Raw genomic sequence first — 228,262 nt, 5'->3', positions numbered from 1 at the left:
GTAGCGGCGCTCGGTGTAGGCGACGCCCGCCTCGTCCAGCGCGGCCTTCGCGGCGCGGCTCTTGGAGCAGCGCGGGTTGTGCCAGATCTCGGTGCTCATGTCACTCCACCTCCACGGGGTCGCCGCCGGTGACGCGCACCAGCTCGGCGAAGGTCGTCGGGAACATGGTGTGCGGGACGCCGCCCGACGCCCACACCTGGTCGTACTTCTCCAGCCAGACGTCCACGAGCGTGCGGACCGGCGCGGGGTGCCCGAGCGGCGCGACGCCGCCGATCGCCTGGCCGGTGGCCGCCCGCACGAACTCCGGCGTCGCCCGGCGCACCTTCGCCGCCCCGACGAACGCCGCGACCTTCTTCGTGTCGACGCGGTGCGCCCCGCTCGTCAGGACGAGCAGCGGCGTCCCGTCCGCGTCGAAGACCAGGCTGTTGGCGATGGCGCCGACCGGGCAGCCGATCGCGTCCGCCGCCGCCTGCGCGGTCGGCACCGCCGCGTCGAGCTCCAGGATCTCGCCGGTCGCGCCGTGCTCCCGCAGCGCCGCCGCGACCCGCTCCACATTCGCATGCACCCCAGCACTGTAGAGCCGCGCGCCACCGTCCGGCGCGCCGGTCAATTGAGCCGGGGCCGCCCGGCCGTCACGCTGGACGGCGACGGTGGACCTCTTATTGAAGCGGCCCGCCGCCGATTCCGGGCGACGGAATGGCGTTGTGCCAGTCAATTGCCCGGCGTACGGGATCCTGTCACGCTTGACTCCGATGGTGGCGCTCCGTTGTCCGGCCGCCGTCGGCGACCGAAAGGCCCCCGCCGTGTTACGGCGGGGGCCTTCTCTTTCACCAGGAAAGGAGGTGCGGTGACCGAATCGACGGAGGTCCCCGTGGCGGCGGTCTTCCCCGACATCGAGGCGGCCGTCGGCGGATACCTGGCCGCGCGGCCCGAGCTGGCCGGCGTCCCGGTCGAGCCGGCGCGCCCGGCCGCGTTCGACGGGACGACCTCGCTCGTCGTGCTGATCAGGGACGGCGGCGGCTACCGGGAGGACGAGGTCCTCGACGAGGGCTGGCTCCGGATCGAGACCTACGGGCCGTCGGTCACGGCCGCGCACACGGTGATGCGCACCGTCCGCGCCCTGCTTCCGGGACTGACCAGGACGCCATTCTCCGGATTCACCGTGGCCGACGTGTCCGAGGACGAAGGGCTCCGCGGCCTGCGTCGGCTGACCGACCGCAATCACCCGGAGTTCACCCGCTACTGCCTGAACGTCCGACTGCTCATCCATTTGCAGTAATCAGAGGAGTAAACATGTCTGGATGGAACGCGACCGAGATCCGCGTGGCCGGGACCGGCCATGTCTTCATCGCGCCGAAGAACACCGACCTCGCCGTTCCGGACGCCCCTCTCGCGGCGGACTGGAAGGACCTCGGCTACACCACCAACGACGGCATCAAGTTCACGAAGAAGGACAAGCTCGACCCCGTCGACGTGTGGCAGTCCTCGGCGGCGGTCCGGTTCCTGCAGAGCGACCGGGACCTGACCGTCAAGTTCCAGCTCATGCAGATCAACGCCGACACCCTCCCGTTCTTCATGGGCGACGGCCAGCACCCGCTGACCCCCACCGACGGCGTCCTGCGCTACGACATCTCCGCGAGCCCGACGCCGGTCGAGTTCGCGCTCGCCGTGCAGTTCACCGACGGCGCGAGCGTCAACCGCTTCTACATCCCGCGCGCCGTCGTCACCGAGACCGACGAGGTGCAGTTCGCCAAGACGGCGCCGGTGAAGCTCGGCGTCACGATCAACGCCATCGCGTCCGACGCCGTCCCGTCGCTGCCGCTCGCGAGCTGGATGGCCAAGTGAGCGGCCGGTACAGCGTCAACGCGGCCCGCGCCCAGCGGCTCGAGGCGCTCGGCCGGGAGTGGGAGTTCGAGATCGACGGCGAGGCGTACGCGCTGCCGATCGAGCTGCCCCACGAGGTCGTGCGCGAGCTGGGCGACCTCGACGCGTCCGACGTCGCGGGCATGCTGCGGCTGCTGCTCGGGCCCGAGCAGTACGAGCGGTTCCAGCGGCACCGCGTCAGCGTCCAGGACGTCCAGGCGCTGGTCGAGGCGTACGGCCAGGAGTCGGGCATGTTCCCGGGGGAAGACTCGGCCTCGACGAGCTCCTGACCGAGCACGCCGAGGCGATCGAGGCCGATCTGCTCCGGTACTACGGGGTCGACCTGCTCGATCACCACCGCGGGACGCTGTCGGCGCGGCGGGTGTGGGTGCTCCTCCGGCACCTGCCGCGCGACAGCGCCTTCGCGCGGGAGCTCCACGGCGAGGAGTCGGCGTGGGGCCTCGGCGAGCACCTGCTCGCGTCGGTGATCGACCACCTGGCGATCGGCAACTGGCTGTTCACGTCCGCGCACACGGCCGAGGGGGAGAGCCCGCCGGATCCGCCCGTCCCGGTGCCCCGGCCCGGTGTGGCGGACGAGGAGGACGAGACCCCCGGGGCGTCGGCCGAAGAGCAGGAACTCGCCTGGTTCTTCGCCGACCTTTAGGGGGTCGCGCCTGGTCAGGGCGGTTCAGTCACGTGACACGGACCTCGCGACGGGTCTAATGTCGAACATATGTTCTATTGCGTGAGGTTCTCCTCCTCCTCCGCCGCGGCGCGCAGCCGGTGCCGGACGCTCTCCCAGCGCACGGCCCGGCGGCGCCGCCCGGTCCCGTCGGTGGCGGGCGGCGCGGTCTCCAGCGCGAGCACGACCACGCGCAACCCCTCGCCGAGCTCCACCACGTCGGAGTCGAAGAGATCGTGCTCGGCCAGTTCGTCCCGGATCCGGCGCGGCAGGCGGTCCGTCCAGTCGCCGCCGGGCGTCCCGGGGGATACGGGCGGCAGGCTCTCGGGCGGCTGGCCGCCCGCGCTCAGCGTCTCGAACGAGCCGGGCGGCCAGCCGAGCGCGCGTTCGACCAGGGGCCACTTGGTGGGCCGGCCGCCGATGCGGCCGGCCTCGATGTTCCGGATCGTGGTCTCGGACACGCCGGCTTCGCGTGCCAGATCGCTCTGACGCAGACCGAGGCGAACGCGGCGGGTCGCCACCGCGTTTCCGATGGCCGCGTGTCTCTGCAGGGACATCGCGTCATTCTGTCGCAGGAGGGTGACGCATCGGTGCCGGTTCGCCGTCAAAGGTGATGTCCGTCTCGTCCCAACATCGCCGCATGTGAACGGGGGTGGGCGGTTCAGGTTTACCGGGTTTGTCCGATTGACATGTGATGACTATCACAGTGAAGCGTCAGAAACCTACCGGTATTTGACGCGGAAAGTTGCCTATATTTGCCGCCATGAAACGTCATGATCTTGTCCGGGTGAACGGAGCCGAGCTGCGCGCGCTTCGGCTGGGGATGGGGCTCCGCCAAGCCGATCTCGCGGTCCTCGCCGGGATCGACACGTCGTACCTGTCGATGTTGGAGACGGGACGGCGGCCGCGCGCCTCCGCCGGGGTCGCCGCCGGCCTGGCCCGCGCCCTGGCGGTCGACCCGGCGTCAATAACCGTCAGTTAACAACAGCTTTTCGTACCCGAACCGTCCTGGGGGAGATCGCCATGCCTCTTGCAGGGAGACCGGTGATGTTCGAGACCGCCGTGCCCTGGCACGAACGCGCCCGGTGCCGAGACGCCGATCCCGACCTGTTCTTCGCCCTGGCGGGCCAGCGCACCGCCATCGCCGAGGCGAAGCAGATCTGCGCCGCGTGCCCCGTGCGCGCCGCCTGCCTCGACCAGGCCCTCGCCGACGAGTCCCTCGAAGGCGTCTGGGGCGGGACGACCGAACGCGAACGGATGGCCGTCCGCGTCCGCGCCCGCATCGCCGCCCGCCGCTACGACGTCCCCGCCTGACCCGCCCCGCGTTCCCGCCGTGCGGACCCGCACCGCACTTCCTCATTCCACCGTCACCTGAGGAGTTCCATGTCCGTATGTCCGGGTCCGTGCAACGCTCCACACCGCGCCTCGCGCCGCCGTCCCACGACCCCGCCGCCCGCCGCCGGCGACCCCATCTGGTGCACGGCCTGTAGCTCCCTGCTGCGCGCCCGGCTCACCGAACTGGACGACCTGGCTGCCTGTGTCGGCACGTCCTTGAACCGCCGAGCGACCGGCCTGTCCGAACGCGTCTCCGGCACCCCCGGCCGCCCGTCCCCGTCCCCCGCGGTAGACGACCTGGACGAACTCCTCCAAACGCTCCTGACCTGGGAAGACGCCTACCGCGAATCCCAGAACTTCGCCCTTCGCCCCCGCCGAGGCCGCTACGCCCCCACCCTCTCCGCCTGCGTCGCCTGGCTGACCACCCACCTGGACGGCCTCCTAACGTTCGACGGCGCAAAAGACTTCGGCCGAGAGATCCTCTCCCTGCACCGCCGCCTAAGAGCCCGAGCCTCCCTGGACGGCCCCCCACGCAAACTCACCCACCCGTGCCCCGAGTGCGACCTCCTCACCCTGAAACACGACCCGACCGCCGACGAGATCCACTGCCAAGCCTGCGGCTGGAGAGCCCCCGCCACACCCGCACAACAAGGCCACTCCCTCCGGAGCGCGTCATGACAGACCTGGCACGCACCTACCTGACGGTGACCCAGGCAGCAACCCGAGTAGGCGTGGCCCCCGCAACAATCCGCCAGTGGATCCACCGAGGCCACCTCCCCGCCCTCCGCATCAACCGCCGAATCTTCGTAACCGAGCTCGCCCTCCTCAAAGCAGAACGCGCAACCCGCCAAAGAGGCGCCACCCGCCAGTGACCAAATGCCCGGCACGACCCCCAGGCCGTGCCGGGCATCAGCACGGCAGCATTCTCTGCCGAGCGACGCGTCGGCTGCGATGTGGTCCGCAAGGGGATCTTTGGCAATCCGGCTGTCTAACTAATATCGGCAATGAGCCACTTTCCCGACAGCTTCGTCAAAGACATCCGGGTTATCCCGAGGGGGTTGGCATCGATGTCGACGATGAGCGGGTTGGAGCCAGACTTCCTTCGCGCTACGGCCGCTGACGTACGCACCAGTTGGGCGCGCTCCCGTTCTCCCAGTTCCGTGTACTGGCGTACAACCGCGCTGACGCAGCCGTCGAATCCGTTCTGGCCGCCAATGGTACTTCTCATGCTGAGAGTTAATACCGAGCATGCGGTGGGGCCGTCGCCTGCCCCAACTGATCGAAAGTATGTTGCGGCTGTTTCATATCCGCCAGTGAATCTATGATCCTCAACAAGGAGAACAATCACTAGGAGGACCCACGGTAGGGCGAAGAGGGCCGTTCCGAATATTGCTTTACGCATACCTTTATCCGCTGAGTCGAATTTATATTCAGGCGTACTGGTTCTATTTGTGTGGTAAGGGTCATTATAGCACGCAGCGGCGGTTTGTGGCGCTCTTATCGCCAAGAGTGTGAGCCCGCTCCTCTGGGGTATTGATGGGGCCCGTCGGTGTAAGGCCGCGTTTGAAGGAAAAGTCTTAGCCGGATTCGAAGAACTTTTGTGGGAAAAATATGAAAAATGACGAACAGAAAAAGGACAATCAGCGGCAATGGTTGGATAATCGACAGCAACAAGTCAGAAATTCGCAGCAATGGGCGGATAACCTTGCCCAGCAGACGCGCAACCAGCAGCAGTGGGCTCACAACCAGGCCCAGCAGACGCGCAATCAGCAGCAAAATAGCCAAAATCAGGCACAAAAATCTTTGATCGAACAGATTCTCGCCAAGCCCGAACTGTCCAAACCGGTAGAAACTACGGGAATCAAAGGCGAAATTACGGGGATCAAGGGCGAGATCACCGGCCTCAAATCCGAATTCAGTGCATTTGAAACCGTTATCAAGCCAATAAAAAGCTTTGAGATTGACGCGTTCGGCTGGCTCAGGAAGCGGGTCGACTTTTTCAAGACAGACGAAGACAGGCTGGAGGAGAAGGTCGGGGTTCTTGAAAGGAATGTCGGTCGGATAAATGAGAGATTGCTGGGTCGTAACTCCGGGGGGAATGGCGGCCGGGGTGCCCGGGATGAAGGAATGGTAGGTCAGATCCGAAGGGCGGAGACGGACGTCAGGCGCCTGCAGGTTGAGCTTTCATATCTCATCAGAGACTTCCAGGCGCTTGTCTGATCCGGTTCGCCGAATAGGTTGCTCCTTTCAGGAAAAGGCTTGATTCTCGATGGCACAAATTCTGAATAAAGTTACGCTGGCGCTTGGTCGGGCTGGTGCTGCTGCGAACGGTGCGGCCGGCTCCTTCGGGCGTCTTCAAGGCGCTACCGGGCGCGCGGGCTCCGGACTGGCAGGGATGCAGGCGAAGGCCAGTCAGGCCGCAGCCGGGGCGACCCGGGTGCGAACGCAGGCGACCTCGGCTGGGACCGCTGTGGGGACGCTCGGGGCGCGCGTGAGAAGTGCTGGCACTGGTCTGACGTCCTTCGCGCGGAATATCGCACAGGGCGGCATGGCCATGGCCGGCTTCCAACGGGACGTGACGAAAGCAGGGACGGAGGCGACCAAGAGCGGGAAGAACCTGGAAAAAGCCGCGACGGGAGCGAAGAAGATCGGTCCGGCGGGGAAGATCGCCGGGACGGGGCTCAAGGGGCTTGGCGCGGGGTTTAAAGCGGCGCTCGGACCGGCCGGGCTCATCTTGATGCTGCTCCAGCCGTTCTTGGAGAAGCTGGTCGAGAGCGTCATGAAGTCGAAGACGTTCCAGAAGATCGTGTCGCAGGCCATGAAGATCGTGTCGAACTCGATCAAGTGGGTGAAGGATGCGGCCAAGTTCGTCTGGGACTGGATCAAAAAAAACTGGCCGCTGCTGCTCGCGATCATCACCGGGCCGTTCGGTATCGCCGTCTATGTGATCACGAAGTACTGGAAGAACATCAAAGACGGCGCGATCAAGGCCAAGGATTACGTCGTCGACAAGTTCCAGGCGCTCGTCGGGTTCTTTCGGGGGCTGCCCGGCAAGATCCTCAGTGGGCTCGGGAACGTCGGCAAGACGCTCTACAACAAGGGCAAGGACCTCATCATGGGGTTCGTCAACGGCATAAAGTCGATGGCGGGCCACATCATCGACGTCATCAAGAACACCGTCACCGACAAGATTCCAGGGTTCGTCAAGAAGGCGCTCGGGATCAACTCGCCGTCGCTGGTCATGATGTCGCTGGGTGAGGGCGTCGGCGAGGGTATGGCGCTCGGGATCGACGGCAGCAAGAAGCACGTCGACAAGTCGCTCGGCAAGCTCGTCGACGTCCCGAAGACGCAGGCGGTGCGCGCTCAGGGGTCTGTGCTCGGCAAGGCCGTGGCCGGGTCGGCGGCGTCCGCCGGGCGCGGTAAGAGTGCCGGCGCCTATGAATTCCACTTCCACGGGGCCGTCAAGGATCCCAAGGAGACCAGCCGACAGTTCGCGTCCCGGCTGCGGAGCTGGGAAATCCTCAACTCTGTGAGGTAGATCGTGCCGATTCTGTACACGGAGCCACATGCTCCCACCGGCCCTCCGGTCTCGGCGGAACGCGAGGTCGCGACCGTCACCTGGACGTCCCGTTCGGGCGTCGAGACCATTCTGTCGAACTGGCGGAGCGGGTTCTTGCTCACGGCCGGGTCCAAGGGCCTCGGAATGCCGCAGTACCAGCTCTACCTGCGGGAATCGGGGGCGCTGGACGGCGACGTCGTCACCGGCGTCCGCGCCAAGCCGCGCGAGATCTTCCTGCCCATCGCCATCTACGGGAACGACCGGGCGGACGCGCTCGCCAAGCGCGCGATGCTCGCGTCCGTCTTCGACCCGCTGGCGGTGAACGGCGGCGGCGAAGGGGTGCTGACGGTCGCCGAGCCCGGTGCGGAGCCGCGGTCCATCCGCGCGTACTACACCGAGGGCATGGAAGGCGCCGAGGGAAAGGAGGAGGCGGGCCTCAACTGGGCGAAGTTCGGCATCACGCTCCACGCCTCCGAACCTTACTGGCAGGGCGTCGAAACGTCGCGGCTATGGAGTATCGGACAGACCACGGAGACGTTCCTGCCGATCGGCCCGCCGAAGTACCTGAAGGTCCGGACGGCGCAGGTCATCGGGACGGCCGTGCCCGTCGACTGCCCCGGTGACACCCGGTCGTATCCGCGTTGGACGATCCACGGCCCCGTCGCGGCGGGCGCGAGTTTCGTGAACCGCACGCTCGGGCTGACGTGGAAGCTCAACCGCGCGCTTTCCGCCACCGATGTCGTCGTGGTGGACACGCGTCCGCGCCGCCGGACGATCGTCCTGAACGGCACGGACAATCTGTGGCCGTCCCTGGAACCCGCGTCCGATCTGTGGCCGCTCGCGCCGGGCGCGAATGTCGTGGACATGAATCTCGGCGGTGCGGGCGATACGACGAGCGTCCAACTGACGTTCGTCCCGCTTTACAAGACGGCGTACCCGACCGCCGCACCGCAGACGCTCGCGGCGAGGACGGCGTGAGCGGCTGGCAGATCCTCGTACGCGACGCGCAGCGCAGAATCGTCGGCGAGGTCGCGGGCGAGGCGACGATGGAGATCATCGACCGGCACCTCGCGCTCGGCTCGTGGACGATCACTGTGGACGCCGCGTCCCACGACGCCGCGCTGCTGCGCGACAACGCCGGGATCGTGTTCGTCCGGAACGGCCAGATCGCCTTCTCGGGTCCGACTCGCCTGGTCGAGCGCGAGCACAACGTGGACGACGGCGGCCACGGCACTCTCACCGTGTCCGGCCCTTGCGACAAGGGCTGGCTGACGCGGCTGGTCTATCCCAACCCGGCGGTGGACTGTGTCGCGTCCGGCACCCTCTACAGCACGGCGAACTACGTCGTCGCGCAGCCGGCGAAGGCCGAGACCGTCCTGCGCAAGCTCGTGACCGACCATGCCGGCCCGAACGCACGGCCGTCGCGCCAGGTCCCCGGGCTGCGGCTCGGCACGGACGGCGGACGCGGCGCCAACACGGGCGTCAAGTCCAGGTTCGGCGTGCTCTGGGACGAGATGGTCGACGTCGCCACGCGCGGCGCCGTCGGCTTCGACGTCGTCCAGACCTGGGACGGCGCGTTGGAGTTCGGCGTCTACCAGCCGCGCGACCAGTCCGCGGCGGCGCGGTTCTCCATCGACCTCGGGAACCTGCGCTCGTACCAGTACACGCTGAACCCGCCCGAGGCCACCTTCCTCGTCATCGGCGACAAGGAGGGCGACACGCAGCGCAAGTTCTACGGCATCGAGGAGAGCGACGCCGCCTGGCCCGGCCTGCGGATCGAGGAGTTCCTCGACGGCACCGACTCCGGCGACGGCCAGGACTCGCTGACCCCCGCGCAGATGGCGGCAGGACGGTTCGAGGAGGCGCGCGGCAAGGCCAGCATCACCTTCGAGCCGATCGACACCGACGCCGTCGTCCTCGGCCGCGACTACCGCAAGGGCGACACGGTCACGATCGAGATCGACGGGATCCCGTGGAGCGACGTCGTCCGCGAGGTCCGCTACACGCGCAACTCCGACGACGGAGAGATCGTCACGCCCGTCATCGGCGACGACGAGGAGTCGCCGCGCATCTACCGGCGGTTCGCCGAGCTGCGCCGCAAGGTCCACACCATGCAGACGAGGAGATGAGATGACCGAGAAGTCTGGAGTGTTCGAGACCAAGCCGATCGCGACGGAGATCGAGCTGGCCCGCCTGTTCCAGGGGTTCCAGCTCGACGGCGTCCGCGGCAACCCGTCCGACACGGCGTGCAAGGTCGCGCCGGCCGGCGGCATGACGGTGAAGATGTCGCCCGGGTTCGCCCACGTCGGCGGCTACTGGTACGAGTCGTCGGGCACGGGGGAGACGGCGACGGTCGCCGCCGCGTCCGCGCAGCAGCGCACGGACCTGGCGGTGCTGCACGCCGATCCGGCGGCCGACGCCGTGACGTTCCAGGTCCGGCAGGGCACGCCCGGCACGCTGAAGGCGCCCGACCCCGTCCGGACGCCGGGCGGTGTGTGGGAGCTGCCGCTCGCCACGATCCGCGTCGGCGCGAACGCCACGACGATCGGGACCGCCGACGTGACGGACGCCCGCGAGTTCGCCGGCGCCGGTGTGGCCCCGAGTTTCTCCGGAAACCGTCCCGACAAGCCCGCGATGGGACAGCTCGTCTACGAGAGCGACACCGCGCGCTGGGTCGGGAACACGGGCGGGACGAACTGGCGCGTCGTCGCCGAGGACACCGGCTGGGTCGACCTCCAGCCCGCGTGGCCGACCGTCTGGGAGACGAGCTGGCAGGTGAAGGTCCGCCGGGTCAACGGCGTCGTCTACCTGGCGGGCGCGATGCGGCGCGTCAACAGCGTCTACGGCAAATCCGACGCGGACGGCACGCTTCTCGCCGTGCTTCCCCGGCGAGAATTCATGCCCGCCTTCCGGCATTCGCCGGCGGTGGTCTGCGACAACGGCACCAAGGGCGGTTACGTGGTGCCGGGACGCCTTTACGTGGACCCGAGCACAGGCGAAGTCCTGCTCCAGCACGTCGCCGCCGACATTCCGATCGGCCACCACGTCTACCTGTCGAACACCTGGCTCGGCGCCTGACCGAACCGCTTCTTCAAAGCCCCGCTTCGCCGGGGCTTTTTGCATGCCCGGGAGACATCGAATGAACAACCAGTTGTGCAAGGCAGGGGTGGTTTGAATGGCGAGGCATTCGTTCGGCGGAGGCATCGCCGACTATGTGGTGACGCAAGGAGAATCGGGTGAACTGCGGCTCGCGCCGAACGTCGCGGTGACGTTCTGGTCGGCGGCGACCGGCGGCGTGCAGATCACCGGGCTCCTCGACACGACGGGCACCGCGATCCCGAACGACGCGGTCACCTCGGACGCGTCCGGCGCCATCCCCGCGTTCGGCACCGCGCCCGACGGCGTCCGCGCGATGTGGGCCTCGGCGTCGCTGGACGGCTCGGGCGCGCGGCGGCTCATCACCGCGACCGACCTCGGCGCCGAAGTGGGCGAGGTCGCGACGCGGCTGGCCGCCCTGGAGGACAGGCTGTCGGGCGTCGGACGGCTCACGGCGTCCCCGACGGCCCCCGGCAACCCCGGCACGGGCGACGTCTGGTTCGACACGTCCGCCCCGACAGGCGGGAACCCGATCGCGTTCCGCGCGGCCAACGGCGTGTTCACCGTGGCGTCCACGGTGACCTGCGCGCTGCCCAACGGCCTGGTGCCGGGGGACTACCTCGTGGCCGCCGTCGTGTTCGCGTCCGGCAGCGGCGAACTGCTGTCCGCGCAGCCGGACGGCTGGACGGTCCTGCAGACGTCCCAGCAGTTCGGCGGGGACACGCGCATCGCGATCTACGGCAAGGTCTACGCGGCGGGCGACACGGCGCCGTCGTGGGGCTTCGCGACGGCGACCCAGACGTCCTTCGCGGCCCGCGTGTCGGCGGGAATCGTGGCGTACGCGAACGCGGCGAGCACGCCGCAGGTGGGCGCGTTCGCGATCCGCTCGGGCACGGGCAACAACAGCGACGCGCCGTCGATCAACACGGCGGTCCCGGACGTGCTCGTCCTGTCGGTCTTCGGGGAGAAGTCGCCCGGCGTCCCGACGGCCGTCACCGACCCGGCGGGCACCACGCGGCGGCTCTACCAGACCGGGACGGGCTCCAGTCAGGTCCCCTCGGTGCTGGTCTGCGACTTCGCGCAGCCGGTCGCCGGGCCGTCCGGGGTCAAGACGGCGTCGTTCCAGCCCGGTTCGGACAACGGCTTCGGCATCCAGATCGGCCTGACGCGGAGGCAGAACTAGATGGCCGGGCTCTCCTACGGCTGGGTCGGGGCGACGACCGAGTCCGCGGCCCGCTTCACCGTCCGGACGACCGGCGCGGCGAGCGTTCGCGTGCTCGTCTCGGCGAGCGCGGACCTCGCGAACCCGGTGGCGTCGTCCGCGCAGGCCCCCGACGGGCGCGGGCTCAGCAAGCACGAGGTGTCGGGCCTGGCCGCGGCGACCGCGTACTACTGGGCCGTCGAGGCGGACGGCGCCGTCCTCGCCGACCAGGGCCGGCTGCGGACGCTGCCGGTGCCGGGCGCGCAGGCGGACTTCGGGTTCTGCTTCGCCGGGGACCGCATCAGGTCGTCCAATCACGTCGTCTACGACCAGATCCGCTCCATGAATCCGCTGCAGTTCCTGTTCATGGGCGACATCCACTACTCGGACATCGACTCCGCGGACCGGACGCAGTACGACGCGGCGTTCGAGGACGCGTACTCGACCGCTCGGTACAGCCGGCTCCTCCGCGAGGTGCCGACGGTCGCCACCTGGGACAACCACGATTTCACCGGACGGTTCGGCTGGTCGGGATCGGTCGGCGCGGCGGCGGCGCAGGAGTCGATGCGGGCGCACGGGACGTTCTACCCGCTGCCCGCCTCGGGCCTGTACTGCACCTGGGTGGTCGGACGGTGCCGGTTCATCCTGCTCGACACCCGGACGTTCCGTTCGAACACGACGGATGCGGAGGGCGCGAGCAAGACCATGCTCGGCACCGAGCAGAAGCGGTGGTTCCTGGACCTGCTGCAGACGTGCGCCGAGCCCGTCGTGTTCCTCTGCGAGTCCATCCCGCACCGGATGTCGGCGGCCGGCGGCGACCGGTGGGGCGACTACCAGACCGAGTTCGCCGAGATCAACGCGTTCATCAACGCCTACGGGCTGGGCGCCAAGATGGTCGTGCTCAGCGCGGACATGCACGCCATCGCCGCCGACGATGGCCGCAACTCGCGGATCGGCGCGGTCGAACTCGTGGCCGCGCCGCTCGACCAGACGTCCAGCGGGTCGGGGACGTGGCAGATCGGGCCGATCGTCGCGCCGGCCGGCACCGGGCAGTTCGGCCATGTCCAGGTCACGGACGCCGGGGACACGATCAAGGTCGAGTTCACCGGCCGCGACCACACGGGACAGGTGCTCGCCCAACTGGCGAAGACGTTCGACGCGACCGGCTTCCGCCCCGAACCGGACACCACCACCAAGGTGTGGACGGACGACGACGTGTGGGCGCGGCCGACCGTGCGCGTGGGAGCGTCCGCGCAGGCCGACGTCCGCGTCTGGCAGGGCGACACGTGGACCTGACCGGCGGAGAGGAGGAAGCGCCGTGCCCCTAGTGATCATGAGGACGTCCGAGCCGGACGTCCCGGAGACGGAAGCCGATGAATGAGCCGATGACGCCGCCGCCCGGCGTGATCATCACGGCCCGGGACATCTACGACAAGCTCGTCGCCCTGGGCGGCAAGGTGGACGGGATGCTCACCACCTTCGAGCAGATCCGCGCCCAGCTCGCCGACCATGAGCAGCGGCTGCGCGCGAGCGAGCGGTGGCGGTACGCGCTGCCGCTGTCGGTCGTGCTCGGGCTGCTGTCGGCGGTGGCGTCCATCGTCGCGGGTCTCGCCGGGTCCTGACCGGGCCGCCGCCGCGCCTCGCCAGGGGCGCGGCGGCGGCCTCTTTTCGGAGGTTCTGATGTTGGACAGTGTCGTTCGCACGGTCGTGCCGTTCCTGGCCGGGGTGCTGATCTCGCTGGCGGCCCGAGCGGGGTTGGATCTGCCCGCCGGGCCGGTGGGCGAGGTGCTGACCGGGGTGTTCGGGGCCGTGTACTACGTCGTCGCGCGAGCGCTGGAGCGGCGGTGGGCGGTTGCGGGGCGTGTGCTGCTCGGTGCGGGTGTCGTGCGGCGGGTTCCGCGGTACGAGTGATGTTCGATCGAACAGGTGTATTGCCTGGTCAGAAGGGGTCCTCGGGGGAGTCGGTGGCGATGGGACGCGGTGTCCGTTCGAACATATTGACGAATCGTCGCGGGGGCGGTTAACTGGTGTGGCATCGAACTTTTGTTCGATGTGGCGCGATACTCGCGGATCGCGCCAGGGCCAGCGGGTCCGCCGCCGTATGCGCGACGGCGGTGGACCCGGCCGGCCGGGCAGGGAGAGGGGAAGCTTCCTGCCCGGCCGGGCGCCCGCGCCCGGAAGGAGGCACCATGTCCGGAACGACACACGACACGACCGTGACCCGAGGCGCCCACGCGCCCGCGCGGCCCGGACCGGCGCCGAGTGCGACGCCGAGCCCCGCGCCGAGTCCCACGCCGAGTCCACGCCCCCGTCCCGTCCCGGCCCCCCGTCCGGCGCACACGGCCGTCGGCCAGTTGCACGCCGCGCGGCGGAGCCTCGCCGAGGCCGCCGAGGCGACCTCGCCCGCGCTCCGGTACGTCCACGCCCACATGGCGGCGCTGCGCGCGGCGGCGGCCGTGCTCGCCGCGTCCGAGCCCCTGGAGACCCATCGGCGCGGACGGCCGCGCAGCGTGTGGGTGCTGCTGCCCGAGGCCGACCCGGCGCTGCGCGAATGGGCCGCGTTCTTCGCGGCGGGCGCGGACAAGCGCGCCGCCGCCGAGGCCGGCCTGCCGCGCGCGGTGACGCCGCGCGAGGCCGACGAACTCGTCCAGGACGCCGACGTGTTCGTCTCCCTGGTCGAGGACACGCTCGGCGTCCCGGGCCAGGCGATGTTGTAAATCTCCCGGCGCGGCGGCTCGTCCCCGCGCCGGACGGACGCGCGACCACGGCATCGCTTCGCGATCTTCGGCCTGGGAGTTCGGCCGGGGCGAGCACACGCTCGCCCCGTCGTTCAGCGCACGCGGTCGCCCGGCCCCGGCGCCATCGCGGCGGACGCTCTGCCGCGCGGCGGCTGAGGTGGCCCCGGCGGGCCTGGTCGTCGTGTGGCGGGACGGCTCGCGTGGTGGCCGAGGTCGTCGGTTCGTGGCCCGGCGGCCGGTTCATCCCCCCGGACCGGTCGTCATTCCGGCCGGGGGCGCGGGTTCGCCCCTTGGCCCGCGCCTCCGGTCCCCGCGAACGCCGGGGGCGGGGACGGATCGGATCCGTCCCCGCCCCCGGCGAACGCGCTAGAAGGACTCGACGGCCCGGCGGGCCTCCGGGTCCAGGACGCCCCAGCCGATCAGCTCCTCGGTGAGCTCGGTCGGGGACTTGTCGTAGATCACGGCGAGGGAGCGCAGGTCCTCCTGACGGATCGAGAGGACCTTCCCGTTGTAGTCGCCCCGCTGGCTCTGGATCGTCTGGGCGTAGCGGGCGAGGGGCCCGGCCTTGTCCTTCGGGAGCTGCTGCAGGCGCTCAAGGTCGATCACGAGCTTGGGCGTCGGCCCGAGCGGGCTCGGCGCGGCGCCGCCGGGCAGCAGCTCCGAGACCGGCACGCCGTAGAAATCGGCGAGCTCGGCCAGTTTCTGCACGGTGACGGCTCGGTCGCCCCGCTCGTACGAACCCACGACGACGGCCTTCCAGCGCCCTCGCGACTTCTCCTCCACTCCGTGCAGGGACAGGCCCTGCTGGGTGCGGATGGCGCGCAGGCGCGCACCGAGAGCCTTAGCGTATTCAGACGGCATTTCGCGGCCCCCCAGGCTCACTTTCATCGTCGTTCAACGGCCCCGGTTGATCGCGGCGGATCGTCCCGGGGGGAGACAGGTCAGGGGGCCGGTTCGGGCCTCTAGAGACTGCCTCCAGGGATGGTTACGGACAGTGACGGTAAAACGGGGACGGCCGAAGGTCAAGCCGATTGGAAAAAAGCGGTCGAATCCGCTGCTCTTCCCGGGGTCATGCGGTAGGGCGCCGGGCGCCCGTGCGCACCGTCCCGGCGGCCCGCCCGCACGCCGGCCCGTGTCCGCTCTGTATACCCACGTGTGACGCCTCTCACCAGGCAAGACGGTCGGACGCCGGGTGCGGGGCGGTCCGGGGCCCCTGCTACCGTGAACGGGACAAGGCGTCCTTTAAGACCCGTCCTGTGAGGCGGGAAAGGGGGTTCGGCGGTGAATGCTGCCTTCCGCGAGCCCGGTTCCGGGCGTGCGGCCGACGGTCCCGGGGCCAAGGCCGTCCTGGAGGGACCGGACATCCGGCGCGCACTGACGCGCATCGCGCACGAGATCCTCGAACGCACCAAGGGCGGCGACGGCGTCGTCCTGCTCGGCATCCAGACCCGCGGCGTGACGCTCGCCGAGCGCCTCGCGGGCGCCCTAGAGGAGGTCGAGGGCCGCGCGTTCCCGTGGGGCTCGCTCGACGTGACCATGTACCGCGACGACCTGCGGCTGAAGCCCGCCCGCGCGCTCGGCCGCACCGAGCCGCCGCCCGAGGGCGTGGACGACCGGGTCGTCGTGCTGGTGGACGACGTGCTGTTCTCCGGCCGCACCGTCCGCGCCGCGCTCGACGCGGTGAACGACCTCGGCCGGCCCCGGGCGGTGCAGCTCGCCGTCCTCGTCGACCGGGGCCACCGCGACCTGCCCATCCGCGCCGACTACGTGGGCAAGAACCTGCCGACGTCGATGCGCGAGACCGTCCGCGTGCTGCTGGCGGAGAACGACGGCCGCGACGCGGTCCTGCTCGGACCCGTCGCCGGAACCGCCGAGGAGGACGAGTGAACCGCCATCTGATCTCGGCGGCGGACCTGACCCGCGACGACGCGCTGCTCGTCCTCGACACGGCCGAGGAGATGGCCCAGGTCGCCGGCCGGACCGTCAAGAAGCTCCCGACGCTGCGCGGCCGGACGGTCGTCAACCTGTTCTACGAGGACTCGACCCGCACCCGCATCTCGTTCGAGGCCGCCGCCAAGCGCCTGTCCGCCGATGTGATCAACTTCTCGGCGAAGGGGTCCAGCGTGTCCAAGGGCGAGAGCCTGAAGGACACCGCGCTCACGCTGGAGGCGATGGGCGCGGACGGCGTGGTGATCCGCCACGGCGCGTCCGGCGCCCCGCACCGGCTGGCGAGCTGGGTGCGCGGCAGCGTCGTGAACGCGGGCGACGGCACGCACGAGCACCCGACGCAGGCGCTGCTGGACGCGTTCACGATGCGCCGCCGCCTCGGCGACCTGGACGGCCGCCGCGTGACGATCGTCGGGGACGTCCTGCACAGCCGCGTGGCCCGTTCCAACGTGCTGCTGCTGGCCACGCTCGGCGCGGAGGTCACGCTGGTGGGGCCGCCGACGCTGTTCCCGGTCGCGGTCGGGTCGTGGCCGTGCGAGATCTCCTACGACCTCGACGCGGTGCTGCCCAAGAGCGACGTCGTGATGATGCTGCGCGTCCAGCAGGAGCGGATGAACGCGGCGTACTTCCCGACCGTCCGCGAGTACAGCCGCCGCTACGGCCTGGACGCGCCGCGCATGGCGAAGCTGCCCGAGCACGCGATCGTCATGCACCCCGGGCCGATGAACCGGGGCGTGGAGATCGCGGCGGAGGTCGCCGACTCGGTGCGGTCCACGATCGTCGAGCAGGTCGCCAACGGCGTCAGCGCCCGGATGGCCGTGCTCTATCTGCTGCTCGGAGGCTCCGAGCCCGCCATCGGCAAGGAGGTCCCCGCGTGACCGCGTACCTGATCAGGAACGGCCGGATCCTCGGCGGCGAGACGGCGGACGTCCTCGTCCGCGACGGCGTGATCGCGGCGGTCGGCCGCGGCCTGGACGCCGACGGCGCCGAGGTCGTGGACGCCACCGGCCTCATCGTGCTGCCCGGCCTGGTAGACCTGCACACCCACCTGCGCGAGCCCGGCCGCGAGGACGCCGAGACCGTCGAGTCCGGGACGAAGGCCGCCGCGATGGGCGGGTTCACGGCCGTCCACGCGATGGCCAACACCGACCCGGTGGCCGACACGGCCGGCGTCGTGGAGCAGGTCTGGCGGCTCGGCCGCGAGGCGGCGTACTGCGACGTCCACCCGGTCGGCGCGGTCACCAACGGCATCCGCGGCGAGCAGCTCGCCGAGCTGGGCGCGATGGCCGACTCGGCCGCCCGCGTCCGGGTGTTCTCCGACGACGGGCACTGCGTGTCCGACGCGGTGATCATGCGGCGGGCGCTGGAGTACGTGAAGGCGTTCGACGGCGTCGTCGCGCAGCACGCGCAGGAGCCGAGGCTGACCGAGGGCGCCCAGCTCAACGAGGGCGAGATGTCGGCGGCGCTCGGGCTGCGCGGCTGGCCTGCGGTCGCCGAGGAGGCGATCATCGCGCGGGACGTGCTGCTCGCCGAGCACGTCGGGTCCCGGCTGCACGTCTGCCACGTGTCGACCGCCGGGTCCGTCGAGATCATCCGGTGGGCCAAGAGCCGGGGCTGCCAGGTCACCGCCGAGGTGACGCCGCACCACCTGCTGCTGGACGACACCCGCGCCTGCGGCTACGACCCGATCTTCAAGGTGAACCCGCCGCTGCGCACCGCCGACGACGTCACCGCGCTGCGGCACGCCCTCGCCGACGGCACCGTCGACTGCGTCGCCACCGACCACGCCCCGCACCCGGTCGAGGCCAAGGAGACCGAGTGGGCCGAGGCGGCGATGGGGATGATCGGGCTGGAGACGGCGCTGCCGGTCGTCCAGGAGGCGATGATCGAGACCGGCCTGCTGGACTGGGCCGGCGTCGCCGACCGCATGTCGTTCGCGCCCGCGCGGATCGGGCGGCTGGACGGGCAGGGCCGGCCGATCGAGCCGGGCGCCCCCGCGAACCTGACCGTGTACGACACCGCGCCGCGCCGCGCCGTGGACCCGGCCGCGATGACGTCCAAGAGCCGCAACACCCCCTACGCCGGGCTCACCCTCCCCGGCCGGGTCGTCGCCACGTTCCTGCGGGGCCGCCCCACCGTGCTGGAAGGAAAGCTGCAGTGACCGAGACCGCAATCCTTGTGCTGGAGGACGGGCGCGTCTTCCGGGGGACGCCGTACGGGGCCGTGGGGGAGACGCTCGGCGAGATCGTCTTCAACACCGGCATGACCGGCTACCAGGAGACGCTGACCGACCCGTCGTACGCGCGGCAGATCGTCGCGATGACCGCCCCGCACGTCGGCAACACGGGCGTGAACGAGGAGGACCCCGAGTCGTCCCGCATCCAGGTCGCCGGGTACGTCGTGCGCGAGCCCGCGCGGGTCGCGTCGAACTGGCGGGCCACCGGGTCGCTCGGGTCGGCGCTGCGCGACCAGGGCGTCGTCGGGATCGCGATCCCCGGCACCCGCGCGCTGACCCGCCACCTGCGGGACCGGGGCGCGATGCGCGCCGGGATCTTCAGCGGCCCGGCGGTCGCGGACGAGCGCGAACTCGTCGCGCGCGTCCAGGCGGCCCCCGGCATGGAGGGCGCGGACCTGGCCAAGGAGGTCTCGACGCTGGAGCCGTACGTCGTCCCGGCGATCGGGGCGAAGCGGTTCACCGTCGCCGCCGTGGACCTCGGCATCAAGGCGATGACGCCGCACCGGCTGGCCGAGCGGGGCTGCGAGGTCCACGTGCTGCCCGCCGACGTCACCGCCGCCGACATCCTCGCGCTGCGCCCCGACGGCGTGTTCTTCTCCAACGGCCCCGGCGACCCGGCGACCGCCGACGGCGCGGTGGCCGCGCTGCGCGGCGTCCTGACGGCCGAGGTCCCGTTCTTCGGGATCTGCTTCGGGAACCAGATCTTCGGCCGCGCGCTCGGCCTCGGGACGTACAAGCTGCGGTTCGGGCACCGGGGCGTCAACCAGCCCGTGCAGGACCGCGCGACCGGACGCGTCGCGGTGTCGGCGCACAACCACGGCTTCGCGGTGGACGCGCCGACCGACGGCCCGTTCGACACGCCCTACGGCCGCGCCGAGGTGAGCCACGTCAACCTCAACGACGGCTGCGTGGAGGGCCTGCGGCTGCTGGAGCGGCCCGCGTTCTCCGTCCAGTACCACCCGGAGGCGGCGGCGGGCCCGCACGACGCCACCGGCCTGTTCGACCGCTTCTGCGACCTGATGACGAAGGGAGCGGAGTGATGCCGCGCCGGACGGACCTTTCCAGCGTTCTCGTGATCGGCTCCGGGCCGATCGTCATCGGCCAGGCGGCCGAGTTCGACTACTCCGGCAGCCAGGCGTGCCGGGTGCTGCGGGCCGAGGGCCTGCGGGTCATCCTCGTCAACAGCAACCCCGCGACGATCATGACCGACCCCGAGCTGGCCGACGCGACCTACGTCGAGCCGATCACCCCCGAGGTCGTCGAGAAGATCATCGCCAAGGAGCGGCCGGACGCGCTGCTGCCCACGCTCGGCGGCCAGACCGCGCTGAACACCGCCATCGCGCTGTTCGAGAGCGGCGCGCTGGAGCGGTACGGCGTCGAGCTGATCGGCGCGGACGTCGAGGCGATCCAGGCGGGCGAGAACCGCGAGCGCTTCAAGGGCGTCGTCGCCAAGGTCGCCGCCGAGCAGGGCCTGAACGCCGAGTCGGCGCGGTCGCTCATCTGCCACACGATGGACGAGTGCCTGGCCGCCGCCGCCGAGCTGGGCTACCCGATGGTCGTACGGCCGTCGTTCACGATGGGCGGCGCCGGGTCCGGCTTCGCCCACGACGAGAACGACCTGCGCCGCATCGCCGGGTCCGGCCTGGCCGCCAGCCCGACCAGCGAGGTGCTCCTGGAGGAGTCCATCCTCGGCTGGAAGGAGTACGAGCTGGAGGTCATGCGGGACCGGGCCGACAACGTCGTCATCGTCTGCTCGATCGAGAACCTGGACCCGATGGGCGTCCACACCGGCGACTCGATCACCGTCGCGCCCGCGCTGACCCTGACCGACCGCGAGTACCAGAACATGCGGGACGTCGCCATCGCCGTCATCCGCGAGGTCGGCGTGGACACCGGCGGCTGCAACATCCAGTTCGCCGTCCACCCGGGCACCGGCCGGATGATCGTCATCGAGATGAACCCGCGCGTGTCGCGGTCGTCGGCGCTGGCGTCCAAGGCCACCGGCTTCCCGATCGCCAAGATCGCGGCCAAGCTCGCCATCGGCTACACGCTGGACGAGATCCCGAACGACATCACCGCCGAGACCCCCGCGTCGTTCGAGCCCACGCTCGACTACGTGGTCGTCAAGGTGCCCAGGTTCGCGTTCGAGAAGTTCCCCGGCGCGGACGCGTCCCTGACCACGCACATGAAGTCGGTCGGCGAGGCGATGGCGATCGGCCGCAACTTCGCCGAGGCGCTCCAGAAGGCGCTGCGGTCCCTGGAGCAGAAGGGCGCCCCGTTCTCCTGGGCGGGCGACCCCGGCGACCCCGTCGCGCTGCTGGAGTCGGCGAGCAGCCCGCACGACGGACGGCTCCGCGACGTCCAGCGGGCCCTGTGGGCGGGCGCGACGATCGAGGAGGCGTACGCGGCCACCTCGATCGACCCGTGGTTCCTGGACCAGATCGCGGGCCTCAACGCCATCGCCGAGGAGATCCGCACCTCCAGCGCCGCGCTGACCCGCGACGCGCTGCTGCACGCCAAGCGGCACGGGTTCTCCGACGCGCAGATCGGCGAGATCCGCGGGCTGTCGGAGGAGGTCGTGCGGGAGCTGCGGCACGCGCTCGGCGTCCGGCCCGTCTACCTGACGGTCGACACCTGCGCCGCCGAGTTCGCCGCGCGGACGCCGTACCTGTACTCGTCCTACGACGAGGAGACCGAGGTCCCGCCGGGCGACAAGCCCAAGGTGATCATCCTCGGGTCCGGGCCGAACCGCATCGGGCAGGGCGTGGAGTTCGACTACTCCTGCGTCCACGCGTCGTTCACGCTGGCCGAGGCGGGCTACGAGACCGTCATGGTCAACTGCAACCCCGAGACCGTCTCGACCGACTACGACACCTCCGGGCGGCTGTACTTCGAGCCGCTGACGCTGGAGGACGTCCTGGAGGTCGTCCACGCCGAGCAGGAGACCGGGACGGTCGCGGGCGTCATCGTCCAGCTCGGCGGGCAGACGCCGCTCGGCCTCGCGCAGCGGCTCAAGAACGCGGGCGTGCCCGTCGTCGGCACCTCGCCCGAGAGCATCCACCTCGCCGAGGACCGGGGCGCGTTCGGGCGCGTCCTGCACCGCGCGGGGCTGCTCGCGCCCAAGCACGGCACCGCGACGTCCTACGAGGACGCCCGCGACATCGCCGCCGAGATCGGCTACCCGGTGCTCGTCCGGCCGTCCTACGTGCTCGGCGGACGCGGCATGGAGATCGTCTACGACGACGCGACGCTGCGCGAGTACATGGTCAAGGCGACCGAGGCCAGCCCCGACCACCCCGTCCTCGTGGACCGGTTCCTGGACGAGGCGATCGAGATCGACGTGGACGCCCTGTTCGACGGCGAGGAGCTGTACCTCGGCGGCGTGATGGAGCACATCGAGGAGGCCGGGATCCACTCGGGCGACTCGGCGTGCGCGCTGCCGCCGATCACGCTCGGGCACGACGACGTCCGGCGCATCCGCGAGTCCACCGAGGCGCTCGCCAAGGGCATCGGCGTGCGGGGGCTGATGAACGTCCAGTACGCGCTGTCGGCGGGCGTCCTGTACGTGCTGGAGGCCAACCCGCGCGCGTCGCGGACCGTCCCGTTCGTCTCCAAGGCGACGGCCGTGCCGCTGGCCAAGGCCGCCGCGCGCGTCATGATGGGCGCGACGGTCGCCGAGCTGCGCGCCGAGGGGCTGCTGCCGGCGTCCGGGGACGGCGGGTCGCTGCCGCTGGACGCGCCGATCGCGGTCAAGGAGGCGGTCCTGCCGTTCGACCGGTTCCGCGACCGGGGCGGCGAGTTCGTGGACACCGTCCTCGGCCCGGAGATGCGCTCCACGGGCGAGGTCATGGGCATCGACGAGGTGTTCGGCACCGCCTACGCCAAGTCGCAGCAGGCCGCCTACGGGTCGCTGCCGACGAAGGGACGCGTGTTCGTCTCCGTCGCCAACCGGGACAAACGGCACATGATCTTCCCGGTGAAGCGGCTCGCGGACCTCGGCTTTGAGATTCTTGCCACGGAGGGGACCGCCGAGGTCCTGCGCCGCAACGGCGTGCGTGCCAAGATCGTCCGCAAGCACGGCGCGGGCCCCGGTCCGGACGGGGAGCCCACCATCGTGCGGCGCGTCCTGGACGGCGAGGTCGACCTCATCGTCAATACTCCGTTCGGCGGCCCCGGCCAGTCCGGACCCCGGCTCGACGGCTACGAGATCCGCACCGCGGCGGTCCTGCGCGGCGTACCGTGCGTCACCACGGTGCAGGGCCTCGCCGCCGCCGTCCAGGGGATCGAGGCCATCACCGGCGGCCATGTCGGCGTCCGCTCCCTGCAGGAGCACGCCGAGCGGCTGCGCGGCGCGCCGGGGCGGGAGTGAGCGCGCCCGCGTAGCGACGACGAGAGGGAGCTTGTGTCCGACTCACCGGTGCAGACGTCGGCGACGGTCCTGACGGTCCGCGGGGTGCAGGACTACCACGCGATGACACTGGTCGCCCCGGCCGTCGCCGAACGGTTCCGGCCGGGGCAGTTCGTGGCGCTGGCGGTCGGCGGCGACCACTCGTCCCGGCTGATCCGCCGCTGCTTCGGCGTCTACGAGGTGAAGCCGGACTACGGCGGGACGGTCGAGGTCGTCTTCGCCGACAGCGAGCCCGGCACCGCGTGGCTGGCCGGGCGCCGCTCCCGCGACAAGCTCGACGTCCTCGGGCCGCTCGGCCGCCCGTTCCGCCTGCCCCGGGACCCCGTCACCTGCCTGCTGGTCGGCGGGGGACCGGGCGGCGCGGCGCTGTTCGCGCTCGCCGACACGCTCCGCCGGCGCGGCTGCAAGGTCCACTTCGTCCTCGGCGGCGCGACCGGACGGCACGTGTTCGGCTCCCGCATGGCCCAGCGCATCGGCGACAGCGCGACCGTCACGACCGAGGACGGCTCGACGGGGGAGCGCGGCACCGTCCGCGAGATCCTGCCCCGCGTCGTCGCCGAGACGGGCGCCGACGTCGTCTACGCGTGCGGCCCGACGCCGCTGCTGCGGGCCGTCACGCGCGTCGCCGCCGAGTTCGGCCTGCCGTCCCAGGTGTCGGTCCAGGAGTTCCTCGGCCGGACGGGCGCGTGCGGCATCGGGGCGTGCATGACGTGCGTCCTGCCCGTCCAGGGCGAGGACGGCGTCACGCGCATGGTGCGGGCCTGCGCCGACGGGCCCGTCCTGCGCGGCGACCGCGTCCGCTGGGGCGACCTCGGCACGATCCCGTTCGACGCCCTCGGCGCGCCGCGCGCCGCCGCACTCCCCGACGGAGGCGCCCGGTGAGCGACCGCCTGCGGACCGCCCTCGGCCCGCTCGACCTCTCCGCGCCGTTGCTGACCGCCGCCGGGTGCGCCGGCACCGGACGCGAGCTGGCGGCGTTCTTCGAGCTGTCCAAGCTCGGCGCGTTCGTCACGCCGTCGGTGACGCTGCGGCCCCGCGCCGGACGGCCCACGCCGCGCGTCACCGAGGCCCCGAGCGCGCTGCTGACCGCGATGGGGCTGCCCGGCCCCGGCATCGAGGGCTTCCTCGACCGGGACCTGCCGTGGCTCGCCGAGCAGGACGTCCCGGTCGTCGTGTCGATCGCGGGCGACAGCGCCGAGGAGTTCGGCGAGCTGGCCGCCCGGCTGCGCGGCGCGCCCGGCGTCGCCGCGATCGAGGTCAACGTCGCCTGCCCGAACGTCGAGGACCGGGGGCGCATGTTCTCCCGGCACCCGCGCTCGGCGGCGTCGGTGGTGCGCGCGGCGCGGGCCGGGGCGGCGCCGGGCACGCCCGTCCTCGCCAAGCTCGCGCCCGACGCCGCCGACCTCGCGAACGTCGCGCTGGCCTGCGTGGACGCGGGTGCGGACGGCCTGACGCTCATCAACACCGTCGAGGGCACGGCGATCGACACCACGACGCTGCGGCCCACGCTCACCGGCGTGTCGGGCGGGCTGTCGGGGCCGGCGATCCGCCCGATCGCGCTGCGGTGCGTCTACCAGGTCCACGCCGCGCTGCCCGACGTGCCGATCGTCGGGGTCGGCGGCGTCACGTCCGGCCTGGACGCCCTGGAGTTCCTGCTCGCGGGCGCGTCGGCGGTCGGGGTGGGCACGACGCTGTTCCACGATCCCGGGGCCGTCCCGCGCATCCTGCGCGAGCTGGACGAGGCCCTGGCCGCCCGCAGGCTCGGCCGCGTCGCCGACGCCGTCGGGCTGGCCCACAAGCCCGCCGGGTACGCGCCGCCGCTCGCCGGGATCGACGTCCCGCCGCCCGCCGCGCCGGCCGAGCCCGCCGGAGAACTCAAGGAGACCCTGCCATGACCCGCGCCCCCGTCGCCGTCGCGCTGGACGCCCCCGAGCTGGACACGGCCGCGCGCTGGGCGTCGCTCGTCGCGCCGCACGTCAGCACGCTCAAGGTCGGGCTGGAGCTGTACCTGCGCTACGGCGCCGAGGCGGTCACGCGGGTGCGGGACGTGGGTGACGCCGACCTGTTCCTGGACCTGAAGCTGCACGACATCCCGGCGACCGTGGCGGGCGCGGCGCGGTCGGTGGCGCGGCTGAAGCCCGCGTACCTGACCGTCCACGCGGCCGGGGGGCCGGACATGGTGCGCGCGGCGGTGGAGGCCGCGCCCGACACGCGCGTAGCCGCAGTGACGCTTCTCACATCGCTGGACGACGCGGACCTGGCCGCGCTCGGCGTCGCCGGTCCGGTGCCCGCCGCCGTGCTGCGGTTCGCGGTCCTCGCCGTCGAGGCGGGCGCGCGGGCGCTCGTGTGCTCGCCGCGCGAGGCGGCGGCGGTCCGCGCGGCGGTCGGGCCGGACGTCGTGATCATCACGCCGGGGGTGCGGCCCGCGGGCGCGGACGTTCAGGACCAGGCGCGCGTCGCGACGCCCGAGAGCGCGCTCGCCGCCGGGGCGGACCTGGTGGTCGTCGGCCGTCCGATCACGCGGGCCGGCGACCCGGGCGCCGCCGCCGCGCGGATCGCCGCCGGGCTCCGCGCCACGCGCTGAACGCGCTCCGCCGAGCGGTCGCGGCGGGGTCCCCGGGACGTGAATGGAACGCTCCATAACGGGCGTGCCGACTCTGCGGCGGACCCGCCGGTCAGGGTGACGAGTCACACATTCGGGGGCAGAATGGGCGGTTTTCCACGATCATGCGAAAGTCCCAGGATGGCGGGGGGTTGGGTGCCGGACGGGCCCGAGTTGTGTACCCTCTGTATTCGGGACGCTTCAAGGAGTGATTTTCGTGATTTTGTGGCGGGCTAAACGGGCTTTCACGTTGCCTTATGGGGCGTGAACTCGCTAGTTTCCCGTCCCGTCCGACTCCGTCGAGTGGAAACCTGAGGTGACCCGGCGTGGCTCTTCCGCCCCTGACCCCCGAACAGCGCGCCGCAGCCCTGGAGAAGGCTGCCAAGGCCCGGAAAGAGCGGGCCGAGGTAAAGAACCGGCTCAAGCACGGGGGGACCTCGCTCGCCGAGGTCCTCAAGGAGGGTCAGGCCGACGACGTCATCGGGAAGATGAAGGTGTCGGCCCTCCTGGAGTCCCTGCCCGGTGTGGGCAAGGTGCGTGCCAAGCAGATCATGGAGCGCCTGGGCATCGCCGAATCCCGCCGCGTGCGGGGTCTCGGCGCCAACCAGCGCGCCTCCCTGGAGCGTGAGTTCGGCGGCGGTGGAAACCGCTGACCCGCGCTCCGTGGACGGGCGTGACGGCGATGCCGTCGCGGCCGGTCCGGGCCTGCCCGGCGCCGGCTCCATCTCGTCCGGTTCCGAGGCATTCATGACTGCTTCGGAAGGCTTCGACGTGCAAGCTCCCTCCCACCGGCGGCTGACGGTCCTCTCCGGTCCGTCAGGCGTCGGGAAGAGCACGGTCGTCGCCGAGATCCGGCGTTCACATCCTGAGGTGTGGCTGTCGGTCTCGGTGACCACCCGGTCTCCCCGGCCGGGAGAAAAGCACGGTGTGCAGTACTTCTTCGTCGACGACGCCGGTTTCGACCGGCTCGTCGCCGAAGGGGAACTTCTTGAATGGGCCGAATTCGCCGGAAATCGCTATGGAACTCCGCGCGGTCCCGTCGTCGAACGCCTCACCCGGGGCGAGCCCGTCCTGCTGGAGATCGACCTCCAGGGCGCCCGCCAGGTCCGCGCCACCATGCCCGAGGCGCGTCTGGTCTTCCTCGCGCCGCCGAGCTGGGACGAACTCGTCCGCCGCCTCACCGGGCGCGGCACCGAGCCGCCGGACGTCATCGAACGCCGGCTCGCCGCCGCCCGCGTCGAACTCGCGGCCGAGAAGGAATTCGATCTCACGCTCGTCAACACGTCCGTCCGGGACGTGTGCGCCGAACTGCTAACCTTGATGGTTGTTCACCCTTAGCTTCGATCGGAAGGCCACCGCGTGGCAGCCAGCAACGAAGGCATCACCAACCCGTCGATCGACGAGCTGCTCGAAGTCGTCGACACCAAGTACGGCCTCGTGAGCATCGCGGCCAAGCGCGCCCGGCAGATCAACGCCTACTACGCCCAGCTCGGCGAGGGCCTGCTGGAGTACGTCGGGCCGCTGGTGGAGACCCAGGTCCAGGAGAAGCCGCTGTCGATCGCGCTCCGCGAGACGCGCGAGGGGCTCCTGCACGCCGAGCCCGTCGAGGGCTGATCCGGCCCCGCATGACTCCGCACGACGGCGCGCCCGCCGCCCGGCCCCGCGTGGTGCTCGGCGTCGGCGCGGGCATCGCCGCCTACAAGGTCTGCGAGCTGCTGCGGCGGTTCACCGAGTCGGGGCACGACGTCACGGTCGTGCCCACCGCGGACGCGCTCCGGTTCGTCGGGGAGCCCACCTGGGCGGCGCTGTCGGGCCGTCCGGTCGCGACCCGCGTCTGGGACGGCGTCGCCGACGTGCCGCACGTGCGCATCGGCCAGACGGCCGATCTCGTGTTCGTCGCGCCCGCCACCGCGGACCTGATGGCCCGCGCGGCGCACGGGCTCGCCGACGACCTGCTCACCAACACGCTGCTCACCGCCCGCTGCCCGGTCGTGTTCGCGCCCGCGATGCACACCGAGATGTGGGAGCACCCGGCCACGCAGGCGAACGTCGCGACGCTGCGGGAACGCGGGTCGATCGTCGTGGACCCGGCGTCCGGCCGGCTCACCGGCAAGGACACCGGGCCCGGACGGCTGCCCGACCCCGAGGCGCTGTTCGAGGTCGCGCGCCGCGTGCTCGCGCGCGGGGCCCTTCCCCGGGATCTGGACGGGCGGCACGTCGTGGTCTCGGCGGGCGGGACGCGGGAGGCGCTGGACCCCGTCCGGTTCCTCGGCAACCGGTCGTCCGGGCTGCAGGGCTACACGCTCGCCCGGACGGCGGCGGCGCGCGGCGCGCGGGTGACGCTGGTCGCCGCGAACGTCGCCCTGCCCGACCCGGCCGGGGTGCGGGTCGTCGCGGTCGAGTCGGCGCTGGAGCTGCGCGACGCGGTGCTCTCGGCCGCCGACGGCACGGAAGGCCGGTCGGGGTCGGCCGGTGGAGGCAAGGCCGACGCGGTCGTGATGGCGGCGGCCGTGGCGGACTTCCGGCCCGCCGGGTACCGCCCGTCCAAGATCAAGAAGCGGGACGGGGCCGGGCCGGAACCGGTCGAGCTGGTGCAGAACCCCGACGTCCTCGCCGAACTCGGCGCCTGCCCGCGCGCCGGGCAGGTGATCGTCGGGTTCGCCGCCGAGACCGACGACGTCCTCGCCAACGGCCGCGCCAAGCTCGCCCGCAAGGGCTGCGACCTGCTCGTCGTCAACCAGGTCGGCCCGGACCTGGCGTTCGGGCGGCCCGACAACGCGGCCGTCGTGCTCGGCGCGGACGGCTCGTCGGTCGAGGTGCCGCGCGGCCCGAAGGAGGCGCTCGCCGACGTCGTCTGGGACCTCGTCGCCGCCCGTCTCGGCGGCTGAGACGCGGCCGGGACGCCGAGAGCCCATCCCTATAGACTTCCTCGGAAAACCGAACCCCGGGCGGGGGCGGGCGCAACCCCCGGCCGTGCCGACCACCACATCCGCTCTGCGACATCAGTCAGCAGCCGCTGCAAGGAGTCCACGCAACGTGTCTCGCCGTCTGTTCACCTCCGAGTCCGTCACCGAGGGGCATCCGGACAAGATCGCTGACCAGATCAGCGACACGCTCCTGGACGCGATGCTCAAGGACGATCCGCGCAGCCGGGTCGCCGTCGAGACCCTGATCACCACGGGGCAGGTCCACGTCGCCGGTGAGGTCACCACCGAGACCTACGTGGACATTCCCGGCGTCATCCGGGAGAAGATCCTGGAGATCGGCTACGACTCGTCCAAGAAGGGCTTCGACGGGCACTCCTGCGGCGTGTCGGTGTCCATCGGCGCGCAGTCGCCCGACATCGCCCAGGGCGTGGACGACGCCTACGAGACCCGCGAGGGCGAGGGCTCCGACGACCTCGACCGTCAGGGCGCCGGCGACCAGGGCCTCATGTTCGGCTACGCCACCAACGAGACCCCCGAGCTGATGCCGCTGCCGATCACGCTGGCGCACCGGCTCGCGCAGCGCCTGTCGGCGGTCCGCAAGGGCGGCGTGGTTCCCTACCTGCGCCCCGACGGCAAGACCCAGGTCACGATCGAGTACGACGGCGCCCGCGCCGTCCGGCTCGACACCGTCGTGGTGTCCAGCCAGCACGCTCCCGACATCGACCTGAAGGAGCTGCTGACGCCGGACATCAAGGAGCACGTCGTCGACCCGGTCCTCGCCGAGTTCGACATCGACTCCGACGGCTACCGGCTGCTCGTCAACCCGACCGGCCGCTTCGAGATCGGCGGCCCGATGGGCGACGCCGGCCTCACCGGCCGCAAGATCATCGTGGACACCTACGGCGGCATGGCCCGCCACGGCGGCGGCGCCTTCTCCGGCAAGGACCCGTCCAAGGTGGACCGCTCCGCCGCCTACGCGATGCGCTGGGTCGCCAAGAACATCGTCGCGGCGCAGCTCGCCGACCGCGCCGAGGTCCAGGTCGCCTACGCGATCGGCAAGGCCCAGCCCGTCGGCGTCTTCGTCGAGACGTTCGGCACCGAGAAGCTGCCCGTCGCCAAGATCCAGGAAGCCGTCCTGGACGTGTTCGACCTGCGCCCGGCCGCGATCGTCCGCGACCTGGACCTGCTGCGTCCCATCTACTCCCAGACCGCCGCCTACGGCCACTTCGGCCGCCGTGAGCCCGACTTCTCGTGGGAGTCCACCGACCGCGCCGACGCCCTCGCGTCCGCCGCCGGTCTCTGACGACTGCCGCACACCCCTGAAAGGTCCGCCGCCGTATGGCAGCGGACCTTTCGCATGTCCGGGCGCGGGCTAGCGGGGGCAGGGGGTGCCGCGGGGGAGGGCGTAGTGGGCCGCGACGCGGTAGCGGCCGGGGCCGGGGGCGTGCAGGCGGATGAAGGTGCCGTCGCGTTCCAGGCAGCCGCCGCCGGAGCCGTGGTCGGTGGAGACGCCCAGCCAGGGGGACCAGACGATGCGCAGGAGCACGGAGCCGCGCGAGGGGACGTCCACGGCCAGTTCGTCGGAGTGGATCCAGGCGACCGTCGACGGGAGTTCCACCAGCGGCACCGGGTCCGTTACCTGGTAGAGCCGCCAGTACGGGTCGTGGTAGACCTCGCGCAGGTAGGGCTGGCCGGCGCGGACGAGGTCGGCCTCCTCGTGCGCGGCCCAGTCCGTCTCGTCCTCGGGCAGGACGACGAAGCGGACGGCCCACTGCCGCAGCCACGCGTGGTAGGACGCGGGGGTGAGCGCGCCGTCCTTGTAGAAGATCGGGTGGCGTTCGGCGTCCACCTGGCGGTTCCAGCCGCGCGCGAGCGTGTAGTTCCGGGCCAGCCCCGACGTCTCCCAGTGGGAGCGGAGCGGGACGACCTCGATGCGGCCCCGGGCGGCGCCGTAGCGGTCGAGTTCGGCGCGCAGGCCGCCGACGGTTCCGGCGGTGGCGGCGGCCGGACGGGTGTGGATGATGTCGTCCACCGGCTTCACCATCATCCAGCCGGCGGTGACGACGAACGCGAGGCTCAGCACCACCAGCCGCGACGGACGGGTCGTCGCCGCGACCGCGCACAGCAGCAGCATCCCGCCGAACAGCAGCGACAGCCGTTCCACGTTGCTGCCGATCGGCGACGGGATCGCGAACGTCAGCGCGATGCCCGTGAGGTAGACGCCCGCGCCGACGCGGACGAGCGTCCATGAGCGGGGCGCGCAGAGCAGCAGCGCGAGGACGCTCGTGATCGAGGGCACGACGATCGAGAACAGCCCGATCGGCTGCACGCCGGTGAACGGGAACAACACCGTGGTGACGCCGACGACGATGGGCGGCCCGGCGGCGATGGCGAGGCCGGCGCGGCGGCGGCCGGTGAGGAACAAGGCGGCGGCGACGACCATGAGGAACAGCCCGGCGACCGGGGACGCGAGCGTCGCGACCACCGCGAGCCCGAACATCGAGGCGGCGCGCACGACGGGACGGCCGCGCGGCGTGAACGCGACCAGCACCGCGCCGAGCGCGAACACCAGGCCGAGGCCGAACGTGACGCGTCCGGACCCGGCGTTGCAGGAGATCGCGAACGCGGCCCAGAGCGACGCGGCGCGCGTGGCGGGCGCGCGGAACCGCACGAGCAGCAGCGCGGTCAGCGTCGCCGACAGGGTGCCCGCGACGGTCGCGACCGTCCGGATGCCGAACCACGACATCACGTACGGCGACAACACGCTGTAGGACACGGGGTGGATGCCGCCGTACCAGGCGAGGCTGTAGGCGGAGCCGGGGTGGTCGCCCGCGAAGTGCGTCCAGAACGCCTGGGCGGCGAGGTCGCCGCCCTCGGCGGCCAGCCACCGCGCCCACACCAGGTGCAGGACGGCGGCGAGCAGCGTGGCGGCCGTCACCGGGTTGCGGGGGTCGGCGTAGCGGCGCCAGGCCGGACGGCGCGGGGGACGCTCGGGGCCGGTGGTGTCGAGGCGCTCGGGGATGTGTGCTGTGGTCACGGTGGGCCTGCTCGTCCTTCGCGAACGGTCGTGCGGGGCGCCGCGCGGCGTCGGACCGTCCCTCCCGTCTGGTAGGACGGGACGGTGACGAGCGACGGCGGGGGCACGGGCCTGATCCCGGGATTGCACGAGGTCGCCGCGCGGCCCGACCCGACCCTACCGTCCGGCGGCAAGGCGGCGGCGCCCGCGACGCGCAAGGCCCGCAAGGGGGAGCGGAGCCCGGCGGCCGAACTGCCGGTGGCGCGGGTCGCGGTGGACGTTCCGCTGCCGCATTTGGACCGCCCGTTCGACTACCTCGTCCCGGACAAGCTGGACGCCCAGACGGTGCCCGGCTGCCGTGTCCGCGTGCGGTTCGCGGGCCGGCTCGTGGACGGCTACGTGCTGGAACGCGTCGCCGAGAGCGGGCACGACGGGCGGCTGCTGTACCTGGAGCGCGTCACGTCCGCCGAGCCGGTGCTGGCGACGGAGATCGCGGCGCTGGCCCGCGCCGTCGCCGACCGGTACGCCGGGACGATGGCCGACGTGCTGCGCCTCGCGATCCCGCCCCGGCACGCCCGCGTGGAGGCCGAGCCGCCGCCCGAGCCGCGGGAGCACGAAGACCCCGTCACGGGCCCCGGCCCCTGGGCGAAATATCCGGCGGGCCCGTCTTTCCTCACGGCGCTCAGGGAGGGACGCGCGCCGAGGGCCGTCTGGTCGGCGCTGCCGGGCGGGGACTGGCCGGACGCGGTCGCGCGGGCGGTCGCGGCGGCGCTGGCGGGCGGACGCGGCGCCCTGGTCGTCGTCGCGGACGGCCGTGACGTCGCCCGCGTCGACGCCGCGCTCACCGCCGAACTGGGCGACGGACGCCACGTCGCGCTGACCGCCGATCTCGGCCCGACCGTCCGGTACCGGCGGTGGCTGGCGGTGCGGCGCGGGAACGTCCGCGCGGTCGTCGGCACCCGCGCGACGATGTTCGCGCCGGTCGAAGACCTCGGCCTGGTCGTGCTCTGGGACGACGGCGACGACGTCCACGCCGAGCCGCACGCCCCCTACCCGCACCCGCGCGAGGTCCTGGCCCTGCGGGCGCACCGGACGGGCGCGGGCGCGCTGTTCGGCGGCTTCACCCGCACCACCGACGCGACGCGGCTCGTGGAGACGGGCTGGGCGCACGCGCTCGCCGCCGACCGCGCGCAGGTCAGGGCGGTGATGCCGCGCGTAAGGCCCGCCGGGGAGGACGGCGAGCTGGCGCGCGACGCGGCGGCCCGCACCGCCCGGCTCGGCGAGCTGGCGTTCCGGACGGCCCGCGCCGCCCTCGCCGACGGCCCGGTGCTCGTCCAGGTCCCGCGACGCGGCTACGTGCCGGGCCTGGCGTGCGGACGGTGCCGGGAGGCGGCGCGCTGCACGGCGTGCCAGGGCCCGCTGGCGCTGGCGTCGTCGCACGCCGCGCCGTCGTGCCGCTGGTGCGGGCGCATCGCGGGGGACTGGCACTGCCCCGAGTGCGGGCACTTCCAGGTCCGCGCGGTCGCGGTCGGCGCGCGGCGGACGGCCGAGGAGATGGGCCGGGCGTTCCCCGGCGTCCCGGTGCGGACGTCGGGCCGCGACCAGATCCTCACCGACGTCGGCGCGGAACCGGCGCTGGTCGTCGCGACGCCGGGCGCCGAGCCGGTCGCGGCCGGCGGCTACGCGGCGGCGCTGCTGCTGGACGGCCGCGTCCTGCTCGCCCGTCCGGACCTGCGGGCGGGGGAGGAGGCGCTGCGGCGCTGGATGAACGCCGCCGCGCTGGTGCGGCCCGGCGGCGCGGTCGTCGTCGCGGCGGACGGGGCGCTGCGCCCGGTGCAGGCGCTCGTCCGGTGGGACCCGGCGACGTACGCCGAACTGGAGCTGGCCGAGCGGCGCGAGGCCGGGTTCCCGCCCGCCGCGCGGATGGCGTCGCTGACCGCGTCCCCGGCCGCGCTGCGCGAACTGCTCGCCGACGCGCGGCTGCCGGACGGCGCAGAGGTCCTCGGCCCGGTCCCGGTGGAGGACGGCAAGGAGCGCGCGCTCGTCCGGGTGCCGCCGGGGGCCGCGTCCGCGCTGGCCCGAGCGCTGCACGCGGCGGCGGCCGTCCGCAGCGCACGCCGCGCGGACGAGGTGGTCCGCATCCGAATCGACCCGCTCGAACTGATCTGACGGCCCCGCGCCCGCCCGTGCTCTAGGGTGCTCGGGTGGCCGACGACTGGGTGGAGCGCACCGCCGACGATCTGCGCCGGTGGACCGACGAGCACGACGAGCCGGTGGACGTCCAGGGCGTCCGGCTCCTGCTGGACCTCGCCCGCGAGGAGATCGGCCTGACCGGCCCGGACGCGCTCGACCCGGCCGCGCTGCGCCGCCTGCTGCTGGAGGCGTTCCCGGCCGCGGTCGTCGCCGAGGCCGCCGAGGTCCCCGCGATCCTCACCGCCGTCGGCCACCTGGTCGCCTACCTCGGCGCACGCGGGCACGCCGACGGGGCCGCGCTGACGGCGGCGCTGGCCGAGATCGCCCCGCGGTTCGCGCGGGCCGTCGCCGACGCCGAGACCGACGAGCGCCGCGCCGCCGCCGAGATCATGACGGCGCTGATGCGCGCGGACGGCGTCGACCCCGCCGACCAGGCCGCCGCCGACGGCTGGGTCGCCGCGTTCGAGGCGCTGCCCGAGCGCGAGCGCTACGCCCGCGTGGACGCCCACCTGCGCGAGCACGGCGACGACCTGGTCGTCCCGCCGGTGCGGCTGCCGTCCCGCGACGAGCTGGCCGTCGCCGCCGCCGAGTCCGGGCTGACCCGGCAGACGCTCGCGCTCGCGGCGTGGGCGGTGAACCGGCGGCTGACCGCCGGGGCCGAGCCGTCCGCCCGCGAGGCGCAGGCCGCCGTGGACGAGATCGGGCTCGCGATCCCGCGCCGCGCCGCGACCGTCGCCGCCCTGTCCGATCTGCCGGAACTGCACCGGCTGTGGTGGGCGGCGGTGCGCGCGGACATCCTGGACACGTCCGGCGGCGTCGGCGCCCCCGGCCCCGCGCAGGCCGCGCTCGCCGGGGATGACGTCCTGACGGCCTGGCTGGGCCTGTTCGAGCACGCCGTCGCCGCCGCCGACGCTCCCGCCGGGCAGGACGCGGCGGGGCTCGTGCGCGCCGAGCTGCCCGGCGTCCTGCTCTACCTGTACGAGCAGGGCGGGCCGGTGCCGCACACCGCCATCGCCGCCGCGCTCGCCGAGCACGTCGCCGAGACCTACGCGATCACCGACGGCGCCGTCGTCACCGAGGCGCTGACGCTGGAGCTCGCCGACCTCGCCGCGTGGGGCGTCGCCGTCCGCGCCGGGGACGGCTGGACGCTCACGCCGCTCGGCCTCTGGGGCGTCCGCGAGATGCTGCTCGCCGACGGGTACACCGCGCCGCTCGACGGCGAGGCGTCGCCCGCGCTGTGACCGGCACGACCAAGGTCACGGGCTCCGTAGACTGGACCCTTGAACGCCCGCACGTGAAACGGAGTCCGCGTTGGCCGTCAAGCCCATCCGCATCTTCGGCGACCCGGTGCTGCGCACTCCCGCCGATCCCGTCCGGGATTTCGACAAGGAGCTGCGGCAGCTCGTCAAGGACCTCACGGACACGATGATCGACGCGCCCGGCGCGGGCCTCGCGGCGCCGCAGCTCGGCGTGGGGCTGCGGGTGTTCACCTACTACGTCGACGACGTCCTCGGCCACGTCGTGAACCCCACGCTGGACCTGTCGGACGAGCAGGAGACCGACGACGAGGGCTGCCTCTCGCTGCCCGGCCTGTCGTTCCCGACGCCGCGTTCGGTGCGGGCCGTGGCGCGCGGGTTCAACCAGCACGGCGAGCCGATCACGCTGGAGGGCACGCACCTGCTCGCGCGGTGCGTGCAGCACGAGACCGACCACCTGGACGGGATCATCTTCATCGACCGGATGGACGCCGAGCAGCGCAAGGCCGCGATGAAGGCGATCCGCGAGGCCGAGTGGTTCGGGGACGGGCCGCCGGTCGTCAAGCAGTCCCCGCACCCCACGTTCGGGAAGGCCATCTGAGTGCGTCTCGTCTTCGCCGGAACGCCCGCCACCGCGGTGCCCGCTTTGGAGGCGCTGCTGGCGTCCGGGCACGAGGTCGCGGCGGTCGTGACCCGTCCCGACGCGCCCGCCGGACGGGGGCGGCGGCTCGTCGCGTCGCCCGTCGCCGAGCGGGCCCTGGACGCGGGGATCGAGGTGCTGAAGCCCGCCAAGGTCCGCGATCCGGAGTTCCTGGACAGGTTGCGTGAGCTTGCACCGGATTGCTGCCCGGTCGTGGCTTACGGGGCGTTGATCCCTAAATCCGCGCTGGACATTCCCGTTCACGGCTGGGTGAACCTGCACTTCTCGCTGTTGCCGGCGTGGCGCGGGGCGGCGCCCGTCCAGCACGCGATCCTGCACGGCGACGACGTCACCGGCGCCGCGACCTTCCAGATCGAGGAAGGGCTCGACACCGGGCCGGTGTTCGGCGTGCTGACCGAGCCGATCCGTCCGGACGACACGTCCGGGGCGCTGCTGGACCGGCTCTCGATCGCCGGCGCGCGGCTGCTCGCCGACACGATGGACGGCATCGAGGCCGGGGCGCTGGAACCGCGTCCGCAGCCCGCCGAGGGCGTCTCCACCGCCCCCAAGATCACCCCGGACGACGCGCGCGTCGACTGGCGCACCCCCGCCCGGCACGTGGACCGGCTCGTGCGCGCCTGCACGCCCGCGCCCGGCGCCTGGACGACGTTCCGGGACGCGCGGCTCAAGCTCGGCCCGGTCCGGCTCGTCCCGGACGGCCCCGCGCTCGCGCCCGGCGAGCTGCTGGCCGGGAAGAAGGACGTCCTCGTCGGCACCGCCACGCACCCCGTCGTGCTCGGCGAGGTCCGCCCCGAGGGCAAGCGCCTCATGAACGCCGCGGACTGGGCGCGCGGCATCGACGTGACCGGTAAGGACGCCCTGCACTGATGGCCCGTGACCACCGCGCCCACCGGGCCCGGGACAGCCGCCGTCCGGGCGGCCCGCGCCGCACCGGACGCCCCGAGGACCTCGTCCGGCGCACCGCGTTCGACGTGATCCGCGCCGTAGAGACCCGCGACGCGTACGCGAACCTGCTGCTGCCCGCGCGGCTGCGCGACCGGAACCTCACCGGCCGCGACGCCGCGCTCGCCACCGAGCTGACCTACGGGACGCTGCGCGGACGCGGCACCTACGACGCCGTCCTCGCCCTGTGCAGCGACCGCGAGCTGCGCCGCATCGACGCGCCGCTGCTGGACGTCCTGCGGCTCGGCGCGCACCAGATCCTCGCGACGCGGATCCCGCCGCACGCCGCCGTCGGCACCACCGTGGACCTGGCCCGCTCGGTGACCGGTCCGGGCGGCTCCAAGTTCGCGAACGCCGTCCTGCGCAAGGTCGCGGCCCGTCCGCTGGACGCGTGGCTGGAGATCATCGCCCCCGCCGACACCGACCTGACGACCCGGCTGTCCATCGCGCACAGCCACCCGAAGTGGATCGTGTCGGCGCTGCGCGACGCGCTCGGCCCGGACTCCGGCGAGATCGCCGACCTGCTCGCCGCCGACAACGCCCGTCCGCTGGTGACGCTGGTGGCCCGTCCGGGCCGCGCGACCCTCGCCGAGCTGACGTCGGCCGGCGCCGCACCCGCCCCCTACTCGCCCTACGGCGCCGTCCTCCCCGAAGGCGACCCGGCCTCCCTGCCCGCCGTCCGCGAAGGCCGCGCGGCCGTCCAGGACGAGGCGAGCCAACTGGTGGCCGCCGCCCTGGCCGCCGTCCCCCTGGACGGCCCGGACGCGCGCTGGCTCGACATTTGCGCCGGCCCCGGCGGCAAGGCCGGACTGTTGGCCGCACTAGCAGCGTCCCGCGACGCACACCTGCTGGCCGCCGACCTGCAACCCCACCGCGCCACTCTGGTCCGCCGCACGGTAGACGCCCGCACAGCCGTCATCGCCGCCGACGGCACCGCCCCGGCCTGGCGCCCCGCGTCCTTCGACCGCATCCTCCTGGACGCCCCCTGCACCGGCCTGGGCGCTCTCCGCCGCCGCCCCGAGGCCCGCTGGCGCCGTGGCCCGAGCGCGGTGGCCGAACTGGGCACCACCCAACGCGCCCTGCTCCGTTCAGCCCTGGACGCCGTCCGCCCCGGCGGAGTAGTCGCCTACGTGACCTGCTCCCCGCACCTCGCCGAAACCCGCGTGGTGATCGACGACATCCTCCGCGAGCGCAAGGACACCAAGCGCCTGAACGCCCCGGCCGTCCTCACCGACCTGGCACCGTCCCTCACCGGCATAGCCGTCGGCGAAGACGCGCAATTCTGGCCCCACCGCCACGGCACCGACGCGATGTTCCTCTCCCTCCTCACCCGCTCCTGACCCGCCCGTCGCACGAAAAGCAGGGCCGACAGCCGAGCGTTTCGCGCACCTGAGCTGACGCTCTTCGCGTTCGGCGCTGGCCAGCCGGTGCAACGCGTGGCGGGGTCTACCGTGTCCGGGTCAGTTCGCCGCGCTCGACGGCCGCGCGGAGGACACGCGCGAACTCTTCGGGGAGTAGTTCGACTGCGTCCAGGGCTTGGACGGTCGCCGGGATCTCCTCCAGCAGATATTGACCGCCGTCCGCGCGGTCGAACTCCGGCCCGGTGCGCTCGGCGGGGGACCAGGCGTCGATCGAGGCGAGAAAGAAGTCCTGCCGTTCGCCGTCGCGTTCGATCGTGTGCAGGTGGCGGATCACCGCCGCTTCACCGCCGGTCTCCTCGCGGATCTCGCGGTGGAGCGCGTCTTCGGGAGAGGCGTCGCCGGGCTCGATGCCGCCGCCGATGACCACCCGGTACGCGGCCTTGCCGGGCTTGATGCGTTTCATCAGCAGTAGCGTGCCGGTCGGGGTGAGTAGCACGGCGCGCACGCGGTCGGGCATCGGAACCTGTCCTTTCGGGCGGAACAGCTCAGGAGTCGGCGTCCACGCGCTGCTCGGTGCGGCGGGCGAGCAGGTGCGTCGGCTTGCCGTGACGTTGGACGGTGCGGATGAGCGTCCATCCTTGGACGTCGCGGTAGTAGCGCAAAAGGCCGGTTCCAAAGCATCCGCGCCGGACCCACGTCTGGCCGTTGCGGGCGGCGTGGTCGAGTGCCCAGGCGGCGATGCGGTGACCGGGGCGGTCGCCGCGCAGTGCGGGGTCGGTGACGGTGGTGGCGAGGAAGACGGCGCTTTCGGCACGCTCGGCGTCCGTCCACCCCCACGACGGCGTGTCGGTGTACACGCTGGTGATCCCGGCGACCCGGTCGTCGGCCGTCCGGATCAGCGCCCACACGGGAACGCTCGGGTCGCCGACTTGCGCGGCGAGGCGTTCGGCGGCGTCGGCCCAGTCGCGCCAGCCGTCCAGCCCGCGCGCGTCCATCCACGCGGCGCGAGCGTGGATCATCGCGGCGACCGGGTCCTCATCGTCGGGCCGCGCCGGGCGCATCAGGTAGCCGGAAGGCATGCTCGTCACCGTAGCGTCCACTGCGTCTGGCCGGTCAGGCTTCGGACGGAGAGTTCGACGGCGAGCACATCGCACACCTCGCGGTCCCGGTTGCGAGACCCAGATCCGCCCGTCCTCGATGCGGTCGCGTTCACGTCCGCGTTCCGGGTGACGTGCGTGCCCGGATAGGCCGCTATGTGGCGGTGTGTGGGCTGGAGTACGGCGCTTTCAATTTCGTGCTGGACACCTCGAATGGGTGGATCTTCCTGGAATGTAACTGACGGGGATGTACGGGTGGATCGAGATCGAGGCGCGGCAGCCGGCCACTGCGGCAATCGTAGATCGGTTGAGTGGTCGCGAGGTCCGCGAGCCGGAGTCGGTGAAAGGATCGGGAACATGACGAGACCGGTGGTAATGCCGCTGCTCCACTTCCCTAACGCTTCTCTGCGCAGCACATGGCTGGAGGCAATGGCCGAACACGCGGCTGTCGATGGTCGTCCGGACGCCGACGGCCTGGGAATGGAGGATTTGCGCACCAGTAATGCCGACTGGTTGCAGGGCTACTGCCGCGCGTTGAACGAGGGCACCATGATGCGGCCGGGGACCGAGCCGCTACGTCCGTCGGTGTGGTGGTACGTGACGGCTGGACGGCCCGACACCCGCGAATACCTCGGCCGAGTCTCCATACGGCATCACGCCATGACCCACGCGTTCGGCCAGGAGGGCAGCCAGATCTGGGTGTCGGTCCGTCCGTCCCGCCGCCGTCAGGGCGTCGGGGCGGCGATGCTCGCCGCCGCGCTGCCGATGATTCGCGCGCAGGGGATCATCGACGCGGTCGTCGAGATCGACAAGGCCAACCAGGCTGGAACTGCGCTCGCGGCGCGCATCGGAGCGGAGCGCGTCGAAGGCCATGCCGCCGAACGCCACGGGCGGCTGCGCTACATGCTCCTCACCGTCGGCGCCGGCTGACGGGAGCCCGGGCCAATCGCCGACACGATGGCCACCATCGCGGCTGATCTACTCACAACGGTGAAATGAATTCGTCGGCTGCGGCTGTACCCGCTGGGAGTGGTCGTTAGACGGGATGAGGCCCCGTCCCTGGTGGGAGGGGCCTCGGGGAGTCGTGCGGGGGGATTACCAGTCGGCGTCGAGGGCGCCGGACTTGATGTGGTCCAGGAACGCCGTCGCCGACTCGATCGGCAGGTCCAGGTGGCCGGCTTCGGGGGCCTTGCTGTCGCGGATGCCCATCACGTGGGCTGCCTGCGCCAGCTCCACGCAGTCGCCGCCCTGGCCCGTGCTGCGGGTGCTCTTGCGCCACGCGACGGTTGACGCCAGTTCTACGCAGTCGCCGCCCTGCGCTGAGCTGCGGGCGCTCTTGCGCCAGACGACAGCTGAGGTCAGCTCGACGCAGTTCCCTCCCTGACCCGTGCTGCGCTTGCTCTTGCGCCAGACTGCGGCCGACAGGTTGTCCATCGAGTCCTCCGGTGAGGTGGGGGGTTAACTCGTCGGCTGCTGTACCCGCTGGCCGTGATCGTTAGACGGGACGAGGCCCCGTCCCCGGTGGGGAGGGGCCTCGGGGAGTCGTGCGGGGGATTACCAGCCGGCGTCGAGGGCACCGGTCTTGACGCGGTCCAAGAACGCCGTCGCCGACTCGATCGGGAGGGCCAGGTGACCGGCTTCAGGAGCCTTGCTGTCACGGACGCCCACCACGCGGGCAGCCTGCGCCAGCTCCACGCACTCTCCGCCCTGGCCCGTGCTGCGGGTGCTCTTGCGCCAGGCCGCAGCCGACAGGTCGGGGTTGTTCATGAGTAGTCCTCCAGCGCCTTGTGGATCAGCTTGCGGGAGGCGCTGGCAGGCAGCGCCTCGCCCATCACAAGGCTGAAGCGTACTGCGGCGGCCGTCACCCTGGGTGGGATGTTGATCAGACTGCCGCGGTCTGGCGACTCAAAGTAAGCGGTCTGGGAGCTGTCGGCGAAGCCAAGAATGATGAACGAGCCATCGAGACTCGCCCAGGTGACCGAGGCGAGAGGCAAGATCCTTACCTGGATGTTCTGGATGGCGCTCGCGAGATCGAGCAATCGCTTCAGCTGCTCGCGCATCACTTGGGAGCCTCCGACGGGTCGGTGAAGAACGGCTTCCTCGATCACGAACCATGCGCGAGGTGGCATAGGGCGGCCGAGTATCCCTTGCCGGTCCATGCGCTCCTTGACCAGTACTTCTCGCTGGTCAGCTGGCTTGTTGGTATCCATCACGGCCCGGGCATACGCCTCCGTTTGGAGAAGGCCGGGTATGGCCTGTGGCGCGAAGCAGTCGATCGACACCGCGCTCGCTTCCTGCTCCACGAAGCCCTCAAAGCCTGGGAGTTGGGCGCGGTGCTTGCCTTCCTTCTTGATCTCCGTCCAGAGCGTCCAGAAAAGTCGGCCCGGAGTCTTGAAGAAGGTGTCGAGGTCATCGGCGGTGGGTTCGCTCAGCGGCTTGCGGCCCGCCTCCAGCGCCTCGATCCACTGGGGCGTGCAGCCGAGAGTCTGGGCGAGTTCGATTCTGGAAAGCCCTGCCGCCTCGCGATGGGCGCGGATGACTTCGCCAGCCGCCCGGACGAGAGGGTCGCGTGTGAATTCGTCGTCGCCGGACATCTGCTCCTCCGGGGGGTTGTCCGTGAGTGATCTTGGTTGTTGCGAAGGCGATCGGGGTTCGTGGCCGAGCGTAGTCCCGGCGGCACATGATGGGCGGGCATTCACCGAAACGCATAGCCGTTTCCGCAGGTTTCCAGCGATCCACTCAGCGGACCCGTCGGCCGAGAATCGCGGCAAACCTGGCGAATTGTACGAATGCCCATCCGTGTGAAGGAGGTAAGGATGTCGATCGTCCAGGCTGCGGACCAGGAACCGCAGCCCGCGAACCAGCGCACCACGTTCCTGGCGGCGTTGAGTCTCACGCTGCGGGAGCGGTACCCGGACGTCACCTGCCAGATCTCGCGGTTCAAGGCCCAACTGCCGCCCACGCTGCGCGTCGAATGGCGCGCTCACCACGTGGACGTGGGCTGCGACCTGACGTACGAGGGCTGGTCCCTCGTCGTCGGCTTCGACCCGCGCAAGGTGATCGGACCGGCGGGGCACCCCGTCCCGGCGGCGCGGGCCGTCGCGGAGCTTCTCGGTATCTCCCGCCACCCCGACTACTGAGCTCGAACGGACGATTTCCCGTCAGCGCGGCCGGCTATGTCGCCCGAGGGGATCGCACGCTTCGCCGCAGGGAATCGTCCGGCCCGGCGCTTGTCCGCGCCGTCGCGATCTTCTTCCGTCAGGCCCCGGCCTGGTAACTCCTCCGGGTGGGGTGGGCCGACGCGATCGTCCGCCGGTTCCGGTGAGGGGGCTCCACCCGGAGGCCCCGCCCGGTCGCCGCGTTCGCGGCATTCAAACGCCTTCGGGCTGCGCACGGCATTGCCGTTCGGCTGGTCGGCGCGGATCCGAGGTTTGTCCGAAGTACCAACCGTCTCGAACGAGAACACATGGCGATGAGCAAAGACAACGAGCACAAGCAGCCGACCCTCTACACGCCGTCGGAGGTGGCGCAGTTCTTCCGCGTCGATCCGAAGACCGTCACGCGGTGGGCCAGGACCGGGACCCTCAATCCGATCACCCTGCCGTCGGGTCACCGGCGGTATCACGCGACCGAGATTCACGAGTTGTTGAAGATCGGGAACGCCAAGGAGCCCGCCGTTCCGCGTGAGGAGGCCGAGTTCGTGCCCGGCCTGCGGGCGCTGGCGGTGCTCCAGAGCGTCGTCCGGGACTACTTCGACGGCGACCCGTCCGCCGTCATGCGGGCGCTCGCCGGCGCCTGAGCGTCCGCGATCCTCCGGCCGGGCGGTTCGCGCGCCCGGCCGGAGGGTCCTCGGCGGCCGGGTCACCCGTGCTCTCCCTCGGGCGGGTGAGGAGGGGCGGGACGGGCGCATCTAGACTTTCGGCATCATGGCTCCGCAGATCTCACCCAGCATCCTGTCCGCCGACTTCGCCCATCTGGCCGACGACGTCAACCGCGTCGCCGATGCCGCCGACTGGGTCCACGTCGACGTCATGGACAACCACTTCGTCCCCAACCTCACGATCGGGCTCCCGGTCGTGGAGGCGCTGCTCCGGACGAGCCCGATCCCCCTCGACTGCCACCTCATGATCGAGGACCCGGACCGGTGGGCGCCGCGGTTCGCCGAGGTCGGGGCGGGCAGCGTCACGATCCACGCGGAGGCCGCCAAGGCGCCCATCCGGACGCTGCGGGCCATCCGCTCGGCCGGTGCCCGCGCGTCCCTCGGGATCAACCCCGCGACGGCCATCGAGCCGTACGCGGACCTGTTCGGCGAGATCGACATGCTGCTGCTGATGACCGTGGAGCCCGGCTTCGGCGGCCAGAAGTTCCTGGACGTCGTGCTGCCCAAGGTCCGCCGCGCCCGCGCCCTCATCAAGGACCGCGACCTGCCCGTCTGGCTCCAGGTGGACGGCGGCGTCAGCGCCGAGACCATCGAGCGCTGCGCCGAGGCGGGCGCGGACGTCTTCGTCGCGGGCAGCGCCGTCTACGGCGCCGACGACCCCGCCGAGGCCGCGCGCCGCCTGCGCGCCCAGGCCGAGAAGGCGACCGAGGCCGCCGGCTGGGCCTGACGACGCACGTTCCGGCCGCCCGAAAGCTGACTTTCGGGCGGCCGACGCATGTCGGGCCGGCCGCGCGGTCGGGCGGCCGAGGTGGGGCGCGTCGCGTGGGCCGTGCGGTCGGTGGGGCGTCCGAAATGTCCCACCGTGGGGAATCCCACATAGGGACGGGAATGTCGGTCGTGGCACACTGGTTGGCAAGCAGTGAAACGCGTGCTCCGGGGTCGGTGAAAGTCCGAACCGGCGGTGACAGTCCGCGACCCGGCCGAAGCCATCGGCCGGTTGACCCGGTGGAATTCCGGGACCGACGGTGAAAGTCCGGATGGGAGGCAGCGCGCGAGTCACCCCTGCGTACCAGGGGTGACGTGTCCTCGCATCATGCGGGAAAACATCCCCGGAGCCTCGCCTGGAACGGTCAGGAGGCCCGGGAGACATGTTCACCGGCATCGTCGAGGAACTCGGCGAGATCACGGCGGTCGAGCCGCTCGCCGACTCGGCGCGGCTCGCGATCCGCGGCCCGCTCGTCACCGAGGACGCCGTGCACGGCGCGTCGATCGCCGTCAACGGCGTCTGTCTCACCGTCGTGGAGACGCGCGACGGGATCTTCACCGCCGACGTCATGAAGGAGACCCTGGACCGGTCCTCCCTCGGCGCGCTGAAAGCGGGCTCCCGCGTCAACCTGGAACGTCCCGTCCGGCTGAACGACCGGCTCGGCGGCCACCTCGTCCAGGGCCATGTGGACGGCGTCGGCACCCTGATCTCCCGCGAGCCCGGCGAGCGCTGGGACGTCGTCACGTTCTCCCTCCCCGAGGACCTGGCCCGCTACGTCGTGGACAAGGGCTCCATCACGGTCGACGGCATCAGCCTCACCGTCGTGGAGGCGACGAAAGACCGGTTCAGCGTGTCGCTCATCCCGACCACGCTCGACCTCACCACGCTCGGCCACAAGGTCCCCGGCGACCCGGTGAACCTGGAAGTGGACGTCGTCGCCAAGTACGTCGAGCGGATGCTCGGCGACCGGGTCGCGCCGTGAACTGGCTCGGCGCCGGGTTCTCCCTGTTCGGCGAGCACGTCCTGTGGACGGACCTCGCCGGCAACATCCTGTCGCTCGCGGTCGTCTGGCTCGCGATGCGCCGGACGATGTGGACGTGGCCCGTCCAGTTCGCGGGCGCCGCGCTGCTGCTGGCCGCGTCCCTGCACGCGCACGTCCCCGGGAACGCGCTCAAGCAGGTGCTGTTCGGCGTCCTCGCGGTCTACGGCTGGATCATGTGGACGCGCGGCCGGCGCGGCGGCGGCGACCTCGCCGTCCGCAAGGCCACCGCGCGCGAGCGGATCGTGCTGCTGGCCGCGCTCGCAGCCGGGACGGTCGCCGTCGCGCAGATCTTCGCCCACCTGACCTGGCTGCACGTCACCTGGTCGCCGTGGGCGAACGCCTACATCTTCGTCGGCAGCGCCGCCGCGACGTTCGCGCAGAGCCGCGCGCTCGTCGACTTCTGGATCATCTGGGTCCTGGTGGACCTGGTCGGCGTCCCGCTGGCCCTGAAGTCCGGGCTGTACGTGTCCGGGCTGGTCTACGGGATCTTCTTCGTCATGGTGCTCGCCGGGTTCCGCAACTGGCTCCGCGAGGCCAAGGGGCGTCAGGCCCCGCAACACTCCGAAAACAGGGCGGTGACCACATGAGTGGCAACGACGGCGACGGCATCTTCGACCCGATCGAGACGGCGGTGGCGGCGATCGCGGCCGGCCGGCCGGTGGTCGTGGTGGACGACGAGGACCGCGAGAACGAGGGCGACATCATCTTCGCCGCGTCCGCGGCGACCCCCGAACTCCTCGCGTTCACGATCCGGTACACCAGCGGCGTGATCTGCGTCCCGATGACCGGCGACGACCTGGACCGCCTCCAGATCCCCCTGATGACGGCCCAGAACGCCGACAAGATGCGCACCGCCTACACCGTCAGCGTGGACGCCGCCGCCGACGTCAGCACCGGCATCTCCGCCGCCGACCGCGCGAACACGATCCGCAAGCTGGCGGACGCGGCGTCCGTGCCGGGGGACTTCACCCGTCCGGGCCACATCTTCCCGCTGCGCTACCGCGAGGGCGGCGTGCTGCGGCGGCGCGGGCACACCGAGGCCGCCGTGGACCTCGCGCGGCTGGCCGGGCTGCCCCCGGCGGGCGTGCTCGCCGAGGTCGTCAACGACGACGGGACGATGGCGCGGCTCCCCGAACTCCAGGTGTTCGCCAAGGAGCACGGGCTCGCGCTGATCTCCGTCGAGCAGCTCGCCGAGTACCGCCGCCGCACCGAGTCCACCGTGACGCGCGTCGTCGAGACGCGGCTGCCGAACCGGTACGGGGAGTGGCGCGCGGTCGGGTTCTCCGGCGTCGTGGACGACGGGGAGCACGTCGCGCTCGTCCTCGGCGACCTCGGCGCGGGCGACGACGTGCTGGTGCGCGTCCACTCCGAATGCCTCACCGGGGACGTCCTGCACTCCGCGCGCTGCGACTGCGGCGCCCAGCTCGACGCCGCGATGGAGCGCATCGCGGCCGAGGGGCGCGGCGCCGTCGTGTACCTGCGCGGGCACGAGGGCCGGGGGATCGGTCTGCTCGCCAAGCTGCGCGCCTACGCCCTCCAGGACGACGGCGCCGACACCGTGGACGCCAACGTCGAACTCGGCCTGCCCGTGGACGCCCGCGAGTACTCCAACGCGGCGCACATCCTGCGGGACCTCGGCGTCCGGTCCGTCCGGCTGCTCACCAACAACCCCGCCAAGATCACCGCGCTCACCGGGCTCGGCGTCGACGTGCGCGGACGCGAGGCGATGCCGCCCGCCGTCACCGAGCACAACGTCCGCTACCTGGCCGCCAAGCGCGACCGGCTCGGCCACCAGATCGGAGCGCTCGCGTGAGCGGCGAAGGACGTCCCGAGGACCGCACCGTCGACGCCGCCGGGCTCACGCTCGGCATCGTCGCCGCGCGCTGGCACGAGCGCATCACCGACCAGCTCCTCGCGCGGGCCCTGGACGCGGCCAAGGCGTGCGGGGTGGACGCGCCGGTCGTCGCGCGCGTCGCCGGGACGCTGGAGATCCCCGTCGTCGCGCAGCAGCTCGCCCGCGACCTCGACGCCGTCGTGTGCCTCGGCGCCGTCATCCGGGGGGAGACCGCGCACTTCGACTACGTTTGCGATTCTTTGACGTCCGGTGTGACGCGCGTGGCGCTCGACGAGTCCACACCGGTGGGCAACGGGGTCCTCACATGTGACACCATTGACCAGGCGCTGGACCGCGCCGGGCTGCCGGGCAGCCACGAGGACAAGGGATGGGAGGCGACTGTGGCCGCACTCGACACGGCACTGACCCTGCGAGGGCTGCGGCATCACGGTCATGCCGGGCACGGCGCGGAGCATCTGGGCTCCTGATCGCCACCGGTTCCTGCTCGTCCCGTCTGTGAAAGGCTCATCCACCGTGCTGTCTCTCGTTCTGCCCAAGGGGTCGCTGGAGAAGGCGACGATGGCGCTGTTCGACGCCGCCGACCTCACCGTCCGGCGCACGTCCGACCGCGACTACCGCGCGTCCATCGACGACCCCCGCATCGACCGCGTCCGCGTCCTGCGCCCGCAGGAGATCCCGACCTACCTCGAACAGGGCCTGTTCGACCTCGGCATCACCGGCCGCGACTGGATCACCGAGACCGACTCCGACATCGTCAGCCTCGGGCAGCTCCAGTACTCCAAGGCGACGTCCAACCCCGTCCGCGTGATCATGGCAGTGCCCAACGACGCGCCGTGGCAGGCCGTGTCCGACCTGCCCGAGGGCGTCCGGATCTCCACCGAGTTCCCGGAGATGACGCGGCGCTTCCTGGAGAAGCACGGGGTGAAGGCGAAGGTCGTCCCGTCCTACGGCGCGACCGAGGCCAAGGTCCCCGACATCGTGGACGTCATCGTCGACCTCACCGAGACCGGCTCGTCGCTCCGCAAGAACGGACTGCGCATCCTCGACACGCTGCTCGTCAGCCACACCGAGCTGGTCGCCAACCGCGAAGCCTACGAGGACCCGGCCAAGCGCGCCGCGATGGAGGACATCGCGCTGCTGCTCCAGGGCGCGATCCGGGCGCGCGGCAACGTGCTGCTCAAGCTGAACGTCGCGCAGGAGAACCTGCGGGACGTCCTCGACATCATGCCGTCGCTGTCGTCGCCGACCGTGACGTCGCTCGCCGGCGGGGACAACGCCGTGGAGGGCGTCGTCGCCAAGCGCGGCGTCAACACGCTGATCCCGGCGCTCAAGGCGGCCGGGGCGCACGACATCCTCGAAATCCCGATCTCCAAGATCGTTGACTGACGCTCCTCCGCTGCCGGTCGTGTGGCGCCCGCGCACGACCCGGATCATCGCCTACGCCGCGGCGGGCGTGTTCATGCTCGGCATGATCGCGCTCGCCGCGGTGGTGGCGCCGCAGTTCAAGACGTTCGACCGGACGATGCTCGTCCTGTTCGGGCTGTTCTGCGCCTGGGTGCTGCACATGCTGGCGCGCTGCCGCGTCGTGGCGGACGCGTCCGGCCTGACGGTCGTCAACGCCTTCCGCACCCGCCGCCTCGCCTGGGCCGAAGTCGTGGCCGCCGACATGAACGTCGGCGACCCGTGGCCGACGCTCGACCTCGCCGACGGCACCTCGATCAGCGCGATGGGCATCAACGGCGCCGAACGCACCCGCGCCGTCCGCGACCTCCGCGAACTCCAGTCCCTCCTCCACGCCCGAACCCCCGAGCCGTCCTAGGGCCGTCGCCGAGCCCCGGATTCCACCCGGTCGGTCTACACTGGGTGTGTCAGCTCTCTGTACTAGCCATCTCACCGGAAGTGAAGATATGGGCGGCGAATCTCTGACACACTGGCTTACCCCCCCGCCAGGTGGATTCACCGTGGACGACTTCCTGAACATGGGTGATCTGCCCCGGCACACGGAGCTGATCGACGGGAGCCTCGTCTTCGTGAGCCCGCAGCAGAAATGGCATTCTCGTGTCATCGACGTGGTCAAGGCCGAGCTGGCGCGCCAGGCGCCGCCGCAGTGGCAGGTCGAACGGGAAATCGCGGTCAAGCTGGGCAAACGTGAGATGCCCGAGCCTGACATCTGTGTCGTGACGGCCGAGGCGTACGCTCGGGACGAGCCTTCGACGCACTACTTCGCCCAGGATCTGATCCTGGCGATCGAGGCCGTATCGCCGGAGTCGGCCGGCCGTGATCGCTTCATCAAGCCCGCCAAATACGCCGGTGCTGGAATTGAACACTTCTGGCGTATTGAACGCGATGGTGACCGGTCCATCGTTTATGTCCATGTGTTGGACCCCAAGGCGGGTGAATATGCCCTTACTGGCATTTTTCACGACGTCATGAAGCTGACCGTCCCCTTCGATCTTGAAATCGACCTGACCCGGGTGATGCGCCGCATTCGCTGACGGTCCGATCGGCGGCGGCCGGACGGGCTTGCGGGGGAGCGGTCGCTAGCGGACGGTGATCGGGTGGTGGGCTACGGCGCCGAAGAGGTAGCCGAGCGTGTTGTAGGGGGCGACGTCGGGCTGTGCGGTGCCTGTTTCGTCGGTGGCGCGGGCTAGTAGTTCGTAGCGGCCCGGACCGGGGCGCCATGGGAGGCTCCAGCGGGTCCAGGCGCGGGCGGGGCCGGGTCCGTGCAGGCGGGCGGGGTGCCAGGACGCGCCGCCGTCCGTGCTGACCGACACGCCCGTGACGCGGCCGGTGCCGGACCAGGACCGTCCGTGCAAGGTGCCGATGTCGCCGACCTCTCCGTCCCACGGCAGTTCGAACGCGCTCTTGGTGTTCACGCGTGTCAGTGGCGCGCTGCCTTCGGACGGGTAGCCGGGGCCGAAGAAGCGGTAGTAGCGCGTGTTCCACGGCGACGCCAGCGGTGTCGTGGACACCTGGATGTCGCCGAGCCACTTGATCGACGCGATGCCGACCCAGTCCGGGACGACGAGCCGCGCCGGGAACCCGTGGTCGGGCGGCAGCGGGCGCCCGTTCATCTCGTAGGCGACCAGGACGTCCCTGCGGGCCTTGGCGACGGGGAGCGGACGGCGGACGCGGCCGAGGTTCTCGCCCGCGTCCACGTAGTCGGCGTCGAGGCCGCGCGGCAGGAGGTCCACCGCGTCGGGCGTGATCCCGGCACGTTCCAGCAGCACCGACAACCGGACGCCGCGCCAGCGGGCCACGCCGACGGCGCCGAGCCCCCACGCGGTGCCCGACACCTTCTGGCCCTGCTGCGTCGTGAAGAGGGAGCGGGCGTTGCCGGTGCACTCGATGCGCGCGGTGATCGTCTCGGACGGCAGCCGCAGCAGGTCCCGGTAGCGGAACTCGACCGGGCGGTCCTCGCCGGGCGCGCCGCGCAGCCCGTCGCCCCACAGCCGCAGCCGCCAGGTCGCGGCGTCGATCCGGGGCGTGGCGACGTGGTTGCGGACGAAGAACCGGTCGATCGGGGTGAGGTATCCCTGCCCGGCCATCGCCTCCCAGCGCGTCTCGGCGTTGGTGCCGCGCAGGACGAACAGCTCCGGCGGCAGCGGCTTGACGATGCCGCTTCCCGTCGTGTCGGCGGCGGCGGAGCCGGGGGCGAACGGAAGCGCCAGCGCGCCGCCCGCCCCGGCGGTGATCTGGAGCAGGCGGCGGCGCGGCAGGCCCGGCACGTTCGTATCGGGGGCGGTCATGGCTCGTATGGTGCTGAGCTCGTACGCGGAAGTCAACATTGCCTACCAAGTAACAATACTTCGGTGGGTACATTGAGCGCATGCGCGATGTGCTCGGCGATCTCGCCGCGTGGTACGACGCGGGGCGGACGTTCGGGCTCGCCACCGTCGTGGGAACGTTCCGGAGTGCGCCTCGGCCGCCCGGCGCGGTGATGGCGGTCGCGCCGGACGGGGAGGTCGTCGGCAGCGTGTCGGGCGGCTGCGTCGAGGGCGCGGTGTACGAGCTGGCGCGGGAGGTCGTCGCGTCCGGGCGGCCGGTCGTGCAGCGGTACGGGGTCAGTGATGACGATGCGTTCGCGGTCGGGCTGACTTGTGGCGGGATCCTGGACATCCTTGTGGAGCCGGTCGGTCCGGCGACGTTCCCGGAGTTCGGGGACGTGGCGGCGGCGGTGCGCAAGGGCGAGCCGGTGGCCGTCGCGACCGTTGTCGCGGGGCCTGGACGGATCGGGGTGCGTCGTGTCGTCTGGCCGGACCGCGCCGTGGGCAGCCTCGCGCCCGGCGCCGCGCACGCGGACCGGCTCAACGCCGCCGTGGACGACGACGCGCGCGGCATGCTCGCCCAGGGCCGCACCGGCGACCTGCGGTACGGGCCGGAGGGAGAGCGGCGCGGGGACGACCTCACGGTGTTCGTCCGGGCGTTCGCGCCGCCGCCGCGCCTGCTGGTGTTCGGCGCGATCGACTTCGCGGCGGCCGTCGCCCGCGTCGGGAAGTTCCTCGGTTACCGCGTGACGGTGTGCGACGCGCGGCCGATCTTCGCGACCGCCAAGCGGTTCCCCGACGCCGACGAGGTCGTGGTGCAGTGGCCGCACCGGTACCTGGCCGAGACGGAGGTGGACGAGCGGACCGCCATCGCCGTCCTCACCCACGACCCGAAGTTCGACGTCCCGCTGCTGGAACTCGCGCTGCGCACGCAGGCCGGGTACGTCGGGGCGATGGGCTCGCGCCGCACCCACGACGACCGGCTCGCGCGGCTGCGCGCGGCCGGGCTGACCGACGCCGAGCTGGCGCGGCTGCGCTCGCCGATCGGCCTGGACCTCGGCGCGCGGACGCCCGAGGAGACGGCCGTGTCGATCGCGGCCGAACTGGTGCAGACGCGCTGGGGCGGCTCGGGGCGCCCGCTCGGCGCCACCAGCGGACGCATCCACCGGTGATCGTCGGGCTGCTGCTCGCGGCGGGCGGCGGACGCCGGATGGGACGGCCCAAAGCGCTGATCGAGGTCGGCGGCGAACGGCTCGTGGACCGGGGCGTTCGGACGCTGCGCGACGGAGGCTGCGCGAAAGTGCTGGTCGTGACGGGCGCGGCCGAGGTCGACGTGCCCGGAGCCGAAATCGTGCGCAACGACGCCTGGCAGACGGGCATGGGATCGTCCCTGAAAGCCGGGCTCGCCGCGCTGCCTGACGAATGCGAAGCCGTGGTCGTCGCGCTCGTGGACCAGCCGGACGTGACCGCCGAGGCCGTCCGGCGGCTCGTGGCCGCCCACGCGCGCGGCGCGGAGATCGCCGTCGCCACCTACGCCGGCGAGCCGCGCAATCCCGTCCTGTTCGCGCGGGAGCACGTCCGCGACGTCGCGGCCTCGGCGCGCGGCGACCGGGGCGCCCGCGCGTTCCTGCGCGCCCGCCCTGAGCTCGTCACGCCCGTGGCCTGCGACGACGTCGCCTCGCCCGCCGACCTGGACACGCCCGCCGACCTCGCCGCCTACCGGCGGCGCGCCTGACCGCGAAACGCCGGCCGGTCAGTCGGCGGGCGGCAGGACGCTCTCGTCCAGGGCACCGCAGTCGACCGCGCGGCGCAGCCGGCCGGTGAGGGCGCGGATCGTGGCGGGCTCGTCCAGGACGCCGCTGCCGCTCGCCGCCTGCTCGTGCCAGGCGCGGACGCGGCCGATCACCGAGTCCACGCCGTCCAGATGGAAGGCGTAGACGGCCGCGTAACGGCTCGGCAGGTGCGCCGGGTGCAGGTCCCAGCCCTGGTAGAAGCCGTGGGTCAGCGAGTGCCGGACGTGCGCCGCGTGGACGGCCCACGTCTGGTTCACCTCGTCCGGGCCGTCGTTGCGGGGGACGACGTTGCTGGACCCGTCCGACAGGCGGATGCCCGTCCCGGCCAGCGTCACCTGCATCAGGTGCCGGGCGAAGTCGCACGCCGGATGGTCGAGCCGCTGCTCCTGCGGCGGCAGCCCGAGCGCGGCCGTGTAGTCGAAGACGCCGAAGTGCGCGGCGGTGATGCGGCCCTGCCCGGCGTCCGCGATGGCGCGCAGCGCGGACCGGCCGTCGGCGTCGATCACCGACCCGGGCGTCTCGATCTGCACCTCGAAGCGCAGGATGCCGGACGGCAGGCCGAGCGCCTCCTCCAGCCCGTCCAGGTACTCGGTGAACAGCGCCACCTGCTCGGCGGAGATGATCTTCGGGAACGTGATCGTGAACCCGCCGGGCAGCCGGCCGAGGCGGTCGCGCAAGGCCGTGAGGAACACGTCCAGCGTGCGCATCGCGCGCTCGTGCCCGCCGTCGGAGAACGACTTGACGCGCAGGCCCCAGTAGTGCGGCAGCGTCTTGGCCTCGTACGCGGTCGCGACGGCCTCGACGACCTGCGCGACGTGGCCGTCCTCCTCGGCGTCGGGACGGGTGCCGTAGCCGTCCTCGAAGTCGATCCGGACGTCCTCGACGGGCTCGCTCGCCAGCTTCGCCGCGACGCGCTGGCGGACCGTCCCGGCGAGTTCGGGGTCCAGGCCGAACGCGCCGCCGAACGACCCGTCGCCCGGCGTGTGCGTGTTCAGCAGCCGCAGCGCCTCCGCGCCGAACTCGGCGGGCGTGGACCGCGAGAACCGGTCCGCCGGGACGTACACCGTGTGGACCGGCTGCCGTCCGGCCGCCGGGCCGGGGAACCGGGCCGCGTGCTCGGCGCGGACGGACTCGATGCGCGCGGACAGGTCCTCGATCGCGGAGAAGCTGAGGTTCACCCCGCCATGATCCCCCAATCCGGGGCCTGTTGGACACCCGATTCGCCGTGAACGGCCAGATCACGCGGTGGCGCGGCGGGCGTGCGGCGCGGCGAGCGCGAGCGCGGCGCGGGCGCCCGCCACGACGCCCTGCGCGAGGTCCGCGCCCGAGGCGGGTCCGACGGCCAGCAGCCGCCGCAGCGCCGGGACGGGCGGCTCCCGTCCCGCGACGCCGCGCAGCAGCGCCCCGACCTCCGCGCTCGTCTCGCCGCGCGCCGCGCAGTGCAGCAGCGTGGCCGACAGGGACGTGGTGCGCGTGCCGGCGTCCTCGGTGACGGCCGCGCCCAGCCACTCGGCGAACCGCACCGCCCGCGCGCCGTCCCGCAGCGCGCCGCCGACGAGCCGTAACGCCGCGAGCAGCCCGGCCAGGATGTCGTCGCCGCTCGGCGTGAGGCCCGGCCCGAGCCCGACGATCCGCTCGGCCGTCTCGACGGCGCCCGCCAGGTCGTCGTCGGCGCACCGGCCGGCGAGCAGCGCGGGCGCCGGATGACCGTCCAGGCCGCCCGCCGCGCCCGCCAGCGCCCGCTCCACGGCCCGCAGCCCGAGCGCGACCGTCGCCGACGACGGGGCGCCGAGCGCGGGACGCGGGTCGAACCGCCGCCGCGCCCGCACGACCAGCCCGCCCGCCTCGACGCGTCCCTCGCCGACCCGCGCGCCCGCCCGGTCGCCGACGCCGAGGAACGGCCGGTCCCGCGCCGCCGCCGCGAGCACCACCGCGTTCGGCGGCCGGGCCGCGTCGGACGTGACGACCGCCACGACCTTCGGCTCGCCGGGCCCGCGCAGCTCCAGGTAGAGCGCGGCGGGAAAGCGGGCGAGGACACGGGCGGCGCGCGGCGGCCCGTCCAGGACACCGCGCAAGGCCATGCTCGCCGCACCAGGTAGCGGCGCTGGACGGGACGGTTCGGTCACGCGGCCTCCTGGGAGCGGGAGTCGGGAGTGCCCTCGCGCCGCACGCTAGACGCGACGCGCGCCGCCGCGTACGGGCAAATCTGCCAAGGCCTGTTGTCAGCGTTGGCGTTTGTTGTCAGTCTTGATCAGGTGTCGGCCGACCCGGCGCCGAACGCTCTCCCGGCGAGGTGACCCCCCGCATGAGCCACAGTCCCGTCGAGCCCGGCCCACCGGTCCTGCGGCTCGCGAGCACCGGAACGCTCACCCCCGGCCTGTCGGTCGCGGAGGTGCTCGGCATGCCCGGCCTGGCCGGGGCGCGGCTCGCGGCCGGCCGCGCGGGGCTCGGCCGCGTCGTGCGGCGGCTGAACGTGCTGGACGGGCCGGACGTCCGCGTCAAACCGGACGAGCTGCTGCTGGCGTCCGGCCGTGTGCTGCGCGGCGCGCGGCTCGCCGACCTGGCCGCGCGGGGCCCGGCCGCGCTCGCCGTCCGGCCGGGCCGTCCCGGGGACGCGATGCCCGGCCGGCTGGTCGCCGAGGCGGACCGGCTCGGCCTCCCGCTGATCGTGCTGCCCGCCGGGACCGGGTTCGACGAAGTCCTCAACCAGGTGCTCACCGGGATCCTGAACCGGCAGGCCGCCGTCCTCGCCCGCACCGAGGAGGTCCACCGCGCGCTCGTGCAGATCGTGCTGTGCGGGGGAGGGGTGCAGGAGGTCGTGGACGAGGTGGCGGCGGTGCTCGGCGTCGCGGTCGCGCTGCTGGACGGCGACGGACGCGTCCTCGTCCGAGCGGGCCGTCCCGTCGCCGCGCCGGCGGGATCACTGGCCGTCCCGGTCGTCGCGGGCGGCTTCGACCACGGCCGGATCGTCGCGCACGGCGCGCTCGGCGACACCGAACTCGGCATCCTGGAGCGCGCGGCGACCGTCGCGGCGCTGGTCGTGACGAAACAGCAGGCCGTCGCGGCGGTGGAGAGCAAGTACCGGGCCGACTTCCTGCGCGACGTCCTCGCCGGACGCGCCGGCGACGACGACCGGATCACCGCGCACTGCGCCGGGTTCGGCTGGGACCTGGACCGCCCGCTCGCGGTCGTCGTGGCCGAGCTGGACGGCGCCCAGCCGCGCGGCGACGAGCGGGCCGCGCAGGACCGGCTGACGGCCGCGTGGACGGCGGCGGCGCGGCGGCGCGACCCGGGCGCGGCGGTGGCGAGCTTCGCGCACGAGGTCGTCGCGCTGGTCGGCGCGGAGGAGGACGCCACCGCGCTCGCCGCCGAGGCCGCCGCGCAGTTCGCCGAGCAGGGGATCACGTTCTCCACGGGCGTCAGCCGGACGGTCGCGGGCCCCGCCGCGCTGCCCGAGGCGTACGAGCAGGCGGGCAAGGCCGTCCGGGTGGGACGGCGGCTCCACGGCCCCGGCGCCCGCGCCCACTTCGACGGGCTCGGCGTGTACCGGCTGCTCAGCCTGGTGCCCGACCCGGCGGAGCTGCACGCGTTCGTCCGCGAGACGCTCGGCGACCTGGCCGCCGGCGACGACCCCGAGATGGAGGACCTGCGCCGCACGCTCCAGGAACTGCTGGACACGAACCTGAACGTCGCCGAGACCGCGCGGCGCCTGCACTTCCACTACAACACGCTCCGCTACCGCATCGGGAAGCTGGAGCGGATGCTCGGCCCGTTCACCCGCGACGCGCACCTGCGGCTCAACCTGACGCTGGCGCTCCACGTCCTGCGGATGCGCGGCATCTGACCGCAGGGTCATAGAGTTTCCCCAGGTGGGAGGAGGCAGCGGATGACGTTCGGCTGGAAGCTGCACGGTGACGGGAGGACGCCGCCGCCCGGCGAGGTCGTCGGCCCCGGGGAACGGCTGACGTGGCCGCGCACGGCGGGCATCGGCGTCCAGCACGTCGTCGCGATGTTCGGCGCGACGTTCGTGTTCCCGGTGCTCATGGGCCTGGACCCCAACCTGTCGATCATGATGTCGGGCGTCGCGACGGTGCTGTTCCTGCTCGTCGTGGGCGGGCGCGTGCCGAGCTACCTCGGGTCCAGCGCGTCGTTCGTCGGCGCGGTCGCGGCGATCCGCGCGGCGGGCGGCGACAGCGCGACGGTGACCGGCGCGATCCTGGTGTCGGGCGCGGTGCTGGCGGCGGTCGGCGTGGTGATCCACGTGCTCGGGGCGCAGGTCGTCCACCGGGTGTTCCCGCCGGTCGTGACGGGCGCGGTCGTCATGCTCATCGGGTTCAACCTCGCGCCGGTCGTCGCGACGACGTACTGGCCGCAGGACCAGTGGGTCGGCCTCGCGACGCTGTGCGCGGCGGTGCTGGCGAACGTCCTGCTGCGCGGTTTCTGGTCGCGGGTGTCGATCCTGCTGGCGCTGGTGTTCGGGTTCGCGCTGTCCTGGGTGCTGGACCACACGGCCGGGAAGATCACGTCGGTGCTGCCGGGTCAGCATCTGCTGGACGCGGCGGGCAAGCCGTGCCCGGCCGAGGGGCCGTACTGCGTCGCGACGGCGTTCCCGCACTACCGGGTGGACTTCTCGGCCGTCCGGCACGCCGACTGGTTCGGGTTCCCGAGCCTGCACGCGCCGAGCTTCACCACGTCGGCGATCCTGCTGGCGCTGCCGCCGGTCATCGCGCTGATCGCGGAGAACACCGGGCACGTCAAGGCCGTCGCCGCGATGACGGGGGAGGACCTGGACCCGGTGATGGGCCGGGCGCTCGGCGCGGACGGCGTCGCGACCGTCCTCGCCACCGGCGTCGGCGGCTCCCCGACGACGACCTACGCCGAGAACATCGGGGTCATGGCCGCGACGCGGATCTACTCCACGGCGGCGTACTTCGTCGCGGCGGCCGTCGCGATCCTTTTCGGGCTGTGCCCCAAGTTCGGCGCGCTGGTCGCCGCGACGCCGGGCGGGGTGCTCGGCGGGATCACGGTCGTCCTCTACGGGATGATCGGGCTGCTCGGCGCGAAGATCTGGGTGGAGAACCGGGTGGACTTCGGAGACCCGGTGAACCTCGTCCCGGTCGCGGCGGCGCTGATCCTCGCGATCGGCGGCGTCACGCTGGCGATCACCGACGACTTCCCGCTCGGCGGCATCGCGTTCGGGACGATCGCCGTCCTCGTCGGGTACCACGCGCTGAACGGGCTGAGCGGACGGTGGTCCCCGGGCGACACCGGACGGGGCATCATCGCGCCCGCCGAGGACGACAGCGGCGGGCCGGTGCGCCCGCCGGTCTAGGGCGTCGCGGGCGGCGCGTCGGGAGCGTTCCCGCCGAGCGAGCGCGGCAGGTACTCCTGGATCGCGGCGGGCCGGAACCCCTGCTGTTTGATCCAGCCGAGGAGCATCTGGAACTGCCCGGCGAGGCCCTTGCGGTAGTGCATGAGCACGATGTCGCCGGGACGGAACCCGGTGCCCGCGCCGTCGCCGCGCGCGAACCCGTTGAACCCGACGCCGGGGCCGCTCGTCCCGTTGTAGAACTCGGCGGTCCACAGCAGGATCGACTTCATCCCGCACGCCTTGGCCGCCTGCCGCGTCAGCGTGTTGTAGCTGCCGAACGGCGGACGGAACAGCATCGGGCGGCGGCCGTACTGCGCGGTGATCGTGTCGGCGGACTGGCAGATCTCGCGCTTCTGCGACTCCAGCGGCAGCGTCGCCATGTTCGGGTGCGTGACGGTGTGGTCCTCGATCTGCGAGCCCGCGTTGCGCATCGCCCAGAAGTACTGCGCCTCGCCGCGCACGTACGTCGTGGTGAGGAACGTCAGGATCGGGACGCGCTCCTTGCGGACGATGTCCACGAACTGCGAGTCGTACTCGTAGCCGTCGTCGATCGTGAGGAAGACGACCTTGTCCTGCGTGTCGATCTTGTTGATGACGGTCGGGAGGCCGTCGACGGCCGCTTTCGGGGGCGTCCAGGAGCCCGGCTTCGGCGCGGGCCAGCGCTGGTCGGCGAGCACCGTGGAGAGCTGCGCCGACATGGACGGCCCGGACTTCCCGCCCGCCGAGCCCACGGCCGGACCGGCCGCGGCGGCCACTCCGACGATCGCGGCGGCCACGGTGGCGGCCACGGGCGTCTTCCCTCGCATCGGCGGCGTTCCCCTGTTCCTCGTCCCGGTTCGGTTCCCCGCATGGATGGACGGCCGCGCACGCGTCGCGGTTCGCCCCGAACGAGGATTGCCGGGACATATCTGACCATGTCCGGCGTCCGGGGCCGGGGAACGACGCGGCCTCGGCCCGTCCTTTCCCGGTCAGGAGGAGTCTGTCAGGCGTCGCGGGACTGGAACAGGACCGCCGCGACGGCGAGCACGACGGCGGTGTAGAGCGCGAACATGCCGAGGCCCGCCCAGGGGGCCAGCGTGCCCGCCTGCCGCGTCGGCGACAGGATCGCGCCGCCCGCGTTGGACGGCAGGTACTCGCTCAGCGTCGCGCCCCACGACCCCGGCAGGAACCCGCCGACGATGCCGAGCACGAACAGCACGACGAAGACCGTCACGACCGCGCCCGCCGTGTGCCGGACGATCACGCCGATCCCGAGCGCCATCAGCGCGATGAGCGCGAGGAACAGCCCGCCGCCGAACACCGCGCGCAGCACGCCGTGCTCGCCGAGCGAGCCGTCGAAGCCGTGGACCGACAGGATCGGCTGCGACACGAAGAACGACGCGAACGACACGAGCACCCCGACGGCGAACACGACGCCGCCCACCACGACGGCCTTGGCCGCCAGGTACTCCGGGCGGCGCGGCATCGCGGTCAGCGCGGTGCGGATCATCCCGCTGCCGTACTCGCCGGTGATGACGAGCACGCCGAGCACCCCGAAGATCACCATGCCGAAGTAGAACGCGATCTGCATCGGGGACGTCGGGCTCACCGACGCGCGGTCGGCCTCGGTCATCTGGTGGTAGCTCGCGACGAACGCCCACGACCACAGCGCCGAGAAGCCGATGACGACGAGCGCGCCGGACAGCAGCGTCCAGAACGTCGACGGCACCGTGCGGATCTTCGTCCACTCCGACACGACGACGTTCGCGAACGACGCGCGCGCTTCGGCGGCCGGTGCGGGCGCCTCCCGCGCCGGGGCGCTCACGGCGCGTCCCCCGGCGCCGGGGCCTCGGGCGGCGGCGGCGCCGGGCGCGGCTCGCCCGGCGGGACGGGCGGACGCGCCGACGGCCCCGCGTGGTACTCGACCGTGTCGCCGGTCAACCGCATGAACGCCTCCTCCAGGGACGGCCGGACGGGCGCCAGCTCGTGCAGCCGCAGCCCGTGCTCGGCGGCCAGGTCGCCGATCGCCTCCGCCGGCGCGCCGTGGACGGCGAGGGCGCCGTCCCGTCCGGCGGGCTCGACCCGCCAGCCGCGCGCGGTCAGCAGCGGCGCCAGCTCGCTCAGGCGCGGCGACCGCACCCGGACGTGGCTGGTGGCGTTGGACTCGATGAACTCGCTCATCCCGGTGTCCGCGAGGATCCGGCCGCGACCGATCACGACGAGGTGGTCGGCGGTCAGCGCCATCTCCGACATCAGGTGGCTGGACACGAACACCGTCCGGCCCTCGGCGGCGAGCTGCCGCATGAGCGTGCGGATCCAGAGGATGCCCTCGGGGTCCAGGCCGTTGACGGGCTCGTCGAACATCAGGACGGGCGGGTCGCCGAGCAGCGCCGCCGCGATCCCGAGCCGCTGGGCCATGCCGAGCGAGAAGCTGCCGACCGTCTGGCCGCCGACGGCCTCCAGCCCGACCAGGCGCAGGACCTCGTCCACGCGCGGTTCGGGGATGCCGTTGCTCTGCGCCAGGCACAGCAGGTGGTTGCGGGCCGTCCGGCCGCCCTGCGCGGCCCGCGCCTCCAGCAGCGCGCCGACCTCGCGCAACGGCGCCCCGAGCCGCTCGTAGCGGCGGCCCCGGACGGTGACGTCGCCCGCCGTGGGCCGGTCCAGCCCGAGGATCATGCGCATGGTCGTGGACTTCCCGGCGCCGTTCGGCCCGAGGAACCCCGTGACGTGGCCGGACTCGACCGTGAACTCGACGTGGTCCACCGCGGTCTTGTGCCCGTACCGCTTGGTCAGCCCCCGCGCCTGGATCATGTGAGGTCGATACCGACCCGTTCGCCCCCGGAAACGACGAAGGCGGGCGACCGGGGAGGATTTCACCCCCCGATGGCCCGCCTTTTGACCGCCCGCCGCACGGCCGCGCGGCGAGGGATCCCTCGCCTAGTTCACCGCGACGAGGTCCACCACGAAGATCAGGGTCTCGTTCGGCTTGATGGCCGGGCTGGGGCTGCGGGAGCCGTAGGCCAGGTGCGGCGGGATGACGAGCTTGCGCCGGCCGCCGACCTTCATGCCGGCGATGCCCATGTCCCAGCCCTTGATGACGCGGCCGGCGCCGATCTGGAAGTCGAACGTCTGGCCGCGGTTCCAGGACGCGTCGAACTCCTCGCCGGTGGAGAAGCTCACGCCCACGTAGTGCATGGAGACGGTGTCGCCCTTGGCGGCCTCGGCACCGTCGCCGACCGTGATGTCGGTGATGTCGAGGTACTCGGGCGGCTGTCCCTCGGGGAAGTCGATCTCGGGGCGTTCAAGCGCCATGTCGCGGGCTCCATGCAGGGTCGTCGGTCGTGCGGACGGCGTTCAGCGTAGCCGCCGCCGGTGTCCGCCGAGCGGCGGGCGGACACCGGCGGCGGGTCCGGGGTCAGCCGAAGCGCAGCAGCGCGCCCGAGTCCCCGGCGGCCCAGACGGTGCGGGTGTGCGGCACGCGCGCCAGGTCCCAGAGGTAGCCGGACGTGGACGGCTTGGCGACGCGCGTCCAGGACGTCCCGTCGAAGTGCAGGAACGCGTTCTCCCGGTTGTTCTGGAGCCAGACGCCGCCCGCGCCGTCGAGGGTGATGTCGCCGAGGAAGCCGGGGTCGGCGACCTGGGCCGTGAGGCCGCCGGAGCCCGGCGCGGGGATCTTGTGCTCGGTGAACACGCCGTCCTTCCAGTGGACGAGCGCGGGCCCGGAGAACAGCGGGTCCAGCGGCATCTCGTAGAACCAGGCCTCGCGGGCCGAGACGGGCGCGATCTGCATCACCCAGCGGCTCCACGTGCCGGGCCACTCGACGCGCGTCCACGCGGTGCCGTCGAAGTGGTAGAGCGCGGTCGGGTCGGTGGACGACGACGCCAGCCCGCCCGCCCAGACGTCGCGGGGCGAGCGCGCGGCGATCGCGGACAGCGTGGTGCCGGGCGGGAGGTCGAGGGACTTCTCCCACGTCCCGCCGCGCCGCCGGTAGACGGCCGAGCCGTCGCTCTCGTTGACGTTGACGCCCGTGACCCACGGCTTGCCCGCGCTGTCGACCGACACGGCCATCGGGGTCAGCAGGGGCAGCTCGACGGGCTTCCAGCGGCGTCCGTTCCAGTGGACGGCGCGGGCGGGCACCCGGTCGTCGAGGGCGCGCTGCCCGACCGCCCACACGTTGGACGCCGAGCCCGCCGCGACGTCCACGAGCTTGGGCGCGATCCCGGCGGGGGCGGGGTCGCGCGTCCAGACGCCGTTCACGGTGCGCAGGAGGACGGGCACGGTCTCCTTGGCCTCCATCCCGACCGCGAACGCGTGCGCGGGGTCGGGCGCGGCGACGCCGTGCAGGGACGACGGCGCGGTGAGGGCCGGGACGGCGGCGGCGGTCCAGGCGCCGGGCGGCGGGGCGGCCTGCGCGGCGGGCAGCGCGGCGGGCAGGGCGCCGAGCGCCAGGACGGCCGTGAAGACGGCGGCCAGGGCGGAGCGGCGGGTCAGCGTAGGTTGCATGGGGGGATGCTCCTCGCGGGGACGACGAATGCCGCCAGTATTCACTGGCATGGTGTCGCCGTGCGCGGCCTCATCCGGCCACGCCGAATTCCTCCCCGGTGAGGGACGCGCCGTCCACCCGCAGGTCGGCGGGCCCGGCCCCGGACGCGAAGTAGCGTGCCTCCTTCTCCGCCCACGCGTCCCACGCCTCGGCGAACCGCGCGCCGTCGCGGCGCAGGACGCGGTCCCGGCGCAGCGGGCGGGGCGCGTCCACGAAGATCCGCAGCGCGAGCGGCGCGTCGCGCAGGCCCGCGCCGACGCCCTCCAGGACCAGTTCCGGCGCCGCCGGGACGTCCTCCTCGGGGCCGCGCGCACCGCGTTTCCAGTCGTAGCGGGCGAGGCGGCCGGGGCGCCCGGCGCGCAGCGGCTCCAGGACGTCCCGGCGCAGCCGCGTCCACCACACGAGCGGGTCGGCGTCCCACGGCACCGGGAAGTCGTCGGCGGCGACCAGCGGCGCCCCGCCGAGCACCGCCGCCAGCCGCCGCGCGAACGTCGACTTGCCCGCGCCGCTCGGGCCGTCCACCGCGACGACCCGGACGGGCCCGCACGACGGCGGCAGCGCGCGGATCCGCGCGGCCAGCTCCGGGTAGCTCAGCGTCGCCTTAGCCATACCGTGCATACTGCCCGTGAGCCGACGGCGAGCGAACGGGAGCACGCGTGACCGACCTGCTGGGCACCCCGGGCGGGGACGCCCCCGCCGTGACCGTCGGGGACGAGACCCTGTCCCGCCGAGAGCTTTTCGGGCGCGCCGCCGCCGTCGCCGCCGAGATCGCCGGGGCCGAGGCCGTCGCGGTCCACGCCGACGCGTCGGCCGCGACGATCGCCGCCGTGGTGGGCGGGCTGCTGGCCGGGGTGCCGGTCGTCCCGCTGCCGCCCGACTCCGGGCCCGCCGAGCGCGCCCACATCCTCGGCGACTCCGGCGCGGCGCTGCTGCTCGCCACCCGCGCGGACGCCCCGGCCGACGGGCCGCCGCTCGTCCCGCTGGACGACCTGCCGTCCGCCGCCGTCCCGGCCGCCGCGCCCGCTCCGGACGCCACCGCGCTCATCCTCTACACGAGCGGGACGACCGGCGCGCCGAAGGGCGTCCTGGTCTCCCGCAGCGCGATCGCCGCCGGGCTCGACGCGCTCGCCGCCGCCTGGGACTGGACCGGCGGCGACGTGCTCGTCCACGGCCTGCCGCTGTTCCACGTCCACGGCCTGGTCCTCGGGGTGCTCGGCGCGCTGCGCGTCGGGTCGCCGGTGATCCACACCGGCTGGCCCCGCCCGGACGCCTACGCCGAGGCCGCCGGACGCGGCGGGACGCTGTTCTTCGGCGTCCCGACCGTCTGGTCCCGCCTGGCCGCCGACCCCGGCGCCGCCGCCGCGCTGCGCGGCGCCCGGCTGCTCGTGTCGGGGAGCGCGCCGCTGCCCGTCCCGGTGTTCGAGCGGGTCGCGGAGCTGACCGGGCACCGGCCCGTCGAGCGGTACGGGATGACCGAGACGCTGATCACCGTCAGCGCCCGCGCGGACGGCCCGCGCCGCCCCGGCCGGGTCGGGACGCCGCTGCCCGGCGTCCGCACGCGCCTGGCCGCCGAGGACGGAACGCCCGTCCCGCACGACGGCGAGACCCCCGGCGAACTGCACGTCCAGGCCCCGACGCTGTTCGACGGCTACCTGAACCGCCCGGACGCGACCGCCGCGGCGTTCACGGCGGACGGCTGGTTCCGCACCGGCGACATCGCGGCCGTCGAGCCGGACGGAACGCACCGCATCGTCGGCCGCGCGTCCACCGACCTCATCAAGAGCGGCGGCTACCGCATCGGCGCGGGCGAGATCGAGGACGCGCTGCTCGCCCACCCCGGCGTCCGCGAGGCCGCCGTGATCGGCACCCCGCACGACGACCTCGGCGAGCAGGTCACGGCGTTCGTCGTCGCCGACGGCGCGAGCGCGGGGGAGCTGACGGAGTTCGTCGCGAGCCGCCTGTCGGTCCACAAGCGTCCCCGCGCGGTGCATCTCGTGGACTCCCTGCCGCGCAACGCGATGGGCAAGGTCGTCAAGTCCCGGCTGCGGTGAGCGGGTTAGGCTCGGACGCGTGACGGAGCCGTTGGTCGAGCGCATGCGGGGATTCGGGACGACGATCTTCGCGGAGATGACCGCGCTGGCCGTCCGGACCGGGTCGATCAACCTCGGCCAGGGATTCCCCGACACCGACGGGCCGCCCGGGATGCTCGCGGCGGCCGTCGCGGCGATCGAGGGCGGCGGCAACCAGTACCCGCCCGGGCCCGGCCTGCCCGAGCTCCGCGAGGCCGTCGCGGCGCAGAAGAAGGAGCGCTACGGCCTCGGCTACGACCCCGAGACCGAGGTCTACGTCACGGTCGGCGCCACCGAGGGCATCGCGGCGGCGGTGCTGGCGCTCGCCGGGCCGGGGGACGAGGTCGTCGCGTTCGAGCCGACCTACGACTCCTACGCCGCCACCGTCGCGCTCGCGGGCGCGCGGCTGCGGACCGTCCTGCTGCGTCCCGTCGAAGGGCGGTTCACCTTCGACCCCGGCGAGCTGCGCGCCGCCGTCACGCCGCGCACCAAGGTGATCCTGGTCAACTCGCCGCACAACCCGACCGGGACGGTGTTCACCCGCGACGAGCTGGCGGAGATCGCGGCCGTCTGCCGGGACCGCGACGTCACGGCCGTCACCGACGAGGTCTACGAGTACCTGACGTTCGACGGCGCCGAGCACGTCCCGCTCGCGACGCTGCCCGGGATGAGGGACCGGACGGTCGTCGTGTCCTCGGTCGGCAAGACCTTCTCGGTCACCGGCTGGAAGACCGGCTGGGTCACCGGGCCGGCCCCGTACGTCCGGGCGGTCCAGACCGTCAAGCAGTTCCTGACGTACGCGACCGGCGGGCCGTGGCAGCACGCCGCCGCGCACGGGCTGCGCGCGGAACTGCCGTGGGTCGCGGAGCTGCGGGCGTCGCTGGAGCGCAAACGGGACCGGCTGATCACCGGGCTGGAGGCCGCCGGGTTCGTCGCCTACCGGCCGCAGGGGACCTACTTCGTCCAGGCCGACATCCGGCCGCTCGGCTACTCCGACGGCGTCGCGCTGGCCCGCGCGCTGCCGGACGCTGCGGGCGTCGTCGCCGTCCCGACCCAGGTCTTCTACCAGCGGCCCGAGGACGGCGCCGCGTTCGTGCGGTTCGCGTTCTGCAAGCGGGACGAGGTCATCGACGAGGCCGTCCGCCGTCTCGCGGGCCTCGGCCGGGACCGCGCCCGCGCCTGACACGGGCCGTGTTCGCGGAGTGGCGCTCCGCTGTCGCCGGGAGGCTATAGCCTTGCGCGGGTGTCCGGTAAGACCATTCCCCGACCCCAGTTCCCCGACGACGACGGCGCCGCCGACCCCGGCCTCGGCGCGGCCCTGACCGCCTACGCCGCCGGCCGCGCCGGCGAGCACGCCGTGCTGCGGGAGCTGCACGGCGCGCGGCTGCTGGTGCCGGTCGTCGCCGTCCTCACCGAGGAGGAGGCGGTCGAACCCGGCGAACTGCGCCGCGAGAAGTCCAGCGACATGGCCCTGCCGACGCTCGTCGGCGCGGACGGCCGGCGCGGCGTGCTCGGCTTCACCTCCACCGCCGCGCTCCGGGCGTGGCGGTCGGACGCGCGGCCCGTCGCCGTGACCGTCCGGCAGGCGTGCCTGGCGGCGCTGGACGAGGGCGCCGACGCGCTCGTCGTGGACGTCGCCGGCCCCGTCCCGTTCGCCGTGGACGGCCTGCGCCTGCACCTGCTCGCCGAGGGCCGCCTCATCCCGCCGCCGCACGAGGACCCCGACGTCCTCGCCGCGATCGACGCCGCGTTCGGCTCGGACCCGGCGGTCGCGGGCGTCCGCGTCGCCCGGGGCGAGAGCGCCGAGCTGGCGGTGCGCTTCGCGGTGGTGGACGGCCACGACGAGCGGGTCACCGTCCAGCGCGTCTCCGACCGGCTCGCCGAACTGCTGCGCGGCCGGATCGTCGGCGGCGTCGAGTTGAGCGTCCTGCGCCGCTGACGGGCGTACACGCCTACGTGTAGGGGCTACGCGCAGGGGTCGCATAAGGTTCGCGCGTGAGCGACTTCGCGCCCCCCACGCCGCCCCCGGACCCGTCCACCGGCCCGGCCGCCGCGCCGCCCGTGGACCCGCCCGTGGACTCGGCCGCCGCGCCGCCCTCGGCCGCCGACCCCGCCGGGCCGCCGGACGCCGAGGCGGGGGCCGAAGCGGCGGCTGAAGAGGAGCCGACGGCGTGGTCGTGGCGGGCGGACTGGACCGAGCCGCTGTGGCGGCGTCCGGCGCTGACGGTCGCCGCGTGCGCGCTCGCCGCCGCCGTCCTCGGCGCGCGGACGTTCGCGCGGCCCGAACTGGCCGCCGTGCTGTACCTGGGCGTGGTCGGTGCGCTGCTCGTGCTGGTGGACCTGAAGTTGCACCGGCTGCCGAATCCGCTGACGCTGCCGTCCTATCCGATCGCACTGGCGCTGCTCGGCGCGGCGGCGGCCGTCGAGGGGGACGCGCTGCCGTTCGTCCACGCGCTGATCGGGCTCGCGACCCTGTGGACGCTGTACGCCGTGCAGTGGTTCCTGCTGCCCGGCCAGATCGGGTTCGGGGACGTCAAGCTCGCCGGGGTCCTCGGGCTGTACCTCGGGTGGTACGGGTCGGACGCGTGGGTGACGGGCGTCGTCGTGACGTACCTGTCCGGGGGGCTCGTCGCGGTCGGGCTGCTGCTCGCGCGGCGCCGGGGCCGCCGGGACGCCATCCCCTACGGGCCGTTCATGGTCGCCGGGACGTTCGCCGCGATCCTGGCGTTCGCCGGCTGACGGATCTTGGACCGGCCATGACCCGTCCGGCGCGGCGCGGGTCCCCGGTGAACGGCGTTCCCGGTCCTAGGGTGACAATCAGTCACTACCCGCTCACCCTGGGACGTCATGCTGTTCCTGCTCGCCGCGCACTGCCTGGCCGTCCTCGCGGCCCCGGCGCTCGTCCGCTGGTGGGGCCGCGACGCCTTCCTGCCGCTCGCGCTCGTCCCCGCCGCCATGGCGGCCTGGGCGATCCCGCCGTGGATCTCGGGGGCGGCGCCGCGCGAGGAGCGGCACGCCTGGATCCCCGGGCTGCACCTGTCGCTGGACTTCCGGGCGGACGCGCTGTCCTGGATGATGGTCATGATCATCGGCGGCGTCGGAGCGCTGATCGTCGCCTACTGCGCCCGGTACTTCGATCGCGGTGAGCCGGGGCTCGGGTTCTTCGCGCTGCACATGATGGCGTTCGCCGCGTCGATGATCGGGCTCGTCCTCGCCGACAACCTCATCCTGCTGTACGTGTTCTGGGAGCTGACGACCGTCTTCTCCTACCTGCTCATCGGGTTCGACGCGCGCAAGCGGGCGGCGCGCGGGGCCGCGACGCAGGCGCTCGTCATCACGACGTTCGGCGGTCTGGCGATGCTGGCGGGGCTCGTCCTGCTCGGCAACGCGTCCGGGACGTACCGGATATCGGAGATCGTCGCGCGTCCGCCGGGCGGGGGAGCGGTGATCGCCGCGCTGAGCCTCGTCCTCGCCGGGGCGCTGTCGAAGTCGGCGATCATCCCGTTCGGCCTGTGGCTGCCCGGCGCGATGGCCGCGCCGACGCCGGTCAGCGCGTTCCTGCACGCCGCCGCGATGGTCAAGGCGGGCGTCTACCTCGGCGTCCGGCTCGGCCCGGCGTTCGCGCACACGATCGCCTGGGGGCCGATCGTCGTCTCGCTCGGCGCCGCGACGATGGTGTTCGCGGGCTGGCGCGCGATGCGCGAGACGGACGTGAAGCTGCTGCTCGCCTACGGGACGGTCAGCCAGCTCGGCTTCATGATCACGCTAGCGGCGGCGGGGACGCGGACGGCGGCGCTCGCGGGCATGACCGTCCTGTTCGCCCACGCGCTGTTCAAGGCCGCGCTGTTCCTCATCGTCGGGATCATCGACCATTCCACCGGCACCCGGGACCTGCGCGAGCTGAGCGGGCTGCGGCACCGCACGCCGGTGCTCGCGGGCGCAGCCACGGTCGCGGTCGCGTCCATGGCCGGGATCCCCGCGACGCTCGGCTTCGTCGGGAAGGAGGCCGGCTACGAGGCGTTCGCGCGCGAGGACCGGTTCCTGCTCGTCCTGCTCGTCGCCGGGTCGTCGTTCACCGCCGCGTACGGCCTGCGGTTCCTGTGGGGCGCGTTCGCCCGCAAGGACGGCGTGCCCGACACGCCCGTCCACCGGCCCACGCCCGGCCTGCTCGCGCCGCCCGTGCTGCTGGCGGTGGCGGGCGTCGCGCTCGGGCTCGCCGCGAACGTCCTGGACGCGCCGCTGGAACGCGAGGTCGCCGGTTATCCCGGCCGCGACACCTACCATCTCGCGCCGTGGCACGGGTTCGGGCTCCCGCTGTGGCTGACGGCCGGATCGCTGATGCTCGGCGGCGTCATGTTCCTCGCCCGGGAGCCGCTCGCCCGGACGCACCGGCGCCTCACGGTGTTCGAGCCCGCCGCCGTCTACCGCGCGATCATGGACCGTACCAACGACACCGCGATGCAGATCACCGGATCGGTGCAGCGCGGCTCGCTGCCCGGCTACCTGCTCGTCATCGCGATGACCGCCACGGCCGCCGCGACCGTCGCCGCCGTCGCCGCCCGTCCGTGGACGCGGCACGACGGCTGGCTGCTCTGGGACGGCCCCGCGCAGGGCGCCGTCGCCGTGCTGACCGCCGCGTCCGGGATCGCCGCCGTGCGAGCCCGCAACCGGGGCGCGACGGTCGTCCTCGCCGGGGGCACCGGGTACGGCGCGGCGACGCAGTTCTTCCTGCACGCCGCGCCCGACCTCGCGCTCACCCAGTTCCTCGTGGAGACGGCGAGCCTCATCGTGTTCGTGCTCGTCCTGCGGTCGCTGCCGATGGGCTTCCCGGTGACCCGCCCGGCGTCGCGGCGCGCGGTCCACATCGTCGCGGCGGTGCTCGTCGGCGTGTCGGTCACCGCGGCCGTGCTCATCGCCGGCCGCGCCCGCACGGCCGCGCCGATCTCCGGCGGCTACCCGGGCGCGGCGGCCGAGACCGGGGCGAAGAACGTCGTGTCCGCCGTGATCGTCGACATCCGCGCCTGGGACACGCTCGGCGAGACGTGCGTCATCGCGCTCGCCGCGCTCGGCATCACGAGCATCGTGTTCGCCCGCCGCCGCGCCGGGTACCGGCCGCGTCCGCCGCAGGGCCGGGGCACCGACGTCTGGGCCGTCGAGGGGTTCGAGTCGCTGGCGGAGCTGGACCGGGCGGCGCCCGGACGCGGCGAGCCCGACTGGCTGGAGGGGGGCGGCACGCTCGCGGCCGAGCGCCGGTCGCTGATCTTCGAGGTCGTCGCGCGGTTCATCTTCCACACCGTGCTGCTCATGTCGCTGTACCTGCTGTTCGCGGCGCACTCCTCGCCGGGCGGCGGGTTCGCGGGCGGCATCGTCGCGGGGCTCGCCGTCGTCGTCCGGTACCTGGCGGGCGGCCCGTACGAGCTGGCCGCCGCCGCGCCGGTGAGCGTCGGGACGGTCCTCGGCACCGGCCTGATCTGCACCACCGGGACGGCGTTCGCCGGGCTCGCCTGGGGCGGCGCCGTGCTGAAGAGCACGCTGGTCGACGTCGCGCTCCCGGTGCTCGGGGACCTCCACGTCCCGACGTCGCTGCTGTTCGACGTCGGCGTGTACCTGATCGTCGTCGGGCTCGTCCTGGACGTCCTCATCACGCTCGGCGCCGAGGCCGACCGCGAGGCCGAGGCGCCCGAGGCGGTGGCGTCGTGAGCGCCGGGCAGAGCCCGCCGATCCTGCTGGCGGCGTGCGGGGGCGTGCTCGTGTCCTGCGGCGTCCTGCTGATGCTGGAGCGCAGCCTGACGCGGCTCGTCGTCGGGACCGTCCTGGTCGGCAACGGCGCGAACATGCTGATCCTGTCCACGGCCGGGCCGCCCAGGCACGCGCCGATCCTCGACGGCCGGCACGGCGACGGCCCGTTCAGCGACCCGCTGCCGCAGGCGATGATCCTCACCGCCATCGTGATCACGCTCGCGTCGTCGGCGTTCGTGTTCTCGATCTCCTACCGCAGCGGCCGGCTCACCGGCGACGACGAGGTCCGCGACGACATCGAGGACCGCCGCGTCACCCACGTCGACCAGCGGCTGCGCACCGAGGTCCGCGAACAGCGCCGCGAGTTCCGCGCCTGGTCGCGGCGGCAGCGGCGGACGATCCGGCGGGCGCGCCGCGACCTGCGCGCCCGCATCCGCGAGGACCGGCGCCGCCGCGCCACCGACGACCCGACCCGCGTCGAGGACTATCCCGAGCATCCCGAGGCGCGCGACGGCGGCCCCGGCGAGCCGCCGGAACGGGGGCTCGGGGCGTGAACGCGCTGCTGCCGCTGCCGGTGCTGCTCCCGATGCTCGCCGCCGGCGTGAAGATCGTCGTCGGGCCGCGCCATCCCGTCGTCCAGCGCGGGATCAGCGTCCTCGTGCTCAGCGCCGTCGTCGTGGTCGGCGCGGTGCTGCTCGTCACCGCCGACCGGCACGGGCCGCAGGCGACCCAGATCGGCGGCTGGCCCGCGCCGGTCGGGATCACGCTGATCGTGGACCGGCTGTCGGGCGCGATGCTCACGATCTCCGCCGCCGTCACCCTCTGCGTGATGATCTACGCCATCGCGCAGGACATGGCCGACCGCGAGCCCGTCACTCCGCTGTCGGTGTTCCACCCGACGTTCCTGCTGCTCGTGTCCGGCGTCGCCGACAGCTTCCTCGCGGGCGACCTGTTCAACCTGTTCGTCGGCTTCGAGATCATGCTGACGGCCAGCTACGTCCTCATCACGCTCGGCGGCACGCCCGCCCGCATCCGCGCCGGGATGACCTACATCATGGTCGCGCTGATGTCGTCGATGCTGTTCCTCGTCGCCATCGCCGTCCTGTACGCCGCGACGGGGACGGTGAACCTCGCGCAACTCGCCGAGCGCGTCCGCGACCTGCCGGGCGGCGTCGCGCGCATCGCCGAGGTCATGCTGCTCGCCGCGTTCGGGGTCAAGGCCGCGGTGTTCCCGCTCTCGATGTGGCTGCCCGACTCCTACCCGACCGCGCCCGCGCCCGTCACCGCCGTGTTCGCCGGGCTCCTCACCAAGATCGGCATCTACGGGATGCTGCGCACCGAGACGCTGCTGTTCCCCGGCCACGGCCTGCGGACGCCGCTGCTCGTCTTCGCGTTCGCCAGCATGGTCGTCGGGGTGTTCGGCGCGATGGTCCAGGTGGACCTGAACCGGCTGCTGTCGTTCACGCTGGTCAGCCATGTCGGCTACATGATCTTCGGGCTGGCGATGGGCACCCGCTCGGCGCTCGGCGCGACGCTGTTCTACGTCCTGCACCACATCACGATCCAGACGTCGCTGTTCCTCGTCGCCGGGCTCATCGAGCGGCGCGGCGGCAGCACGTCGCTGCGGCGGCTCGGCGGCCTCGCCCGGTCGTCGCCGCTCATCGGCGCGCTGTTCTTCATCCCGGCGATGAACCTCGGCGGCATCCCGCCGCTGTCGGGGTTCCTCGGCAAGCTCGGCCTGGTGGACGCGGGCCTGGTGCTCGGCGGGCCGCTGGTCTGCGCGCTCGTCGCGACGGCCCTGCTCACCAGCCTGCTCACGCTCTACTCGCTCGTGAAGGCGTGGAACCAGGTGTTCTGGCGGGCGCCCCGCGACGCCTTCCCCGCCGACGAGCCCGCCGAGGACGTCCCCGAGGAGGACGCCGCGGACTGGCCCGTCGGCACCGCCCGGCTCGCCCCCGGCATGGTCGGCGCGACGATCGCGCTGATCGCCCTCAGCCTCGCCTACACCGTCGCGGGCGGGCCGCTCGTGCGGCTCACCGACCGGGCCGCCGACGAGATGTCGCAGCCCGCCCGGTACATCGAGAAGGTCCGGCCCGCGGAGAACGGAGACACCCGGTGGATCGTTCCCGGCTGAACCTCCGCGTCGGAGGACGCGTGGCGCGGCTGCCGATCGTCCTGTGGCTGACGCTCGTCTGGGTCCTCGTCTGGAACCGGATCACGCTCGCCAACGCGATCTACGGCTTCGTGCTCGGCCTCACGCTCCTGCTCGCGTTCCCGTTCCCCGTCGTGGACCCGGGCGTGCGGTTCCATCCGGTCGGGCTCGTCCGGTTCGGCGCGCGGTTCGCGCTCGACCTCGCGCGCAGCGTGCTGCCGCTGGCGTGGCAGGCCGTCGGGTCCAACAAGCCCGGACGGGCCAACTCGGTGATCGCGGTGACGCTGCGGACCCGCTCGGACGCCGTGCTCGTCCTGACGGCGGTCGCGCTGTCGGCCGTGCCCGGCACGCTCGTCCTCGATATCCGGCGCGCGACCGGGACGCTGTTCCTGCACGCGCTCGGGGCCGCCGACGACGCCACCGCCGACCTCGCCCGGCGCCAGGTGCTGGATCTGGAGGCGCGGGTCGTCCGCGCCATCGGGACGCCCGCCGACCTGCGCGCCCTCACCCGGGAGGAGAACCCGTGACCGTCGTCTACGGCATCGTCGCCGCAGGGCACGCCATCGCCGCGCTGCTCGTCGGCGCGCGGCTGGTGCGCGGGCCGTCCATGCTCGACCGCGCCGTCGCGCTGGACGTCCTGGTCGCCGTGATCATGGCCGGGCTCGGGCTGCGCGCCATCGTCGCCGACGAGCCGTGGGAGCTGGTGCCGATGCTCGTCGTCTCGCTCGTCGGGTTCACCGGTTCGGCCGCGTTCGCCCGGTTCATGCTCTACCGCGACGACGAAGTGGCCGATCAGTGAGCGCCGTCGCGGACGTCGCCCTGGCCGCCTGCCTGGTCGTCGGCGCGTTCGCCGCGCTCAGCGCCGGGCTCGGCCTGCTGACCCTGCCCGACCTGCTCACCCGGATGCACGCGGCCACGAAGCCGCAGGCCGTCGGGGTCGTCCTCATCCTCATCGCCGTCGGCATCCGGCACCCGACGATCGACGTGATCACCACGCTCGTCCTCATCGCGCTGCTCCAGCTCACGACCGTCCCGGTCGCCGCGCACCTGGTCGGACGGTCGGCCTACCGCACCGGCCAGGTCCGCTCCGATCTGCTCTACACCGACGAGCTGAGCGAGGCCCTGGCGCGCGGCGCGCCGCCCGAGGATCTGGACTGACCGATTCTCACCGGTTGGACACGTGCCCGGGGACGTCCCGCGACTCAATAGGATCGGCATCATGCTGCGCTGGTTGACCGCGGGGGAGTCGCATGGCCCGGCCCTCACCGCCATCGTGGAGGGCCTTCCGGCCGGCGTGCGCGTGACCTCCGGCGACATCGCCGAGGAACTGCGCCGCCGGCGGCTCGGGCACGGGCGGGGCGCCCGCATGAAGTTCGAGCAGGACCGGGTGACGATCCTCGGCGGCGTCCGGCACGGCGTCACGCTGGGCGGCCCGGTCGCGATCGAGGTCGGCAACACCGAGTGGCCGAAATGGGAGACGGTCATGTCGGCCGACCCCGTGGACGCCGACCTGCTCGCCGCCCAGGCCCGCAACGCCCCGCTGACCCAGCCCCGGCCCGGCCACGCCGACCTGGTCGGGATGCAGAAGTACGGGTTCGACGACGCCCGTCCCGTCCTCGAACGGGCCAGCGCCCGCGAGACGGCCGCCCGCGTCGCGCTCGGCACGGTCGCCAAGGCGTTCCTGGAGCAGGCGCTCGGCGTGACGGTGCTCAGCCACGTCGTCGCGCTCGGCGAGGTCGAGGCGCCCGAGGGCGAGCTGCCCGGCCCCGGCGACCTCGCGGCCGTGGACGAGAGCCCGGTCCGCTGCTTCGACGCCGACGCGTCCGCCGCGATGATCGCGCACGTGGACGAGCTGAAGCGCGCGGGCGACACCATCGGCGGCGTCGTCGAGGTCCTCGCCTACGGGCTCCCGCCGGGCCTCGGCAGCCACGTCCACTGGGACCGGCGGCTGGACGCGCGGCTCGCGGGCATCCTCATGGGCATCCAGGCGATCAAGGGCGTCGGGGTCGGCGACGGGTTCACCACCGCCCGCCGTCCCGGCTCCCGCGCGCACGACGAGATCGACGCCACCCCCGACGGCGTGCGCCGCCGCACCAACCGGGCGGGCGGCATCGAGGGCGGCATGACGACCGGCGAGGTCCTGCGGGTGCGCGCCGCGATGAAGCCGATCTCGACCGTCCCGCGCCGCCTCGACACGATCGACACGGCCACCGGCGAGCCCGCCAAGGCCATCAACCAGCGCAGCGACGTCACGGCCGTCCCGGCGGCCGGGGTGGTCGCCGAGGCGATGGTCGCGCTCGTCCTCGCCGACGCGGCGCTGGAGAAGTTCGGCGGCGACTCGGCCGAGGAGACCGCCCGCAACCTGCGGGGCTACCTGTCCTCGCTGACGATCAAGTGAGGGGCGCGGCAGTGACGACCAGGCCCCGCGCGGTGCTCATCGGGCCGCCAGGCTCGGGCAAGTCGACCGTCGGCACCGCGCTCGCCGAAGCGCTCGGCGTCGGGTTCCGCGACACCGACGCCGACACCGAGACCGCCGCGGGCAAGCCGATCGGCGAGATCTTCGTGGACGACGGCGAGGAGGCGTTCCGCGCGCTGGAGCGCCGGGCCGTCGCCGCCGCGCTGACCGGGCACGACGGCGTCCTCGCGCTCGGCGGCGGGGCCGTCCTCGCGGCCGAGACGCAGGAACTGCTGGCCGGGCACACGGTCGTGTACCTCCAGGTCGGGCTCGGCGAGGCGGTGAAGCGCATCGGCCTGGACGGCGCCCGCCCGCTGCTGGTGCTGAACCCGCGCAGCCAGCTCCGCAAGCTGCTGGACGAGCGGCTGCCGATCTACGAACGGCTCGGGACGCTGCACGTCGCCACCGACGGCCGCACGCCCGCCGAGATCGCGGCGGAGATCGCCGCCGCGCTGGAGGAGCGGTCATGACGGTCGTGCGCGTGGGCGGGGCCGACCCCTACGACGTCGTCATCGGCGCGGACGTCCTCGGCGACCTGCCCCGGCTCGTCGGCCGCCGCGCCCGGATCGTCGCGGTCGTCCACGGCGAAGGGCTCGCGGCGCTGGCCGAGCCCGTCCGGGAGGCCCTGGAGAAGGCCGGGTACACCGCGCTGCCGATGCCCGTGCCGGACGGCGAGGCCGCCAAGGAGGCCGGGGTCCTCGCCGGGCTCTGGTCGCGGTTCGCCGCCGCCGGGATGACCCGCACCGACGTCGTCGTCGGCGTCGGCGGCGGCGCCACCACCGACCTCGCCGGGTTCGCCGCCGCGTCGTTCCTGCGCGGCGTGCGCGCGGTGCTCGTGCCGACGACGCTGCTCGGCATGGTCGACGCGGCCGTCGGCGGCAAGACCGGCATCAACATCCCCGAGGGCAAGAACCTCGTCGGGGCGTTCCACCCGCCCGCGGGCGTCCTGTGCGACCTCGCGACGCTCGCGACGATGCCGCGCGAGGACTACATCAGCGGGCTCGCCGAGGTGATCAAGGCCGGCTTCATCGCGGACCCGGTGATCCTGGACCTGGTCGCCGCCGACCCGGCGGGTGCGGCCAGGCCGGACGGCCCGCACACCTCCGAGCTGGTCGAACGCGCCGTCCGGGTGAAGGCGGACGTGGTCGCGTCCGACCTCAAGGAGAGCGGCCTGCGCGAGATCCTCAACTACGGGCACACGCTCGCGCACGCCATCGAGCGCGCCGAGGACTACCGGTTCCGGCACGGGCACGCCGTCGCGGTCGGCATGGTCTACGCGGCGGAGCTGGCGGTGCTGGCCGGGCGGCTGGACCCGTCCGTCCGGGACCGGCACCGGGACGTTCTCGCCTCGGTGGGGCTGCCCACGTCCTACGCCGCCGCCGCGTGGCCCGACCTGCGCGACGCGATGACGATCGACAAGAAGTCGCGGGGCGCGACCCTGCGGTTCGTGGTCCTGGACGCGCTCGCCGAGCCCGGCCGCCTGGAGGGCCCGGACGAGGACCTGCTGCGCACCGCCTACGAGAGGGTGGCCCGGTGACCGACTCCCGCCGCGTGCTCGTCCTGAACGGGCCGAACCTGCGCCGGCTCGGCGTCCGCGAGCCGGACGTCTACGGCGCCGCGACGTTCGCCGACCTCGAAGAACTGTGCCGGGACACCGCCCGGCGGCTCGACCTGCACGCCGAGGTGCGGCAGACCGACGACGAGGCCGAACTCGTCCGGTGGATCCACGAGGCGGCCGACGAGCGGGTCCCGGTCGTCCTCAACCCGGCGGCGTTCACGCACTACTCCTACGCGCTGCACGACGCGATCGCGCAGCGCACGGCGCCGCTCGTCGAGGTCCACATCACGAACCCGGCGACGCGCGAGGAGTTCCGGCACACTTCGGTCGTGGCGTCGGTCGCGACCGGGACGATCGCCGGCTTCGGGTTCACGTCCTACGTGCTCGCGCTCCAGGCCATCGCGGCCGAACTCGCCGCCTAGTCCTCGGTGGCAGCGGCCACGAGCGTCTTCAACTCGTTCACGACGTCGTCCAGCGGCTCCACCGTGCGGTGCGCGCGGCACAGGATCGTGGCGCCCTCGACGGACGCGACGACGAGCCGGGCGAGCCGCGCCGCGCGCCCGTCCGGGACGCCCGCGTTGCCGAGGCCCGTCGCGAGCGTGTCCTCCCAGCGGCCGAACGCGCGGGCCGCGGCGGCGGCGAGCTGCGGCGCCTCGTCGTGCGACTCGACGGTCACCGCCGCGACCGGGCAGCCCGCGCGGAACTCGCTCTTGATGAGCACCTGGCGCCACCAGCCGGTGAACGCGTCCACGGCCGCCGCCGCGTCGCCGCCCTCGACGGCCGCCTGGATGCCCGCGTTCAGGAAGTCCCCGGCATAGCGGACGGCCTCCTCGGCGAGCTGGACCTTGCCGCCGGGGAAGTGGTGGTAGATCGAGCCGCGCGGGGCGCCGCTGTGGACGATGACGTCGCGGAAGGCCGTCCCCGAGTAGCCGCGTTCGCGGAAGAGGTAGGCGGCGCTGCGCACCATGCGTTCCCGGCTGTCGGTCCCCATGCCGACGATTATGACATTCATCATAAGTATCGCGACTTGACTATGACGGACGTCATAGGAAGCCTGGGATATGACGGCCGTCATACAGAGGAGGACTGCGGATGGCGGAGACGGCGGGCCTCGCGCAGCTCAGGAGCGCGCTGGAGGCCAGCGCCGAGAGCGGGACCGGCATCGGCCCCCTGCTCGGCATGACGGTCGAAACGCTCGAACCGGGCCGGACGGTCTTCGGTCTCGACCCCGGCCCGCAGCACGGCAACCCGATCGGCTCGGTGCACGGCGGCGTCCTGTCGACGCTGCTGGACTCGGCGATGAGCTGCGCCGTCCACACCGCGCTGCCCGAGGGCGCCGGCTACACGACGCTCGAACTCAAGGTGAACTTCGTCCGGGCCGCGCGGACGGACGGCGGCGCCCTCCGCTGCGAGGGCACGACGATCCACCTCGGCCGCCGCGTCGCGACCTGCGAGGGGCGCATCACCGACGCGGCCGGGAAGCTCGTCGCGCACGGAACCGCCACCTGCATGATTTTCGGTCCGGACCCCGCTCAGTAGGGTGCGGGCAGCAACCGACGAAGGAGACCGGACGATGATCGACCTCCAGCGCGACGGCGCGGTGTTCGTGCTGCGCTTCGACCACGGCGAGAACCGCTTCCACCCCGACTTCCTCGCCGCCGCGCAGAGCGCGCTGGACGAGGTCGAGAAAGCGGAAGGGCCGCGCGCCCTCGTCACCGTCGGGACCGGCAAGTTCTACTCCAACGGCCTGGACCTGGACTGGCTCGGCGCGAACCGGGAGAAGTTCGAGGAGTACCTGCGGTCCGTCCACGCCCTCTACGCGCGGCTGATCGAACTGCCCGCGCCGACCGTCGCGGCCGTCAACGGGCACGCGTTCGCGGCCGGCGGGATGCTCGTCCTCGCCCACGACGCCGCCGTGATGCGCGACGACCGGGGCTACTTCTGCCTGCCCGAGGTCGACCTCGGCATGAGCTTCACGCCGGGGATGAACGCGCTGATCCAGGCGCGGCTGGCCCCGCCCGTCGCGCACGAGGCCATGATCACCGGCCGCCGGTACACGTCCGGGCAGGCGCTGGACGCGGGGATCGTCGGGCAGGCGGCGGCCGAGGCCGACGTCCTTCCCGCCGCCGTCGAACGCGCCGCGTCGCTCGCCGGCAAGGACGGGTCGGTGGTCGCCTCGATCCGCAAGTACCTCTACCGGGACCTCCTCGCGGCGCTGCGCGGCCCCGTGCTGACCCCGGCCGCGGAATAGGCGTACGTTTCCACAGAACCGAGTTCGGTCGAAGAAGGGATGCCGGATGCGCATCGGGATGGCACTCAACTACGCGGGCGGCTTCAAGGAGACCGTCGACGAGCTGGCCGAGTACGAGAAGGCCGGGCTCGACATCGTCTACGTCGCCGAGGCCTACAGCTTCGACGCGGTGAGCCAGCTCGGCTACATCGCCGCGAAGACCGAGCGGCTGGAGATCGCGTCCGGCATCCTCCAGATCTACTCGCGGACCCCGACCCTGCTCGCCATGACGGCGGCGGGCCTGGACTACGTCTCCGGCGGACGGTTCACGCTCGGCATCGGCGCGTCCGGCCCGCAGGTGATCGAGGGCTTCCACGGCGTCCCGTACACCGCGCCGCTCGCCCGCACCCGCGAGATCATCGACATCTGCCGCAAGGTGTGGCGCCGCGAGCGCCTCCAGCACGAGGGCACGCACTACAACATCCCGCTGCCCGCCGGGCAGGGCACCGGCCTCGGCAAGCCGCTGAAGCTCATCAACCACCCCGTCCGCCCCGACATCCCGGTGCTCGTCGCCGCGATCGGCCCGAAGAACGTCGAGCTGACCGCCGAGATCGCCAACGGCTGGGAGCCGATCTTCTACCTGCCGGAGAAGGCGGGCGAGGTGTGGGGCGAGGCGCTGGCGGCCGGGAAGTCCCGCCGCGACCCGGCGCTCGGCGAGCTGGACGTCGTCGGCCAGGCGGCCCTGGCGATCGGCGACGACGTCACCGACTACCTGGAGTTCGGCCGTCCGATGGCCGCGCTCTACATCGGCGGCATGGGCGCCAAGGGCAAGAACTTCTACAACAACCTCTGCCGCCGCTACGGCTGGGAGAAGGAGGCCGAGGAGATCCAGGACCTCTACCTCGCCGGGAAGAAGGACGAGGCGGCGGCCAAGGTCCCCTACGAGCTGCTGGAGAAGATGTCGCTCATCGGGCCGGAGGGGCACGTCCGCGAGCGCCTCGCCGCGATGAAGGAGTCCGGCGTGACGACCCTCAACATCACGCCCGTCGCCGGCGACCACAAGGGCCGCCTCGCGCTCATCGAGAAGGTCAAGGAGATGGCCGCCGACCTCTGACGCGGACCCCGCGGCCTGTTCCGTAGTTCACATACGTCCGAATCCTTCTGTGGGACGATCCGGTCGCCCGGTGATCGGTGACGACGGAAGGGCCCGATGGGTTTCGGCTGGGACGCGCTCGGCGCGGTCGCCGGAGTGGTGGCGGCCGTGCCCGTCCTCGGGATCGGGCTGCGCGGCGTCCTGCGGCGCCCGGCCCGCCTGCCGCCGCCCGACCCCGGACCGGGGCGTCCCGGCGGGACGTCCGTCGCACCGCCCACCGGAGCGCTGCCGCGCCGCCTGCTCGGGCGCGCGGCCGAGCGCCGCGCACTGCGCCGGCGGGGCGGCGCGGTGATCGTCCTCGCCGGAATGGGCGGCCAGGGCAAGACCACGCTGGCCGCCGACCTCGCCGGACGGTGGCAGCGCAGGCGGCGGCGCGACGTCTGGTGGGTGTCGGCCGCCGACGAGACGACGCTGCGGGCGGGCCTGGTCACGGTCGCGCGGCGGCTCGGCGCGTCCCCGGCGACCGAGCGAGCGCTGGCGGGCGGAGACCCGGACGCCCCGGACCTGTTCTGGGCCCTGCTCGACCGCGCGCCCCGGCGCTGGCTGCTCGTCTTCGACAACGCCGACGTCCCGTCCCTGCTCGCGGCCCGGCCGGGCGCCGGACCGGGCGACGGCACGGGCCTGCCGCGTGCGTCGCGGCGCGGTCTGACCGTCGTGACGACCCGCGACGACAGCGCGGAGACCTGGGGCCGGCACGCCCGCGTCCTGCGGATCGGGTCCCTGGACGAGGACGACGCCGTACGGCTGCTGCGCGAACTCGCGCCGCGCGCCGGGTCCGACGACGAGGCGCGCGCACTGGCCCGCCGTCTCGGCCGCCTTCCGCTGGCGCTCCAGCTCGCGGGCCGCTACCTCGGGTCGCCCGCCCCGCGGTGGAGCACTTTCGCCGCTTACCGTCGCGCGCTGGACGACGGCGCGGGCCTCACGCGGCTGTCCGGCGGCGACGATCGGCGATCGGCCGCGATGTGGACGTGGGAGATCACTCTCGATCATCTGGCGTCGTCCGGATTCCCCGAGGTCAGGCCGCTGCTGAGGATCCTCTCCTGCTGCGCCGCGGCCACCCCGGTGCCCCGTTCGGCGCTGTTCGCCGTCCGGCTGGACGTACCGCCGGACGAGGCGGACCGTCGTGTCGAAAGGGGCGTGGAACTGCTGCGGCGGTACGGCCTGATCGAGGTCCGGGACGCGGCCGTCCTCGTCCATCCGCTGGTGGCCGACGCCGGCCGCGCCCATCTGCCCGGTGAGGACTGGGCCGGGATCTGGCGGGCCGCGGTGGGCCTCATCGTGCGGACGCTGGACGGGCTCGACCCGCTGAGCCCGGCGGACTGGGCGCGCCACGTCGCGATGGAACCCCATCTGCACGCCCTCGTCGCGACGATGCCGGCCGGCCTCGACGCACCCGGCGACCTCATGGAGACGGCGCGGGCGACGGGCGAGGCGCTTCGGCTGAGCGGCGCGCCCGCGCAGGCCGAACGGCTCTGCGCGGTGGTCCTCGGGCGGGCGGGCGACCTCGACGCGGCCCTGTTCCGGCTGGAGCACGAGCGCCTCAGGGCCGTCGGCTTCCAGGGCCGCTGGGCGGAGTCCCGGGACGCGGCCCGCACTCTGCTGCGGGACGGGACGCGGCTCCTCGGGCGCGAGCATCCGGACGTCCTGGCGCTCCGGCACGACCTCGCCTGGGTGACGGCGATGCTCCGCGACTTCGCCGAGGCCGAGCGGCAGTTCCGCGCCGTCCTCGCGGATCGGGTGCGCCGGCTGCCGCCCGGCCACCCGGACACGCTGCGGACCTGGAACGAGGTGGCCTGGGTGGCGGGCTGCCAGGGCCGCTGGACCGAGGCGGAGCAGGTCTACCGGGAGGTCCTGCGCGAGCGGCGCCGCGTCCTCGGCGACCGCGATCCGGAGGTCCTCATCACCGAACACGAGCTGGCCTGGGCGATCGCGAACCAGGATCGGTTCGCCGAGGCCGAGCGGACGCACCGGGCCGTCCTCGAACGCCGCCGGGAGATCATCGGCCCCGAGCACCCGCGGACGCTCGGCAGCCGCCACGAACTCGCCTGGCTCGCGCTGCGGCAGGGCCGTCCGCGCGACGCCGAGGCGCAGTACCGCGACCTGCTCGCCGACCTGCGCCGGGTGCTCGGCGAACGCCATCCCGACACGCTCGTCGCCGCCTACGAACGGGCCGTGGCGCTGGCCGCCCGGGGACGCCGGCGGGAGGCCCTGGCCGCGCTCGCCGAGGTCGCCGCCGCCCGCGAGCGGGCCTTCGGCGCGGACCACCCCGACACCCGCGCGACCCTGCGGGCGATCGGCGACCTGCGGGACGGCCGCGACCCCGACCCGCCGCGTCACCTGAGCTGACCGCTCCCGCGAACCGATAAGGAGAACCATGACCGTCGCCCCCGAGCAGCTCACCGCCGCGATCACCGCGCTCGGCCTGGACGGCCGCGCGGTCATGGTGCACGCCGCGCTCCGCTCGTTCGGCACGCGCGTCGAGGCGGACGCGGTCCTCGACGCGTTCCTGGCGCGCGGCTGCACCGTCCTCGTGCCGACGTTCACCGAGCCGCAGTTCGGGGTCGCGCCGCCGCCCGGACTGCGCCCGGCGCGCAACGCCTTCGACTACGACGCGCCGTCCGGGCCCGACACCGACGCGATCTACGACGTGTCCTGCGGCGTCGTCAACGACGGGATGGGCGCGCTGCCCGCCCGTCTCGTGCGGCGCGCGGGCGCCCGGCGCGGCGACCATCCCCTCAACTCGTTCGCCGCGCTCGGCCCGCGCGCGGACGACCTCGCCCGCGTCCAGACACCCGCCGACGTCTACGCGCCGATCCGCGCCCTCGCCGGCGAGGACGGCGCCGTCCTGCTGATCGGCGTCGGCCTCGACCGCATGACCGCGCTGCACCACGCCGAGGAGCGCGCGGGACGGCGGCCGCTCGTCCGCTGGGCGCGGCGGCCGGACGGCGCGATCGGGACCGTCGAGACCGGAAGCTGCTCCGACGGGTTCCCCCGCCTCGAACCACGGCTCGGCCCGCTCGCCCGCACGGCGACGGTCGGCGCGTCCCGCTGGCGCGCGTTCCCGGTGCGCGCGGCGCTCGACGCCGCCGGGGCCGCCATGGCCGACGACCCCGAGATCACCCGCTGCGCCGCGCCGGGCTGCGCGCGCTGCGCCGACTCGATCGCGGGCGGGCCGACGGGGATGAACTAGAGTCGCGGACGTGGGGGAGGAACACGATCGGCGGCTCGCCGCGCTCGCCCGGCTCGTCGCCGGGAACGGTGCCGACGCGCTGCTCGTCACGCGGCTCGTCAACGTCCGCTATTTGACCGGGCTCGACAGCTCCAACGCCGCCGTGCTCGTCCGCGCGGACGGCCCGGCCGTGCTGGCGACCGACGCGCGGTACGCGGGCATGGCCGCCGAGCAGTGCCCCGGCCTGGATCTCGTCGTGGAGCGCCGCGCCGCCGCCGCGCTGCTCGGCATCGCGGCCGACGGCGGCGCCGGACGGGTCGGCTTCGAGCCGCACGCGCTGACCGTCGAGCGGCACGCCGAACTGGCCGCGCTGGACGGCGGCGTCGCGTTCGCCCCGCTCGGCCGTCTCGTGGAGGAGCTGCGGTACGTCAAGGACGAGTCGGAGATCGCCCTCATCGCGGCGGCGTGCGCGATCACCGACCGGGCCTTCGACGCCGTCCTGCCCGCGCTGCGGCCCGGCACGACCGAACGGGAGATCGCGGTCGCGCTGGAACGGGCGATGATCGACCAGGGCGCGGACGAGATCGCGTTCCCGTCGATCGTCGCGTCCGGGCCGAACGGCGCCGTCCCGCACCACCACCCCGGCCCGCGCCCGATCGCGGCCGGCGATCTCGTGACGATGGACTTCGGCGCCCGGTACAAGGGCTACAACGCCGACATGACGCGGACCGTAGCGATCGGGGAGCCCGCCGCCTGGCAGCGCGAGATCTACGACCTCGTCCTGCGGGCGCAGCTCGCGGCCGTCGCGGCGGCCGTGCCCGGCGCGCAGACGCAGGCCGTGGACGCCGCCGCGCGCGAGGTCATCGCCGCCGCCGGGCACGGCGACGCGTTCGCCCACGGCGTCGGGCACGGCATCGGCCTGGAGGTCCACGAGGCTCCGCTCATGGGCTACGACGGGACCGGTAAGCTCAAGGACCGAGTTCCGGTCACCGCCGAGCCCGGCGTGTACCTGGCCGGCCGGGGCGGCGTCCGCATCGAGGACACGCTCGTGGTCCGCGAGGACGGCCCGGAACGCCTCACCAGGACCACCAAGGAACTGCTCGTGCTCTGACGCCCGGGCGGTCCCTCGACGCAGGAGAAGGACGCGCGTGGCGACCACCAACGACCTGAAGAACGGCATGACGCTGAACATGGAGGGTCAGCTCTGGACCGTCCTCGAATTCCAGCACGTCAAGCCCGGCAAGGGCGGCGCGTTCGTCCGCACCAAGCTCAAGAACGTGCTGTCGGGGAAGGTCGTGGACAAGACCTTCAACGCCGGCACGAAGGTCGAGGTCGCGAGCGTCGACAAGCGGGACATGCAGTACCTGTACCGCGAGGGCGACGACTTCGTGTTCATGGACACCGAGACCTACGACCAGCCGCACATCCCCGAGGCCGTCGTCGGGACCGCCGCGAACTTCCTGCTCCCCGAGCAGACCGCGGTGATCGCGTTCAACGAGGAGAACCCGCTCTACGTCGAGCTGCCCGCGGCCGTCGTCCTGCAGATCACCGAGACCGAGCCTGGCCTGCAGGGCGACCGCTCCACCGGCGGCAGCAAGCCCGCGACGCTGGAGACCGGCGCGCAGATCCAGGTCCCGCTGTTCATCACGACCGGCGAGAAGGTCAAGGTCGACACCCGGTCCGGCGAATACCTCGGCCGCGGCTGATGGACGACCTTCTCCTCCCGGGGCGGGCGCGGTGAGCGCCCGCTCGAAGGCCCGCCGGCTCGCCCTCGACATCCTCTTCGCCGCCGAACTGCGCGAGGAGCGCCCGACGGACGTGCTGGCGCAGCGGGGCCGTCCGAACCAGGACGAACTGGCCGAGTTCCAGCACGCCGTCCGGATCATCGAGGGCGTCCAGGAGAACCGCGAGCGCATCGACGAGCTGATCGCCACCTACGCGTCCGGCTGGACGCTGGAGCGCATGCCCGCCGTCGACCGCAACGTCCTGCGGATGGGCGCGTTCGAGCTGCTGTGGCTGGACGAGATCCCCGACGGGGTGGCCGTCAGCGAGGCGGTCGCGCTCGCCACGGACCTGTCCACCGACGAGTCGCCCCGGTTCGTCAACGGCCTCCTGGCCCGGCTCCAGCGGCTCAAGCCCACGCTCAGCCTGTGACGGCGCCGGCGGTCGTGCCGGTTTCCGTCGGAGGCTGCGCGTAGGGTGGACGCGTGGCGGAGGAGACGAGAGCGGCGGCCGTGACGGCCCGGCAGGGGCGGCGCGCGCCCGCCGGCGGACGCGGCCGGGTGCGCAGCGCGGTCCTGTGGGACGCGGTGCTGGCGCGGGTCGCGTCCGAAGGACCGCGCGACGTCGTGGACGTGGGCGGCGGCACCGGCGGGTTCGCCGTGCCGCTCGCCGAACGCGGGCACCGCGTGACGGTCGTGGACGCCAACCCCGACGCGCTGGCCGCGCTGGAGCGGCGCGCCGCCGAGGCGGGCGTGGTCGTCCGCGCGGTCCAGGGCGACGCCGTGGACCTGCCCGGCCTGCTCGGCCCGGCGACGGCCGACCTGGTGCTGTGCCACAACGTGCTGGAGTTCGTGGACGACCCGGCCGCGGCGATGGCGGCGCTGACCGCGGCGCTGCGGCCGGGCGGGACGCTGAGCGTCCTCGCGGCCGGACGGCTCGGCGGGGTCCTGTCCCGGGCGCTCGGCGGGCACTTCGCCGACGCGCGGGCCGCCCTCGCCGACCCGTCCGGGCGGTACGGCGCGCAGGACCGGATGCCCCGCCGCTTCACCCGCGAGTCGCTGGCGGAGCTGGCGGCGGGCGCGGGGCTGCGGGACGTCGCGCTCCAGGGCGTCCGGATCTTCGCCGACCTGGTGCCGAGCGGGCTGACCGACGGCGACGCCGAGTCCGCCGAGGCGCTGCTGGCGCTGGAGGCCGCCGCCGCCGTGCACCCCGTCCTGCGGGACCTGGCCGCCCAGCTCCATCTGCTCGCCGACCGGCCGTGAGCCGCAAGCAGCAGTTGCACCGGCCGGGGCCGCCGCCCGGGCCGCCCGCCGACGACACCGGCTGCGGCGTGCTGCACGTGGACATGGACGCGTTCTTCGTGAGCGTGGAGCTGCTGGAGCGCCCCGAGCTGCGGGGCCGTCCGGTCATCGTCGGCGGGACGGGCGCGCGCGGCGTGGTGTCGGCGGCGTCCTACGAGGCGCGGGAGTTCGGCGTCCACTCGGCGATGCCGATGTCGCGCGCCCGGCGGCTCGCGCCGCACGCGGTCGTGCTGCCGGTCCGCCACGAGCGGTACACGGCGGTGTCGGCGGCGGTGTTCGAGCTGTTCCACACGGTGACGCCGCTGGTCGAGGGGCTGTCGCTGGACGAGGCGTTCCTCGACGTCTCCGGCGCGCTGCGGCGGCTCGGCCGGCCCGCCGCGATCGCCGCGAAGATCCGCGCGGACGTCGCCGAGCAGCAGGGCATCACGTGCTCGGTGGGCGTCGCGAGCACCAAGTTCGTCGCGAAGCTGGCCTCGACGCGCTGCAAGCCGGACGGGATGCTCGTCGTCCCGGCCGACGGCGTCCTGGACTTCCTGCACCCGCTGCCGGTCGCGGCGCTGTGGGGCGTGGGGGAGCGCACCGAGAACGCCTTGTTCCGGCTCGGCCTGCGGACGGTCGGTGAGCTCGCCCGGATGCCGCTGGAGCGGTTGCAGCGCGAGCTGGGCACCGCGGTCGGCCGTCATCTGCACGAGCTGGCGTGGGGTCGCGACCCGCGTCCGGTCGACCCGGACGGCGTGGACAAGAGCGTCGGCGCCGAGGAGACGTTCCCGACCGACGTGGACGATCCCGCCGTGATCCGCCGCGAGCTGCTGCGGCTGGCCGAGAAGGTGGGCGAGCGGCTGCGCCGGGGCGGCCACGCGGGCCGGACGGTCACGGTCAAGCTGCGCCGGGGCGACTTCTCGACGATCACGCGATCCCGGACGCTGCCGGATTCGACCGATCTGTCTCGTGTGATCTACATCACAGCATGTGAGCTGTACGAGGCGTCCGGACTTGAACGGGTACGTCTTCGGCTGATCGGCGTCCGGGTCGAGAACCTGGTCACCGCCGGAGCGGCCCCCCGCCAGCTCGCGCTCGACGACGCCGAGGACGGCTGGCACGCGGCCGAACGGGCGGTCGACCAGGCGGCCCATCGGTTCGGCCGGGGTACGCTGCGCCCGGCGGCCCTGGTCCGACGGGACGGACCCGGCGCCGCCGCCGCGACGGGAAGAAGAGATGATGAAGGGAACGACGGCAGAGGAAGGTGAGATGACCGGCACAGGGACCGCGGTCGGCCGTGCGCTTTCGTGTCCTCGCCCCGGCTCGTATTCTGGGCATATCACCGTTGAGGTCCACGTCCTGCACCGGGTCACCCGCCGCGGGGCCGTCGATGGGAGGCGCCGTGCCGCTCTCTGATCACGAGCAGCGCATGCTCGACCAGATCGAGCAGGCGTTGTACGCCGAGGATCCCAAGTTCGCGCAGGCCGTGCGCAACAAGGATCCGCGGGTGCACTACAAGCGGCGGATCGTCAAGGCCGCGCTCGGCTTCGTCGCCGGCGTCTGCGCGCTGATGGCCGGCCTGATCGTCAACGCCGGGGCCGTGACCATCGTCGTCAGCGTCGCGGGCTTCCTGCTCATGGTGGCGTGCTGCGTGTGGGCCCTGACGAGCTGGAAGAAGATGACCGGGGGAGCGCCCGCCCCCGCCGGTCCGCAGCGCCGCCGCAAGCGGTCCCGCGCCGGCTTCATGGAGCGGATGGAAGAGCGCTGGCGCCGCCGCAGCGACGAAGCCTGACCCGCCCCACTCTCTGACAAGGGCCGCCGTCCGCAGGCCCCGGCCACCCCGCCGGGGCCACCAGCCCCGACCCACGCCCCCCGCGCCCGCCCGCCCCGCGCCCTGCGGCCATCCGCCCTGACCCACGCACGCCCCGCGTCTGCCCGGCCCCGCGCCCCGTGAACGCCTGGCCCGCGCCCTGCGGCCGTCCGCGCGGACCCGTGCCCTACGAACGCCCGGCTCGCGCCCTGCGGCCGTCCGTCCCGACCCGCGTGCGCCCGGCCTCGCGCCCTGCGGGCGTCCGCGCGGACTCATGCCCCACGAACGCCCGGCCCGACTTTCGCGCGGGCCCGCGCGTTCGGCTCGGTCGCTGAAAGCGGCTTCGCGCGCGCTACCGCGCCGACTCCCGAGCTCCGGCGTTGCCGGCCCGGTGCGCGGCCCGAAGTCCGCGCACGACGACCACGACTCGCGCGCTCGGCGCACGGCGTGCGCGGGCCGGTGCACGATCCGCGCGGTGGGCTCAGCGGCTGAAGCGGTCTTGGGCTCGGCGGGCGGCCTCTCGTGCGGTCTGCCGGGCTGTCGCGGTGAAGGCGGCGAGGCGTCCGGGGGTGCGGCCGGACGGTGCGAGGCGTGCCAGTTCCCGTGCCGACGCGCGGGCCGAGTCGCGGGCCGTCTCCAGGGCCGACGGCGGCAGCATCCGGGCCCGCCAGCGCGCCCGGCGCGGGACGGCCGCCGCGAACGCCGCGCGGACCGTCCGGACGTCGGCGCGCAGGGCGCCGCGCGGCACCCGCACGCCCGAGCGCGAGTAGCGGGCCAGTTCCTCGGCCATCGCGATCCGTCCGAGCGCCTCCCGCGCGGGCGACGGCAGCTCCAGCGTCTCGGTGAGCCGCCGGGCGGTGGCGCGGGGCGACTCGTTCGGGAGCCAGGGGAGGCCGTGGTCGAGCGCGTCCGTCCGCACCTCCCGCCACGCGGTGTGCGCGGCGCCGGGCGACGGCGCGCGGGGCGGGGGGACCGGTCCCCGGCGGGGTTCGGGCGGCGGTTCGGCCGCCGCCCAGCGGCGGCGGCGCACGAGCACCCGCACGACGGTCGGCGCGGCCAGCAGGAGCAGGACGAGCACGCCGAGCCCGATCCACGCGGCCGGGACGCCCCGGTCGTCCTCCTCGCGCGTCCCGTCGGGGGAGTCCAGCAGGTCCCGGCGGCCGGACGCGGTGCCGGACGGCGCGCCGGACGGCCGGTCGCCCGCCGACGGTTCCTCGACCGTGGTCGGCGAGCCCGACGTGTCGCCCTCGTCCGGGCCGGTGCGGGCGGTGTAGTCCGGCGGGACGGCCGTGCCCTGGCCCGCGATCCCCGACGGCGTCGGCTCGAACCGGATCCAGCCCGCGCCGGGGAAGTACAGCTCCGGCCAGGCGTGCGCGTCCCGCGACCGGACGACCCAGCGTCCGTTCTCCTCGGTCCCGGGCGTGTAGCCCATCGCGACGCGCGCGGGGATGCCGAGGATCCGCGCCATCAGCGCCATCGACGCCGCGAACTGCTCGCAGTAGCCGCGCCGGTTCTTCACGAGGAAGGCGAGCAGGTCGCTGCCGTGCTGCGGCGGGGGCGCGGACAGGTCGTAGGTGAACCCGCCCGTCTCGGTGAACCACCGCTGGAGCCGCACCGCCTGCTGGTAGGAGCTGCTCGCGCCGGCGGTGACCTTGTCGGCCAGGTTCCGGACGATCGCCGGCACGTTCTTCGGGTACGCCGTGTACCGGCCGACGATCTCGGCGGGCAGCGCGCCGCCGACCGACAGGTCCGCCGCCGTCGGCTCGGGGCGGACGCTGTCGACGGTGTAGGCCCGTCCGCTCGCCGAGTCGCGCAGCGAGTAGACCATCAGCGACTCCGGATGGACCCGCCAGTCGCCGGACACCGACACCCGCGCGGGCGCGTACGGGACGGGCAGGAACGTCATCCGCCGCACCTCCGGCCGCACCGCCACGCGCGTCCGGACGGTCCGGGTCGGGACGAGCGTCATCCCCGGCGGGGCGGGCAGCGGTGCCTTGCCGATCTTGTCGCGCGGCGTGCTCCGCAGCGGGTCGTAGGTCCACCGGTCGCCGTCGAACCGGTCGAGCGCGTAGAGCCGCAGGTAGTCGGGCTGGGCGTCGGTCGTCCGGTAGGTCAGGACGACCGAGTCGTCCGGCCGGGTCAGCTCCCGCTTCAGGCTGACCAGCGGGTCGGGCGTCGTGACGGTCCGGGAGCCGCCGCCCGCGTCGTCCCGGCCGAACACGCCCTTCGGGTGCAGGCCGGGCAGCGCGAGCGGGACGAGCACGGCGATCGCCACGGCGGCGGCGCCGATCCGCCGGCCGCTCGCCGCCAGCGCGCCCGCCGGCACCCGTCCGCCGGGCCGGGGCTCGTCGGCGCCCGGCGGCGGCACCTCCGCGCCGGACCGGGGCGCGAACACCGCGCGTCCCCAGCCGCCGACCTGCTCGCGCGCGTCCGACGTGAGCAGCATCAGGAAGCCGAGCGCGCCCGCGCCGAACGCCAGCCAGCTCACGCCCTCCTCCCGCACCGCCGCCGGGACGCTGTACATCGCCAGCAGCGGCAGGCCCGCGAGCGCCGCCCGCCGCAGCCGGACCGCCAGCAGGTCCACCAGGACCGCGACCAGCCCGACGCCCGCCGCGACCAGCAGCGTGATGCCGTGGACGAGCGGCACCGGCGCCGCGTACTGGTTGACGGCCCGCCACCCGTCCGAGCCGAGCGTCACCAGGTGCCGCAGCGACCCCGGCGTCGGGACGACCCACAGCAGCGCCTGCGCGTGCGCGAACACCGCCGTCAGGTACAGCAGCAGCGCCGCCAGCCCGCCCGCCGCGCCGATCGCGGCGGAGAACCGCAGCCGCCGCATGAGCAGCCCGCCCGCCGCCGCGCACGGCACCGCGCCGAGCACCGCCCAGAACCACTGGCCCGAGGTGAACAGCGGATGCAGCCCGGCCGAGCCCGCCAGCGTCGCCAGCACGGCCGTCACCGTCATGCGGACCCTCATGCGCCGCCTCCCGCCGCCCGCTCCGCGCCCCCGTCGCCGAGCCCGGCCCACGCCGCCGGAAGCTCGGCCGCCGCGCCGACCACCGCGACGCGCCAGCCCGCCGCGCGCAGCGTCCGCGCCGCGCCCGCCGCCGTCGCTCCGCCGCGCTCGACCAGGATCGCCAGATGCACCGCCGCCCCGCGCCGCGCCGCCGCGACCGCGTGGGCGTCCTCCCCGCCGAGCGCCCCGAACACGCCGACGACCAGCGCGTTCTCCCGGCCCGCGCCGTGCAGGGCGCCGAGCCCGGGGACGAGCGACCGGACGTCGGACCGCCGCGCCACCGCCAGCGCGTCCAGCAGCAGGCCCGTGAAATCGCCGTCCGACGTCGGCAGCGCCTCGCCCTCGTCGGTCGCGTACCGCAGCCGCATCCCCGACTCCGCCAGATGCGCGCCGACCGACGCCGCCGCCGACACCGCCTGCTCGAACGCGGGCGGCGCCTCGCCGGGGAACGCGCGGCGGCGCGTGTCCAGGAACAGCGTCGCGGCACTGTGCCGCTGCTGCTCCTCGCGCCGAACCATCAGCTCCCCGCGCCGCGCCGTGGACCGCCAGTGGACGCGCCGCAGGTCGTCGCCGTGCCGGTACTCGCGCGGCGCCGCGTCGTCCTCGCCCGCCGCCGCGAGCGCCCGCGCCGGCCCGTCGCCGCCGCCGGGCGGCCCGCCGTCCGGACGGCCCGGCGGCAGCGGCACCACCTCCGGCGTCACGACCAGCGTGTCGGCCAGGCTGAACGACCGGATCAGCTCCACCATCCCGAACGGGTCGGTGAGCCGTACGACCAGCGGGCCGACCTGGTAGCGCCCGCGCACGTCCGAGCGGATCCGGTAGCTGAGCTGCCGCGACCCGCGCGGCTCGATCCGGTCCAGGACGAACCGGGCCCGCCCCCCGAGCGCGTACGGCACCTGGTCCTCGACCATCAGCAGCCCGCTCGGCAGCCGCGACACGTTCTCCAGCCGCAGGTCCGCGCGCGCCTCCCGGCCCGCCGGCAGCCGCGCCGGGCGCAGCCGCCGCGCGCACGCCAGCCGGTACCGCGTCCGCGACACCGCGAACGTGCACAGCAGCGGCAGCGCCAGGACCAGCACCCCGGCGCGCAGCAGGTCCCGCTCGCCGAGGACGAACGCGCACACGATCGCGGTGGCCCCGGCGGCGACGAACGACCGTCCGCGGGTGGTCAGCCCGGCCAGCGCTCTTCTCACGTCCCGCGCGTCACTTCCCCGGAGCGGGCACGGGCAGCCGTTTCACCAGGTCGGCGACCACGTGCTCGGGGCGGCGCCGTTCCATCCGCGCCTCGGCGGTCGGCAGCAGCCGGTGCGCGAGGACGGGGACGGCGAGGTCCTGGAGGTCGTCGGGCAGCACGTAGTCGCGCTCGTCCAGCGCCGCGTACGCCCGCGCGGCCCGGACGAGGTGCAGCGTCGCGCGCGGGGACGCGCCGAGCCGCAGGTCCGGGTGGGCGCGGGTCGCGGTGACGAGGTCGATCGCGTACTGCCGCACCGACGGCGCGACGTGCGTGCCGCGCACGACGGAGATGAGGCGCCGCACGTCCGCCGCGTCGGCGACGGCGGCGAGGCCGTCCAGCGGGGAACGCCCGCCGTGGACGTCCAGCATCTCCAGCTCGGCGGCGGGGTCGGGGTAGCCCATCGAGATCCGCGCGGTGAAACGGTCCCGCTGGGCCTCGGGCAGGGGGTAGGTCCCCTCCATCTCGACCGGGTTCTGCGTCGCGACGACCATGAACGGCGGCTCCAGCGGGTACGTCGTCCCGTCCACCGTGACCTGGCGCTCCTCCATGCACTCCAGCAGCGCCGACTGCGTCTTCGGGGACGCCCGGTTGATCTCGTCGCCGACGACGATGTTCGCGAACACCGGCCCCGGCTTGAACTCGAACTCGCGCAGTTCCTGGTCGTAGGCGCTGACGCCGGTGATGTCGCTCGGCAGCAGGTCGGGGGTGAACTGGACGCGCCGCACCGAGCAGTCGACCGACCGCGCCAGCGCCTTGGCCAGCAGCGTCTTGCCGACGCCGGGGACGTCCTCGATGAGCAGGTGGCCCTCGGCGAGCAGGACGGTCAGCGCCAGCCGGACCGCGGACGCCTTGCCCTCCACGACCGACTCGACGGCACGCCGGATCGCCCCCGCGACCCGGGCCAGGTCATCGAGTCCCGCGGCGGCCTCCATGACCGGCTCGCCGTCGTGCGTCCCAACTGCCACCTGCGACCCTCCTCGCCCACAGCTCCGCCGCCCGCCCTCGCGCGCCTCGAACGACAGTACGTCCTCGGCGCGGGCGCCGTGTTGTTCCCGGGGAACGGGTGCCCATTGTGCTCTACCGAAACCGCTGCCATTCCCCGCCTCTTCTCCGGCCCATTTCGGCCCCGTGCCGGCGCGCGGCCGTTCCGCGTCTTGACCGGGTCGGCGGGGCCGCGCGGCCCCCACTCCGCCCCACCCCTTCTGACCTGCGCAATCTCCGGCGATCTCGGGACGGCGGACGCGTTTTCGCGGTTGACGGTGGGGAAGAGTGGAGTACAGTGGAGCGCCGTGGGGCGCAGTAGCGACTCATGCGGTGCGGGAGGTGGGAGCCGGTGTTCCTCGGCACCCACAATCCGCGCCTCGACGACAAGGGACGGCTGTTCCTGCCGGCGAAGTACCGCGAGGAGCTGTCGGGGGGATTGGTGATCACGAAGGGCCAGGAGCGCTGTCTGTACGTCTTCCCGACGGCGGAGTTCCAGCGCATCACCGAGGCTCTGCGCGCCGCGCCGGTCACCGACCGCTCCGTGCGCGCCTACAGCCGCGTCTTCTTCGCCGGGGCCTCCGACGAGGTCCCCGACAAGCAGGGGCGCGTCACGATCCCCTCCCCGCTGCGGGCCTACGCGGGCCTGAGCCGCGAGTGCACGGTCATCGGCGCGAACACGCGCCTGGAGATCTGGGACACCGCGGCCTGGGAGACCTACCTGGAAGCCGAGGAACCGGCGTTCGCCGACGTCTCCGAGGAGGTGCTGCCAGGGATCCTATGACACGCGCGCCGGTCCGCGACCGGCACCGGCCGACGTTCGGCCAGGTCTCCAGCCGCTCTCCGAGCCCTCTGGCGCAGCTTCCCCGGCGCCAGACGGCGACCCCCCGCGTCGCGCACGCGGATCACTTCCTCAGGGCAGCGGATGGGGACCTGGCCGGACGAGGCCGCCGGACGCACCGGGGGGCCGTGCGGCACCGGCGAGCCGCGCAGACACCGCGAGCGCGGCGGCTTTCTACGAGGGGGTAGAGGACTTGACCGTGGGCGACCACGCGGCCGAGGCCGGTCACGTACCGGTCATGCTCGACCGCGTTCTGGAACTCGCGGCACCCGCCGTCGACCGCGTCACCGGCCGCGCGCCGGTCCATCTGGACGCGACGCTCGGCATGGGCGGGCACGCGGCGGCGATGCTGGCCGCGCACCCGGACCTGCGCCTCATCGGGCTGGACCGCGACACCACCGCGCTGGAGCGCTCCGCCCGGCGGCTCGCCCCCTTCGGCGACCGCGTCACGCTCGTCCACGCGGTGTACGACGAGATCCCCGGCGTCCTGGCGCGTCTCGGCGTGCCCGCGCTCGACAGCGCCCTGTTCGACCTCGGCGTCTCGTCCCCGCAACTGGACGAGGCCGAACGCGGCTTCGCCTACTCCTACGACGCCCCCCTCGACATGCGGATGGACCGCACGCAGGACCTCACCGCGGCCGAGGTCGTCAACGGCTACCCGCCCGCCGAGCTGGCGCGGATCCTGCGCGAGTACGGCGAGGAGCGGTTCGCGCAGCGGATCGCCGCCGCGATCGTCCGGGCGCGGACCGAGGCCCGGCTGGACTCGACGGCGAAGCTGGCCGACCTCGTCCGCACCGCGATCCCCGCCGCGACCCGCCGCACCGGCGGCAACCCCGCCAAGCGGACGTTCCAGGCGCTGCGGATCGAGGTGAACGGCGAACTGGAGACCTGGCGCCGCGCGCTGCCCGCCGCGCTGGACGCGCTGCCCGTCGGCGGCCGGGTCGTCGTCCTCAGCTACCACTCCCTGGAAGACCGCATCACCAAGCGGCTCCTCGCCGCCCAGGCGGCCGACACGACCCCGCCCGACCTGCCCGTCCCGCTGCCCGAGCACCAGCCGCGCTTCCGGCTGCTCACGCGCGGGGCCGAGCTGGCGTCGGACACGGAGACCACGACCAACCCGCGTGCCGGATCGGTGCGGTTGCGCGCCGCCGAGCGGGTCCGGGAGGCGACATGACCACGACGACACGTCCGCCGGGGGCACGGGACGAGCGTCCGCGCGGCGCGCGGGGGCGCGCGGCGGCCAAGGCGCGCCCGGCGGCCCGGACGGCGGCGCGCACCCGGCCCGCGACCGAGACGCGCCCGGAACCGCGCACCGAACCGCGCACCGACGCCCGCACCGAGGCGCGGGTCGAGCCGCGCGCCGAGCGGGCCGCGCGGCCGACGCGCGGGTCGGCGCCGCGCGCGCCGTTCGTGCTGCTCATCATCGGCCTGCTCGGCGGCGCGCTGGTCAGCCTGCTGCTGCTGAACACCGTCCTCGCCGAGGACGCGTTCACGCTCACCCGCCTCCAGCGCGACAACAAGATCCTCGCCCAGCAGAAGCAGGGCCTGGAGGAGGAGATCGCGCGCGAGGAGGCGCCCGAGAGCCTGCGCAAGAAGGCCGAGCAACTGGGGATGCGCCAGCCCGACACGCTGGCCTGGCTGGACGCCGACACCGGCCGTCCGATCGGCGGGTCGATGCGCCCGGTGCCGAGCGCCGCCGCCGCGGCGGCCGGGGCGGCGGGCGTGCTCGGCATCCCGGGCGCGGTGGTGCCGGGCGACGGCGTCCCGACCGCGCCGGGCGGTGCGGAGACCCCGTGATCCGGGACGGGCGGAGAAGGACGGCATGAGCAGGAGACCGGCGGGACCGCCGTCCGGCGGGGGCCGCCGGACGCCCCGGCCCGGCGGGCGGGGCGCTCCGGGCCGCGACGACCGCGCCGGGCCGCGCGCGTCCGGCCGCGGCGCGGGCGACACCGGCAGGACCCCGGGCGCCCGGCCGCGCCGCCCGGCCCGCGAGGTGCCGCCGCCCCGGCCGGGCGCGGCCCGCACCGGCGCCGCCGCACCGGGCACGGGCAAGCCGGGAACGGGCAAGTCCGGCACAGGCAAATCCGGCACGGGCAAGTCCAGCACGGGCAAAGGCGCCGCGGCCGGCACGGGCAGGCCCGGCGCGCCGAAGGCGGGCACCGGCAAGGCGGCGGGCGCGCGGCGGACGGCCCGGGGCGGCGGGCCGCGCGGCCCGAGGTCCGGCCCGCCGCGCCGCCCCGCGCGCCCGAAGACGCCGTTCCGCCGCCGCGACCCGCTGAAGCGCCTCAACGGGACGCTGCTGGTCGTCGCGTTCGTGCTGTCGCTGTTCGCGGGCCGCCTCGTGCAGCTCCAGACGATCGAGTCCGGCAAGTACACCGCGCAGGCCCGCAAGCAGCGCCTCCAGCCGATCGAGCTGCCCGCCGTCCGCGGCGACATCACCGACGCGCAGGGCAACCCGCTCGCGATGACCGTCGAGGCCAAGGCGATCGTCGCGGACCCGAGCGTGATCAAGCCGGCGAAGCGGCAGCAGGTCGTCGCCGCGCTCGCGCCGATGCTGTCGCTGGACCCCGCGACCGTCCTCAAGCGGATCAGCGCGCCCGACAGCCGGTTCGAGTACCTGGCGCACGGCGTCCGGCCCGACCAGGCGCGGCTGGTGATGAACCTCGACCTGCCCGGCATCCGCACCGAGCAGGAGTACCGGCGCGAGTACCCGAACGACTCGCTCGCGGCGGGCGTGATCGGGTTCGTCAACGCCGAGGGCGAGGGCGGCGCCGGGCTGGAGAGCGCGCTGAACTCCTCGCTGGCCGGACGCGACGGCTGGCAGCGCGTCGAGATCAGCACCAACGGCCAGCACATCCCGATGGGCGAGGACCAGAAGAAGCCGCCCGTCCCGGGCAAGGGCGTCCGGCTGACGCTGATGCGCGACCTGCAGTTCAAGGCGCAGCAGGCCATCGAGAAGCAGGTGCGGGCGACGGGCGCGCGCAGCGGGACGGTCATCGTCATGGAGCCGAGGACCGGACGGCTGCTCGCGCTGGCGTCCGCGCCGGGCTACAACCCGAACGAGTACACGAAGGCGAAGTCGTGGGGGAGCCCGGTCGTCCAGGAGGCCTACGAGCCGGGCAGCACCGGCAAGGTGATCACGGCGGCGGCGGTGATGGAGAAGGGCGGGGTCCGTCCCGACACCCCGTTCCACGTCCCCGACCGCATCAAGTTCTACGACACCGTCTTCCACGACTCGCACCCGCACGCGCCCGAGGACCTGACGTTCGCGGGCGTGCTCGCCACGTCCAGCAACGTCGGGACGATCCTCGCGAGCCAGCGCATCAGCGCCGAGACGCTGTACGAGTACGAGCGGGCGTTCGGGTTCGGGCAGAAGACCGCGATCGGCCTGCCGGGCGAGACGCCGGGCGTGCTGCGCCCGCCGGCGCAGTGGTCGGGGACGGACCGGTACCCCATCGCGTTCGGCCAGACCCTGTCGGTCAACGCCGTGCAGATGGCGAGCGTCTACGCGACGATCGCCAACGGCGGCGTCCGGGTGGCGCCGAACCTCATCGCCGGGAGCGTGGACGAGAACGGCGGGTTCACGGCGGCGGCGGCGCCCGCGCAGCGGCGCGTCGTCAGCGCCGAGACCGCCCGGCAGATCCGTGACATGCTGGAGGGGGTCACGACCAAGGAGGGCACCGCGCCCCTCGCCCAGATCCCGGGCTACCGGGTGGCGGGCAAGACGGGGACGGCGGAGATCGCCAATCCCGCGTGCGGGTGCTACCGGGGCGCGGGGTTCACCGCGTCGTTCGCGGGGTTCGCCCCGGCGGACGATCCGCAGCTCGTCGTGCAGGTCGTCCTGCAGCGGCCGACGAAGGGCAGCCACTTCGGCGGGGACGCCGCCGCGCCGGTGTTCCGGGACGTGATGGAGGCCGCCCTCGCCGCCCGGAAGATCCCGCCGACGGGCAGCAGGCCGCCGAAGGTGCGGATCCACGTCCGGGGCTGACGGCGCGGAGTAACCTCTGTCGCCGTGAGTTCTGGACCGGGCTCACCGGAAAAATCGTTCAAATCGTGCTGAAAGAGACGCCATGCGCCCCACCACGAGTACACCCCGGTCCCTGTCGGGGCTGGCGGCGCTGCTCGGCGCCGACGACCCGTCCGCCGGCGCGGTCGAGCTGACCGGGATCACCCACGACTCGCGCGCGGTGCGTCCCGGCGACCTGTACGCCGCGCTGCCGGGCGCCCGCGCGCACGGCGCGCAGTTCGCGCCGCAGGCCGCCGCCGCGGGCGCCGTCGCGATCCTCACCGATCCGGCCGGGCGGGCCGCCGCCGAGGCCGCCGGCCCGCCGGTCCTGGTCGTGGACGACCCGCGCGCCCGCCTCGGCGCCGCCGCGTCCTACGTCTACGGGGACCCGGTGACGGACCTGACGCTCATCGGCGTCACCGGCACCAGCGGCAAGACCACGACCGTCTACCTGCTGGAGGCGGGCCTGCGCGCGGCGGGCGTCGAGACGGGCGTGATCGGCACCGTCGAGATGCGCATCGGCGACCGGCGCGTCCCGAGCGCGCTCACCACCCCCGAGGCCACCGACCTGCACGCGCTGTTCGCGATGATGCGCGAGCAGCACGTCGGCGCGGCGGCGATGGAGGTGTCCAGCCACGCGCTCGCGCAGGGACGGGTCGGTGGCGCCCGCTACGAGGTCGCGGTGTTCACCAACCTCTCGCAGGACCACCTGGACTACCACCCGACCATGCAGGACTACTTCCTGGCGAAGGCGAAGCTGTTCACGCCGGAGTACAGCAGGGTCGGCGTGGTCAACATCGACGACCTGTACGGCCGGGAGCTGGTCGAGATCGCGTCCGTGCCCGTCACGACGTTCTCCGCGCAGGGCGACCCGGCCGCCGACTGGCGGGCCGAGGACGTGCGCGGCGGCCCGGCGGGCAGCGCGTTCCGGATCGTCGGGCCGGGCGGCGTCGAGGCGGACGCGTCGGTCGCGCTGCCCGGCCCGTTCAACGTCGCGAACGCCCTGGCGGCGGTGGTGGCGCTCGTCGAGGCCGGGATCGGCCTGCCGGCGGCGGTGCGCGGGGTCGCGTCGCTGCGCGGCGTCCCCGGACGCCTGGAGCCGGTGGACGAGGGCCAGGAGTTCGCCGTCCTCGTGGACTACTCGCACAAGCCCGGCGCGGTCGAGGCCGTGCTGACGGCGCTGCGGCCGGTCACCGAGGGACGGCTGGCGATCGTCCTCGGCTGCGGCGGCGACCGCGACCGGGGCAAGCGCCCGCTGATGGGCGAGGCGGCGGCGCGGCTCGCCGACGCGGCCTATTTCACGAGCGACAACCCGAGGTCGGAGGATCCGCTCGCGATCCTCGCCGCTATGGTCGAGGGCGGGCTCAAGGTGCCGCAGCCCGAGCGGGCGCACATCGTGGTAGAACCCGACCGCGCCGCCGCGATCGGGCTGGCGATCGGCCGGGCCGGGCGCGGCGACGTGGTCGTCGTCGCGGGCAAGGGCCACGAGCAGGGACAGTACGTGGCCGGCGAGGTCATCGCGTTCGACGACCGGGAGGTCGTGCGCGCGGCGCTGCGCCGGGCCGGCGCCGCCGGGGGCGGGCCGGAGGGCCACCTGAGAGGGGACGGGACGCAGGCGTGATCCCACTTCCACTGGCGACGGTCGCGGAAACGACGGGGGGCGCCCTCCACGGCGATCCCGCGACCGTCGTGACCGGGCCCGTCGTCATCGACTCGCGGGCCGTCGAACCGGGCGCGCTGTTCGTCGCGCTGCGCGGCGAGCGCGCCGACGGGCACGACTTCGCCGCCGGGGCGCTCGGCGCGGGCGCGGCGGCGGTGCTGGCCGAACGGCCGGTCGAGGGCGGCCCGTCCGTCGTCGTGCCGGACGCGCAGGAGGCGCTCGGACGGCTCGCGCGCGGCGTCCTGGCCCGGCTGCCGGACGCGCGGGTCGTCGCGGTCACCGGGTCGGCGGGCAAGACGTCGACCAAGGACCTCATCGCGCACCTGCTGGAGCGGTCGGGGCCGACGGTGTGGCCGCCGGGCTCGTTCAACAACGAGATCGGGCTGCCGCTGACGGTCCTGCGCGCGGACGCCGCCACCCGGCACCTGGTGCTGGAGATGGGCGCGCGTGGCGTCGGTCACATCGCCTACCTGGCCGGGATCGCCCCGCCGCACGTCGGCGCGGTGCTGAACGTCGGCACCGCGCACCTCGGCGAGTTCGGCAGCCCGGAGGGCATCGCGCGCGCCAAGGGCGAACTGGCCGAGGCGGTCGGGCCGGACGGGACGGTCGTCCTCAACGCCGACGACCCGCTGGTCCGGGGCATGGCGGCGCGGACGAAGGCGCGGATCGTGCTGTTCGGGCGCGGCCCCGACGCCGAGGTCCGCGCCGTGGACGAGCGCCTGGACGACGCGGGCCGCCCGGTGTTCACGCTGGTGACGCCGGAGGGGAGCGCCCCGGTCGCGCTGCGGCTGCACGGCGCGCACGCGGCCCTGAACGCGCTGGCCGCCGCGGCGGCGGCACGCGCCTCGGGCCTGCCGCTGGCGGACATCGCGGCGGGGCTGTCGGACGCCGTCCCGGCGAGCCGGTGGCGGATGGAGGTCACCGAGCGGGCGGACGGCGTCACGGTCGTCAACGACGCCTACAACGCCAATCCGGACTCGACGCGCTCGGCCGTGGACGTCGTCCGGCACATGGCCCGGGGCCGCCGCGCCTTCGCGGTTCTCGGCGAGATGGCCGAACTCGGGGACTCTTCTGTGGCGGAACATGCCAAGATCGGGCAGCATGTCGCGCGCAGCGGATTCGACGGCCTGATCACGGTCGGCGGCGCGGCGGCGGCGATGGCCGAAGGGGCCGGGCGGGTCGCGTCATGGACGGGAGAGTGCGTACAGGTGGATGACGTCGGCACGGCGGTGACCGTGCTCAGCGAGCGGCTCCGGCCGCGAGACGTCGTGCTGGTGAAGGGCTCCCGCGTCGCCGGGCTGGAACGGGTCGCGCAGGCCCTGCTGGCGGACGGCCGCCCGGCCGCGGGAGGCGGGCGCCGATGACCAACATTCTCATCGGAGCGGGCATCGCTCTGCTGTTCAGCATGCTCGGCACCCCGGTGTGGATCCGGATCGTCCGCCGGCTCGGCTACGGCCAGATGATCCGCGAGGAGGGTCCCGAGGCCCACCTCAGCAAGCGCGGGACGCCCACGATGGGCGGCGCGGTGTTCATCGTCGGCTCGCTCATCGGGTACGCGGCGGCGCACCTGTTCACCGGGACGCCCCCGACGATCTCGGGCGTGCTGGTGCTGTTCCTGATGACGGGCCTCGGGTTCGTCGGCTTCGTGGACGACTACATCAAGGTCTTCAAGCAGCGCAGCCTCGGTCTGCGCAGCGGCGCGAAGATGATCGGGATCATCCTGATCGGCGTGGTGTTCGCGGTCGGCGCGCTGAACTTCCCGAACGGCTACGACGTGACGCCCGCGTCCCCGCGCCTGTCGTTCCTGCGCGACTTCGGGCCGACGATCGGCCCGTACCTGTTCGTCCTGTGGGCGCTGCTGCTGATCGCGGCGATGTCGAACGGCGTGAACCTGACCGACGGGCTGGACGGCCTGGCGGCGGGCCCGGCCGCGATGGTCCTGGCCGCGTACGTGATCATCGGGAACTGGCAGCTCCGCAACAGCTGCTTCGACGGCGCGCTCGCCCAGAACTGCTACAGCGTCCGCGACCCCCTCGACCTCGCGGTCGTCGCGGCGACGATGCTCGGCGCGGTGCTCGGCTTCCTGTGGTGGAACGCGCCGCCCGCCAAGATCTTCATGGGCGACACCGGCTCGCTGGCCCTCGGCGGCGTCCTGGTCGGCCTCGCGATCCTCACCCGGACGCAGTTCCTGCTGGCCATCCTGTGCGGCCTCATCGTCATGATCACCCTGTCGGTGATCATCCAGGTGGGCGGGTTCAAGATGACGGGCAAACGCGTGTTCAAGATGGCGCCGCTCCAGCACCACTTCGAGCTGTCGGGCTGGGTCGAGACGACGATCGTCGTGCGATTCTGGCTGATGTCGGCGCTGTTCACCGGCATCGGACTCGGCTTGTTCTACCTGGAATGGATGCCCAAGAAGTGACGACGGGGGAGTGGTCGGGGACCCGCGTGTGCGTGGCGGGCCTCGGCGTGTCCGGCCGCGCCGCCGCGCGCGTCCTCGCCGAGCGCGGGGCGCGGGTCACGGTGGTGGACGGCGGTGACGACGAGCGCCGCCGCGCGGACGCCGCCGAGCTGGCCGGACGCGGCGTGGACGTCCGGCTCGGCGACGGCGGCACGCTGCCCGTCGGCACCGAACTCGTCGTCACCTCCCCGGGCTGGCGGCCGGACGCGCCGCTGTTCGCCGCCGCCCGCGCCGCCGGCGTCGAGGTGTACGGCGAGGTCGAGCTGGCGTGGCGGCTGCGCGGCCCGGACGCCGCGCCGTGGCTCGCGCTGACCGGCACCAACGGCAAGACCACCGCCGTGCGGATGCTCGCCGCGATCCTCACCGCCGCCGGGCACGACGCCCTGGCGGTCGGGAACGTCGGCACGCCGATCGTGGAGGCGGTGCTGGAGAAGCACGACGTCCTCGCGGTCGAGCTGTCGAGCTACCAGTTGCACTGGTCGTCCACGGTGACGCCGCACGCGGCGGCCGTGCTGAACATCGCGCCCGACCATCTGGACTGGCACGGCTCGCTGGCGGAGTACGCCGCCGCCAAGGGCCGGATCTTCGCGCCGGGGACGATCGCGATCGTCAACGCCGACGACCCCGGCTCGGCGGCGCTCGGCGGCCCGGACGCGCGGGCGTTCACGCTCGGCGTCCCCGCGCCCGGCCAGGTCGGCGTCGTGGAGGACCTGCTGGTCGACCGCGCGTTCGTCCCCGACCCGGTGACGGCCGCCGAGGAACTCGGGACGACCTCCGACGTCCGCCCGTTCGCGCCGCACAACGTCGCCAACGCGCTCGCCGCCGCCGCGCTGGCCCGCGCGTTCGGCGTCCCGCCCGAGGCGGTCGGCGCGGGGCTGCGCGCGTTCGTCCCCGACCCGCACCGCATCGCGCACGTCGCGACGGTCGGCGGCGTCGACTACGTGGACGACTCCAAGGCCACCAACCCGCACGCCGCCGCGTCCTCGCTCGCCGCGTGCGCGTCGGCGGTGTGGATCGCGGGCGGACTGCTGAAGGGCGCGGACGTGGACGAACTCGTCGCGTCCGTCGCGGGACGGCTGCGCGGAGCGGTCCTGCTCGGCGCCGAACGGGACCGGATCGCGGCGGCACTCGCGCGACACGCGCCGGATGTCCCGGTCGTGGACGTCCCCGACACCGACACTGGGGCGATGGACCGCGTGGTGACCGCAGCGGCCGGGCTGGCCCGCCCCGGCGACACGGTGCTGCTCGCCCCCGCCGGGGCGTCGTTCGACATGTTCCCGAACTACGGTGCGCGCGGCGACGCGTTCGCCGCGGCGGTGCGGCGGCTGGCCGGGTCCCGGTAGGGGGTGCGATGAGCGCCGTACCCGCGGAGGACGGCCGCACCCGCCGGCCCGGGCTGCGCGAGCAGGCGGCGGCGGCCGTGGGCCTGCTCGACCGGCCGCTGACCTCCTACTACCTCGTGCTCGGCTGCACGTTCATGCTGCTCGCGCTCGGGCTGACGATGGTGCTGGCCGCGTCCAGCGTCAAGCAGCTCCAGGAGACCGGCTCGGCGTACACGCTGGTGCAGAAGCAGGCCATGTGGATGGCGCTCGGCGTGCTCGGCATGTGGGGCGCGTCGCGGCTGCCCGTCCGGACGTTCCGGACGCTCGCCTACCCGCTCCTGCTCCTGTCGGTCGTCGCGCTCGCGCTCGTGCTCGTCCCCGGCCTCAACCAGTCGGCGAACGGCGCGACGCGGTGGATCAGCTTCGGGCCGGTGCAGCTCCAGCCGTCCGAGCCCGCCAAGCTCGGGCTCGTCCTGTGGGGCGCGGACATCCTCGCCCGCAAGGAACGGCTCGGCCAGCTCACCGAGTGGCGCCCGCTGCTCGTCCCGCTGCTGCCGGGCGCGGGCCTGCTCGCCGTGCTCGTCATGCTCGGCGACGACCTCGGCACCACGATGGTGCTGCTCACGATCCTGCTCGCGCTGCTGTGGGTGGCGGGCGCGCCGGGACGGCTGTTCGTCGGCGTCGTCGGGCTCGTCGCGATGGTCGTGTCGATCCTCGCCGTCGTCAGCCCGTACCGGATGGCGCGGCTGACCGGATTCCTCGACCCCGAGGGCAACGCGCACGGCAGCTACTACCAGGGCATCCAGGGGCTGTTCGCGGTCGCGTCCGGCGGCTGGTTCGGCACCGGACTCGGCGAGGGACGCGCGCAGTGGGGGTTCCTGCCGCATCCCGAGACCGACTTCATCTTCGCGATCGTCGGGGAGCAGTTCGGGCTCGTCGGGACGCTCGTCGTCCTGCACTTGTTCGGGCTGCTGGCGTACGCGGGGCTGCGCATCGCCCGCCGCGTCAAGGACCCGTTCACCCGGCTCGCGGCGGCGGGCGCGACGTCGTGGCTGCTCGTCCAGGCCATCGTCAACATCGGCGCGGTGATCGGCGTGTTCCCCATCACAGGCATCCCGCTCCCGCTCGTCTCCTACGGCGGTTCGGCGCTGATCCCGACGCTGATCGCGCTGGGGATGCTGCTGGCGTTCGCGAAGCGCGAACCCGGCGCGCGGCAGGCGCTGGCCGCGCGCGGCCCCGGCCCGGTGGTGCGGGCTCTAAGCTGGCTGGGCCTGGCACGGCGCTGAACCCCCCGACAAGCAGGCGCACCGGAACTGTTGAGGAGTTGTCAAGGAGCATGAGGGTAGTCCTCGCCGGCGGCGGCACCGCCGGACACATCGAGCCCGCACTGGCCCTCGCCGACGCGCTGCGCCGCGACGACCCGCAGACCGGGATCACGTGCCTCGGCACCGAACGCGGCCTGGAGACCCGGCTGGTGCCGCAGCGGGGTTACGAGCTGGCGCTGATCCCGCCCGTCCCGCTGCCCCGCACGCTGACGCCGCAGCTCCTGACCGTCCCGGGACGGCTGCGCGGCGCGATCAACGCGGCGGCCAACGTCCTGGACCAGGCGCAGGCGGACGTCCTCGTCGGGTTCGGCGGCTACGTCGCCACGCCCGGGTACCTGGCGGCCCGCAAGCGCAAGGTGCCGATCATCGTCCACGAGGCGAACCCCAAGCCGGGCCTGGCCAACAAGCTCGGGTCGCGGTTCACCGACAACGTCGCCGTCTCCCACCACGACTCGCCGCTGCCGAACGCCCGCTACGTCGGGATCCCGCTGCGGCGCGAGATCGCCGCGCTGGACCGGCTCGCCGTCGGGGACAAGGCGCGCTCCTACTTCGGCCTCCTGCCGGACCTGCCCACCCTGCTGATCTTCGGCGGGTCGCAGGGCGCCCGGTCGCTGAACCAGGCGGCCGTCGAGTCCGCCCCGGCGTTCCGGCAGGCCGGGATCCAGGTGCTGCACATCGTCGGGCCGAAGAACACCGAGGAGCCCGAGCCCGCGCAGGGCGGCCCGCAGTACGTGACGATCCCGTACTGCGACCGGATGGACCTCGCCTACGCCGCCGCCGACATGGCGATGTGCCGGGCCGGGGCCATGACCTGCGCCGAGCTGGCCGCCGTGGGGCTGCCCGCGGTGTACGTGCCGCTGCCGATCGGCAACGGCGAGCAGAAGCTGAACGCCGAGCCGATCGTCGCCGCGGGCGGCGGGATGCTCGTCGACAACGCCGACCTGACCCCCGAGTGGATCGTCCGGCACCTGCTGCCCGTCCTCGCCGACCCGGGCCGGGTCGCCGCGATGTCGGAGGCCGCGGGCCGGATGGGACGGCGGGACGCCGACGTGGCGCTCGCCCAGATGGTGTACGAGGTCGTCCGCGCCGCCCACGGGCGGGGCGGGGACCGGTAGACCGCCGGCCGGCGGAGCGGGAGACGAGGGGACGCCACCCGATGAGTTCGATCAGCCCCGGCGCGGCGACGCCCGCCGGTGACCTCGGCAGGGTCCATTTCATCGCGATCGGCGGCGCCGGGATGTCCGGCGTCGCGCGCATCATGCTGCGGCGCGGCATGGCGGTGTCGGGCAGCGACGCCCGCGACGGGGAGCTGCTCGGCCAGCTCGCCGCGCTCGGCGCGCGCGTGCACGTGGGCCACGACGCCGCGCACCTCGGGGACGCCGACACGGTCGTGGTGTCCACGGCCGTCCGGGAGAGCAACCCGGAACTGGCGGCGGCGCGGGAGCGGGGGCTGCGCGTCCTGCACCGGTCGGAGGCGCTGGCGTCGCTGATGGCGGGACGGCGCGCGGTCGCGGTGGCGGGCACGCACGGCAAGACCACCACGACGTCGATGCTGACGGTCGCGCTCCAGCGGGCCGGCGCGGACCCGTCGTACTGCATCGGCGGGCAGCTCGTCACGACCGGGCTCGGCGCGGACGAAGGCTCGGGCGAGGTGTTCGTCGCCGAGGCCGACGAGAGCGACGGCTCGTTCCTGCGGTACACGCCCGACATCGCGATCGTCACCAACGTCGAGGCCGACCATCTCGACAACTACGGCGGGTTCGAGAAGGTCAAGGAGAACTTCGTCCGGTTCGTGGACCGGATCGTCCCCGGCGGCACGCTGGTCGCGGGCGCGGACGACCCGGTCGTCGCCGAGCTGGTCACGTACGCGCGCGGCCGGGGGCTGACCGTCCGGACGTACGGCGAGTCGGCCGACGCGGACCTGCGCGTCACCGGGTTCGTCCCGCGCGGCCTCGGCTCGGAGTTCACGGTCCCGGGCGTCGGCGCGGTCGCGCTCGGCGTCCCCGGACGGCACAACGCGCTCAACGCGACGGCGTGCGTGGCGGTCGCGCAGGCCCTCGGCCTCGACCTCGCCGCCGTCCGCGAGGGGTTGCGCGAGTTCGGCGGCGCGATGCGGCGGCTGGAGCGCAAGGGCTCGGCCGCCGGGGTCGAGGTGTTCGACAGCTACGCCCACCACCCGACCGAGGTCATCGCCGACCTCGACGCCACCCGCGACTACGTGGCGCAGCGCGACGGCGGCGGACGGATCGTCGCGGTGTTCCAGCCGCACCTGTACAGCCGCACCCGGTTCTTCGCCGCCGAGTTCGGCGCCGCGCTCGGCCGCGCCGACGTCGCGGTCGTGCTGGACGTCTACGGCGCCCGCGAGGACCCCGAGCCCGGCGTGACCGGCGCGCTCGTCGCCGACGCCGTCCCGGCCGGGATCGAGACGGTGTACGCGCCCGACCAGGAGACCGTCCCGGCGACGCTGGCGAAGCTGGCGCGGCCCGGCGACGTCGTGATCACGCTCGGCGCCGGGGACGTGACGCGGCTCGGGCCGAAGATCCTCGACGCGATCTCGGCCGTGTCCTGACCGTCCCGGCGTGGGATCCCGCACCGGCGGGCGCGGCCCCGCCATCCTTGGGATCATGACGGAGGCGGGGACGAGACGGCCGGCGCGGCGCACGCGCCGTCCCGACCGGTGGAAGGTGCTGTTCGTCGGGCTGCTGGTCGCGGCGGTGCTGGGCGTGTCGGGCTGGGCGCTGCTCGGGTCGCGGCTGCTGGTCGTCCGGCACGTCGAGGTCACCGGGACGAAGCTGCTCACGCCCGACCGGGTCGCGGCGGCGGCGGGGATCCGGCTCGGCCTGCCGATGGTGCGGCTGCATCCCGACGACGTCCGGCGCCGCGTCGCGGGCCTGCACGAGGTGGCGTCGGCGCGGGTGGAGCGGCACTGGCCCGCGACGGTGCGGATCGTGGTGCGCGAGCGCGTCCCGGTCGCCGCCTACCAGCGCGGCGGGCGCTACTTCCAGGTGGACACGGGCGGGTTCCCGGTGCGGGACGGCACGGCGGTCCCGGACGTCCCGCTGCTCACGGTCGGCGCGCCGTCCCCGACGGATCCGCCGACGCTGGCGGCGCTGCGCGTCGTCGGGGAACTGCCCGGCGGGCTGCGCGCGAAGGTCGCCGAGGTGTCCGCGCCGACCGTGGAATCGGTCACGTTGCGGCTGCGCGGCGGGCTCACGATCGTGTGGGGCTCGCCGGAGCGGGCGGGCGAGAAGGCGCGGCTCGCCGAGGCCGTGATGCGGACGCCGGCGGGGCGCGGACCGCGGACGATCGACGTCAGCTCGCCGGACGTGATCACCACCCGGTGACGGCCCGGCCCGTGTGTCGGGGCGAATACTGCGCCCGGATCGGGCACGCTTGAGCCTCGGACGGAAACGGCGGGTCCACCGCGCCGGCCGGGGCGCGCAGGCGCCCCAACCGGGCAACTCGTGCGGTCTGCGACACGCCGGTGCAGTTGGCGGCAGGTTAGTTGACCCTGGTGGAAGCCCGCCCTACTGTCCGTATCAGTCCTCAGGTTGACATAACTGTAAGCCTCACGTTGAGGGTGAGGGTTGGGCGACGGCCTCGGCCGCCGCGCTTCCCGAGCAGGCGACGTGGGCAATGGTCAGGAACACCGCGGCGGAACCGGTCCACTGGACCGCTTCCGACCGGTCGGCAGAGCGAGCGGAAAGGCCCCTCGTCGTGGCAGCACCGCAGAACTACCTCGCGGTCATCAAGGTCGTCGGCATCGGCGGCGGCGGCGTGAACGCCGTCAACCGGATGATCGAGGAGGGACTCAAGGGCGTCGAGTTCATCGCGATCAACACGGACGCCCAGGCGCTGCTGATGAGTGACGCCGACGTGAAACTGGACGTGGGCCGCGAGCTGACGCGCGGCCTCGGCGCCGGGGCCAACCCGGACGTGGGCCGCAAGGCCGCCGAGGACCACCGCGAGGAGATCGAGGAGGTCCTCAAGGGGGCCGACATGGTCTTCGTCACCGCCGGGGAGGGCGGCGGCACCGGCACCGGCGGCGCGCCCGTCGTGGCGAACATCGCCCGGTCGCTCGGCGCGCTGACGATCGGCGTCGTCACCCGTCCGTTCTCGTTCGAGGGCAAGCGCCGCGCGATGCAGGCCGAGGCCGGCATCGAGACGCTGCGCGACGAGGTCGACACGCTCATCGTGATCCCGAACGACCGGCTGCTGTCGATCTCCGACCGGCAGGTCAGCGTCCTGGACGCGTTCAAGGCCGCCGACCAGGTGCTCCTGTCCGGTGTCCAGGGCATCACCGACCTCATCACCACGCCCGGCCTCATCAACCTGGACTTCGCCGACGTCAAGTCGGTCATGTCCGGCGCGGGCTCGGCGCTCATGGGCATCGGCTCGGCGCGCGGCGACGACCGCAGCGTGGCCGCCGCCGAGATGGCGATCTCCAGCCCGCTGCTGGAGGCCAGCATCGACGGCGCCCACGGCGTGCTGCTGTCGATCTCCGGCGGGTCCGACCTCGGCCTGTTCGAGATCAACGAGGCGGCGCAGCTCGTGTCCAACGCCGCCGCCACCGACGCCAACATCATCTTCGGCGCCGTGATCGACGACGCCCTCGGCGACGAGGTCCGCGTCACCGTGATCGCCGCCGGGTTCGACGAACTGCTGCCCGGCAAGTCGGCCGCCGAGCCCGAACCGCGTCGGCTCCCGCCGCCGCCCCGGCCCACGCCGCCGCCGGTCGCGGCCACGCCGGTCAACCCGATCCCGAGCCGGATAGGGCGCGTCGAGCCGCCGGTGCCGCCGCAGACCATCGCGCAGGCCGCCGCCGCGCCCGTACCGGCGTCCGTCCCGGACGCCGAGGCCCGGCCCGTGAGCCCGCCGCCCGGCCGCCGCGAGCCCGAGTCGCGGCCCGAGCCGCCCGCGCCCGCCGACCGCGCGGACGCGGCCGAGCCCGACCCGGCGCCGTCCGGCGACGGGCCCGAGGGCACGCGGCCGCCCGCGCCGCGCCCGGCGGAGACGCCCGCCGGCCGCGCGGGGGAGGGCGACGGTCCGGCCGCGTCCGGGCGGGGCCGCCGTCCGGTCGTGTTCGACGAGGACGACGACCTCGACGTCCCCGACTTCCTGAAGTGATCACGCCGGTGCGGCTCGGCGCCGGGGTCGGCGCCGCGTTCACCGGCCGGTCGGGCGGCGTCAGCTCCGGTCCGTACGGCGCGCTGAACCTCGGCGGCGCCGTCGGCGACGACCCGCACGCCGTCGAGGCCAACCGGCGCCGCGCGGCGGCCGTCCTCGGCACCGACCCGGCGCGCACCGTCTGGATGCGGCAGGTCCACGGCGCGGAGGTCGCGCACGTGACCGCGCCCGAACCGGACCTCGCCGTGGACGCGATCGTCACGACCGTCCCGGGGCTGGCGCTCGCGGTGCTCGTCGCCGACTGCGCGCCGGTCCTGCTCGCCGATCCGGCGGCCGGGGTCGTCGGCGCCGCCCACGCGGGCCGGCCCGGGACGGCCGCCGGGGTCGTGCCCGCGCTCGTCGCCCGGATGGTCGACCTCGGCGCGGACCCGGCGCGCATCGCCGCGTCCGTCGGGCCCGCCGCGTGCGGGTCCTGCTACGAGGTGCCCGCCGCGATGCGCGACGAGGTGGCGGCGGTCGTCCCCGAGGCGCGCGCGACGACCCGGCAGGGCACGCCCGCGCTCGACATCCGCGCCGGGATCGCCGGGCAGCTCGCCCGCGCCGGGGTCGCCGACGTCCGGACGGACCCGCGCTGCACCCTGGAGACCCCGGACCTCTTCTCCTACCGCCGCGACGGCGTCACCGGGCGGTTCGCCGGGTTCGTCTGGCTCGCCGGATGACGCCCGAGGAGCGCACGGCCGAGCTGGCCGCCAACCTCGCCGACGTCCGCGCCCGGATCGCCGCCGCCTGCGCGGCGGCCGGACGGTCGCCGGACGACCTCACGCTCGTCGCCGTGACCAAGACCTTTCCCGCGTCCGACGTGCGGCTCCTCGCCGGGCTCGGGATCACCGACGTCGCCGAGAACCGCGACCAGGAGGCCCGCCCGAAGGCCGAGGAGACCGCCGACCTGGCGCTGACCCGCCACTTCGTCGGGCAGCTCCAGACCAACAAGGCCCGATCGGTCGCCGGGTACGCCGACGTCGTGCAGTCAGTGGACCGGGTCCGGCTCGTCCGGGCCCTGTCCGACGCCGCCGCGCGCACCGGACGGCCGCTGCGCTGTCTCGTCCAGGTCTCCCTGGACGAGGAGACGGGCCGGGGCGGCGCCGCGCCGGACGACGTCCCCGAGATCGCGGCGGAGATCGCGGCGGCCGGGGACCTGGACCTGGCCGGCGTCATGGCGGTCGCTCCACTCGGCGGCGACGCGCGGACGGCCTTCGCGCGACTCGCCGGGATCGCCGCGCGGCTGCGCGCCGATCACCCCGCCGCGACGGTCGTCTCGGCCGGAATGAGCGGGGATCTGGAGGTCGCGATCGAGTGCGGCGCGACACACCTGCGGATCGGTACGGCGTTGCTCGGAGGCCGACGGGCAATCGTCAGGTAATGTCCCACCCAGTGGCACCTGCTCAAACGGGGGCCGCGCGAATGCACCGTCCGCGAGCGGCGTCCGGGGCGCCGGGGGCCTGGGCCACAGGAGGAGCGTATGGCCAGCGCGATGCGCAAGATGGCGGTCTACCTCGGCCTTGTGGAGGACGACCGCTACGGCGACTACTACGATGACGACGTCTACGACGACGAGGCCGACGCCGCTGGGGGTCGCCGCCCGGGCGATGAGCCCGGCGGTCAGCTTACCCGAGCCGACGACGCGGTGGACCGTGATCACCACGCTCCCGCGGCCGAGCGCCGCCCCGTCGCGCTCTACGAATCCGGCACCACGGACCTCGCGCGTATCACTACGCTGCACCCGAGGACCTACAACGAGGCGCGGACCATCGGCGAGCACTTCCGCGAGGGCACGCCGGTGATCATGAACCTCACCGAGATGGTCGACAGCGACGCCAAGCGTCTCGTCGACTTCGCGGCGGGTCTGGTGTTCGGGCTGCACGGGAGCATCGAGCGTGTTACGAACAAGGTGTTCCTCCTCTCGCCGGCCAACGTCGAGGTGACGGCGGAGGACAAGGCCCGGATGGCGGAACGCGGGTTCTTCAACCAGAGCTGACGGTCACAGACGAAGGTAGTACGTGCGAATCCTCGAACAGGTGCTCGTCGCCCTGCTGTATCTCTTCCTCCTGTTCCTGGTCGGAAGGCTGGTGCTGGAGGTGCTGCAGTCGTTCGCGCGGTCGTGGAGGCCGCGCGGACTGCTGCTGGTGATCGCGGAGGCGACTTACACCGTCACCGACCCGCCACTGAAACTCTTCAGGCGTTTCATCCCGCCGGTCCGTCTGGGTAACGTGGCCTTGGACCTCAGCTTCACCTTGCTCATCCTTGTGGTCTGGGTCCTGATCTGGGTCGTGCAGGCGGTGATCCCTTGATCATCTTCGTGTGGAGGCTCTGATCGGATACCGTCCTAACGGACAGACTCCAAGCGCGCCAAGGAGACCAATATGCCGCTGACACCCGCAGACGTGCGGAACAAGCAGTTCAGTACCACCAGGCTGAGGCCGGGGTACGACGAGGAGGAGGTGGACGCCTTCCTCGACGAGGTCGAGGCCGAGCTGGACCGCCTCATCCAGGAGAACGAGGAGCTTCGCGCGAAGCTGGCCGAGTGCCTGCGCGGCAAGGTCCCGGCGATGGCGGCCCCGATCGTGGAGCCCAAGCCCGACGTGCAGAAGCTGCCCGAGCCGCCGCGTCCCGAGCCGCAGCAGCAGGCTCCGCAGCCCCAGCAGGCCCCGCCCCCGCCGCAGCCCGAACCCGAGCCCGCCCCGCTCGGCCTCGGCATGGGCGGCGCGCCCTCCGGCGAGGACAACATGGACACCGCGGCGCGCGTCCTCGCGCTCGCGCAGCAGACCGCCGACCAGGCCATCGCCGACGCGCGCCGCGAGGCCGACGAGACGCTCGGCCGCGCCCGCCGCGAGGCCGAGGAGATCCTCGGCAAGGCCCGCCGCCAGGCCGACCAGATCGTCACCGAGGCCCGCTCGCGCGCCGAGGCCCTCGACCGCGACGCCCAGGAGCGGCACCGCCAGGTCATGGGCTCGCTCGTCCAGCAGCGCGAGGAGCTGGAGCGCGAGGTCGACAACCTGCGCGCGTTCGAGCGCGAGTACCGCAGCCGCCTGAAGGTCTACCTGGAGGGCCTGCTCCGCGACGTCGAGGCGGGCGGCACCGAGACGGGCGGATTCCCCGTTCCGGCGTCGAACCTCGGCACCGTCGCGGGTCCGCAGACCGGCCCGCAGAACACCCTGGGCCACGGCGAGAACCGGCAGGGCGGCACGAACCCGACCGGCGCGAACCCCTTCCCGCCGCAGGCCGAGCCCCAGCACGCCCAGCAGCAGGTCCAGCACTCGGCGACGGGCGCGTTCCACGCGGGCGGCGACAATCCGCCGCACGAGCGGCGCTGACCGAGTCCGGACAGGCGGTAGTGTCTTCCCGGTCGCCGCGCCGTGGATGGCCCGCGTGCCATCCCGGCGGCGCGACGGCACGTCGGTGGACCCGCCCCGGACCGTCGTGACGGCTCGGGGAACGCCTGTAGAGCGGAGTTACCTGTGATCATCCTGAGTGGCGTCCTGGTGGTGGCGGCGATAGCCCTGCTCGTCGCGGGCATCGTCGCCGGCGAGGGAACGAGTGCCCAGGTCTTCGGCGTGGACGCGCTGATGGTGATCTACGTGTCCATCGGCGTCAGCATCGTCTCGTTGCTGTGCTTGATCGTCGGAGTGATCCTGCGGCGCAAGGAGCTGTTCGGCTCCGGCGCCTCCGCCGCGGCGGCCGACCGCCGCCGCAGGGAGCGCACCAAGGGCGCCCGCAAGACCGATCGCGCGTCCGCCAAGGACGGCGACACCGACGACGAGGACACCGCGGTCTCCGGCCCGGCCCCCGAGGTCCCGGCCGACGCGGTCGTCCATGTCGTGCGGGGCCGCAAGCGCTACCACCTCGACACGTGCCGGCAGCTCGCCGGGCGGACCGGGGAGGAGCTGACGTACGCCGAGGCGAAGGAAGAGGGCTTCAGCCCCTGTACCGCCTGCATGCCCGACACCGCGCTCGCGGCGCGCGCGGCGGTGTCGGTCCCGGCGGCCTCCGGTGACGGCGCGGCCCCCGAGGGGTCCGGCACGGACGGCGCCACGGCCTCCGCCCCGCTGCCGACGCGGCGCTCGCTGCTGAAGTCCGGCGGCACGGACGGCCCCGACGCCGAGCCCGCCGCCGACCCGGCCCCCACGGCGTCGTTCGCGGCCCTGCCCGAACCCGCACTGCCCGAGCCCGCCCCGGCCGAGCCCGACCCGGCCCCCGCGCCGTTCGCGGGCCTGCCCGAACCCGCCGCCCCGGCCGAGCCCCCGTCGGCCCCCGTGCCCGCACCGCAGCCGGAGGCACGGCCCGAACCCCGGCCCGAGCCGCCGGCCGGGCCCGCGGCGCCGCACGAGCCCGATCCGCTGGCCGCGCTGGACTCCGACCCGTCCGCGTCCGGCCCGGTGCCGTCGGCGTGGCCCGTCCCGGGCGGGCCGCCCGCGGGTGAGCCCGCGTACGAGAAGCCGTACGAGCCGAGCTACGACGTGTCGTATGAGACGCCGTACGAGCCCGTCCGCGAGCAGCCGGCCTACGAGCCGGAGCCCCGCGCGGTCGACCCGCTCGCCGGGCTGCCGCCGGAGTCGTTCCGTCCGTCCGCGCCGGACCCGCTGACCGATCCGCTGGCCGCGCTGCCGAGCGAGCCGCCCCGGCGCCCGGACCCGCTGACCGATCCGCTGACGGCGCCGTTCGACGACCCGCTGGCGTTCCCGAGTTCCACGAACGCGCCGCGTCCGCGCGTGTCCGGCCCGGCGGCGACGCACGACGACACACCCGTTCGTTCGGACCCCTTCGCCCCCACGGGCGGGGCGCCCGCGGCGGGCGGCGACGACGAGCCCGTCCGGATCCTCAGCGGCACCAAGCGCTACCACCGGATCGACTGCGCGCTCATCGAGGACATCGGCGACGAGGCCGACGACCTGGAGGCGCTGTCGCGGGCGGAGGCCAAGGCCCGGGGCTGCACGCCCTGCCTGGTCTGCCAGCCCGACCGCGAACGCGCGCACTGACCGCGCACCGACCCGCACCGACACCCTGCCGACGGCCGCCTCCCGCTCCGGGACGCGGCCGTCCGCCGTCTCAGCGGGCGTCGCGCCGTTCGTCGCGCTCCCGGCGCCGCTCCGCCAGCCGCTCCTCGCGCCGTTCCTCATGGCGGCGGCGGTGCTCCTCGCGGCGTTCGCGGCGCAGCGCGGCGCGGCTCGCGCCGGCTTCGCGGCGCCGCACGGACACGCCGCCGAACAGGACGAGCCCGGTGAGCCGGATCGTGGGGGCGTCGGGGTCCAGTTCGTCCTCGACGGGCTCGACGCCGCCGAACACGGTCGCGACCGAGCTGACCACGCGCACGCCCGGCGGGACGGTGATCTCCACCCCGCCGAAGATCGCCGTGATGTTGACCGTGACCTCGCGCTGGGACAGGACGGCACGCCGGAAGTCCAGCTCGATGCCGCCGAACACGCACGTCGCGGACGTGTGCGGCTCCACGAGCCAGCGGCCCTTGCGCTCGGCCCCGGAGAAGATCGCGATGAGCGAGCTGGACTGCGGCGGGGGCGGCGGCGCGGCCTCGGCCTCCTTGCGGAGCGAGACGGCCGGGGCGGGCGCGGCGGCGCCGGGCACGGCGGGCAGGTCGTGCAGGACGGGCTCCAGCTCGGCGTACGTCCGCGCCCGGTAGACCGCGTCGATCCGCTCGGCGTGCTCCTCCGCGGTGATCCGGCCCTCGGCCAGGGCCTCGCGGAGCCGGTCGGCGACGCGGTCGCGGTCGGCGTCGGACGCGCGCAACGACGCCGGCCCGGCGGGTGCCGGACCGGGCGTTGAGGGGTCTTCTGGAAGGTTCACCCCGCCATCATCGCAAACGCGATGTGTCGCGTTGAACCCCTTGCGGAAGATCGGGGCGGCCGGTTCGCGCGGCCGGCCGCCCCGTCCGCCCGGCTAGCGGGCCTTGCGCAGCCAGAAGCCGAGGCCCAGCTCGTCGTCGCGCCGCTGGGTCAGGTCCTCGGCCGGACGGCCCTCGCGGACGGCCGTGGCGAGCACGTCGCCCGCGACCTCCCCGCCGTGCACCCGCAGCGCCTCGGCGAGGTCGTCGCCGGCGGCGTGCCACCACAGCTCGATCCGGTCGGTGATCTCCAGGCCCTCGGCCTTGCGGGCGTCCTGGACGAGCCGGACCACCTCCCGCACCAGCCCGGCCCGCCGCAGCTCCGGCGTGACCGTCAGGTCGAGCGCGACCGTCTCGCCCGCCGCGCTCTCCACGGCCCAGCCGCTGCGCGGGCGCTCGGTGACGATCAGCTCGGCGGGCGCCAGCTCCACCGCGCCGACGCCGGGGACGTCCAGCGGCGCCGCCCCGCCCGAGCGCAGCGCGGCGACGAGCGCGGCCGGATCGGCGTCCTTGACGGCGCCGGCGACCTTCGGGGTGTCCTTGGCGAACCGGCGGCCGAGCTCCCGGAAGTTCGGCTTGACCTCGTACTCGACCAGGTCGCCGCCGACCGAGGACAGCTCCTCGAACGCCGCGACGTTCAGCTCGTCGGCGATCTGGCCGCGCAGTTCGGCGGGCAGGTCCGCCCAGCCGGGGGCGCCGACGAGCGCGCGGCCGAGCGGCTGCCGGGTGCGGACGCCGCTCGCCGCGCGGGCCGACCGGCCGAGTTCCACGAGCCGCCGGACGAGCGCCATCCGCTCGGTGAGGGCGGCGTCGAGCAGGGACGCGTTGACCTCGGGCCAGGACGTCAGGTGGACGGACTCGGGCGCGTCCTCCTCGCGCAGGACGTCCCACACGTGGTCGGTGACGAACGGGACGAGCGGCGCCATGAGCCGCGTCAGCGTCTCCAGGCACTCGTAGAGGGTCGCGAACGCCGCCGCGCCCGCGGGCGTCTCCGGGCCGTCCCAGAACCGCTTGCGGGAGCGCCGGACGTACCAGTTGGACAGGTCGTCCACGAACTCGGCGAGGCGGCGGCCGGCGCGGGCGGTGTCGAAGACCTCCAGCGCGTCCCCGACCTCGCGGACGGTGCGGTGCAGCTCGGCGAGCGCCCAGCGGTCCAGCAGCGGGCGGTCGGCGGGCGCGGGGGCCTCGCCGCGCCGGTCCGGCGTCCAGGCCCGTCCGCCGCCCTGCGCGGCGGCGTTGGCGTACAGGACGAAGAACGACGCGGTGTTCCAGTAGGTGAGGAGCACCTTGCGGACGATCTCCTCCAGCACGCCGTGCCCGACCCGCCGGGACGCCCACGGCAGCCCGCTGGCCAGCATGAACCAGCGCAGCGCGTCCGCGCCGTGCTGCTCCATCAGCGGGATGGGCCGCAGGACGTTGCCGAGGTGCTTGCTCATCTTGCGGCCGTCCTCGGCGAGGATGAGGCCGAGGCAGACGACGTTCTCGTACGACGAGCGGTCGAACACGAGCGTGCCGACGGCCATCAGCGAGTAGAACCAGCCGCGCGTCTGGTCCTGCGCCTCGCAGATGTACTGGGCGGGGTAGGACGCGTCGAACACGTCCTTGTTGCGGTGTGGGGCGCCCCACTGCGCGAACGGCATGGACCCCGAGTCGTACCAGGCGTCGATGACGTCCGGGACGCGGCGGGCCTCGGCGCCGCACTCCGGGCAGGGGAACGCGACGTCGTCCACGTAGGGGCGGTGGGGCTCCAGGGACGTCAGGTCGCGTCCGGCCAGCTCCCCGAGTTCGGCGAGCGACCCGACGCAGGTGACGTGCGCGTCGTCCTCGCCGCAGACCCACAGCGGGAGCGGCGTGCCCCAGTACCGGCTCCGCGACAACGACCAGTCGACGTTGTTGCGCAGCCACTCGCCGTACCGGCCCTCCTTGACGGTCTCGGGGAACCAGTTGGTACGGGCATTCTCCTCCAGCAGCCGGTCCTTCACGGCCGTGGTGCGGATGTACCAGGCGGGGAGCGCGTAGTAGAGCAGCGGCGTGTGGCAGCGCCAGCAGTGCGGGTAGCTGTGCTCGAAGTGGCCGCCCCGGAACAGCAGGCCGCGGGCGCGCAGGTCGGCCGTCAGGGCCTCGTCGGCGTCCTTGAAGAACGCGCCGCCGACGAGCGGGACGTCGGCGGTGAAGCGCCCGTCCGGGCCGACCGGGTTGACGACCGGCAGCCCGTAGTTCTTGCAGACGGTCATGTCGTCGGCGCCGAACGCGGGGGCCTGGTGGACGAGCCCGGTGCCGTCCTCGACCGTCACGTAGTCGCCCAGCACGACGAAATGCGCGCCGGGGATCGGCACGAAGTCGAACGGCCGCCGGTACGGGGTGCGCTCCAGCTCGCGGCCGGTCAGCGTGGCGAGCCGCTCGGCGTCCGCGCCGAGGACCTGCTCCAGCAGCGGCTCGGCGACGACCAGGACCTCGTCGGACCCGGCGGGACGGGCCGCGACGTAGGTGACGTCGGGGTGGACGGCCACGGCGGTGTTGGACACGAGCGTCCACGGCGTCGTCGTCCAGATCAGCAGGGACGCGTTCAGCTCGCCGAGCGGGCCGCCGGTGACGGGCATCCGGACGTACACCGACGGGCTCGTCACCGTCTCGTATCCGCCGGGCTGGCCCAGCTCGTGGTCGGACAGGCCCGTGCCGCAGCGCGGGCAGTACGGCGTGATGCGGAAGTCGCGGAACAGCAGGCCCTTGTCGAAGACGACCTTGAGCGACCACCAGACCGACTCCACGAAGGACGGGTCCATCGTCCGGTAGGCCTGGGACATGTCGACCCAGTAGCCCATCCGCTCGGTCATCTCCTCGAAGGCGTCCACGTGGCGCTGGACGGACTCGCGGCAGCGGTCGTTGAACTCCGCGACCCCGTACTCCTCGATGTCCTTCTTGCCGGTGAGCCCGAGCTCCTTCTCCACGGCGACCTCGACGGGCAGGCCGTGGCAGTCCCAGCCCGCCTTGCGGGGCACGTGGTAGCCCTGCATGGTCTTGAAGCGGGGGAAGATGTCCTTGAAGACGCGGGCCTCGACGTGGTGGACGCCGGGCATCCCGTTCGCCGTCGGCGGGCCCTCGTAGAAGACCCAGCGCGGGCCGTCCGCGGTGCGCTCCAGCGAGCGCTCGAAGATCTTGCCGTCCTGCCAGCGGCGCAGCATGTCCCGCTCCAGCGCGGGAAGATCGACCTGCGCGGGCAGGGGCCGGAACTGACGGGTCACGGTGGCGGGCCTCCGGATCGACGCGGACAACGCACGAGGAACCGGAGGGACGAGGCCGAAGGCCCCGCGGTACCACCCTCCTTGGCCGCGCGGCGCGGCCCGCTTCGTTCCAGTCACGGCTGCCGGTTCTACTCCGGCGCACGCGCCGTTTCCTCCGGCGGCTCCGGGGTGATCAGGACCGCCGCGCCGGCCGCCGGGCTCGCACCGTCCCCGGATCGCTCATGGCCGCTCGCGGCGGCAGGCGTCCCCATCACGGCCTGCCGCTCAGACTGCTGTTCGCCACTGTAACGCACGCGCACCGGTCGCTCTTCCCCGTGGGGACGGGCCGTTCTCGCCCCGGCCGACCCACCCCGACCGACCTCCCGTGCGTCTCGCCGTTCTCTCGCCGGAACGCCGGGTTTTCCTTTGCCGGACGCGAGGGCATATGAGAGCCACCGCAGGTCGTTGCCCGTCCGGTGAAAGGGGACCCCATGCTGCCCGCAGTGCCCGTCGATGAGAGCGGCGCCGAAGCGACCGCCGAGGCCGAGAAGGCCCGCGGGGGACGCGCGTCCGCCAAGCCGGCAGCCAAGGCCGCCCGCAAGCCCGCGGGCAAGCCCGCCGCGAAACCGGGGACGGCGCGTCCGAAGGCGAAAGCCTCGGCCCGCACCGCGAAACCCAAGGTGAAGACGGCCACGGTCACCGCCCGGACCGCCGCCGAGGAGGCGCCGGTGACGGCGGTCGCCGAGGTGCTGCCCGTCCGGGAGGGCGAGGAGCGCTGGACGGAGGCCGAACTGTCGGTCGTCCGCGCCGCGCTGCAGGCGGAGATCGACGGGCTCCAGGCGCAGATCACCGTCGCGGCCTCGCAGATCGCCGAGGGAGACTCCGCCGACGGCGCGGGCGACGACCAGGCCGACGCGGGCGCGAAGACCTACGAGCGTGAGCACGAGCTGGCCCTGTCCTACAATGCGCGTGATCTGCTCGCCCAGAACGAGCGGGCCGTCCAGCGGATGGACGGCGGCACGTACGGCGTCTGCGAGTCGTGCGCCCTCCCGATCGGGAAGGCGCGCTTGCAGGCGTTCCCGCGTGCCACCCTGTGTGTGACATGCAAACAACGCGAGGAACGTCGCTGAGCGACTCAACTGACCCGAAGAAGGGCGGGGCCGAGGGATCCGGGGGATCGCCTCGGCCGCGCCGTGTCGGCGTGCTGGTGGCGGTGGCCTGCGCCGCGCTGGCCCTGGACGTCATCTCCAAGATCATCGTCGTGGCGACCCTGCAGGACCGGCCGCCCATCCGGCTGCTCGGCGGACTGCTGACGCTGCGCGAGACCCGCAACAGCGGGGCCGCGTTCTCGATCGGCACCGGCTACACGATCATCTTCACCGTGATCGCGTGCGGCGTGGTCGTCGCGATCGTCCGGACGGCGCGCAACCTGCGCAGCGTCCCGTGGGCCGTGTGCCTCGGGCTGCTGCTGGGCGGCGCGCTCGGCAACCTCGTCGACCGCGTCCTGCGCGCCCCCGCGCCGTTCCAGGGCCACGTGGTCGACTGGATCGAGTGGCCGCACTGGCCCGTGTTCAACCTGGCGGACTCGGCGATCGTCTGCGGCGGCGTGCTCGCCGTCCTGCTGGCGGCGCGCGGGCTCCAGCTCGACGGCACCCGCATGACGGGCCGCGACGCGGCCGACGGAACGGACGAGCGCGACGACGCGCCGGAGGAGAAGAGCCGGTGAGCGACGTGCGGAGCATGCCCGTCCCCGACGGGCTGGAGGGCGAGCGCGCCGACGCGGCCCTGTCCCGGCTGTTCGGCCTGTCGCGCGGCCGGGCCGCCGACATCATCGCGGCGGGCGACGTCCTGCTGGACGGCCGCGAGGTCGGCAAGTCCGACCGGCTGCACGCCGGGGCGTGGCTGGAGGTGACGCTGCCGCCGCCGCCCGCCCCGCCCGCGCCGGTCGCCGAGCCCGTCGCGGGCCTCGGGATCCTCTACGAGGACGACGACATCGTCGTGGTGAACAAGCCGACCGGCGTCGCCGCGCACCCGACCACCGGCTGGACGGGCCCGACCGTCCTCGGCGGCCTGCTCGGCACCGGGCGGACCGTCGCGACGAGCGGCGCCGCCGAGCGGCAGGGGATCGTCCACCGGCTCGACGCGAACACGACGGGCGCGATGGTGGTCGCCAAGAGCGAGACGGCGTACTCGCGGCTGAAGCGGGCGTTCAAGGAGCGGACGGTCAAGAAGCGGTACCAGGCGCTCGTGCAGGGCCACCCGGACCCGTTCCGGGGGACCGTCGACGCCCCGATCGACCGGCACCCGTCGGGCGACGGCCGGTTCGCGGTGGTGGCGGGCGGACGCCCGTCGGTCACCCACTACGACACGGTCGAGGCGTTCCGGGCGGCCACGCTGCTGGACGTCGACCTGGAGACCGGCCGCACCCACCAGATCCGGGTGCACATGTCGGCGATCCGGCACCCGATCGCGGGCGACCTGGCCTACGGCGCCGATCCGACGCTCGCGGCGCGGCTCGGGCTGCGCCGCCAGTGGCTGCACGCGGTCCGGCTCGGGTTCGAGCATCCCGGGCACGGCGGCTGGGTGGAGTTCGAGAGCCCCTATCCCGACGACCTGGCGCGGGCGCTGGACGCGGTCGCCGAGGACGGCTGAACGGTCGGTCACAGGAGCCGCAGCCCGGCGGCGACGACGGCGGCGGTGACGAGGGCGACGAGGAACGGGGCGCGCAGCAGGAAGGCGATCCCGGCCGCCGTGACCCCGGCGACGCGGGCCCCGTCCAGGCGCAGGTCGCCGGCGGTGGTGAAGGTCTGCACCGCGACCAGGGACGCCAGCAGCGCGACGGGGACGAGTTCGGTGAACCGCCGCACGCGCGGGTCGTCCAGGACGCGCTGCGGGGCGACGAGCCCGGCGAGCTTCAGCAGGTAGCAGCCGACGCCGGTGACGGTGACGGCGATCCAGACGCTCATCGGACCGGCTCCTTCACGCGCTCGCGCTCGCGCTGCCGCTCGCGCAGCCCGAGCAGCGCCGCGAACGCCGCGACCATGATCGGCACGCCGGTCGGGAGCACCGGGACGGCGAGGACGGCGATCAGCGCGCCGAGCACGGCGACGCGGACCTCGGTGGCCCCGGCGGTGAGCCGGGGCCACAGCAGGCCGAGGAACATCGCCGGGCCGAGCAGGTCGAGCCCGTACCGCTCCGGATCGCCGAGCCGGGTCGCGCCGATCGCGCCGATGAACGTCGTGAGGTTCCACAGCGCGTAGGTCGGGATGCCGGTCGCGAAGAAGCCGACGCGGGCGCTGGCCCGGTCGGGCTGCGCGGTGGCGACGGCGGTGGTCTCGTCGATGACGAAATGCGCGCAGATCGCCCGCCGCCAGCCCTGCACCCGGAGCAGGTCGGCGAGCCGCAGGCCGTAGAGGGCGTTGCGCCCGGCGAGCATGACGGCCCCGAGCGTCCCGGTGAACAGCGCGCCGCCGCCGCTGACGACCCCGGCGATGGCGAACTGGGACGCGCCGCTGAACGCCAGGAGGCTCAGCGCGCACGCCTGCTGGACGGACAGCCCGGCCGGGATCGCCGCAGCACCCCAGGCGAGCCCTGTCATTCCGGAGGAGAAACCGATGTTGAGCCCGTCCCTGACGGCATTAGCCTCGCGGGTTCGCGTTCCGGTCTCACCTGCCGCATACTCCGCAGCACTCATGACACCGAAGGCTAAAACAAGCACGGTGACCACGGTATTGAACCACCGTGCACTCTCGTCCCAGGGATGGCTTCAAGTGACCACCCGGACAGGTTCTTGCCCGTCCCGCGTACGGTATTGCTCCGGAATAACGGATCTAACGGGTATGTCGATCGGGCCTCGGGGTGGCGCCGGGGTGACATTTACGCAGCTCAGAAGGCCATCAGGGGATGAGTCTCGCATCTCGGGCGGGGTGTTCTGGATCTTCGGCACTGTGCCGCACGGGCCAGTTCGGCGATTTTCCGAGTTCGCGGCCGGAGCTGAATTCGGCGGCCCCCGCGACGTTCCGGATAACGTCTGGGAGGCAGGGACTAGGAATGGCGCACTGGATCGGTGGCGCGATTTTCAGTCGTTTTCGATACGGCGGCGCATCCAGATGTGCGGGATGCCGGCCTCTTCGTCCTCGGCGCCGAACGCCTCGTATCCGAGCCGTTCGTAGAAGCCGCGCGCCGCGACCTGCGCGTGCAGCTCGACGGCCGTCAGGCCCGCCGCGCGGGCGCGGTCCTCGACGGCGCGGACCAGCGCCGCCCCGAGGCCGGTGCCGCGCGCCTCGGCCAGGACGGCGAGCCGCCCGAGCACGCCCGTGCCGTCGCGGCGCAGCAGCCGGACCGTCCCGGCCGGACGGCCGTCGATCCGGGCCAGCAGATGGTCGGCGGCGGCGTCCGCCGCGTCCAGCTCGATCTCCGGCGGCACGCCCTGCTCGCGGACGAACACCGCGAAACGGACGGCGTAGGCGTGCTCGCGGTCGGCGGCGGACACCACCGGGACGATCTCGGCGCTCATGGCCGTCAGGTCTACCAGGCCCGTGCTACCGGGCCCGTGTCAGCAGGCCCGTGCTTTCAGGGCCGTGTCGGCAGGCCGCCGGATCAGCGGCGGACCGCCGTCAGCTCGGCCTCCCAGCCGGCGAACCGGCCGCGCCCGTCGAAATGGGCGCGGGCCGGGCCGCCCGGCGGACGCGCCTCGATCGACGTCTCGGTCTCCCGGTAGGGGACGCGGTGGCGGCTCAGCAGCCGCGCCAGCGTCAGCCGGGGGTCGGCGGGGAACAGGCTCACCGCGCTGGTCAGCAGGCGCGCGACGGGCACCGGGTCCCACGCGGCGGGCGGCGCCTGCGGGTCGTCCACGTGCAGGTACGCCGAGCCGCCGTCGTACCCGGCCCCGATGTACCCGCCGCCGCCGAGCACGCCCCCGGCCGCCATCGCGACCAGCTCCCCGCCGTGCCCGGCGGGCCCCTCGTACCAGCCGAGGTCGACCTCGGGCGTGGTGAACTCGGGGATGCCGAGCCGCTCGCCGAGCGTCCGGATGCCGAGGGTCGGGACGACCGCCGGGTGGTCCGCGCCGAACTGCGGGTTGGCCCAGCCCCACAGCCAGGTCCGCTCCCGCGCGGCGTAGCTGCCGAGCAGGGCGACCCGGACGGTCACGCCGCCGCTGGTGTACGTCCGGGCGGTGAGGTCGGCGCTCCAGTCCTCGCGCGGCAGGAACTCCGCGAGCGTCTCCTGCTGCTGCAGGACGACGGCCGCGAGCGCTGCGCCGAGGCGCTCGAAGGCGGGGCTGAATCCGGACATGTCGGGCACATTATCCCAGGGATCGGGCCGTTCTGGGGCGGGAATCGGGCACCTGCCGGTTGTCGTTCGGGTCACCAGGGCGGGCTAGGCTTTCGTCGTCGGGAACGGGACGTAGACAGGAGCGTACGAGGTGCGGGCACCGGTCGTGAGGGCCTTGCGCACGTGGATCGCGACCTGTCTCGCCGTCGCCGTCCTCGGACCCCTCGCGGGGCTGCTGTGGCGGGCCGTCGCGCCGACCGTGAAGTACGTCGTCGTGGGCGGCGCGCCGTACCTCGCCGACCCCGAGAGCCGCGGCCCGATCGGCACCGACATGCGGTTCGCGCTGATCGCGGTGGTCGCCGGGCTCGCCTGCGGCGCCGTCGCCTACCTCGCGGGCGGACGCGGCAACGACGTCCCGCTGCTGCTCGGACTGGCCGTCGGCGGCACGGCGGCGGCCGTCCTCGCCTGGCGCACCGGCCACCTGATCGGCCTCGGCTCCTACCACCGCGCGCTCGGGCACGCCGCCGACGGCGCGACCGTCACCGGCGTGGCCGACCTGCGCGCCACCGGGCTGCTCGTCTTCTGGCCGATCGCGGCCGTCGCGCTCTACGGCGTGCTGGAGCTGTTCGTCAAGCGGCTATCCCCGCGCGACGGCGGCGAGCGCGGCGCCGGCGAGGCCGGCGAGGTCGCCGGGGGCCAGCTCGATCTGGAGTCCGCGCCGCCCCGCCGAGACGTAGACGGTCGCGAACCCTGACGCCGACGCGTCCAGCACGGCCGGCAGGCGCCGCCGCTGCCCGAGCGGGCTGATCCCGCCCACCACGTAGCCGGTCGCGCGCTCGGCGTCGCGCGGATCGGCCATCGCCGCCCGCTTCCCGCCCGTCGCCGCCGCCAGCGCCTTGAGGTCCAGCGTCGCCGACACCGGGACGATCGCGACGGTCAGCGCGCCGTCCACCTCGGCCACCAGCGTCTTGAACAGCCGCTCGCGCGGGACGCCGAGCGCGTCCGCCGCCGCCTCGCCGTAGGACCCGGCGCCCGGGTCGACCGTGTACTCGTGCAGGGTGAACGCCACGCCCGCGCGGGCCGCCGCGACCGTCGCGGGCGTCCCGCCCTTGTTCTTCGCCGCCATGGGCGACCAGTGTGCCCGGTCAGTTTGGGTGGAACGAGCCGTCCAGGAACGCGGTACCGGGGAGGGTCGGGAAGGCGCGCAGGAGCCGCGTCTCGCGCCGGATCATCGTCCGGGCGGCGCGCAGGCGCTGCGCGGCGTCCTCGGCGGCCAGCAGGCGGCGCTTGTCGTGCCCGTCCAGGACGGCCGCCGCCGCGATCTCGTAGGACAGCCGCACCCGGTCGCCGGGCGCGGTCGGGTCCGCGATGCCCGCCCCGGCGGCGGCCAGCGCGCGCCGGTACCGGCGGAAGGCCGCCATCGCCGCGACCGCCGCCGCGTCCACCTCGGCGCCCTCCTCCTCGGGCAGGTACTCCACCTCGGCGCGCAGGTACGGACGGGACGAATCGGTGCCCTTCATCCGGAACCGTCGTCCGCCCACCGCCGCGACGTCGTACTTGCCGTCGGCCTGGAGCGTCGCGTCGCGCAGTTCGGCCACGCACCCGACCTCCGCGAGCCGCAGCGCCGCGCCCGGCCCGACCTCATGGCCCAGCTCGATCGAGACGACGCCGAACCGGCGCGGGCCCGGCCCGTCCAGCAGGTCGCGGACGAGCGCGAGATACCGGTCCTCGAACACCCGGAGCGACAGCGCCATGCCGGGGAACAGCACGGTCCCCAGGGGGAACAGCGGCAGCCGCTCGGTCACGGGGGACCTCCGTCGTCGGTTCGGGGGACGCCGCCCAGGGTACGGCGGGGCCGCGACGGGACGAACCGTCGAAATCTCACATGCTGAAGCTGGGCTAGCCTCACGGCCATGAGGATCTCCGTCGTGGACGCCTTCACCGACCGGCCCTTCAGCGGCAACCCGGCCGCCGTCTGCCTGCTCGACGCCCCCGCCGACGCGGCGTGGATGCAGGACGTCGCCGCCGAGATGCGGCATTCGGAGACGGCGTTCGTCCGGCGCGCGGACGACGGGACGTTCGAGCTGCGCTGGTTCACGCCGCTGAACGAGGTGGCGCTGTGCGGGCACGCCACGCTCGCGACCGCCCACACGCTCTACCACGACGGCGTCGTGGCCGCCGGGGACGAGATCCGGTTCCGGACGCTGCGCAGCGGGATCCTGACCGTCCGTCCGGGCGCGGAGGGCGCGCTGGAGATGGACTTCCCGGCCGGCCCGCCCGTCGCGGCCCCGGCGCCCGCCGAGTTCGCCGCGCTTGGAACACCGTTCGGCTGGACGGGCCGCAACGCCCTGAACGACTGGGTGGTCGAGCTGCCCGACGCGGCGGCCGTGCGCGCCGTCGCGCCCGGCATCGCCGACCTGGCCGGCGCCGACGCCCGGCTCGTGATCGTCACCGCGCCCGCGGACCCCGGCGCCGACCACGACTTCGTGTCCCGCACGTTCGCGCCGCGCTCCCTGCCCGGCGACGCCGAGGACCCCGTCACCGGCTCCGCCCACTGCGCCCTCGCCCCCTACTGGGCGGAGCGCCTGGGCCGTGACGCCCTCACCGGGTACCAGGCGTCGGCGCGCGGCGGACGGGTCGGCGTCCGGCTCGCGGGGGACCGCGTCGTCCTCACCGGACGTGCCGTGACCGTTCTCTCCGGAGACCTCCTGGTGTGACGGTCTCGGCACGTGAGACGAGGCGCGGCGGCGTCCCGGGGCTCCGTAGACTGGGGCCGTGATCTCCCGTATCGACCTGCGCGGCTCGCTCCCCGGCGACCTGCGCTCCGTGCTGCCCCGCGCCGATCTCGACGTCGAGGCCGCCCTGGACAAGGTGCGGCCCATCTGCGACGACGTCCGCCATCGCGGCTCGGCGGCGGTCCGGGAGCACACCCGCGCGTTCGACGGGGTGGACCGGGAGCACAGCCGCGTCCCGGTCGCCGAGATCCACGCCGCGCTCGCCGCGCTGCCCGCGCCCGTCCGCGACGCGCTGGAGGAGTCGATCCGGCGGGCCCGGCTCGTCCACCGCGACCAGCGCCGCACCGACGTCACCACGAACGTCGTGCCGGGCGGCACCGTCACCGAGCGGTGGATCCCGGTGGACCGCGTCGGCCTGTACGTGCCGGGCGGACGCGCCGTGTACCCGTCCAGCGTCGTCATGAACGTCGTGCCCGCGCAGGAGGCCGGGGTCGGCTCGCTCGCCGTGACCTCGCCCGCGCAGAAGGAGTTCGGCGGCCTGCCGCACCCGACGATCCTCGCCGCGTGCGCGCTGCTCGGCGTCGAGGAGGTGCACGCCGTCGGCGGCGCCCAGGCGATCGCGATGTTCGCCTACGGCACCGACCAGTGCCCGCGCGCCGACCTCGTCACCGGGCCCGGCAACGTCTACGTCGCCGCCGCCAAACGGCTGCTCAAGGGCGTCATCGGCATCGACTCCGAGGCCGGGCCGACCGAGATCGCGATCCTCGCCGACGCGACCGCCGACCCCGTCCACGTCGCCGCCGACCTGATCAGCCAGGCCGAGCACGACACGCTCGCCGCCGCCGTCCTCGTCACCGACGCGCCCGCGCTCGCCGACGCGGTCGAGGCCGAGCTGAAGGCCCAGGTCGCCCGCGCCAAGCACCATGAGCGGATCACGGCCGCACTCGCCGGACGGCAGTCGGGCATCGTGCTGGTGGACGACGTCGCCGCCGGGCTCAGGGTCGTGGACGCCTACGCCGCCGAGCACCTGGAGATCCAGACCGCCGACGCCGACGCCGTGGCCGCGCGGGTCCGCAACGCGGGCGCGATCTTCGTCGGCCCGCACGCGCCGGTGTCGCTCGGCGACTACCTCGCCGGGTCCAACCACGTCCTGCCCACGGGCGGCTGCGCGTGCCACTCCTCGGGGCTGTCGGTGCAGTCGTTCCTGCGCGGCGTCCACGTCGTCCGCTACGACGAGGCCGCGCTCGCCGACGCCGCCGCGCGCGTCGTCGTGCTCGCCGAGGCCGAGGACCTGCCCGCGCACGGCGCCGCCGTCACGGCCCGCTTCGACTGGAAGGTCCCGTCGTGACCTCACTGGCCGACCTCCCGCTGCGCGACGACCTGCGCGGCCGGGAGCCGTACGGGGCGCCGCAGCTCGACGTCCCGTACGCGCTGAACACCAACGAGAACCCGTATCCGCCGTCCCCGGCGCTGGTCGCCGCGCTCGGCAAGGCCGTCGAGGACGTCGCCGCGAGCCTGAACCGCTACCCCGACCGGGACGCGACGCTCCTGCGCGCCGACCTCGCCGACTTCCTCAACGCCGACACCCCCGGCGCGGGCCGCACCGGACGCGACGTGTGGGCGGCGAACGGGTCCAACGAGATCCTCCAGCAGATCCTCCAGGCGTTCGGCGGGCCCGGACGCACCGCGCTCGGCTTCGAGCCGTCCTACTCGATGCACCCGATCATCACCGAGGTGTCCGGGACGGCCTGGGTCGACGCCCACCGCGACGAGGACTTCGGTCTCGACCCGGCGGCGGCCGTCGCCGCGATCGAGCGGCACGAGCCGGGCATCGTGTTCCTCACCTCGCCCAACAACCCGACCGGCACCGCGCTCGACCTCGCGACGATCGAGGCCGTCCTGGACGCGGCGCCCGGCATGGTCGTCGTGGACGAGGCCTACGCCGAGTTCCGGCGCGGCGGCACGCCGTCCGCGCTGAACCTGCTGCCCGGCCGGCCCCGGCTGATCGTCACCCGGACGATGTCCAAGGCGTTCGCGATGGCGGGCACCAGGCTCGGCTACCTCGCCGCCGACCCCGCCGTGATCGACGCGCTGATGCTCGTCCGGCTGCCCTACCACCTGTCGGCCGTCACGCAGGCCGTCGCGCGGACGGCGCTGGCGCACCGCGCCGAACTGCTCGGCACCGTGGACGCGCTGCGCTCCGAACGCGACGCGCTCGTCGCCTGGCTGCGCGGCCTCGGGCTGACCGTGGCCGACTCCGACGCCAACTTCGTCCTGTTCGGCTCCTTCTCCGACCGCCGCGCGGTGTGGGAGGGGCTGCTGGAGCGCGGCGTGCTGATCCGCGAGGTCGGGCCGCCCGGCTGGCTGCGCGTGAGCGTCGGCACGCCGGAGGAGATGGCCGCCTTCCGCACGGCCCTGAAGGAGGTCCTGTGATGCGCAAGGGACGCGTGGAGCGCGCGACGAAGGAGACGTCCGTCCTGGTCGAGATCGACCTCGACGGCACCGGCGAGGTCGACGTCGCGACCGGCGTCGGGTTCTTCGACCACATGCTGGCGCAGCTCGGCAAGCACGGCTCGTTCGACCTGACCGTGAAGACGCAGGGCGACCTGCACATCGACGCCCACCACACGATCGAGGACACCGCGATCGCGCTCGGGCAGGCGTTCCGGCAGGCGCTCGGCGACAAGGCGGGCATCCGGCGGTTCGCGGACGCGTCGATCCCGCTGGACGAGGCGCTCGCGCAGGTCACGGTGGACGTGTCGGGGCGGCCCTACCTCGTCCACTCCGAGCCGGACGGTCTCGCGCCGATGATCGGCCCCGAGTACGACACGACGATGACGCGGCACATCCTGGAGTCGTTCGTCGCGAACGCCCAGGTGGCGCTGCACGTCCACGTCCCCTACGGCCGCAACGCGCACCACATCGTGGAGGCGCAGTTCAAGGCGCTGGCCCGCGCGCTGCGCGACGCCGTCGCCTTCGACCCCAAGGTCCGCGGCATCCCCTCCACCAAGGGCGCCCTATGAGCGCGCGTGCGGCGCGCGCCGCGCGCTGGACTGAGGAGCGGCGGGAGCTTGCGACCAGAGCGACGAGGGAAGCGCGCGGCGTGAAGCGCGCCGCACGCGCGCGGAGGACGCTGTGACTAAATCGATTGTGGTGCTCGACTACGGGTCGGGGAATCTGCGGTCGGCCGAGCGGGCCGTGGCGCGGCACGGCGTGGACGTGACCGTCACCGCCGACTGGGACGCGGCGCTCGCGGCGGACGGGCTCGTCGTGCCGGGCGTCGGGGCGTTCGCGGCGTGCATGGCGGGGCTGCGCGGCATCCGGGGCGAGCAGATCATCGGGCGGCGGCTGGCCGGCGGACGGCCCGTCCTCGGCATCTGCGTCGGCATGCAGATCCTGTTCGGCAAGGGCGTCGAGCACGGCGTCACGACCGAGGGCTGCGCGGAGTGGCCCGGGACGGTCGAGCGCCTGGACGCGCCGATCCTGCCGCACATGGGCTGGAACACCGTGGACGCGCCCGCGGAGTCCACGCTGTTCGCGGGCCTGGACGCCGGGACGCGCTTCTACTTCGTCCACTCCTACGGCGTGCGCCGGTGGGAGCTGGAGCCCGACCCGCGCGGCAACCTGCGCCCCCCGCTCGTCACCTGGGCCGAGCACGGCGACCGGTTCGTCGCGGCCGTGGAGAACGGCGCGCTGTCGGCGACGCAGTTCCACCCGGAGAAGTCCGGCGACGCGGGCGCGCAGGTGCTGGCGAACTGGCTCGCGACCGTCCGCTGACGGCCGCCCACCCCCGATCCGTTCCGACAAGGAAGTTCCATGACACTGACGCTCCTTCCCGCCGTCGACGTCGCGGACGGCAAGGCCGTCCGGCTCGTGCAGGGCGAGGCGGGCACCGAGACCTCCTACGGCGCCCCGCTGGACGCGGCCCTGGCCTGGCAGAAGGCGGGCGCGGAGTGGATCCATCTGGTGGACCTCGACGCGGCGTTCGGGCGCGGCTCCAACCGTGAGCTGCTCGCCGAGGTGACCGGACGGCTGGACGTCAAGGTGGAGCTGTCGGGCGGCATCCGCGACGACGCGTCGCTGGAGGCCGCGCTCGCGACGGGCTGCGCGCGCGTCAACATCGGCACGGCCGCGCTGGAGAACCCGGAGTGGTGCCGCAAGATCATCGCCTCGCACGGCGACCGGATCGCCGTCGGCCTGGACGTGCGCGGCACCACGCTCGCCGCGCGCGGCTGGACGCGCGAGGGCGGCGACCTGTGGGAGGTGCTGGCGCGGCTGGAGGCCGACGGCTGCCCCCGCTACGTCGTCACCGACGTCACCAAGGACGGCACGCTGCGCGGCCCGAACACCGAGCTGCTCCGCGAGGTCTGCACGCGCACCGACAAGCCCGTCGTGGCGTCCGGCGGGGTGTCGTCGCTGGACGACCTGCGGGCGCTGGCGGCGCTGACCGGCGACGGCGTCGAGGGCGCGATCGTCGGCAAGGCCCTGTACGCGGGCGCGTTCACGCTGGAAGAGGCGCTGGAGGCGGTGCGCTGATGGGCGTGGCCGTGCGCGTCATCCCCTGCCTGGACGTCGACGCGGGCCGCGTGGTGAAGGGCGTCAACTTCCAGAACCTGCGCGACGCGGGCGACCCGGTGGAGCTGGCGCGCCGCTACGACGCCGAGGGCGCCGACGAGCTGACGTTCCTCGACATCACGGCGTCCAGCGGCGACCGGTCCACCACCTACGACGTGGTGCGCCGCACGGCCGAGCAGGTGTTCATCCCGCTGACGGTCGGCGGCGGCGTCCGCACGGTGGACGACGTGGACCGGCTGCTGCGCGCGGGCGCCGACAAGGTGTCGATCAACACGGCGGCCATCGCGCGTCCGGAGTTCCTGCGGGAGGCCGCGCACCGGTTCGGGTCGCAGTGCGTGGTGCTGTCGGTGGACGCCCGCCGCGTCACCGGCGGCACGGTCACCGCGTCCGGCTACGAGGTCACCACGCACGGCGGACGGCGCGGCACCGGCATCGACGCGGTCGAGTGGACGCGGCGCGGCGCCGACCTCGGCGTCGGCGAGATCCTGCTGAACTCGATGGACGCGGACGGCACCAAGGCCGGCTTCGACCTGGAGATGCTGGAGCGCGTCCGGGCGGCGACGACCGTCCCGGTGATCGCGTCCGGCGGCGCGGGCGCGGTGGAGCACTTCGCCCCGGCGGTCGCGGCGGGCGCGGACGCGGTGCTCGCCGCGAGCGTGTTCCACTTCGGGGACATGACGGTCGGCGACGTCAAGACGGCCCTGCGCGCGGCGGGCAACCCCGTCCGCTGACGCGTCACCGGGTGCTGAGCAGGACGGCGCCGACCGTCCGCCGGCTCTCCAGGTCCAGGTGGGCCTGGACGGCGTCCTCCAGCGGGTACACGGCGTGGACGCGGGCGGTGAGGTCGCCGGCGACGGCGGCGGCGAGGGCCTGCTCGACGTCGGCGCGCTGTTCGGCGCGCGGCCGGGCGAGCGCGATACCGAGCGGTCCGATCACCGACAGGCCGCGCCGGACGACCTGGAGCGTGTCGATCGGCGTCCAGGTGCCGGACGCGAACCCGTAGACCCCGAAGCGACCGCCGTCCGCGGTGGCCTCCAGCGCCTGCGCGCCGATAGCACCGCCGATGGCGTCGACCACGACGTCCGCGCCGCGCCCGCCGGTGGCCTTCCGTACGGTCTCGACCCAGCCGGGGCCGCCGTAGTCGACGGTGACGTCCGCGCCGAACCCGGCGGCGGCGTCGCGCTTGCCCGGGCCGCCGACGCCGCCGATCACCGGTCCGGCGCCGAGCCGCCCGGCGAGCTGGACGAGCATGGACCCGATGCGTCCGGCGGCGGCGGTGACGAGCACGCTCTCGCCCGCCCGAACGCCCATCGCCGTGAGCACGCCGACCGCCACCGCGCCCGCCTGGAACACCGGGACGGCCTGTTCGAGCGTCAGCGCGTCCGGCACGGCGAACACGTCGCCGCTCGCGGCGACGGCGACCTCGGCGTACCCGCCGGTGTTGCCGAGCGACGTCGCCACGACCCGGGTCCCGACCAGGGACGGGTCCACGTCCGGGCCGACCTCGGTCACCCGGCCGCCGACCTCGATGCCCGGGTCGTAGGGCAGGGGGAGCGGGTAGCGTCCGGAGCGGACGATCGTCTCGGCGTAGATCGCCCCGGCCACCTCGACGGCCACCGCGACCTGGCCGGCGGCGGGGCGCGGCGCGTCGGCCTCCTCAATTCTCATGACCTGCGGCGGGCCGAATTCACGCACGCGGACAATGCGCATGGGTCACTCTCCTGTCCGAACTGATTCGTGTTACGAACGGATGCCGTGGGCGTCCGTGTCTCGAATCGTGTCGTCCAGTGTTCTGCGACGGCAAGTACCAATCCGGCCGGGACGGCTCGAATGGGACAGTCGGCGGAAACTGTCACGCTAAGGCGCGGGCCAGCCGTTGACCTCCTCGACCAGCGCCACGGCGATCCGGCTGAACCGGTCGGCCATCTCCGCCGCCGGCACGGGCCGCCCGTTGCCGAGCCACCAGGCGACCGACTGGACGAACAACGCCGAGATCAGCGTGGGGACCAGGCCCGCCCCGGTCGTCCCGCCGCCCACCGCTCCGGCCGTCGCCGGAAGATGCGCGGTGACCATCTCAGCGAGCGTCGCGCGCATCCGCCCGGCGAACCACTGGCTCCCGGAGTCGCCGAGCAGCGCCGTGTAGATCTGGTGGTACTCGGCGAAGTGCTCGAAGAAGGCGACCCAGCGCCGCTCGTCCGGCACATCGCCCTCGTCGGGCAGGTGCTCGGTGAGAAGGGCGACCGCTTCGGCGAAGATCTTCTCCACCAGGTCGTATTTGTCGTTGTAATTGCGGTAGAAGGCGGCCCGGCTCACCATCGCGCGTTCGGTGATCGCGCTCACGGTCGTGCGCTCGAAACCACGTTCCCGAATGAGTTCGGCCAACGCCTCGCGGAGCAGCTTGCGCGTCCGCCGCGTCCGCACGTTCTCGGCCTGTCCGGACACTCCGCGCCCTACGACCGGACGGACCGGGCCAGGTGCCGGGCGATGACCATCCGCTGGATCTGGTTCGTCCCTTCGAAGATCTGCATGACCTTCGCCTCGCGCATGTACCGCTCGACCGGGAAGTCGCGCGTGTAGCCGTAGCCGCCGAGGACCTGGACGGCGTCGGTCGTCACGCGCATCGCCGCGTCCGTCGCGACGAGCTTGGCCACCGACGCCTGCCGCGCGTAGGGCAGGCCCCGGTCGCGGCGCCGCGCCGCTTCCAGGTACGTCGCGCGCGCCGACTCGACGGCGGCGGCCATGTCGGCGAGCAGGAACCCGAGGCCCTGGTGCTCGATGATCGGACGGCCGAACTGCGTCCGCTCCGCCGCGTAGGCCACGGCGTGGTCCAGCGCGCCCTGCGCGAGGCCGGTCGCGCACGCGGCGATGCCGAGGCGCCCCGAGTCCAGCGCGGCGAGCGCGATCGGGAAGCCCTGGCCCTCGGCTCCGATGCGGCGCCCGGCCGGGACGGGCGCGTCGTCGAAGTGGAGCTGCGCGGTCGTGGAGCCGGTCAGCCCCATCTTCCGCTCGGGCGGGCCGAACGTCAGGCCGGGCTGGTCGCCGTCGATGAGGAAGCAGGAGATGCCCCGGCCGCCGTCGTCGGACGTCCGGGCGAACAGCACGTAGAAGTCGGCCTCGCCGCCGTGCGTGATCCACATCTTGGTGCCGGTGATCCGGTAGCCGTCGCCGTCGCGCACGGCCCGGGTCGCGAGCGCCGCCGCGTCCGACCCGGCCTGCGCCTCCGACAGCGCGTACCCGCCGAGCAGCTCGCCGCCGAGCAGGTCCGGCAGGCGCCCGCGCAGTTCCGCCGACCCGAACGCGTGCGGCGCGAAGCACGCCAGGCTGTGGACGCTCACCCCGACCGCGACCGACGCCCACACCGCCGCGATCTCCTCCAGCACCTGGAGGTACACCTCGTAGGGCTGGCCGCCGCCGCCCGCGTCCTCGGGGTAGGGGAGGCCGAGGAGCCCGGCGCGGCCGAGCGTCCGGAACACCTCGCGCGGGAACGCGCCCGCCTCCTCGGCGTCGGCGGCGCGCGGCGCCAGCTCCTTGCCGACGATCTCGCGCGTCAGGGCGATCAGGTCCTCGGCCTCGGGCGTGGGCGGCATCCGTTCTGCGGGCATGGACCCATCCTCGCGCGTCAGGCGGACAGCTCGCGTTCCAGGGGCGTGCGGAAGCGCGGGACGGCCCGGATGTTCCCGTAGAACGCCGCGATCCGCTCCGCCTCGGCGGCCACCGCCGCGCGGGCCTGGCTCCCGGCGTCCTCCAGGAACCGGACGGCGATCTCCCCGTCCGCGCGCTGCGCCCAGCCGCCGACGACGCGCCCGTCCCACCAGACGGTCGGGCCGACGTTGCCGCTGCGGTCGAACAGCGCGGGCGCGTGCGGGCCGAGGAACCAGCCGCGCTCCTTCCAGCCCATCGGCGTCGGGTCCAGCGCGGGCAGCAGCGCCGCCCACGGTTCGGGCGCTGCGACCGGTTCGACGTCGTCGGCGAGGACGATCCCGGGGACGCCGTCCAGGTCCACCTCGACCGTGGCGATCTCGGCGAGGGCGGCCTTGACGTCGGCGACGGTCCAGCCCGTCCACCACTTGACGTCGCTCACCGGCGCGGGCCCGAACGCGCGCAGCCACGCGCGGACCAGCGCGGCGCGGGCCTCCTTGGCGGGCATGACCGGGACGCCGCCGGGGATCCACGCCTCGGCCGGCTGCCACACGTACTGGCTGCTGATCCACGACCCGTTCGGACGGCCCCGCACGATCCGGCCCTGGAGCCCGAGCGTCACGAGCACCCACGTCGTGATGTTCGTCGCGGTGGAGTAGGACTTGCCGGGCGCGAGCTGGACGGTCGTCCGCAGCGCCGGGACCTCCTTGGAGAGCTGCACCCCGGTCGCCTTGCCGAGCTTCAGCAGCGCCGCGTGGGTCTCCTCGGCGGTCGCGGCGAAGAACGCCCGCGCGTCCGGGACGCCCGACTGCTCGATGAACCCGCTGTACCGGACGAGCTGTTTCGCGGCCAGCGCGTCCGCGCACGACGCCTGGAGGACGGGCGCCAGCTCGACCGGCACCACGAACATCGTCCGCCGCATCGCGAGCAGCCGCAGGAGCGTCCGGTCGTCGTACAGCGCGGCCTCCAGCGCAGACGGAACAAGGTTCCGGCTCCGCGCCGCCGCCGACAGGTACACGGTGGCCGGGTCGGTCGCGTGCAGCGCGACGAGCGACCGGGCGGTCTCGGCGGGGTCGTCGGTGCGCCGGTCGGGCGCGAGCCGGTGCCGGAGCGCGAGCCGCGCGCGCCGCTCGGCCGTGCTGATGGTCCGCATGATCCGCAGGGTAGCGGCCGGGTCCGACGATCAGGCGAGGCGGTCGGACGAGGCGGTCAGACGAGACGGGCCGCGCTCGCCGCGCGCACGCCCGGGTCCTCGGCCTCGTCGAGTTGCAGGCGCTGCAGCCGGACGCGGGTGTCGTCGGTGAGCGGCGCGGTCTGGACGGCGATCGCGCGCACCGCCTCCTCGCAGTCCCACAGGCCCTCGGCGGTGAACGCCTCGGCCGTGTGCGGGGCCGTCCGGGTGAGCGCGGTCAGCACGCGCGGGCGCAGGTAGGAGTACGACGACTCCGACCACGCCGTCTTCAGCAGCGGGACGGCCTCGCCCGCCCGCAGCCGCCCGAGGCCCTCGATCGGGGCGGCGGACGCGGCCCAGTCGCGGCGCTCCAGGGCGTCCTCCAGATGGGTCATGAGCAGCGGGATGTCCTCACGCGTGCCGTGCCGCGCGAGCAGCCCGAGGCCGACGCCCCGGCAGCCGCCGCGCTCGGCCGCCCAGTCCCGCGCGCGGGGCAGCGTCTCGGGGCCGTAGTCCCACAGGGCGCGGGCCACCGCGCCGCCCCACCGGCTCGGCCGGGCGAGCAGTTCCTCGGCGAGGTCCAGCAGGACGGGCGCGCGCCGCCGCCCCAGCTCGAAGATCGCGCCGATCGCGCCGTCGTCGCGGCGCCGCGCGATGTCGAGCAGCTCGTCGTCGGTGCGGTCGCGGCGGGACCGCGCGGCGGCGACCGGCGGGACGGGACGGCCCCGGCCGCGGCGGCGGTCCAGCGCGGCGGCGATCCGGGGCGAGCGCGCCGCCCACGCCGCCGCCACCGGGCCGCCCGAGCCCGCGAACAGGTCGGCGAGGGCGTCGTCGTCGCAGCGCGCCGCGACCAGCGTCTCCAGCCCGTCGGTGAGCCGGGGGTCGCCGAGCCGGACCAGCGTGTCCAGCGCCTCGAACCAGTGCGCGCCCTCCTCGGCGTACCGGCGCAGCGGGGACGCGGCCTCGCGGCGGCTGAGCCGCACCAGGTCGGCGAGGACGTCCAGCGTGAGCCGGACGCGCGCCTCGTCGGCGTCGGCGTGGTCGGCCGGGTCGAACAGGTGCTCGGCGAGCGGGCCGGCCGGCAGTTCGAGATCGACCATCAACCGGGCGTAATACAGGGAGCGGTCGTCGCAGCGCGCGTCCCACCGGGGATCGCGCCGCACACAGTCGTACACGTACTCGCCCGCGCCGGGGCGGTCCGCCGCCCGGCGGGCCGCCCGCCCGAGGCCCCGCTGCAACTGTCCGTGCAGCGTGGTCGCCGCTTCCCTGATGTCGCTCACCTCGCCAGAATGCGCAGCCGACCAGATTCCCGGCAAGTGTTTTGTTCCCCGCGCCTCAACGGTCGCCGGTCCCATTACAGCTCACGCTGGGCCGTCCACGACGCGTAGAGGTCGGCGTAGACGCCCGGGACGGCGGCCAGCTCGGCGTGCGGGCCCCGCTGGACGATCCGGCCGGCGTCGAAGACGATCACCTCGTCGGCCGCCTCCGCCGTGGACAGCCGGTGCGCGATCGACAGGGCCGTCCGGCCCCGCGTCAGGCGCTCCAGCGCCCGCTGGATGCGGATCTCGGTGGCCGGGTCGACCGCCGACGTCGCCTCGTCCAGCACCAGCAGGTCCGGGTCGGCCAGGTAGGCGCGGACCAGCGCGACGAGCTGCCGCTCGCCCGCCGACAGCGACTCGCCGCGCTGCCCGACCGGGGTGTCCAGGCCGCGCGGCAGGCCGTCCAGCCAGCCCGCGAGGCCGAGGTCGGCGACCGCGCGGCGCACGTCGTCGTCGGACGCCTCCGGCCGCCCGTACCGCAGGTTCGCGCCGAGCGCGTCGTCGAACAGGAACCCGTCCTGGGGGACCATGACGATCCGCTCCCGCAGTGAGGAGAAGCGGATCTCGTCCAGCGGCACGCCGTCCACGAGGATCCGGCCGGACACCGGGTCCATCAGCCGGGTCAGCAGCTTGGCGAACGTCGTCTTGCCCGACCCGGTCTCGCCGACGACCGCGATCCGCGTGCGCGGCGCGATGACGGCGTCCACGTCGTGCAGCACCGGCGGGCCGCCGGGGTAGGCGAACCCGACGTCCTCGAACCGCACCTCGATCGGGCCGCGCGGGAGCGTCCGGCCGCGGTCGCCGGGGTCGGCGACGTCCGGCTCGGTGTCCAGGACGCCGAGCACCCGCCGCCAGCCCGCGATCGCGTTCTGCGCGTCGTTCAGCACCTCGGTCGCCGTCTGCATCGGGCTGACGAACAGGGTGACGAGGAACAGGAACGCCACGAGCTTCCCGGCGCTGAGGTGCCCGCCGATGCCGAGCAGCGTGCCCGCGACGACGACCGCCCCCGTCGCGACCGCCGCGACCAGCTCCGACGTCGGGAACGTCAGCGCGACGGTCGCCTGCGCGCGGGTCTGGGCGGTCTTGTGGCCGTCCACCGCCGCGTCCACGCGCCGGGCCGTCCGGTCCTGCGCGGCGTACGCGCGGATGACGGACGCGCCGACCACCGACTCGCTGACGGCGGCCAGCAGGTCGCCCATCCGCTCCCGGACGCGCGTGTACGCCGCCGAGATGATCCGCTGGAACCGGCGCAGCGCGAACCCGAGCGGCACGAACGCCGCCCACACCAGCAGCGCCAGCGGCCACGAGTACACGGCCATCAGGACGGTCGCGACGACGAGCTGGCCCGACGCCATGATCATCATCAGCCCGCCGTACTGCATGAACTGGCTGATCTGGTCGACGTCGCCGGTCACCCGGGACACGAGCGCTCCGCGCCGCTCGCCGCTCTGCGTCAGCATCGACAGGTCGTGGACGTGCCGGAACGCCCGCACCCGCAGGCTCGTCAGGCCCGTCTCCGACGTCCGGTACAGGCGCACGTTCATCGCGTACGCGCACACGGCCGTCAGGAGCACCGCCCCCGCGCACGCCAGCACCATCAGGCGGACGAACGCCAGGTCCGGGCCGCCGTCCCCGCCGAGGCCCCGGTCGATCGTCTGCTGCACCGCGACCGGGACGACCACGCGGCCCGCCGTGGCCAGCAGCGCCAGCGCCAGCGTGACGGGCAGGCCCGCCGTGAACTCGGGGCTGAGCCGCAGGCCGCGCCGCAGCGTCCGCAGCGCGCCCTCGGTATCCGCCGCGCCGCTCAGCGCGGTGACCGGAGCGGTCATCGGACGGCCTCCTCGCCGCTCGCGTCCGCCGCCCGCTCGGCCTCGGCCCGCTCGTAGGCGGTGACGAGGTCGCGGTAGCCGGGCGAGCGTTCCAGCAGGTCGGCGTGGGCGCCGCGCGCCTGTGTCGCGCCGTGCTCCAGGTAGACGACCTCGTCGGCGAGCGCGATCGTGGCCTTGCGGTAGGCGACGACCAGGACGGTCACGCCCGCCGAGCTCTCCCGCAGGCCCGCCAGGATCCGCGCCTCGACGCTCGGGTCCACGCTGGACGTCGCGTCGTCCAGCACCAGCAGCCGGGGCCGCCGCACGAGCGCCCGCGCCAGCGCGAGCCGCTGCCGCTGCCCGCCCGACAGGGTCGTGCCGCGCTCGCCGACGCGGGTGTCCAGGCCGTGCGCGAGGCCGGCCACGAACCCGTCGGCCTGCGCCAGCCGCAGCGCCTCCCACACGCGGTCGTCGGTCACGTCGGCGCCCAGCGCCACGTTGCCGCGCACGGTGTCGTCGAACAGGAACGCGTGCTGGGGGACGAGCGCGACGTTCGCCGCGAGGACGCCCGGACCGGTCTCGCGGACGTCCACGCCGTCCAGCAGCACCGCGCCCTCGGCCGGGTCCACCAGCCGGACCAGCAGGTTCGTCAGCGTGGACTTGCCCGCGCCCGTCGGCCCGACCACCGCGACCGTCCGGCCCGGCTCGACGTCGAACGACACGCTCCGCAGGACGTCGCCCGCGCCGTAGCCGAACCGCACGTCGCGGACGGCCAGCGCCGCCGCGCCGTCGCCAGGGACGTCCCGGTCGCCGTGCGGCATCGTGTCCCGCTCGTCCAGGACGGCCCGGACGCGCCGCCATCCGACCACGCTGCGCGGCACGTCCGCCAGCACCCAGCCGAGCGCGCGGATCGGCCACGCCAGCAGCGTGAACAGGTACGCCACGCTGACCAGGTCGCCGGCGGTCATCGCGCCGCCGTCGACGCGCATCGTCCCGACCAGCAGGACGGCCAGCACGCCAAGGTTCGGCAGCGCCTCCAGCAGCGGGTCGAGCAGGCCCCGGACGCGTCCGACGGCGATGTTGGCGTCCCGCAGCTCCTCCGCCCGCCGCGCGAACCGCTCGGTCTCGGCGGCCTCCCGGCCGAGCGTCTTGACGACCAGGGCGCCCTCGAAGCTCTCGTGCGCGACCTCGCTCACCCCGGCCCGCAGCCGCTGCGCGCGTGTCGCCGCCGGGGCCAGCCGCCGCTGGTAGAAGACGTTCAGGAGCGCGACCGCCGGGAACACCAGCAGCGCCACGACGGCCACGACCGGGTCGACCAGCACGATCGCCACGGCCGCGATGACCAGCATGAACGCGACCCCGATCGCCATCGGCAGCGGCGCCAGCGGCGCCCACACCGCCTCGACGTCGGCGTTGGCGTTCGACAGCAGCTCGCCCGCCGGGTGCCGGGCGTGCCAGGAGGCGGGGAGTTCCAGGTAGCGGCGCGTCACGGCCCGCCGGTAGGCGGCCTGCATCCGGTACTGGACGAGCCCGGCGTAGAAGCGGCGGCCCGCCACCCCGAGCGCCTTGAGGAACGCGACCCCGACGATCGCGGCGGCCGAGGCCGCCAGCGCGCCCGCCGTCGTCCGGCCCGCCGCGAACGCGGGCAGCACGACGTGCTCGGTCACGTGCCCGAGCACCTGGGCGGTGCCGACGGTCGTCGCGGCGTACAGCGCGCTCGCGCCCACGGCCACCGCGAACGCGCGCGGCTCGGCCCGGACGGCGACCCCCATCACCCCCAGCCCCTCCCGCAGCATGTGGGGGTCGACCCGGCGTGGTGCGTCCTGTTTCCGGGACGGCGCTCTGGGGGGCGCGTTCGGTGGCACGGCGGACTCCTTCGTCGTTCTCGGCGCACGGCGCGAGCCCCCGCGAGGCGCTTCCCGGGGGTTTCGGCCTGGTTATGCCTACCATCCGGCGATGACGGCTATTCCCGGGTTCGTCCGCGTACGATCGGAGCAGGGGGTTCGTGCGCGTACTCTCGTCCGGGCGGCGTCCCGGTCGCGCGCCGGGCCGTCCGACCGCTCCCGTCCGACCGCATCGAGGCACCCCGACCCGCCACTCCCGTCCCGGCCCGCGTGCCGTTCCCGCTGCCCATCCGGCCGATTCGCCACGGACCTCCCGCGCCGTCTCCGGACGCGCGTTCCGAAGTGGCCGAATGCGCCATCAACGCCGAGTTTCTTGTTCATCACGGGGACATCGCGGCGGTGCGGCGGGTGCTCCGCCGCGGGCCCGTCGGCGCGCACCCGGGGAAACCTTGTGGGCGCGTATCAAAATGGTCCGTTTTGTCCTAAGGAAAGTGAGCACCGCCCGTGCGGCGCGCGGCGTCGTCCGCGGCACCGGGCGGCGGCCACGGGGACCCGGACGTCGGTGTTCCTTCCGAACCGGACAGGTCGTGCGGACGTGCGGGTCGGATGCCCGGAACGCCCCGTACGCGGCGGCCGGACGGCGGTCGCGCACGTCCGGCGAGAGGCTCCCGACCGGTGCGGTCAACGCCCTGACGGAGAACGGTTGGGGATTTTGGCGGGGCAGTTCGCCGAGAGGGGAATCATGGGCCTTGCCGCCCCTCCGTTTTACGCGGAACCGGTGATACGGTGGGGTCGTCGGTTGCAGTCGTGGTTCTCGATCGTTTGTCCAGACGTCCGCGGACTGATGACAGCGGGCGTTTTGGCTTTTCCGGGACCGTACCGGGGGCGAGGACGTTCCGCGGCGACCGCACTGGGTCCGCGAGGTGTGGACCCACGTTTTGCCGCAAGGAGAAAGACATGCCCCAGCAGGGCACCGTAAAGTGGTTCAACGCCGAGAAGGGCTTCGGCTTCATCGCCGTGGACGGCGGCGGGCCGGACGTCTTCGTGCACTACTCGGCGATCCAGTCCTCCGGGTACCGCACGCTGGACGAGAACCAGCGCGTCCAGTTCGAGGTGACGCAGGGTAACCGCGGCCCGCAGGCCGACCAGGTGACCCCCCTGTAACACCGCCCACAATCGTCGAAACAGCCCGCGTCCCGGCCAGGGGCGCGGGCTGTTTTTTGTTCTGCCGCCCAGCGTTCCCCGGCCGGGGCGGTCGCGCGGCGAGGATCGCTCGCGCCCCCGGCACGAGGCCGGGGGATAACTCGGGGCGGGTGCCGGCGGGGGCACGGCACAATAGGGAGCATGTCTTCCTCGTCCAACCTGGACCCCAAGATCGCCGAACGTCTCAAGCGGGACCCCAATGGGCTGCTCCCGGCCATCGCCCAGCAGTACGACACCGGCGAGGTGCTCATGCTCGGGTGGATGGACGACGAGGCGCTGCACCGCACCCTCACCACCGGCCGCTGCACCTACTGGTCGCGCAGCCGCCAGGAGTACTGGGTGAAGGGTGAGTCGTCCGGGCACCAGCAGTGGGTGAAGTCCGTCGCTCTCGACTGCGACGCCGACGCCATTCTCGTCAAGGTGGACCAGGTCGGCGGGGCGTGCCACACCGGGGACCGCACGTGCTGGGACGCCGACGTCCTCGACGCGGTGGTGGGGGAGCGGCCCGCCGTCTCGTCATGAGCGGGCGCGAGGGGTCGGCCGCGCGCGAGCGCGGTCTGGCGGCGCTGCTGTGCGCGGCGGGCGCTGGCCTGACGCTGCTCGCGGCGGGACGGCCGTGGGCCACGGTCCGCGCCCGTGACGCGATCACGCCGTTCGCCGGGCATCTCACCGGCGGGGACCTCGGCTGGGCGGGCGCGCTCGGCTGGGCGGGGCTCGCCGGGGTCGCGGCGCTGTTCGCCGTCCCGGGACGCGGCCGGTCGGTGGTCGGCGCGCTGCTCGCGGTGTTCGGCGGGCTGATGGTCTACGCGTCGGTCACGGCCGTCGGGCACGCGCACGTCATCGCGGTGGCGGGGGAGAAGTCCGCGCTGCTGCGGCTCGGGGCGCGGCCGGAGGTCACGACGTCGCTGTGGTGGCTCGCCTCGGCGGCGGGCGGCGTCCTGCTGGCGACCGGGGGGCTGGTCGTGCTGGTGCGCGGGGCGCGCTGGCCCGGCATGTCGGCCCGGTACGAGCGCGCCGGACGTGCCGCCGCTCGTCCCGCGGAGCCCGACGACGCCGCCGCGCTCTGGAAGTCGCTGGACCGGGGCGAGGACCCCACCGCCGACGACGCCGAGCGTCCTGCGGGCCGCCGGCGGTGACGGGCGGCGCCGAGCACGCCGGGCTGGTCCTGGTCGCCGAGCACGATCCGGCGGTCGCCGAGCTGGAGCGCCGCTACCTCGCCCGCGAGGGCTTCGAGGTGGAGATCGAGCGCGACCCCGAGCGGGCGGCGGGACGGACGGCGCGCGCCCGTCCCGCCGCCGTCGTCCTGGACCTGTCGGTGTCCCCCGCTCCGGCGGCGCTGCTCCGGCGCGTTGCGGACGCCGCGGACGCCGCGCCCGTCCTCGCCGTGACCGGGCCGTCGGACGGTCCCGGCGATCTCGGGGTGCATCGGCTGACGCGGCCGTTCGGGCCGCGGACGCTCGTCGCCGCCGTCCTCGCCGCGCTGCGCCGGGACGACGGCACCGCGCCCCTGCGGGCGGGCGCGCTCGTTCTCGACCCCGCCGCCCGGACGGCCGGGATCGGCGAACGCCCGGTGGCCCTCACCGCCACCGAGTTCGACCTGCTGCGGTTCCTCGCGGGCAGCCCCGGCCGCGTCTTCACCCGCGAGCAGCTCCTCGCCGGGGCGTGGGGGCCGGCGTCGTCGTCGGGCAGCCGGACGGTTGACGTCCACATCGCGCAGCTCCGCGCCAAGCTCGGCGACGGCGGCTCGATCCGGACGGTGCGCGGCGTCGGGTACGTCCTGGACGCCTAGGCTGGAGCGGTGAGCCGAACGCCGACCGCGCGCCGCCCCGTCCAGCGCGCCCTGGCCGGGCCCGCGGTGGTCGCGGCGGTGACGGCGGGCGCGGTGGCTCTCGTCGGGCTGGTCGATCCGCACGAGCACGGCCACTACCCGTCCTGCCCGTTCCTGGCCGTCTCGGGCTACTACTGCCCGGGGTGCGGGGGGCTGCGGATGGTGAACTCGCTCGTCCACGGGCACGTGGGCACCGCGTTCGGCTCGAACCCCCTCGCGTTCCTGCTGCTGCCCGCCGCGCTCTACCTGTGGGGACGCTGGACGTGGCTCGCGGCGCACGGCGAGCGGATGCGCTCCGCGCTGTTCACCCCCGCCGCCGGCTGGACGGCCTTCGGCATCGCGCTCGTGTACTGGATCGTCCGCAATCTGCCGTTCGCACACGTCCTGGCGCCCTGAGTGAATCCGGGCGGTCCGGCGGCGCCCCGACGTTCGGGAGCGTCGGACCCTGCGGATACGATCGGGGCCACCGATCGACCGAGTCTGGGGGCCTACCGTGAGCGTGCTCGACGAGATCATCGAAGGCGTGCGTGCCGATCTCGCCGAAAGGCAGCGGGAGACGTCGCTGGACGACCTCAAGGCCCGCGCCGAGCAGGCCCCCGCCCCCCGGGACGCCCTCGCGGCGCTGCGCGGGCAGGGCGTCGGGGTGATCGCCGAGGTCAAGCGCAGCAGCCCGTCCAAGGGCGCGCTCGCCGCCATCGCCGACCCGGCCGCGCTCGCCCGCGACTACGAGGCGGGCGGCGCCAAGATCATCAGCGTGCTCACCGAGGGCCGCAAGTTCGGCGGCAGCCTCGCCGACCTCGCCGACGTCCGCGCCAGCGTGGACATCGCGGTCCTGCGCAAGGACTTCATCGTCACGTCCTACCAGCTCTGGGAGGCGCGGGCCCACGGCGCCGACGTCGCCCTGCTGATCGTCGCCGCGCTCGACCAGGACGCCCTGGTGTCGCTCGTCGAGCGGGCCGAGTCGATCGGGCTGCTGCCGCTCGTCGAGGCGCACACCGAGGAGGAGGTGGCCCGCGCGGTCGACGCGGGCGCCAAGGTCATCGGGATCAACGCCCGCGACCTGAAGACCCTCCGCGTGGACCGCGAGGTGTTCGCCCGGCTCGCGCCGCTCGTCCCGAAGGACGTCGTGCGGATCGCCGAGTCCGGGGTGCGCGGCCCGCACGACCTGCTCGCCTACGCCTCCGCCGGGGCCGACGCCGTCCTGGTCGGGGAGAGCCTGGTCCGCGGCCGGGACCCGCGCGCCGCCGTCGCCGACCTCGTCGCGGCGGGCGCGCACCCGGCGCTGCGGCAGGGCAGCTGACGGGGAACCGGTAGGGTACGGGCATGCTGATGGAGCCGCTGCGCGAGCGATGGCGGGCCGTCCCGACGTCGCACTGACCGGACCGCCTTCCATCGCCTGACAGGACGCACTCTTCGATGACCATCCATTCCGAGCGCGGCTCCGCCGTGCCCGCACCCGTCCCCGACGCGGCCGGACGCTTCGGCGTCTACGGCGGGCGCTTCGCCCCCGAGGCCCTGATGGCCGCGCTGGACGAGCTGACCGCCGAGTTCGAGGCAGCCCGCCGCGACCCCGTCTTCACCGCCGAGCTGACCGAACTGCTCACCACCTACGCCGGCCGGCCGAGCCTGATCACCGAGGCCCGACGGTTCGGCGCCGAAGCGGGCGGCGCGCGGGTCCTCCTCAAGCGCGAGGACCTCAACCACACCGGCTCCCACAAGATCAACAACGTGCTGGGGCAGGCGCTGCTCGCCCGCCGCACGGGCAAGACCCGGCTGATCGCCGAGACCGGCGCGGGCCAGCACGGCGTCGCCACCGCGACCGCCGCCGCCCTCCTCGGCCTCGAATGCACCGTGTTCATGGGCGAGGTCGACACCGAGCGCCAGGCGCTCAACGTCGCCCGGATGCGGATGCTCGGCGCCGAGGTCGTCCCGGTCAAGGCGGGCAGCCGCACCCTCAAGGACGCCGTGAACGAGGCGTTCCGCGACTGGGTCGCGACGGTGGAGAACACGCACTACTGCGTCGGGTCCACGATGGGGCCGCACCCGTTCCCGCTGATGGTCCGCGAGTTCCACCGCGTCATCGGCGTCGAGGCCCGCGCGCAGGTCATGGAGCTGACCGGAAAGCTGCCCGACGCCGTCCTCGCCTGCGTCGGCGGCGGGTCCAACGCCATCGGCGCCTTCCACGCGTTCATTCCCGACACGTCCGTGCGCCTCATCGGGTTCGAGGCCGCGGGCGACGGCGTCGAGACCGGACGGCACGCCGCGACCGTGACCGGCGGGTCCGTCGGCGTCATCCACGGCATGCGCACCTACCTCCTCCAGGACGAGGAGGGCCAGACGATCGAGTCGCACTCGATCTCCGCCGGGCTCGACTACCCCGGCGTCGGGCCCGAGCACTCCTGGCTGCACGACACCGGCCGCGCCGAGTACCGTCCCGTCACCGACGCCCAGGCGATGGAGGCGTTCGCGCTGCTGTGCCGCACCGAGGGCATCATCCCGGCGATCGAGTCGGCGCACGCCCTCGCGGGCGCGCTCCAGGTCGGCCGCGAACTGGGCCCGGACGCGACGCTGCTCGTCTGCCTGTCGGGACGGGGCGACAAGGACATGCACACGGCCGCCGCGTACTTCGGCCTGATGCCGGAGGGGGACGCCAAGTGAGCGTCAAGGCCGCCTACGACAGGGCCCGCGCCGAGAACCGCGCCGCGCTCGTCGGGTACCTGCCCGCCGGGTTCCCGTCGGTCGACGGCGCGATCGAGGCCGCGACGGCGATGGTGGAGGCCGGCTGCGACGTCATCGAGATCGGCCTGCCCTACACCGACCCGATGATGGACGGCCCCACGATCCAGGACGCCGTCCACCGCGCCCTGGTCGGCGGGGTGCACCTCGCCGACGTGTTCCGGACCGTCGAGGCCGTCGCCGCCACCGGCGCCGAGACGCTCGTCATGACGTACTGGAACCCCGTCGACCACTACGGCGTGGACACGTTCGCCCGCGACCTCGCCTCGGCCGGCGGCACCGGGCTGATCACGCCGGACCTCACGCCCGAAGAGGCCGGTCCCTGGCTGGAGGCGTCCGACGCGCACGGCCTGGACCGGGTGTTCCTCGTCGCGCTCAGCTCCACCGACGAGCGCCTCGACAAGATCACCAGCGTGTCCCGGGGCTTCGTGTACGCGGCGTCGCTGATGGGCGTCACCGGCGCCCGCACGGCCATCGACACCGGGGCGCCCCGGCTCGTCGAGCGCACGCGGGCCGTCCTGGACAAGAACGGCCGGGACCTGCCGGTCGGGCTCGGGCTCGGCGTGAGCGACGGCGCGCAGGCCGCCGAGGTCGCGGGATTCGCCGACGGCGTCATCGTCGGATCGGCGTTCATCCGGCGGCTGCTGGACGCGCCCGACACCGCGTCCGGCGTCGCGGCCGTCCGCGCCCTCGCCGCCGACCTGGCGGCCGGGGTCCGGGCCGGGCGCGGCTGACCGTCCGCGCGTCGTCGTACGCGGACCTTATCCGGGGTCCTCTAGGGTGTGTCCGGGTCGCGGAGCGCCGCGGCCCGGACAGGTCGTCGCGGTCGCGGAGGGGAACAGGATGGCGCAGCGCGTGGAGGCCGGCCCGGACGAGACGTCCGACCGGCCGGGGCCGCCCCCGGTCGCCCGGTGGTTCGTCTTCCCGGCGTGGGCGCTGACGCTCGTCGGGCTCGGCATCTCGATCTACCTCACCATCGCGCACTACCGCCCGCGGACGCTGGTGTGCTCGGCGAGCGGCGTGATCGACTGCAGCGCCGTCACGACGAGCAAGTACTCCGAGCTGCTCGGGATCCCGATGCCGCTGCTCGGGCTCGCGTTCTTCGTCGGGTTCGCCGTGCTGATCACGCCGCCGCTGCTGCGGTCCCCGCAGCCGCTGCTGCGCTGGAGCAGGCTCGCGGCGGTGTCGGTCGGCGTCCTGTTCGTGGTCTACCTGATCACCGCCGAGGTGATCCTCCGGCACCTCTGCCAGTGGTGCACCGGGGTCCACATCGTCACTATCCTGCTTTTCGTCCTTGTCCTTTCCGATGAGTTCCGGCGGATCGGCCAGATCGAGGAACCCCCGAGGAGAACTCCATGAGCAAGGCCGCACGTGAGCGGTCGGCGCGCGACCGGCTGGCCGCCGAGCGCGCCCGTCAGGCGGCGCGCCAGAAGCAGATCCGGCTGCTCGCGCTCGTCGTCGGCGTCGTGGTCGCGGTCGCCGCCGTCGTCGCGATCGTGGTCGTCGTCGCCGACCAGAAGAGCAAGCGCAACCAGGTCGCCGAGCGCTACACGGGGCCGCAGGCGCCGCTCAGCCGCCAGGCCGACGGGTCGATCGTGATGGCCAAGGCGGGCGTCACCAAGCCGGTCCTGGAGATCTTCGAGGACTTCCAGTGCCCGCACTGCGCCGAGTTCGAGAAGACCGAGGGGAAGACCGTCAAGAGCCTCGCGGCCGAGGGCAAGGTGAAGGTCGTCTACCGGCCGTTCAACCTGTTCAGCCAGCAGCCCGACCCGTCTCGGGGGAACTCCCAGCGCGCCGCCGCGGCGGCGCTCTGCGTTCCGGCCGCTCAGTGGCTCTCCTACCACGACGCGCTTTTCAAGTACCAGCCCGCCGAGGGCACCGGTGGATTCTCCATCAAGGATCTCGTCGCCTGGGGCAAGGACGTCGGGGTGACGGACCCGAAATTCTCGACGTGCGTGACCAAGCAGGAGAAGGACAAGCAAGTCGGCGAGATGACCTCGTACACCGCCTTGACGCGCAAGGTCGATTCGACGCCCACGCTGGTCCTCGACGGTAAGAAGCTCACTTCTCAGCAGATGTCGGACCTCACGAGCGCCATCGCCGGCGCCAAGTAGCAGCGGCGAGCGTCCTCGCACCCGGGCGACCTCGACGCGAGCCCCCGGCGGCGCATCCGCACCGCCGGGGGCTCGGTCTTTTCTCGGGAGTGCGGGAAAGGCTCAGACGTAGCCGCCTCGCGGCCGGGTGTTCAGGGCAAGTCCTGCGCGGAACACCACCGGCCGGATGTCCATATCCGGAATCGGCAACAGCATTGGTCCCGGGGTGTTGAAATTGTTCTGACAGCAGTACTGTCCGCTGCGGCGGAGGGTCGTGGTCGTTGGCGAATCCACGGTGCCGACCCGGAGAACCGTGCTTGCGTGGCCGTGCAGGGGTCCGGTGCGGTCGACGTGCCCGGTCATCGACCGATCGGCGCAGGCGGGCATGGGCGGACCAGGTCGGGAGACGTCCGGGGCGCGGCGCCGGGGCGGACCGTGCGGGTCGCCGGAAAGCGGTAACGTCATCGCTCATGCAGCCGCTCGCGTTCATCCCGAGCCCCTCACAGGGTGTCTGGCACCTCGGGCCGTTCCCGCTCCGGGCTTATGCCTTCATGATCATCATCGGCATCGTCATCGCGGTGTGGGTGACCGAGCGGCGCTGGACGGCGCGCGGCGGCGAGCCCGGCGTGGTCGTGGACGTCGCGGTGTGGGCGGTGCCGTTCGGGCTCGTCGGCGGACGGCTCTACCACGTCATCACCGACTGGCAGCGCTACTTCGGATCGGGCGGCGACCCGCTGCGGTCGCTGATGATCTGGGAGGGCGGCCTCGGGATCTGGGGCGCGATCATCCTCGGCGCTCTCGGCGCGGCGCTCGGCTGCCGCCGCCGGGGGATCTCGGCGCTCGCGCTGGCCGACGCGGCGGCGCCCGGCGTCGCGCTCGCGCAGGCCGTCGGACGGTGGGGCAACTACTGGAACCAGGAGCTGTACGGCCGTCCGCTGCACACGTTCTGGGCGCTGGAGATCGACCCCGAGCACCGCGAGGCGAAGTACGCCGACGTCGCGACCTACCACCCGACGTTCCTGTACGAGTCGATCTGGTGCGTGGGCGTCGCGGTGCTCGTCGTGTGGGCGGGCCGCCGCTGGAACCTGACGCACGGGCGGACGTTCGCGCTCTACGTCGCCGCCTACACGGCGGGACGCGGCTGGGTCGAGGCGCTGCGGGTGGACGAGGCGCACCACGTCCTCGGCCTGCGGCTCAACGACTGGACGTCCATCGTGATCTTCCTGCTGGCCGTCGCGTACCTGTACTTCGCGCGGAACCGGTCGGGCCCCGAGCGCATCGGCGCCGTGCCCGACGGGGACGGCCCCGCCGCCGAGCCCGCCACGACGCCCGACGCGTCCGAGGACGCCACGAAGGCCGACGAGACCGCGGTGGAGAAGGACGCCGAACTCCCCACGAAGGCCGATGGGCCCGCGCCCGAGACGGACGCCGGGCCCCCTACGGCGGTGGACGAGCCGGCGCCGGTCAAGGACGCCGAGCCTGCGCCGGCCGACGAGCCGACGCCCGCCGAGGAGGCCGAGCCCGCCACGGCCGCCGACGAGCCCGCGTCGGAGAAGGACGCCGAGCCCGCTACGGCGGTGGACCAGCCTGCGCCGGTCGAGGGCACGGAGCCTGCCACGGCGCCGGATGAGCCCGCACCGCCGAAGGACGCCGAGCCTGCCACGGTGGCCGACGAGCCGGCGTCCGCGGAGGAGGAGCGCGGCGACAAGCGCGCCGAGGCGGGCGAGACGCGTCCGGAGCCTGTGAAGGACGCCCCCTGAGCACCCGATCTGATACCTGGACGAAACCGCCTTTTGGGAGCGAGCGCCCCGCCGCTGACGCTAGGCTCCCGGTGTGATCGAGGCGCGTGACTCAGGTGCGTCCGGGACGACGTCCGGACGCGGCGGAAAGGACTTCTGGCCCGCCGAGGACCAGGCTCCCGGCAAAAGCCGCAAGCCCCTGTTCCTCTATGGCGGGGCGGCCCTGGCGGTCCTGCTGGTGCTGGCCGGGGCGGGTGCGTTCTTCCTGACCCGGGGCGGCGACGAGCCCGTCCCGCGTCTCAGCCCGACCGCCTACACGCCCGAGTACGACGGCGAGGGCACGTCCGCGATCGCGCGGCGCTCGGCCGACCCGCGTCCGGTCACGCTCGCCGAGGTGTTCGGCGACGACGTCAAGACCGTCGCGTCCAACGGCTTCACCTACACGCTGGCCGGGACGGACCTGAAGACCGACTGCAAGGCGGCGACGTGGGGCGCGGCGCTCCAGGCGCAGCTCGCGACGTCCGGGTGCCGTGCGGTGGTGCGCGGCGCGTACGTCAGCAAGGCGCAGGGGTTCGTCGGGCAGTTCGCCGTGCTGGACTTGGCCGACTCCGACGGCGTCCGGCAGGTGCTGCGGATGCTGGACCCGGCGACCGGGTCGGGGTTCGTCCTGCCGCTGGCCGCGCCGGGCGCCCCGGCGTTCACCAAGGGGTTCAGCGCCGCCTACGCCCAGGCGTACGGGCACTACGCGGTGGTCTGCTGGGTGCAGAAGTCCGGCGGCGGGCTGCCGAAGTCGCTGGACCAGGCGGTCAGCGCGAGCCTGCCGGTGGAGAAGCCCGCGTTCTTCGTGTGGGCGCGGGTGCAGATGGCCGACGGGGCGGGCAAGTGACGGCCCGCGCCGCCCGGCGGTAGCGCGGCCCCGTGGACGACGACGACCGGGGACGCGGCACGGCCCGCCCGCGCGCGACCCGTCCGGCCCGTCCGGTGCGGCGCGCGGCCCCCGCCCGGTCCGCGCGGACGCGGCGCGCCGCCGGCCGCCCGGCACCGCCGCGCAAGGCGCCCGAACGCGCCCCGGCGCCCGAGCCCCGGAAGGCCGTCCGGCCGCCCCGGCGCAACACGACCCTCGCGAACCTGGACCACCGCCTGTACTTCGCCGCAGCGGCGGCGCTGCTGGTAGTGGTCGTCCTGCTGATCGCGGTCGTCGCGTCCGGGGGAGACGCCCCGCGCCGCGCGGCGGCACCCGACCCGGCCGCCGGGAACGTTCCCGAGGACGGCCCGTCGCCCGCGTCCTACTCCAGCACCGCCAACACCCCGGCGTTCGCGGCCATCGCGCAGCGGTCGAAGGACGCGGCGCCGCTGACGGCCGGGGAGGCGTTCCCGTCCTACGCCCGCGAGCTCCGCACCGACGGCGGCACGCGGCTGACCCTGCGCGCCAAGCGGCTGGACGGCTGCCGGGCGGCGGTCTGGGGCGGCGGCCTCGCGGCGGACCTGGCCCGGTCGGGCTGCACGCAGGCCGTCCGGACGCTCTACACCGCGAACGACCCGAAGCCCGGGTACGCGCTGTCGGTGACGGTCCTCAACCTGGCGGGCGCGGCCGACGCCGACCGGCTCGTCCGGGGGCTGGACGCGGGCCGGGCCGCCGGGTTCGTCCGCCCGCTCCCGGTGGACGGCGCGGCGTTCGGCGGCGGGTTCGGCATGGCGCGCGGCCTCGCGGTCGGGCACTACGCGGTGGTCGCGTGGGCCGAGCGCCTGGACGGCTCGGGCGACGCGTCCGACACGACCCTGCTGGCCCTGCTCATCGAGGGCGGCAAGGCCCCGGCCGCTCTCGGCCGCGCGGCGAAGGCCGGCTGACCGGCCGCTTCCGGGGCGGCGGGCGCGCGACGACGGCCCGTCCGTCCACCCGCCCCCGGCAGACCGGCTTTTTTGCGGCAGTGTTGCGATGGACGCGCGTTAAACATCCGGACCCGGTGATGATGATCACGCAGGTCAGCCCGTTAGCGCCGCTTTAGGCGTATGTATGCTGGTCTATACCACTGGTCGCGTCCGTGGCTCTGGGATGTCCACGAAGTTTCGCGATCAGGTTGAGTCGGGCATGTTCCCGGCAGTGTTGTAAGGTTTTCACACCGCAGCAGGGCCAACGTCGTCCCGGGACTGCACTGACCTCGAAGCAGTGACACGACGACGACGGGAGGGTTGATGGCTGCTGCTGCCCTCACGCCGGGCCGCCCCCAGGACCAGGGGCTGTACGACCCGGCCAACGAGCACGACGCCTGCGGCGTCGGGATGGTCGCGGACCTGCACGGCCGCAAGAGCCACGACATCGTGCAGAACGCCCTGACCGTCCTCAAGAACCTGGACCACCGCGGCGCCGTCGGCGCCGAGCCCGACGACGGCGACGGCGTCGGCATCCTCGTCCAGATCCCGGACGCCTTCTTCCGCGAGGTCTGCGACTTCGCGCTTCCCCCGGTCGGCTCCTACGCCGCCGGCATCGCCTTCCTCCCCGCCGACGGGCCCGAGCGCGCCGACGCCGTCGCGCGCATCGAGGAGCTGTGCGCCGAGGAGGGCCTGACCGGCCTCGGCTGGCGCGAGCTGCCCTTCGACCCGAACTTCGCCGGCCCCGCCGCGCGCCGCGTGATGCCCCACTTCGCGCAGTTCTTCGTGACGGCCGCCGCGGACGGCCCGCACGCGGGCAAGACCGGCATCGAGCTGGACCGCGTCGTGTTCTGCATGCGCGAGCGCGCCGAGCAGGACGTCGCGGTCTACTTCCCGAGCCTGTCCAGCCGCACCGTCGTCTACAAGGGCATGCTGACGACCCCGCAGCTCGAGCCCTTCTTCCCCGACCTGTCGGACCGCCGCTTCACCAGCGCCATCGCGCTCGTGCACTCGCGGTTCTCGACCAACACCTTCCCGGCGTGGGAGCTGGCGCACCCGTACCGGTTCGTCGCCCACAACGGCGAGATCAACACGGTCAAGGGCAACCGGAACTGGATGCGCGCGCGCGAGGCGCTGCTGAAGTCCGACCTGTTCCCCGGCGACCTGTCCCGGATCAACCCGGTCATCGACATCGAGGCCAGCGACACGGCGTCCTTCGACGAGTGCCTGGAGCTGCTGCACCTCGGCGGCCGGTCGCTGCCGCACGCCGTGCTCATGATGATCCCCGAGGCGTGGGAGAACCACACCGAGATGGACCCGGCGCGCCGGGCCTTCTACGAGTTCCACTCCACGCTGATGGAGGCCTGGGACGGCCCCGCGAGCGTCACGTTCACCGACGGCACGGTCGTCGGCGCGGTCCTGGACCGCAACGGCCTGCGCCCCGGCCGCTACTGGGTGACCGAGGACGGGTTCGTCGTCCTCGCCAGCGAGGCCGGCGTGCTGGACATCCCGGCCGAGTCGGTCGTCCGCAAGGGCCGCCTCCAGCCCGGCAAGATCTTCCTGGTCGACACCGCCGCCGGGCGGATCGTCGAGGACGACGAGGTCAAGGCCGAGCTCGCCGCCGAGCACCCCTACGGCGAGTGGCTGCACGAGGGCCTCGTCCGGTTCGAGGAGCTGCCGCGCCGCGAGCGCGAGATCCCGACGCACGAGACGCTCGTCAAGCGCCAGCAGACCTTCGGGTACACGCTGGAGGAGCAGCGGATCATCCTGTCGCCGATGGCGCGGACCGGCGCCGAGCCGATCGGGTCGATGGGCACCGACACCCCGATCGCGGTGCTGTCGGAGCGTCCCCGGATGCTGTTCGACTACTTCAAGCAGCTCTTCGCGCAGGTCACGAACCCGCCGCTGGACGCCATCCGCGAGGAACTGGTCACCAGCCTGCAGTCCACGCTGGGTCCGGAGGGCAACCTGCTGGAGCCGGGGCCGCACTCGTGCCGCCGCCTCGTGCTGCCCACGCCGATCCTGGACAACGACGAGCTGTCCAAGATCATCCACATCGACGACGAGGGCTCGCTGCCGCACCTGCGCGCGCACGTCGTCCACGGCCTCTACGACGTCGCGGGCGGCGGCGAGGCGCTCCAGGCCCGCCTGGAGGAGATCTGCTCCGAGGTGTCCCGCGAGATCGTCGCGGGCGCGCGGATCATCGTCCTGTCCGACCGCGGGTCGGACTCGGCGCTCGCGGCGATCCCGTCGCTGCTGCTCACCGGCGCCGTCCACCACCACCTGATCCGGGAGAAGACCCGCACGCAGGTCGGCCTGGTCGTGGAGACCGCCGACGCCCGCGAGTGCCACCACATGGCGCTGCTCATCGGGTACGGCGCGTCGGCGATCAACCCCTACCTCGCGATCGAGACCGTCGAGGACCTGGTCGCCACGGGCGCGCTCACCGGCGTGGACGCGGCGACGGCCGTCCGCAACCTCGTCAAGGGGTACGGCAAGGGCGTCCTGAAGGTCATGTCCAAGATCGGCGTCTCGACCGTCGCGTCCTACACCGGCGCGCAGATCTTCGAGGCGATCGGGCTCGGCCGCGAGGTCGTGGACCGCTGCTTCACCGGCACCACGTCCCGGCTCGGCGGCGTCGGCTTCGAGATCATCGCGACCGAGGTCGCCGAGCGGCATCGCCGCGCCTACCCGCCGGGCGGGAACGAGGCGGCGCACCGGACGCTGGAGGTCGGCGGCGAGTACCAGTGGCGCCGCGAGGGCGAGCTGCACCTGTTCAACCCGGACACGGTCTTCAAGCTCCAGCACGCCACCCGCACCCGCCGGTACGAGATCTTCAAGGAGTACACCGGCCGGGTGGACGAGCAGTCCGCCAAGCTGATGACGCTCCGCGGCCTGTTCCGGCTCAAGGAGGGCGCCCGCCCGCCGGTGCCGATCGACGAGGTCGAGCCGGTATCGGAGATCGTCAAGCGGTTCTCGACCGGCGCGATGTCCTACGGGTCGATCTCCGCCGAGGCGCACGAGACCCTCGCCATCGCGATGAACCGCCTCGGCGGCAAGTCCAACACCGGCGAGGGCGGCGAGGACCCGCGCCGCTTCACCCCCGACGAGAACGGCGACCTGCGCCGCAGCGCGATCAAGCAGGTCGCGTCCGGCCGGTTCGGCGTGACGTCGGAGTACCTCACCAACGCCGACGACATCCAGATCAAGATGGCGCAGGGCGCCAAGCCCGGCGAGGGCGGCCAGCTCCCCGGCCACAAGGTGTACCCGTGGGTCGCCAAGACGCGGCACTCCACGCCCGGCGTCGGCCTCATCTCGCCGCCGCCGCACCACGACATCTACTCGATCGAGGACCTCGCCCAGCTCATCCACGACCTGAAGAACGCCAACCCGGCGGCGCGCGTCCACGTGAAGCTCGTCGCGGAGGTCGGCGTCGGGACGGTCGCGGCCGGCGTGTCCAAGGCGCACGCCGACGTCGTCCTGATCTCCGGGCACGACGGCGGCACCGGCGCGTCCCCGCTCACCTCGCTGAAGCACGCGGGCGCGCCGTGGGAGCTCGGCCTCGCCGAGACCCAGCAGACGCTGCTGCTCAACGGGCTGCGCGACCGCATCGTCGTGCAGGCCGACGGGCAGATGAAGACCGGACGCGACGTCGTCGTCGCCGCGCTGCTCGGCGCCGAGGAGTTCGGCTTCGCGACCGCGCCGCTCGTCGTGTCGGGCTGCGTCATGATGCGCGTCTGCCACCTGGACACCTGCCCGGTCGGCGTCGCGACGCAGAACCCGGTGCTGCGCGAGCGGTTCTCCGGCAAGCCCGAGTTCGTCGTGAACTTCTTCGAGTTCATCGCCGAGGAGGTCCGCGAGTACCTGGCGGCCCTCGGGTTCCGGACGCTGGACGAGGCCATCGGGCACGTCGAGCTGATCGACGCCCGCGAGGCCGTCGACCACTGGAAGGCGTCCGGGCTGGACCTGACGCCGATCCTGCACCGTCCCGAACTGCCCGCCGACGCGTCCCTGCGGCAGGTCACCGTGCAGGACCACGGGCTGGAGAAGGCCCTGGACAACACGCTGATCCAGCTCGCCGAAGGCGCGCTGGCGTTCGGCGACAAGGTCAAGCTGGACCTGCCGATCCGCAACGTCAACCGCACGGTCGGCACCATGCTCGGCCACCGCCTCACCGCCAAGTGGGGCGGCGAGGGACTGCCCGACGACACGATCGACATCTCGTTCACCGGGTCGGCGGGCAACTCCTTCGGCGCGTTCGTCCCGCGCGGCGTCACGCTGCGGCTCACCGGCGACGCCAACGACTACGTCGGCAAGGGCCTGTCCGGCGGCCGGATCACGCTGCGGCCCCCGGCCGAGGCGCCGTTCACCGCCGAGCACCAGATCATCGGCGGGAACGTCATCCTGTACGGCGCGACGTCCGGCGAGCTGTTCGCCCGCGGCGTCGTCGGCGAGCGGTTCTGCGTCCGCAACTCCGGCGCCACCGCCGTCGTGGAGGGCGTCGGCGACCACGCGCTGGAGTACATGACGGGCGGACGCGCGCTGATCCTCGGCGCGACCGGACGCAACGTCGCCGCCGGCATGTCGGGCGGCGTCGCCTACGTCCTCGACCTCGTCGCCGAACGCGTCAACCCCGAGATGGTCGAGCTGGAACCGCTCGCCGCCGAGGACGCCGCGCTCGTCCGCGACCTGGTCGAACGGCACCGCGCGGAGACCGGCTCGTCCGTCGCCGCGGCGCTGCTGGCCGACTGGGACGGCGCCGTCGGCCGCTTCACGAAGATCATGCCGCGGGACTACCGGCGGGTGCTGGCCGCGGCCGAGGCCGCCCGCGCCGAGGGCCGCGACGTCGACGAGGCCATCATGGCCGCCGCCAAGAGCTGAGAGGGGGACCACCTGCCATGGCCGACCCCAAGGGATTCCTGACCGTCGGGCGCGAGCTTCCCCGCCGCCGCCCGGTGGACGTCCGCATCAAGAGCTGGACCGAGGTCTACGAGACCTTCGGCTCCGACCGCCTGGAGAAGCAGGCCAGCCGCTGCATGGACTGCGGCATCCCGTTCTGCCACCAGGGCTGCCCGCTCGGCAACCTCATCCCCGAGTGGAACGACCTCGTCTACCGGCGCGACTGGCGCGAAGCCATCGAACGGCTCCACGCCACCAACAACTTCCCCGAGTTCACCGGGAAGCTGTGCCCCGCGCCGTGCGAGAGCGCCTGCGTCCTCGGCATCAACCAGGACCCGGTCGCGATCAAGCGCGTCGAGGCCGAGATCATCGACCGGGCCTGGTCCGAGGGCTGGGTCCACCCGCAGCCGCCCGTCGTCAAGACGGGCAAGCGGGTCGCGGTCGTCGGCTCCGGGCCCGCCGGGCTCGCCGCCGCCCAGCAGCTCACCCGCGCCGGGCACGACGTCCGCGTGTACGAGCGCGCCGACCGCGTCGGCGGGCTGCTGCGCTACGGCATCCCCGAGTTCAAGATGGAGAAGCGCCACCTCGACCGCCGCATCGCCCAGATGCGCGCCGAGGGCACCGAGTTCAAGACCTCGGTGAACGTCGGCGAGGACGTCACGGCCGCCGACCTGCGCGAACAGTACGACGCGGTCGTCCTCGCGGGCGGCGCCACCGTCTGGCGCGACCTGCCCGTCCCCGGACGCGAGCTGAACGGCGTCCACCAGGCGATGGAGTACCTGCCGCTCGCCAACAAGGTGCAGGAGGGCGACGCCGACGTCCCGGAGATCACGGCCGAGGGCAAGCACGTCGTCGTCATCGGCGGCGGCGACACCGGCGCCGACTGCATCGGCACCGCGATCCGGCAGGGCGCCGCGTCCGTCACGCAGCTGGAGATCATGCCGCGTCCGCCGGAGGCCCGTCCGGGCAGCCAGCCGTGGCCGACGTATCCGATGCTGTTCAAGGTGGAGAGCGCCCACGAGGAACTGGCGGCGCAGGACGGCGAGCGGGTCTACGCCGTCAACACCGTCGAGTTCGCCGGCGACGGGGACGGCAACGTCCGCGCGCTGAAGATCGTCGAGGTGGGCGGGCCCGAGACCGGGTTCACGCCCGTCCCCGGCACCGAGCGGGAGCTGCCCGCGCAGCTCGTCACGCTCGCGATGGGGTTCCTCGGGCCGCAGAAGCAGGGGCTGCTGGAGCAGCTCGGCGTCGAGCTGGACCAGCGCGGGAACGTCGTCCGCGACCGCGACTACCACACCACCGTCCCGGGCGTGTTCGCCGCCGGGGACATGGGACGCGGCCAGTCGCTCATCGTCTGGGCCATCGCCGAGGGACGCGCCGCCGCGCACGGGGTGGACGCCTACCTCTCCGGCACCGGGCACACCGCGCTGCCCTACCCGATCCCGCCGACGGCGCGGCCGATCGCCTGACCCGTCCGCCGCGCCCCGGGACGTCCCGGGGCGCGGCGGACGGTCACTCCGCCGTCCGCGCGGCGATCAGGCAGTAGGCCCCGCCCGCCGGGTCCTCCATGACCGTCCACCACGGCAGTTCCCGCAGCGTCCGCGCACCCAGTTCCTCGTGCTTGGCGCGCGTCGCGGCGAGGTCGGAGCAGCGCAGGTCCAGGTGGGCGCCGGGAGTGCCGTCCTCCAGCCGCTGGATCAGCAGGCGGAGCGGCATCGCGTCCGGGGGCTGGACGGCCGTGAACTCGGGTCTGGCCGCCTTCCGGACGGGCCAGCCCGTCCACCGGGACCAGAACGCCACCTCCGCGTCGAACGCCGCCGCAGGGACGTCCAGGCACACCTGGTCCACGTCCGCGTCGCCCGCCGCCGGCGACCGCACCGCCGCGCCCGACCACTGCTCCAAACGGAACACGGTTCCGCCAGGGCTCCGGACGACCGCCTCGGTCTCGCCCGCCTCCACCGCGTCCGCGCCGAGCGCGTGCGCCACCGTCAGCGCCGCGTCCACGTCCGCCACCTCCAGGGCCAGGCCCGCGCCGGACCGCACCTCCACGTGCGCGTCGCCCTTCGCCGGGACCAGCAGGCCGCCGGACGGCTCCGCGCCCGTCACCGCCGCCCAGAACCGCACGGCCTCCGCCCGCCGCTCCGCCGGACGGTCCACGAACGCCCGCATCCACCCGATGATCACGATGACCCCTGTTCCCGTTTGGCCGGACGATGAGGCTACTGGGAACACCCGCCACAAATCCGGCGTCTCACCGGAACGTCCCGAGCGGCGCGCCGCCCAGCTCCCGCACCTCGTGCGCCAGATGCGTCTGATCGGCGTAGCCCGCCGCCTGCGTGACGTCCGCGAACGGCGTGCCCGTCCTCGCCAGGCGCAGCGCCTTCTGGAAGCGCAGCACCCGTTGCAGGGTCTTCGGGCCGTATCCGAAGGCGTCCATCGTGCGGCGTCGTATCTGCCGCTCGCTGAACCCCAGATCGTCCGCCGCCCTCGCCACCGAGCCCGTCGCGAGCGCGGGGATCAGGCCGGCGACCAGCGGGTCCGGTGGGGGAGCGGAGGCCGCCCGTGCCACGAGCGCCGCCATCAGCGCCCGTCCCGGGTCGCCGGAGTGCTCCAGGCGCTCGGCGTCCGCGCCCCACAGGTCGGACAGCGGGACCCTCGCGTCCCGTACGGCCGCAGGCGGGACGGTCAGCACCCGTCCCGCCGTCCCCGGACGGAACCGCACGCCCACGAACCGGTCGCCCGGCAGCAGCAGCGCGGGCATCGGACCCGTGTCCGGACCCGCGACGAAGACACGTCCGTCGCGCTCCGACCAGTAGACGTCCACGCACCCGTCCGGCACGACCCGCTGCACGAACGGCTCCGCCGCCGCGCGGGGGAGCGCGGACGTCCACACGCACGCCAGGCCCGCGCCGCGCGGCGCGGGCCGCTCCCGGTACCCGGTCGGATTCACGCGTCCCTGCATACCACCCGAATCGGCGGGAAGGGGCCGCGCTACCCGACCATCTAGGAGGCCACCGATGGCACACGACCTGAAGGGCAGGACGATCGCCTTCCTCGCCGCTCCGGCGGGCGCCGAGCAGGTGGAGGTCACCGAGCCCTGGGACGGGCTGCGCCGGGCGGGCGCCGACGTCCGGCTGATCTCCACCGCCGGCACCGAGATCCAGATGTACGACGGGCTCGACAAGGGCGACACGTTCCCCGTGGACGCCCCGCTCGGCCACTCGGTGCCCGACGCGTTCGACGCGCTCGTGCTCCCCGGCGGCGTCGCCAACCCCGACTTCCTGCGCACCGTGCCGGAGGCCGTCGCGTTCGTCCGCGCCTTCTTCGACACCGGCAAGCCCGTCGCCGCGATCTGCCACGCGCCCTGGCTCCTCGCCGAGGCCGACGTCGTCCGCGGACGCACCCTGACGTCCTGGCCGAGCCTGCGCACCGACCTCGGCAACGCCGGCGCGCTCTGGCGGGACGAGGAGGTCCAAGTCTGCGAGGCGGGACCGAACACGCTCGTCACCAGCCGTAAACCCGCCGACCTCCCCGCGTTCGTCAAGACGGCCGTCGACGTCTTCGCCGCCTGACCGATCTCGTCCTGAATCCACCGATTCCGTGGTGGTCTAGACCTTTGGGCTGGACCACTGCGTGAATCGTGGATGGCCACATCCTGCACGAATATCCATACCAGCAAGTAACTAAGTAGTTTTGTGTCCGTGACCCGTCGAGCGAAGATCGTCAGCACCATCGGCCCCGCCTGCTCCAGCGCCGAGCAGATCCGCGCCCTCGTCGACGCGGGCGTCGACGTCGCCCGCCTCAACATGAGCCACGGCGACCACGCCGCGCACGAAGAGGTCTACCACCGCCTCCGCGCCGCCTCGGCCGCCGCCGGGCGCGGCGTCGGCATCCTGGCCGACCTCCAGGGCCCCAAGATCCGCATCGGCCGGTTCCCCGACGGCCCCGTGCGCCTCACCCTCGGCGACGCGTTCACCATCACCACCGAGGACGTCCCCGGCACCCGCAAGCAGGTCTCCACCACCTACACCGGCCTCCCCGGCGACGTCGGCCCCGGCGACACCGTCCTCATCGACGACGGCCGCGTCGCCCTCGAGGTGACCGACGTCGACGGCCCCCGCGTCCACACCACCGTCACCGTCGGCGGCATGGTCTCCGACAACAAGGGCCTCAACCTCCCCGGCGTCCCCGTCAGCGTCCCCGCCCTCACCGAGAAGGACGAGGAGGACCTGCGCTGGGCGCTGCGCCTCGGCGTCGACCTCGTCGCGCTCTCGTTCGTCCGGACGCCCGGCGACGCCGACATCTGCTACCAGATCATGGAAGAGGAGGGCCTCCGCGTCCCCCTCATCGGCAAGATCGAGAAGCCGCAGGCCGTCGACGCCCTCCCCGAGATCGTCGCCGCCTTCGACGGGATCATGGTCGCCCGGGGCGACCTCGGCGTCGAACTGCCCCTCGAACAGGTCCCGATCGTCCAGAAGCGCGCGATCGAACTCTGCCGCGAGAAGGCCCGTCCGGTCATCGTCGCGACCCAGATGCTCGAATCCATGATCTCCTCGCCCCGGCCCACCCGCGCCGAGACCTCCGACGTCGCCAACGCCGTCTTCGAGGGCGCCGACGCCGTCATGCTCTCCGGCGAGACCAGCGTCGGCCAGTACCCGATCCTCGCCGTCGAGACCATGAGCCGCATCGTCTGCACCGCCGAGGAATCCACCCTCCACGCCACCCACACCCTCAACCGCATCCCCGAGACCGTCGGCGGCGCCATCGCCCGCGCGGCGGCCGAGGTCGGCGCCACCGTCGGCGCGCAGGCCCTCGTCGCGTTCACGATGTCCGGCGAGACGGCCCGCCGCCTCTCCCGCTACCGCTCGCCGATCCCGCTGCTGGCGTTCACGTCCGTCCCGGCGATCCGGGGCCGCCTCGCGCACGTCTGGGGCGTCGAGACCTTCATCGTCCCGGAGGTCAACCACACCGACGAGATGGTGCGCCAGGTCGAGCAGGCGCTGTTGGAGATCGGCCGCTACCAGAAGGGCGACCGCGTGGTCGTCGTCGCGGGCTCCCCGCCCGGGACCCCCGGCTCCACCAACGCCCTGCGCGTCCACCGAATCGGCGACGCCATCGCCCTGGACTGACGCCGCGGCCCGGGCGGCCCCGGCCGCCCGGCCGCCGGTCAGTACTTCGGCCCGACGAACGCGTCCAGCCGAGCCACCGCGTCCCTTCGTGCGACCGAGATGTTCCGGGCGTTGCTCTGTTTCCAGGCGATCCCGAGCCGGTCAAGCGCGTCGGTGTACAGCGTGCGGATGTCGTCGGACGCGTTCGTGAAGAAGTACCGGGGATACTCGTACCAGACCGTCTCGCCATTCCGGACATGCTTGATGCGGTTCATCGCGCGACAGCCGTCCGAATGGATCAGACCCCGAACGAACTTTCCGGTGCACTCGTCCACGATCTCCTGCTGCCATTCGGAGAGCGTTATTTTGCGCGTGTGCTTCATGCCCGGTCCATGCTGAGGGAAGATGCACGGCCAGTGCTTGGAGTAGGCGCCGATGTTGGTGCAGCCGATGCTCGCCCTGCGGCCGATCTTCTGGCCGGGCATGACGACGGCGAGCGCGTGCGCGGCCTCCTCGCTCAGGCCGGGCCAACTGTTCGCGCACGCGATCTCCATGCGGTAGATCCCCGGCTTGGGCGCGTTGGCGATGTGGCCGTCCCCGAGGTACAGCCCGAGCAGGTAGGAGTAGGCGGGTCGATCGAGCGCCCGCTCGTGGCATCTGGGGCAGGCGGGCACCACGCGTGCGGCGGCCTTCTCTGGATCTTTCTTCCAGTTGTAGAGCGTCTGCCGTGAAATGCCGGTTTGGTGATTGATCTCTGCGAGGGAGAAGCCCTCACGGAGCAGCCGGAGGGCGAGGGGGCGTTGTCGCGGATCGTACATGCCCGCGATCGTCGCAGTCGGGTATGACAAAAACCGCCCACTGGAATGGTGGAGGTTTTGTCGAAATGTGCCCCGAGTGGGACTCGAACCCACACTTTATGGCTTTTGAGACCATCGCCTGCTGCCTATTGGGCTATCGGGGCATTTATCCAATTTTTTCGGACATCTTGGCCCGGCGGCTCTCACTCGGCATGTCCCACCTGGCTCCGACCATGCTAGCGGGTCCCGGTAGTCTCGGGTGCGTGACGGAGACCGCTCGGCGAGTTGTGATCGCAGAAGACGAGGCCCTCATCCGGCTGGACCTCAAGGAGATGCTCCAGGAGGACGGGTACGAGGTCGTGGGCGAGGCGGGGGACGGTGAGACGGCCGTCCGGCTGGCCGCCGAGCACCGCCCCGACCTGGTGATCCTCGACGTCAAGATGCCCGTTCTGGACGGCATCTCCGCCGCCGAGCGCATCTCCGCGGACCGGATCGCCCCCGTCGTCATCCTCACGGCGTTCTCGCAGCGGGAGCTGGTGCAGCGGGCGACGGACGCGGGCGCGATGGCCTATCTCGTCAAGCCGTTCAGCAAGACGGACCTGACGCCGGCGATCGAGGTGGCGGTGAGCCGCTACACCGAGCTGCGGGCGCTGGAGGCGGAGGTCGCGGGGCTTTCGGACCGGCTGGAGACGCGCAAGGTCGTCGACCGTGCCAAGGGGCTCCTGCAGGAGGCGCACGGCTGGACGGAGCCGGAGGCGTTCCGGTGGATCCAGAAGACGTCGATGGACCGCCGGCTGACGATGCGGGCGGTCGCGGAGGCCGTGGTGGCGGGCGCGTCGAAGGGGTCGGGCCAGGACGGCGGATCCGGTCCGGCGGCGGACTGAGGCCGGATCCCGGGGTTTCGGACGGGCCGTAACCGGCCACACGGCCCGTAACACGGCTGTCATGGCGGTGAAACGGCGTTGACAAAAAGGCCGGGGAATCCGTCCGGAACCGGCCCGGAGGCCCGGCGACCGGGGCGGAACCGGCTTCACTTTCCGTGATCGTCGCTGGCCGGGGCCCTGCGCGAATGGGCACGGGGGGATAACGAGTCAGTAACCCTTCGTGTGCCGGGTCCTGTTACCTCTCGGCCGGGAGGTGTACGACATACCTGGTCCCGGAGTGACCGTTTTCTTCAGAAGGCGTGCACCGGGCTCGGACTCGTACCTGATCCCCCCGGATCCGGATGGAAAGGTGACACCTTGCGGCGCAACATCATGCGGGCCACGGGCGCGGTGGCCCTCAGCGCGGTGCTCGCGGTCAGTGCCTCCGCCTGCGGCGGTGACTCGGGTGGTTCGGGCGACGGCGACTCGGTCACCATCGGCTTCATGGGCGACCTCACCGGTGAGAGCGCGGGAATCGTCATTCCGCCCAAGCAGGGCGCGTTGCTGGCGATCGAGGAGTACAACGCGACGAACCCGAAGGTCAAGATCAAGTTCAAGACCTACGACAGCCAGGGCAAGGGCGAGCAGGCCGTCCCGCTGGCGAAGTCGGCGATCACCAAGGACAAGATCGTCGGTCTGATCGGCCCGGCGTTCTCCGGTGAGTCGCAGCAGGTCGACCCCGTCCTGGAGGAGGGGAAGATCCCGTCGATCTCGGCGTCGGCGACGAACGCGGCGCTGTCGAAGAACGGCTGGAAGTTCTTCCACCGGATCGTCGGCAACGACGACGTGCAGGGCACGGGCGTCGGGACGTTCATCACGAGCGGCCTCGGCGCCAAGAAGGTGTTCGTCGTCCACGACAACTCCGAGTACGGCAAGCCGCTCGGCACGACGGTGGAGCGCACGGTGAAGGCGGCCGGCGCGACGACGCAGGTCGGCGTCATCGACCCGAACGCGTCGGACTACTCGGCGACGGTGAACCAGGTGAAGGCGTTCGCGCCGGACGCGGTGTTCTTCGGCGGGTACTACGCGCAGGCCGGCAAGCTCGTGAAGCAGCTCCGGCAGGCGGGCGTGAAGGCGCGGTTCCTGTCCGGCGACGGCTCGCTGGACCCGGGTCTGGCGAAGGGCGCGGGCGGGACGGTCGCGGACGGCTCGGTCATCGGCTGCCCCTGCCTGATCGACCCGACCGGCAAGGCGAGCCCGGCGTCGAAGAAGTTCTCCGAGGCGTACAAGGCCAAGTACAAGACCGAAACGGCCATCTACTCGGCCGAGGGCTATGACGCGGCGACGGCCTTCATCGCGGCGATCAAGGCGGGCAACACCAAGGCGGAGGACATCAACAAGTTCCTCTCGACGGTGGACGTCCCCGGCGTCTCCAAGCAGATCAAGTTCACGCCGCAGGGCGACCCGGCGAGCAGCGCGATCTACGTCTACCAGATCAAGGGCGCGACGCTTCCGCTGATCGGCGACGCGAAGACGTCGAAGCTGAACTAGCGGGACGGCCCGCCGCGGCGGGCACTTCCCGTCGACGCGCAGGGGCGGGGGCGCGGTCGCGTTCCCGCCCCTTCTGACGAAGGCGGCTCATCGTGCAGAACTTCCTGGATCAGTTTTGGCCGTCCACGGTCGACGGCCTTTCGCTCGGCGCCATCTACGCGCTGGTCGCGCTCGGCTACACGATGGTCTACGGCGTGCTGCGGCTGATCAATTTCGCGCATTCCGAGATCTTCATGATCGGCACGTTCGCGGTGGTCGGCGCGGTGGAGGCGCTCGGCATCCGATCCCCGGTGGGGACGCTCGCGCTGATCGGCCTGGTCGTCCTCCTGGCGGTCGTGGCGGCGGTCGCGGCGGGCGGTTCGGCGGTGCTGATGGAACTGGTGGCCTACCGGCCGCTGCGGCGGTCGGGCGGGTCGCGGCTGGCGGCGCTGATCTCGGCGATCGGCGCGTCGCTGTTCCTGCAGCAGTTGTTCGCGATCGTGGTGATCCCGCGGTTCTTCGACCGGCCGCTGGCGGGCGGGCACCTGCCGGTGCAGTCGAACGATTTCACCGATCCGGTGAACCTGTTCTCGATCGGGTCGGTGGATTTCCGCAGCGACAAGGTCATCATCTTCGTCGGCGCGATCCTGATGATGGTGGCGCTGGACCAGTTCGTGGGCCGGACGCGGCTCGGCCGGGGCATCCGCGCGACGGCGCAGGATCCCGAGACGGCCGTGCTGATGGGCGTGAACATCGACCGGATCGTGATGGCGACGTTCGCGCTCGGCGGCGCGATGGCGGGTGTGGCGGCGGCGCTGTACATGATGCGTTTCGAGGAGACGGTCTACACGGTCGGGTTCCTGCTCGGCATCAAGGCGTTCACGGCGGCGGTGCTCGGCGGGATCGGCAATCTGCGCGGCGCGCTGATCGGCGGGATGGCGCTGGGGCTGCTGGAGATGTACGGGTCGTCGATCTTCGGCGCGGAATGGCGGGACGTCGTGGCGTTCAGCGTCCTGGTTCTGGTGCTGATGTTCCGCCCGACGGGAATTCTGGGCGAGTCGTTGCAGCGGGCGCGCGCATGAGCGGCGCGAAGACGAGCGGAGGGGGACCGATGGCGTCGCTCCGGATGGTCACCGGCACGGTCGCGCGGGTGCGCGACGGCTGGGCGTCGGCGCCGGGACGGGCGCGGTGGCCGGTCTATGTGTTGCTGGTGCTCGGCGCGCTGATTCTTCCGGCGGATTCGATCGGGAGTTTCATGTCGCCGTCCAGTAACTGGTCGGACCTGTTGTTCTTCCCGATCGGCGGGTACATCCTGCTGGCGATCGGGTTGAACGTGGTGGTGGGGCAGGCGGGCCTGCTGGACCTCGGGTACGTGGCGTTCTTCGCGATCGGCGCGTATTCGATGGCGGTGCTCGGGAAACTGCACGGTTGGGACTTCTGGGCGATCGTGCCGGTCGGCATCGTCATCGCGGCGGCGTCGGGCGTGATCCTGGGCGCGCCGACGCTGCGGCTGCGCGGCGACTATCTGGCGATCGTGACGCTGGGGTTCGGGGAGATCATCCGGATCGTGGCGCAGAACACCGACTCGATCGGCGGCCCGAACGGCATTTCCGGGATTCCGCATCCGCCGACGCTGACGGAGTGGGCGGTGCCGGACGTGCAGCCGTTCACGGGCCTCGGCCTCGGCGGTCTGCAGCCGTTCACGTACGGGGCGCTGGATTCGCGTCCTTACTACTACCTGATGCTGCTGGCGATCATCGTGGTGATCGTGTTCGTCGTCCGGCTGAATCGGAGCCGGGTGGGGCGCGCGTGGGCGGCGATCCGGGAGGACGAGGACGCGGCCGAACTGATGGGCGTGCCGACGTTCAAGTTCAAGCTGGCGGCGTTCGCGATCGGCGCGGCGATCGGCGGCCTGACGGGCGTGATCTACGGTTCGCAGGCGACGTCGATCATTCCGAAGAACTTCGAGTTCATGGTGTCGGCGCTGATCCTCGCGGCCGTCGTCCTCGGCGGTTCGGGGAACCTGCCGGGCGTGATCCTGGGCGCTTTCCTGGTGGCGTGGCTGCCGGAGCGTTTCCGGGCACTGAACGATTACCGGGTCCTTTTCTTCGGGCTGGCGCTCGTGGTGATGATGGCGCTGCGTCCGGAGGGCCTGCTGCCGTCGCGGCGGCGGAAGGCGGAACTGCAGGAGGGAACGGGCGGCATGGGCGGTCTCGGCGCCGGAGTCGCGGGACCGGACGGCGATCCGCACGAGGCCAAGGCGGAGGTGACCGGATGAGCGAGGAGACCGGGGGCCTGCTGGAACTGCGGCAGATCACGATGCGGTTCGGCGGCGTCGTGGCGATCAACGGGCTGGACCTCGCGGTGCGCACGGGCGAGATCTTCGCGCTGATCGGCCCGAACGGCGCGGGCAAGACGACGGTGTTCAACGTGATCACCGGCGTCTACCGGCCGACGGAGGGCCGGGTCGTGTTCGACGGCGACCGCATCGACGGCCGCAAGCGCTTCGCGGTGACCAAGCGCGGCGTGGCCCGGACGTTCCAGAACGTCCGTCTGTTCCACAACATGACCGCGCTGGAGAACGTGATGGTGGGCGCGGACGCCCATCACCGGACGGGCCTGGCGGGCGCGTCCCTCGGCCTGCCGTGGCACCGCCGGGAGGAGCGCGAGGGCCGGGAGAAGGCGCGGGAGCTGCTGGAGTTCGTCGGCGTCGCGCACCGGCTGGACGAGAACGCCAAGAACCTGCCCTACGGCGACCAGCGGCGGCTGGAGATCGCGCGGGCGCTCGCGACCGAGCCGAAGCTGCTGCTGCTGGACGAGCCGGCCGCGGGCATGAACCCGGCGGAGAAGATCGAGCTGCAGGACCTGATCCGCCGCATCCGCGACTCGGGCCGGACGGTTCTGCTGATCGAGCACGACATGAGCCTGATCATGGGCATCAGCGACCGGATCGCCGTGCTGGACTTCGGGCAGAAGATCGCCGAGGGCCTGCCGGCGGAGATTCAGAACGACCCTCGGGTCATCGAGGCGTACTTGGGGGCTCCCGCCGATGCTTCTTGAGGTTGAGGACGTCCACGTCCACTACGGAAAGATCGCGGCGATCCGGGGCCTGTCGATCGAGGTCGGCGCGGGCGAGATCGTCACGCTGATCGGCGCGAACGGCGCGGGCAAGACGACGACGCTGAAGACGATCTCGGGGCTGCGCCCGCTGTCGCGGGGGCGGATCCGGTTCGACGGCCGCGACATCAGCCGGATGCCGGGGCACAAGCGCGTCCTCGCGGGCATCGGTCAGTCGCCGGAGGGCCGGGGCGTGTTCCCGGGCATGACGGTCGCCGACAACCTCGCGATGGGCGCGTACGCGCGGCGCGGCGACGGCTCCAAGGAGCTGGCGGAGGTCTACGAGCTGTTCCCCCGGCTGGCCGAGCGCAAGGGCCAGATGGGCGGGACGATGTCGGGCGGCGAGCAGCAGATGCTCGCGATCGGGCGGGCGCTGATGGCGCGTCCGAAGGTGCTGCTGCTGGACGAGCCGTCGATGGGCCTGGCGCCGATGCTGGTGCAGCAGATCTTCTCGATCATCGAGGAGATCAACCGGCGCGGCACGACCGTCCTGCTGGTGGAGCAGAACGCGGCGCAGGCGCTGCAGATCGCGCACCGGGCGTACGTGCTGGAGACCGGGCGGATCGTGAAGTCGGCCCCGGCGGCGGACCTGCTGGACGACCCGCAGGTGCGGGCGGCCTACCTCGGCGGCGGGACGGACGTGACCGAGACCGAGCGGCCCGGGGAGGCGTGAGCGGGCCCGTCAGGGGAGCCGGACGTCGGCGGGCGGCGCGGTCGGGGTGACGGACCCGAGCGGCGCCGTCCCGACGACGCGGAGCGCGGTGGGCCGCGCCGTCGCCGGGATGTCGTACCAGAGGTCCATCTCGACGCGCATGCCCGCGCCGATCTCCAGGTCCTCGGCGGGCTGCCGCTTGATGAGACTGGCTTCGAGGTCGCGGGTGTACTGGGCGCCGTCCGCCGCGACGAGCTTCTGGTTGCGCGCGTCGTAGGTCTGGTCGGTGCGGCTGGTGTTGACCACGACGATCCGGACGCGGGTGTAGCGGCCGCGCGGGGCACGGTCGGCGTGGCTTCCGGCGAGCCCGGTCATGCCGGTCGTGAAGCCGATGACCTGGAAGGTGAGTTCGCCGCTGGCCGTCGGCGGCGCGTGGACGGCCGTCTCGTCCGGCCGGACGGTGCGGGCGGGCAGGTCGTAGACGGCGGGCCGGTCGTGTCCCGAACAGCCGCCGAGGACGAGCACGAGCCCGGTCACGGCGGGCAGGACGCGGGGGCGCATCCCCGAACGGTAGGCGCGTTCCCCGCGCGCGGGGAACGGCCGCGACCGAACCGTGCCCGGAAAGATGCCGGGCCCGGGATCGCCTTTGGGGCCGTACGCGCCGTCTCCGGACGCGTACGTTGTCTACTCGGCGATCCCGGGCCGTTCTCATCAACGGTAGCGAGAGGGGACGGTCCACCGCAAAGGGGGCGGCTCAGATCACGGAGCGTCGCGCAGCATGCAGGTGAGGCGAGCGGTGCAGATCCGCCGGTCCGCGTCGTCGGTGATGACGATCTCGTAGGTGGCGAGGCTGCGTCCGCCGTGGACGCGGGTGGCGACGCCCGTGACGGTCCCCTCGGTCGCCGACCGGTGGTGGGTGGCGTTGATCTCGATGCCGACGGCGATGCGCCCGGCCCCTGCGTGGATCGCCGCGCCGACCGAGCCGAGCGTCTCGGCGAGGACGCAGGACGCGCCGCCGTGCAGGAGCCCGTACGGCTGGGTGTTGCCCGCGACGGGCATCCGGGCCGTGACGCGCTCGGCGGACGCCTCCACGAACTCGATCCCCATGGCCTGCGGGAGATTGCCCTTGGCCCCGTTGAGCAGCGCGGTGAGTTCGCGCAGGTCCTCTGCCATCAAGCCTCCTCGAACTGTCGTACGCGCAGACTAGAGTCAAGGCGTGGCCACGACAGTACCGACCCCTGACAAGCCCCGGCTCCTGCTGCTGGACGGGCATTCGCTCGCCTACCGGGCGTTCTTCGCGCTGCCGGTGGAGAACTTCTCCACGACCGACGGGCAGCCGACCAACGCGGTCTACGGGTTCACCTCGATGTTGATCAACGTCCTGCGCGACGAGCAGCCGACGCACATCGCGGTGGCGTTCGACCGGTCCGAGCCGACGTTCCGGCACGAGGCGTACGTCGAGTACAAGGCGGGCCGGCAGAAGACGCCCGACGAGTTCCGCAGCCAGGTCAGCCTGATCTTCGAGGTGCTGGACGCGCTGCGCATCCCGCGGCTGTCGGTCGCGGGGTTCGAGGCCGACGACATCATCGCCACGCTGTCGGTGCGGGCCACGGCGGCGGGGATGGACACGCTGGTCGTCTCCGGCGACCGCGACGCGTTCCAGCTCGTCGACGGGAACGTCACCGTCCTGTACCCGGTGCGCGGGGTGTCGGAGCTGAAGCGGATGGACCCGGCCGCCGTGGAGGAGAAGTACGGCGTGCCGCCCGAGCGGTACCGGGAGCTGGCGGCGCTGGTCGGGGAGAGCAGCGACAACCTGCCCGGCGTGCCCGGCGTCGGCCCGAAGACCGCCGCCAAGTGGCTGGTGAAGTACGGCGACCTGGACACGCTCGTCGCCAAGGTGGACGAGATCAAGGGCAAGGCGGGCGAGAGCCTGCGCGAGCACCTCGGCGACGTCCTGCGCAACCAGCAGATCAACAAGCTGGACTGCGACGTCGAGCTGGACGCCGCGCCCCCGGAGCTGAAGATCGGCCAGTGGGACCGCGACGAGATCCACACCCTGTTCGACTCGCTCCAGTTCCGCGTCCTGCGCGAGCGGCTGTACGCGTCGCTGTCGGCCGTCGAGCCCGAGGCCGAGGAGGGCTTCGAGATCCGGCTGGACGAGCTGGAGCCCGGCGCGCTCGCCGCGTGGCTGGCGGAGAACACCGCGGACGGCCGCACCGGCGTCGCGCTCACCGGCACCTGGGGACGCGGCACCGGGGAGGTGACCGGGATCGCGCTCGCGGCGGCGTCCGGCGCGGCCGTCCGGCTGGACCCGGTCGAGCTGATCGCCGACGACGAGCGGGCGCTGGCGGCCTGGCTCGCCGACCCGTCCCGGCCGAAGGCGATGCACGAGGCGAAGGGGCCGATGCTCGCGCTGTACGCGCGCGGCATGGAGCTGGAGGGCCTCACCAGCGACACCGCGCTCGCGGCGTACCTGGCGCTGCCCGGGCAGCGGACGTTCGACCTCGGCGACCTCGTCCTGCGCTACCTGCACCGGGAGTTGCGCGGCGAGACCGAGGACTCCGGGCAGCTCACGCTGGACGGGTCGGGCGAGGAGGAGGCCGCGCGCGACCTCGCCGTCCGCGCCCGCGCCGTCGGGGAGCTGGCCGACGTCCTGGACCGCGACCTGGAGCGGCGCGGCGCGACCCGGCTGCTGCGCGAGGTGGAGCTGCCGCTGGTGCGCGTCCTCGCCGGGATGGAGCGCGCGGGGATCGCGGTCGACGCCGACCATCTGGCGGGCCTGTCGGCGTCGCTCGGCGGGCAGGTCAAGCAGGAGGAGCAGGACGCGCACGCCGCCGTCGACCACGAGTTCAACCTCGGCTCGCCCAAGCAGGTACAGCAGGTCCTGTTCGACGAGCTGGGCCTGCCGAAGACCAAGCGCACCAAGACCGGGTACACCACCGACTCCGAGGCGCTGACGGGCCTGCTGGCCAAGAGCGAGCACCCGGTGCTCGCGCACATCCTGCGCTGGCGGGAGGTCGCCAAGCTCAAGAGCATCGTGGACTCGCTGATCCCGATGGCCGACGACGCGGGCCGCATCCACACCACGTTCAACCAGATGATCGCGGCGACGGGACGGCTGTCGTCCACCGACCCGAACCTGCAGAACATCCCGATCCGCACCGCCGAGGGGCGTCAGATCCGCGAGGCGTTCGTCGTCGGCGACGGCTACGAGTCGCTGCTCACCGCCGACTACAGCCAGATCGAGCTGCGGATCATGGCGCACCTGTCCGGCGACGACGCGCTGCTGGAGGCGTTCGGGTCCGGCGCGGACTTCCACACGATCACCGCGTCGCGGGTGTTCGGGCTGCCGCCCGAGCAGATCGACTCCGAGCTGCGCGCCCGGATCAAGGCGATGAACTACGGGCTGGCGTACGGGCTGTCGGCGTACGGGCTGTCCCAGCAGCTCCGCATCCCGCCGGACGAGGCGCGCGGGCTGATGGAGGAGTACTTCCAGCAGTTCGGCGGCGTCCGCGACTACCTGGAGGGCGTCGTCGCGCAGGCCCGCCGCGACGGCTACACCGAGACGATCCTCGGCCGCCGCCGCTACCTGCCCGACCTGACGTCGGACAACCGGCAGCGCCGCGAGATGGCCGAGCGGATGGCGCTGAACGCCCCGATCCAGGGCTCGGCGGCCGACATCGTCAAGGTCGCGAGCCTGAACGTCGACCGCGCGCTGCGCGCCGGCGGGCTCCGCTCCCGGATGCTGCTGCAGGTCCACGACGAACTGGTGCTGGAGGTCGCGCCCGGCGAGGCCGACGCCCTGCGGGATCTCGTCCGCGAGCAGATGTCCAACGCCTACGCCCTCAAGGCCCCGCTCGAAGTCTCCATGGGCACGGGCGGCACCTGGCAGGCCGCCGCGCATTAGACGGCCCTCCCCGCGGCGTCCGCGCGCGGGGTTGGGAGAGGGTTTGCCGGAGCGGGCCGGGTTCGGGTGTGTCGGATCCCTGTCGTGGCGGGCCGCCGGGTCGTACGCTGTCTTTCGATCATGACGGTGTTCCGATGACGGGAGGCCCGTGCCGCTCCTCCACAAGCTCGCCGCGGTCCTCGTCGTCGTGGCCGTCGTCCTCGGGCTGACGCTGCCCGGGGACCGGGACGCCCGCGAGGCCGCGACCGCCGTCCGGGCCGCCGCCGGGGAGAAGGCCGCGGCGGGGCGCACGGCGGCGCCGTCCGCGACGCCGGGCGGTCCCCGGACGGGCGGGACGCCGGGCGCGTCGCCGCCCCCGTCGGCCGCCGCGACCGCGCCGATCCCGCCCGCCGGCGCCGAGGCCGCGCGCGTCCGGGCGGACGAGCTGGGCATGGTCCCGGTGCTCATGTACCACCGGATCATGAAGAAGCCCGAGCTGTCGCTCGACCGGTCGGTGCAGGAGTTCCGCGACGAGGTGAACCGGCTCGCGGACGAGGGCTACGCGCCGATCACCGCCGCCGAGTTCGTCGCGGGCCGGATCGACGTCCCGGCGGGCCGCCATCCGGTCGTGCTCACGTTCGACGACAGCACGCCGGGGCACTTCGGGCTGGACGCGGCGGGCAACCCCGCGCCCGACACGGCCGTCGCGATCCTGCAGGAGGTCGCCCGCACCCATCCCGGGTTCCGGGCGACCGCGACCTTCTACCTCAACAAGGACATCTTCGGGCTCGGCGATCGTGCCGCCGACGGGTTGAAGTGGCTCATCTCACACGGCTACGAGATCGGCAACCACACCGTCACCCACGCGGATCTGTCGCGGCTGTCCAAGCAGGGCGTCCGGGCCGAGATCGGCGGCATGGAGGACCAGATCGTCGCCCTGACCGGCGCGCACACCACCACGTTCGCGTATCCGTTCGGCGCCGTCCCGCGCAAGAGCGAGTGGGCGCGCGGCGACGGCGGCCGGTACGGGTTCCGAGGCGTTTTCCTCGCGGGCTGGAAGCCGTCGGTGTCGCCGTTCAACACCGGCTTCGACCGGTGGGCCATCGACCGCGTCCGGTCCGAGGGGAAGATCAAGGAGAACGACTGCCGCCGGTTCTGCTCGACGGCGTGGTTGGACTACCTGGACAAACACCCGATGGAGCGCTATACATCGGACGGGAATCCCGCGACGGTGACGTTCCCGGCGGCCGAGGAGAAGCGGCTCGCCCCGGCGTTCCGTCCCTACGGGCGCCGGTACTGACCGCTTCGTCCCGGCGGTTCGGCCCCGAGATTGACCGGGTGCGGTCGCTGTCATATGCTGAGCGCTGCGCTGTGGGCTTGCGCGTGCTTCGGACGGAGCAGGCTCGCGCTCGGTCAGGTCGTCGACATCGGTTCGGTTCTTCGACGCGGTAGAACCCGCGTCCCTATCCGGTCCTCGGCAGGGCGGAAAAAGGCCCTCCGCGCGCGGAAGACACCGACTATGTCCGTATCCGGAGCCAGCCGACACATGACGAGCAGCACCGAGGCCACCTCGACCACCCCGCAGGTAGCGGTCAACGACATCGGGTCCGAGGAAGCTTTCCTCGCCGCCATCGATGAGACCATCAAGTACTTCAATGACGGCGACATCGTCGAAGGCACCGTCGTCAAGGTCGATCGAGACGAGGTCCTCCTCGACATCGGCTACAAGACGGAAGGTGTCATCCCCTCCCGTGAGCTCTCCATCAAGCACGATGTCGACCCCAACGAGGTCGTCACCGTCGGAGACCACGTCGAGGCCCTTGTCCTCCAGAAGGAGGACAAGGAGGGCCGGCTGATCCTGTCCAAGAAGCGCGCCCAGTACGAGCGCGCCTGGGGCACGATCGAGAAGATCAAGGACGAGGACGGCATCGTCACCGGCACCGTCATCGAGGTCGTCAAGGGCGGCCTCATCCTCGACATCGGGCTGCGCGGCTTCCTGCCGGCGTCCCTGGTCGAGATGCGGCGCGTGCGTGACCTGCAGCCCTACGTGGGCCGCGAACTCGAAGCCAAGATCATCGAGCTGGACAAGAACCGCAACAACGTGGTCCTGTCGCGCCGGGCGTGGCTGGAGCAGACGCAGAGCGAGGTCCGCCAGACCTTCCTCAACACCCTGCAGAAGGGTCAGGTCCGCAAGGGCGTCGTCTCCTCCATCGTCAACTTCGGCGCCTTCGTGGACCTCGGCGGCGTGGACGGTCTCGTCCACGTGTCCGAGCTGTCCTGGAAGCACATCGACCACCCGTCCGAGGTCGTGGAGGTCGGCCAGGAGGTCACGGTCGAGGTCCTGGACGTCGACATGGAGCGCGAGCGCGTCTCCCTGTCGCTCAAGGCGACCCAGGAAGACCCGTGGCAGCAGTTCGCCCGCACCCACCAGATCGGCCAGGTCGTGCCGGGCCGCGTCACCAAGCTGGTGCCGTTCGGCGCGTTCGTCCGGGTCGAGGAGGGCATCGAGGGCCTGGTCCACATCTCCGAGCTGGCCGAGCGCCACGTCGAGATCCCCGAGCAGGTCGTCCAGGTCGGCGACGAGATCTTCGTGAAGATCATCGACATCGACCTCGACCGGCGCCGGATCAGCCTGTCGCTCAAGCAGGCCAACGAGAGCGCGGCCGGCGTGGATGAAGAGGACTTCGACCCCACGCTGTACGGCATGCCCGCCGAGTACGACGACCAGGGGAACTACAAGTACCCCGAGGGCTTCGACTCCGACACCGGCGAGTGGCTGGAAGGCTTCGACGAGCAGCGCGAGACCTGGGAGCGGCAGTACGCCGAGGCCCGCGGTCGCTTCGACGCCCACCGGCGTCAGATCGAAGAGGCCCGCAAGGCCGAGGCCGAGGCGGAGACCGGCGGTGCTCCGACGAGCAGCGGCGCCGAGACCTCCTACTCGGGCGGTGCCGACGAGGAGCAGACCGGCGGCGCGCTCGCGACCGACGAGGCCCTCGCCGCCCTGCGCGAGAAGCTCTCCGGCGGACAGTAGTCGCTGACGGGCGGCGAGCACGGGGTGCCACCCCTGCTCGCCGCCCGGGGCGGCTCACCCTGCTCGCCGCCCTTCGGGCGGCTTCGCCGGGGCTCGCAGTGTCGACCCAGGGGGGCGACCCCCTGGAACCCCCGGGCGGGCTCGCCTGGCGGCTCGCCCGCGTTTCGGCGGGCGTCTCGCCGCCGGTCGGCGGCCTTGTTCGCGGGCCTCCTCGCGGGGGCGTGTTCGCTTGTTTTTGGCGGCCTAGTTCGAGGGCCGCCTTTTCGCTTTTCCGGGCCGTCCGCTTTTCCGGGCCGTCCGCGCCGGGGTCGGCGTGCTGTCCGGCGGCACCGCGACCGGCTCTGTCGGCGGGTGGTCGGGCGGGGGATTCGCCGCGGGTGAACCGGTCGGGCGGGGTGTTCGCGGACGCCGCGTGCCGTCCGATGGCAGGATGAACACGGTCGGAGGCCGACCCGGGACGGGTCGTCCGTCCGGCCGTGACCCGTTCCCGCCCCCACGACCCCCTCCCGGAGCGTTCGTTCCATTGGCCAGCACCGAATCCGAATCCCGTACCGGCGCCACCCCGCCGACCGCCCCCGCACCGCGACCCGGCGGGCCCGCGCCGTCCGGGCCGTCGATCGTGCCGCGCGGTCCGGCGCGCCTCACGCTGATCGCGGTCACCGTCGCGGTCCTCGCGCAGATCGTCCGGTACGCCCTGCCGCAGCTCGACCACGGGGACGGCGCGGGCGCGGGGTCCGCCGCGGTCGCGGTCCTCGTCGTCCTCGCCGCCGGGGCGCTGTCCCCGCTGGTGCGCCGCGCGGCGGGCGTGCGCGGGCTGCTCGCGGGCGGGATCGGCGGGCTGCTGCTCGTCCGGGTCGCCGCGCAGGCCGCCGGGCCGCAGGCGTGGCTGGCCGTCGCGGGCGCCGTCGTCGGGACGGTCGCCGTCGCCGCCCTGTACGAGAGTGCGCGCGGCCTGTCCGGCGTCGGGTTCGCGACCGCGACGGTCGCGGGCCTCGCCGCCGACACGGCCGTCCGGATGGCGTTCGGCACCTGGGACCCGATCTGGCAGGGCGGCGCCGGCCCGTGGCTCGTCTGCCTGGCGTTCGCCGGGCTCGGCGCGGCGGCGCTGTACCGGGAGGTCGCGTCCGGGCCGGTGCCGCCGCCCGGCGTGACGTGGCGGGACGCGCTCGGCGCCGCCGCGTTCGGCCCGTTCCTCGCGCTCCAGATCCTCGTGCTGTCCAGCCCGGCGTTCGTGGCGTCGGCGGGCTGGAAGTCGCTGACCGTCGCGCACGTCGTCGTGGTCGCGGGCCAGGGCCTCGCGCTGGCGTTCCTCGCGTCCGGGCTGGCCGTGCGGGCCGTGCCGGGCGGGGTGTGCGTGCTCGGCGGGACGCTGCTCGGCGTCGGCGCGGCCTCCATCGCCGGGACGTACGCGGTGTCGGGCGTCGAGATCCTGCCGGTCGTCGTCGGCGGGCAACTGCTGGCGGCGTGGCTGCTGGCCGTCGCGTGCCGCGCCCCGCTGCGCCGCGCCGGGACGGGCGGTGCCGTGTGGCGGGTGGACCTGACGGCGGGCCTCGGCGCGTTCCTGGTCGCGGTCGTGCTGGTCGCCTACCAGCTCAGCGCGGTGAAGGCGGTGCCGGTCCCGAACAACGTCCTGCCCGGTCTCGCCGGGATGCTGCTCGGCGGCCTCGCGGCGATCGCGGCGGCGCGCGGCGGTCCGCTGCCCGCGCGGGCGCCGCTGCGCGCGGTGACGGCGGGCGGCTCGGCGGTCGTGCTGCTCGCCGGGACGGCCGTGTACGCGGCGGCGTCCCCGGCCGGCGACGCGCCCCCCGCGCCCGGCGGCGGACGCGTCCGGGTCACCACCTACAACATCCACGACGCCGTGGACGGCGCGGGCCGCCTCGACCCCGACGCGGTCGCCAAGGCCATCGCCGCGCAGCGCCCCCAGGTCGTGCTGCTCCAGGAGACCGGACGCGGCTCGCTGCCGTCCGGCACCGCCGACGTCGCGGTGTGGCTGTCGCGGCGGCTCGGCATGAAGCTGCTGTGGGGCCCGGCCGCCGACGGGCAGTTCGGCAACGCGATCCTCACCTCGCTGCCCGTCCGCCGCTCGGGCACCGGGCGGATGCCGCGCGCCGACTGGTCGCAGATCCGCGGCTACGTGTGGGCGCGGCTCGCCGTCGGGTCCACGACGCTGGACGTGTGGTCCACGCACCTGGCCTTCGGCGGCCCGGACGAGCGGCTCGGCGAGGCGTCGTCGCTGCTGCGCGCCTGGTCGCGGGCGCCCCGGACGATCATCGGCGGCGACCTCAACGCCGAGCCGGGCTCCGACGAGATCATCCGGCTGACGACCGACACGGGCCTGCGCAGCGCCGGGACGGGCGACGGCGCCCCGACCGGCCCGCACGGCACCCGCGTCGACTGGATCCTCGGCACCGACGACCTGGCGTTCGACGGCTACAAGGTCGCGCCGGGCGGCCCGTCCGACCACCGTCCGGTGACCGTCACGGTGCGCGTCGCCGGATGAGCGACGTGGAGATCGCCGTCGCGGACCCGGCGGACGCGGGGGAGATCCTGACCGTCCAGCGCGCCGCGTACGTCACCGAGGCGCAGCTCTACGGCGACCCGTTCATCGCGCCGCTGGTGGAGTCGCTGGACCAGATGCGCCGGGCGGTCGCCGACGCGGACGCGGTCGTCCTGAAGGCCGTCAGCGGCGGCCGGATCGTCGGCGCGGTGCGCGGCCGGGTCGCCGGGAGCACCTGCCTGGTCGGGCGGCTCGTCGTCGCCCCCGACGCGCAGGGCCGGGGCACCGGACGGGCGCTGCTCGCGGCGCTGGAGGCGGCCGTGGCCGGACGCGCCGACGCGTGCGTCCTGTTCACCGGCCATCTCAGCGACGCGAACCTGCGCCTCTACCGCCGCACGGGCTACGCCGAGACGCACCGCGAGCGCGTCGCCGACCACCTCACGCTCGTCCACCTCCGCAAGCCCCTGGACGCGGCGCCGCGCACGCCGTGAGTACGGTGGGTCCGTGCTGACTGTGGGACTCACCGGCGGGATCGGTTCGGGCAAGAGCGAGGCGTCGTCGCGGCTGGCCGCGCACGGCGCCGTGGTGGTCGACGCGGACCGCATCGCGCGCGAGGTCGTGGAGCCGGGCACGCCCGGCCTGGCGGCCGTCGTCGCCGAGTTCGGCGACGGCGTGCTGCTCCCGGACGGCGGGATGGACCGGGAGAAGGTCGGGTCGATCGTGTTCGCCGACGCCGGCCGGCTGAAGGCGCTGAACGCGATCGTCCATCCGCTGGTCGCCGAGCGGTCGCAGCAGATCATGGACGCGGCGCCGCCGGACGCGATCGTCGTCTACGACGTGCCGCTGCTGGTCGAGAACGACCTCGGCGCGCTGTACGACGTCGTCGTGGTCGTGGACGCGCCCGTCGAGACGCAGCTCGCACGGCTCACCGGCGGGCGCGGCATGACCGAGGAGGCCGCGCGGGCGCGGATCGCGGCGCAGGCCACCCGGGAGCGCCGCCGCGCCGCCGCTGACGTCGTCCTGGACAACTCCGGGCCGCTGGCGGCGCTGCACGCGGCGGTGGACGCCCTGTGGGACGACCTCCGCCGCCGCGCCGGGAAGATCACCTCGGTCTAGAACGGCGCCTCCAGCGGGATCCGCCGCACCTCGGGCAGGTAGGGGTCGAGTTCGCCGGGCTCGAACCGGACCATCCCGATCGCGTACCAGAACTCGCCGCCGGCGGTGCCCTCGGACTTGTAGCGGCCGTCGGGCGCGAGCGCGGCCCAGCCCTCGGACAGGCCGAGCAGGGTGGTGCGGCGGAACGGGGCGTCGCGGTCGGCGACGTCCCACAGGATGACCGCGCCGTCGTCGCCCGCGGTGGCGAGGGTCGTGCCGTCGGGGGAGAACTCCGCCGACCAGATCCGGCGGGTGTGGCCGGACAGGGTGCGCAGGTGGCGGCCGGTGCGCGCGTCCCAGAGCCGGACGACCAGGTCGTCCCCTGCGGTGGCCAGCAGCGGGCCGGACGGGGCGAACGCGGCCGTCCACAGCCGTCCGGTGTGCCGGGTGAGGACGTGGAGCGTGCGGCGGGCCGCGACGTCCCAGATCCGGACGGTCCCGTCGTTCCCCGCCGTCGCGAGCAGTTCCCCGGTCGCGTCGTAGGCGACCTGGTACACGCGGTCGGAGTGCCCCGCGAGGCTGGCCAGCAGCGTGCCCTCCTCGGGGTCCCAGATCCGCACGACGCCGTCGTCGCAGCCGGTGGCGAGGGTCGCGCCGCCGGGCGCGAACGCGATGGACCGGACGCGGCCCCGGTGGTCGGCGAGGTTGGAGACCTCCCGGCCCGTCGTCCAGTACCAGACGCGGACGGTGTCGTCGTCGTTGGCGGTCGCGAGGACGTCCCCGGCCGGGCCGAACGCCTGCGCCCACACGTGGTCGGTCTCGACGTTCACCTCCCGCTCGAACACGCCCGCCGCCGCCTGCCACAGGTGGACGCCGCCGTCGTTGGTGGCGGTGGCGAGCTGCACGCCCGCCGGGTTGAACGCCGCCGACGTGAGGTTGTCGGCGGGGCCGTGCAGCTCGCGCACCATCCGCCCGGTCCGGGGCTCCCAGAGCCGGACGACGCCGTCGTTGCCGCTCGCCGCCAGCAGCCCGCCGTCCGGGCTGAACGACACCCCGGTGAGGCGCCGGCCGTGGCCGCGCAGGACGACGCGGCAGTCGCCCGTCCCGGCGTCCCACAGCCGCGCGGTGCCGTCGTTGCTGGTCGTGGCGAGCTGCGCGCCGTCGGGACGGAACGCGAACGGCCACACCGCGCCCCGGTGCCCGGCGAGGGTGAGCCGCTGCGCGCCGGTCGCCGGGTCCCACAGCCGGACCGAGCCGTCGCTGTCGGACGTGGCGAGGCGCGTCCCGTCCGGGCTGAACGCCGCCTGGTAGATCGCGGCGGTGTGGCCGGACAGGGTGCGGCGGTGCTCGCCGTCCTCCCACAGCCGCAGCGAGCCGTCGGTGTCGCCGGTCACCATCAGGCGGCCCTCGGGGTGGAACGCGATGGCGTAGATGCGCCCGGTGTGGCCGAGCAGTTCGTCGGCGATCTCGCCGGACGCGATGTTCCACAGCCGGACGACGCCCGCCTCGTCGCCCGCCGCCAGCAGTGCCCCGCCGGGATGGAACACCGCGCGGAACACCGCGCCCCGGTGGCCGGTCAGGGTGCGGCGCAGCTCGCCCGTGCTGACGTCCCAGACCCGCAGCGTGCCGCCCGCGTCGCCGCTGACCAGCAGCGTGAGCGTCGGGTCGAACACGGCGGTGTAGACCGGCGCGGTGTGGCCGGGCAGCTCGCGCAGCAGCGCGCCCGTCCCGGCGTCGAAGATCCGCAGGACGCCGTCGGCGGCGCCCGCCGCGATCCGCGCGGACCCGTCGCGGGCGGACCCGGCGACGATCACCGGCCACACGCCCTCGGGATGGACGGTCAGCGTGTGCGCGCACGCGCCGGTCGCGAGGTCCCAGACGCGGACGGTGCCGTCCGCCGAGCCCGTGACCAGCAGCGCGCCCGCCGCGTCGAACGCGACCGCGTACGTCCGGTCCCGGTGGCCCTGCAACGTGCGCAGCGGCGCCCCGGTGACGGCGTCGCAGACGAGCACGCCGCCGTCCTCGGCGCCGATCGCGACGACCGCGCCGCCCGGACTGTAGGCGAGCGGCTGCGGCAGGCGGCTCTGCCGGAAGTGGAAGCCGTACGGGACGCCGACCGCCGCCGGGGCGAGCTGCGTCTCGATCGGGCTGCCCGGGGCGATCGCCGCCTCGTGCAGCTCGGGGGCGCGGGCGATCCGGTCGGGCAGGGTCGCGCCGATCAGCGCGGCGCGCGTCCACCGGCCGCCCTCGACCGCGACGTCGCGCAGGTCGGCGCGGGCGAGCCGGGCGCGGGACAGGTCCGCGCCGCGCAGGTCCGCGCCGGTCAGGCGGGCCTCGTCCAGCCGCGCCCCGGCGAGCGTCGCGTCGCGCAGCACCGCGCGGGACAGGTTCGCGCCGACGAGCCGCGCGTCGGTCAGGTCGGCGCCGGTGAGGTCGACGTCCTGGAGGTCGCGGTAGGACAGGTCCTCGCCCGCGAGGTTCGCGCCGCGCAGGTCGGCGCGGGCGGGGGTGCGCAGCCGCGTCGTCACCTTGATCGCGTTGGCGCGGGCGGCGTCGCCCGCGCCGGTGTCGGCGAGGACGCCCGTCGCCCACTCCTGGAGCGCGCGGGCGTCGGCGAGGTCGCACAGGAAGTCCACGGTGAGCTGGCTCAGCGCGCCGCGCGCGAGCTCGTCGGGGACGCCGTCGTCGAACCGCGCCGCGACGTGCCGCGCGACGAGCCATTCGGCGACGGACGCGTGGATGAACCCGAACAGCCCCTCCTCGGTCCGGACGAGCAGGCTGCCCGCCCCGACCGCGTGCGCGGCCTGCTGCGGCGACATGCGGTCGCGGCTCAGCCCGGTCAGCGTCTCGGCGACGTCCGACAGCTCGCTGAGCCGCAGGAACTGCTCGTTGCCCTCCCAGGACCGCAGCGCGAGCGTCGTCACGGCCCGCCACATGTCGTCCACGTCCAGGCCGGGCGCGCCGCCCGCCGGACGGGCCCGCGCCGCCTCGAACCGCAGCCACGTCGTGAGGATCTCGCGGTACAGGTCGGCGGGGCTGACGGTGTGCCGGGCCTGCGCGACGGCGCGGAGCCGTTCCTCGGGCAGGTCGGCGATGAAGCTCAGCATGCGCGGGTTGGCCGTCAGCCCGAGCAGTTCCTCGATGCCCTGCAGCAGGCGCAGCCGCTCGTCGGCGGCCTGCTCGTCGCCGTACCGGTTGACGAGGTAGGTCCGGACCTGCGCGGGCGAGAAGTCCTCCAGGCCGAGGACGCGCCGGTGCGGCAGCACCCCGACCCGCTCGCCGAGCGCGGTGAGCACCTGCGCCTGCGACTTGAAGTGCTGCGTCCGGCCCGCGACGACGATCTTGGCGTTGTCGGTCGCGGCGCGCAGCAGCGTGTCGAGGTGGTCGGCGGCGCGGTCGTAGGAGACGCGGGTGACCAGCTCGTCGAACCCGTCGAACAGCAGCGCGATGCGGCCCTGGCGCAGCATGTAGTGGAACGCCTTGAGGTCGATCAGCTCCTCGCCCTGGCTCGCCAGGTGCGCGGCGACGAGCGCGTCCACCGAGTGCGCCTTGTCCAGCGCGCGCAGCTCGATGAGGATCGGCGTGACGTGCGGCAGCTCGGCCGGGATGCGGCGGGCCAGCTCGCGCAGCGCGAACGTCTTGCCGCGCCCGAAGTCGCCGAGCAGCAGCAGGAACCGGCCGTGGTCGGCCGACAGCAGCCGCAGCATCTCGCCGACGGCGTCGTCCCCGGCGCGGTCGGCCTCGCCCGTCACGCGGTCCAGCTCGCGGAACCGCTGCGGGACGTACAGCGCCGGCGGGTACAGGCCGCCCGACGTCAGCCGCGCCGTCTGCCCCGCGACGTACTCCGACAGGTCCAGCAGGCCCTGGAACTCGGTGAAGCTGCGCAGCCTGATCCCGCGCCGCAACGCGTCGTCGCGCATCGAGCGGGGCGGCGGCGGGCCGAGGAAGACCAGCTCGGAGCCGTGGTCGGCGCCGTCGGCGTGGACGTGCCGGACGAACGCGTCCACGTCGCCCTCGGTCAGCGGCCCGACGTGCGCGCCGATCCGGTACTGCCGGACGAACCCCGACTCCAGGTGCGTGAGCAGCAGGTGCGGCGGGTCGGCGTCCACGCGGCGGATCGTGGCGCGCTCGAACCGCGTCTCGCACGCCTCGGCGATCCGGTCCAGCAGCCGCGCGGTCGGGTCCGGGCCCGGCGTGTCGCGGACGTCGCGGCCCGGCTCGGGCGGCGTCTCGGCGCCCGGCGGCAGCGCGGGCGGCTCGGTGGCGCGCGGCGCGGGGAAGGTGCCGCCCGCGTCGGCCCACACGCGGTCGACGACGGTCGGGCCGGGGCGTTCCGCCGACGGGATCCAGCGCTGGAGCCCGTCCCGTCCGACGACGACGATCTGGTGCCGTCCGGTGCCCGGCGACGGGACCGCGGGCGCCCCCGACGCCAGCTCGGGCACCGCGCCGAACTCGGCCCGCGCGTCCTGGAGCAGCAGGTTCAGATGGCGGCCGAGGACGGCGTCGAGGTCGCCCGCGTCGCGCACCGCGTCCGGCTCCCCGGCGGCGGGGGAGTGCGCGACCGCGCCGATCCGCAGCCACCCCTCGGCCTCGAACCGGCGCAGCCGCTCGGTGAACCACGCCGCCTGCGCCCGTCCGACGAGCCCGTACCGGTCCTCGGGGCGGTGTGTCAGCGCGAGCGTCGAGTTCAAGCCCGCCACGACTACCTTCAAGTCCGGGACGGGGAACAGCGTCCACGGCTGGGCGCTGTCGAAGATCAGCTCGTCCAGGCCCTGGTAGAACTCGGCGAACAGGCCCGCGAAGTGCCGCCACTTCGGCCAGTACGGCGGCTGCGGCTCCACGTCGTCGGCCTCGCAGCTCGCGAAGTACGCCTGCGACGCCGCGCGCGTCACGTCGTGCTCGCCCGGGACGACCACCACCCGGTGCGCCTCCAGCCCGAGCAGCGCCCGCAGGCTGGTAAGGAACGACAGCGCCTCGGTGAACTCCCGGCGGCTGCCCGAATGCGTGAGGTTGCCCGTCACGACCAGCAGCTCAGGACGCGGGACGCCCTGGTCGGCGAGGCGCGTCACGTCGCTCCACACGCGGTCCTGGAGTTCGGTCGCGGTCGTCGGGTCGTCCGGGCCGCCGAGCGTCCGGCCGAAGCGCGGCCCCGGCACGTGCAGGACGCTCAGCGTCTCGCGCGGCCCGTCGGCGTCCTCCTCGGCGGCCGGGAAGTGCGGCGCGCGGACCGGGATCCGCCGCGTCGCGCGCTCCCCGGTGAGCGGCGGACGGCGCGTGCCGGGCTGGCCGGTCTCGGCCGCCGCCAGGCCCGTCGGGGACCGGACGATCCGGGGCGCGGGCGCGTCCCGCGCGGGCGGCGGCCCCGGCGGCACGGGCCCGCCCGGGAACCCCGGCCCCTCGAACGGGCGGGCGTGCCCGGCCAGCGCCTCCTCGATCCGCCGCATCAGCAGCGCCCGCGCCCGCGCCGGGTCGTCCACGCCGACGAGGTCGACGTAGGTGATCGTGGACAGCAGGCCGTCGATCGGGCAGTCCTCGATGCGGACGGTGATGAGCTTGCGCGACGGGTCGTCGGGGTCGGCGCGCAGCGCGGTCATCCACTCCCACCGCCCGTACCGGGACCGCAGGTAGTTGCGCGACAGGACGGCGATGACGACCTTGGCCTCGGTCAGCCCCCGGTCCATGAAGTCGATGAAGTTCGTGCCCGGCACGAAGTCCCACGCCTGCATCATGGTGCGGTGCCCCGAGGTTTCGAGCTGCCAGGCGATCCACGACGCCCAGCGCTCGTCCGCCGGGGAGTAGCTGATGAAGAAGTCCGTCGGACGGTCCTGTCCGCGCGCGTCGCCGGGGGAGCTCATGCGCTCAGTATCGCGTGACGCGCCGCCGCCGTGCGGGGCTCGCGCGCGACGTGCGATCATGGCCGCCGTGTCCTACCGGCCGAGCCTGCTCGACGCGATCCGCGTCGGCGTCCTCGCGCTCGGCCTGGTCTTCGCGGCCACCGGGCTGCTGCCCGCCGCCGACGCCCGCGCCAGCCTGGACCGCATCGCCCCGATCCTGCTGTTCCTGGTCGGCGTGATCGTCCTCGCCGAGCTGACCAAGGAGGCGGGGGTCTTCGACCGCATCGCGGGCGCGCTGGCCCGCGCCGGACGCGGACGCTACCCCGCGCTGTTTTTGCTCTGCGTGGCGTTCGCGGCCGTCCTCACCGCGTTCCTCAACCTGGACACGACGGCCGTGCTGCTCACGCCCGTCATGCTCGCGCTCGCCGCCCGCGCCGGGATCGCCGCGCTGCCGCTCGCCATGACGACCGTGTGGCTCGCCAACACCGCGAGCCTCCTGCTCCCGGTGTCCAACCTGACGAACCTGCTCGCCGCCGACCGCGTCGCGCTGGAGACGCCCCGGTTCGCCGCGCGGATGTGGGCGCCGCAGCTCGCCGTCCTCGCGGTGACGATGGCGCTGCTGTGGGCCGTCTTCTGGCGGCGCCGGACGCGCGGCGCCGACCGCTACGACCCGCCGCCGCCCGCGCCCGTCGGCGACCGGGTCCTGTTCGGGGCGACGTCGCTGGCGTGCCTGCTGTTCGTCGGGGCGATCCTCGCGGGCGTCCACACCGGGTTCCAGCTCGGGATCGCCGCCGCCGTCGCCGCGATCATCGCCGTGGCCGCGTTCGCCGTCCGGGACCGGCGCGCGTTGCGGCCCGCGCTGATCCCCTGGCAGCTCCTCGTGTTCGTGACGGGCCTGTTCCTGGTCGTCCCGACGCTGGAGCGGTTCGGGCTGGACGACGCGATGGCCGCGCTCGTCGGCCGCGACGACGGCGCCGCGGGCGCGCTGCGGGCCGCGTTCTCCGGAGCGGGGCTGTCCAACGTCCTCAACAACCTGCCCGCGTACGTGGCGGGGGAGGCCGCCGTCCCGGCCGCCAACCACGACCAGCTCCTGTCGCTGCTCATCGGGACGAACGTCGGGCCGGTCATTGCGCCGTGGGGGTCGCTGGCCACGCTGCTGTGGTTCGAGTGGTGCCACCGGTTCGACGTCAAGGTGCCGATGGTCCGGTTCCTCCTGGCCGGGACGGCGCTCGCCGTGCTCGGCACCGCCGCCGCCACCTCCGCGCTTCTCCTGACCTAGAACCTTTTCACTGACCATTCGTGTCGATGTCACTACTCTCCGCTCGGTCATGCGTCATGCTCGGGCACGGTGTGCTCCCGCTGCGAAAGGCCTGATCCGTGATGAAGAGGTTCGCTGCCGGTGTCCTGGTGGTCGTCGTGGGCGGGGCGGCGCCCGCCGCGGCCGGCGGCCCGCCGTCCGCCCGGACCTTCGACGGCGCCGGCTCGGGCGAGCGGCCCGACGCCCGCCGGACCGTCACGTCCGCGCGGGCGGTCGTCGCGCCGCGCTACACGTCCGCGTCCCGGATCGCGGCCGGCGCGGTGCTGCGGACGTTCGAGACGTCCGGGTCCGCGGGGAAGGTCCGCGGCGTCCTGGTCGAGGTGAACCTCCGTGCGCGCCGGGTGAACCTCGGGCTGCTGCACCCGCCGTCGGTCGCCGCGCGGCGGACGGTCTCGGCGATGGCCGCGTCCGGGCGGGCCGTCGCCGGGGTCAACGGCGACTTCTTCGACATCACCACGACCGGCGCGTCCAACGGGCCCGAGATCGACGGCGGGCGCCCGCTCAAGGCCGCCGTCCCCGACGGGCAGCGGTTCGGGCCGCAGCCGCCGCCGTCCGCCACCACCGAGGACGTCATCGGGGTGGGCGCCGACCGCCGCGCGTACATCACGCGCCTGCACCTCACCGGGAGCGTCCGGTCCGGCGGCGTGAAGGTCGCGCTGCGCGGCCTCAACCAGTACGCGCTGCCCGTCGGCGGGGCGGGCGCGTTCACGTCCGCGTGGGGCGCGGCGTCGCGGCGGCGCGCGGTCTGCGGCACCGACAGCGATCGCGGCGGGCCGTGCTCGTCCGACACCGCCGAGGTCGCCGTGCGCGGCGGACGCGTCGTCACCGTCAAGACGAGCGTCGGCGGCGGCGCGATCCCGAAGGGCACCACCGTCCTCGTCGGACGCGACGGCGCCGCGCGGTCGCTGCGCAAGCTGCGCCCCGGCGCCCGTGTCAGCGTCGGCTACCGGCTCAGCGGGCCGCACAAGCTGCGGTTCGCCGTCGGCGGGTTCCCGATCCTGCGCGACGGGGAGCCGTCGGACGGGCTCGTTCCCGGCGGCGCGGCCCCGCGCACGGCGGCGGGCGTCAGCCGCGACGGCCGCCGCGTCTACCTCGTCGTCGTGGACGGACGGTCCGAGGACAGCGGCGGCCTCACCCTCGGCGAACTGTCCGCGCTGCTCGCCCGCACCGGCGCCGACGACGCCGTGAACCTCGACGGCGGCGGCTCGTCCGCGCTCGTCGCGCGGGCGCCCGGCGCTCGCGGCACGACCGTCCGCAACCACCCGTCCGACGGGTCCGAGCGCGCCGTCGCCAACGGCATCGGCGTGTTCACCCGCTGAGGCCCGCCAGCGCGGCCCGCGCCACCGCCCGCAGCGCCGCGCCCTCGCACGGCCGCCGCGCCACCCGGTGCGCGGCGGCGCCGAGCGGGCCGAGCGACAGGTTCGGCCGGCCGGGCCGCTCGGCGCCGAGCGCGATCGTCGCCGCGTCCGCGGCCACGACGCTCTCGTGGAACACCCCCGCGGGCAGCCGGTACACCGCGCCCGTCCCGAACCGCTCGGCCGTGCCCGCCGCGTGCCGGACGGTCCGGCCGGTGGGGCGCAGCTCGTCGCCGTCCGGGCCGCTGGTCACCTCGAACAGCCGGTGCGTCGGACGCCCGTCCGGCGCCAGCTCCGGCAGCCGGTTCCCCACCGCGCCGAACAGCACGTAGCTCACGAGCTCCCAGCTATGGCAGTGGATCGCGGACGTCGTGGGCGTCGCCGCTGGGAGCACCGATGTCCACAGGTGGAGGCACACGCCCTCGCCGCCGTCCCGCTCCACCGGCAGGCACACGAACCCGAGCGGATGATGGACGGCCGCGACGCCCGGACCCGCCGCCCGCTCCAGGATCTCGCGCGCCCACGCACGCAGCGTCCCGTGGCCGGGCGTCCCGGACAGGTGCGCGGCCAGCTCGTCCCGTTTCACGCGCCTCCTCCCGGGCCGGTCACGCGGGCGACGGCGCCCCCGGACGCAGCGCCTTGCGGACGACGTCGACCACGTCGCGATCGGTGTACGAACGCGGCACCGGCAGGTCCAGCACCTCGAACAGGCGGCGGATCTCGTCGATCGTCGGCTCGTCGCCGAGCGGCACCGTCCGCGCCCGCTCCAGCGGCACCCGCCGCGCCTGGTCCAGGCTCGTCTGCAGCTCCGCCGCGCACCAGCCGTAGTAGAACTTGCCGCTGTCCACCACGAGCACGTCGCTCGTCGGGTTGTCGCGGGTGACGATCACATGGGACGCCGACAGGTCGTAGCGCAGCGTCGTCATCGTCCGCGACAGGCCGAGGTCGATGTCGAGCATCGCGAACCGCTGCTTGTGCCAGCACGCCGCGAGGATCGTCGCCATGACCTCCTTGCGGACCCGCTCACCCGTCCACCGGCCGCCGACGTCGCCCGGACGCGGCTCGGGCAGCGACGCCTTGTGCCGCGCCAGCGTCTCGCACACCACGTCGTCGGACGGATCGACCAGCTCCACCCGGAACAGCAGCGTGCGGCGCTCGCGGCGAGCCTCGGCGACGCAGTCGGGGAGCGTCCGGTCCCGGAAGTAGGAACCGGTGCCGCCCTTGTAGAACCACCGGTCGGTGCGGCGCCGCGCGTCGGCCAGCACCTGGTCGACCTGGGCGCGGCTCACCACGCGGACGACGGACGTCTCGTCCAGCGCGCGGCGCGCCCCGTCCACCACGCCCTCGAACCGCTCGATCTGCTCCATCCGCCCGGCCAGCTCGCCGAGCGTCCGCGTCGAGTCCCGCAGGGAGTCGCGGACCTCCTCCTCCACCGGCCCCCGCCGCGCCCGGTCCCGCAGGACGGACGTGGCCATCAGCCCGACGACCGCCAGCACCGCGCTGTTGGTCACCTCGGACTCGTGCGGAATGTTCACCCCGAGCCCCAGCACCGCGACGACCACGGCGATCACGAGGGCGACGAAGGCATCGGCGTTCTTCCCGAGCCACACGGCGAATCGGGTCATGATTGGCGGCATCCCCGTCCTTGTCGGCGCGGACATCGTAACCACGGCCGGGGACACCGGCCACCGGCCGCGGACGGGCGGCGGCCCTTGCCACGGGGGCCCACCGGGGGCTATAGGGTCCTGACCATGCACGGGCGGGGGTTCGACGCACCGCCCCGGGCGGCAGCGTCGCCGCCGGGGCGCACGCCTGCCCGTGCCCGGATCCTCGCCGTCCTCGCCCCGTGCGCCCGCGCGCTGCGCTGGCCGACGGTCCGGTCGGCGGTCCTGGACATCGCGCTCGCCGTCGGGTTCGCCGTCGTGGACGGGCTGTTCCTCTACTTCGCCTACCGGCACTTCTGGCTGCCGCCCGTGGTCGTCGCGGCGTGCGGCGCGGTCGCGGCGCTGGCGATCGTCGTCCGGCGCCGGTTCCCGGTCACGCTCGCACTGTTCTCCCTGGTGTTCGGGACGGCCACCGGCGGCGCGGGCTTCGCCGTGCTCGTCATCCTGTACTCGCTCGGCGCGTACGCGCCGTCGCGGCGGACCGCCCTGGCCGTCACCGGGGCGGGCTACGCGGTGTCGCTGGTGTTCACCGGCCCCACGGACGCGGACGGGTCGTTCGTCGCGCAGGCCGGGTTCGGGCTGGCGTTCAGCGCGCTGCCGCTCGTCCTCGGCCTCTACATGGGGGCGCGCAAGCAGCTCCTCGCCTCGCTGCAGGAGCGCGCCGCGCGGCTGGAGCGCGAGCAGGGGCTGCTCGCCGAGCGCGCCCGCGCCGAGGAGCGGACGCGCATCGCCCGCGAGATGCACGACGTCGTCGCCAACCGCGTCAGCGTCATGGTCGTCCACGCCGGGGCGCTGCGCGCCATCGCCGGCCGCGACCCCGAGCGCGCCGCCGAGACGGCCGTGGTGATCGGCGAGATGGGCCGGCAGGCGCTCCAGGAACTGCGCCAGGTCGTCGGGGTGCTGCGGCAGGGCGAGGAGGCCATGTCGTCGGACGTGCCGGGCGTCTCGGAGGTCCGCGACCTGGTCGGGCAGTCCACCGCGACCGGGCTGCGGGTGGAGCTGGACGTCCACGGGGAGGAGCGGCCCATGCCGCCCGCCGTCGGACGGACGGTCTACCGCATCGTCCAGGAGGCGCTGACGAACGTCCACAAGCACGCCGGGGACGCCGCCACGTCCGTCGCGCTGCGGATCCTGCCCGAGGCCGTCGAGGTGGAGATCGTCAACGAGCCGCCGCGCGCCCGGCCCCAGCACGGCCTGCCGAGCGGCGGGAACGGCCTGGTCGGGCTCCGCGAGCGGGTCACCGCGCTCGGCGGGCGGTTCGCCGCCGGGCCCGGGGCGCGCGGCGGCTACGCCGTCACCGCCCGGCTGCCGCTTCCGGCGTCCTGACCTGCGGAAATAATCGGCCGATCGGGATTGTCGTACCTCTTGCATAGAGTGTGGTGAGCCGGTTGCCGGAACGTCCGGCGCGGCCCGCGCGGAAGGGTGGTCATGCGGCCTGTCACGGACCTGAAGCGCCGTGTGGCGCCCATCGAGGTCGTCACGGAGATGAAGCCCTCGGGCGACCAGCCCCAGGCGATCGAGAAGCTCGCGGCGCGCGTCCGGCGCGGCGAGAAGGACTCGGTGCTGCTCGGCGCCACCGGCACCGGCAAGACCGCCACGGTCGCCTGGCTCGCCGAGCAGGTGCAGCGGCCGATGCTGGTCATGCAGCCGAACAAGACGCTCGCGGCGCAGTTCGCCAACGAGCTGCGCGAGATGCTGCCCAACAACGCCGTCGAGTACTTCGTCTCGTACTACGACTACTACCAGCCCGAGGCGTACATCCCGCAGACCGACACCTACATCGAGAAGGACTCCTCGATCAACGACGAGGTGGACCGGCTGCGCCACTCGGCGACGAACTCGCTGCTCACCCGGCGGGACACGATCGTCGTCGCGTCGGTGTCGTGCATCTACGGCCTCGGCACGCCGCAGGAGTACGTGGACCGGATGGTCACGCTGCGGGTCGGGCAGGAGATCGAGCGCGACAAGCTGCTCCGCGACCTGGTCGCGATGCAGTACAGCCGCAACGACCTGGCGTTCACGCGCGGCACGTTCCGCGTCCGGGGCGACACGATCGAGATCATCCCGCAGTACGAGGAACTGGCCGTCCGGATCGAGATGTTCGGCGACGAGATCGAGAAGCTCGCCACCCTCCATCCGCTGACCGGCGAGGTGCTGTCGGAGGACGAGGAACTGTACGTCTTCCCGGCGTCGCACTATGTCGCCGGTCCCGAGCGGATGGAACGGGCGATCCGCGACATCGAGGCCGAGCTGACGGAGACGTTGGCCGTGATGGAGGCGCAGAACAAGCTGCTGGAGGCGCAGCGGCTCCGGATGCGCACCACCTACGACATCGAGATGATGCGGCAGGTCGGCACGTCGTCGGGCATCGAGAACTACTCGCGGCACATCGACGGCCGCGCGGCCGGGACGGCGCCGAACACGCTGCTGGACTACTTCCCCGAGGACTTCCTGCTCGTCATCGACGAGTCGCACCAGACCGTCCCGCAGATCGGCGCGATGTACGAGGGCGACGCGTCCCGCAAGCGGATGCTGGTCGAGCACGGCTTCCGGCTGCCGTCGGCGATGGACAACCGGCCGCTGAAGTGGGAGGAGTTCCTGGAGCGCATCGGGCAGACGATCTACCTGTCCGCGACGCCCGGGCCGTACGAGATGGGCCGGGTCCAGGGCGACGTGGTGGAGCAGGTCATCCGCCCGACGGGCCTGGTCGACCCGCAGATCGTCGTGAAGCCCACCAAGGGGCAGATCGACGACCTCGTCCACGAGATCCGCGAGCGCACCGAACGGGACGAGCGCGTCCTGGTCACCACGCTCACCAAGAAGATGGCCGAGGACCTCACCGACTACCTGCTCGAACTCGGCATCCAGGTCCGCTACCTGCACAGCGAGGTCGACACGCTGCGGCGGATCGAGCTGCTGCGCGAGCTGCGCTCGGGCGACTTCGACGTCCTCGTCGGGATCAACCTGCTGCGCGAGGGCCTCGACCTGCCCGAGGTGTCGCTGGTCGCGATCCTGGACGCCGACAAGGAGGGCTTCCTGCGGTCGGAGACGTCGCTGATCCAGACGATCGGCCGCGCGGCCCGGAACGTGTCCGGCCAGGTCCACATGTACGCCGACAAGATCACGCCGTCCATGCAGCGGGCGATCGAGGAGACCGACCGGCGCCGCGCCAAGCAGGAGGCCTACAACGCCGAGCACGGCATCGAGCCGCGGGCGCTGCGCAAGCGCATCGCCGACATTCTCGACTCCCTCGCCCGCGAGGACGCCGACACCGAGACGCTGATCGGCGGCGCGGGACGGCAGCAGAGCCGGGGGAAGGCGCCCGTCCCCGGGCTGGCGTCCCGCACCCGCGAGGCGGGCCGGCACGCCGCCGACCTCGTCGGCGAGCGCCCGCGCGCCGAACTGGAGTCGCTGATCCAGCAGATGACCGAGCAGATGCACCAGGCCGCCGCCGACCTGCAGTTCGAACTCGCCGCTCGTCTCCGCGACGAGATCAAGGAGCTGAAGCGCGAACTGCGCGAGATGAAGGAAGCGGGCGTGAGCTGATCCGGCGCCGGCCGGCCCGGCGATCGGAAACGGCGCACCGGCGTCGCTGATGGGCGCCGTCCGTGGCCTTGCCGCGTCGCCATTCCGTCCGGAGTTTCCGCAGTTCTTTCAACGGCCGTCCGCGCCGGTTCAGCGGGCCTCGGTAAGGCTGGGAAGGGTCGGGACGCGCTGCGCGCGACATTTCGATCCGTGTGACCAGAGGAGTCGGCTGGGATGACAGAGCGAACGATGCCCACGCAGGACGACGTGCTCGGGTACTTCGACACGTTGTCGAACTGGGGGCGGTGGGGCGACGACGACGAGCGCGGCACGCTGAACCACATCACCGACGAGGTCCGGCTGGCGGCGGCGCGGGCGGTGCGCCACGGCCGGAGCGTGTCGTGCGCCTGGGACGTCGCCGTGCCGGCCGAGATGGAGCGGTCGACGACGGCGTGCCCGTGCGCCGCCGACATGCCGGGCGCCGAGCACATGCCGTCGCCCACGTTCCCCAACGACCGGCGCTGGGGCTTCTCGTCCGAGCGGCTCGGGATGACCTTCCACGGCAATACCGTCACCCACGTCGACTCGCCGTGCCACATCTTCTGGGACGGCGCGATGTACAACGGGCGGTCGCACGCGCTGGTCGACCCCGCCACGGGATCGGGGTGGGCGGCCGTCACGGCGGCGGCGGACGGGATCGTCACGCGCGGCGTCCTGCTGGACGTCGCGAACGTTCGCGGTGTGCCGTGGCTGGAGCCGGGCGACGGCGTGTTCCCCGAGGATCTGGTGGAGGCCGAGCGCCGCCAGGGCGTGCGGGTGGGGCCCGGCGACGCGGTGCTCCTGCGGACCGGGTACGGCCGCCACCGGCACGAGAACGGCCCGAGCGGCGGCTTCACGCAGGCCGGCTGGCATGCGTCCTGCCTGCCGTGGCTGCACGAACGCCAGGTCGCGCTGATCGGCGCCGACACCCCGCAGGACGTTCAGCCGTCGGGGTACCGGGACGTGCTGATGCCGGTCCACGCGGTGGGCCTCGTCGCGATGGGCCTCTGGCTGCTGGACAACTGCGACCTGGAGGCGTGCGCGGCGACGGCCGCCGAACTCGGCCAGTGGGACTTCCAGCTCGCGGTCGCGCCGGTCCGCTTCGCCGGGACGTCCGGCAGCCCGGTCAACCCGATCGCCACCTTCTGACCGCCGGGCGCGTTCAGGGCTTCTGCCAGAGCAGGGAGTAGCGCCAGAGCAGGTGGCGGCGGAAACGGCTGCCGGGCAGGACGCGGCGCGACGTCCGGCGCACCTCCGACCAGGGCTCGCGCGGGTCGCGGACGGGCATCGCGGCGGCCGTCCGGGCGCCGCCGTGCAGGGCGTCCACGACCCGGACGGCCGGAAACTGCGCCGCGCCCAGTACCCAGTCCAGGGGGCTCGCGGTCCGGGCCAGGCCGATGATCGCCAGTCGGCCGCCCGGGGCCAGGAGTCCGGCCATCGCCCGCAGCGCCGACGGCAGGTCCAGGTGGTGCAGGACGGCCACGGCGCTGATGAAGTCGTAGGAACCGGGTGCGAAGAGGTCCGGGTCGGTCCCGGGGAAGTCCGTCTCGGCGAAGCGCGCGTGCGGGAGGTCGCCGCACCGCGCCCGCGCCGCCGCGATCATCTCCGGTGAGCGGTCGACGCCCGTCACGTCCCGCGCGCGGGCGGCGAGCTTGCGGATCAGTGTTCCGTCTCCGCAGCCGACGTCCAGCGCCCGCCCGCAGCCGTCCGGCACGAAGCCGACCACGAGCGGGTGGTAGTGGACGTTGTGGTTCCACGGCTCGTCCATCCGCCGGACTCTACCGGCGCGTCACCGTTTGAACAGGAACGCCAGGAACGCGATCGTCGTGAACGCCACGAGGATGTAGAAGAACACGTACATCATCAGCGCGACCGCCGCGAGCACGAGCACCGCGAACACGATGATCGACACGATCGTGATCACGGCCGTCCCGACGATCAGACCCGCGACGTTCGCGACCGCGCCCTGCGCGAGCGACCCGGCCGTCAGCCCGCCGGGCGATCCGGGGTCGGGCAGCGCCACCGACACGGCCGCGATCACGGCGAACAGCAGGAGCCCGTCCGGCGACGCGAAGAACTTCAGCACCTCCCACAACGCGGTCACCGGCCATTGGAGCGCCCAGGTGTTCAGGGCGTCGTGCAGCCACGGCGTCCGGATCGAGAACGGCCCCGCCGCGATGGCCGCCGAGTGGTCGTAGATCGCCTTCCACCCGAACAGCACGCCGAGGACGATCGCGTACACGATGAACCGCAGGGCGCGTCCCGGCGGCACCATCCCCGACACGATCAGCCCGCCCGCGACCAGCGGATACCCGATCATCACCGCCACGCCGAGCAGCAGCACCAGCAGGTACGCCGGATACAGGAACGTCGCCCCGATGACGTTCACCTCCAGCCCGATGCGCGGCAGCGCGTAACCGAACGCCAGGTTGTTGAACACGGGTATCCAGGCACCGACCGCCAGGACGGCGACGATCCCCCCGGCGGGCTGCGGGATCTGGACGCCGATCCAGACGAGCAGCACCGCGACCGCGATGAAGCACGCCACGAAGATCACCATCAGCCACAGCGGCCCCATGTGGGCGGAGTCGTTGCTCGTGCAGTCGGGGTTGTCCCCGAAGCAGTCGAACAGCGCCGACCGGTTCGCCCCGGCGTCGCCGCGTTTCCACCGGTGGTCCACCGACCGGTAGGCGACCGACACCTTCAGCACGGCGGACGTCGCGACGACCCGTCCCCGCGACGACAGCAGCACCGCCCGGAACTCGTCGTCGGAGTCGAGCCGGGTGAACAGCACGCGGAACGAGCCGTCCCGCGCGGTCGTGACGTTCGCGGCGGCCTCCCACTCGCCGCCGAACATGCCGGCCTCCCGCTCCAGCCGGACGTCCCGTCCGGACCCGGCGCCGGGGAACCGGCCGCTGACCGTGACGGGCTCGCGGTTGTTCGGGTGCGCGGGCGAGACGTGCAGGGACGGCCCGTCGCCGCGCGCCCCGGCCGGGGCCAGGACGAGCACGCTCAGCGTGACGAACAGCCCCGCGAGCAGCGCGAGGACGCGCGGCATGCCGGAACGAGGCACGCGGTCTCCTTCGTGAGGGCGGGCGGCGGGAGCGGCCGGCCGGGGGTCAGGCGGGGGGACGGTCGGTGAGGCCGAGCGGTTCCAGCCCGAGGGCGTGCTCCAGGTCGGCGGGGGAGTGGTCGCGCAGGTAGGCGGCGAACTTCGCCTTCACCTGGTCCATGTATCCGGCGGCGGTCCTCTCGGTGACGAACAGCCGCGCGGCGATGCTCCGGAACGACTCGCCGCGCGCCCGCCCGGCGAGGACCTGCCGTTCGCGCGGCGACAGGGACGGCAGGGCGCCGCGCCGTCCGGCCAGTTCGGCGAGCCCGGTCAGCGCCTGCGTGATGACGATCCGCCCGGCGGCGACGTCGGCGGCGGCACTCGCGAGCGCGTCCAGCGGCTCGGCCTTGTGGACGATCCCGCGCGCTCCCGCGTGCAGGCACGCGACGAGCACCGCCCGCCGCCGCTCCCCGGTGTAGACGAGGACGCGGAACCCGGCGCCCGCGACCGCCGCGACGGCGTCCGGGCCGCGCGGGCCCGGCCGGGCGCCCGTCCCGGCGAGCGCGAGGTCGAGGAGCACGACGTCGGCGGGCGGCGCGGCGGCGAGGAAGCCGGGGACGCCGGCGAACGCGGCAACCACGTCCAGCCCGGGGACGAGCCGCGCCAGCCCGTCCCGGATCAGCGTGTCGTCGTCGATCACGACGGCGCGGACGTTCACCGCAGGGCCCCGCGCAGCGTGACGCGCGTCCCGTCGCCGGGCGCGGGAGGCCGGGACGGCAGCGAGCGGACGTGGACGGTGACGCCGTGCGCGGCGAGCGCGGACCCGGCCGCCACGCCGAGCCCGAACCCGCGCGGCGCGGTGGCGGGGTCGAACCCGCGCCCGTCGTCGGCGACGGTGACCTCCCACTCGCCTTCGTCGGGGTCGGCGTCGGCGTGGACGACCACCGACGACGCGCCCGCGTGCAGCCGGACGTTCGCCAGCAGCGTCGCCACGGCTGCCCGGACGGCCCGCGCCGTCGCCGGGTCCAGGACGACGCCGTCGGCGAGGTCGGTGACGACCTCCAGCGGCAGGTCGGCGTACTCGCCCGCCGCCGCGCGCACCGCGCCGACGAGCGTGGCGCCGTCGGGGACGCGGTCGGGTTCGTCCAGGAAGGCGCGGACGCGGTTGGCGAGCGCCTCGGCCTGGGCGCGCAGCGGTCCGTCCAGCGCGGCCGGGACCGTTCCACCCGCGAGCAGCCGCAGGACGCCGACGTTGTCGTGCAGCAGGACGCGCTGCCGCTCCAGCTCGCGCAGCCGCGCCGTCTCGGCGGCGGCCCGCGCCGCCTCGGCCCGCGCCCGCTCGGCGTCGGCGGCGAGCCGCCGCAGGTAGCCGGTGAGAAGGCGGCCCAGCGCCGCGAACCCGGCGTACGCGACGGCGTTGCCGAGCACCGTCGAGCGATGGGCGGCGGGGACGTCCAGCGACGTGCCCAGATAGCACCCGGCGAGCAGCGCGACGACGAGCGCGGTCTCCCGCCGCCGGCCGAACGCGACGGCCGCGCCGACGGCCGTGCTCAGCGTGCAGGCGAACCCGAACGCGGTCCAGCTCCCGGTGCGGTCGGCGGCCGAGCTGAACGCGGGCTGCGCCAGTAGCACCAGGCAGGCCGCGCCGGTATCCGCCCAGGCCAGCGGACGGTTGCGGTACGAACCGGCGCGCAGCACGAGCACCGCGACCACCGCCGACTCGGCGAGATAACCGCCGAGCACGGCCGCGAACACCCCCGGCCGCGTCGCCTGAGCCTGTGCCTGCGGGAACGCGACGGCGAGCTGCGCCAGGTTGACCGCCCGGACGCCCACGACCACGGCGACCGCGCACCACTCGACCCCGGCGGGCGTGGTCGGCAGCGCGCCCTGCCCGTCCCACCACCGCCGCAGCACGGCCCGCCGCGTTCCGCCCGTTCCCATGACGACGCATCCTGTCCCACGCCGCGCCCCGGCCGCCACCCGGGAAATCCCGGTGGTCCCGCTTCGTCCGCCCGTCGCCATGCGGCGCACGACCCGCGCGACCGGCACCGCCGCGTCGCCCATGAAAGCGCTCACTGCTGGTCACTGTCGGTCGCGGGCCGTGCTCGCGCTCGGGGGCCGGGCCTCCCCGTCGGGCCCGGCCGTGGAGCGGTCCGTCGGCGGTGCGCCGGGCCCGTGGGCGGACGGCGGCGCGGACGGTCAGGTGTAGGCGCGGGCGCGCTCGATCACCGGGGCGTCGTCGGTGCAGGCGTAGACCGCGCCGCCGCCGGCCACGCGGCCGACCCGGACGGGCGGCGCGGGCCAGCGCTTGCCGCAGACCACGCAGGCCCTTCCGGCGCGCTGGGCGGACGTGAGTCCGGACGGGTCGAAGCAGATCTCGGTGGCGGTGGCGTCGATCGCGTCGTGGGGCGTCAAGGTCGATCCCTTCCGGGGCGGGGAGCGGCCGGGTCGGACGCCGAAGGGACCTACCGGCCTTCAGCGGCTATTCCCGGCTAGTCCGCATTCAACCATTTCGCCAGACTTTGTGCGTAGTGGCCAGCGAAAGAGCAATATTCTGCGAGGCGACGCGGGGAACTTTTCAGAACCGGACAACGTCTGCGTTCACGAGCGGGGGAGGGACGATGACGGGACCGGGCGACTGGGCGCACCGCGCCCGCGAGCGCTTCGGCGAACGGGCCGTGACCGCCGTCGTCCTGCTGGCGCTCGTCCTCGCGGCGATCGTGCCGCTGGCGGTGTTCCCCGCCGCGCGCTGCGCCGTGTTCGGCGCGGGCTGCCGGGCGCCGCTGGCGAGCGTCCACGGCGACGCGCCGCGCGCCCAGAAGGCCCTGGCGCCCGCCGTCGCGGCGGCGTCCGGCGGGTACGCGGCGCTCGGCGACTCCTACTCGGCGGGCGTCGGCGCGGAGACGACCGTCGCCGACCAGAACTCGCTGGCCCGCTGCCACCGGACGTCCAACGCCTACTACCACGCGGTGGCCGGCGCCTTCCGGTTCGCGAGCGCCGGGTTCTTCGCCTGCTCGGGCGCGACGGTGCGCGACGTCCTGCACGGACGGTTCGGCGAGCCCCCGCAGATCGACCGCGTCCACGCCGACACCACGCTCGTCACGCTGAGCGTCGGCGGCAACGACATCGGCTTCTCCAGGATCATCGCGGCCTGCGTCGTGAAGCTGCCGTGGAGCGGGAGCTGCACCGACCAGGGCGGTGACATCGCCAAGCGGATGGCGACGCTCCGCCAGACGCTTCCCGACCTGCTCGACCAGATCGCCCGCAGGGCGCCCCGCGCGCGGATCCTGATCATGGGCTACCCGCGCGCGTTCTCCGAGGTCAACGGCGCGGTGGGCGACAACATCAGCGTGTCCGAGCAGCAGTGGCTGAACGCCGAGACCCACGACCTGGACGCGCTGATCAAGCAGGCCGCCGCCGAGGCCGACGACCGGATCGACGCGGCGGACGGCGCGGGCAGCGTCGAGTACGTGGACGCCTACAGCGCCTTCGCGGGCCACGAGGCGGGCAGCGGCGACCCGTACATGAACGGCCTCGCGGTCAACCTCGCCGCGCTGGAGGCCGAGCCGCGCAGCTTCCACCCGACCGTCCGCGGGCAGCAGGCGCTCGGCGCCCTGTTCGTCGACCAGGTGAAGAAGGGCCCGGGACGGGCGCTGCACCAGTACGGCTGACGGTCAGGCCGGACGGAACAGAAGGTAGGCCTCGCCCTCGCCGGGGTGCTCGAACACGGCCGTGAGCGGCAGCCCCTCGCGCGGCGCGTCCACGCCGGTGAGCCGGGTGTAGAGCCACGGCCCCTCGGCCAGCTCGACCAGCGCGAGCAGCGCGGGCGGCGGGACGGTCCCGTCGGCGGCCGGACGCCCGTGGACGGTCGTCCAGGTCACGAGCGTGCCGGCGCCCGAGGCGTCCGCCCAGCCGGTCTCCTCGATGCCGCAGCCGGGGCAGCACGCGGCGTCCGGCGCGAGCCAGCGGTCGCACGCCGCGCAGTGCCGGACGGCGAGCCGGCCGGCGGCGGCGCCGTCGAAGAACGGGTCGGTGCGGCCGTCGCGGCGGAGCACGCCGATCTCCAGCGGCATCGGTCAGGCCCCCTTCGGGTGCGGGCTGAGGATCAGCGTCGAGTGGTGGTCGAGGATGCCGCCGTTCCCGCTGACGAGAAGGACGTCGTTCGCGGGCGCCTGCCGTTCCCCGCCGTCGCCCCGCGCCTGGATCACGGCCTCCGACAGCGGCGTCATGCCCCACATGTAGTACCCGGAGAGCTGCCCGCCGCCGGTGTTGGTGGGCAGGGACCCGCCGGGCGCGAGCGCGCCGGACGCGGCGAACGCCCCGCCCTCGCCCTTCGCGCAGAACCCGTAGTCCTCAAGAGAGACCAGGACGGTGTAGGTGTAGCAGTCGTACAACTGGCAGACGTCCACGTCGTCCACGGTGACGCCGGCCATCTTCATGGCGATCGGCCCGGAGACGGCGGCGCCGGTGGTGAGCCCGAACCCGCTGCCGCGCTCGCGCGGGTGCCCGGGATGCCCCTGCCCCCAGCCCCACAGGTGGACGGGCGGACGCGCGAGCGAGGCGGCCCGGTCGGCGCCCGTCACGATGACGGCGATCGCCCCGTTGGACACCAGGCAGCAGTCGAGCAGGTGCAGCGGCTCGGCGACCCACCGCGACGCCTGGTGGTCGGCGAGCGTGATCGGTTCGCGCATCTGGGCGAGCGGGTTGCGCGCGGCCCACTGCCGGGTGCCGACGGCGATGGCGCCGAGCTGCTCGCTCGTCGTCCCGTACCGGGCCATGTGGCGCTGCGCGGCGAGCGCGTAGTAGGCGTTGACGCTGCGCAGCCCGAGTGCGGCGGTCATCCCGCCGAATCCGTACCACTCGCGCGCGTCGCGCTGGTAGGCCGACCCGGACGACTGCTGCGGCTGCAAAGGAGCGTCCGCGAACACGCAGGCGACCGTCGTAGCGGCACCGCTGAGGACGGACATCGCCGCATACGACACCATCGCCCCGGCCGTCGCGCCGAAGGAGTCCATCTTGGTGAGCAGGCGCAGGTCGCGCAGCCCGAGCGTCTCGGCCAGCTCGATGCCGGGGGAGCCGCCGAGGCCGTGGCTGACGATGAGCCCGTCCAGGTCGGCGAGGTCCAGCCCGGCGTCGGCGGCGGCGAGCCGGACGGCGTCGGCGGCGAGGCGGCGGGGGCTGCGCCCGTAGACTTTGCCCAGCTCGGTCATGCCGAGTCCGGCGATGGCGGCGTTCACGACCTTCCTCCCTTTCCGTCGGTCGCCGCCACCGTACCGAATCCAGTTCGGCCGAGGTCCGGCGGCCCGTCAGGTCGCGAGGACGGCCTGGAGGAAGTCCCGCGTCCGCTGTTCCGTGGGAGCGTTGAAGATCTGGTCCGGCGGCCCCTGCTCCACGATCTGCCCCTGGTCGAACATCAGGACGCGGTCGGAGATGTCGCGTGCGAACCGCATCTCGTGGGTGACGCACAGCAGCGTCAGGTCGGACTCGCGCGCGATGTCGCGCAGGAGGTCCTGCACGCCGACGACCAGCTCGGGGTCCAGCGCGGACGTGACCTCGTCCAGCAGCAGCACCTTCGGCTGCATCGCAAGGGCCCGCGCGATCGCGACGCGCTGCTGCTGGCCGCCCGACAGCCGGGTCGGGTGCGCGTCGGCCTTGTCGGCGAGCCCGACCAGGTCCAGCAGCGACTTCGCCCGCTCGACGGCCTCGTCCCGCGACAGGCCGAGCACCCGCACCGGCGCCTCGGTGAGGTTGCGCAGGACGCTCATGTTCGGGAACAGGTTGAACTGCTGGAACACCATCCCGACCTGCTTGCGCATCTCGTGCAGATGCCGCTGGTTGGCCGCGACGCGCTTCCCGCCCCGCTCCATGTGCCAGAGCGTGTCGTCGCCGATCCAGATGAGGCCGCCGTCGGGCCGCTCCAGCGTCATGAGCAGGCGCAGGATCGTCGTCTTGCCGGACCCGGACGGCCCGATGAGCGTCACCCGCTCGCCGGGCGCGACCGCGAAGTCCAGCTCGCGGAGCACGGCGTTGGCGCCGAAGCGCTTCACGACCTTCTCGAACTTCAGGCCGGGCGCGTGCCCGGTGGGCAGCGCCTTCTCCGGCGGTTCCGGCGCGGTCTTCTCAGTCGGTGGCATGGCTGCGCCTCTCCAGGCGGCGGACGAGGACGGACGACACGACGCTGACGAGCACGAACAGGACGCCGACCAGCGTGATCGGCTCCAGGAACCTCAGCGTGTGCGTCCCGGTGGTGTACGCGGTGTTCAGCAGCTCGGCGACGTTGATGCCGAGCAGGAGCGGGGAGTCCTTGAACATCGCGATCAGGTAGTTGCCGAGGGTCGGCAGGACGCGGCGGATCGCCTGCGGCAGGATCACGTCCAGCCAGGTGCGCGACCGGGGGAGGTTCAGCGCGACGGCCGCCTCCCACTGCCCGCGCGGGACGTCGTCGATCCCGCCCCGGTACACCTCGGCGGTGTAGGTGGAGTAGTGCAGGCCGAGCCCGATGACGCCGGCGGTGAGCGGGCCGAGCGTGATGCCCCAGGTCGGCAGCACGTAATAGAGGAAGAAGAGCTGCACGAGCAGCGGCGTGCTGCGGATGAACTCGGTGACCCACCGGACGGTCTGGTTGACGACCGCGCTCGGCGTGCGGCGCAGGAGCGTCCACACGAGCCCTAGCAGGACGGCGATGACGTAGCCGAGCAGCGTCGCGGTGACGGTGACGCGCAGCCCGTCCAGCAGGTCGGGCAGGATGTCGCCGGTGTAGTGCCAGTCCCACTCCATCAGCCCGTCGCCTCCGCCCGGCGGCCCAGCATCCGGTCCACGCGCCGCTCGGCGAGCCGGACGAGCGACTGGAGCGCCTGCGCGATCACGAAGTAGATCAGCAGGATCGCCACGTACGTCCACAGCGTCTCGCCGGTGGCGTTCTGGATCTGCTTGGCGCGGAAGGTCAGGTCGCCGATCGTGATGAGCGAGACCACGGCCGAGCCCTTCATCAGCTCGATGACGAGGTTGCCGAACGGCGGCAGCATCAGCGCGACGGCCTGCGGCAGGATCACCCGCCGCATCCGCTGCGCCGGCGTGAAGTTGAGCGCGACCGTGGCTTCGTACTGTTCCTTCGGGACGGCCCGGACGGCGCCGCGCACGACCTCCGCGCCGTACGCGCCGATGTTGAGGCCGAGCGACAGGACGGCCGCGGCCATCGGCGTGAACCGGAACCCGACCAGCGGCAGCGCGTAGAAGAACCAGTACATGAGCACGAGCGTCGCCATGCCGCGGAAGAACTCCACGTACACGCGGCCCACCGCGCGGACCCACGCGCTGCGGGCCGTGCCCGCCAGCCCGAAGACCAGCGCGAGGACAAGCGCGAGGACGCTCCCGTACACGGTGAGCTGGACGGTGGTCCACGCGCCCTTGAGGAGCTGCGGATAGGCGTCCAGGACGTCGGACACGGCGGATCAGCCCGCGCAGAACTTGGCGGCGGTGTCGCCGGCCGTCGGCATCTCGGCCCGCGTGAACCCGAACGGCTGGAGGATCGGCAGCAGCCGGTTCGCCGACTTCAGCTCCGCGAGCTTGCCGTTGAACGCCTTGACCAGGTCGGCGTCGGCCGGACGGAACGCGAACGCGCCCGCCCCGAACTGCTCCTTGCCGCCGATGACCGGGCCGAACGGCGCGGTGACCTCGAACGGCTCGCCCTTGTGCTTGGACAGGACGTCGGCGAGCGAGATCCGGGTGAGCCAGACGCAGTCGACCCGTCCGGCCTTCAGGCCCTCATAGGCGCTCGCCTGGTCGGTGAACGTCTTGATGTCGCCCTTCTTCACGCCGAGCTTGGCGGCGTAGTCGGCCTCGACCGCGCCGGTCAGCACGCCGACCTTCACGCCCTTCTTCCCAGGGTCGGTGGCCTGGAGGAGCCCCTTCGGGTTGCCCTTCGGGACGAGGAACGCGCTCTTGGCGACGTACTCGGGGTCGGCGAACGCGACCTCCTTGCAGCGGTCGGGCGTGACGAACATCCCGGCGGCGATGGCGTCGAAGCGCTTGGCCTTCAGCCCGCCGATGAGGCCGCCGAAGTCCACCTGGACGCCCTCGACCTTCTTGATCCCGAGTTCCCCGAAGACCACCCGGGCGAGTTCGGGAGCCTCGCCGGTGAGCTTGCCGGACGTGTCGGTGTAGCCGTAGGGGGCCTCGTTGGCGAACCCGACGCGGATCGCGCCGTCCTTCCTGGCCCGCTCCAGCGTGCCGCCGCCGGACCGCTCCTGCTCGGGGTCGGTGGTCGAGCAGCCCGCCGCGGCGAGGGGCGCGGCCGCGCCGAGCAGCGCGGCGGTGCGCAGAAAATCGCGTCGTGAGGACGTCATCGTCGATCTCCTTGAGGGGGTGGGTTCCGCGCCCGCCGTCGGCGGCGGGGGTCCCGGCGGGCGCGGAGTCGGGGGTCGGACGCGGGTTACACGACCGGGGTGAAGTCGCGGGCGCCGATGAACTCCGGACGCGGGCCGGGCGCCGAGAACGGCTCGGCGCAGGCGTTGTCCACGCTGTTGAACACGATGAACACGTTGGACCGGGGGAACGGCGTGATGTTCCCGTTGGACCCGTGCATGCAGTTGCAGTCGAACATCGTCGCCGAGCCCGCCGGGCCGGTGAACAGCTCGATGCCGTGCTTGTCGGCGAGGATCGACAGGCTGTTGGGGTCGGGCGTGCCGATCTCCTGGCCGACCAGCGACTCCTTGTAGTGGTCCGCGGGGGTCGCGCCGACGCAGGACACGAACGTCCGGTGCGAGCCCGGCATGATCATCAGGCCGCCGTTGTGGACGAAGTTCTCCGTCAGCGCGATGGAGATGCTCACCGCGCGCATCCGGGGCATGCCGTCCTCGGCGTGCCAGGTCTCGAAGTCCGAGTGCCAGTAGAAGTCCTTGCCGGTGAACCCGGGCTTGTAGTTCACGCGGCTCTGGTGGACGTAGACGTCCGAGCCGAGGATCTGCCGGGCGCGGCCGACGACGCGCGGGTCGCGGACCAGTGCGCCGAACACCTCGCTGATCTTGTGGACCTCGAAGATCGACCGGACCTCGCGGGTGCCGCGCTCGGTGACCGTCCGGTCGTCGGCCAGCAGCCGCGGGTCGGACGCGAGACGGCGCAGCTCGGCGCGGTAGGTCTCGACCTCGTCGGGCGCCAGCAGCTCGTCCACGGTCAGGTAGCCGTTGGCGTCGTAGGAGCGCAGCGTGGTCTCGTCGAGCGGGCCGTCCTCGGGACGGCCGTACACGACGGGGTCCTGCCGGTACAGCAGCGCCGCCTCGCCGGACTTGCGGGTCGGGTAGGTGTCGTCGATCGACGGATGGGACTCGATGACGCTCACGCGTCCTCCTCGGTCAGCAGGGGGTAGGCCCCGTTCTCGTCGTGCGTCTCGCGGCCCGTGACGGGCGGGTTGAACACGCAGACGGTGCGGACATCGGTGATGGCGTGGAGTTCGTGGTGGTCGTGCTCGTTGAGCAGGTACATGACGCCCGGCTCGATGCGGTGCGTCTCGCCGGTCTCCTCGTCGAGCAGCTCGCCCTCGCCCTCGACGCAGTACACGGCCTCGATGTGGTTCGCGTACCACATCCGCGTCCGGGTGCCCGCGTAGAGGATCGTCTCGTGCAGCGAGAAGCCGACCCGGTCGCCGGCGAGGACGAAGCGGCGGCTGCACCAGGTCTCGGCCTGGACGTCGCGGTCGGTGCCGATGATGTCCTTCAAGGAACGGACGATCACGGTGGCGTTCTCCTTTCGGGGGTGGGTCAGACGGTCACCGCGTCGCGGACCGCGCTCACGGACGCGGCGATGATCTCCAGGCCGCGCGACAGGTCCGCCTCGGACGTGGTCAGCGGCGGCAGCAGCTTCACGACCTCGCCCTCGGGCCCGGAGGTCTCCATGAGCAGGCCGCGGTCGAACGCCTCGGCGCAGACGCGCGGCGCCAGCTCGGGGTCCCGCATGACGAGGCCCCACGCGAGGCCCCGGCCGCGCACGGTCTCGACGGCGCCGGCGTTGAGGAGCGCGATCTCGTCCAGGCCCCGCTCGACCAACTGGCCCTTGGCGAGGGTCTGCTTCTCCATGTCCTGGTCCGTCCAGTACTCCTCCAGCGCGCCGACGGCCGTGACGAACGCGGGGTTGAAGCCGCGGAACGTGCCGTTGTGCTCGCCGGGCTCCCAGACGTCGAGGTCGCGGCGCATCAGCGTGATCGCGAACGGGAGGCCGTAGCCGGACAGGGACTTGGACAGGCACACGATGTCCGGGACGATCCCGGCCTCCTCGAACGAGAAGAACGCGCCCGTCCGGCCGCAGCCCATCTGGACGTCGTCCACGATGAGGAGGATGTCGTGGCGGCGGCACAGGTCGGAGAGCCCGCGCAGCCACTCGGCGGTCGCGGCGTTGATGCCGCCCTCGCCCTGGACGGTCTCGACGATGACGGCGGCGGGCTTGTCCAGGCCGCTGCCGCTGTCGTCCAGCATCGTCTCGAACAGCAGGAAGTCGGGCGTGCGGCCGTCGAGGTAGTTGTCGTAGGGCATCGCGACGCCGTGGCCGAGCGGGACGCCCGCGCCGGTGCGCTTCATCGAGTTGCCCGTGACGGCGAGCGCGCCGAGCGTCATGCCGTGGAAGGCGTTGGTGAAGCTGACGACCGTCTCGCGCCCGGTGTACTTGCGGGCCAGCTTCAGCGCCGCCTCCACCGAGTGGTTGCCCGCCGGGCCCGGGAACTGGACCTTGTAGTCCAGCCCGCGCGGCTTGAGGACGATCTCCTCGAAGCGCTCCAGGAAGGTGCGTTTGGCGGCCGTGTACATGTCGAGGCTGTGGACGATCGAGTCCGCCGCGAGGTAGTCGATCAGGCGCTTTTTCAGCAGCGGGTTGTTGTGGCCGTAGTTGAGCGTGCCGGCCCCGGCGAAGAAGTCGAGGTAGGTGCGGCCGTCCTCGGCCGTCATGTGGCTGCCGCGCGCCGTCGTGAACACGGCGGGCCAGCCGCGGCAGTAGCCGCGGACCTCGGACTCCAGGCGGGCGAAGACGTCGTTCATTGCTGCCTCCGGGCAGGTAGGGGCGGAAGACGAGGGGGGCGGGGGGCTGGTGGCGGGGGGCGGAGAGGGAAGCGTCAGCGCGGGGCGCGGCGGGGGACGGGGAGCGGGCCGATGCGGAACAGGACCTCGGGCTCGTGGTCCTCGGGAAGGTGCTCGACGCCGAACAGCGGCGTCCGGGTCAGCTTGCAGCCGTGGTCGCGGGCGAAGGAGGTGAACATCGCGGTGGAGGCGGTGTTGCCGGGCGTGACGGTCGCCTCAAGGAACCGGTGGCCGCGGCCGCCGAGGCGGGCGCCGAGCCGGTCCAGCATGAGGCGGGCCAGGCCGCGGCCCCGGTGGGCCTGGTCGACGGCGACCTGCCACACGAAGAACGTCCCGGGCGCGTCGGGCCGGACGTAGCCGGTGACGAACCCGCACGGGCCGTCGTCGTCCTCGGCGACGACGGAGGTCGCCGCGAAGTCGCGGCACCAGAGCGCGTAGCTGTAGGGGGAGTTGACGTCGAGGGCACGTGAGTCGCGGGCGATCCGCCACAGGGCGGGACCGTCCTCGGGGACCGGCTCCCGGAGGCGCACCTCGGTGCCGCCGGTGCGCCGGACGGGTGATTCCAGGGGTTGCGCTGCCATGTTCAGCAAACGTAGCGAACGCCGGACGGTGGCCGTTATAGATTGTTATACGGCGAATGTTTGGGTCTCGGACGGGTCGGGTATGACGATTCGCTTGCAAAATCCGAGTACCGGGGGTGCACCATTTCGCCCGTGTTAACTCGCCCGTTCGCGTGTCTGTGCAGGGCGTATCCGCGTCGCGGCCGGACGGCCCGGATCAGCCGTTTGCGTCCGCAACTTCCCTCATGATCGGCGGTACGGCCGGATCTTTTCGGTCTCATTTATGTGAGGTGAATCACAGCAAGCCGCGGTCAACGCGCGGGCGGTGCCCTGCGTCACGTCGGATTGGGCGAGGTCAGCGGGGGGTAGAGGAGTCCTTTGACGCCCCGTCGGGCGGCCGGGACGGGCGCTGCGCGCGGTGCCGCGCCGCGTCCGCGTGCTGGCCGTCGCCGGCCCGGACGGCCGGGGCGCGCGTTTCCACCGGTGAACCCAGAGCATTCCGCGTCCTATTCTTCTCGCGCGCACGCGCGCGAGAAGAATAGGACGCCGTGGGGAAAGAGGGCCGCCCGGGACGCGCTATTCAGAGCTGTTCGGCGAAGCGGTCCGTCGCCTCGATGAGGCGGTGCAGGATGCCGGGTTCGGAGAACGCGTGGCCCGCGTCGTCCACCAGGTGGAAGTCGGCCTCCGGCCACGCGCGGTGCAGATCCCACGCCGTCGCCGCCGGGGTGCAGACGTCGTAGCGGCCCTGGACGATCACCGCCGGAATGTGCCGGATGCGATCCACGTTCCGCAGCAGTTGCTCGTCCTCCAGGAACCCCTCGTTGACGAAGTAGTGGTTCTCGATGCGGGCGAACGCGACGGCGTGGTCGTCGTCCTCGAACGGCGCGACGATCGCCCGGTCCGGCCGCAGGGTCAGCGTCCGCGCCTCCCACTGCGACCACGCCCGCCCGGCGCGCACCCGCGTCGCGCGGTCGGGGGAGTTCAGCAGCTCGTGGTAGGCCGAGATGAGGTCCTCGCGCTCGTCCTCGGGCACCGGAGCGACGTAGTCCTCCCACAGGTCGGGGAAGATCAGCGACGCGCCCTCCTGGTAGAACCAGTACAGCTCGAACGGCCGCAGCGTGAAGATCCCGCGCAGCACGAGCGCCGTGACCCGCTCCGGATGCGTCTGGGCGTACGCCAGCGCCAGCGCGCTGCCCCAGGACCCGCCGAACACGAGCCACCGATCCACGCCGAGATGTTCGCGCAGGCGCTCGATGTCCGCGACGAGGCTCCACGTCGTGTTCGCGTCCAGCGACACGCCCGGGTCGGCGGCGTGCGGCCGGCTCCGGCCGCAGTTGCGCTGGTCGAACAGCACGATCCGGTACTTGTCCGGATCGAACTGGCGGCGGTGGTCGGGCGTGCAGCCGCCGCCGGGGCCGCCGTGCAGCATCACGGCCGGGACGCCGCCGGGGTTTCCGCAGACCTCCCAGTACAGGGTGTCGCCGTCGCCGACGTCGAGCGTCCCGGAATCGTGGGGCTCGATCGGCGGATACAGGGTGCGCAGCTCCATGAGCTGTGATTCTTTCACTGGGGACGGCGCTGTCCGAGGGGGCGCCGCGCCCCGGAGGCGTCGCGTCGCGGCGGCGGGGATCACGAAACTAAACCCCAAACAGGGCAAACGTTCTCGCGGTCCGGCACTAGAGTGCCTTCCGTGAGCCGAGAGGCCGACCGGCGCGGCGTTGCAGCGAACAGGCAGGCGAACAGGCAGGGAGACAAGTGAGCGAGCTGAACGGATCCGGTGGTTCGCGGAGCGTCCCGGACGCGTCCTCGCCCTGGCCGATGGGACGCCCGCCCGAGCCGAAGACCGGCGTGCCCGCGCCGCGGCGCCCGCTGAAGGCGGCCCGGCCCGGCGAGCCCGAGGGCGACGGCCTGGAGGTGCAGCCGTGGGACCTCGTGGAGCGGCTGCGCCAGATGGCCGACCTGATCGGCGACGCGCTGGCGGCCGGTGAGCGCAAGGTCACCGAGGCCCAGAGCGAGGTCGCGACGCAGGTCGCGGCGGCGCAGGCCGAGAAGGAGTCGGCCCAGCGCGACGCGGCGGCGGCATGGGGCGAGGTGCAGCGGGCGCGGGGCCAGGCCGAGCAGGCCGACCGGCGAGCCGTCGAGGCCGAGCGCAAGATCACCGAGGCGCAGAACGACGCCGCCGCGCAGGTCGCGGCGGCGCAGGGCGAGAAGGAGTCGGCGCAGCGCGACGCGGCGGCCGCGTGGGGCGAGGTGCAGCGGGCGCGCGGGCAGGCCGAGCAGGCCGACCGGCGCGTGGTGGAGGCCGAGCGCAAGGCCGCCGAGCTGGAGCGCCGGATCTCCGAGGTGCAGTCCGAGGCCGTCACGCAGATCGCCGCGCTCCAGAGCGAGAAGGACAACGCCCAGCGCGACGCCGCCGCCGCCTGGAACCAGGCGCAGCAGGCCCGCGCCCAGCTCGACCAGGCGCAGGCGCAGGCCAAGGCCCAGGTCGAGCAGGCCGAACGGCGCGTCGCCGAGACCGAGGCGACCGTCCGGCAGGCCATCACCCAGCGGGACGCGATGAGCGAGGCCCGCGACGACGCCCTGCGCGCCGTCGAGGACGCCGTCACCGCCCGCCGCGCCGCCGAGACCGACCGCGACCGCGCCGTCGAGCAGGCCGCCGAGCTGTCGCGCGCCCTGGAGGTCGCGCACGGCGAGCTGGCCGCGCTGCGCGCCAAGCTCGCCGACGCCGACCGCAAGGCGCAGAACCTCCAGCACGCCGTCGCCGCCAAGTCCAAGGAGGCCGACGAGGGCCGGATCCGCGCCACCGCGGCCGAGGGCCGCGCCGGCGAGCTGGAGCGGCGCGTCCAGGAGGCCGAGATGCGGGCCAAGGGCGCCGACGGCCGGGCCGCCGACGCCGAGCGCCGCGTCCAGGAGGCCGACCGCCGGTCCGCCGACGCCGAGCGGCGCGCCGCCGAGGCCGAGCAGGAGCGCCAGCAGGCGCTGGACACGGCCGCGCAGTCCCTGGACGCCGCCAAGAAGGCCGAGCGGGCGCTGGACGGCGCCGTGCAGGCCCGCGAGAGCGCCGAGCGCGCCCGGGACACGGCCGTGCAGGGCCAGACCCGCGCCGAGTCGGAGCTGACGATCGCGCGCGGCCGGGCCGACCAGGAGGCGCGCGAGAAGGACAAGGCCGTCGCGGGCCTGCGCCAGCTCGCCGCCGAGCGCGACGCCGTCGCCGAGAAGCTCGCCGAGCGCGACCAGTGGGTGGACCAGCTCGCCCAGGCCGTGACCGAGCAGCGCGCCGCGATCGCCGAGCTGTCCCAGGAGCGGGACGCGGCGCGGCAGGCCGCCGACCAGGCCCGCTCGCTGATCGACGAGCTGACGCGCCAGCTCCGCACGATCATGCCGACCGCGGTGCCGCGTTCCTGACCGCCGAATCTTCGGTGCCGGTCCCCGCCCGGCGGGCGCAACGTCGTCTCCGGCGGGGGCCGGTGCCCAGGCGGGAGGCCGCGCGCACGCGATCATGCGCGTCCCGGACGCCGTGGTCTCCGCCTCCTGTTATTCTGGTGGCCCGTGGACAGTGCTGAACCGTCCGCCCAGCAACGACCACGGGAGCGTTTCAACTTGCCTTCGGCAGCCACGGGTAGGGCTCGGCCCACCAAGCACCTCTTCGTCACCGGCGGTGTCGCCTCCAGCCTGGGCAAGGGCCTGACGGCGTCCAGCCTCGGCCGCCTGCTCACCCTGCGCGGCCTGCGGGTCACCATGCAGAAGCTCGACCCCTACCTCAACGTCGATCCGGGCACGATGAACCCGTTCCAGCACGGTGAGGTGTTCGTCACCGACGACGGCGCCGAGACCGACCTGGACATCGGCCACTACGAGCGGTTCCTCGACACCGAGCTGCACGGCTCGGCGAACGTGACGACGGGCCAGGTGTACTCCAACGTCATCGCCAAGGAGCGGCGCGGGGAGTACCTGGGCGACACCGTGCAGGTGATCCCGCACATCACCAACGAGATCAAGGACCGCATCCGCGGCATGGCCGACACGGCGGTCGACGTCGTGATCACCGAGGTGGGCGGGACGGTCGGCGACATCGAGTCCCAGCCGTTCCTGGAGTCGGTCCGCCAGATCCGGCACGAGATCGGCCGGGAGAACTGCTTCTTCCTGCACGTCTCGCTGCTGCCCTACATCGGCCCGTCCGGGGAGCTGAAGACCAAGCCGACGCAGCACTCGGTCGCCGCGCTGCGCTCCATCGGCATCCAGCCCGACGCGATCGTCTGCCGCTCGGACCGGCCGATCACCGACGGCCTCAAGCACAAGATCAGCATGATGTGCGACGTGGACCGCGAGGCCGTCGTCTCGGCCGTGGACGCGGCCAGCATCTACGACATCCCGAAGGTCCTGCACGCCGAGGGCCTGGACGCCTACGTCGTCCGCCGCCTCGGCCTGCCGTTCCGCGACGTGGACTGGGGCGCCTGGGACGAGCTGCTGCGGCGCGTCCACCGGCCCGCCCGCGAGGTGACGATCGCGCTGGTCGGCAAGTACATCGACCTGCCCGACGCGTACCTGTCGGTGACCGAGGCGCTGCGGCACGGCGGGTTCGGCAACGACGCGCGGGTCACGATCCGCTGGGTGAAGTCCGACGACTGCGAGACCCCCGAGGGCGCCGAGCGCGAGCTGGCCGGCGCCGACGGCGTCCTGATCCCCGGCGGGTTCGGGGTGCGCGGCATCGAGGGCAAGGTCGGCGCGATCACCTACGCGCGCGAGCACCGGCTGCCGCTGCTCGGCATCTGCCTCGGGCTCCAGTGCATGGTCATCGAGGCGGCGCGGTCGCTGGCGGGGCTGGCGGGCGCGGGCAGCGCCGAGTTCGACCCGGCCGCCGCGCACCCCGTCATCGCCACGATGGCCGACCAGCTCGACGTCGTCGCCGGCGAGCGCGACATGGGCGGCACGATGCGGCTCGGGCTGTACCCGGCCGACCTCGGCGAGGGCACGATCGTCCGGGAGCTGTACGGCGAGGCCAAGGCGGCGGAGCGGCACCGGCACCGCTACGAGGTCAACAACGCCTACCGGGGCAAGCTGGAGGACGCGGGGCTGCGGTTCAGCGGCCTGTCGCCCGACGGCCGCCTCGTGGAGTACGTGGAGCTGCCGCGCGCCGAGCACCCGTTCTTCGTCGGGACGCAGGCGCACCCGGAGTTCCGGTCGCGTCCGACCCGTCCGCACCCGCTGTTCGTCGGGCTCGTCGCGGCGGCGCTGGACTACGCGGCGGAGCGCTCGTGACGGCCGTGCCCGGTCCCGGGGACGTCCGGGACGAGCCCGAGCGCTGGCGGGTCACCGAGTCGGTGCGGGCGTTCGAGGGGCCGATCTTCGCGATCCGGCGGGACAGGGTCGTCATGCCCGCGTCCGGCGGCGGCACCGAGGCCGTCGGCCGGGACGTCGTGGAGCACCAGGGGTCGGTCGCCGTCCTCGCCCTCGACGCCGCCGACCGCGTCCTGCTGCTGCGGCAGTACCGGCACGCGGTCGGCGCGCGGCTGTGGGAGATCCCGGCCGGGCTGCGGGACGTGCCGGGCGAGCCCCTGCGCGACCTCGCCGCCCGCGAGCTGCTGGAGGAGAGCGGCTACCGGGCCGGGCGCTGGGACACGCTGGTCGACGTCTACCCGTCGCCGGGCATGTCCGACGAGCGGTCCCGGGTGTTCCTCGCCCGTGACCTCGCCGAGGTGCCCGCCGACGAGATCGACTTCGAGCGGGTCCACGAGGAGGCCGACATGCCGGTGGTGTGGGTGCCGCTGGCCGACGCCGTCCGCAAGGTCCTCGCCGGGGAGATCCACAACGCGCTCGCCGTCCAGGGGATCCTCGCCGCGCACGCCTTCCGGGGCGGCGCGGCCGGGGCGCTGCGCCCGGCGGACGCGCCCGAGGAGTGACGCGCCCGGCGCGGGAACGCCGTCGCGGCGGGCCGGAGGGGGCATGATGGGCTGACCCGCCCCTGCCCCCTGCGAGGAGGTGCCGCGCTGTCCTCCCCCGCGACGGAACCCGCGCCGTCCGCCGGCGCGCTGGAGACCGCCGTGCGCGGCTACCTCGGGCACCTGGCCGTCGAACGGGGCCTGGCCGCCAACACGCTCAGCTCCTACCGCCGCGACCTGCGCCGCTACACCGAGGCGCTGGCGGCGCGGGGCCGCGCGGCGATCGGCGAGGCCACCGAGGACGACGTCCGCGCGTTCCTCGCCGGGCTGCGCGAGGGCGACGCCGACCATCCGCCGCTCGCGGCGGGCTCGGCGGCGCGCGCGGTCGTCGCGGTGCGCGGCCTGCACCGGTTCGCGCTGCGCGAGGGGCTGGCCGACGGCGACCCGGCCCGCGACGTCCGCCCGCCCGCCCCGCCCCGGCGGCTGCCCAAGGCGATCTCGCTGGACGACGTCGAACGCCTCCTCGGCGCCGCGCAGGGACCGGCCGGCGACGCCGGGGACGCCGCGCGCGGCCTGCGCGACCGGGCGCTGCTGGAGCTGCTGTACGGGTCGGGCGTGCGGATCTCCGAGGCCGTCGGCCTGGACGTCGACGACCTCGACCTCGCCGAGGGCTTCGCCCGGATCCGCGGCAAGGGCGGCAAGACCCGCGTCGTCCCGGTCGGCGACTACGCGCGGCGCGCCGTCGACGCGTACCTGGTGCGGGCGCGGCCCGAGCTGGCGCGGGCCGGACGCGGCGGCCCGGCCTTGTTCCTCAACGCGCGCGGCGGACGGCTGTCGCGGCAGGGCGCGTGGATGGTGCTGCGCGCCGCCGCCGAGCGCGCCGGGCTCAGCGACGTGTCCCCGCACACACTCCGGCACTCGTTCGCGACGCATCTGCTCGACGGCGGCGCGGACGTCCGGGTCGTCCAGGAGCTGCTGGGGCACGCCTCCGTCACGACGACGCAGGTCTACACGCTGGTCACCGTGCGTTTGCTGCGCGAGGTGTACGCGACGTCGCATCCGCGGGCGCGCACCCGCCGGGTCCGGTGACAAATCGCGCCTAACGTCGCGCGTCGGCTTGAGCCCGGCCTTGACAGCGCCTAGAGTCCCGGTTCTGGATGGCAGAACCGGCCGCCGGGAGGGGAACTGGTGAAGAACTCGCAGGCTCCGGGGGGTGTTCTCTCCTCGGCGACCATCGAGACCGATCCGCAGCGCAGTTTCGGTCCGACGCAGCGCCCTGTTCCCGTCTTCCCGGAACCGGAGCCGCTCGCCGAGCACGGGCCCGCGCGGATCGTCGCGATCTGCAACCAGAAGGGCGGGGTCGGCAAGACCACCACCACGATCAACCTCGGTGCGGCGCTCGCCGAGTACGGCCGGCGCATCCTGCTTGTGGACTTCGACCCGCAGGGCGCGCTGTCGGTCGGGCTCGGCAAGGGCGACCCGCGTCAGCTCGACGTCACGGTCCACAACATGCTGCTCGAACACGACACCGAGTGGGACGACGTCGTCATCGAGACCGGCGTCGAGGGCATGGACCTGCTGCCGAGCAACATCGACCTGTCGGGCGCCGAGGTCCAGCTCGTCCACGAGGTCGGGCGCGAGTACATCCTCGCGGGGGCGCTGAAGTCGGCCGTCCCGCACTACGACTACATCCTCATCGACTGCCAGCCGTCCCTCGGCCTGCTCACGGTGAACGCGCTGGCCGCCAGCGAGGGCGTGCTGATCCCGCTGGAGTGCGAGTACTTCGCGATGCGCGGTGTCGCGCTGCTGATGGAGACGATCGACAAGGTGCAGGGGCGCATCAACCCCGGCCTGGTCATCGACGGCGTCCTCGGCACGATGTACGACTCGCGGACGCTCCACACCCGCGAGGTGCTGAGCCGGATCGTGGAGGCGTTCGGCGACAAGGTGTTCCACACCGTCATCAACCGGACGGTCCGGTTCCCCGACGCGACCGTCGCGGGCGAGCCGATCACGTTCTTCGACCCCAACTCGATGGGCGCCAACGCCTACCGCAGCCTGGCGCGCGAGGTGCTCGACCGGTGGTCCGCCGCCGAGTGAGCGCGCGTCGGCGCGGACGGTTCCGCGCCGTGGGAACATGGGACCGGTGAGCATCGGGGAAGCGACGGCGGCCGTCGCCGGGGAGGACGCCGAGGGCGCCGGGAAGTTCCGCGTCCACCTCGACAACTTCGAGGGGCCGTTCGACCTGCTGCTCGGCCTGATCGCCAAGCACAAGCTGGACATCACCGAAGTCTCCCTGCACAAGGTCACCGACGACTTCATCGCCCACATCCGCGCCCACGGCAAGGACTGGGACCTCGACCAGGCCAGCCACTTCCTGCTCGTCGCCGCGACCCTGCTCGACCTGAAGGCCGCGCGGCTGCTGCCGTCCGGCGAGGTGGACGACGAGGACGACCTCGCCCTGCTGTCCGCCCGCGACCTGCTGTTCGCCCGGCTGCTCCAGTACCGGGCGTACAAGGAGGTCGCCGGGTATCTGGCGGCGCGGATGGCCGACGCCGCCCGCCGCTTCCCGCGCACGGTCCCGATCGAGCCGAAGTTCGCGAACCTGCTGCCCGAGGTGCTGCTCGGCCTCGGCCCGGACCAGTTCGCGCGGCTGGCCGCCAAGGCGCTCGCGCCGAAGGCGCCGCCCGCGGTGTCGGTCGAGCACATGTACCAGCCGAAGGCGAGCGTCAAGGAGCAGGCCGCCATCGTCGTGGCGCTGCTGCGGCGGCTGCGGAGCACGACCTTCGCGGTGCTCACCGAGGACTGCGAGGGCACGTTCGAGGTCGTCGCGCGGTTCCTGGCGCTGCTGGAGCTGTACCGCGAGGCGGCCGTGACGTTCGAGCAGGCCGAACCGCTCGGCGCGCTCCACGTCACCTGGACCGGGGCCGACGACGGCGACGTCGAGGTCGGCGACGACTACGAGGGCACCCGCCCGCCGCCCGGCGAGGACGGGGCCGGGGCCGGGGAGGACGGCGGATGACCGACACCGTGACCGAATCCGTGACCGAGGGGCCGGGCCTGCGGGCGTCGGTCGAGGCGATCCTGCTCGTCGTGGACGAGCCCGTCCCGGTCGTGAACCTCGCCCACCTGCTGGAACGGCCCGTCCACGAGATCACCGCGACGCTCCGCGAGCTGGCGGCGGAATACACCGCCGACGGGCGGGGGTTCGATTTGAGGGAGATCGCGGGCGGCTGGCGGTTCTACACGCGGGACGCCTGCGCGCCCGTGGTCGAGCGGTTCGTCACCGACGGGCAGCAGGCGCGGCTGACGCAGGCGGCGCTGGAGACGCTGGCGGTCGTGGCCTACCGGCAGCCGGTGAGCCGGGCGCGGGTGTCGTCCATCCGGGGCGTCAACAGCGACGGCGTCATGCGCACCCTGACCCTGCGCGGCCTCATCGAGGACGTCGGGCAGGACCCCGAGAGCCAGGCGCACCTGTACCGGACGACCGGGTACTTTCTGGAGCGGCTGGGCCTGCGCGATCTGGACGAGCTGCCCGACCTCGCCCCCTACCTTCCCGATGACCTTCCGGACGAGATAATTGAGGACACGTGAGCGATAACCAGGGCCGCGCCGACGAGGACGTCCAGGAGGTGCGGCTGCAGAAGGTGCTGGCGGACGCCGGGATCGGCAGCCGCCGGCACTGCGAGGAGCTGATCGGCGAGGGCCGGGTGACGGTCGACGGCAAGAAGGTCTTCCGGTTCGGCGAGCGCGTCGACCCCCGGCGCGCGGTGATCCATGTGGACGGCCGCCGGGTCGAGACGCGCGCCGAGATGCGGTACTACATGATCAACAAGCCGCGCGGCGTGGTGAGCACGATGGCGGACGAGCGGGGCCGCAAGTCCCTCGCCGACTACGTGGAGGTCCCCGAGCGCCTGTTCCACGTCGGACGGCTCGACACCGACACCGAGGGCCTGATCCTGCTCACCAACGACGGCGAGCTGTCGCACCGGCTGATGCACCCGTCATTCGGCGTCGACAAGACCTACCTCGCCGAGATCCACGGGCCGATCCCGCGCGACCTCGGCCGCAGGCTGCGCAGGGGCGTCGAGCTGGACGACGGGTTCGCCCAGGCCGACGGGTTCCGGATCTTCGACCAGGTCGGCCGCCGGGTGCTGGTGGAGATCACCCTGCACGAGGGGCGCAAGCACATCGTGCGGCGGCTGCTGAAGGAGGTCGGCTTCCCCGTCCAGCAGCTCGCCCGCGTACAGTTCGGGCCGGTGAAGCTCGGCCAGCTCAAGCCGGGCGGGATGCGGACGCTGACCGTCCGTGAGGTCGGCGAGCTGTACAAGGCCGTGGGGCTGTAGGAGCGCCGGGCGGCGCGGCGAAGAGGAGGACGAGAGTGGCGGTACACGCGGTGCGCGGGGCGATCCAGGTGGACGCCGACGACCGTGACGAGATCCTGTCGGCGACGGCGGAGCTGGTCACCGCCGTCATGGAGCGCAACGCGCTGACCACCGACGACGTGATCAGCGTGCTGTTCACCGCCACTCCGGACCTGACGGCCGAGTTCCCGGCGCTCGCGGCGCGCAAGCTCGGGTTCCACGACGTCCCGCTGCTGTGCGCGGCGGAGATCGCGGTGCCGCACGCGCTGCCCCGCGTGATCCGGCTGATGGCGCACGTCAGCGCCGACCGTCCGCGCTCGGACATCCAGCACGTCTACCTGCGCGGAGCGACGGCCCTGCGCCTCGACATCGCCCAGTAGCGGGCGGGCCGGAGCGAGCGCGGGCACGCGCTAGGGTGGCGGGATGGCAGACGAGGGAGCCCCCCGGCGCGTCGTGGTGGTCGGCACCGGGCTGATCGGCACGTCGATCGCGCTCGTGCTGCGGGCGCGGGGCGCCGAGGTGCTGCTCGCCGACCGGGACCGCGCGGCGCTGGAGCTGGCCGTCGGGCTCGGCGCCGGCACCGAGCTGCCCGGCGGCGACGGCCCGCCGCCCGGCGGTCCCGCCGACGTCGCGGTGCTCGCGGTGCCGCCCGCCGCCGTCGCCGTCACCCTCCTGGACGCGCAGAAGCGCGGCCTCGCCCGCGTCTACACCGACGTCGCGAGCGTCAAGGCGCTGCCGCTGCGGCAGGCCGCCGAGCTGGGCTGCGACCCGGCGTCGTTCGTCGCCGGGCATCCGCTGGCCGGACGCGAGCGCTCCGGTCCCGCCGCCGCCCGCGACGACCTCTTCCTCGGCCGTCCGTGGGCGCTGTGCCCGACTCCGCAGACCGCCCCCGACGCCGTGGCGGCGGTCGAGGCGCTGGCGCGGACGTGCGGCGCCGAACCCGTCGTGGTCGAGGCCGACGAGCACGACCGCGCCGTCGCCCTCGTGTCGCACGCCCCGCACGTCGTGTCGGCGGCGGTCGCGGCGCGGCTGACCGGCGCCGACGACACCGCGCTCGGCCTCGCCGGGCAGGGCGTCCGGGACGTCACCCGCATCGCCGCCAGCGACCCGCGCCTGTGGATCGGCATCCTCAGCGCGAACGCGGCCCCGGTCGCGGACGTGCTGGAGTCCGTCGCGACCGACCTCGCGGTGGCCGCGTCGCTGCTGCGCGACGGCAGCGAGGGCGCGGCGGGCCACGTCGCGGACCTGCTGCTGCGCGGCAACGCCGGACGGTCCCGGATCCCCGGCAAGCACGGCGGGCCGGGCCAGGCGTTCGCGACCGTCACGGTCGTCATCCCCGACCGTCCCGGCGAGCTGGCGATGATCTTCCAGGCGGCCGGGATCGCGGGCGTCAACATCGAGGACGTGACGATCGAGCACTCGCCGGGCCGTCCGCTCGGCGTGCTGGAGATCGCCGTGCAGCCCGAGGCGGCCGAGACGCTGGCCGCCGAACTGCGCGCGCGGGGCTGGTCCGTCCCCGGCTGAACCGCCGCGCACCGGCCCGAACCGGGCCGTCGCGGTGCGTGCGTACCGGTACGCTGAACGGCCGGGGCCGCCCGCGATCCGGGGCGTCCGGCGCGGCCTCGTCCGCCCGCCGTCGCGGGCCTTCACCCGAACGCAGAGAGGGAGCGATCGTGTCGCTCGTCATCGCCATGGACGGTCCTTCGGGGTCCGGCAAGTCCAGCGCGTCCAAGGGCGTCGCCCGCGCGCTCGGCCTGCGCTACCTCGACACGGGCGCGATGTACCGGGCCATGACCTGGTGGATGGTGCAGAACGACGTCCCCGTGGACGACCCGGAGGCCGTCGCGGCACGCGCGGCCGACCCCGTCCTGGAGGTCGGCACCGACCCGTCCGCGCCGACGATCACGGTGGACGGCACGGACGTCTCCGAGCCCATCCGCACCCGCGAGGTCACCAACGCCGTCAGCGCGGTCAGCGCGGTTCCGGCGGTCCGGGCGCGGCTGGTGGTCCTGCAGCGTGAGATCATCGGAACCGGCGGCATCGTCGTGGAGGGCCGCGACATCGGCACGGTCGTCGTCCCGGACGCGCCCGTCAAGGTGTACCTGACCGCCAGCGAGCAGGTGCGCGCCCAGCGGCGCGCGAAGGACCTGGCCGCCGACCCGGCCGCGTCGGTGACGGTCACGCTGGACGAGCAGGCCCGCCGCGACCGGCTCGACTCGACGCGCACGACGTCCCCGCTGACCAGGGCCGCGGACGCGACCGAGATCGACTCGACCGAACTGGGCCTCGCCGAGGTCATCGAGGCGGTCGTCCGCCTCGCCAAAGAGCAGACATGAGCGGGCCGGCCGCCGCGCCGGACCGTAGGGGACTTCTAGTGAGCGAACACGACTTCCACATCGGCGTCGACCTCGACGCGCCGCCGCCCGACGCGCCGCCCGCGCCGGTGGTCGCGGTGGTGGGCCGCCCGAACGTCGGGAAGTCCACGCTGGTGAACCGCATCCTCGGCCGCCGCGAGGCCGTCGTTGAGGACGTGCCCGGCGTCACCCGCGACCGCGTCGCCTACGACGCGACGTGGAGCGGGCGCCGGTTCACCGTGGTGGACACCGGCGGCTGGCTGCCGGACGCGCGCGGCTTGGCCGCGTCGATCGCCGAGCAGGCGCGGCTCGCGGTGGACCTCGCCGACGTCGTCATGTTCGTGGTGGACGCCACCGTCGGCGCGACCGACGTCGACGAGGCCGTCGTGGAGATCCTGCGCCGCTCCGGCAAGCCCGTCGTGCTGGTCGCCAACAAGGTCGACGGGGTCTCCGCCGAGGCCGACGCGGCGCTGCTGTGGAACCTCGGGATCGGCGAGCCGCACCCGGTCAGCGCGCTGCACGGACGCGGCAGCGGCGACCTGCTGGACGCGGTGCTGGAGGCGCTGCCCGCGGAGGCGCCGCCGGAGACGTTCGCCGAGGAGGGCGGGCCGCGCCGGATCGCGCTGGTCGGCCGCCCGAACGTCGGCAAGTCCAGCCTGCTGAACCAGCTCGCGGGGGAGACCCGCGCGGTCGTGGACGCCGTCGCGGGCACCACGCGGGACCCGATCGACGAGGAGATCACCCTCGGCGGGCAGGTGTGGCGGTTCATCGACACGGCCGGGATCCGCCGCCGCCACCGCGAGAACCAGGGCGCCGACTTCTACGCGACGCTGCGGACGCAGTCGGCGCTGGAGCGCGCCGAGGTCGCGGTCGTGCTGGTCGACGCGTCGGAGTCGCTGGCCGAGCAGGACCTGCGGATCATCTCGATGGTGGTCGACTCGGGCCGCGCCCTGGTGATCGCCTACAACAAGTGGGACCTGCTGGACGAGGAGCGCCGCCACTACCTGGAGCGGGAGATCGAGCGGCAGCTCCACCACGTCCGGTGGGCGCCGCGCGTGAACGTCTCGGCCCGCACCGGACGGCACATGGAGAAGTTCGTCCCGGCGCTGGAGACGGCGCTGGCCGGCTGGGACCAGCGCGTCCCGACGTCCAAGCTGAACCAGTTCTTCGCCGACCTCGTGAACTCCCACCCGCACCCGATCAGGGGCGGCAAGCAGCCGCGCGTGCTGTTCGCGACGCAGGCGGGCGTGCGCCCCCCGCGGTTCGTGCTGTTCACGACCGGTTTCCTGGAGGAGGGCTACCGCCGGTTCATCGAGCGGCGGCTGCGCGAGGAGTTCGGGTTCGCGGGCGCCCCGCTGGACGTGACGATGAAGATCCGCGAGAAGCGGGCCCGCAAGAAGTAGCGACGGGACCCGTCCGGGAGTCTTCCCGGACGGGTCCCGCCGTGTCAGGATGCGGACGGACCGGATCTCTGTCCACCGTCCCCGGCCCGGGACGGCCCGGGTGCGCGAGGTGGGTGCGACATGAAGCTCCTGATCCTGCTGTCCATCGCTGCCGTCTGCATCGCCCTCAGTTTCGTGTGGCACGCGCCGTGGATCGGCGGTGTCGGGCTGCTCGTCGCCTTCGTCGGCATGTTCACCGACCGCGACGACGTGGACGTCCGCGACGACGACGGCTATGAGACGAGCAAGACGATTCGCGACATGCGCCGGTCCCGCGACCGGTGAGCCGCGCCCGGCGCCGGTCGCAGCGCCGGTCGCGGCACCGGCCGCCGCACCGGTCAGTGCCGGTCGCGCAGTTCACCGGCGGCCCGCTCGCTGGAGTTGCGTCCGGCGCGTCCGTGCGCGGGGACCGGCCGGCCGCGGTTCTCGCCGGTGCGCTCCCACTCCGGCGCGGCGCCCTGGCGCGGAGCGCCGTGTTCGCGCTCGGCCCCGGCGCCCACACCTGCCGCTCCCGCGGCCTCGGCGCGGCGCGACTCGCGCACGCCGACGACGGCGAAGCGTCCGAGGGCCAGTCCGGCGATCATCGTGATCAGCGCGCCGAGCCCGGTGGTCAGCGAGAGCACCACGGCGATGCGATGCCCCAGGCTGCCGCCGAGGGGCGTGCCGAGGCCGCCGCTCCACAGCGCGGCGATCGCCCCGCCGACCGCGAACCACAGGCCGCCCGCGGCGGCGAGCCAGCCGCCGAACATCGCGACGGCGCGGTTCGCGGCGAACATGAGGATCAGCCCGCCGATGATCGTGGCGACCGCCGGCAGGACGATCAGCCAGAAGCGGTCGGCCGTGAAGTGCCACGCCCGGTCCGGGGCGAACCCGAAGTGGGCGTACGGTCCGATGAAGGGAATGAGGCCGCCCCACAGCCCGAGCAGCGTGAGAAGCATTCCGCTGAGGGCACCCCTGGTGCGCGGTGCCCGCATGGTTCGATTCATGGTGACCCTCCGGGGTGAATTTAGGTGCGTTCTGCTTGGCGCGCCCCCTACCCCCGGCCTCCCGGTCCGAACATGCGCGAAAACGAAGGGCGGATCGTGAATCCCGAGGTCAGCGTCGTGTTCGCCCCGCAGGAACCGCCGGACGCGTGGGCGGCGGCGGTGTTCCTGGCGGGTCCGTCGCCGCGCGCGGCGGACGTCGCGTCGTGGCGGCCCGCGGCCGTCGCCGAGCTGCGGCGGCGGTGGCGCGGTCCGGGCCGGCTGGTCGTGTTCTCGCCGGAACCGGAGGACGGCTGGCACGGCGACTACCTCGGCCAGGTGGACTGGGAGGAGCGCTGCCTGCACCTGGCCGACGAGGTGGTCTTCTACGTGCCGCGCGACCTGGACACGCTGCCCGGCTTCACGACGAACGTCGAGTTCGGGATGTGGCACGCCAGCGGGCGCGCGGTGTTCGGCGCCCCGCCGGACGCCCCGAAGAACCGCTATCTGCTGCACCACGCGGTCCGGGCTGGCATGCCGGTCGCTGAGGACCTGCCGGGGACGCTGGCGGCGGCGCTGGAGCGGATCGGGACGGGCGCCGTCCGCTCCGGGGGCGAGCGCGAGGTGCCGCTGCTGGTGTGGCGGGAGCCGTCGTTCCGGCACTGGTACGGGGCGCAGCGCGGGGCGGGGAACGTCCTGCTCGGGGCGCGGCTGGTGTGGCGGCTGCCGGTGAAGGACCGTCCGGCGGCGTTCTGGGCGCTGAGCGTGCGGGTCCGCGTGGCCGCCGAGGACCGGGTCAAGGACGGCGAGGTCGTGCTCGGGCGCCCGGACGTCTCGGCGGTCGTGCTCTACCGGCCGGGGCCGACCCTGGACGCGACCGAGATCGTGCTGGTCCGCGAGTTCCGCGCGCCGGGCGCGGCGCCGGACGGGTTCGTCCACGAGCCGCCCGGCGGGTCCGGCCCCGGCGCGCCGCCGGAGACCGCGCTCGCGGAGGTCGCCGAGGAGACCGGGCTCGTCCTGGCCGCCGACCGGCTGCGGCCGTGCGGGACGCGGCAGGTCGCGGCCACGCTCTCGGCGCACCGCGCGCACGTCTACGCCGCCGAGATCACCGACGCCGAGCTGGCGCGGCTGCGCGCGGCGGGCCCGCACGGCGTCGCGGCGGACGGCGAGGTCACGCGGGTGGAGATCACGACCTACGGGGAGCTGTGCCGCGACGGCCGCGCCGACTGGTCCGTCCTCGGGATGGTCAGCGCGGCGCTGCGCTGAGCGCCCGCCGCACGAACCGGCCGATGTCGCGGATGGAGGCGCGGGACTCGGGCAGCAGCGGGCCGAACATCTGGAACACGTGGATCTGCCGGTCCCAGACGTCGAATGTCACCGGGACGCCCGCGTCCGCGAGCCGCCGCGCCATCTCGGCGGAGTCGCTGAACAGCAGTTCGGTGGAGCCCGCCGTGAGCAGCGTCGGCGGCAGGCCCGTCAGATCGGCCCGGACGGGCGAGATGTCCGGATCTGAGGTGTCGAGGTGCCCGGCGAACGCGTCCACGAGCCGTTGGAACAGCTCGGCGGGCGCGGACGGGTCGAGCCGGACGTTCTCGTGCGCGAGCTTGGCCGTCAGGTCCAGGTCCAGCGCGGGGGAGAGGCCGACGAGCGCGGCGGGGAGCGGCAAGCCCTCGGCGCGGGCGCGCAGCGCCGTCGCGAACGTGAGGTGGCCGCCCGCCGAGTCGCCCATGATCACGATGTCGGCCGGGTCGCGGGACTCCAGCAGCCACCGGTAGGCGGCGACGCAGTCCTCGACCTCGCGCTCGAACGGGACGGCCGGGAACATCCGGTAGTCCACCGACAGCGCGGGGACGCCCGCCGCCGCGCCGAACCACGCGACCATCCGCCGGTGCGTGTTGAGGCCGCAGCACACCCAGCCGCCGCCGTGCAGGTAGAGGATCGCGCGGCTCCGGTCCCGTCCGACGCCGCGTCCGTGGACCCATTCGGCGCCGAACCCGTCGAACCGGACGGGCTCGCAGGACACGCCGCGCGGCGTCCCGGCCCGTCCGGCGAGCCGGTCGATGGCGGCGACGCGCCGCAGCGCCCGGTCGTCCAGCGGGCGGGCGGCCAGGCGCGCGAGCCGGGGCCGCACGACGCCCCGGACGCCGCCCGCCACGGCCCGCGACCGCAGGCTGGCCCGGCCGCGCCGCTCGATCACGAGGTTCTCCACGCCTCCTGCCTACCGCGTCGCGGTCCGCGCGGCCAAGAGCCCGGCGCGGTGTCGCATGCCGCAGTTGCCACTGCTGGATCGTCATCACGGTCGCATATCGAAGGAGAGAGTCGACTAAGGGGTTGTATTTGCGGATCGGTAGGGTTTGCTCGTGACGACGTTCCGGATCAGTGAGGCCGCCGCCCTGCTCGGCGTCAGCGCCGACACCGTCCGCCGGTGGGTGGACGGCGGACGGCTCGTCGCCGACCGGGACGAGCACGGGCACCGCCGGATCCCCGGCGCGGCGCTCGCGGAGTTCGTCCGCGCGCAGGCGGCGGGCGGCGACCAGGCCGAACGGTTCTCCTCGGCGCGCAACCGGATGCGCGGCATCGTCACGGCGGTGATCCGCGACGGCGTCATGGCCCAGGTGGACGTCCAGGCCGGGCCGTTCCGGATCGTCTCGCTGATGAGCCGCGAGGCGGCCGACGAGCTGGGCCTGGAGGTCGGCGTCGTCGCCGAGGCCGTCGTGAAGTCCACCACCGTCGTCGTCGAACGCCCCGACCCCCCTGGAGACGCACGATGAAACGCATCCTGAGCGCCGCCGCCGCGGCCCTGACCCTGCTGACGGCCGCCGCCTGCGGAGACGGCGACGACAAGACCGAGAGCAGGACGCTGACCGTCCTCGCCGCCGCGTCCCTCACCGAGACGTTCACCGCGCTCGGGAAGACGTTCGAGCAGGCCCATCCGGGGGTGAAGGTCCGGTTCAGCTTCGGGGGCAGCTCGGCGCTCGCGCAGCAGATCGTCCAGGGCGCGCCCGCCGACGTGTTCGCCGCCGCGAGCCCGGCCACGATGAAGACGGTGACCGACGACGGCGACGCGTCCGGGGCGCCGCAGGTCTTCGCCAGGAACCGGCTGGTCATCGCCGTCCCGAAGGGCGCCGCGAAGGTCCACGCGCTCGCCGACCTGGCGGCGAAGGGCACCAAGGTCGTGCTCTGCGCCGAGCAGGTCCCGTGCGGCGCCGCCGCGAAGACCGCGCTCGCCGCCGCCGGGGTGACGGTGCGCCCGGTGTCGCAGGAGCAGGACGTCAAGGCGGTCCTGACGAAGGTCCGGCTCGGCGAGGCCGACGCGGGCCTGGTCTACCGGACGGACGTCGGCGCCGCCGCCGGCCAGGTCACCGGCATCGACTTCCCCGCGGCCGCCAAGGCGATCAACGCCTACCCGATCGCCGCGCTCGCCAAGGCGCCGCAGCTCGCGCTGGCCCGGCAGTTCGTGGCGCTCGTGCTGTCGGCGCCGGGCCAGGACGCGCTGACCAGGGCGGGCTTCGAGAAGCCGTGACGCGCCGGGACGGGAACCAGGGCCGGGCACCTCTCGTGCTCGTGCTCCCGGCTCTGGTCGGGCTGGCGTTCCTCGTCCTGCCGCTCGTCGGCCTGCTCGCCCGCGCGCCCTGGGCCACGCTCGGGCCGCGCCTCGCCGAACCGCAGGTCCGCGAGGCGCTGCGGCTCAGCCTGGTCACCGCGACGCTCGCGACCGCGCTCTGCGTCCTGTTCGGCGTGCCGCTCGCGTGGCTGCTGGCGCGCGTGCCGTTCCCCGGCGTCCGGCTCGCGCGGGCGCTGGTCACCGTCCCGCTCGTGCTGCCGCCCGTGGTCGGCGGCGTGGCGCTGCTGCTCGTCCTCGGCCGCCGGGGCCTGGTCGGCCGCTGGCTGGACGAGGCGTTCGGCGTCACGCTGCCGTTCACCACGGCCGGCGTCGTGCTCGCCGAGACGTTCGTCGCGATGCCGTTCCTCGTGATCAGCGTCGAGGGCGCGCTGCGGGCCGCCGACCGCCGCTACGAGGAGGCCGCCGCGACGCTCGGCGCGGGCCGCTGGACGGTCTTCCGCCGCGTCACGCTCCCGCTCGTCGCCCCCGGGATCGCGGCGGGCGCCGCGCTGTGCTGGGCGCGGGCGCTCGGCGAGTTCGGCGCGACGATCACGTTCGCGGGCAACTTCCCCGGCCGCACCCAGACGATGCCGCTGGCCGTCTACCTGGCGCTGGAGAACGACCCGCAGGCCGCGATCGTGCTGAGCCTGGTGCTGCTGGCGGTGTCGGTGGCCGTCCTCGCGGCGCTGCGGCGGCGGTGGGTGAGCGCGCCGTGAGCGGGCTGGACGCGCGGATCGTCGTCCGCCGCCCCGGGTTTTCCCTCGACCTCGCGCTGACCGCCGCGCCCGGTGAGGTCGTCGCGCTGCTCGGCCCGAACGGCGCGGGCAAGACGACGGCGCTGCGGGCGCTCGCCGGGCTCGTCCCGTCCGGCGGGCACCTGCGCGTGGACGGCGCCGACCTGTCCGCCCGGCCCGCCGACCGGCGCGGCATCGGCATGGTCTTCCAGGACTACCTGCTGTTCCCGCACCTCAGCGCGCTGGACAACGTCGCGTTCGGGCTGCGCTGCCGGGGCGCCCGCAAAGCGGCGGCGCGTCGGGAGGCGGCGGGCTGGCTGGAGCGGGTCGGCCTCGCCGCGCACGCCGCGTCCCGGCCCCGCGCGCTGTCGGGCGGGCAGGCGCAGCGGGTCGCGCTGGCCCGCGCGCTCGCCGTCCGGCCCGGCCTGCTGCTGCTGGACGAGCCGCTGTCCGCGCTCGACGCCCGCACCCGGCTGGAGGTCCGCGCCGCGCTGCGCCGCCATCTGGACGGGTTCGCGGGCGCGGCGGTGCTCGTCACCCACGACCCGCTGGACGCGATGGTGCTCGCCGACCGGCTCGTCGTGCTGGAGGCCGGGCACGTCGTGCAGGAGGGCGTGCCCGCCGAGGTCGCGCGGCGGCCCCGCACCGGCTACGTGGCGCGGCTGGTCGGGCT

Annotated in this window: 223 protein-coding genes, 1 tRNA gene and 1 riboswitch (2 of these 225 cut by a window edge); of the genes, 158 read left to right on the top strand and 66 right to left on the bottom strand. The window is 73.6% G+C overall.

Going from position 1 to position 228,262, the window contains the following annotated elements; genetic code table 11:
• Together BTM25_RS13525 and BTM25_RS13520 are read right to left on the bottom strand one after the other, a co-directional pair.
• Positions 1-99, bottom strand: the 5' portion of a protein-coding gene (locus BTM25_RS13525; RefSeq protein WP_103563261.1) for an arsenate reductase family protein. It extends 258 nt beyond the left edge of the window; 99 of the gene's 357 nt are visible here — the first part of the coding sequence; it begins with the start codon at positions 97-99; the stop codon falls past the left edge of the window.
• Position 100: 1 nt separating this feature from the next.
• Positions 101-565: a YbaK/EbsC family protein gene (locus tag BTM25_RS13520; protein ID WP_103563260.1), complete on the bottom strand. Its 465-nt coding sequence runs from the start codon at positions 563-565 to the stop codon at positions 101-103.
• A 282-nt stretch (positions 566-847) separates the two neighbouring features.
• Here BTM25_RS13520 and BTM25_RS13515 point away from each other — a divergent pair, with 282 nt between their 5' ends.
• The 4 genes from BTM25_RS13515 (at position 848) to BTM25_RS13500 (ending at position 2,527) form a co-directional block, all read left to right on the top strand.
• A complete protein-coding gene (locus BTM25_RS13515) occupies positions 848-1,279 on the top strand; it encodes a hypothetical protein (RefSeq protein ID WP_103563259.1) in 432 nt (143 codons plus the stop codon).
• A gap of 14 nt (positions 1,280-1,293) precedes the next feature.
• The gene (locus BTM25_RS13510) at positions 1,294-1,845 is read left to right on the top strand and encodes a phage tail tube protein (protein ID WP_103563258.1); all 552 of its coding nucleotides are present in this window, start codon (positions 1,294-1,296) and stop codon (positions 1,843-1,845) included.
• The gene (locus BTM25_RS13505; protein ID WP_103563257.1) at positions 1,842-2,153 is read left to right on the top strand and encodes a hypothetical protein; all 312 of its coding nucleotides are present in this window, start codon (positions 1,842-1,844) and stop codon (positions 2,151-2,153) included. Before BTM25_RS13510 ends, BTM25_RS13505 begins: the two co-directional genes overlap by 4 nt.
• 92 nt (positions 2,154-2,245) lie before the next feature.
• Positions 2,246-2,527 carry a hypothetical protein gene (locus BTM25_RS13500; RefSeq protein WP_205648109.1) on the top strand — a complete coding sequence of 94 codons (282 nt, stop codon included), beginning with the start codon at positions 2,246-2,248 and terminating at the stop codon, positions 2,525-2,527.
• A gap of 74 nt (positions 2,528-2,601) precedes the next feature.
• On the opposite strand, the gene BTM25_RS13495 is transcribed toward BTM25_RS13500, so the two are convergent.
• The gene (locus BTM25_RS13495) at positions 2,602-3,102 is read right to left on the bottom strand and encodes a helix-turn-helix transcriptional regulator (protein ID WP_103563256.1); all 501 of its coding nucleotides are present in this window, start codon (positions 3,100-3,102) and stop codon (positions 2,602-2,604) included.
• 206 nt (positions 3,103-3,308) lie between these two features.
• Here BTM25_RS13495 and BTM25_RS13490 point away from each other — a divergent pair, with 206 nt between their 5' ends.
• From BTM25_RS13490 to BTM25_RS30700, 13 genes are all read left to right on the top strand, one after another.
• Positions 3,309-3,527 (top strand): helix-turn-helix domain-containing protein, encoded by a 219-nt coding sequence (locus tag BTM25_RS13490; RefSeq protein WP_103563255.1) that lies wholly within the window; start codon positions 3,309-3,311, stop codon positions 3,525-3,527.
• A gap of 65 nt (positions 3,528-3,592) precedes the next feature.
• Positions 3,593-3,859, top strand: coding sequence for a WhiB family transcriptional regulator (locus BTM25_RS13485; RefSeq protein WP_103563254.1), 267 nt, complete (start codon positions 3,593-3,595; stop codon positions 3,857-3,859).
• 695 nt (positions 3,860-4,554) lie between these two features.
• On the top strand, positions 4,555-4,752 hold the full coding sequence (locus BTM25_RS30935; protein WP_103563252.1) for a helix-turn-helix domain-containing protein: 198 nt from the start codon (positions 4,555-4,557) through the stop codon (positions 4,750-4,752).
• Between the two features lie 739 nt (positions 4,753-5,491).
• Complete coding sequence (locus BTM25_RS29205) at positions 5,492-6,100, top strand: hypothetical protein (RefSeq protein ID WP_146059055.1); 609 nt, start codon at positions 5,492-5,494, stop codon at positions 6,098-6,100.
• A 49-nt stretch (positions 6,101-6,149) separates the two neighbouring features.
• Positions 6,150-7,418: a phage tail protein gene (locus BTM25_RS13470; RefSeq protein WP_146059054.1), complete on the top strand. Its 1,269-nt coding sequence runs from the start codon at positions 6,150-6,152 to the stop codon at positions 7,416-7,418.
• Between the two features lie 3 nt (positions 7,419-7,421).
• The gene (locus tag BTM25_RS13465) at positions 7,422-8,417 is read left to right on the top strand and encodes a phage distal tail protein (RefSeq protein WP_103563250.1); all 996 of its coding nucleotides are present in this window, start codon (positions 7,422-7,424) and stop codon (positions 8,415-8,417) included.
• Positions 8,414-9,568, top strand: coding sequence for a siphovirus ReqiPepy6 Gp37-like family protein (locus tag BTM25_RS13460; RefSeq protein ID WP_103563249.1), 1,155 nt, complete (start codon positions 8,414-8,416; stop codon positions 9,566-9,568). Before BTM25_RS13465 ends, BTM25_RS13460 begins: the two co-directional genes overlap by 4 nt.
• Before the next feature lies 1 nt (position 9,569).
• Complete coding sequence (locus BTM25_RS13455) at positions 9,570-10,517, top strand: hypothetical protein (protein ID WP_103563248.1); 948 nt, start codon at positions 9,570-9,572, stop codon at positions 10,515-10,517.
• Between the two features lie 97 nt (positions 10,518-10,614).
• On the top strand, positions 10,615-11,718 hold the full coding sequence (locus tag BTM25_RS13450) for a hypothetical protein (protein ID WP_103563247.1): 1,104 nt from the start codon (positions 10,615-10,617) through the stop codon (positions 11,716-11,718).
• The gene (locus BTM25_RS13445) at positions 11,719-13,032 is read left to right on the top strand and encodes an alkaline phosphatase D family protein (protein WP_103563246.1); all 1,314 of its coding nucleotides are present in this window, start codon (positions 11,719-11,721) and stop codon (positions 13,030-13,032) included.
• A 77-nt stretch (positions 13,033-13,109) separates the two neighbouring features.
• Entirely contained in the window at positions 13,110-13,358 is a 249-nt protein-coding gene (locus BTM25_RS13440; protein ID WP_235828393.1) for a hypothetical protein, read from the top strand.
• Between the two features lie 58 nt (positions 13,359-13,416).
• Complete coding sequence (locus tag BTM25_RS13435) at positions 13,417-13,647, top strand: hypothetical protein (protein ID WP_103563244.1); 231 nt, start codon at positions 13,417-13,419, stop codon at positions 13,645-13,647.
• Positions 13,648-13,925: 278 nt separating this feature from the next.
• Positions 13,926-14,453 (top strand): SAV_6107 family HEPN domain-containing protein, encoded by a 528-nt coding sequence (locus tag BTM25_RS30700; protein ID WP_268877660.1) that lies wholly within the window; start codon positions 13,926-13,928, stop codon positions 14,451-14,453.
• A 387-nt stretch (positions 14,454-14,840) separates the two neighbouring features.
• On the opposite strand, the gene bldD is transcribed toward BTM25_RS30700, so the two are convergent.
• On the bottom strand, positions 14,841-15,335 hold the full coding sequence (gene bldD / locus BTM25_RS13425; protein WP_103563243.1) for a transcriptional regulator BldD: 495 nt from the start codon (positions 15,333-15,335) through the stop codon (positions 14,841-14,843).
• Between the two features lie 420 nt (positions 15,336-15,755).
• Here bldD and pyrR point away from each other — a divergent pair, with 420 nt between their 5' ends.
• The 13 genes from pyrR to metK all read left to right on the top strand — a co-directional run bounded on the left by pyrR (position 15,756) and on the right by metK (position 29,897).
• On the top strand, positions 15,756-16,361 hold the full coding sequence (gene pyrR / locus BTM25_RS13420) for a bifunctional pyr operon transcriptional regulator/uracil phosphoribosyltransferase PyrR (protein ID WP_103563242.1): 606 nt from the start codon (positions 15,756-15,758) through the stop codon (positions 16,359-16,361).
• The gene (locus tag BTM25_RS13415) at positions 16,358-17,299 is read left to right on the top strand and encodes an aspartate carbamoyltransferase catalytic subunit (RefSeq protein WP_103563241.1); all 942 of its coding nucleotides are present in this window, start codon (positions 16,358-16,360) and stop codon (positions 17,297-17,299) included. The genes pyrR and BTM25_RS13415 overlap by 4 nt, the downstream gene beginning before the upstream one ends.
• Positions 17,296-18,582: a dihydroorotase gene (locus tag BTM25_RS13410; RefSeq protein ID WP_103563240.1), complete on the top strand. Its 1,287-nt coding sequence runs from the start codon at positions 17,296-17,298 to the stop codon at positions 18,580-18,582. The genes BTM25_RS13415 and BTM25_RS13410 overlap by 4 nt, the downstream gene beginning before the upstream one ends.
• On the top strand, positions 18,579-19,697 hold the full coding sequence (gene carA / locus BTM25_RS13405) for a glutamine-hydrolyzing carbamoyl-phosphate synthase small subunit (protein ID WP_103563239.1): 1,119 nt from the start codon (positions 18,579-18,581) through the stop codon (positions 19,695-19,697). The genes BTM25_RS13410 and carA overlap by 4 nt, the downstream gene beginning before the upstream one ends.
• The gene (gene carB, locus BTM25_RS13400; RefSeq protein ID WP_103563238.1) at positions 19,697-23,026 is read left to right on the top strand and encodes a carbamoyl-phosphate synthase large subunit; all 3,330 of its coding nucleotides are present in this window, start codon (positions 19,697-19,699) and stop codon (positions 23,024-23,026) included. Before carA ends, carB begins: the two co-directional genes overlap by 1 nt.
• 33 nt (positions 23,027-23,059) lie before the next feature.
• Positions 23,060-23,947 (top strand): dihydroorotate dehydrogenase electron transfer subunit, encoded by an 888-nt coding sequence (locus BTM25_RS13395; protein WP_103563237.1) that lies wholly within the window; start codon positions 23,060-23,062, stop codon positions 23,945-23,947.
• Complete coding sequence (locus BTM25_RS13390; protein WP_103563236.1) at positions 23,944-24,960, top strand: dihydroorotate dehydrogenase; 1,017 nt, start codon at positions 23,944-23,946, stop codon at positions 24,958-24,960. The genes BTM25_RS13395 and BTM25_RS13390 overlap by 4 nt, the downstream gene beginning before the upstream one ends.
• Entirely contained in the window at positions 24,957-25,649 is a 693-nt protein-coding gene (gene pyrF / locus BTM25_RS13385; protein ID WP_103563235.1) for an orotidine-5'-phosphate decarboxylase, read from the top strand. The genes BTM25_RS13390 and pyrF overlap by 4 nt, the downstream gene beginning before the upstream one ends.
• A gap of 344 nt (positions 25,650-25,993) precedes the next feature.
• Positions 25,994-26,320 (top strand): integration host factor, actinobacterial type, encoded by a 327-nt coding sequence (gene mihF, locus BTM25_RS13380; protein WP_019630791.1) that lies wholly within the window; start codon positions 25,994-25,996, stop codon positions 26,318-26,320.
• A gap of 94 nt (positions 26,321-26,414) precedes the next feature.
• Positions 26,415-27,005, top strand: coding sequence for a guanylate kinase (gene gmk / locus BTM25_RS13375; protein ID WP_103564615.1), 591 nt, complete (start codon positions 26,415-26,417; stop codon positions 27,003-27,005).
• A 21-nt stretch (positions 27,006-27,026) separates the two neighbouring features.
• Positions 27,027-27,281: a DNA-directed RNA polymerase subunit omega gene (gene rpoZ / locus BTM25_RS13370; protein WP_103563234.1), complete on the top strand. Its 255-nt coding sequence runs from the start codon at positions 27,027-27,029 to the stop codon at positions 27,279-27,281.
• 11 nt (positions 27,282-27,292) lie between these two features.
• On the top strand, positions 27,293-28,555 hold the full coding sequence (coaBC, locus tag BTM25_RS13365) for a bifunctional phosphopantothenoylcysteine decarboxylase/phosphopantothenate--cysteine ligase CoaBC (RefSeq protein ID WP_103563233.1): 1,263 nt from the start codon (positions 27,293-27,295) through the stop codon (positions 28,553-28,555).
• A gap of 148 nt (positions 28,556-28,703) precedes the next feature.
• Entirely contained in the window at positions 28,704-29,897 is a 1,194-nt protein-coding gene (metK, locus tag BTM25_RS13360) for a methionine adenosyltransferase (RefSeq protein ID WP_103563232.1), read from the top strand.
• A 69-nt stretch (positions 29,898-29,966) separates the two neighbouring features.
• Here the strand turns inward: metK and BTM25_RS13355 are convergent, their stop codons facing one another.
• A complete protein-coding gene (locus tag BTM25_RS13355) occupies positions 29,967-31,631 on the bottom strand; it encodes an MFS transporter (protein ID WP_235828392.1) in 1,665 nt (554 codons plus the stop codon).
• An 84-nt stretch (positions 31,632-31,715) separates the two neighbouring features.
• On the opposite strand from BTM25_RS13355, the gene BTM25_RS13350 reads away from it, so the two are divergent.
• From BTM25_RS13350 to BTM25_RS13330, 5 genes are all read left to right on the top strand, one after another.
• Positions 31,716-33,779 carry a primosomal protein N' gene (locus BTM25_RS13350; RefSeq protein WP_103563231.1) on the top strand — a complete coding sequence of 688 codons (2,064 nt, stop codon included), beginning with the start codon at positions 31,716-31,718 and terminating at the stop codon, positions 33,777-33,779.
• A 35-nt stretch (positions 33,780-33,814) separates the two neighbouring features.
• Positions 33,815-35,044, top strand: coding sequence for a hypothetical protein (locus BTM25_RS13345; RefSeq protein WP_103563230.1), 1,230 nt, complete (start codon positions 33,815-33,817; stop codon positions 35,042-35,044).
• Positions 35,045-35,114: 70 nt separating this feature from the next.
• Positions 35,115-35,660 (top strand): peptide deformylase, encoded by a 546-nt coding sequence (gene def, locus BTM25_RS13340; protein ID WP_103563229.1) that lies wholly within the window; start codon positions 35,115-35,117, stop codon positions 35,658-35,660.
• On the top strand, positions 35,661-36,587 hold the full coding sequence (gene fmt / locus BTM25_RS13335) for a methionyl-tRNA formyltransferase (RefSeq protein ID WP_103563228.1): 927 nt from the start codon (positions 35,661-35,663) through the stop codon (positions 36,585-36,587).
• On the top strand, positions 36,587-38,002 hold the full coding sequence (locus tag BTM25_RS13330; RefSeq protein ID WP_103563227.1) for an RsmB/NOP family class I SAM-dependent RNA methyltransferase: 1,416 nt from the start codon (positions 36,587-36,589) through the stop codon (positions 38,000-38,002). Before fmt ends, BTM25_RS13330 begins: the two co-directional genes overlap by 1 nt.
• Before the next feature lie 106 nt (positions 38,003-38,108).
• Here BTM25_RS13330 and BTM25_RS13325 read toward each other — a convergent pair whose 3' ends face one another.
• Both BTM25_RS13325 and BTM25_RS13320 read right to left on the bottom strand, forming a co-directional pair.
• A complete protein-coding gene (locus tag BTM25_RS13325) occupies positions 38,109-38,540 on the bottom strand; it encodes an NUDIX domain-containing protein (protein WP_103563226.1) in 432 nt (143 codons plus the stop codon).
• Between the two features lie 28 nt (positions 38,541-38,568).
• The gene (locus BTM25_RS13320) at positions 38,569-39,102 is read right to left on the bottom strand and encodes a hypothetical protein (RefSeq protein WP_235828391.1); all 534 of its coding nucleotides are present in this window, start codon (positions 39,100-39,102) and stop codon (positions 38,569-38,571) included.
• Positions 39,103-39,477: 375 nt separating this feature from the next.
• Between BTM25_RS13320 and BTM25_RS13315 the strand changes: the two genes are divergently transcribed.
• Complete coding sequence (locus BTM25_RS13315) at positions 39,478-40,050, top strand: GNAT family N-acetyltransferase (protein ID WP_103563225.1); 573 nt, start codon at positions 39,478-39,480, stop codon at positions 40,048-40,050.
• Positions 40,051-40,215: 165 nt separating this feature from the next.
• On the opposite strand, the gene BTM25_RS13310 is transcribed toward BTM25_RS13315, so the two are convergent.
• From BTM25_RS13310 to BTM25_RS13300, 3 genes are all read right to left on the bottom strand, one after another.
• A complete protein-coding gene (locus BTM25_RS13310) occupies positions 40,216-40,554 on the bottom strand; it encodes a DUF397 domain-containing protein (RefSeq protein ID WP_103563224.1) in 339 nt (112 codons plus the stop codon).
• A 120-nt stretch (positions 40,555-40,674) separates the two neighbouring features.
• Positions 40,675-40,887 carry a DUF397 domain-containing protein gene (locus BTM25_RS13305; protein ID WP_103563223.1) on the bottom strand — a complete coding sequence of 71 codons (213 nt, stop codon included), beginning with the start codon at positions 40,885-40,887 and terminating at the stop codon, positions 40,675-40,677.
• Positions 40,884-41,714, bottom strand: coding sequence for a helix-turn-helix domain-containing protein (locus BTM25_RS13300; RefSeq protein WP_103563222.1), 831 nt, complete (start codon positions 41,712-41,714; stop codon positions 40,884-40,886). The genes BTM25_RS13305 and BTM25_RS13300 overlap by 4 nt, the downstream gene beginning before the upstream one ends.
• Before the next feature lie 222 nt (positions 41,715-41,936).
• Between BTM25_RS13300 and BTM25_RS13295 the strand changes: the two genes are divergently transcribed.
• From BTM25_RS13295 to BTM25_RS13250, 10 genes are all read left to right on the top strand, one after another.
• Entirely contained in the window at positions 41,937-42,260 is a 324-nt protein-coding gene (locus BTM25_RS13295; protein WP_103563221.1) for a hypothetical protein, read from the top strand.
• A gap of 332 nt (positions 42,261-42,592) precedes the next feature.
• Positions 42,593-42,919: a helix-turn-helix domain-containing protein gene (locus BTM25_RS30695; RefSeq protein ID WP_103564612.1), complete on the top strand. Its 327-nt coding sequence runs from the start codon at positions 42,593-42,595 to the stop codon at positions 42,917-42,919.
• A 127-nt stretch (positions 42,920-43,046) separates the two neighbouring features.
• The gene (gene rpe / locus BTM25_RS13285; RefSeq protein WP_103563220.1) at positions 43,047-43,727 is read left to right on the top strand and encodes a ribulose-phosphate 3-epimerase; all 681 of its coding nucleotides are present in this window, start codon (positions 43,047-43,049) and stop codon (positions 43,725-43,727) included.
• 197 nt (positions 43,728-43,924) lie between these two features.
• Positions 43,925-44,055, top strand: a riboswitch (FMN riboswitch).
• Between the two features lie 93 nt (positions 44,056-44,148).
• Positions 44,149-44,748 carry a riboflavin synthase gene (locus BTM25_RS13280; protein ID WP_103563219.1) on the top strand — a complete coding sequence of 200 codons (600 nt, stop codon included), beginning with the start codon at positions 44,149-44,151 and terminating at the stop codon, positions 44,746-44,748.
• On the top strand, positions 44,745-45,395 hold the full coding sequence (pnuC, locus tag BTM25_RS13275; protein ID WP_103563218.1) for a nicotinamide riboside transporter PnuC: 651 nt from the start codon (positions 44,745-44,747) through the stop codon (positions 45,393-45,395). The genes BTM25_RS13280 and pnuC overlap by 4 nt, the downstream gene beginning before the upstream one ends.
• Positions 45,392-46,621, top strand: a complete 1,230-nt coding sequence (locus tag BTM25_RS13270) for a bifunctional 3,4-dihydroxy-2-butanone-4-phosphate synthase/GTP cyclohydrolase II (RefSeq protein WP_103563217.1) — start codon at positions 45,392-45,394, stop codon at positions 46,619-46,621. The genes pnuC and BTM25_RS13270 overlap by 4 nt, the downstream gene beginning before the upstream one ends.
• Positions 46,618-47,130: a 6,7-dimethyl-8-ribityllumazine synthase gene (gene ribH / locus BTM25_RS13265; RefSeq protein WP_103563216.1), complete on the top strand. Its 513-nt coding sequence runs from the start codon at positions 46,618-46,620 to the stop codon at positions 47,128-47,130. The genes BTM25_RS13270 and ribH overlap by 4 nt, the downstream gene beginning before the upstream one ends.
• Before the next feature lie 46 nt (positions 47,131-47,176).
• Positions 47,177-48,049, top strand: a complete 873-nt coding sequence (gene hisG, locus BTM25_RS13260; RefSeq protein ID WP_103563215.1) for an ATP phosphoribosyltransferase — start codon at positions 47,177-47,179, stop codon at positions 48,047-48,049.
• Complete coding sequence (locus tag BTM25_RS13255) at positions 48,042-48,482, top strand: PH domain-containing protein (RefSeq protein WP_235828390.1); 441 nt, start codon at positions 48,042-48,044, stop codon at positions 48,480-48,482. Before hisG ends, BTM25_RS13255 begins: the two co-directional genes overlap by 8 nt.
• Before the next feature lie 142 nt (positions 48,483-48,624).
• Entirely contained in the window at positions 48,625-49,158 is a 534-nt protein-coding gene (locus BTM25_RS13250; protein WP_328589636.1) for a Uma2 family endonuclease, read from the top strand.
• A 45-nt stretch (positions 49,159-49,203) separates the two neighbouring features.
• On the opposite strand, the gene BTM25_RS13245 is transcribed toward BTM25_RS13250, so the two are convergent.
• A complete protein-coding gene (locus BTM25_RS13245; protein WP_205648108.1) occupies positions 49,204-50,412 on the bottom strand; it encodes a sulfite oxidase in 1,209 nt (402 codons plus the stop codon).
• Positions 50,413-50,492: 80 nt separating this feature from the next.
• On the opposite strand from BTM25_RS13245, the gene BTM25_RS13240 reads away from it, so the two are divergent.
• Positions 50,493-51,602 (top strand): XdhC family protein, encoded by a 1,110-nt coding sequence (locus BTM25_RS13240; RefSeq protein ID WP_103563212.1) that lies wholly within the window; start codon positions 50,493-50,495, stop codon positions 51,600-51,602.
• Complete coding sequence (locus tag BTM25_RS13235; protein ID WP_103564610.1) at positions 51,602-52,165, top strand: nucleotidyltransferase family protein; 564 nt, start codon at positions 51,602-51,604, stop codon at positions 52,163-52,165. The genes BTM25_RS13240 and BTM25_RS13235 overlap by 1 nt, the downstream gene beginning before the upstream one ends.
• Positions 52,166-52,183: 18 nt before the next feature.
• Here the strand turns inward: BTM25_RS13235 and BTM25_RS13230 are convergent, their stop codons facing one another.
• Together BTM25_RS13230 and BTM25_RS13225 are read right to left on the bottom strand one after the other, a co-directional pair.
• Positions 52,184-53,401, bottom strand: coding sequence for a DUF6986 family protein (locus BTM25_RS13230; RefSeq protein ID WP_103563211.1), 1,218 nt, complete (start codon positions 53,399-53,401; stop codon positions 52,184-52,186).
• Between the two features lie 60 nt (positions 53,402-53,461).
• Positions 53,462-54,304, bottom strand: a complete 843-nt coding sequence (locus BTM25_RS13225; protein ID WP_103563210.1) for an oxamate carbamoyltransferase subunit AllH family protein — start codon at positions 54,302-54,304, stop codon at positions 53,462-53,464.
• A 224-nt stretch (positions 54,305-54,528) separates the two neighbouring features.
• On the opposite strand from BTM25_RS13225, the gene BTM25_RS13220 reads away from it, so the two are divergent.
• Both BTM25_RS13220 and BTM25_RS13215 read left to right on the top strand, forming a co-directional pair.
• Entirely contained in the window at positions 54,529-56,067 is a 1,539-nt protein-coding gene (locus BTM25_RS13220) for a helix-turn-helix domain-containing protein (RefSeq protein WP_103563209.1), read from the top strand.
• A gap of 42 nt (positions 56,068-56,109) precedes the next feature.
• A complete protein-coding gene (locus BTM25_RS13215; protein WP_103563208.1) occupies positions 56,110-57,555 on the top strand; it encodes a uracil-xanthine permease family protein in 1,446 nt (481 codons plus the stop codon).
• Here the strand turns inward: BTM25_RS13215 and BTM25_RS13210 are convergent.
• The 6 genes from BTM25_RS13210 to BTM25_RS13185 form a co-directional block, all read right to left on the bottom strand.
• Positions 57,552-58,382: a polysaccharide deacetylase family protein gene (locus BTM25_RS13210; RefSeq protein ID WP_235828389.1), complete on the bottom strand. Its 831-nt coding sequence runs from the start codon at positions 58,380-58,382 to the stop codon at positions 57,552-57,554. The genes BTM25_RS13215 and BTM25_RS13210 overlap by 4 nt on opposite strands.
• Positions 58,383-58,576: 194 nt before the next feature.
• Positions 58,577-59,398 (bottom strand): ABC transporter permease subunit, encoded by an 822-nt coding sequence (locus tag BTM25_RS13205; RefSeq protein WP_103563206.1) that lies wholly within the window; start codon positions 59,396-59,398, stop codon positions 58,577-58,579.
• A complete protein-coding gene (locus BTM25_RS13200; protein WP_103563205.1) occupies positions 59,395-60,384 on the bottom strand; it encodes an ABC transporter ATP-binding protein in 990 nt (329 codons plus the stop codon). The genes BTM25_RS13205 and BTM25_RS13200 overlap by 4 nt, the downstream gene beginning before the upstream one ends.
• Positions 60,385-60,510: 126 nt before the next feature.
• Positions 60,511-60,885 (bottom strand): FKBP-type peptidyl-prolyl cis-trans isomerase, encoded by a 375-nt coding sequence (locus BTM25_RS13195; RefSeq protein WP_103563204.1) that lies wholly within the window; start codon positions 60,883-60,885, stop codon positions 60,511-60,513.
• A 103-nt stretch (positions 60,886-60,988) separates the two neighbouring features.
• Positions 60,989-62,077, bottom strand: coding sequence for a hypothetical protein (locus BTM25_RS13190; RefSeq protein WP_103563203.1), 1,089 nt, complete (start codon positions 62,075-62,077; stop codon positions 60,989-60,991).
• 70 nt (positions 62,078-62,147) lie between these two features.
• Complete coding sequence (locus BTM25_RS13185; RefSeq protein WP_103563202.1) at positions 62,148-62,726, bottom strand: uridine kinase family protein; 579 nt, start codon at positions 62,724-62,726, stop codon at positions 62,148-62,150.
• A gap of 47 nt (positions 62,727-62,773) precedes the next feature.
• On the opposite strand from BTM25_RS13185, the gene BTM25_RS13180 reads away from it, so the two are divergent.
• The 14 genes from BTM25_RS13180 (at position 62,774) to aroQ (ending at position 76,512) form a co-directional block, all read left to right on the top strand.
• On the top strand, positions 62,774-64,168 hold the full coding sequence (locus BTM25_RS13180; RefSeq protein WP_103563201.1) for an AMP-binding protein: 1,395 nt from the start codon (positions 62,774-62,776) through the stop codon (positions 64,166-64,168).
• A 19-nt stretch (positions 64,169-64,187) separates the two neighbouring features.
• A complete protein-coding gene (locus BTM25_RS13175; protein ID WP_103563200.1) occupies positions 64,188-65,369 on the top strand; it encodes a pyridoxal phosphate-dependent aminotransferase in 1,182 nt (393 codons plus the stop codon).
• Positions 65,370-65,429: 60 nt separating this feature from the next.
• Positions 65,430-66,125 (top strand): SseB family protein, encoded by a 696-nt coding sequence (locus BTM25_RS13170; RefSeq protein ID WP_103563199.1) that lies wholly within the window; start codon positions 65,430-65,432, stop codon positions 66,123-66,125.
• A gap of 56 nt (positions 66,126-66,181) precedes the next feature.
• On the top strand, positions 66,182-66,925 hold the full coding sequence (locus tag BTM25_RS13165; protein ID WP_235828388.1) for a prepilin peptidase: 744 nt from the start codon (positions 66,182-66,184) through the stop codon (positions 66,923-66,925).
• A 108-nt stretch (positions 66,926-67,033) separates the two neighbouring features.
• Entirely contained in the window at positions 67,034-69,886 is a 2,853-nt protein-coding gene (locus BTM25_RS13160; RefSeq protein ID WP_103563198.1) for a Na+/H+ antiporter subunit A, read from the top strand.
• Positions 69,883-70,479, top strand: a complete 597-nt coding sequence (locus BTM25_RS13155) for a Na(+)/H(+) antiporter subunit C (protein ID WP_103563197.1) — start codon at positions 69,883-69,885, stop codon at positions 70,477-70,479. Before BTM25_RS13160 ends, BTM25_RS13155 begins: the two co-directional genes overlap by 4 nt.
• On the top strand, positions 70,476-72,059 hold the full coding sequence (locus BTM25_RS13150; protein ID WP_103563196.1) for a Na+/H+ antiporter subunit D: 1,584 nt from the start codon (positions 70,476-70,478) through the stop codon (positions 72,057-72,059). Before BTM25_RS13155 ends, BTM25_RS13150 begins: the two co-directional genes overlap by 4 nt.
• Positions 72,041-72,604 carry a Na+/H+ antiporter subunit E gene (locus tag BTM25_RS13145; protein ID WP_103563195.1) on the top strand — a complete coding sequence of 188 codons (564 nt, stop codon included), beginning with the start codon at positions 72,041-72,043 and terminating at the stop codon, positions 72,602-72,604. The genes BTM25_RS13150 and BTM25_RS13145 overlap by 19 nt, the downstream gene beginning before the upstream one ends.
• Positions 72,601-72,876, top strand: coding sequence for a monovalent cation/H+ antiporter complex subunit F (locus BTM25_RS13140; protein ID WP_205648107.1), 276 nt, complete (start codon positions 72,601-72,603; stop codon positions 72,874-72,876). Before BTM25_RS13145 ends, BTM25_RS13140 begins: the two co-directional genes overlap by 4 nt.
• A complete protein-coding gene (mnhG, locus tag BTM25_RS13135; protein ID WP_103563194.1) occupies positions 72,873-73,235 on the top strand; it encodes a monovalent cation/H(+) antiporter subunit G in 363 nt (120 codons plus the stop codon). The genes BTM25_RS13140 and mnhG overlap by 4 nt, the downstream gene beginning before the upstream one ends.
• A 61-nt stretch (positions 73,236-73,296) precedes the next feature.
• Entirely contained in the window at positions 73,297-74,475 is a 1,179-nt protein-coding gene (aroC, locus tag BTM25_RS13130) for a chorismate synthase (protein WP_103563193.1), read from the top strand.
• 11 nt (positions 74,476-74,486) lie between these two features.
• On the top strand, positions 74,487-75,002 hold the full coding sequence (locus BTM25_RS13125; protein ID WP_103563192.1) for a shikimate kinase: 516 nt from the start codon (positions 74,487-74,489) through the stop codon (positions 75,000-75,002).
• Positions 74,999-76,069: a 3-dehydroquinate synthase gene (aroB, locus tag BTM25_RS13120; protein WP_103563191.1), complete on the top strand. Its 1,071-nt coding sequence runs from the start codon at positions 74,999-75,001 to the stop codon at positions 76,067-76,069. Before BTM25_RS13125 ends, aroB begins: the two co-directional genes overlap by 4 nt.
• On the top strand, positions 76,066-76,512 hold the full coding sequence (aroQ, locus tag BTM25_RS13115; protein WP_205648106.1) for a type II 3-dehydroquinate dehydratase: 447 nt from the start codon (positions 76,066-76,068) through the stop codon (positions 76,510-76,512). The genes aroB and aroQ overlap by 4 nt, the downstream gene beginning before the upstream one ends.
• On the opposite strand, the gene BTM25_RS13110 is transcribed toward aroQ, so the two are convergent.
• A complete protein-coding gene (locus BTM25_RS13110) occupies positions 76,509-77,081 on the bottom strand; it encodes a TetR/AcrR family transcriptional regulator (protein WP_103563190.1) in 573 nt (190 codons plus the stop codon). The two genes, aroQ and BTM25_RS13110, sit on opposite strands and share 4 nt — an antisense overlap.
• Before the next feature lie 101 nt (positions 77,082-77,182).
• On the opposite strand from BTM25_RS13110, the gene BTM25_RS13105 reads away from it, so the two are divergent.
• From BTM25_RS13105 to BTM25_RS13055, 11 genes are all read left to right on the top strand, one after another.
• Positions 77,183-77,629 carry a PaaI family thioesterase gene (locus BTM25_RS13105; RefSeq protein ID WP_103563189.1) on the top strand — a complete coding sequence of 149 codons (447 nt, stop codon included), beginning with the start codon at positions 77,183-77,185 and terminating at the stop codon, positions 77,627-77,629.
• Positions 77,630-77,663: 34 nt separating this feature from the next.
• Positions 77,664-78,341, top strand: coding sequence for an enoyl-CoA hydratase-related protein (locus BTM25_RS13100; RefSeq protein WP_103563188.1), 678 nt, complete (start codon positions 77,664-77,666; stop codon positions 78,339-78,341).
• A 46-nt stretch (positions 78,342-78,387) separates the two neighbouring features.
• Positions 78,388-79,434: an LLM class F420-dependent oxidoreductase gene (locus BTM25_RS13095; protein WP_103563187.1), complete on the top strand. Its 1,047-nt coding sequence runs from the start codon at positions 78,388-78,390 to the stop codon at positions 79,432-79,434.
• A gap of 96 nt (positions 79,435-79,530) precedes the next feature.
• Complete coding sequence (locus BTM25_RS13090; protein WP_103563186.1) at positions 79,531-81,819, top strand: tetratricopeptide repeat protein; 2,289 nt, start codon at positions 79,531-79,533, stop codon at positions 81,817-81,819.
• 28 nt (positions 81,820-81,847) lie between these two features.
• A complete protein-coding gene (locus tag BTM25_RS13085) occupies positions 81,848-82,663 on the top strand; it encodes an AAC(3) family N-acetyltransferase (RefSeq protein WP_103563185.1) in 816 nt (271 codons plus the stop codon).
• A gap of 10 nt (positions 82,664-82,673) precedes the next feature.
• Positions 82,674-83,753 (top strand): M24 family metallopeptidase, encoded by a 1,080-nt coding sequence (locus tag BTM25_RS13080; RefSeq protein WP_103563184.1) that lies wholly within the window; start codon positions 82,674-82,676, stop codon positions 83,751-83,753.
• Positions 83,754-83,790: 37 nt separating this feature from the next.
• On the top strand, positions 83,791-84,348 hold the full coding sequence (gene efp, locus BTM25_RS13075) for an elongation factor P (RefSeq protein WP_103563183.1): 558 nt from the start codon (positions 83,791-83,793) through the stop codon (positions 84,346-84,348).
• A 31-nt stretch (positions 84,349-84,379) separates the two neighbouring features.
• On the top strand, positions 84,380-84,796 hold the full coding sequence (gene nusB / locus BTM25_RS13070) for a transcription antitermination factor NusB (protein ID WP_103563182.1): 417 nt from the start codon (positions 84,380-84,382) through the stop codon (positions 84,794-84,796).
• A 53-nt stretch (positions 84,797-84,849) separates the two neighbouring features.
• A complete protein-coding gene (locus tag BTM25_RS13065; protein WP_103563181.1) occupies positions 84,850-85,626 on the top strand; it encodes a methyltransferase domain-containing protein in 777 nt (258 codons plus the stop codon).
• Positions 85,623-86,912 (top strand): DNA polymerase IV, encoded by a 1,290-nt coding sequence (locus BTM25_RS13060; RefSeq protein WP_103563180.1) that lies wholly within the window; start codon positions 85,623-85,625, stop codon positions 86,910-86,912. The genes BTM25_RS13065 and BTM25_RS13060 overlap by 4 nt, the downstream gene beginning before the upstream one ends.
• Positions 86,913-87,046: 134 nt before the next feature.
• Entirely contained in the window at positions 87,047-87,436 is a 390-nt protein-coding gene (locus BTM25_RS13055) for a DUF3040 domain-containing protein (protein ID WP_103563179.1), read from the top strand.
• A 499-nt stretch (positions 87,437-87,935) separates the two neighbouring features.
• Here the strand turns inward: BTM25_RS13055 and BTM25_RS13050 are convergent, their stop codons facing one another.
• From BTM25_RS13050 to BTM25_RS13040, 3 genes are read right to left on the bottom strand one after another with little or no spacing between them, the layout of a single operon-like run.
• Complete coding sequence (locus BTM25_RS13050) at positions 87,936-90,428, bottom strand: transglutaminase family protein (protein WP_235828387.1); 2,493 nt, start codon at positions 90,426-90,428, stop codon at positions 87,936-87,938.
• Entirely contained in the window at positions 90,425-91,657 is a 1,233-nt protein-coding gene (locus tag BTM25_RS13045; RefSeq protein WP_103563177.1) for a DUF58 domain-containing protein, read from the bottom strand. Before BTM25_RS13045 ends, BTM25_RS13050 begins: the two co-directional genes overlap by 4 nt.
• A 10-nt stretch (positions 91,658-91,667) precedes the next feature.
• Positions 91,668-92,663 carry an AAA family ATPase gene (locus BTM25_RS13040; RefSeq protein WP_407923382.1) on the bottom strand — a complete coding sequence of 332 codons (996 nt, stop codon included), beginning with the start codon at positions 92,661-92,663 and terminating at the stop codon, positions 91,668-91,670.
• Positions 92,664-93,031: 368 nt separating this feature from the next.
• Between BTM25_RS13040 and mraZ the strand changes: the two genes are divergently transcribed.
• The 19 genes from mraZ (at position 93,032) to BTM25_RS12945 (ending at position 114,454) form a co-directional block, all read left to right on the top strand.
• Complete coding sequence (gene mraZ / locus BTM25_RS13035; RefSeq protein WP_103563175.1) at positions 93,032-93,463, top strand: division/cell wall cluster transcriptional repressor MraZ; 432 nt, start codon at positions 93,032-93,034, stop codon at positions 93,461-93,463.
• Positions 93,464-93,719: 256 nt separating this feature from the next.
• Positions 93,720-94,694, top strand: coding sequence for a 16S rRNA (cytosine(1402)-N(4))-methyltransferase RsmH (gene rsmH, locus BTM25_RS13030; protein WP_268877659.1), 975 nt, complete (start codon positions 93,720-93,722; stop codon positions 94,692-94,694).
• On the top strand, positions 94,691-95,317 hold the full coding sequence (locus tag BTM25_RS13025; protein WP_103563173.1) for an FtsB/FtsL family cell division protein: 627 nt from the start codon (positions 94,691-94,693) through the stop codon (positions 95,315-95,317). The genes rsmH and BTM25_RS13025 overlap by 4 nt, the downstream gene beginning before the upstream one ends.
• Before the next feature lie 25 nt (positions 95,318-95,342).
• Complete coding sequence (locus BTM25_RS13020) at positions 95,343-97,508, top strand: peptidoglycan D,D-transpeptidase FtsI family protein (RefSeq protein ID WP_103563172.1); 2,166 nt, start codon at positions 95,343-95,345, stop codon at positions 97,506-97,508.
• An 82-nt stretch (positions 97,509-97,590) separates the two neighbouring features.
• Positions 97,591-99,147 (top strand): UDP-N-acetylmuramoyl-L-alanyl-D-glutamate--2,6-diaminopimelate ligase, encoded by a 1,557-nt coding sequence (locus tag BTM25_RS13015; RefSeq protein ID WP_103563171.1) that lies wholly within the window; start codon positions 97,591-97,593, stop codon positions 99,145-99,147.
• A complete protein-coding gene (locus BTM25_RS13010; RefSeq protein WP_103563170.1) occupies positions 99,144-100,550 on the top strand; it encodes a UDP-N-acetylmuramoyl-tripeptide--D-alanyl-D-alanine ligase in 1,407 nt (468 codons plus the stop codon). The genes BTM25_RS13015 and BTM25_RS13010 overlap by 4 nt, the downstream gene beginning before the upstream one ends.
• Positions 100,547-101,608 carry a phospho-N-acetylmuramoyl-pentapeptide-transferase gene (gene mraY / locus BTM25_RS13005; protein ID WP_103563169.1) on the top strand — a complete coding sequence of 354 codons (1,062 nt, stop codon included), beginning with the start codon at positions 100,547-100,549 and terminating at the stop codon, positions 101,606-101,608. Before BTM25_RS13010 ends, mraY begins: the two co-directional genes overlap by 4 nt.
• Complete coding sequence (murD, locus tag BTM25_RS13000; protein ID WP_407923381.1) at positions 101,605-102,990, top strand: UDP-N-acetylmuramoyl-L-alanine--D-glutamate ligase; 1,386 nt, start codon at positions 101,605-101,607, stop codon at positions 102,988-102,990. The genes mraY and murD overlap by 4 nt, the downstream gene beginning before the upstream one ends.
• 8 nt (positions 102,991-102,998) lie before the next feature.
• A complete protein-coding gene (ftsW, locus tag BTM25_RS12995) occupies positions 102,999-104,255 on the top strand; it encodes a putative lipid II flippase FtsW (RefSeq protein ID WP_103563167.1) in 1,257 nt (418 codons plus the stop codon).
• Between the two features lie 50 nt (positions 104,256-104,305).
• The gene (gene murG, locus BTM25_RS12990) at positions 104,306-105,409 is read left to right on the top strand and encodes an undecaprenyldiphospho-muramoylpentapeptide beta-N-acetylglucosaminyltransferase (protein ID WP_103563166.1); all 1,104 of its coding nucleotides are present in this window, start codon (positions 104,306-104,308) and stop codon (positions 105,407-105,409) included.
• A gap of 41 nt (positions 105,410-105,450) precedes the next feature.
• On the top strand, positions 105,451-106,863 hold the full coding sequence (gene murC / locus BTM25_RS12985; RefSeq protein WP_103563165.1) for a UDP-N-acetylmuramate--L-alanine ligase: 1,413 nt from the start codon (positions 105,451-105,453) through the stop codon (positions 106,861-106,863).
• A gap of 55 nt (positions 106,864-106,918) precedes the next feature.
• A complete protein-coding gene (locus BTM25_RS12980) occupies positions 106,919-107,638 on the top strand; it encodes a cell division protein FtsQ/DivIB (protein ID WP_103563164.1) in 720 nt (239 codons plus the stop codon).
• 373 nt (positions 107,639-108,011) lie between these two features.
• Entirely contained in the window at positions 108,012-109,421 is a 1,410-nt protein-coding gene (ftsZ, locus tag BTM25_RS12975) for a cell division protein FtsZ (protein ID WP_103563163.1), read from the top strand.
• Entirely contained in the window at positions 109,418-110,140 is a 723-nt protein-coding gene (gene pgeF / locus BTM25_RS12970; protein WP_103563162.1) for a peptidoglycan editing factor PgeF, read from the top strand. The genes ftsZ and pgeF overlap by 4 nt, the downstream gene beginning before the upstream one ends.
• Positions 110,137-110,841, top strand: coding sequence for a YggS family pyridoxal phosphate-dependent enzyme (locus tag BTM25_RS12965; protein WP_103563161.1), 705 nt, complete (start codon positions 110,137-110,139; stop codon positions 110,839-110,841). The genes pgeF and BTM25_RS12965 overlap by 4 nt, the downstream gene beginning before the upstream one ends.
• Positions 110,842-110,940: 99 nt before the next feature.
• Positions 110,941-111,456, top strand: a complete 516-nt coding sequence (locus BTM25_RS12960; RefSeq protein WP_103563160.1) for a cell division protein SepF — start codon at positions 110,941-110,943, stop codon at positions 111,454-111,456.
• 22 nt (positions 111,457-111,478) lie between these two features.
• Complete coding sequence (locus BTM25_RS12955; RefSeq protein WP_103563159.1) at positions 111,479-111,769, top strand: YggT family protein; 291 nt, start codon at positions 111,479-111,481, stop codon at positions 111,767-111,769.
• Between the two features lie 72 nt (positions 111,770-111,841).
• Entirely contained in the window at positions 111,842-112,792 is a 951-nt protein-coding gene (locus tag BTM25_RS12950) for a DivIVA domain-containing protein (protein WP_103563158.1), read from the top strand.
• Positions 112,793-112,936: 144 nt separating this feature from the next.
• Positions 112,937-114,454 carry a hypothetical protein gene (locus BTM25_RS12945; protein WP_103563157.1) on the top strand — a complete coding sequence of 506 codons (1,518 nt, stop codon included), beginning with the start codon at positions 112,937-112,939 and terminating at the stop codon, positions 114,452-114,454.
• Positions 114,455-114,524: 70 nt separating this feature from the next.
• Here the strand turns inward: BTM25_RS12945 and BTM25_RS12940 are convergent, their stop codons facing one another.
• Together BTM25_RS12940 and ileS are read right to left on the bottom strand one after the other, a co-directional pair.
• On the bottom strand, positions 114,525-115,277 hold the full coding sequence (locus BTM25_RS12940) for a DUF1707 SHOCT-like domain-containing protein (RefSeq protein WP_103563156.1): 753 nt from the start codon (positions 115,275-115,277) through the stop codon (positions 114,525-114,527).
• A 93-nt stretch (positions 115,278-115,370) separates the two neighbouring features.
• Positions 115,371-118,556 carry an isoleucine--tRNA ligase gene (gene ileS, locus BTM25_RS12935; protein WP_103563155.1) on the bottom strand — a complete coding sequence of 1,062 codons (3,186 nt, stop codon included), beginning with the start codon at positions 118,554-118,556 and terminating at the stop codon, positions 115,371-115,373.
• 707 nt (positions 118,557-119,263) lie between these two features.
• On the opposite strand from ileS, the gene BTM25_RS30345 reads away from it, so the two are divergent.
• The 3 genes from BTM25_RS30345 to BTM25_RS12920 all read left to right on the top strand — a co-directional run bounded on the left by BTM25_RS30345 (position 119,264) and on the right by BTM25_RS12920 (position 121,187).
• On the top strand, positions 119,264-119,665 hold the full coding sequence (locus BTM25_RS30345) for a TraR/DksA family transcriptional regulator (protein ID WP_235828526.1): 402 nt from the start codon (positions 119,264-119,266) through the stop codon (positions 119,663-119,665).
• Positions 119,666-119,736: 71 nt separating this feature from the next.
• Positions 119,737-120,261 carry a signal peptidase II gene (locus BTM25_RS12925; protein WP_205648105.1) on the top strand — a complete coding sequence of 175 codons (525 nt, stop codon included), beginning with the start codon at positions 119,737-119,739 and terminating at the stop codon, positions 120,259-120,261.
• On the top strand, positions 120,258-121,187 hold the full coding sequence (locus tag BTM25_RS12920) for an RluA family pseudouridine synthase (protein WP_103563152.1): 930 nt from the start codon (positions 120,258-120,260) through the stop codon (positions 121,185-121,187). Before BTM25_RS12925 ends, BTM25_RS12920 begins: the two co-directional genes overlap by 4 nt.
• Before the next feature lie 8 nt (positions 121,188-121,195).
• Here BTM25_RS12920 and BTM25_RS12915 read toward each other — a convergent pair whose 3' ends face one another.
• From BTM25_RS12915 to BTM25_RS12900, 4 genes are all read right to left on the bottom strand, one after another.
• The gene (locus BTM25_RS12915) at positions 121,196-121,501 is read right to left on the bottom strand and encodes an AzlD domain-containing protein (RefSeq protein WP_103563151.1); all 306 of its coding nucleotides are present in this window, start codon (positions 121,499-121,501) and stop codon (positions 121,196-121,198) included.
• Positions 121,498-122,133: an AzlC family ABC transporter permease gene (locus BTM25_RS12910; protein ID WP_205648104.1), complete on the bottom strand. Its 636-nt coding sequence runs from the start codon at positions 122,131-122,133 to the stop codon at positions 121,498-121,500. The genes BTM25_RS12915 and BTM25_RS12910 overlap by 4 nt, the downstream gene beginning before the upstream one ends.
• A 480-nt stretch (positions 122,134-122,613) precedes the next feature.
• Positions 122,614-123,051, bottom strand: coding sequence for a GNAT family N-acetyltransferase (locus tag BTM25_RS12905; protein ID WP_103563149.1), 438 nt, complete (start codon positions 123,049-123,051; stop codon positions 122,614-122,616).
• An 83-nt stretch (positions 123,052-123,134) separates the two neighbouring features.
• A complete protein-coding gene (locus tag BTM25_RS12900) occupies positions 123,135-123,830 on the bottom strand; it encodes a DUF6882 domain-containing protein (protein ID WP_103563148.1) in 696 nt (231 codons plus the stop codon).
• A 145-nt stretch (positions 123,831-123,975) separates the two neighbouring features.
• On the opposite strand from BTM25_RS12900, the gene BTM25_RS29200 reads away from it, so the two are divergent.
• Positions 123,976-124,563 carry a hypothetical protein gene (locus BTM25_RS29200; RefSeq protein ID WP_235828386.1) on the top strand — a complete coding sequence of 196 codons (588 nt, stop codon included), beginning with the start codon at positions 123,976-123,978 and terminating at the stop codon, positions 124,561-124,563.
• Here the strand turns inward: BTM25_RS29200 and ybaK are convergent.
• Both ybaK and BTM25_RS12890 read right to left on the bottom strand, forming a co-directional pair.
• The gene (gene ybaK / locus BTM25_RS12895; RefSeq protein WP_103563147.1) at positions 124,447-124,935 is read right to left on the bottom strand and encodes a Cys-tRNA(Pro) deacylase; all 489 of its coding nucleotides are present in this window, start codon (positions 124,933-124,935) and stop codon (positions 124,447-124,449) included. The two genes, BTM25_RS29200 and ybaK, sit on opposite strands and share 117 nt — an antisense overlap.
• A gap of 19 nt (positions 124,936-124,954) precedes the next feature.
• Complete coding sequence (locus BTM25_RS12890) at positions 124,955-125,614, bottom strand: LON peptidase substrate-binding domain-containing protein (protein WP_103563146.1); 660 nt, start codon at positions 125,612-125,614, stop codon at positions 124,955-124,957.
• Positions 125,615-125,722: 108 nt separating this feature from the next.
• Here BTM25_RS12890 and BTM25_RS12885 point away from each other — a divergent pair, with 108 nt between their 5' ends.
• The 7 genes from BTM25_RS12885 (at position 125,723) to hisF (ending at position 131,850) form a co-directional block, all read left to right on the top strand.
• Positions 125,723-126,526: a PhzF family phenazine biosynthesis protein gene (locus BTM25_RS12885; RefSeq protein WP_103563145.1), complete on the top strand. Its 804-nt coding sequence runs from the start codon at positions 125,723-125,725 to the stop codon at positions 126,524-126,526.
• Positions 126,527-126,584: 58 nt separating this feature from the next.
• Positions 126,585-127,892 (top strand): histidinol dehydrogenase, encoded by a 1,308-nt coding sequence (gene hisD, locus BTM25_RS12880; protein WP_103563144.1) that lies wholly within the window; start codon positions 126,585-126,587, stop codon positions 127,890-127,892.
• Positions 127,889-128,977: a histidinol-phosphate transaminase gene (locus BTM25_RS12875; protein WP_103563143.1), complete on the top strand. Its 1,089-nt coding sequence runs from the start codon at positions 127,889-127,891 to the stop codon at positions 128,975-128,977. The genes hisD and BTM25_RS12875 overlap by 4 nt, the downstream gene beginning before the upstream one ends.
• On the top strand, positions 128,974-129,567 hold the full coding sequence (hisB, locus tag BTM25_RS12870; protein WP_103563142.1) for an imidazoleglycerol-phosphate dehydratase HisB: 594 nt from the start codon (positions 128,974-128,976) through the stop codon (positions 129,565-129,567). The genes BTM25_RS12875 and hisB overlap by 4 nt, the downstream gene beginning before the upstream one ends.
• Before the next feature lie 112 nt (positions 129,568-129,679).
• Positions 129,680-130,321 carry an imidazole glycerol phosphate synthase subunit HisH gene (gene hisH / locus BTM25_RS12865; RefSeq protein WP_103563141.1) on the top strand — a complete coding sequence of 214 codons (642 nt, stop codon included), beginning with the start codon at positions 129,680-129,682 and terminating at the stop codon, positions 130,319-130,321.
• Between the two features lie 39 nt (positions 130,322-130,360).
• Entirely contained in the window at positions 130,361-131,080 is a 720-nt protein-coding gene (gene priA, locus BTM25_RS12860) for a bifunctional 1-(5-phosphoribosyl)-5-((5-phosphoribosylamino)methylideneamino)imidazole-4-carboxamide isomerase/phosphoribosylanthranilate isomerase PriA (protein WP_103563140.1), read from the top strand.
• Entirely contained in the window at positions 131,080-131,850 is a 771-nt protein-coding gene (gene hisF, locus BTM25_RS12855) for an imidazole glycerol phosphate synthase subunit HisF (protein ID WP_103563139.1), read from the top strand. Before priA ends, hisF begins: the two co-directional genes overlap by 1 nt.
• A 4-nt stretch (positions 131,851-131,854) precedes the next feature.
• Here the strand turns inward: hisF and BTM25_RS12850 are convergent, their stop codons facing one another.
• The 7 genes from BTM25_RS12850 to BTM25_RS30925 all read right to left on the bottom strand — a co-directional run bounded on the left by BTM25_RS12850 (position 131,855) and on the right by BTM25_RS30925 (position 140,828).
• Positions 131,855-132,829 carry a zinc-binding dehydrogenase gene (locus BTM25_RS12850; protein WP_103563138.1) on the bottom strand — a complete coding sequence of 325 codons (975 nt, stop codon included), beginning with the start codon at positions 132,827-132,829 and terminating at the stop codon, positions 131,855-131,857.
• A 147-nt stretch (positions 132,830-132,976) separates the two neighbouring features.
• Positions 132,977-133,561, bottom strand: coding sequence for a TetR/AcrR family transcriptional regulator (locus BTM25_RS12845; RefSeq protein WP_103563137.1), 585 nt, complete (start codon positions 133,559-133,561; stop codon positions 132,977-132,979).
• 8 nt (positions 133,562-133,569) lie between these two features.
• On the bottom strand, positions 133,570-134,721 hold the full coding sequence (locus tag BTM25_RS12840) for an acyl-CoA dehydrogenase family protein (RefSeq protein WP_103563136.1): 1,152 nt from the start codon (positions 134,719-134,721) through the stop codon (positions 133,570-133,572).
• 17 nt (positions 134,722-134,738) lie between these two features.
• Positions 134,739-135,911 (bottom strand): winged helix DNA-binding domain-containing protein, encoded by a 1,173-nt coding sequence (locus tag BTM25_RS12835; RefSeq protein ID WP_103563135.1) that lies wholly within the window; start codon positions 135,909-135,911, stop codon positions 134,739-134,741.
• 56 nt (positions 135,912-135,967) lie between these two features.
• On the bottom strand, positions 135,968-137,209 hold the full coding sequence (locus BTM25_RS12830; RefSeq protein WP_235828385.1) for a hypothetical protein: 1,242 nt from the start codon (positions 137,207-137,209) through the stop codon (positions 135,968-135,970).
• Positions 137,210-137,283: 74 nt separating this feature from the next.
• Complete coding sequence (locus BTM25_RS30930; RefSeq protein ID WP_103563134.1) at positions 137,284-139,077, bottom strand: ABC transporter ATP-binding protein; 1,794 nt, start codon at positions 139,075-139,077, stop codon at positions 137,284-137,286.
• Positions 139,074-140,828 carry an ABC transporter ATP-binding protein gene (locus BTM25_RS30925; protein WP_407923397.1) on the bottom strand — a complete coding sequence of 585 codons (1,755 nt, stop codon included), beginning with the start codon at positions 140,826-140,828 and terminating at the stop codon, positions 139,074-139,076. Before BTM25_RS30925 ends, BTM25_RS30930 begins: the two co-directional genes overlap by 4 nt.
• A gap of 1,029 nt (positions 140,829-141,857) precedes the next feature.
• Here BTM25_RS30925 and BTM25_RS12815 point away from each other — a divergent pair.
• From BTM25_RS12815 to BTM25_RS12770, 10 genes are all read left to right on the top strand, one after another.
• Positions 141,858-142,064 (top strand): cold-shock protein, encoded by a 207-nt coding sequence (locus BTM25_RS12815; RefSeq protein ID WP_019630686.1) that lies wholly within the window; start codon positions 141,858-141,860, stop codon positions 142,062-142,064.
• Between the two features lie 180 nt (positions 142,065-142,244).
• The gene (gene hisI / locus BTM25_RS12810) at positions 142,245-142,625 is read left to right on the top strand and encodes a phosphoribosyl-AMP cyclohydrolase (protein ID WP_103563132.1); all 381 of its coding nucleotides are present in this window, start codon (positions 142,245-142,247) and stop codon (positions 142,623-142,625) included.
• Complete coding sequence (locus BTM25_RS12805) at positions 142,622-143,239, top strand: Trp biosynthesis-associated membrane protein (RefSeq protein ID WP_103563131.1); 618 nt, start codon at positions 142,622-142,624, stop codon at positions 143,237-143,239. Before hisI ends, BTM25_RS12805 begins: the two co-directional genes overlap by 4 nt.
• Positions 143,236-143,892, top strand: coding sequence for a response regulator transcription factor (locus tag BTM25_RS12800; RefSeq protein ID WP_103563130.1), 657 nt, complete (start codon positions 143,236-143,238; stop codon positions 143,890-143,892). The genes BTM25_RS12805 and BTM25_RS12800 overlap by 4 nt, the downstream gene beginning before the upstream one ends.
• 9 nt (positions 143,893-143,901) lie before the next feature.
• Positions 143,902-144,327, top strand: coding sequence for a DUF2752 domain-containing protein (locus tag BTM25_RS12795; RefSeq protein ID WP_103563129.1), 426 nt, complete (start codon positions 143,902-143,904; stop codon positions 144,325-144,327).
• Positions 144,328-144,424: 97 nt separating this feature from the next.
• Complete coding sequence (gene trpC / locus BTM25_RS12790) at positions 144,425-145,231, top strand: indole-3-glycerol phosphate synthase TrpC (RefSeq protein WP_103563128.1); 807 nt, start codon at positions 144,425-144,427, stop codon at positions 145,229-145,231.
• 116 nt (positions 145,232-145,347) lie between these two features.
• A complete protein-coding gene (gene trpB, locus BTM25_RS12785) occupies positions 145,348-146,589 on the top strand; it encodes a tryptophan synthase subunit beta (RefSeq protein WP_103563127.1) in 1,242 nt (413 codons plus the stop codon).
• Positions 146,586-147,401: a tryptophan synthase subunit alpha gene (gene trpA, locus BTM25_RS12780; protein ID WP_103563126.1), complete on the top strand. Its 816-nt coding sequence runs from the start codon at positions 146,586-146,588 to the stop codon at positions 147,399-147,401. Before trpB ends, trpA begins: the two co-directional genes overlap by 4 nt.
• Positions 147,402-147,510: 109 nt before the next feature.
• Positions 147,511-148,026, top strand: coding sequence for a vitamin K epoxide reductase family protein (locus tag BTM25_RS12775; protein ID WP_103563125.1), 516 nt, complete (start codon positions 147,511-147,513; stop codon positions 148,024-148,026).
• Positions 148,023-148,781, top strand: coding sequence for a DsbA family protein (locus tag BTM25_RS12770; RefSeq protein ID WP_103563124.1), 759 nt, complete (start codon positions 148,023-148,025; stop codon positions 148,779-148,781). Before BTM25_RS12775 ends, BTM25_RS12770 begins: the two co-directional genes overlap by 4 nt.
• Positions 148,782-148,883: 102 nt before the next feature.
• On the opposite strand, the gene BTM25_RS29195 is transcribed toward BTM25_RS12770, so the two are convergent.
• On the bottom strand, positions 148,884-149,123 hold the full coding sequence (locus BTM25_RS29195) for a hypothetical protein (RefSeq protein WP_146059052.1): 240 nt from the start codon (positions 149,121-149,123) through the stop codon (positions 148,884-148,886).
• 107 nt (positions 149,124-149,230) lie between these two features.
• Between BTM25_RS29195 and lgt the strand changes: the two genes are divergently transcribed.
• The 5 genes from lgt (at position 149,231) to BTM25_RS12745 (ending at position 158,736) form a co-directional block, all read left to right on the top strand.
• Positions 149,231-150,520 carry a prolipoprotein diacylglyceryl transferase gene (gene lgt / locus BTM25_RS12765; protein WP_103563123.1) on the top strand — a complete coding sequence of 430 codons (1,290 nt, stop codon included), beginning with the start codon at positions 149,231-149,233 and terminating at the stop codon, positions 150,518-150,520.
• A 73-nt stretch (positions 150,521-150,593) separates the two neighbouring features.
• On the top strand, positions 150,594-151,385 hold the full coding sequence (locus tag BTM25_RS12760) for a hypothetical protein (RefSeq protein ID WP_103563122.1): 792 nt from the start codon (positions 150,594-150,596) through the stop codon (positions 151,383-151,385).
• Positions 151,386-151,417: 32 nt separating this feature from the next.
• On the top strand, positions 151,418-152,347 hold the full coding sequence (locus BTM25_RS12755) for a hypothetical protein (RefSeq protein ID WP_103563121.1): 930 nt from the start codon (positions 151,418-151,420) through the stop codon (positions 152,345-152,347).
• A 345-nt stretch (positions 152,348-152,692) separates the two neighbouring features.
• Positions 152,693-157,249, top strand: a complete 4,557-nt coding sequence (gene gltB, locus BTM25_RS12750) for a glutamate synthase large subunit (RefSeq protein ID WP_168212110.1) — start codon at positions 152,693-152,695, stop codon at positions 157,247-157,249.
• A gap of 17 nt (positions 157,250-157,266) precedes the next feature.
• Complete coding sequence (locus tag BTM25_RS12745; protein ID WP_103563120.1) at positions 157,267-158,736, top strand: glutamate synthase subunit beta; 1,470 nt, start codon at positions 157,267-157,269, stop codon at positions 158,734-158,736.
• Positions 158,737-158,779: 43 nt separating this feature from the next.
• Here the strand turns inward: BTM25_RS12745 and BTM25_RS12740 are convergent, their stop codons facing one another.
• Both BTM25_RS12740 and BTM25_RS12735 read right to left on the bottom strand, forming a co-directional pair.
• A complete protein-coding gene (locus tag BTM25_RS12740; RefSeq protein ID WP_205648103.1) occupies positions 158,780-159,451 on the bottom strand; it encodes a VOC family protein in 672 nt (223 codons plus the stop codon).
• A 67-nt stretch (positions 159,452-159,518) separates the two neighbouring features.
• Positions 159,519-160,217: a helix-turn-helix domain-containing protein gene (locus tag BTM25_RS12735; RefSeq protein ID WP_205648102.1), complete on the bottom strand. Its 699-nt coding sequence runs from the start codon at positions 160,215-160,217 to the stop codon at positions 159,519-159,521.
• Positions 160,218-160,284: 67 nt separating this feature from the next.
• Here BTM25_RS12735 and BTM25_RS12730 point away from each other — a divergent pair, with 67 nt between their 5' ends.
• Complete coding sequence (locus tag BTM25_RS12730) at positions 160,285-160,839, top strand: type 1 glutamine amidotransferase domain-containing protein (RefSeq protein WP_103563118.1); 555 nt, start codon at positions 160,285-160,287, stop codon at positions 160,837-160,839.
• A gap of 129 nt (positions 160,840-160,968) precedes the next feature.
• Entirely contained in the window at positions 160,969-162,396 is a 1,428-nt protein-coding gene (gene pyk / locus BTM25_RS12725; protein WP_103564603.1) for a pyruvate kinase, read from the top strand.
• A gap of 38 nt (positions 162,397-162,434) precedes the next feature.
• Here pyk and BTM25_RS12720 read toward each other — a convergent pair whose 3' ends face one another.
• Entirely contained in the window at positions 162,435-163,193 is a 759-nt protein-coding gene (locus tag BTM25_RS12720; RefSeq protein ID WP_103563117.1) for a helix-turn-helix domain-containing protein, read from the bottom strand.
• A 68-nt stretch (positions 163,194-163,261) separates the two neighbouring features.
• Positions 163,262-163,336: transfer RNA gene (locus tag BTM25_RS12715), tRNA-Leu, on the bottom strand.
• 69 nt (positions 163,337-163,405) lie between these two features.
• Here BTM25_RS12715 and BTM25_RS12710 point away from each other — a divergent pair.
• From BTM25_RS12710 to BTM25_RS12685, 6 genes are all read left to right on the top strand, one after another.
• Complete coding sequence (locus BTM25_RS12710; protein ID WP_103564602.1) at positions 163,406-164,056, top strand: ANTAR domain-containing response regulator; 651 nt, start codon at positions 163,406-163,408, stop codon at positions 164,054-164,056.
• Between the two features lie 357 nt (positions 164,057-164,413).
• Entirely contained in the window at positions 164,414-165,586 is a 1,173-nt protein-coding gene (locus BTM25_RS12705; protein WP_103563116.1) for a branched-chain amino acid ABC transporter substrate-binding protein, read from the top strand.
• A 92-nt stretch (positions 165,587-165,678) separates the two neighbouring features.
• A complete protein-coding gene (locus tag BTM25_RS12700) occupies positions 165,679-166,647 on the top strand; it encodes a branched-chain amino acid ABC transporter permease (RefSeq protein ID WP_456356086.1) in 969 nt (322 codons plus the stop codon).
• Positions 166,648-166,676: 29 nt separating this feature from the next.
• Positions 166,677-167,843 carry an ABC transporter permease subunit gene (locus tag BTM25_RS12695; protein ID WP_103563114.1) on the top strand — a complete coding sequence of 389 codons (1,167 nt, stop codon included), beginning with the start codon at positions 166,677-166,679 and terminating at the stop codon, positions 167,841-167,843.
• On the top strand, positions 167,840-168,625 hold the full coding sequence (locus BTM25_RS12690; RefSeq protein ID WP_103563113.1) for an ABC transporter ATP-binding protein: 786 nt from the start codon (positions 167,840-167,842) through the stop codon (positions 168,623-168,625). The genes BTM25_RS12695 and BTM25_RS12690 overlap by 4 nt, the downstream gene beginning before the upstream one ends.
• Entirely contained in the window at positions 168,615-169,355 is a 741-nt protein-coding gene (locus BTM25_RS12685; RefSeq protein ID WP_103563112.1) for an ABC transporter ATP-binding protein, read from the top strand. The genes BTM25_RS12690 and BTM25_RS12685 overlap by 11 nt, the downstream gene beginning before the upstream one ends.
• A 9-nt stretch (positions 169,356-169,364) precedes the next feature.
• Here the strand turns inward: BTM25_RS12685 and BTM25_RS12680 are convergent, their stop codons facing one another.
• Entirely contained in the window at positions 169,365-169,895 is a 531-nt protein-coding gene (locus BTM25_RS12680; protein ID WP_103563111.1) for a DUF4352 domain-containing protein, read from the bottom strand.
• 198 nt (positions 169,896-170,093) lie between these two features.
• Complete coding sequence (locus tag BTM25_RS12675; RefSeq protein ID WP_103563110.1) at positions 170,094-170,507, bottom strand: PaaI family thioesterase; 414 nt, start codon at positions 170,505-170,507, stop codon at positions 170,094-170,096.
• A 43-nt stretch (positions 170,508-170,550) separates the two neighbouring features.
• On the opposite strand from BTM25_RS12675, the gene polA reads away from it, so the two are divergent.
• The 6 genes from polA to coaE all read left to right on the top strand — a co-directional run bounded on the left by polA (position 170,551) and on the right by coaE (position 179,864).
• Complete coding sequence (gene polA / locus BTM25_RS12670; protein ID WP_103563109.1) at positions 170,551-173,241, top strand: DNA polymerase I; 2,691 nt, start codon at positions 170,551-170,553, stop codon at positions 173,239-173,241.
• A 148-nt stretch (positions 173,242-173,389) separates the two neighbouring features.
• Positions 173,390-174,520 (top strand): polysaccharide deacetylase family protein, encoded by a 1,131-nt coding sequence (locus tag BTM25_RS12665; protein WP_103563108.1) that lies wholly within the window; start codon positions 173,390-173,392, stop codon positions 174,518-174,520.
• A 246-nt stretch (positions 174,521-174,766) separates the two neighbouring features.
• Positions 174,767-176,251, top strand: a complete 1,485-nt coding sequence (rpsA, locus tag BTM25_RS12660; RefSeq protein WP_103563107.1) for a 30S ribosomal protein S1 — start codon at positions 174,767-174,769, stop codon at positions 176,249-176,251.
• Between the two features lie 523 nt (positions 176,252-176,774).
• A complete protein-coding gene (locus BTM25_RS12655; protein WP_103563106.1) occupies positions 176,775-178,751 on the top strand; it encodes an endonuclease/exonuclease/phosphatase family protein in 1,977 nt (658 codons plus the stop codon).
• Complete coding sequence (locus BTM25_RS12650; RefSeq protein WP_103563105.1) at positions 178,748-179,239, top strand: GNAT family N-acetyltransferase; 492 nt, start codon at positions 178,748-178,750, stop codon at positions 179,237-179,239. The genes BTM25_RS12655 and BTM25_RS12650 overlap by 4 nt, the downstream gene beginning before the upstream one ends.
• 13 nt (positions 179,240-179,252) lie before the next feature.
• Entirely contained in the window at positions 179,253-179,864 is a 612-nt protein-coding gene (coaE, locus tag BTM25_RS12645) for a dephospho-CoA kinase (protein WP_103563104.1), read from the top strand.
• Here coaE and BTM25_RS12640 read toward each other — a convergent pair.
• Complete coding sequence (locus BTM25_RS12640) at positions 179,861-185,698, bottom strand: WD40 domain-containing protein (protein WP_103563103.1); 5,838 nt, start codon at positions 185,696-185,698, stop codon at positions 179,861-179,863. The genes coaE and BTM25_RS12640 overlap by 4 nt on opposite strands.
• A 58-nt stretch (positions 185,699-185,756) precedes the next feature.
• Between BTM25_RS12640 and BTM25_RS12635 the strand changes: the two genes are divergently transcribed.
• The gene (locus BTM25_RS12635) at positions 185,757-186,956 is read left to right on the top strand and encodes an ArsB/NhaD family transporter (protein ID WP_103563102.1); all 1,200 of its coding nucleotides are present in this window, start codon (positions 185,757-185,759) and stop codon (positions 186,954-186,956) included.
• Between the two features lie 101 nt (positions 186,957-187,057).
• On the top strand, positions 187,058-188,314 hold the full coding sequence (locus BTM25_RS12630) for a phosphodiester glycosidase family protein (RefSeq protein ID WP_103563101.1): 1,257 nt from the start codon (positions 187,058-187,060) through the stop codon (positions 188,312-188,314).
• Here the strand turns inward: BTM25_RS12630 and BTM25_RS12625 are convergent.
• Entirely contained in the window at positions 188,304-188,936 is a 633-nt protein-coding gene (locus BTM25_RS12625; protein ID WP_235828384.1) for a hypothetical protein, read from the bottom strand. The genes BTM25_RS12630 and BTM25_RS12625 overlap by 11 nt on opposite strands.
• A gap of 19 nt (positions 188,937-188,955) precedes the next feature.
• Positions 188,956-189,975, bottom strand: a complete 1,020-nt coding sequence (locus BTM25_RS12620; protein WP_103563100.1) for a hypothetical protein — start codon at positions 189,973-189,975, stop codon at positions 188,956-188,958.
• Positions 189,976-190,101: 126 nt separating this feature from the next.
• On the opposite strand from BTM25_RS12620, the gene BTM25_RS12615 reads away from it, so the two are divergent.
• The 3 genes from BTM25_RS12615 (at position 190,102) to BTM25_RS12605 (ending at position 194,727) form a co-directional block, all read left to right on the top strand.
• A complete protein-coding gene (locus BTM25_RS12615) occupies positions 190,102-191,340 on the top strand; it encodes a sensor histidine kinase (RefSeq protein ID WP_103563099.1) in 1,239 nt (412 codons plus the stop codon).
• A gap of 102 nt (positions 191,341-191,442) precedes the next feature.
• Complete coding sequence (gene uvrB / locus BTM25_RS12610) at positions 191,443-193,560, top strand: excinuclease ABC subunit UvrB (RefSeq protein WP_103563098.1); 2,118 nt, start codon at positions 191,443-191,445, stop codon at positions 193,558-193,560.
• A 213-nt stretch (positions 193,561-193,773) separates the two neighbouring features.
• Positions 193,774-194,727, top strand: coding sequence for a cyclase family protein (locus BTM25_RS12605; RefSeq protein WP_235828383.1), 954 nt, complete (start codon positions 193,774-193,776; stop codon positions 194,725-194,727).
• Positions 194,728-194,740: 13 nt separating this feature from the next.
• Here the strand turns inward: BTM25_RS12605 and BTM25_RS12600 are convergent, their stop codons facing one another.
• From BTM25_RS12600 to BTM25_RS12580, 5 genes are all read right to left on the bottom strand, one after another.
• Complete coding sequence (locus BTM25_RS12600; RefSeq protein ID WP_103563096.1) at positions 194,741-195,346, bottom strand: class I SAM-dependent methyltransferase; 606 nt, start codon at positions 195,344-195,346, stop codon at positions 194,741-194,743.
• A gap of 21 nt (positions 195,347-195,367) precedes the next feature.
• Positions 195,368-196,651, bottom strand: a complete 1,284-nt coding sequence (locus BTM25_RS12595; protein ID WP_146059051.1) for a hypothetical protein — start codon at positions 196,649-196,651, stop codon at positions 195,368-195,370.
• A gap of 46 nt (positions 196,652-196,697) precedes the next feature.
• A complete protein-coding gene (locus BTM25_RS12590; RefSeq protein WP_205648101.1) occupies positions 196,698-197,348 on the bottom strand; it encodes a LuxR C-terminal-related transcriptional regulator in 651 nt (216 codons plus the stop codon).
• Positions 197,345-198,571, bottom strand: coding sequence for an ATP-binding protein (locus BTM25_RS12585; protein WP_103563094.1), 1,227 nt, complete (start codon positions 198,569-198,571; stop codon positions 197,345-197,347). The genes BTM25_RS12590 and BTM25_RS12585 overlap by 4 nt, the downstream gene beginning before the upstream one ends.
• Positions 198,572-198,829: 258 nt before the next feature.
• On the bottom strand, positions 198,830-199,045 hold the full coding sequence (locus BTM25_RS12580; RefSeq protein ID WP_235828382.1) for a hypothetical protein: 216 nt from the start codon (positions 199,043-199,045) through the stop codon (positions 198,830-198,832).
• 206 nt (positions 199,046-199,251) lie between these two features.
• Here BTM25_RS12580 and BTM25_RS12575 point away from each other — a divergent pair, with 206 nt between their 5' ends.
• Complete coding sequence (locus BTM25_RS12575) at positions 199,252-200,301, top strand: SGNH/GDSL hydrolase family protein (protein ID WP_103563093.1); 1,050 nt, start codon at positions 199,252-199,254, stop codon at positions 200,299-200,301.
• A 3-nt stretch (positions 200,302-200,304) separates the two neighbouring features.
• Here BTM25_RS12575 and BTM25_RS12570 read toward each other — a convergent pair whose 3' ends face one another.
• The 11 genes from BTM25_RS12570 to pip form a co-directional block, all read right to left on the bottom strand.
• Positions 200,305-200,703 (bottom strand): Zn-ribbon domain-containing OB-fold protein, encoded by a 399-nt coding sequence (locus BTM25_RS12570; protein WP_103563092.1) that lies wholly within the window; start codon positions 200,701-200,703, stop codon positions 200,305-200,307.
• A 3-nt stretch (positions 200,704-200,706) separates the two neighbouring features.
• Entirely contained in the window at positions 200,707-201,867 is a 1,161-nt protein-coding gene (locus BTM25_RS12565; protein WP_205648100.1) for a thiolase family protein, read from the bottom strand.
• Between the two features lie 69 nt (positions 201,868-201,936).
• Positions 201,937-202,764 carry an ectoine/hydroxyectoine ABC transporter ATP-binding protein EhuA gene (gene ehuA / locus BTM25_RS12560; protein WP_103563091.1) on the bottom strand — a complete coding sequence of 276 codons (828 nt, stop codon included), beginning with the start codon at positions 202,762-202,764 and terminating at the stop codon, positions 201,937-201,939.
• On the bottom strand, positions 202,751-203,407 hold the full coding sequence (ehuD, locus tag BTM25_RS12555; RefSeq protein WP_205648099.1) for an ectoine/hydroxyectoine ABC transporter permease subunit EhuD: 657 nt from the start codon (positions 203,405-203,407) through the stop codon (positions 202,751-202,753). Before ehuD ends, ehuA begins: the two co-directional genes overlap by 14 nt.
• Complete coding sequence (ehuC, locus tag BTM25_RS12550; protein WP_103563090.1) at positions 203,407-204,075, bottom strand: ectoine/hydroxyectoine ABC transporter permease subunit EhuC; 669 nt, start codon at positions 204,073-204,075, stop codon at positions 203,407-203,409. Before ehuC ends, ehuD begins: the two co-directional genes overlap by 1 nt.
• Positions 204,076-204,081: 6 nt before the next feature.
• On the bottom strand, positions 204,082-204,975 hold the full coding sequence (ehuB, locus tag BTM25_RS12545; RefSeq protein WP_103563089.1) for an ectoine/hydroxyectoine ABC transporter substrate-binding protein EhuB: 894 nt from the start codon (positions 204,973-204,975) through the stop codon (positions 204,082-204,084).
• Positions 204,976-205,061: 86 nt separating this feature from the next.
• Positions 205,062-205,967 (bottom strand): ectoine hydroxylase, encoded by a 906-nt coding sequence (gene thpD, locus BTM25_RS12540; RefSeq protein ID WP_103563088.1) that lies wholly within the window; start codon positions 205,965-205,967, stop codon positions 205,062-205,064.
• Complete coding sequence (locus BTM25_RS12535) at positions 205,964-206,359, bottom strand: ectoine synthase (RefSeq protein WP_103563087.1); 396 nt, start codon at positions 206,357-206,359, stop codon at positions 205,964-205,966. Before BTM25_RS12535 ends, thpD begins: the two co-directional genes overlap by 4 nt.
• A gap of 26 nt (positions 206,360-206,385) precedes the next feature.
• Positions 206,386-207,651, bottom strand: coding sequence for a diaminobutyrate--2-oxoglutarate transaminase (gene ectB, locus BTM25_RS12530; RefSeq protein WP_103563086.1), 1,266 nt, complete (start codon positions 207,649-207,651; stop codon positions 206,386-206,388).
• A 74-nt stretch (positions 207,652-207,725) separates the two neighbouring features.
• Positions 207,726-208,271 (bottom strand): diaminobutyrate acetyltransferase, encoded by a 546-nt coding sequence (gene ectA / locus BTM25_RS12525; RefSeq protein ID WP_103563085.1) that lies wholly within the window; start codon positions 208,269-208,271, stop codon positions 207,726-207,728.
• A 559-nt stretch (positions 208,272-208,830) separates the two neighbouring features.
• Positions 208,831-209,799, bottom strand: a complete 969-nt coding sequence (gene pip, locus BTM25_RS12520; RefSeq protein WP_205648098.1) for a prolyl aminopeptidase — start codon at positions 209,797-209,799, stop codon at positions 208,831-208,833.
• A gap of 206 nt (positions 209,800-210,005) precedes the next feature.
• Between pip and BTM25_RS12515 the strand changes: the two genes are divergently transcribed.
• From BTM25_RS12515 to BTM25_RS12455, 13 genes are all read left to right on the top strand, one after another.
• Positions 210,006-211,655, top strand: a complete 1,650-nt coding sequence (locus BTM25_RS12515) for a coiled-coil domain-containing protein (protein ID WP_146059050.1) — start codon at positions 210,006-210,008, stop codon at positions 211,653-211,655.
• 195 nt (positions 211,656-211,850) lie between these two features.
• Entirely contained in the window at positions 211,851-213,509 is a 1,659-nt protein-coding gene (locus tag BTM25_RS12510) for a CTP synthase (protein ID WP_103563083.1), read from the top strand.
• Positions 213,506-214,150 carry an NUDIX domain-containing protein gene (locus BTM25_RS12505; protein WP_205648097.1) on the top strand — a complete coding sequence of 215 codons (645 nt, stop codon included), beginning with the start codon at positions 213,506-213,508 and terminating at the stop codon, positions 214,148-214,150. Before BTM25_RS12510 ends, BTM25_RS12505 begins: the two co-directional genes overlap by 4 nt.
• 141 nt (positions 214,151-214,291) lie before the next feature.
• Positions 214,292-215,218: a site-specific tyrosine recombinase XerD gene (locus BTM25_RS12500; RefSeq protein ID WP_328589634.1), complete on the top strand. Its 927-nt coding sequence runs from the start codon at positions 214,292-214,294 to the stop codon at positions 215,216-215,218.
• Between the two features lie 144 nt (positions 215,219-215,362).
• Positions 215,363-216,229, top strand: a complete 867-nt coding sequence (locus BTM25_RS12495; RefSeq protein ID WP_103564594.1) for a ParA family protein — start codon at positions 215,363-215,365, stop codon at positions 216,227-216,229.
• 37 nt (positions 216,230-216,266) lie between these two features.
• Positions 216,267-217,151 (top strand): segregation and condensation protein A, encoded by an 885-nt coding sequence (locus BTM25_RS12490; protein ID WP_103563081.1) that lies wholly within the window; start codon positions 216,267-216,269, stop codon positions 217,149-217,151.
• Positions 217,148-217,723 carry an SMC-Scp complex subunit ScpB gene (gene scpB, locus BTM25_RS12485; RefSeq protein ID WP_103563080.1) on the top strand — a complete coding sequence of 192 codons (576 nt, stop codon included), beginning with the start codon at positions 217,148-217,150 and terminating at the stop codon, positions 217,721-217,723. The genes BTM25_RS12490 and scpB overlap by 4 nt, the downstream gene beginning before the upstream one ends.
• Positions 217,720-218,475: a pseudouridine synthase gene (locus BTM25_RS12480; RefSeq protein ID WP_103563079.1), complete on the top strand. Its 756-nt coding sequence runs from the start codon at positions 217,720-217,722 to the stop codon at positions 218,473-218,475. The genes scpB and BTM25_RS12480 overlap by 4 nt, the downstream gene beginning before the upstream one ends.
• A 35-nt stretch (positions 218,476-218,510) precedes the next feature.
• On the top strand, positions 218,511-218,873 hold the full coding sequence (gene aroH, locus BTM25_RS12475; protein WP_103563078.1) for a chorismate mutase: 363 nt from the start codon (positions 218,511-218,513) through the stop codon (positions 218,871-218,873).
• 43 nt (positions 218,874-218,916) lie between these two features.
• A complete protein-coding gene (locus BTM25_RS12470; RefSeq protein WP_103563077.1) occupies positions 218,917-220,017 on the top strand; it encodes a prephenate dehydrogenase in 1,101 nt (366 codons plus the stop codon).
• 149 nt (positions 220,018-220,166) lie between these two features.
• Positions 220,167-220,829 carry a (d)CMP kinase gene (gene cmk, locus BTM25_RS12465; protein ID WP_205648096.1) on the top strand — a complete coding sequence of 221 codons (663 nt, stop codon included), beginning with the start codon at positions 220,167-220,169 and terminating at the stop codon, positions 220,827-220,829.
• Between the two features lie 38 nt (positions 220,830-220,867).
• Positions 220,868-222,250, top strand: coding sequence for a ribosome biogenesis GTPase Der (gene der, locus BTM25_RS12460; RefSeq protein WP_103563076.1), 1,383 nt, complete (start codon positions 220,868-220,870; stop codon positions 222,248-222,250).
• A 120-nt stretch (positions 222,251-222,370) separates the two neighbouring features.
• The gene (locus tag BTM25_RS12455; protein WP_103563075.1) at positions 222,371-222,574 is read left to right on the top strand and encodes a hypothetical protein; all 204 of its coding nucleotides are present in this window, start codon (positions 222,371-222,373) and stop codon (positions 222,572-222,574) included.
• Between the two features lie 53 nt (positions 222,575-222,627).
• Here BTM25_RS12455 and BTM25_RS12450 read toward each other — a convergent pair whose 3' ends face one another.
• A complete protein-coding gene (locus tag BTM25_RS12450; RefSeq protein ID WP_205648095.1) occupies positions 222,628-223,227 on the bottom strand; it encodes a hypothetical protein in 600 nt (199 codons plus the stop codon).
• A 120-nt stretch (positions 223,228-223,347) separates the two neighbouring features.
• Between BTM25_RS12450 and BTM25_RS12445 the strand changes: the two genes are divergently transcribed.
• Positions 223,348-224,517 (top strand): nucleoside 2-deoxyribosyltransferase domain-containing protein, encoded by a 1,170-nt coding sequence (locus tag BTM25_RS12445; RefSeq protein ID WP_103563074.1) that lies wholly within the window; start codon positions 223,348-223,350, stop codon positions 224,515-224,517.
• Here the strand turns inward: BTM25_RS12445 and BTM25_RS12440 are convergent.
• Positions 224,498-225,460 (bottom strand): alpha/beta hydrolase, encoded by a 963-nt coding sequence (locus BTM25_RS12440; RefSeq protein ID WP_235828381.1) that lies wholly within the window; start codon positions 225,458-225,460, stop codon positions 224,498-224,500. The two genes, BTM25_RS12445 and BTM25_RS12440, sit on opposite strands and share 20 nt — an antisense overlap.
• Positions 225,461-225,611: 151 nt before the next feature.
• On the opposite strand from BTM25_RS12440, the gene BTM25_RS12435 reads away from it, so the two are divergent.
• The 4 genes in view from BTM25_RS12435 to BTM25_RS12420 are tightly spaced (each overlapping or abutting the next) and all read left to right on the top strand, a layout consistent with a single transcriptional unit that may run on beyond the window.
• Complete coding sequence (locus tag BTM25_RS12435) at positions 225,612-226,022, top strand: TOBE domain-containing protein (RefSeq protein ID WP_103564591.1); 411 nt, start codon at positions 225,612-225,614, stop codon at positions 226,020-226,022.
• Positions 226,019-226,774, top strand: coding sequence for a molybdate ABC transporter substrate-binding protein (gene modA, locus BTM25_RS12430; protein WP_103563073.1), 756 nt, complete (start codon positions 226,019-226,021; stop codon positions 226,772-226,774). The genes BTM25_RS12435 and modA overlap by 4 nt, the downstream gene beginning before the upstream one ends.
• A complete protein-coding gene (locus tag BTM25_RS12425) occupies positions 226,771-227,571 on the top strand; it encodes an ABC transporter permease (RefSeq protein ID WP_103563072.1) in 801 nt (266 codons plus the stop codon). Before modA ends, BTM25_RS12425 begins: the two co-directional genes overlap by 4 nt.
• Positions 227,568-228,262, top strand: the 5' portion of a protein-coding gene (locus tag BTM25_RS12420) for an ABC transporter ATP-binding protein (RefSeq protein WP_103563071.1). 355 nt of this gene lie beyond the right edge of the window; 695 of the gene's 1,050 nt are visible here — the first part of the coding sequence; it begins with the start codon at positions 227,568-227,570; its stop codon lies off the right edge, out of view. The genes BTM25_RS12425 and BTM25_RS12420 overlap by 4 nt, the downstream gene beginning before the upstream one ends.

Source organism: Actinomadura rubteroloni, assembly GCF_002911665.1.
Taxonomy (GTDB): domain Bacteria; phylum Actinomycetota; class Actinomycetes; order Streptosporangiales; family Streptosporangiaceae; genus Spirillospora; species Spirillospora rubteroloni.
The sequence above is the reverse complement of the archived record's forward strand: the minus strand, read 5'-3'. Positions and strand labels throughout refer to the sequence as shown.

Coding starts and splice junctions, on each gene's coding strand:
- gmk (WP_103564615.1), top strand. CDS start 26,415: ATGACTGCTTCGGAAGGCTTCGACGTGCAAGCTCCCTCCCACCGGCGG.
- BTM25_RS12885 (WP_103563145.1), top strand. CDS start 125,723: ATGAGGATCTCCGTCGTGGACGCCTTCACCGACCGGCCCTTCAGCGGC.
- BTM25_RS13225 (WP_103563210.1), bottom strand. CDS start 54,304: ATGGCCTTGCGCGGTGTCCTGGACGGGCCGCCGCGCGCCGCCCGTGTC.
- rpe (WP_103563220.1), top strand. CDS start 43,047: ATGGCTCCGCAGATCTCACCCAGCATCCTGTCCGCCGACTTCGCCCAT.
- BTM25_RS13245 (WP_205648108.1), bottom strand. CDS start 50,412: ATGACCGCCCCCGATACGAACGTGCCGGGCCTGCCGCGCCGCCGCCTG.
- BTM25_RS12640 (WP_103563103.1), bottom strand. CDS start 185,698: ATGAGCTCCCCCGGCGACGCGCGCGGACAGGACCGTCCGACGGACTTC.
- BTM25_RS13020 (WP_103563172.1), top strand. CDS start 95,343: ATGAGCAGGAGACCGGCGGGACCGCCGTCCGGCGGGGGCCGCCGGACG.
- BTM25_RS13025 (WP_103563173.1), top strand. CDS start 94,691: ATGACCACGACGACACGTCCGCCGGGGGCACGGGACGAGCGTCCGCGC.
- aroB (WP_103563191.1), top strand. CDS start 74,999: ATGACGGTCGTGCGCGTGGGCGGGGCCGACCCCTACGACGTCGTCATC.
- hisF (WP_103563139.1), top strand. CDS start 131,080: ATGGGCGTGGCCGTGCGCGTCATCCCCTGCCTGGACGTCGACGCGGGC.
- BTM25_RS13510 (WP_103563258.1), top strand. CDS start 1,294: ATGTCTGGATGGAACGCGACCGAGATCCGCGTGGCCGGGACCGGCCAT.
- BTM25_RS13195 (WP_103563204.1), bottom strand. CDS start 60,885: ATGGCGCTTGAACGCCCCGAGATCGACTTCCCCGAGGGACAGCCGCCC.
- ehuB (WP_103563089.1), bottom strand. CDS start 204,975: ATGACGTCCTCACGACGCGATTTTCTGCGCACCGCCGCGCTGCTCGGC.
- BTM25_RS12450 (WP_205648095.1), bottom strand. CDS start 223,227: ATGCTTCTCACGCTGCTCGGGCTGTGGGGCGGCCTCATTCCCTTCATC.
- ehuA (WP_103563091.1), bottom strand. CDS start 202,764: ATGCCACCGACTGAGAAGACCGCGCCGGAACCGCCGGAGAAGGCGCTG.
- BTM25_RS13100 (WP_103563188.1), top strand. CDS start 77,664: ATGATCGACCTCCAGCGCGACGGCGCGGTGTTCGTGCTGCGCTTCGAC.
- BTM25_RS13185 (WP_103563202.1), bottom strand. CDS start 62,726: ATGGCTAAGGCGACGCTGAGCTACCCGGAGCTGGCCGCGCGGATCCGC.
- uvrB (WP_103563098.1), top strand. CDS start 191,443: ATGCGGCCTGTCACGGACCTGAAGCGCCGTGTGGCGCCCATCGAGGTC.
- BTM25_RS12635 (WP_103563102.1), top strand. CDS start 185,757: ATGGCCGCCGTGTCCTACCGGCCGAGCCTGCTCGACGCGATCCGCGTC.
- BTM25_RS12605 (WP_235828383.1), top strand. CDS start 193,774: ATGACAGAGCGAACGATGCCCACGCAGGACGACGTGCTCGGGTACTTC.
- ybaK (WP_103563147.1), bottom strand. CDS start 124,935: ATGGCGGCGAAGAACAAGGGCGGGACGCCCGCGACGGTCGCGGCGGCC.
- BTM25_RS12710 (WP_103564602.1), top strand. CDS start 163,406: ATGCTAGCGGGTCCCGGTAGTCTCGGGTGCGTGACGGAGACCGCTCGG.
- BTM25_RS12965 (WP_103563161.1), top strand. CDS start 110,137: ATGACGCCCGAGGAGCGCACGGCCGAGCTGGCCGCCAACCTCGCCGAC.
- BTM25_RS13450 (WP_103563247.1), top strand. CDS start 10,615: ATGGCGAGGCATTCGTTCGGCGGAGGCATCGCCGACTATGTGGTGACG.
- BTM25_RS13220 (WP_103563209.1), top strand. CDS start 54,529: ATGAGCCACAGTCCCGTCGAGCCCGGCCCACCGGTCCTGCGGCTCGCG.
- BTM25_RS12600 (WP_103563096.1), bottom strand. CDS start 195,346: ATGGACGAGCCGTGGAACCACAACGTCCACTACCACCCGCTCGTGGTC.
- BTM25_RS12850 (WP_103563138.1), bottom strand. CDS start 132,829: ATGCGCATTGTCCGCGTGCGTGAATTCGGCCCGCCGCAGGTCATGAGA.
- BTM25_RS13190 (WP_103563203.1), bottom strand. CDS start 62,077: ATGCAACCTACGCTGACCCGCCGCTCCGCCCTGGCCGCCGTCTTCACG.
- ectA (WP_103563085.1), bottom strand. CDS start 208,271: ATGGCAGCGCAACCCCTGGAATCACCCGTCCGGCGCACCGGCGGCACC.
- priA (WP_103563140.1), top strand. CDS start 130,361: ATGACACTGACGCTCCTTCCCGCCGTCGACGTCGCGGACGGCAAGGCC.
- BTM25_RS13490 (WP_103563255.1), top strand. CDS start 3,309: ATGAAACGTCATGATCTTGTCCGGGTGAACGGAGCCGAGCTGCGCGCG.
- BTM25_RS13280 (WP_103563219.1), top strand. CDS start 44,149: ATGTTCACCGGCATCGTCGAGGAACTCGGCGAGATCACGGCGGTCGAG.
- hisI (WP_103563132.1), top strand. CDS start 142,245: ATGTCTTCCTCGTCCAACCTGGACCCCAAGATCGCCGAACGTCTCAAG.
- carB (WP_103563238.1), top strand. CDS start 19,697: ATGCCGCGCCGGACGGACCTTTCCAGCGTTCTCGTGATCGGCTCCGGG.
- BTM25_RS13310 (WP_103563224.1), bottom strand. CDS start 40,554: ATGGACAACCTGTCGGCCGCAGTCTGGCGCAAGAGCAAGCGCAGCACG.
- BTM25_RS13085 (WP_103563185.1), top strand. CDS start 81,848: ATGACCGTCGCCCCCGAGCAGCTCACCGCCGCGATCACCGCGCTCGGC.
- BTM25_RS12960 (WP_103563160.1), top strand. CDS start 110,941: ATGGCCAGCGCGATGCGCAAGATGGCGGTCTACCTCGGCCTTGTGGAG.
- aroC (WP_103563193.1), top strand. CDS start 73,297: ATGCTGCGCTGGTTGACCGCGGGGGAGTCGCATGGCCCGGCCCTCACC.
- BTM25_RS13105 (WP_103563189.1), top strand. CDS start 77,183: ATGGCGGAGACGGCGGGCCTCGCGCAGCTCAGGAGCGCGCTGGAGGCC.
- BTM25_RS12585 (WP_103563094.1), bottom strand. CDS start 198,571: ATGGGAACGGGCGGAACGCGGCGGGCCGTGCTGCGGCGGTGGTGGGAC.
- BTM25_RS12490 (WP_103563081.1), top strand. CDS start 216,267: ATGGGACCGGTGAGCATCGGGGAAGCGACGGCGGCCGTCGCCGGGGAG.
- scpB (WP_103563080.1), top strand. CDS start 217,148: ATGACCGACACCGTGACCGAATCCGTGACCGAGGGGCCGGGCCTGCGG.
- BTM25_RS12650 (WP_103563105.1), top strand. CDS start 178,748: ATGAGCGACGTGGAGATCGCCGTCGCGGACCCGGCGGACGCGGGGGAG.
- BTM25_RS12900 (WP_103563148.1), bottom strand. CDS start 123,830: ATGTCCGGATTCAGCCCCGCCTTCGAGCGCCTCGGCGCAGCGCTCGCG.
- BTM25_RS13305 (WP_103563223.1), bottom strand. CDS start 40,887: ATGAACAACCCCGACCTGTCGGCTGCGGCCTGGCGCAAGAGCACCCGC.
- BTM25_RS12445 (WP_103563074.1), top strand. CDS start 223,348: ATGCGCGAAAACGAAGGGCGGATCGTGAATCCCGAGGTCAGCGTCGTG.
- trpB (WP_103563127.1), top strand. CDS start 145,348: ATGACCATCCATTCCGAGCGCGGCTCCGCCGTGCCCGCACCCGTCCCC.
- BTM25_RS12680 (WP_103563111.1), bottom strand. CDS start 169,895: ATGCGCCCCCGCGTCCTGCCCGCCGTGACCGGGCTCGTGCTCGTCCTC.
- gltB (WP_168212110.1), top strand. CDS start 152,693: ATGGCTGCTGCTGCCCTCACGCCGGGCCGCCCCCAGGACCAGGGGCTG.
- ehuD (WP_205648099.1), bottom strand. CDS start 203,407: ATGGAGTGGGACTGGCACTACACCGGCGACATCCTGCCCGACCTGCTG.
- BTM25_RS12630 (WP_103563101.1), top strand. CDS start 187,058: ATGAAGAGGTTCGCTGCCGGTGTCCTGGTGGTCGTCGTGGGCGGGGCG.
- pyrF (WP_103563235.1), top strand. CDS start 24,957: ATGACCCGCGCCCCCGTCGCCGTCGCGCTGGACGCCCCCGAGCTGGAC.
- BTM25_RS13325 (WP_103563226.1), bottom strand. CDS start 38,540: ATGCCCGACCGCGTGCGCGCCGTGCTACTCACCCCGACCGGCACGCTA.
- BTM25_RS29205 (WP_146059055.1), top strand. CDS start 5,492: ATGAAAAATGACGAACAGAAAAAGGACAATCAGCGGCAATGGTTGGAT.
- BTM25_RS12730 (WP_103563118.1), top strand. CDS start 160,285: ATGGCACACGACCTGAAGGGCAGGACGATCGCCTTCCTCGCCGCTCCG.
- rpsA (WP_103563107.1), top strand. CDS start 174,767: ATGACGAGCAGCACCGAGGCCACCTCGACCACCCCGCAGGTAGCGGTC.
- BTM25_RS13095 (WP_103563187.1), top strand. CDS start 78,388: ATGCGCATCGGGATGGCACTCAACTACGCGGGCGGCTTCAAGGAGACC.
- mraY (WP_103563169.1), top strand. CDS start 100,547: ATGACCAACATTCTCATCGGAGCGGGCATCGCTCTGCTGTTCAGCATG.
- BTM25_RS12685 (WP_103563112.1), top strand. CDS start 168,615: ATGCTTCTTGAGGTTGAGGACGTCCACGTCCACTACGGAAAGATCGCG.
- BTM25_RS12720 (WP_103563117.1), bottom strand. CDS start 163,193: ATGTACGATCCGCGACAACGCCCCCTCGCCCTCCGGCTGCTCCGTGAG.
- BTM25_RS13015 (WP_103563171.1), top strand. CDS start 97,591: ATGCGCCCCACCACGAGTACACCCCGGTCCCTGTCGGGGCTGGCGGCG.
- BTM25_RS12980 (WP_103563164.1), top strand. CDS start 106,919: ATGACGGAGGCGGGGACGAGACGGCCGGCGCGGCGCACGCGCCGTCCC.
- BTM25_RS29195 (WP_146059052.1), bottom strand. CDS start 149,123: ATGACCGGGCACGTCGACCGCACCGGACCCCTGCACGGCCACGCAAGC.
- BTM25_RS13330 (WP_103563227.1), top strand. CDS start 36,587: ATGGCCCGTGACCACCGCGCCCACCGGGCCCGGGACAGCCGCCGTCCG.
- BTM25_RS13440 (WP_235828393.1), top strand. CDS start 13,110: ATGAATGAGCCGATGACGCCGCCGCCCGGCGTGATCATCACGGCCCGG.
- BTM25_RS30700 (WP_268877660.1), top strand. CDS start 13,926: ATGTCCGGAACGACACACGACACGACCGTGACCCGAGGCGCCCACGCG.
- ectB (WP_103563086.1), bottom strand. CDS start 207,651: ATGAACGACGTCTTCGCCCGCCTGGAGTCCGAGGTCCGCGGCTACTGC.
- BTM25_RS12775 (WP_103563125.1), top strand. CDS start 147,511: ATGGCGCAGCGCGTGGAGGCCGGCCCGGACGAGACGTCCGACCGGCCG.
- BTM25_RS13160 (WP_103563198.1), top strand. CDS start 67,034: ATGCTGTTCCTGCTCGCCGCGCACTGCCTGGCCGTCCTCGCGGCCCCG.
- bldD (WP_103563243.1), bottom strand. CDS start 15,335: ATGCCGTCTGAATACGCTAAGGCTCTCGGTGCGCGCCTGCGCGCCATC.
- BTM25_RS13485 (WP_103563254.1), top strand. CDS start 3,593: ATGTTCGAGACCGCCGTGCCCTGGCACGAACGCGCCCGGTGCCGAGAC.
- BTM25_RS13110 (WP_103563190.1), bottom strand. CDS start 77,081: ATGGGGACCGACAGCCGGGAACGCATGGTGCGCAGCGCCGCCTACCTC.
- BTM25_RS13470 (WP_146059054.1), top strand. CDS start 6,150: ATGGCACAAATTCTGAATAAAGTTACGCTGGCGCTTGGTCGGGCTGGT.
- BTM25_RS13090 (WP_103563186.1), top strand. CDS start 79,531: ATGGGTTTCGGCTGGGACGCGCTCGGCGCGGTCGCCGGAGTGGTGGCG.
- BTM25_RS12570 (WP_103563092.1), bottom strand. CDS start 200,703: ATGCCGCTGGAGATCGGCGTGCTCCGCCGCGACGGCCGCACCGACCCG.
- BTM25_RS13215 (WP_103563208.1), top strand. CDS start 56,110: ATGACGTTCGGCTGGAAGCTGCACGGTGACGGGAGGACGCCGCCGCCC.
- BTM25_RS30695 (WP_103564612.1), top strand. CDS start 42,593: ATGAGCAAAGACAACGAGCACAAGCAGCCGACCCTCTACACGCCGTCG.
- ftsW (WP_103563167.1), top strand. CDS start 102,999: ATGAGCGCCGTACCCGCGGAGGACGGCCGCACCCGCCGGCCCGGGCTG.
- BTM25_RS30925 (WP_407923397.1), bottom strand. CDS start 140,828: ATGGGGGTCGCCGTCCGGGCCGAGCCGCGCGCGTTCGCGGTGGCCGTG.
- BTM25_RS12815 (WP_019630686.1), top strand. CDS start 141,858: ATGCCCCAGCAGGGCACCGTAAAGTGGTTCAACGCCGAGAAGGGCTTC.
- BTM25_RS13315 (WP_103563225.1), top strand. CDS start 39,478: ATGACGAGACCGGTGGTAATGCCGCTGCTCCACTTCCCTAACGCTTCT.
- BTM25_RS13320 (WP_235828391.1), bottom strand. CDS start 39,102: ATGCCTTCCGGCTACCTGATGCGCCCGGCGCGGCCCGACGATGAGGAC.
- BTM25_RS13270 (WP_103563217.1), top strand. CDS start 45,392: ATGAGTGGCAACGACGGCGACGGCATCTTCGACCCGATCGAGACGGCG.
- BTM25_RS13300 (WP_103563222.1), bottom strand. CDS start 41,714: ATGTCCGGCGACGACGAATTCACACGCGACCCTCTCGTCCGGGCGGCT.
- BTM25_RS12745 (WP_103563120.1), top strand. CDS start 157,267: ATGGCCGACCCCAAGGGATTCCTGACCGTCGGGCGCGAGCTTCCCCGC.
- lgt (WP_103563123.1), top strand. CDS start 149,231: ATGCAGCCGCTCGCGTTCATCCCGAGCCCCTCACAGGGTGTCTGGCAC.
- BTM25_RS12770 (WP_103563124.1), top strand. CDS start 148,023: ATGAGCAAGGCCGCACGTGAGCGGTCGGCGCGCGACCGGCTGGCCGCC.
- BTM25_RS13050 (WP_235828387.1), bottom strand. CDS start 90,428: ATGAGGGTCCGCATGACGGTGACGGCCGTGCTGGCGACGCTGGCGGGC.
- BTM25_RS12615 (WP_103563099.1), top strand. CDS start 190,102: ATGCACGGGCGGGGGTTCGACGCACCGCCCCGGGCGGCAGCGTCGCCG.
- BTM25_RS12675 (WP_103563110.1), bottom strand. CDS start 170,507: ATGGCAGAGGACCTGCGCGAACTCACCGCGCTGCTCAACGGGGCCAAG.
- BTM25_RS12470 (WP_103563077.1), top strand. CDS start 218,917: ATGGCAGACGAGGGAGCCCCCCGGCGCGTCGTGGTGGTCGGCACCGGG.
- BTM25_RS12950 (WP_103563158.1), top strand. CDS start 111,842: ATGCCGCTGACACCCGCAGACGTGCGGAACAAGCAGTTCAGTACCACC.
- BTM25_RS12805 (WP_103563131.1), top strand. CDS start 142,622: ATGAGCGGGCGCGAGGGGTCGGCCGCGCGCGAGCGCGGTCTGGCGGCG.
- BTM25_RS13435 (WP_103563244.1), top strand. CDS start 13,417: ATGTTGGACAGTGTCGTTCGCACGGTCGTGCCGTTCCTGGCCGGGGTG.
- BTM25_RS12905 (WP_103563149.1), bottom strand. CDS start 123,051: ATGAGCGCCGAGATCGTCCCGGTGGTGTCCGCCGCCGACCGCGAGCAC.
- BTM25_RS12910 (WP_205648104.1), bottom strand. CDS start 122,133: ATGACAGGGCTCGCCTGGGGTGCTGCGGCGATCCCGGCCGGGCTGTCC.
- BTM25_RS12835 (WP_103563135.1), bottom strand. CDS start 135,911: ATGCGGACCATCAGCACGGCCGAGCGGCGCGCGCGGCTCGCGCTCCGG.
- BTM25_RS13240 (WP_103563212.1), top strand. CDS start 50,493: ATGCGCGATGTGCTCGGCGATCTCGCCGCGTGGTACGACGCGGGGCGG.
- pip (WP_205648098.1), bottom strand. CDS start 209,799: ATGGAGCTGCGCACCCTGTATCCGCCGATCGAGCCCCACGATTCCGGG.
- BTM25_RS13495 (WP_103563256.1), bottom strand. CDS start 3,102: ATGTCCCTGCAGAGACACGCGGCCATCGGAAACGCGGTGGCGACCCGC.
- BTM25_RS13200 (WP_103563205.1), bottom strand. CDS start 60,384: ATGATCCAGGCGCGGGGGCTGACCAAGCGGTACGGGCACAAGACCGCG.
- BTM25_RS12695 (WP_103563114.1), top strand. CDS start 166,677: ATGGCGTCGCTCCGGATGGTCACCGGCACGGTCGCGCGGGTGCGCGAC.
- BTM25_RS12620 (WP_103563100.1), bottom strand. CDS start 189,975: ATGACCCGATTCGCCGTGTGGCTCGGGAAGAACGCCGATGCCTTCGTC.
- modA (WP_103563073.1), top strand. CDS start 226,019: ATGAAACGCATCCTGAGCGCCGCCGCCGCGGCCCTGACCCTGCTGACG.
- BTM25_RS30930 (WP_103563134.1), bottom strand. CDS start 139,077: ATGACCGCTCCGGTCACCGCGCTGAGCGGCGCGGCGGATACCGAGGGC.
- BTM25_RS13455 (WP_103563248.1), top strand. CDS start 9,570: ATGACCGAGAAGTCTGGAGTGTTCGAGACCAAGCCGATCGCGACGGAG.
- coaBC (WP_103563233.1), top strand. CDS start 27,293: ATGACTCCGCACGACGGCGCGCCCGCCGCCCGGCCCCGCGTGGTGCTC.
- BTM25_RS12690 (WP_103563113.1), top strand. CDS start 167,840: ATGAGCGAGGAGACCGGGGGCCTGCTGGAACTGCGGCAGATCACGATG.
- BTM25_RS12840 (WP_103563136.1), bottom strand. CDS start 134,721: ATGCCCGCAGAACGGATGCCGCCCACGCCCGAGGCCGAGGACCTGATC.
- BTM25_RS30935 (WP_103563252.1), top strand. CDS start 4,555: ATGACAGACCTGGCACGCACCTACCTGACGGTGACCCAGGCAGCAACC.
- murG (WP_103563166.1), top strand. CDS start 104,306: ATGAGGGTAGTCCTCGCCGGCGGCGGCACCGCCGGACACATCGAGCCC.
- BTM25_RS13295 (WP_103563221.1), top strand. CDS start 41,937: ATGTCGATCGTCCAGGCTGCGGACCAGGAACCGCAGCCCGCGAACCAG.
- BTM25_RS12575 (WP_103563093.1), top strand. CDS start 199,252: ATGACGGGACCGGGCGACTGGGCGCACCGCGCCCGCGAGCGCTTCGGC.
- BTM25_RS12455 (WP_103563075.1), top strand. CDS start 222,371: ATGAAGCTCCTGATCCTGCTGTCCATCGCTGCCGTCTGCATCGCCCTC.
- murC (WP_103563165.1), top strand. CDS start 105,451: ATGAGTTCGATCAGCCCCGGCGCGGCGACGCCCGCCGGTGACCTCGGC.
- BTM25_RS13445 (WP_103563246.1), top strand. CDS start 11,719: ATGGCCGGGCTCTCCTACGGCTGGGTCGGGGCGACGACCGAGTCCGCG.
- BTM25_RS12915 (WP_103563151.1), bottom strand. CDS start 121,501: ATGAGCGTCTGGATCGCCGTCACCGTCACCGGCGTCGGCTGCTACCTG.